192 protein-coding genes and 1 tRNA gene (1 of these 193 cut by a window edge) are annotated in these 215,001 nt (G+C 49.9%); 85 read left to right on the top strand and 108 right to left on the bottom strand.

All coding sequences use genetic code 11. The features are described from left to right. A protein-coding gene (locus ACO0K3_RS15380) for a UbiX family flavin prenyltransferase (RefSeq protein WP_422986075.1) crosses the window boundary here: on the top strand, positions 1 to 23 show its end. It extends 565 nt beyond the left edge of the window; only the last 23 of its 588 coding nucleotides appear in the window; the start codon falls outside the window, past its left edge; its stop codon occupies positions 21 to 23. Between the two features lie 165 nt (positions 24 to 188). Here the strand turns inward: ACO0K3_RS15380 and ACO0K3_RS15385 are convergent. From ACO0K3_RS15385 to petA, 6 genes are all read right to left on the bottom strand, one after another. Continuing rightward, a tRNA-Thr gene (locus ACO0K3_RS15385) sits at positions 189 to 264 on the bottom strand. 54 nt (positions 265 to 318) lie between these two features. Then, positions 319 to 819, bottom strand: a complete 501-nt coding sequence (locus tag ACO0K3_RS15390; protein WP_422986077.1) for a ClpXP protease specificity-enhancing factor — start codon at positions 817 to 819, stop codon at positions 319 to 321. Between the two features lie 112 nt (positions 820 to 931). Then, positions 932 to 1,543, bottom strand: coding sequence for a glutathione S-transferase N-terminal domain-containing protein (locus tag ACO0K3_RS15395; protein ID WP_262838127.1), 612 nt, complete (start codon positions 1,541 to 1,543; stop codon positions 932 to 934). A 106-nt stretch (positions 1,544 to 1,649) separates the two neighbouring features. After that, complete coding sequence (locus ACO0K3_RS15400; protein ID WP_422961229.1) at positions 1,650 to 2,414, bottom strand: cytochrome c1; 765 nt, start codon at positions 2,412 to 2,414, stop codon at positions 1,650 to 1,652. A 20-nt stretch (positions 2,415 to 2,434) separates the two neighbouring features. Then, positions 2,435 to 3,847 (bottom strand): cytochrome b, encoded by a 1,413-nt coding sequence (locus ACO0K3_RS15405; RefSeq protein WP_422986389.1) that lies wholly within the window; start codon positions 3,845 to 3,847, stop codon positions 2,435 to 2,437. After that, the gene (petA, locus tag ACO0K3_RS15410; RefSeq protein ID WP_422986079.1) at positions 3,847 to 4,461 is read right to left on the bottom strand and encodes a ubiquinol-cytochrome c reductase iron-sulfur subunit; all 615 of its coding nucleotides are present in this window, start codon (positions 4,459 to 4,461) and stop codon (positions 3,847 to 3,849) included. Before petA ends, ACO0K3_RS15405 begins: the two co-directional genes overlap by 1 nt. A 295-nt stretch (positions 4,462 to 4,756) precedes the next feature. Here petA and mscL point away from each other — a divergent pair, with 295 nt between their 5' ends. After that, positions 4,757 to 5,176, top strand: coding sequence for a large conductance mechanosensitive channel protein MscL (gene mscL, locus ACO0K3_RS15415; protein ID WP_422986081.1), 420 nt, complete (start codon positions 4,757 to 4,759; stop codon positions 5,174 to 5,176). 75 nt (positions 5,177 to 5,251) lie between these two features. On the opposite strand, the gene ACO0K3_RS15420 is transcribed toward mscL, so the two are convergent. Next, complete coding sequence (locus ACO0K3_RS15420; protein ID WP_422986083.1) at positions 5,252 to 6,034, bottom strand: Nif3-like dinuclear metal center hexameric protein; 783 nt, start codon at positions 6,032 to 6,034, stop codon at positions 5,252 to 5,254. 17 nt (positions 6,035 to 6,051) lie between these two features. On the opposite strand from ACO0K3_RS15420, the gene ACO0K3_RS15425 reads away from it, so the two are divergent. Both ACO0K3_RS15425 and ACO0K3_RS15430 read left to right on the top strand, forming a co-directional pair. After that, positions 6,052 to 7,218 carry a Do family serine endopeptidase gene (locus ACO0K3_RS15425; protein ID WP_422986085.1) on the top strand — a complete coding sequence of 389 codons (1,167 nt, stop codon included), beginning with the start codon at positions 6,052 to 6,054 and terminating at the stop codon, positions 7,216 to 7,218. Between the two features lie 17 nt (positions 7,219 to 7,235). Then, positions 7,236 to 7,907 carry a DUF2461 domain-containing protein gene (locus ACO0K3_RS15430; protein WP_422986087.1) on the top strand — a complete coding sequence of 224 codons (672 nt, stop codon included), beginning with the start codon at positions 7,236 to 7,238 and terminating at the stop codon, positions 7,905 to 7,907. On the opposite strand, the gene tatC is transcribed toward ACO0K3_RS15430, so the two are convergent. The 27 genes from tatC to ACO0K3_RS15565 all read right to left on the bottom strand — a co-directional run bounded on the left by tatC (position 7,904) and on the right by ACO0K3_RS15565 (position 32,752). Next, on the bottom strand, positions 7,904 to 8,668 hold the full coding sequence (gene tatC, locus ACO0K3_RS15435; protein WP_422986089.1) for a twin-arginine translocase subunit TatC: 765 nt from the start codon (positions 8,666 to 8,668) through the stop codon (positions 7,904 to 7,906). The two genes, ACO0K3_RS15430 and tatC, sit on opposite strands and share 4 nt — an antisense overlap. Positions 8,669 to 8,707: 39 nt before the next feature. Next, entirely contained in the window at positions 8,708 to 9,193 is a 486-nt protein-coding gene (gene tatB, locus ACO0K3_RS15440) for a Sec-independent protein translocase protein TatB (protein ID WP_422986091.1), read from the bottom strand. Between the two features lie 47 nt (positions 9,194 to 9,240). Then, a complete protein-coding gene (gene tatA / locus ACO0K3_RS15445; protein WP_422986093.1) occupies positions 9,241 to 9,468 on the bottom strand; it encodes a Sec-independent protein translocase subunit TatA in 228 nt (75 codons plus the stop codon). Between the two features lie 97 nt (positions 9,469 to 9,565). Then, complete coding sequence (locus ACO0K3_RS15450; RefSeq protein ID WP_422986095.1) at positions 9,566 to 9,937, bottom strand: histidine triad nucleotide-binding protein; 372 nt, start codon at positions 9,935 to 9,937, stop codon at positions 9,566 to 9,568. A gap of 52 nt (positions 9,938 to 9,989) precedes the next feature. Beyond that, the gene (locus ACO0K3_RS15455; RefSeq protein WP_422986097.1) at positions 9,990 to 10,322 is read right to left on the bottom strand and encodes a phosphoribosyl-ATP diphosphatase; all 333 of its coding nucleotides are present in this window, start codon (positions 10,320 to 10,322) and stop codon (positions 9,990 to 9,992) included. A 26-nt stretch (positions 10,323 to 10,348) separates the two neighbouring features. Beyond that, positions 10,349 to 10,750, bottom strand: coding sequence for a phosphoribosyl-AMP cyclohydrolase (hisI, locus tag ACO0K3_RS15460; RefSeq protein WP_422986099.1), 402 nt, complete (start codon positions 10,748 to 10,750; stop codon positions 10,349 to 10,351). Further along, complete coding sequence (gene hisF, locus ACO0K3_RS15465) at positions 10,747 to 11,511, bottom strand: imidazole glycerol phosphate synthase subunit HisF (protein WP_422986101.1); 765 nt, start codon at positions 11,509 to 11,511, stop codon at positions 10,747 to 10,749. The genes hisI and hisF overlap by 4 nt, the downstream gene beginning before the upstream one ends. A gap of 2 nt (positions 11,512 to 11,513) precedes the next feature. Further along, the gene (hisA, locus tag ACO0K3_RS15470) at positions 11,514 to 12,311 is read right to left on the bottom strand and encodes a 1-(5-phosphoribosyl)-5-[(5-phosphoribosylamino)methylideneamino]imidazole-4-carboxamide isomerase (protein WP_422986103.1); all 798 of its coding nucleotides are present in this window, start codon (positions 12,309 to 12,311) and stop codon (positions 11,514 to 11,516) included. 89 nt (positions 12,312 to 12,400) lie between these two features. Continuing rightward, positions 12,401 to 13,051 (bottom strand): imidazole glycerol phosphate synthase subunit HisH, encoded by a 651-nt coding sequence (gene hisH / locus ACO0K3_RS15475; RefSeq protein WP_422986105.1) that lies wholly within the window; start codon positions 13,049 to 13,051, stop codon positions 12,401 to 12,403. Between the two features lie 117 nt (positions 13,052 to 13,168). Further along, positions 13,169 to 13,765 carry an imidazoleglycerol-phosphate dehydratase HisB gene (gene hisB, locus ACO0K3_RS15480; protein ID WP_422986107.1) on the bottom strand — a complete coding sequence of 199 codons (597 nt, stop codon included), beginning with the start codon at positions 13,763 to 13,765 and terminating at the stop codon, positions 13,169 to 13,171. A gap of 23 nt (positions 13,766 to 13,788) precedes the next feature. Then, the gene (gene hisC, locus ACO0K3_RS15485; RefSeq protein WP_422986109.1) at positions 13,789 to 14,871 is read right to left on the bottom strand and encodes a histidinol-phosphate transaminase; all 1,083 of its coding nucleotides are present in this window, start codon (positions 14,869 to 14,871) and stop codon (positions 13,789 to 13,791) included. A gap of 157 nt (positions 14,872 to 15,028) precedes the next feature. Then, the gene (locus tag ACO0K3_RS15490) at positions 15,029 to 15,793 is read right to left on the bottom strand and encodes a DNA-methyltransferase (protein ID WP_422986111.1); all 765 of its coding nucleotides are present in this window, start codon (positions 15,791 to 15,793) and stop codon (positions 15,029 to 15,031) included. A 4-nt stretch (positions 15,794 to 15,797) separates the two neighbouring features. Continuing rightward, entirely contained in the window at positions 15,798 to 17,141 is a 1,344-nt protein-coding gene (gene hisD / locus ACO0K3_RS15495; protein ID WP_422986113.1) for a histidinol dehydrogenase, read from the bottom strand. An 11-nt stretch (positions 17,142 to 17,152) separates the two neighbouring features. Continuing rightward, the gene (gene hisG / locus ACO0K3_RS15500; RefSeq protein WP_422957332.1) at positions 17,153 to 17,800 is read right to left on the bottom strand and encodes an ATP phosphoribosyltransferase; all 648 of its coding nucleotides are present in this window, start codon (positions 17,798 to 17,800) and stop codon (positions 17,153 to 17,155) included. Continuing rightward, entirely contained in the window at positions 17,800 to 19,050 is a 1,251-nt protein-coding gene (gene murA / locus ACO0K3_RS15505) for a UDP-N-acetylglucosamine 1-carboxyvinyltransferase (RefSeq protein ID WP_422961248.1), read from the bottom strand. Before murA ends, hisG begins: the two co-directional genes overlap by 1 nt. After that, positions 19,050 to 19,286, bottom strand: coding sequence for a BolA family protein (locus tag ACO0K3_RS15510; RefSeq protein WP_422961249.1), 237 nt, complete (start codon positions 19,284 to 19,286; stop codon positions 19,050 to 19,052). Before ACO0K3_RS15510 ends, murA begins: the two co-directional genes overlap by 1 nt. A gap of 106 nt (positions 19,287 to 19,392) precedes the next feature. Further along, on the bottom strand, positions 19,393 to 20,148 hold the full coding sequence (locus ACO0K3_RS15515; RefSeq protein WP_422957335.1) for an ABC transporter permease: 756 nt from the start codon (positions 20,146 to 20,148) through the stop codon (positions 19,393 to 19,395). Further along, positions 20,145 to 21,053 carry an ABC transporter ATP-binding protein gene (locus ACO0K3_RS15520; RefSeq protein WP_422986115.1) on the bottom strand — a complete coding sequence of 303 codons (909 nt, stop codon included), beginning with the start codon at positions 21,051 to 21,053 and terminating at the stop codon, positions 20,145 to 20,147. Before ACO0K3_RS15520 ends, ACO0K3_RS15515 begins: the two co-directional genes overlap by 4 nt. Before the next feature lie 159 nt (positions 21,054 to 21,212). Next, on the bottom strand, positions 21,213 to 21,494 hold the full coding sequence (locus ACO0K3_RS15525; protein WP_422986117.1) for an STAS domain-containing protein: 282 nt from the start codon (positions 21,492 to 21,494) through the stop codon (positions 21,213 to 21,215). A 34-nt stretch (positions 21,495 to 21,528) separates the two neighbouring features. Next, on the bottom strand, positions 21,529 to 22,161 hold the full coding sequence (locus tag ACO0K3_RS15530) for an MlaC/ttg2D family ABC transporter substrate-binding protein (protein WP_422986119.1): 633 nt from the start codon (positions 22,159 to 22,161) through the stop codon (positions 21,529 to 21,531). 184 nt (positions 22,162 to 22,345) lie between these two features. Further along, the gene (locus tag ACO0K3_RS15535) at positions 22,346 to 23,098 is read right to left on the bottom strand and encodes an MlaA family lipoprotein (protein ID WP_422986121.1); all 753 of its coding nucleotides are present in this window, start codon (positions 23,096 to 23,098) and stop codon (positions 22,346 to 22,348) included. Beyond that, complete coding sequence (gene mlaD, locus ACO0K3_RS15540) at positions 23,095 to 23,568, bottom strand: outer membrane lipid asymmetry maintenance protein MlaD (RefSeq protein ID WP_422957340.1); 474 nt, start codon at positions 23,566 to 23,568, stop codon at positions 23,095 to 23,097. The genes ACO0K3_RS15535 and mlaD overlap by 4 nt, the downstream gene beginning before the upstream one ends. Before the next feature lie 73 nt (positions 23,569 to 23,641). Next, positions 23,642 to 24,409, bottom strand: a complete 768-nt coding sequence (mlaE, locus tag ACO0K3_RS15545; protein ID WP_422986123.1) for a lipid asymmetry maintenance ABC transporter permease subunit MlaE — start codon at positions 24,407 to 24,409, stop codon at positions 23,642 to 23,644. Next, positions 24,406 to 25,242, bottom strand: coding sequence for an ABC transporter ATP-binding protein (locus tag ACO0K3_RS15550; protein WP_422986125.1), 837 nt, complete (start codon positions 25,240 to 25,242; stop codon positions 24,406 to 24,408). The genes mlaE and ACO0K3_RS15550 overlap by 4 nt, the downstream gene beginning before the upstream one ends. Before the next feature lie 383 nt (positions 25,243 to 25,625). Next, a complete protein-coding gene (locus ACO0K3_RS15555; RefSeq protein WP_422986127.1) occupies positions 25,626 to 27,089 on the bottom strand; it encodes a glutamate synthase subunit beta in 1,464 nt (487 codons plus the stop codon). 105 nt (positions 27,090 to 27,194) lie between these two features. Continuing rightward, positions 27,195 to 31,883: a glutamate synthase-related protein gene (locus ACO0K3_RS15560; RefSeq protein WP_422986391.1), complete on the bottom strand. Its 4,689-nt coding sequence runs from the start codon at positions 31,881 to 31,883 to the stop codon at positions 27,195 to 27,197. A gap of 167 nt (positions 31,884 to 32,050) precedes the next feature. After that, the gene (locus ACO0K3_RS15565; protein ID WP_422986129.1) at positions 32,051 to 32,752 is read right to left on the bottom strand and encodes a transposase; all 702 of its coding nucleotides are present in this window, start codon (positions 32,750 to 32,752) and stop codon (positions 32,051 to 32,053) included. A 273-nt stretch (positions 32,753 to 33,025) separates the two neighbouring features. Between ACO0K3_RS15565 and ACO0K3_RS15570 the strand changes: the two genes are divergently transcribed. Continuing rightward, positions 33,026 to 35,182, top strand: a complete 2,157-nt coding sequence (locus ACO0K3_RS15570) for a carboxy terminal-processing peptidase (protein ID WP_422986131.1) — start codon at positions 33,026 to 33,028, stop codon at positions 35,180 to 35,182. Positions 35,183 to 35,706: 524 nt separating this feature from the next. Next, positions 35,707 to 36,510, top strand: a complete 804-nt coding sequence (locus ACO0K3_RS15575) for a hypothetical protein (RefSeq protein WP_422986133.1) — start codon at positions 35,707 to 35,709, stop codon at positions 36,508 to 36,510. Positions 36,511 to 36,631: 121 nt separating this feature from the next. On the opposite strand, the gene ACO0K3_RS15580 is transcribed toward ACO0K3_RS15575, so the two are convergent. Then, complete coding sequence (locus tag ACO0K3_RS15580) at positions 36,632 to 38,077, bottom strand: GAF domain-containing sensor histidine kinase (RefSeq protein WP_422986135.1); 1,446 nt, start codon at positions 38,075 to 38,077, stop codon at positions 36,632 to 36,634. 570 nt (positions 38,078 to 38,647) lie between these two features. Between ACO0K3_RS15580 and ACO0K3_RS15585 the strand changes: the two genes are divergently transcribed. The 6 genes from ACO0K3_RS15585 to ACO0K3_RS15610 all read left to right on the top strand — a co-directional run bounded on the left by ACO0K3_RS15585 (position 38,648) and on the right by ACO0K3_RS15610 (position 45,771). Further along, the gene (locus ACO0K3_RS15585) at positions 38,648 to 39,958 is read left to right on the top strand and encodes an ABC transporter substrate-binding protein (RefSeq protein ID WP_422986137.1); all 1,311 of its coding nucleotides are present in this window, start codon (positions 38,648 to 38,650) and stop codon (positions 39,956 to 39,958) included. 71 nt (positions 39,959 to 40,029) lie between these two features. Continuing rightward, complete coding sequence (locus ACO0K3_RS15590; protein WP_422986139.1) at positions 40,030 to 40,956, top strand: carbohydrate ABC transporter permease; 927 nt, start codon at positions 40,030 to 40,032, stop codon at positions 40,954 to 40,956. A 15-nt stretch (positions 40,957 to 40,971) separates the two neighbouring features. Next, a complete protein-coding gene (locus ACO0K3_RS15595) occupies positions 40,972 to 41,796 on the top strand; it encodes a carbohydrate ABC transporter permease (RefSeq protein ID WP_422986141.1) in 825 nt (274 codons plus the stop codon). A 126-nt stretch (positions 41,797 to 41,922) separates the two neighbouring features. Beyond that, positions 41,923 to 43,278 carry a GH1 family beta-glucosidase gene (locus tag ACO0K3_RS15600; protein WP_422986143.1) on the top strand — a complete coding sequence of 452 codons (1,356 nt, stop codon included), beginning with the start codon at positions 41,923 to 41,925 and terminating at the stop codon, positions 43,276 to 43,278. Between the two features lie 43 nt (positions 43,279 to 43,321). Further along, entirely contained in the window at positions 43,322 to 44,401 is a 1,080-nt protein-coding gene (locus tag ACO0K3_RS15605; protein ID WP_422986145.1) for an ABC transporter ATP-binding protein, read from the top strand. Next, the gene (locus ACO0K3_RS15610) at positions 44,398 to 45,771 is read left to right on the top strand and encodes a glycoside hydrolase family 30 protein (RefSeq protein ID WP_422986147.1); all 1,374 of its coding nucleotides are present in this window, start codon (positions 44,398 to 44,400) and stop codon (positions 45,769 to 45,771) included. The genes ACO0K3_RS15605 and ACO0K3_RS15610 overlap by 4 nt, the downstream gene beginning before the upstream one ends. A 242-nt stretch (positions 45,772 to 46,013) precedes the next feature. On the opposite strand, the gene ACO0K3_RS15615 is transcribed toward ACO0K3_RS15610, so the two are convergent. The 7 genes from ACO0K3_RS15615 to ACO0K3_RS15645 form a co-directional block, all read right to left on the bottom strand. Beyond that, positions 46,014 to 46,904, bottom strand: a complete 891-nt coding sequence (locus ACO0K3_RS15615) for a glycoside hydrolase family 16 protein (protein WP_422986149.1) — start codon at positions 46,902 to 46,904, stop codon at positions 46,014 to 46,016. A gap of 27 nt (positions 46,905 to 46,931) precedes the next feature. After that, positions 46,932 to 48,443 (bottom strand): tryptophan halogenase family protein, encoded by a 1,512-nt coding sequence (locus tag ACO0K3_RS15620; protein WP_422986151.1) that lies wholly within the window; start codon positions 48,441 to 48,443, stop codon positions 46,932 to 46,934. A gap of 251 nt (positions 48,444 to 48,694) precedes the next feature. Then, complete coding sequence (locus ACO0K3_RS15625; RefSeq protein ID WP_422986153.1) at positions 48,695 to 51,613, bottom strand: TonB-dependent receptor; 2,919 nt, start codon at positions 51,611 to 51,613, stop codon at positions 48,695 to 48,697. 382 nt (positions 51,614 to 51,995) lie between these two features. Then, entirely contained in the window at positions 51,996 to 53,060 is a 1,065-nt protein-coding gene (locus ACO0K3_RS15630) for a LacI family DNA-binding transcriptional regulator (protein ID WP_422986155.1), read from the bottom strand. A 334-nt stretch (positions 53,061 to 53,394) separates the two neighbouring features. After that, positions 53,395 to 54,456 carry an OmpA family protein gene (locus tag ACO0K3_RS15635; protein ID WP_422986157.1) on the bottom strand — a complete coding sequence of 354 codons (1,062 nt, stop codon included), beginning with the start codon at positions 54,454 to 54,456 and terminating at the stop codon, positions 53,395 to 53,397. Between the two features lie 25 nt (positions 54,457 to 54,481). Next, positions 54,482 to 57,928 carry a hypothetical protein gene (locus ACO0K3_RS15640; protein WP_422986159.1) on the bottom strand — a complete coding sequence of 1,149 codons (3,447 nt, stop codon included), beginning with the start codon at positions 57,926 to 57,928 and terminating at the stop codon, positions 54,482 to 54,484. Next, the gene (locus ACO0K3_RS15645; protein WP_422986161.1) at positions 57,918 to 65,522 is read right to left on the bottom strand and encodes a hypothetical protein; all 7,605 of its coding nucleotides are present in this window, start codon (positions 65,520 to 65,522) and stop codon (positions 57,918 to 57,920) included. Before ACO0K3_RS15645 ends, ACO0K3_RS15640 begins: the two co-directional genes overlap by 11 nt. Positions 65,523 to 66,113: 591 nt before the next feature. Between ACO0K3_RS15645 and ACO0K3_RS15650 the strand changes: the two genes are divergently transcribed. From ACO0K3_RS15650 to ACO0K3_RS15660, 3 genes are all read left to right on the top strand, one after another. Then, the gene (locus ACO0K3_RS15650) at positions 66,114 to 66,506 is read left to right on the top strand and encodes a hypothetical protein (protein ID WP_422986163.1); all 393 of its coding nucleotides are present in this window, start codon (positions 66,114 to 66,116) and stop codon (positions 66,504 to 66,506) included. A gap of 473 nt (positions 66,507 to 66,979) precedes the next feature. Further along, entirely contained in the window at positions 66,980 to 68,557 is a 1,578-nt protein-coding gene (locus ACO0K3_RS15655; protein WP_422986165.1) for a methyl-accepting chemotaxis protein, read from the top strand. A 15-nt stretch (positions 68,558 to 68,572) separates the two neighbouring features. Beyond that, positions 68,573 to 69,343: a substrate-binding periplasmic protein gene (locus tag ACO0K3_RS15660; RefSeq protein WP_422986167.1), complete on the top strand. Its 771-nt coding sequence runs from the start codon at positions 68,573 to 68,575 to the stop codon at positions 69,341 to 69,343. Positions 69,344 to 69,439: 96 nt separating this feature from the next. Here ACO0K3_RS15660 and ACO0K3_RS15665 read toward each other — a convergent pair whose 3' ends face one another. The 4 genes from ACO0K3_RS15665 to ACO0K3_RS15680 form a co-directional block, all read right to left on the bottom strand. Next, complete coding sequence (locus tag ACO0K3_RS15665) at positions 69,440 to 70,108, bottom strand: hypothetical protein (RefSeq protein WP_422986169.1); 669 nt, start codon at positions 70,106 to 70,108, stop codon at positions 69,440 to 69,442. A gap of 89 nt (positions 70,109 to 70,197) precedes the next feature. Further along, complete coding sequence (locus ACO0K3_RS15670; RefSeq protein ID WP_422986171.1) at positions 70,198 to 70,938, bottom strand: toll/interleukin-1 receptor domain-containing protein; 741 nt, start codon at positions 70,936 to 70,938, stop codon at positions 70,198 to 70,200. A 526-nt stretch (positions 70,939 to 71,464) separates the two neighbouring features. Continuing rightward, on the bottom strand, positions 71,465 to 71,953 hold the full coding sequence (gene ssb, locus ACO0K3_RS15675) for a single-stranded DNA-binding protein (RefSeq protein ID WP_422958935.1): 489 nt from the start codon (positions 71,951 to 71,953) through the stop codon (positions 71,465 to 71,467). A gap of 50 nt (positions 71,954 to 72,003) precedes the next feature. Continuing rightward, positions 72,004 to 73,251 (bottom strand): MFS transporter, encoded by a 1,248-nt coding sequence (locus tag ACO0K3_RS15680; protein ID WP_422986393.1) that lies wholly within the window; start codon positions 73,249 to 73,251, stop codon positions 72,004 to 72,006. A 145-nt stretch (positions 73,252 to 73,396) separates the two neighbouring features. Between ACO0K3_RS15680 and uvrA the strand changes: the two genes are divergently transcribed. From uvrA to ACO0K3_RS15695, 3 genes are all read left to right on the top strand, one after another. Further along, complete coding sequence (gene uvrA / locus ACO0K3_RS15685; protein WP_422986173.1) at positions 73,397 to 76,348, top strand: excinuclease ABC subunit UvrA; 2,952 nt, start codon at positions 73,397 to 73,399, stop codon at positions 76,346 to 76,348. Positions 76,349 to 76,698: 350 nt separating this feature from the next. Then, positions 76,699 to 77,274, top strand: coding sequence for an aminoacyl-tRNA hydrolase (gene pth, locus ACO0K3_RS15690; RefSeq protein WP_422986395.1), 576 nt, complete (start codon positions 76,699 to 76,701; stop codon positions 77,272 to 77,274). Positions 77,275 to 77,330: 56 nt separating this feature from the next. Continuing rightward, on the top strand, positions 77,331 to 78,428 hold the full coding sequence (locus ACO0K3_RS15695; RefSeq protein ID WP_422986175.1) for a patatin-like phospholipase family protein: 1,098 nt from the start codon (positions 77,331 to 77,333) through the stop codon (positions 78,426 to 78,428). Between the two features lie 102 nt (positions 78,429 to 78,530). Here the strand turns inward: ACO0K3_RS15695 and ACO0K3_RS15700 are convergent, their stop codons facing one another. The 5 genes from ACO0K3_RS15700 to ACO0K3_RS15720 all read right to left on the bottom strand — a co-directional run bounded on the left by ACO0K3_RS15700 (position 78,531) and on the right by ACO0K3_RS15720 (position 81,290). After that, complete coding sequence (locus tag ACO0K3_RS15700) at positions 78,531 to 79,328, bottom strand: type IV pili methyl-accepting chemotaxis transducer N-terminal domain-containing protein (RefSeq protein WP_422986177.1); 798 nt, start codon at positions 79,326 to 79,328, stop codon at positions 78,531 to 78,533. A gap of 82 nt (positions 79,329 to 79,410) precedes the next feature. Continuing rightward, on the bottom strand, positions 79,411 to 79,602 hold the full coding sequence (locus ACO0K3_RS15705; RefSeq protein WP_422986179.1) for a hypothetical protein: 192 nt from the start codon (positions 79,600 to 79,602) through the stop codon (positions 79,411 to 79,413). A gap of 4 nt (positions 79,603 to 79,606) precedes the next feature. Continuing rightward, the gene (locus ACO0K3_RS15710) at positions 79,607 to 80,080 is read right to left on the bottom strand and encodes a hypothetical protein (protein WP_422986181.1); all 474 of its coding nucleotides are present in this window, start codon (positions 80,078 to 80,080) and stop codon (positions 79,607 to 79,609) included. Between the two features lie 42 nt (positions 80,081 to 80,122). Continuing rightward, positions 80,123 to 80,323, bottom strand: a complete 201-nt coding sequence (locus ACO0K3_RS15715) for a hypothetical protein (protein WP_422986183.1) — start codon at positions 80,321 to 80,323, stop codon at positions 80,123 to 80,125. Between the two features lie 43 nt (positions 80,324 to 80,366). Continuing rightward, positions 80,367 to 81,290, bottom strand: a complete 924-nt coding sequence (locus ACO0K3_RS15720) for an SPFH domain-containing protein (RefSeq protein ID WP_422986185.1) — start codon at positions 81,288 to 81,290, stop codon at positions 80,367 to 80,369. Positions 81,291 to 81,788: 498 nt separating this feature from the next. Here ACO0K3_RS15720 and ACO0K3_RS15725 point away from each other — a divergent pair, with 498 nt between their 5' ends. Together ACO0K3_RS15725 and ychF are read left to right on the top strand one after the other, a co-directional pair. Then, positions 81,789 to 83,156, top strand: a complete 1,368-nt coding sequence (locus ACO0K3_RS15725) for an MATE family efflux transporter (protein WP_422986187.1) — start codon at positions 81,789 to 81,791, stop codon at positions 83,154 to 83,156. 129 nt (positions 83,157 to 83,285) lie between these two features. Further along, positions 83,286 to 84,377 (top strand): redox-regulated ATPase YchF, encoded by a 1,092-nt coding sequence (gene ychF / locus ACO0K3_RS15730; protein WP_422957364.1) that lies wholly within the window; start codon positions 83,286 to 83,288, stop codon positions 84,375 to 84,377. 194 nt (positions 84,378 to 84,571) lie between these two features. Here ychF and ACO0K3_RS15735 read toward each other — a convergent pair whose 3' ends face one another. Beyond that, on the bottom strand, positions 84,572 to 85,222 hold the full coding sequence (locus ACO0K3_RS15735; RefSeq protein WP_422986189.1) for a cysteine hydrolase family protein: 651 nt from the start codon (positions 85,220 to 85,222) through the stop codon (positions 84,572 to 84,574). Positions 85,223 to 85,347: 125 nt separating this feature from the next. Here ACO0K3_RS15735 and ACO0K3_RS15740 point away from each other — a divergent pair, with 125 nt between their 5' ends. The 3 genes from ACO0K3_RS15740 to ACO0K3_RS15750 all read left to right on the top strand — a co-directional run bounded on the left by ACO0K3_RS15740 (position 85,348) and on the right by ACO0K3_RS15750 (position 88,732). Then, positions 85,348 to 86,376, top strand: coding sequence for a GlxA family transcriptional regulator (locus ACO0K3_RS15740; RefSeq protein ID WP_422986191.1), 1,029 nt, complete (start codon positions 85,348 to 85,350; stop codon positions 86,374 to 86,376). Between the two features lie 246 nt (positions 86,377 to 86,622). Continuing rightward, positions 86,623 to 87,534 carry an MOSC domain-containing protein gene (locus ACO0K3_RS15745; RefSeq protein ID WP_422986193.1) on the top strand — a complete coding sequence of 304 codons (912 nt, stop codon included), beginning with the start codon at positions 86,623 to 86,625 and terminating at the stop codon, positions 87,532 to 87,534. A 46-nt stretch (positions 87,535 to 87,580) separates the two neighbouring features. Continuing rightward, positions 87,581 to 88,732, top strand: coding sequence for a DUF484 family protein (locus ACO0K3_RS15750; protein WP_422986195.1), 1,152 nt, complete (start codon positions 87,581 to 87,583; stop codon positions 88,730 to 88,732). A gap of 9 nt (positions 88,733 to 88,741) precedes the next feature. Here ACO0K3_RS15750 and ACO0K3_RS15755 read toward each other — a convergent pair whose 3' ends face one another. Genes ACO0K3_RS15755 through rsmD form a run of 3 tightly spaced genes read right to left on the bottom strand, consistent with a single transcriptional unit; the run spans position 88,742 to position 90,285 of the window. Then, on the bottom strand, positions 88,742 to 89,008 hold the full coding sequence (locus tag ACO0K3_RS15755; protein ID WP_422986197.1) for a YfhL family 4Fe-4S dicluster ferredoxin: 267 nt from the start codon (positions 89,006 to 89,008) through the stop codon (positions 88,742 to 88,744). A gap of 55 nt (positions 89,009 to 89,063) precedes the next feature. Beyond that, the gene (coaD, locus tag ACO0K3_RS15760) at positions 89,064 to 89,570 is read right to left on the bottom strand and encodes a pantetheine-phosphate adenylyltransferase (protein WP_422958923.1); all 507 of its coding nucleotides are present in this window, start codon (positions 89,568 to 89,570) and stop codon (positions 89,064 to 89,066) included. A 43-nt stretch (positions 89,571 to 89,613) separates the two neighbouring features. After that, positions 89,614 to 90,285, bottom strand: a complete 672-nt coding sequence (gene rsmD, locus ACO0K3_RS15765; RefSeq protein WP_422986199.1) for a 16S rRNA (guanine(966)-N(2))-methyltransferase RsmD — start codon at positions 90,283 to 90,285, stop codon at positions 89,614 to 89,616. A gap of 384 nt (positions 90,286 to 90,669) precedes the next feature. On the opposite strand from rsmD, the gene ftsY reads away from it, so the two are divergent. From ftsY to rpoH, 4 genes are all read left to right on the top strand, one after another. Further along, complete coding sequence (gene ftsY, locus ACO0K3_RS15770; RefSeq protein WP_422986201.1) at positions 90,670 to 91,713, top strand: signal recognition particle-docking protein FtsY; 1,044 nt, start codon at positions 90,670 to 90,672, stop codon at positions 91,711 to 91,713. A 13-nt stretch (positions 91,714 to 91,726) separates the two neighbouring features. Further along, positions 91,727 to 92,401: a cell division ATP-binding protein FtsE gene (locus ACO0K3_RS15775; RefSeq protein ID WP_422986203.1), complete on the top strand. Its 675-nt coding sequence runs from the start codon at positions 91,727 to 91,729 to the stop codon at positions 92,399 to 92,401. Between the two features lie 25 nt (positions 92,402 to 92,426). Further along, the gene (locus tag ACO0K3_RS15780) at positions 92,427 to 93,341 is read left to right on the top strand and encodes a cell division protein FtsX (RefSeq protein WP_422986205.1); all 915 of its coding nucleotides are present in this window, start codon (positions 92,427 to 92,429) and stop codon (positions 93,339 to 93,341) included. A gap of 262 nt (positions 93,342 to 93,603) precedes the next feature. Beyond that, positions 93,604 to 94,500 (top strand): RNA polymerase sigma factor RpoH, encoded by an 897-nt coding sequence (gene rpoH / locus ACO0K3_RS15785; RefSeq protein WP_422986207.1) that lies wholly within the window; start codon positions 93,604 to 93,606, stop codon positions 94,498 to 94,500. A 44-nt stretch (positions 94,501 to 94,544) separates the two neighbouring features. On the opposite strand, the gene ACO0K3_RS15790 is transcribed toward rpoH, so the two are convergent. Genes ACO0K3_RS15790 through ACO0K3_RS15810 form a run of 5 tightly spaced genes read right to left on the bottom strand, consistent with a single transcriptional unit; the run spans position 94,545 to position 98,386 of the window. Further along, positions 94,545 to 95,090 (bottom strand): SCO family protein, encoded by a 546-nt coding sequence (locus ACO0K3_RS15790; protein WP_422986397.1) that lies wholly within the window; start codon positions 95,088 to 95,090, stop codon positions 94,545 to 94,547. A gap of 32 nt (positions 95,091 to 95,122) precedes the next feature. Further along, on the bottom strand, positions 95,123 to 96,007 hold the full coding sequence (cyoE, locus tag ACO0K3_RS15795; RefSeq protein WP_422986209.1) for a heme o synthase: 885 nt from the start codon (positions 96,005 to 96,007) through the stop codon (positions 95,123 to 95,125). A gap of 27 nt (positions 96,008 to 96,034) precedes the next feature. Next, entirely contained in the window at positions 96,035 to 97,132 is a 1,098-nt protein-coding gene (locus ACO0K3_RS15800) for a COX15/CtaA family protein (protein ID WP_422986211.1), read from the bottom strand. A gap of 2 nt (positions 97,133 to 97,134) precedes the next feature. Beyond that, positions 97,135 to 97,725 (bottom strand): SCO family protein, encoded by a 591-nt coding sequence (locus ACO0K3_RS15805; protein ID WP_422986213.1) that lies wholly within the window; start codon positions 97,723 to 97,725, stop codon positions 97,135 to 97,137. Then, entirely contained in the window at positions 97,709 to 98,386 is a 678-nt protein-coding gene (locus tag ACO0K3_RS15810; RefSeq protein ID WP_422986215.1) for an SURF1 family protein, read from the bottom strand. The genes ACO0K3_RS15805 and ACO0K3_RS15810 overlap by 17 nt, the downstream gene beginning before the upstream one ends. 69 nt (positions 98,387 to 98,455) lie before the next feature. Here ACO0K3_RS15810 and ACO0K3_RS15815 point away from each other — a divergent pair, with 69 nt between their 5' ends. Beyond that, positions 98,456 to 98,656, top strand: coding sequence for a twin transmembrane helix small protein (locus ACO0K3_RS15815; protein WP_422957491.1), 201 nt, complete (start codon positions 98,456 to 98,458; stop codon positions 98,654 to 98,656). 75 nt (positions 98,657 to 98,731) lie between these two features. On the opposite strand, the gene ACO0K3_RS15820 is transcribed toward ACO0K3_RS15815, so the two are convergent. From ACO0K3_RS15820 to ACO0K3_RS15850, 7 genes are all read right to left on the bottom strand, one after another. Continuing rightward, positions 98,732 to 99,592 carry a cytochrome c oxidase subunit 3 gene (locus ACO0K3_RS15820; protein ID WP_422958913.1) on the bottom strand — a complete coding sequence of 287 codons (861 nt, stop codon included), beginning with the start codon at positions 99,590 to 99,592 and terminating at the stop codon, positions 98,732 to 98,734. Positions 99,593 to 99,653: 61 nt separating this feature from the next. Further along, a complete protein-coding gene (locus ACO0K3_RS15825) occupies positions 99,654 to 99,869 on the bottom strand; it encodes a DUF2970 domain-containing protein (RefSeq protein WP_422986217.1) in 216 nt (71 codons plus the stop codon). 1 nt (position 99,870) lies between these two features. After that, positions 99,871 to 100,449, bottom strand: coding sequence for a cytochrome c oxidase assembly protein (locus ACO0K3_RS15830; protein WP_422986219.1), 579 nt, complete (start codon positions 100,447 to 100,449; stop codon positions 99,871 to 99,873). A 10-nt stretch (positions 100,450 to 100,459) separates the two neighbouring features. After that, positions 100,460 to 100,564, bottom strand: coding sequence for a cytochrome oxidase small assembly protein (locus ACO0K3_RS15835; RefSeq protein WP_422957382.1), 105 nt, complete (start codon positions 100,562 to 100,564; stop codon positions 100,460 to 100,462). Between the two features lie 38 nt (positions 100,565 to 100,602). Continuing rightward, positions 100,603 to 102,201, bottom strand: a complete 1,599-nt coding sequence (gene ctaD, locus ACO0K3_RS15840; protein ID WP_422986221.1) for a cytochrome c oxidase subunit I — start codon at positions 102,199 to 102,201, stop codon at positions 100,603 to 100,605. A gap of 24 nt (positions 102,202 to 102,225) precedes the next feature. Further along, positions 102,226 to 103,398: a cytochrome c oxidase subunit II gene (gene coxB, locus ACO0K3_RS15845; RefSeq protein ID WP_422986223.1), complete on the bottom strand. Its 1,173-nt coding sequence runs from the start codon at positions 103,396 to 103,398 to the stop codon at positions 102,226 to 102,228. Between the two features lie 241 nt (positions 103,399 to 103,639). Beyond that, positions 103,640 to 104,554 carry a methyltransferase domain-containing protein gene (locus ACO0K3_RS15850; protein WP_422986225.1) on the bottom strand — a complete coding sequence of 305 codons (915 nt, stop codon included), beginning with the start codon at positions 104,552 to 104,554 and terminating at the stop codon, positions 103,640 to 103,642. A 72-nt stretch (positions 104,555 to 104,626) separates the two neighbouring features. Between ACO0K3_RS15850 and ACO0K3_RS15855 the strand changes: the two genes are divergently transcribed. The 3 genes from ACO0K3_RS15855 (at position 104,627) to ACO0K3_RS15865 (ending at position 108,912) form a co-directional block, all read left to right on the top strand. Continuing rightward, positions 104,627 to 105,391 (top strand): phosphoribosyltransferase family protein, encoded by a 765-nt coding sequence (locus tag ACO0K3_RS15855; RefSeq protein WP_422986227.1) that lies wholly within the window; start codon positions 104,627 to 104,629, stop codon positions 105,389 to 105,391. Between the two features lie 62 nt (positions 105,392 to 105,453). Next, positions 105,454 to 105,924 carry a tRNA (uridine(34)/cytosine(34)/5-carboxymethylaminomethyluridine(34)-2'-O)-methyltransferase TrmL gene (gene trmL, locus ACO0K3_RS15860; protein ID WP_422986229.1) on the top strand — a complete coding sequence of 157 codons (471 nt, stop codon included), beginning with the start codon at positions 105,454 to 105,456 and terminating at the stop codon, positions 105,922 to 105,924. Positions 105,925 to 106,200: 276 nt separating this feature from the next. Beyond that, entirely contained in the window at positions 106,201 to 108,912 is a 2,712-nt protein-coding gene (locus tag ACO0K3_RS15865) for a sensor domain-containing protein (protein WP_422986231.1), read from the top strand. Positions 108,913 to 108,942: 30 nt separating this feature from the next. Here the strand turns inward: ACO0K3_RS15865 and rfaE2 are convergent, their stop codons facing one another. Continuing rightward, complete coding sequence (gene rfaE2, locus ACO0K3_RS15870) at positions 108,943 to 109,419, bottom strand: D-glycero-beta-D-manno-heptose 1-phosphate adenylyltransferase (RefSeq protein WP_422986233.1); 477 nt, start codon at positions 109,417 to 109,419, stop codon at positions 108,943 to 108,945. An 85-nt stretch (positions 109,420 to 109,504) separates the two neighbouring features. Continuing rightward, positions 109,505 to 110,368, bottom strand: coding sequence for a ferritin-like domain-containing protein (locus tag ACO0K3_RS15875; protein WP_422958903.1), 864 nt, complete (start codon positions 110,366 to 110,368; stop codon positions 109,505 to 109,507). 210 nt (positions 110,369 to 110,578) lie between these two features. Between ACO0K3_RS15875 and ACO0K3_RS15880 the strand changes: the two genes are divergently transcribed. The 8 genes from ACO0K3_RS15880 to ACO0K3_RS15915 all read left to right on the top strand — a co-directional run bounded on the left by ACO0K3_RS15880 (position 110,579) and on the right by ACO0K3_RS15915 (position 117,124). After that, a complete protein-coding gene (locus tag ACO0K3_RS15880; RefSeq protein ID WP_422986235.1) occupies positions 110,579 to 111,154 on the top strand; it encodes a glutathione peroxidase in 576 nt (191 codons plus the stop codon). A gap of 220 nt (positions 111,155 to 111,374) precedes the next feature. Beyond that, complete coding sequence (locus ACO0K3_RS15885; protein WP_422986237.1) at positions 111,375 to 112,661, top strand: NAD(P)/FAD-dependent oxidoreductase; 1,287 nt, start codon at positions 111,375 to 111,377, stop codon at positions 112,659 to 112,661. A 1-nt stretch (position 112,662) separates the two neighbouring features. Continuing rightward, positions 112,663 to 113,463 carry a DUF1365 domain-containing protein gene (locus tag ACO0K3_RS15890; RefSeq protein ID WP_422986239.1) on the top strand — a complete coding sequence of 267 codons (801 nt, stop codon included), beginning with the start codon at positions 112,663 to 112,665 and terminating at the stop codon, positions 113,461 to 113,463. Continuing rightward, a complete protein-coding gene (locus ACO0K3_RS15895; RefSeq protein ID WP_422986241.1) occupies positions 113,460 to 114,698 on the top strand; it encodes a class I SAM-dependent methyltransferase in 1,239 nt (412 codons plus the stop codon). The genes ACO0K3_RS15890 and ACO0K3_RS15895 overlap by 4 nt, the downstream gene beginning before the upstream one ends. Beyond that, the gene (locus ACO0K3_RS15900) at positions 114,695 to 115,282 is read left to right on the top strand and encodes a chalcone isomerase family protein (RefSeq protein WP_422986243.1); all 588 of its coding nucleotides are present in this window, start codon (positions 114,695 to 114,697) and stop codon (positions 115,280 to 115,282) included. The genes ACO0K3_RS15895 and ACO0K3_RS15900 overlap by 4 nt, the downstream gene beginning before the upstream one ends. 41 nt (positions 115,283 to 115,323) lie before the next feature. After that, positions 115,324 to 115,875: a DUF3833 domain-containing protein gene (locus ACO0K3_RS15905; RefSeq protein ID WP_422986245.1), complete on the top strand. Its 552-nt coding sequence runs from the start codon at positions 115,324 to 115,326 to the stop codon at positions 115,873 to 115,875. A gap of 11 nt (positions 115,876 to 115,886) precedes the next feature. Continuing rightward, positions 115,887 to 116,654, top strand: coding sequence for an SDR family NAD(P)-dependent oxidoreductase (locus ACO0K3_RS15910; RefSeq protein WP_422986399.1), 768 nt, complete (start codon positions 115,887 to 115,889; stop codon positions 116,652 to 116,654). Continuing rightward, on the top strand, positions 116,651 to 117,124 hold the full coding sequence (locus tag ACO0K3_RS15915) for a nuclear transport factor 2 family protein (protein WP_422986247.1): 474 nt from the start codon (positions 116,651 to 116,653) through the stop codon (positions 117,122 to 117,124). The genes ACO0K3_RS15910 and ACO0K3_RS15915 overlap by 4 nt, the downstream gene beginning before the upstream one ends. 390 nt (positions 117,125 to 117,514) lie before the next feature. Here ACO0K3_RS15915 and ACO0K3_RS15920 read toward each other — a convergent pair whose 3' ends face one another. Next, entirely contained in the window at positions 117,515 to 118,423 is a 909-nt protein-coding gene (locus tag ACO0K3_RS15920) for a PhaM family polyhydroxyalkanoate granule multifunctional regulatory protein (protein WP_422986249.1), read from the bottom strand. A 97-nt stretch (positions 118,424 to 118,520) separates the two neighbouring features. Next, positions 118,521 to 119,825 carry a branched-chain amino acid ABC transporter substrate-binding protein gene (locus ACO0K3_RS15925; RefSeq protein WP_422986401.1) on the bottom strand — a complete coding sequence of 435 codons (1,305 nt, stop codon included), beginning with the start codon at positions 119,823 to 119,825 and terminating at the stop codon, positions 118,521 to 118,523. A 318-nt stretch (positions 119,826 to 120,143) separates the two neighbouring features. Here ACO0K3_RS15925 and ACO0K3_RS15930 point away from each other — a divergent pair, with 318 nt between their 5' ends. Next, positions 120,144 to 121,349, top strand: coding sequence for a DUF3108 domain-containing protein (locus ACO0K3_RS15930; protein ID WP_422986251.1), 1,206 nt, complete (start codon positions 120,144 to 120,146; stop codon positions 121,347 to 121,349). Between the two features lie 2 nt (positions 121,350 to 121,351). Further along, positions 121,352 to 122,119: a DUF3108 domain-containing protein gene (locus tag ACO0K3_RS15935; protein WP_422986253.1), complete on the top strand. Its 768-nt coding sequence runs from the start codon at positions 121,352 to 121,354 to the stop codon at positions 122,117 to 122,119. A gap of 76 nt (positions 122,120 to 122,195) precedes the next feature. Here the strand turns inward: ACO0K3_RS15935 and ACO0K3_RS15940 are convergent, their stop codons facing one another. Both ACO0K3_RS15940 and ACO0K3_RS15945 read right to left on the bottom strand, forming a co-directional pair. Beyond that, on the bottom strand, positions 122,196 to 123,776 hold the full coding sequence (locus tag ACO0K3_RS15940) for a hypothetical protein (protein ID WP_422986255.1): 1,581 nt from the start codon (positions 123,774 to 123,776) through the stop codon (positions 122,196 to 122,198). Beyond that, entirely contained in the window at positions 123,773 to 124,642 is an 870-nt protein-coding gene (locus tag ACO0K3_RS15945) for an ABC transporter ATP-binding protein (RefSeq protein WP_422986257.1), read from the bottom strand. The genes ACO0K3_RS15940 and ACO0K3_RS15945 overlap by 4 nt, the downstream gene beginning before the upstream one ends. 318 nt (positions 124,643 to 124,960) lie before the next feature. On the opposite strand from ACO0K3_RS15945, the gene acpS reads away from it, so the two are divergent. From acpS to ACO0K3_RS15980, 7 genes are all read left to right on the top strand, one after another. Next, positions 124,961 to 125,428: a holo-ACP synthase gene (acpS, locus tag ACO0K3_RS15950; RefSeq protein WP_422986259.1), complete on the top strand. Its 468-nt coding sequence runs from the start codon at positions 124,961 to 124,963 to the stop codon at positions 125,426 to 125,428. A 30-nt stretch (positions 125,429 to 125,458) separates the two neighbouring features. Next, positions 125,459 to 125,698 (top strand): acyl carrier protein, encoded by a 240-nt coding sequence (locus ACO0K3_RS15955; protein ID WP_422957405.1) that lies wholly within the window; start codon positions 125,459 to 125,461, stop codon positions 125,696 to 125,698. Positions 125,699 to 125,817: 119 nt separating this feature from the next. Then, on the top strand, positions 125,818 to 127,002 hold the full coding sequence (locus ACO0K3_RS15960; protein ID WP_422986261.1) for an acyl-CoA dehydrogenase family protein: 1,185 nt from the start codon (positions 125,818 to 125,820) through the stop codon (positions 127,000 to 127,002). Between the two features lie 20 nt (positions 127,003 to 127,022). Then, complete coding sequence (locus ACO0K3_RS15965; protein ID WP_422986263.1) at positions 127,023 to 127,934, top strand: amino acid--[acyl-carrier-protein] ligase; 912 nt, start codon at positions 127,023 to 127,025, stop codon at positions 127,932 to 127,934. Beyond that, positions 127,931 to 128,935 carry a DUF1839 family protein gene (locus tag ACO0K3_RS15970; protein ID WP_422986265.1) on the top strand — a complete coding sequence of 335 codons (1,005 nt, stop codon included), beginning with the start codon at positions 127,931 to 127,933 and terminating at the stop codon, positions 128,933 to 128,935. The genes ACO0K3_RS15965 and ACO0K3_RS15970 overlap by 4 nt, the downstream gene beginning before the upstream one ends. Further along, positions 128,935 to 131,556 carry a glycosyl hydrolase 2 galactose-binding domain-containing protein gene (locus ACO0K3_RS15975; protein ID WP_422986268.1) on the top strand — a complete coding sequence of 874 codons (2,622 nt, stop codon included), beginning with the start codon at positions 128,935 to 128,937 and terminating at the stop codon, positions 131,554 to 131,556. The genes ACO0K3_RS15970 and ACO0K3_RS15975 overlap by 1 nt, the downstream gene beginning before the upstream one ends. Positions 131,557 to 131,589: 33 nt before the next feature. After that, positions 131,590 to 133,434, top strand: a complete 1,845-nt coding sequence (locus tag ACO0K3_RS15980) for an alpha/beta fold hydrolase (protein WP_422986270.1) — start codon at positions 131,590 to 131,592, stop codon at positions 133,432 to 133,434. Between the two features lie 59 nt (positions 133,435 to 133,493). Here the strand turns inward: ACO0K3_RS15980 and ACO0K3_RS15985 are convergent, their stop codons facing one another. Continuing rightward, complete coding sequence (locus ACO0K3_RS15985) at positions 133,494 to 134,783, bottom strand: lipopolysaccharide biosynthesis protein (RefSeq protein ID WP_422986272.1); 1,290 nt, start codon at positions 134,781 to 134,783, stop codon at positions 133,494 to 133,496. A 450-nt stretch (positions 134,784 to 135,233) separates the two neighbouring features. On the opposite strand from ACO0K3_RS15985, the gene queC reads away from it, so the two are divergent. The 3 genes from queC (at position 135,234) to ACO0K3_RS16000 (ending at position 138,389) form a co-directional block, all read left to right on the top strand. Further along, a complete protein-coding gene (gene queC / locus ACO0K3_RS15990) occupies positions 135,234 to 135,947 on the top strand; it encodes a 7-cyano-7-deazaguanine synthase QueC (RefSeq protein ID WP_422986274.1) in 714 nt (237 codons plus the stop codon). 170 nt (positions 135,948 to 136,117) lie between these two features. Beyond that, the gene (locus ACO0K3_RS15995; protein ID WP_422986276.1) at positions 136,118 to 136,861 is read left to right on the top strand and encodes a metallophosphoesterase family protein; all 744 of its coding nucleotides are present in this window, start codon (positions 136,118 to 136,120) and stop codon (positions 136,859 to 136,861) included. Position 136,862: 1 nt separating this feature from the next. Then, positions 136,863 to 138,389, top strand: a complete 1,527-nt coding sequence (locus ACO0K3_RS16000; RefSeq protein WP_422986278.1) for a protein kinase domain-containing protein — start codon at positions 136,863 to 136,865, stop codon at positions 138,387 to 138,389. A gap of 202 nt (positions 138,390 to 138,591) precedes the next feature. On the opposite strand, the gene ACO0K3_RS16005 is transcribed toward ACO0K3_RS16000, so the two are convergent. The 5 genes from ACO0K3_RS16005 to ACO0K3_RS16025 form a co-directional block, all read right to left on the bottom strand. Next, positions 138,592 to 138,810 (bottom strand): hypothetical protein, encoded by a 219-nt coding sequence (locus tag ACO0K3_RS16005; protein ID WP_422986280.1) that lies wholly within the window; start codon positions 138,808 to 138,810, stop codon positions 138,592 to 138,594. Between the two features lie 36 nt (positions 138,811 to 138,846). Next, the gene (locus tag ACO0K3_RS16010; RefSeq protein ID WP_422986282.1) at positions 138,847 to 139,242 is read right to left on the bottom strand and encodes a DUF423 domain-containing protein; all 396 of its coding nucleotides are present in this window, start codon (positions 139,240 to 139,242) and stop codon (positions 138,847 to 138,849) included. 80 nt (positions 139,243 to 139,322) lie between these two features. Then, positions 139,323 to 140,501, bottom strand: a complete 1,179-nt coding sequence (locus ACO0K3_RS16015) for a tetratricopeptide repeat protein (RefSeq protein ID WP_422986284.1) — start codon at positions 140,499 to 140,501, stop codon at positions 139,323 to 139,325. Positions 140,502 to 140,812: 311 nt separating this feature from the next. Beyond that, entirely contained in the window at positions 140,813 to 142,279 is a 1,467-nt protein-coding gene (locus ACO0K3_RS16020) for a peptide MFS transporter (RefSeq protein ID WP_422986286.1), read from the bottom strand. 299 nt (positions 142,280 to 142,578) lie between these two features. Then, a complete protein-coding gene (locus ACO0K3_RS16025) occupies positions 142,579 to 146,154 on the bottom strand; it encodes an indolepyruvate ferredoxin oxidoreductase family protein (RefSeq protein ID WP_422986288.1) in 3,576 nt (1,191 codons plus the stop codon). A gap of 389 nt (positions 146,155 to 146,543) precedes the next feature. On the opposite strand from ACO0K3_RS16025, the gene ACO0K3_RS16030 reads away from it, so the two are divergent. The 4 genes from ACO0K3_RS16030 (at position 146,544) to xerC (ending at position 151,453) form a co-directional block, all read left to right on the top strand. Continuing rightward, complete coding sequence (locus tag ACO0K3_RS16030) at positions 146,544 to 148,871, top strand: methyl-accepting chemotaxis protein (protein ID WP_422986290.1); 2,328 nt, start codon at positions 146,544 to 146,546, stop codon at positions 148,869 to 148,871. A 68-nt stretch (positions 148,872 to 148,939) separates the two neighbouring features. Then, positions 148,940 to 149,794, top strand: coding sequence for a diaminopimelate epimerase (dapF, locus tag ACO0K3_RS16035; RefSeq protein WP_422986292.1), 855 nt, complete (start codon positions 148,940 to 148,942; stop codon positions 149,792 to 149,794). A gap of 20 nt (positions 149,795 to 149,814) precedes the next feature. Next, positions 149,815 to 150,471, top strand: a complete 657-nt coding sequence (locus tag ACO0K3_RS16040; RefSeq protein ID WP_422958870.1) for a DUF484 family protein — start codon at positions 149,815 to 149,817, stop codon at positions 150,469 to 150,471. A 55-nt stretch (positions 150,472 to 150,526) separates the two neighbouring features. Then, on the top strand, positions 150,527 to 151,453 hold the full coding sequence (gene xerC, locus ACO0K3_RS16045) for a tyrosine recombinase XerC (RefSeq protein WP_422986294.1): 927 nt from the start codon (positions 150,527 to 150,529) through the stop codon (positions 151,451 to 151,453). A 105-nt stretch (positions 151,454 to 151,558) separates the two neighbouring features. Here xerC and ACO0K3_RS16050 read toward each other — a convergent pair whose 3' ends face one another. Continuing rightward, positions 151,559 to 152,266, bottom strand: coding sequence for a type 1 glutamine amidotransferase (locus ACO0K3_RS16050; RefSeq protein ID WP_422986296.1), 708 nt, complete (start codon positions 152,264 to 152,266; stop codon positions 151,559 to 151,561). A gap of 358 nt (positions 152,267 to 152,624) precedes the next feature. Between ACO0K3_RS16050 and ACO0K3_RS16055 the strand changes: the two genes are divergently transcribed. From ACO0K3_RS16055 to ACO0K3_RS16100, 10 genes are all read left to right on the top strand, one after another. Then, on the top strand, positions 152,625 to 153,158 hold the full coding sequence (locus ACO0K3_RS16055; RefSeq protein WP_422986298.1) for a Fur family transcriptional regulator: 534 nt from the start codon (positions 152,625 to 152,627) through the stop codon (positions 153,156 to 153,158). Between the two features lie 34 nt (positions 153,159 to 153,192). Then, positions 153,193 to 154,263 (top strand): CobW family GTP-binding protein, encoded by a 1,071-nt coding sequence (locus tag ACO0K3_RS16060; RefSeq protein ID WP_422986300.1) that lies wholly within the window; start codon positions 153,193 to 153,195, stop codon positions 154,261 to 154,263. A gap of 229 nt (positions 154,264 to 154,492) precedes the next feature. Further along, positions 154,493 to 154,897 (top strand): RNA polymerase-binding protein DksA, encoded by a 405-nt coding sequence (gene dksA, locus ACO0K3_RS16065; RefSeq protein ID WP_262838172.1) that lies wholly within the window; start codon positions 154,493 to 154,495, stop codon positions 154,895 to 154,897. Positions 154,898 to 155,266: 369 nt separating this feature from the next. Continuing rightward, positions 155,267 to 155,674 (top strand): hypothetical protein, encoded by a 408-nt coding sequence (locus ACO0K3_RS16070; protein WP_422986302.1) that lies wholly within the window; start codon positions 155,267 to 155,269, stop codon positions 155,672 to 155,674. A gap of 78 nt (positions 155,675 to 155,752) precedes the next feature. Then, complete coding sequence (locus ACO0K3_RS16075) at positions 155,753 to 157,756, top strand: TonB-dependent receptor (protein ID WP_422986304.1); 2,004 nt, start codon at positions 155,753 to 155,755, stop codon at positions 157,754 to 157,756. 333 nt (positions 157,757 to 158,089) lie between these two features. Next, entirely contained in the window at positions 158,090 to 159,502 is a 1,413-nt protein-coding gene (locus tag ACO0K3_RS16080; protein ID WP_422986306.1) for an STAS domain-containing protein, read from the top strand. 269 nt (positions 159,503 to 159,771) lie between these two features. Continuing rightward, on the top strand, positions 159,772 to 160,308 hold the full coding sequence (hslV, locus tag ACO0K3_RS16085; RefSeq protein WP_422957431.1) for an ATP-dependent protease subunit HslV: 537 nt from the start codon (positions 159,772 to 159,774) through the stop codon (positions 160,306 to 160,308). Between the two features lie 15 nt (positions 160,309 to 160,323). Next, positions 160,324 to 161,697, top strand: a complete 1,374-nt coding sequence (hslU, locus tag ACO0K3_RS16090; RefSeq protein WP_422986308.1) for an ATP-dependent protease ATPase subunit HslU — start codon at positions 160,324 to 160,326, stop codon at positions 161,695 to 161,697. A 64-nt stretch (positions 161,698 to 161,761) separates the two neighbouring features. Continuing rightward, positions 161,762 to 161,956, top strand: coding sequence for a hypothetical protein (locus ACO0K3_RS16095; protein WP_422986310.1), 195 nt, complete (start codon positions 161,762 to 161,764; stop codon positions 161,954 to 161,956). Positions 161,957 to 162,112: 156 nt separating this feature from the next. Further along, complete coding sequence (locus ACO0K3_RS16100; protein WP_422986312.1) at positions 162,113 to 162,334, top strand: hypothetical protein; 222 nt, start codon at positions 162,113 to 162,115, stop codon at positions 162,332 to 162,334. Between the two features lie 39 nt (positions 162,335 to 162,373). On the opposite strand, the gene ACO0K3_RS16105 is transcribed toward ACO0K3_RS16100, so the two are convergent. From ACO0K3_RS16105 to ACO0K3_RS16125, 5 genes are all read right to left on the bottom strand, one after another. After that, positions 162,374 to 163,372, bottom strand: coding sequence for an NAD(P)H-dependent glycerol-3-phosphate dehydrogenase (locus ACO0K3_RS16105; protein WP_422986314.1), 999 nt, complete (start codon positions 163,370 to 163,372; stop codon positions 162,374 to 162,376). Between the two features lie 305 nt (positions 163,373 to 163,677). Continuing rightward, positions 163,678 to 164,124: an SH3 domain-containing protein gene (locus ACO0K3_RS16110; protein WP_422986316.1), complete on the bottom strand. Its 447-nt coding sequence runs from the start codon at positions 164,122 to 164,124 to the stop codon at positions 163,678 to 163,680. A gap of 63 nt (positions 164,125 to 164,187) precedes the next feature. Continuing rightward, a complete protein-coding gene (gene secB / locus ACO0K3_RS16115) occupies positions 164,188 to 164,679 on the bottom strand; it encodes a protein-export chaperone SecB (protein WP_422957436.1) in 492 nt (163 codons plus the stop codon). Between the two features lie 197 nt (positions 164,680 to 164,876). Beyond that, a complete protein-coding gene (gene grxC / locus ACO0K3_RS16120; protein ID WP_422958856.1) occupies positions 164,877 to 165,140 on the bottom strand; it encodes a glutaredoxin 3 in 264 nt (87 codons plus the stop codon). A gap of 43 nt (positions 165,141 to 165,183) precedes the next feature. Further along, positions 165,184 to 165,585, bottom strand: a complete 402-nt coding sequence (locus tag ACO0K3_RS16125) for a rhodanese-like domain-containing protein (RefSeq protein ID WP_422986318.1) — start codon at positions 165,583 to 165,585, stop codon at positions 165,184 to 165,186. A gap of 136 nt (positions 165,586 to 165,721) precedes the next feature. Here ACO0K3_RS16125 and gpmA point away from each other — a divergent pair, with 136 nt between their 5' ends. The 9 genes from gpmA to ACO0K3_RS16170 all read left to right on the top strand — a co-directional run bounded on the left by gpmA (position 165,722) and on the right by ACO0K3_RS16170 (position 174,455). Then, positions 165,722 to 166,468 (top strand): 2,3-diphosphoglycerate-dependent phosphoglycerate mutase, encoded by a 747-nt coding sequence (gene gpmA / locus ACO0K3_RS16130; protein ID WP_422986320.1) that lies wholly within the window; start codon positions 165,722 to 165,724, stop codon positions 166,466 to 166,468. Positions 166,469 to 166,563: 95 nt separating this feature from the next. Next, positions 166,564 to 167,925, top strand: coding sequence for a murein hydrolase activator EnvC family protein (locus ACO0K3_RS16135; protein WP_422986403.1), 1,362 nt, complete (start codon positions 166,564 to 166,566; stop codon positions 167,923 to 167,925). A gap of 17 nt (positions 167,926 to 167,942) precedes the next feature. Next, positions 167,943 to 169,403, top strand: coding sequence for a S41 family peptidase (locus ACO0K3_RS16140; protein ID WP_422986322.1), 1,461 nt, complete (start codon positions 167,943 to 167,945; stop codon positions 169,401 to 169,403). A 182-nt stretch (positions 169,404 to 169,585) separates the two neighbouring features. Continuing rightward, positions 169,586 to 170,347 carry a HesA/MoeB/ThiF family protein gene (locus ACO0K3_RS16145; protein WP_422986324.1) on the top strand — a complete coding sequence of 254 codons (762 nt, stop codon included), beginning with the start codon at positions 169,586 to 169,588 and terminating at the stop codon, positions 170,345 to 170,347. 234 nt (positions 170,348 to 170,581) lie between these two features. Then, positions 170,582 to 170,911: a hypothetical protein gene (locus ACO0K3_RS16150; RefSeq protein ID WP_422986326.1), complete on the top strand. Its 330-nt coding sequence runs from the start codon at positions 170,582 to 170,584 to the stop codon at positions 170,909 to 170,911. A gap of 499 nt (positions 170,912 to 171,410) precedes the next feature. Next, positions 171,411 to 171,680: a hypothetical protein gene (locus ACO0K3_RS16155; protein ID WP_422957448.1), complete on the top strand. Its 270-nt coding sequence runs from the start codon at positions 171,411 to 171,413 to the stop codon at positions 171,678 to 171,680. A 72-nt stretch (positions 171,681 to 171,752) separates the two neighbouring features. Continuing rightward, positions 171,753 to 172,670 (top strand): DUF692 domain-containing protein, encoded by a 918-nt coding sequence (locus ACO0K3_RS16160; RefSeq protein ID WP_422986328.1) that lies wholly within the window; start codon positions 171,753 to 171,755, stop codon positions 172,668 to 172,670. Next, positions 172,667 to 173,446, top strand: a complete 780-nt coding sequence (locus tag ACO0K3_RS16165) for a DNA-binding domain-containing protein (protein ID WP_422986330.1) — start codon at positions 172,667 to 172,669, stop codon at positions 173,444 to 173,446. Before ACO0K3_RS16160 ends, ACO0K3_RS16165 begins: the two co-directional genes overlap by 4 nt. Before the next feature lie 94 nt (positions 173,447 to 173,540). After that, on the top strand, positions 173,541 to 174,455 hold the full coding sequence (locus ACO0K3_RS16170) for a DMT family transporter (protein WP_422986332.1): 915 nt from the start codon (positions 173,541 to 173,543) through the stop codon (positions 174,453 to 174,455). On the opposite strand, the gene ACO0K3_RS16175 is transcribed toward ACO0K3_RS16170, so the two are convergent. From ACO0K3_RS16175 to ACO0K3_RS16190, 4 genes are all read right to left on the bottom strand, one after another. Next, on the bottom strand, positions 174,452 to 176,560 hold the full coding sequence (locus ACO0K3_RS16175) for a putative bifunctional diguanylate cyclase/phosphodiesterase (RefSeq protein ID WP_422986334.1): 2,109 nt from the start codon (positions 176,558 to 176,560) through the stop codon (positions 174,452 to 174,454). The genes ACO0K3_RS16170 and ACO0K3_RS16175 overlap by 4 nt on opposite strands. Positions 176,561 to 176,571: 11 nt before the next feature. After that, positions 176,572 to 177,120 (bottom strand): YfiR family protein, encoded by a 549-nt coding sequence (locus ACO0K3_RS16180; RefSeq protein WP_422986336.1) that lies wholly within the window; start codon positions 177,118 to 177,120, stop codon positions 176,572 to 176,574. Then, positions 177,110 to 179,149 (bottom strand): TonB-dependent receptor plug domain-containing protein, encoded by a 2,040-nt coding sequence (locus tag ACO0K3_RS16185; protein WP_422986338.1) that lies wholly within the window; start codon positions 179,147 to 179,149, stop codon positions 177,110 to 177,112. The genes ACO0K3_RS16180 and ACO0K3_RS16185 overlap by 11 nt, the downstream gene beginning before the upstream one ends. A 241-nt stretch (positions 179,150 to 179,390) precedes the next feature. Next, on the bottom strand, positions 179,391 to 181,262 hold the full coding sequence (locus ACO0K3_RS16190) for a chorismate-binding protein (protein ID WP_422986340.1): 1,872 nt from the start codon (positions 181,260 to 181,262) through the stop codon (positions 179,391 to 179,393). Between the two features lie 187 nt (positions 181,263 to 181,449). On the opposite strand from ACO0K3_RS16190, the gene ACO0K3_RS16195 reads away from it, so the two are divergent. Next, complete coding sequence (locus tag ACO0K3_RS16195) at positions 181,450 to 182,772, top strand: diguanylate cyclase domain-containing protein (RefSeq protein WP_422986342.1); 1,323 nt, start codon at positions 181,450 to 181,452, stop codon at positions 182,770 to 182,772. On the opposite strand, the gene slmA is transcribed toward ACO0K3_RS16195, so the two are convergent. The 3 genes from slmA to argB form a co-directional block, all read right to left on the bottom strand. After that, the gene (slmA, locus tag ACO0K3_RS16200; protein ID WP_422986344.1) at positions 182,741 to 183,316 is read right to left on the bottom strand and encodes a nucleoid occlusion factor SlmA; all 576 of its coding nucleotides are present in this window, start codon (positions 183,314 to 183,316) and stop codon (positions 182,741 to 182,743) included. The two genes, ACO0K3_RS16195 and slmA, sit on opposite strands and share 32 nt — an antisense overlap. A gap of 12 nt (positions 183,317 to 183,328) precedes the next feature. Further along, positions 183,329 to 184,039, bottom strand: a complete 711-nt coding sequence (locus ACO0K3_RS16205) for a pyrimidine 5'-nucleotidase (RefSeq protein ID WP_422986346.1) — start codon at positions 184,037 to 184,039, stop codon at positions 183,329 to 183,331. A 162-nt stretch (positions 184,040 to 184,201) separates the two neighbouring features. Further along, positions 184,202 to 185,125 carry an acetylglutamate kinase gene (gene argB, locus ACO0K3_RS16210; RefSeq protein ID WP_422986348.1) on the bottom strand — a complete coding sequence of 308 codons (924 nt, stop codon included), beginning with the start codon at positions 185,123 to 185,125 and terminating at the stop codon, positions 184,202 to 184,204. 121 nt (positions 185,126 to 185,246) lie between these two features. On the opposite strand from argB, the gene ACO0K3_RS16215 reads away from it, so the two are divergent. The 5 genes from ACO0K3_RS16215 to ACO0K3_RS16235 all read left to right on the top strand — a co-directional run bounded on the left by ACO0K3_RS16215 (position 185,247) and on the right by ACO0K3_RS16235 (position 187,630). Beyond that, positions 185,247 to 185,816 carry a sigma-70 family RNA polymerase sigma factor gene (locus ACO0K3_RS16215; RefSeq protein WP_422986350.1) on the top strand — a complete coding sequence of 190 codons (570 nt, stop codon included), beginning with the start codon at positions 185,247 to 185,249 and terminating at the stop codon, positions 185,814 to 185,816. Between the two features lie 28 nt (positions 185,817 to 185,844). Continuing rightward, on the top strand, positions 185,845 to 186,057 hold the full coding sequence (locus tag ACO0K3_RS16220; RefSeq protein WP_422958839.1) for a zf-HC2 domain-containing protein: 213 nt from the start codon (positions 185,845 to 185,847) through the stop codon (positions 186,055 to 186,057). Then, complete coding sequence (locus ACO0K3_RS16225) at positions 186,054 to 186,275, top strand: cysteine-rich CWC family protein (protein WP_422986352.1); 222 nt, start codon at positions 186,054 to 186,056, stop codon at positions 186,273 to 186,275. The genes ACO0K3_RS16220 and ACO0K3_RS16225 overlap by 4 nt, the downstream gene beginning before the upstream one ends. A 111-nt stretch (positions 186,276 to 186,386) precedes the next feature. Further along, the gene (gene folE, locus ACO0K3_RS16230) at positions 186,387 to 187,139 is read left to right on the top strand and encodes a GTP cyclohydrolase I (protein ID WP_422986353.1); all 753 of its coding nucleotides are present in this window, start codon (positions 186,387 to 186,389) and stop codon (positions 187,137 to 187,139) included. A gap of 65 nt (positions 187,140 to 187,204) precedes the next feature. Beyond that, positions 187,205 to 187,630 (top strand): BLUF domain-containing protein, encoded by a 426-nt coding sequence (locus ACO0K3_RS16235; protein WP_422957463.1) that lies wholly within the window; start codon positions 187,205 to 187,207, stop codon positions 187,628 to 187,630. A 26-nt stretch (positions 187,631 to 187,656) separates the two neighbouring features. On the opposite strand, the gene ACO0K3_RS16240 is transcribed toward ACO0K3_RS16235, so the two are convergent. The 5 genes from ACO0K3_RS16240 to ACO0K3_RS16260 form a co-directional block, all read right to left on the bottom strand. Beyond that, the gene (locus ACO0K3_RS16240) at positions 187,657 to 189,690 is read right to left on the bottom strand and encodes a M48 family metallopeptidase (protein ID WP_422986355.1); all 2,034 of its coding nucleotides are present in this window, start codon (positions 189,688 to 189,690) and stop codon (positions 187,657 to 187,659) included. Positions 189,691 to 189,725: 35 nt separating this feature from the next. Further along, entirely contained in the window at positions 189,726 to 190,316 is a 591-nt protein-coding gene (locus tag ACO0K3_RS16245) for a LemA family protein (RefSeq protein ID WP_422958834.1), read from the bottom strand. Between the two features lie 62 nt (positions 190,317 to 190,378). Further along, the gene (locus ACO0K3_RS16250; protein ID WP_422986357.1) at positions 190,379 to 191,029 is read right to left on the bottom strand and encodes a BON domain-containing protein; all 651 of its coding nucleotides are present in this window, start codon (positions 191,027 to 191,029) and stop codon (positions 190,379 to 190,381) included. Beyond that, positions 191,022 to 191,618 carry a phosphoheptose isomerase gene (locus tag ACO0K3_RS16255; RefSeq protein ID WP_422957467.1) on the bottom strand — a complete coding sequence of 199 codons (597 nt, stop codon included), beginning with the start codon at positions 191,616 to 191,618 and terminating at the stop codon, positions 191,022 to 191,024. The genes ACO0K3_RS16250 and ACO0K3_RS16255 overlap by 8 nt, the downstream gene beginning before the upstream one ends. 280 nt (positions 191,619 to 191,898) lie before the next feature. Then, positions 191,899 to 192,285, bottom strand: a complete 387-nt coding sequence (locus tag ACO0K3_RS16260) for a YraN family protein (protein WP_422986359.1) — start codon at positions 192,283 to 192,285, stop codon at positions 191,899 to 191,901. A gap of 41 nt (positions 192,286 to 192,326) precedes the next feature. On the opposite strand from ACO0K3_RS16260, the gene rsmI reads away from it, so the two are divergent. Continuing rightward, complete coding sequence (gene rsmI / locus ACO0K3_RS16265) at positions 192,327 to 193,250, top strand: 16S rRNA (cytidine(1402)-2'-O)-methyltransferase (protein ID WP_422986361.1); 924 nt, start codon at positions 192,327 to 192,329, stop codon at positions 193,248 to 193,250. Positions 193,251 to 193,383: 133 nt separating this feature from the next. Here the strand turns inward: rsmI and ACO0K3_RS16270 are convergent, their stop codons facing one another. From ACO0K3_RS16270 to ACO0K3_RS16295, 6 genes are all read right to left on the bottom strand, one after another. After that, the gene (locus ACO0K3_RS16270) at positions 193,384 to 194,532 is read right to left on the bottom strand and encodes a septal ring lytic transglycosylase RlpA family protein (protein WP_422986363.1); all 1,149 of its coding nucleotides are present in this window, start codon (positions 194,530 to 194,532) and stop codon (positions 193,384 to 193,386) included. Then, positions 194,529 to 195,641, bottom strand: coding sequence for a rod shape-determining protein RodA (rodA, locus tag ACO0K3_RS16275; RefSeq protein WP_422957471.1), 1,113 nt, complete (start codon positions 195,639 to 195,641; stop codon positions 194,529 to 194,531). The genes ACO0K3_RS16270 and rodA overlap by 4 nt, the downstream gene beginning before the upstream one ends. A gap of 3 nt (positions 195,642 to 195,644) precedes the next feature. Next, positions 195,645 to 197,636, bottom strand: a complete 1,992-nt coding sequence (gene mrdA, locus ACO0K3_RS16280) for a penicillin-binding protein 2 (RefSeq protein WP_422986365.1) — start codon at positions 197,634 to 197,636, stop codon at positions 195,645 to 195,647. 41 nt (positions 197,637 to 197,677) lie between these two features. After that, a complete protein-coding gene (gene mreD, locus ACO0K3_RS16285; protein ID WP_422957473.1) occupies positions 197,678 to 198,196 on the bottom strand; it encodes a rod shape-determining protein MreD in 519 nt (172 codons plus the stop codon). Continuing rightward, entirely contained in the window at positions 198,196 to 199,281 is a 1,086-nt protein-coding gene (gene mreC, locus ACO0K3_RS16290) for a rod shape-determining protein MreC (RefSeq protein WP_422986367.1), read from the bottom strand. The genes mreD and mreC overlap by 1 nt, the downstream gene beginning before the upstream one ends. Before the next feature lie 191 nt (positions 199,282 to 199,472). Then, positions 199,473 to 200,516 (bottom strand): rod shape-determining protein, encoded by a 1,044-nt coding sequence (locus ACO0K3_RS16295; protein WP_262837957.1) that lies wholly within the window; start codon positions 200,514 to 200,516, stop codon positions 199,473 to 199,475. Positions 200,517 to 201,016: 500 nt separating this feature from the next. Here ACO0K3_RS16295 and gatC point away from each other — a divergent pair, with 500 nt between their 5' ends. The 4 genes from gatC (at position 201,017) to gatB (ending at position 204,927) form a co-directional block, all read left to right on the top strand. Beyond that, positions 201,017 to 201,319, top strand: coding sequence for an Asp-tRNA(Asn)/Glu-tRNA(Gln) amidotransferase subunit GatC (gene gatC, locus ACO0K3_RS16300; protein WP_422986369.1), 303 nt, complete (start codon positions 201,017 to 201,019; stop codon positions 201,317 to 201,319). A gap of 143 nt (positions 201,320 to 201,462) precedes the next feature. Continuing rightward, positions 201,463 to 202,917 carry an Asp-tRNA(Asn)/Glu-tRNA(Gln) amidotransferase subunit GatA gene (gene gatA / locus ACO0K3_RS16305; protein ID WP_422986371.1) on the top strand — a complete coding sequence of 485 codons (1,455 nt, stop codon included), beginning with the start codon at positions 201,463 to 201,465 and terminating at the stop codon, positions 202,915 to 202,917. A 44-nt stretch (positions 202,918 to 202,961) separates the two neighbouring features. After that, complete coding sequence (locus ACO0K3_RS16310; RefSeq protein WP_422986373.1) at positions 202,962 to 203,399, top strand: hypothetical protein; 438 nt, start codon at positions 202,962 to 202,964, stop codon at positions 203,397 to 203,399. Positions 203,400 to 203,445: 46 nt separating this feature from the next. Continuing rightward, positions 203,446 to 204,927, top strand: coding sequence for an Asp-tRNA(Asn)/Glu-tRNA(Gln) amidotransferase subunit GatB (gatB, locus tag ACO0K3_RS16315; protein WP_422986375.1), 1,482 nt, complete (start codon positions 203,446 to 203,448; stop codon positions 204,925 to 204,927). A gap of 95 nt (positions 204,928 to 205,022) precedes the next feature. Here gatB and ACO0K3_RS16320 read toward each other — a convergent pair whose 3' ends face one another. The 5 genes from ACO0K3_RS16320 to ACO0K3_RS16340 all read right to left on the bottom strand — a co-directional run. Beyond that, a complete protein-coding gene (locus ACO0K3_RS16320; RefSeq protein WP_422986377.1) occupies positions 205,023 to 206,378 on the bottom strand; it encodes a TolC family outer membrane protein in 1,356 nt (451 codons plus the stop codon). After that, positions 206,378 to 207,733, bottom strand: a complete 1,356-nt coding sequence (locus ACO0K3_RS16325) for an HlyD family type I secretion periplasmic adaptor subunit (protein ID WP_422986379.1) — start codon at positions 207,731 to 207,733, stop codon at positions 206,378 to 206,380. Before ACO0K3_RS16325 ends, ACO0K3_RS16320 begins: the two co-directional genes overlap by 1 nt. Positions 207,734 to 207,735: 2 nt before the next feature. Continuing rightward, on the bottom strand, positions 207,736 to 209,628 hold the full coding sequence (locus ACO0K3_RS16330; protein WP_422986381.1) for a type I secretion system permease/ATPase: 1,893 nt from the start codon (positions 209,626 to 209,628) through the stop codon (positions 207,736 to 207,738). A 753-nt stretch (positions 209,629 to 210,381) separates the two neighbouring features. Continuing rightward, entirely contained in the window at positions 210,382 to 212,154 is a 1,773-nt protein-coding gene (locus tag ACO0K3_RS16335) for a DUF4214 domain-containing protein (protein ID WP_422986383.1), read from the bottom strand. A gap of 557 nt (positions 212,155 to 212,711) precedes the next feature. Continuing rightward, the coding region (locus ACO0K3_RS16340) for a beta strand repeat-containing protein (protein ID WP_422986385.1) at positions 212,712 to 215,001 on the bottom strand (2,290 nt) is incomplete at its 5' end.

Below are 215,001 nucleotides of genomic sequence, written 5' to 3' on the forward strand. Positions count from 1 at the left end.
GCCTGAGCAAAGCCCAGAACTAGGCGCTCAACAACAAATACAAGGCAAAGGCGAGGCAAAACACGGCACCGTCAGATACAACATGCGATGTGCCTGTCTTTTTGCAGGCTTTTGATAGCACACCGATTTCAAAACTTCAAAACCATAAAAGAAAAAACCCACCGTTATTGCTAACGATGGGTTTTTAATGGTGCCGGCTGCCGGAATCGAACTGGCTACCTGATGATTACAAGTCAACTGCTCTACCAAGTGAGCTAAGCCGGCGAAACTTTTTAAGAAAGTGATTTCTCAATCAATCTCGAAGAACAAAATTATAGACTACTTTATTATTTTTAGCGAGGGTTTTTCTGATTTTTTTTGTGGCTCCGCTGGTTTTTCTGCAAGCTGTCCTGCATTGCGATGCGCTTCTTCGATTTTTGAATTCACTGCCGCCAAACCCAATGCAGGTTTGCCCGTGACAGGATTTACAGGAACATCTGATACTGGAGATTCTTGCAAAGACTCAGAGAGATCGACCTCAAATGCCATGCCCTGACCGTTTTCACTCGCATAAATTGCCTGGACATTTTCAACCGGCACATAAATATCGCGTGAAATACCGCCAAAACGGGCTTTGAACGCAACAGCTTCATTGTCCATTTTCAGTGCGCTGGTCGCACCAAAGCTAATGTTTAACACAATCTCGCCGTTCCGTACGAATTCCATCGGTACCCGCGAAGCTGCATTGACCTTAACCGCCATATACGGCGTAAATCCATTGTCGGTGCACCATTCGTAAATGGCCCGCATGAAATAAGGCTTGGTGGATGTTTCTGACATACCTGAATGATTTCCTGAAGAAATAGTAGCTAAAGAATAGTCCCTGATTCTACAAACGACAAGGCTGACTTGAAGTGATCGCGTCAGCCTTTTCTTTTATGCTTCGTTAAAATTAACGACGCATGACTTTCTCAGATGGCGTCAGCGCTTCAATGTAGGCCGGGCGAGAGAAAATGCGTTCTGCATATTTCATCAGGGGCGCAGCAGTCTTGGACAGCTCGATACCATAATGATCAAGACGCCATAATAATGGCGCAACAGCCACATCCAGCATAGAGAATTCATCACCTAACATATATTTGTTCTTGATGAATAAAGGTGCAAGTTGCGTCAGGCGATCACGAATTTCAGCACGCGCCTTGTCTTGTACTTTAGCCGATGAAGTTGATTTATCGTTTTCCAGAGTATGCACGTGGATAAACAATTCTTTCTCAAAATTAAACAGCATCAGGCGCGCACGAGCACGTTGCAGCGGATCTGCCGGCATCAATTGCGGATGCGGAAAGCGCTCATCGATATATTCGTTAATGATATTGGATTCATACAGAATCAATTCACGCTCGACCAGAATCGGTACCTGGCCGTAAGGATTCATTGTCGAAATATCTTCTGGCTTATTGAACAGGTCAACATCACGAATTTCAAAATCCATGCCTTTTTCAAACAGAACCAAGCGGCAGCGTTGCGAGAATGGGCAGGTTGTACCCGAGTAGAGAACCATCATTTTTATAGTTCCTTAAAAACGATTAGGGCGAGGCGCCAATTTGCGCACCTCACCCTGGGATGACACATCCGCTCAACCAGGTTAAGCGGACGACTGAATTACTGAATTACTTTACTTCTTTCCAGAACGATGCGTTCAGACGCCAGGCCAAGAGGCTCAGTGTCGCAATGAACATCAACACCCAAACACCCAGGCGTTTGCGCGTATTTTGTGCTGGCTCGCCCATCCACTGGAGGTAGGCAACCAGATCACCGACAGCATTATCGTATTCGATTGGCGTCAAAGTACCGGCAGTGACTTTTTCAAAGCCAGCAAACTTATGCTCGACCTTGGATTCATCATGCGCATCTTTTTCTTCAACAAACTTGGCTGTGCGGGTACCTTGCAATTCCCACAGAACGTGAGGCATACCAACGTTAGGGAACACCATATTATTCCAACCTGTTGGACGGCTTTCATCTTTGTAGTAAGTACGCAGGTAGGTATAAATCCAGTCAGCGCCCGTTCCCTGTCCGGAAGCTTTGGCACGAGCAATCACGGACAAATCCGGAGGCACCGCACCGAACCAGGCCTTCGCGTCTTTTGCAGACAATGTTGTCTTCATCAGATCGCCCACTTTTTCGCCAGTGAACAGCAAGTTTTGTTTGATCTGATCATCGGTCAACCCGATGTCTTTCAAACGGTTGTAGCGCATTGCTGATGCAGAGTGGCAATTCAGGCAATAGTTGATGAATAACTTTGCACCGTTTTGCAATGCAGCCATATCGGTCGAACGATCAGGCGCCTGATCCAGAGGAAAACCACCTGAGTTCGCCAAAGCGAGCGCTGGAACCAGAGCCAGTGTCGCGATCATTTTTTTAAATAATTTCATGCTTATTATTCCTTTGGCGCTTAGTGAGCAGAGAAAGTCACGCGTTTTGGCACAGGTTTAAATGTACCCATCGCGCTCCACCATGGCATCAATAAGAAGAAGCCGAAGTAAATCACAGCACATACTTGCGAAATACGCTCACGTACTGGTGATGGCGGCTCTACACCAAGGTAACCCAGTGTCACAAACGCGATACCGAATACGATGTAGACATACTTGTGCCAATCAGGACGGTAGCGGATCGACTTGACAGGAGACACGTCCAGCCAAGGCAGGCCCGCCAGAATCATCACTGAGGAACCGAACAACACCACACCCCAGAATTTTGCATCTAGACCGAAAGGCATCATGCCGACAATCGCAACCAGACCTACGGCAGCAACAGCAATCTTGACCAACTGCGGCAATTTTGTCGTCAGGAAAATCAGCCCGACATAACCAACGATACCAGCCTGAACTACATACAAGAACTCTGAAGTGGTCGCACGCAATACAGAGTAGAACGGCGTGAAATACCAGGTCGGCGCAATATGCGGAGGCGTTTTCAATGAGTCAGCAGGAATGAAGTTGTTGTACTCGAGGAAGTAACCGCCCATCTCAGGTGCAAAGAAAACTACTGCACTGAAAATCGTCAGGAACACTGTCACACCAAAAATATCATGGAAAGTGTAATAAGGATGAGAAGGGATGCCATCTACCGGATGACCGTTTGCATCAAGGTTTTCTTTGATTTCAATACCATCTGGATTATTTGAACCGACTTCATGCAAGGCGATCAGATGTGCGACAACCAAGCCTAGCAAGACCAGCGGAATCGCGATGACGTGGAAGGAGAAGAAGCGGTTCAAAGTCGCGTCAGACACAACATAGTCACCACGAATCCATAAAGACAAATCAGGGCCGATGAAAGGGATAGCACCGAACAAGTTAACAATCACTTGTGCGCCCCAGTAAGACATTTGGCCCCATGGCAAGAGGTAGCCGAAGAACGCTTCAGCCATCAAGCACAGGAAGATAGCAAAACCGAACAACCAGATCAATTCACGAGGCTTACGGTAAGAGCCGTACATCAAAGCACGGGTCATATGCAAATACACAACAATGAAGAAAGCTGATGCGCCAGTGGAGTGCATGTAACGCACTAACCAGCCCCAAGGTACATCACGCATGATGTATTCAACAGAAGCAAACGCCAAGTTCGCATCTGGTTTGTAATGCATCACCAGGAAAATACCGGTCACAATCTGGATTACCAGCACCAGCATTGCCAGTGAGCCGAAAATGTACCAGAAGTTAAAATTCTTGGGCGCGTAGTATTGACCCCACTGGTCATTCCACAATTTGGTCAGAGGGAAACGGGAATCAACCCAGTTCAATGCCTTATCAACGACAGGAGCGTCTGCCGGCAGCTTTTTCTCAACAAATGCCATGATTAAGCCTCGCCTTTCTCATCTTTACCGATGACAATTTTGGTGTCCGACAAGTACATATGGCGCGGAACATCCAGGTTTTGCGGAGCTGGCTTGTTTTTATAGACGCGACCAGCAAGGTCGAATGTAGAGCCATGGCATGGGCACAGGAAACCACCAGCCCAGTCGTCCGGCAAGGAAGGCTGTGCGCCTGCCTGGAATTTAGAACTCGGCGAGCAGCCTAAGTGGGAGCAAATACCTACCGCGATCAAAATGTCCGCGTGTTCTTTACGAGAGCGGCTTTGCTTATCGCAATACTCTGGCATTTCCATGGTGTAAGGCTTTTGCGATTTTGGATCAGCAACTTTATCTTCAGTGCTGGCAAGGCTTGCCAGCATCTCAGGCGTACGCTTCAGTATCCATACTGGCTTACCGCGCCATTCTACGGTAGTCATTTCACCTGGCTTCAGCGCCGAGATATCCACTTCTACTGGCGCGCCCGCCGCTTTAGCACGTTCAGATGGCTGGAAAGTGCTGACCAGCGCACCTGCCGTTGCCAAACCTGCCACACCACCCGCCGCACACGTGGCGACGAGCAAGCCGCGACGGCCGGAATCGACCTGCTTTTCGATACTCATACCAACCCCAATCTATCAAAAATCAAAACTTAATGAAGCGTAAATATAACTTCTAGCAACCTTAAATTATAAAGGAGGCGACTGTGGTTTTAAAGCAAAACATCACGATAGAGTCAAACTGCACTGTTTTTTTTGAATTTTGTCGGTTATTTTGCGATTTAGACGCATACAGTTCCTCATGATGCAAGAATTGGTAACTTACCAACCGAAACAAAGTTTGACAAAAAAATCAACATTGCAATTTAGTTTGCAGCGTAAAATATTGTTGCTTTGTCATAATTAACCGGGAGTCACTATGAGTATGTTGAAAGAATTTAAAGATTTCGCCAGCAAGGGAAATGTCGTCGATCTGGCGGTTGGTGTCATTATCGGTGCCGCCTTCGGGAAAATTGTCGACTCACTTGTCGCCGATATCGTCATGCCTATCATCGGACGAATTTTAGGTGGCCTCGACTTCTCGAATTATTATTTACCTTTAAATGGCCAGGCCAGCAACCTTGCGCTGGCCGAAGCAAAAAAAACCGGTGCAGTTCTGGCTTACGGTAACTTCATTACGATTTCGCTGAATTTTCTTATCTTGGCCTTTATTATTTTTCAGATGGTCCGGTTGTTCAACAAGATGAAAAAAGATGAGCCAGTCGCAGAAGCTGCTACACCGGCAACGCCAGAAGACGTTGTATTGCTGCGCGAAATCAGGGACGCACTAAAAAAATAATCGCAGTCACTTCTTTTACTGTTTGCGTGTAAAGGCCACCTGCTGATCAGCGGTGGCTTTTTTTATGCCGGCTTCTTATACCGGATTCGGTATATCAACAAAGTGGTGTTCAATTCCAAATCGCCGCGCCACAAATTCCCCCAGCGCTTTAACTCCGTAGCGCTCGGTAGCATGATGGCCGCATGCCATATATGAGACGCCGGATTCTCGCGCCAGATGCACAGTAGGCTCAGAGATTTCTCCGCTCAGATAGACATTGGCGCCGGCATTAATTGCCTGATCCAGCATATTTTGCGCAGCACCTGTGCACCAAGCAATTTTACCCAGCGTCTGTTCCGGATCGCCAATCACTAAGGGCAAGCGCCCCAAGCGCTGTTCAATATGCACCGCAAATTGTCCGACCGTTTTGATCAAGGCATCGCTGATGACACCTGTCCAGCCCAAATCATCCTCACCAAAACGTCCTTCAGGACGTAAATCCAGGCGTTGTGCCAATTGCGCGTTATTACCCAGTTGCGCATGCATATCAAGCGGCAAGTGGTAAGCGAATAGAGATATATCCTGCGCCAGCAACAGCTTCAGGCGCCTTTGTTTTTGGCCAATCACCCGCATATCTTCGCCCCGCCAGAAATAACCGTGATGCACCAGTATGGCATCCGCATTCAGCCGAGCAGCTTCTTCTAGTAAGGCAAGGCTAGCCGTCACACCGCTGACGATACGTTTTATCTCAGACCGCCCTTCCACCTGCACGCCATTTGGGCAATAATCACGAAAGCGGTTAATCTGTAGCTCTTCTGCCAAAAACTGCGCAAGCTGCTCCCTGCTGACTGTTTGTGGATGCATTTCAATCTGATTCATTTTTTTCTGATCCTTCTATGCGACGTCTCTGGCTCTTATTTGCACAAACCATCACGGTAGTATTAGCTCTCTGGTTTATTGTAACCACCTTAAAGCCTGAATGGGCGAGCAAGGCATTGCGGGGCAATCAAAGTTTACAAATGACGTCAACAGTTACCATGCAAGAAGCCCCGGCAAACGCGGTGCCATCGCAAAATTCCTACCGTGCAGCGGCCAAACGGGCGATGCCTTCTGTCGTGAATATCTACACCTCAAAAGAAGCGCGACAGGCGAATAGTCCCCTGCTCAACGATCCGTTCATGAAACGTTTTTTTGGCGATCAGCAAAATCAACCGAATGAACGGCAATCAAGCCTGGGATCAGGCGTCATTCTCAGCCCAGAGGGTTACATACTGACGAATAATCACGTTGTCGAATCCGCCGAAGAGATTGATGTCGCTTTACCCGATGGCCGCAAAACAATTGCCAAAGTCGTCGGCACTGATCCTGAAACCGATCTGGCTGTTATCAAGATTGACTTGCCGTCCCTGCCAGCGATTACTCTAGGTCATTCAGAGCAAGCGAGTGTGGGTGATGTCGTGCTGGCTATCGGCAATCCTTTCGGTGTAGGACAGACGGTTACCATGGGCATCATTTCGGCACTGGGCCGCAATCACCTTGGCATCAACACATTCGAAAATTTTATTCAAACCGACGCAGCAATCAATCCGGGCAACTCAGGTGGTGCTCTGATCGACATTAACGGCAATCTGCTCGGCATCAATACGGCAATTTATTCACGTAGCGGCGGGTCGCTTGGGATTGGCTTTGCCATTCCGGTGACGACAATTAAAACCGTGATGGAATCAATTATCAAAAACGGTCAGGTCGTACGTGGCTGGATAGGCGTAGAGCCACAGGACATCACGCCAGAGCTCGCAGAAAGTTTTGGTATCAAGCAAAAATCCGGTGCCATCATCGCAGGTGTGATTCGCGGCGGCCCGGCGGACAAGGCCGGCATCAAACCAGGCGATATTTTATTAGCGATTGAAGGTAAGCCCGTTGGCGACACGACAGAGATGCTGAATCTGATTGCGCAATTACCACCGAATCAAAAAGCAAAAATTGCCGTGCTGCGTAATTCATCCGAATCCACGTTTGACGTCTTCATCGGCAAACGTCCCGCTATCAAACGCGAAGAATAATTTCAGGAAAGAAGTCCATGCATATCCGCGATCTACAACGATTTTTATTTGAATTATCGGAGAACAACAACCGTGCCTGGTTTGTCATGAATAAGCCGCGCTACGATATTTTGCGTGCAGAATTTCTGGAACTGGTAACGAAGCTAATTGTGCAAATCGGTAAAACCGATCCGGCAATTATCGGTTGTGAGCCAAAGAAAGCCTTATTTCGCATCAATCGCGACATGCGTTTTTCTGCGGACAAATCTCCTTATAAAACAACATTCTCAGCCTCAATCTTGCCTAGCGGTCGCAAAAAACCTAGCGAAGGCGGTGGGCCAGCCTACTATTTTCAGATTGATGCGACTGGCAGATTGTTTTTTGCGGTCGGCGAATACATGCCACCATCAGACCGGCTGCGGGCGATCCGCAATCAGATCGTCGCTGACCCTGACGGTTTTGGAAAAGTCTTGAAAAACAAGGCGCTTAAACAGATTTTTGGCGGTTTGCAAGACGAAGGCAAGCTGACGCGACCACCGAAAGGGTTCGATGCCGACTTGCCACATATTGAAGAAATCAAAAATAAGAATTTTATGGTCTGGACCGACTGCACGCTGGACAAGGCGAATCCAGAGGAAATGGAAGCCACGCTAGTGCAGGGCTTCAAAGCCGCCTACCCGCTGGTAAGCTGGCTACGCACCGCGGCTTAGTCGGCGACCTGATCGGGTGCCTGGGTTGCTTTGACAAAAACCGGAGCAACTAGCAAACCCAATTCAAATAAAAACCACATTGGTAAAGCCAGTGAAAACTGGCTAACGATATCGGGTGGTGTGACAATCGCGGCAACGACAAACGCACCGACGATGACGTAAGGGCGAATCTCTTTCAGCTTATCGACAGTCACCAATCCCATACGCACCAGCACCACAACAACGATAGGGACTTCAAACGTCATGCCAAAGGCCAGACACATCGACATGATGAAGTCGAGATAATTTTCTATATCTGGCGCTACCGTAATTGAGGTCGGTGCGAATTCATTGATAAATTTAAATACCCGGCCAAAAACAAAAAAGTAACAAAAAGCGACGCCAGATAAAAACAGGAGTGATGACGAAATCACCAAAGGAGCAACCAGCTTTTTTTCATGCGAATACAAGCCTGGCGCAATAAACGCCCACACCTGATAAAGCACCCAGGGTAAAGCCAGCATGAACGCGACCAGCAAGGTGACCTTCATAGGCACCAGAAAAGGGGAAATAACACCCGTCGCTATCATCTTTGCACCAACAGGCAAAGAGGCGATCATCGGTTTAGCGAGAAAGTCATAGATTGCAGAAGGACCAGGCCAGGCGAACAGTGCCGCGCAGGCGATCGCAATACCGATAGATGCTTTAACGAGGCGGTCCCGCAACTCGACCAGATGCGAAATAAATGTGTCTGCAGCACCAGACTCTAATGGGTCACTCATGTGAAATCTGTACCAGGGTAAAAGGAGATAGCTCTAACATCAGAAGAAACTGGCGGAGTTGCTACGTTTAGGTCTGTGTTTGGCGACTCGTGCAGAACCAGACATCACATGGCTACGACCACCATGGCGATGTTTATACCAACTGGGAATAGCCGACGTTCTCGCGAGTTTTTTACGGCGAAAATCTTTTGCCTTGACTGCCAGATGATTTGCGTCCGGAGGATTGAGCAAGGGTGACTCAGTATCTCGCCAGACAGATTCAATCTCATTTTTTGTTTGAGCCAAACCTTGGGCAATCGACTGCTCTACATCTTGAGCTGCGTCCTGTACATCCCTTTGCATTTTACGCAGCTCTTCCAGCTCAATCTCGCGACTGACTTCGGATTTGACTTCATTGATATAACGCTGGGCACGCCCAAACAAAGAACCCGCCATACGGGCTACTTTGGGCAGCTTTTCAGGACCAATCACGATGAGGGCAACAACGCCGATCAACGCTAATTTGCTGATACCAAGATCAATCATGCGTCAGCACTTCCGCACATCAAAGGTAGACCGGAATAACACATAGATTATTGCTTGGACTTTTCTTTAGCGTCGACATCAATTGTCGCGCCAGCCGTTTTATCGGCAACTTGTTGGGTAGCCGCTGGTTTTTCTTCTTCACCTTTGACGCCATCTTTGAAGCCTTTCACCGCTTTGCCGAGATCTGAGCCGATGTTACCCAATTTTTTGGTGCCAAAAACCAGCATCACAACAACTAGCACGATCAACCAGTGCCAAATACTCATAGAACCCATGATTTCTCCTAATGTGAGCGTTCACGCTCTGACAAAATACTGAAGAGTAAGAATCGTCGTCGAAGCTACTTTTTAAATGTTCGACATTCAATACAAATTAACGCTGCCCGCGCCACGGTTGTGGACCGCCGATGACGTGCATGTGCAGATGATACACCTCTTGCCCACCGTCTGGACCGGTGTTAATTAAGGTTTTGTAACCACCGGAAACCTGTCCGTCAGCATCCCTGCTCAGACCGCAACCCTGCTCCTTTGCCAGACGCGGCGCCAGGGCCAGCATCTTACCCAGCATGGACATATGTTCTGTAGACGTATCTGACAGGGTCTCGACATGCTGCTTAGGGATAATCAAAAAATGTACAGGCGCTGCCGGATGAATGTCCTTGAAGGCCAGAAATTCATCATCCTCATACACCACACTCGATGGAATTTGTTTCGCTACGATTTTGCAGAAAATACAGTTGCTCACGGTGTCCTCTTATTTTTTAAGCACTAGGGTCTGTTCAAGTAAACATTTATTCCTAACGCGCTGCTTTTTCATCAAGTCCGGACAAGCCCTCGCGTCTTGCTAATTCATTCAAGACATCTTGCGGTGTCAGCTCAAATTGAGCAAGCAGTACCATAGAGTGGAACCAGAGGTCAGCACATTCATACAAGACTTTGGATTTGTCACCGGAGCTGCGCGCGTCTTTCGCCGCCATCACGGTTTCAGTCGCTTCTTCGCCAATTTTTTTTAAAATCGCGTCGTCGCCTTTGGAAAACAAACGTGCCACATACGAGGTCGCAGGATCGCCTCCATTGGCAAGTTTGCGGCTCTCTATCACTTCAGCCAAGCGCTTTAGGGTTTCACTCATACGATATGACTTATCAATTGTGGAGGTTACTTATAGATCGTTTCCGGATCTTTTAAGACCGGATCAACAGCTTGCCAATCGCCATCACTGACGCTGCCTTCAAATTTCTGGAAGAAACACGAATGACGCCCTGTGTGGCAAGCGATGCTATCGACTTGCTCAATTTTCAGCAAGACGACGTCTTCATCACAATCGAGACGGATTTCTACTACCTTCTGAATATGACCGGATTCTTCACCTTTGTGCCAGAGCTTCTTGCGAGAACGGCTCCAGTACACGGCTTCGCCTAATTCGACTGTTTTAGTCAGCGCATCGCGATTCATCCAAGCGAACATCAGTACGTCATTACTCGATGCTTCCTGCGCGATAACAGGCACCAAACCCTGCTCGTCCCAGCGTACTTTATTCAACCATTTTGACGCACTCATGACAGTCTCATCGCTATCTGCTGCGCCACCATAAATTCTTTGGCTTCTTGCACGGTATGTTGACCGTAATGAAAAATACTTGCCGCTAATACGGCATCGGCACCGCCGATTTTGATGCCGTCAGCTAAGTCTTGCAAACCGCCGACACCGCCGGAAGCGATCACCGGAATAGATACTGCATCCGACACGGCACGTGTGAGACCGAGATCAAATCCTACTTTGGTACCGTCTCTGTCCATACTAGTCAGCAAGATTTCACCTGCGCCAAGTCGGGCCATATTTTGTGCCCATTCAACCGCATCCAAGCCGGTTGCATTGCGACCACCATGTGTAAAGACTTCCCATTTGCCCGGCGCTGTCTGTTTCGCATCAATCGCTACCACGATACATTGAGAGCCGTACTTCTGCGAAGCGTCAAAAACTAATTGAGGATTAGTCACCGCCGAGGTATTGATACCGACCTTGTCCGCACCGGCATTCAGCAGGCGGCGTACATCAGCGACTGTCCGTACACCGCCACCTACAGTTAAAGGAATAAATACCTGGGAAGCGACCGCCTCGATGATCGGTAAAATGAGGTCACGTCCGTCACTGGATGCGGTGATGTCGAGGAAGGTAATTTCATCCGCTCCCTGAACATCGTAGCGGCGCGCGATTTCAACCGGATCCCCGGCGTCGCGCAATTCCTGAAAATTAATCCCCTTGACGACACGGCCAGCGGTCACATCAAGACAAGGGATAATACGTTTCGCTAAAGCCATGCTTAATCTTCTTCGCTGTCTTGAGCACTTCCAGCCAGCTCATCGAGTTCGTCGGCACGCTCTTGCGCCGTAGCGAGATCCAGTGTGCCCTCATAAATTGAACGGCCGCAAATAACGCCCTCAATACCCTCCCCCTGAACAGCACACAAAGCCTCAACGTCTTGCAAGTTGTGCACGCCGCCGGAGGCAATCACGGGAATGCTGACGGCCTGCGCCAGCTTGACAGTCGCATCGATATTCACGCCGCCCATCATGCCGTCACGGCCAATGTCGGTATAAATAATCGATTCAACGCCGTAGCCCTCAAATTTTTGCGCCAGATCAATCACCTCATGACCGGAGAGCTTACTCCAACCATCCGTCGCTACCTTACCTTCTTTGGCGTCAATGCCGACGATGATCTGTCCCGGGAACGCGCTACAGGCATCCGCCAGAAAACCAGGATTCTTGACCGCAGCAGTGCCGATAATGATGTAGCTGATACCGTCATCGAGGTAACGCTCTATCGTATCCAGATCACGGATACCGCCGCCGAGCTGGACTGGAATTTCTTCGATCTCGTTTTCTTCAGCAAAATCACGCACCGCCTGAATAATGGCCTTGACTGCAGCCTCATTCTTTGGCTTGCCCGCAAAAGCGCCGTTCAGATCCACCAGATGCAAGCGACGTGCGCCTTGTTCCAGCCAATGGCGCGCCATATCAGCGGGGTTATCCGAGAATACGGTGGCTTGGTCCATATCACCTTGTTTAAGGCGTACGCAGTGACCGTCTTTCAGGTCGATAGCAGGAATGAGCAGCATGGCTTTATGAGTGTAGGTAAGTTAAAGCGAACTAAGTAGATAGAAAATAACGATAGAAATTAACTAAAAGGTTTTGACGAAATCAATCGTCAAGGGTTCCAGTGTACAAAGTTTTTATACAGTTGCAAGCCAGCATTTGCACTCTTTTCGGGATGAAATTGCGTGGCAAAAATATTGTCTCTGGCAACCGCACAGGCAAATGCGGTGCCGTATTCGGTAATGCCAGCGATATGTGCCGGGTTGGCAGGTTGCGCGTAGTAGCTATGAACGAAGTAAAAGTAGGCATCGTCCGCGATATCTTGCCAGAGTACATGCTGGTGTCCCTGCGCCTGTGCTTGCTTGACGCGGTTCCAGCCCATTTGCGGCACTTTAAAACGCGAGCCGTCGTCTTGTAACTGGCCGTCCAGAGCAAAGCGCACGACCTTGCCCGGCAATAAGCCCAGACCCGGTGTGTTACCTTCTTCACTGAGATCAAACAGCATTTGCTCGCCCACACAAACACCGAACAAGGGTTTATTACGTGCAGCCGTCATCACAGCCTCTTGCACACCAGAATCGCGCAGGCTGCTCATGCAATCTGGCATGGCACCCTGGCCTGGTAACACAATCCGATCAGCAGACTGGATATCGGCGACTTCACCAGAAATACGGACATCCGCCTCGGGTGCAACTGCGCGCAGGGCTTGCGCTACCGAGCGCAAATTGCCCATGCCGTAATCGACTACAACGATTTTATTCATGCTTGTTTGACTAAATTAAGTGAGCTGTATCAGTGTGCAACAACAGTTAGCTACAACAGTGAACTACCGCAGTGAAACAGAACAACGAACCAGAGCAGGCTGAAAAAACAGACTTACTTACAGGCTACCTTTGGTCGACGGAATTGTTCCGGCTGCACGCGGATCTAGCTCTGCTGCCATGCGCAGGGCACGGCCAAACGCTTTAAACACTGTTTCGCATTGATGATGGGCATTATCGCCGCGCAGATTATCGATGTGCAACGACACCAGTGCGTGATTCACGAAACCTTGAAAGAATTCGTGGGTCAGATCGACGTCAAAGGCACCGATCATGGCACGTTTGAAGGGCACATGAAACTCCAATCCCGGACGGCCTGAAAAATCGATGACGACGCGCGACAGCGCTTCGTCCAGTGGCACATAGGAATGGCCATAACGGCGTATGCCTTTTTTGTCACCGATGGCTTTCGCAAACGCCTGCCCCAGAGTGATACCAACATCCTCTACCGTGTGATGGGCATCGATATGCAAATCACCAACCGCTTCAATGTCCAGATCAATCAAACCATGGCGGGCGATTTGATCCAGCATGTGATCCAGAAAAGGCACGCCAGTATTGAGCTTTTGCTTACCTGTACCATCAATATTGATAGCGACACGGATCTGGGTTTCGTTGGTGTTACGACTTACTTCGGCGGTGCGTTGGGCTTGCATGATTTTGAGAGAGTTAAACTTAACTACTGAGACGCCTGGAGGGCGGCGATAAAGGCTGCTAAAAACAGCGCGTTTTCCTGCGGAGTGCTGACGGTAATACGCAGACAATTTTCCAGCAGAGTATGCATTTTACCCACATTTTTGACTAAAATTTTTTGTTCGAGCAATTTGGCAAAGACTTGTTCCGCTTTAGCGACGCGTATCAAGACAAAATTTGCTGCCGACGGGAATACTTGCACTCCGGGCAAACTCGTCAGCGCAGCGCTTAATTCGCTGCGCTGGCTACGCAATTCTGCAGCCTGGCTATCAAGGATATCGACATGCTCCAGCACAAACTCTGCAGCGGCCTGGGTCAGTACATTGATGTTATAGGGCGGACGCACTTTTTCGAATTCTTGCATCAAGCCAGCACTGCCCGACATATAGCCAAGGCGTATGCCAGCCAGACCAAGCTTGGATACCGTCCGCATCACCACCAGATTGGCGAACTCGGCGAGTCGTGGCATGAAGCTGGTTTGAGCAAAAGGCTGATATGCCTCGTCGACGATCACCACACCGGTGTCGCCAACCGCATGCAAAATCGCTTCGATCTCTGCAACCTCAAACAAGGTGCCGGTAGGATTATTCGGATAAGCAAGATAGATAATTGCTGGCCGGTGCTCGGTGATCGCGCTCAGCATCGCCGCCACATCCAAAGTAAAATCAGGGCGCAAAGGCACGCCAACGAATTCAAGTCCGGCAAAACGTGCTGACATCGCATACATCACAAAACCCGGAACCGGGGCCAGCACTTTGGCACCAGGCCTGGCACACGCAACCGAGACCATGCTGATCAGCTCATCCGAACCATTACCCAAGACGACGTCGAACCCGGCAGGTACACCGAGCTGACGGCTAATCGCTGTTTTTAAATGAGAATAAGACGGAACCGGATAGCGGTTTAACGCAACAGCGGCGAGGCGCTGTGCAAGCTCCTGCTTGAGTGCGTCTGGCAAGGTGTAAGGATTTTCCATCGCATCGAGTTTCACGAAACCCGCGGAGTCCGGCACATGATAAGCAGACAAAGCACGCACGTCAGAACGGATGATGTTTTCAATCAACGACAAAATATACTCCAGCCAGTATAAAAACGAAGCCCACTATTAATGTGCGGGAAGTATAGTGTTTTTGGCTATACTCCCCTAATACTCTTTTGCTATTAGCTAAATCAGACCTACATCAAGATCAAACCATGACCTTCAAAAGAACAAACACCTGTCTTGCCTAAACCTGCACTGCCAGACTATCGAGCCGCGCTGCAGTGCGTTCACAATATTCTTCGTTCAGTTCAAATCCCACATAGTCACGCCCGCAGTTACGCGCTGCCACCGCCGTTGTACCGCTTCCCATAAACGGATCCAGTACGATTCCGCCAACTGGACATGAAGCTTTAATCATACGCTCGACGATTTCCAGCGGCTTTTGGGTAGGATGATCTTCCCGCTCAGCATGTTCACGATGCAAGCGCGAAACACTCCAGACATCTTTAGGATTAAACCCAAGCTCAAGCCATTTCGCGCCTTCAAAAATTTTCCGGCTGCGCGCTTTTTTGGTCTCGGCATCGTAAGGGATACGGATCGCATCCAGGTCGAAAAAATAATCCTTCGCCTTGACAAAAAACCCGATCGTGTCATGCACCGACGAATACTTGCGCACACTGCCACCCATCGATGGTACCCGTCTGTCCCAGACGATTTCGTTCATCATCGTCATACGCTGTTTCAGCATCACGAAAATTTCGGGCGAATAGCGCCATGTCAGAAAAATATACAAGCTGCCATTAGCTTTCAGCTTGGGGAGTGCAGCATCTATCCACTGCTCGGTCCACGCCAGATAATCTGCCGACGCCATTTTGTCTGAATCGTTACCATAATCCTTGCCCAAACCATAAGGCGGATCAGCTAGTAGCAGGTCGACACTAGCGTCGGGGATTCGCGCTAAACCGGTTAGCGCATCTTCACAAAATATCTGATTACGCCAACTGCTCATACTGTCATTTCAAGCGCAATTCGGCGCTGCGTGCATGGGCTTGCAAGCCCTCACCATATGCCAGCTCAGCGGCCACGCGACCCAGTGTCTGAGCGCCCTGCTCGCTGACATAGATCATCGATGAGCGTTTTTGGAAATCGTAGACACCCAGCGGCGAAGAGAATCGTGCGGTACGTGAAGTTGGCAATACATGGTTAGGGCCAGCACAGTAATCCCCCAGCGACTCAGAGGAAAAGCGGCCAAGGAACATGGCACCGGCATGACGGATTTGATCCGCCCATTGCTGTGGATTGTCGGTAGAAATTTCCAGATGCTCTGCTGCGATGTCATTCGCAATATCGCATGCTTGCTGCATGTCTTTGACCTTGATCAGGGCGCCGCGATTGGTCAGTGAAGTACGGATCACTGAATGACGCGGCATGCCAGGCAACAACTTGTCGATACTCGCCCTTACCGCGTCAATATAGGCCGCATCCGGGCAAAGCAAAATCGATTGCGCGAGCTCATCATGTTCCGCCTGAGAAAACAAATCCATGGCGATCCAGTCAGGATCGGTCGTGCCGTCACAGATCACTAAGATCTCAGATGGCCCCGCGATCATGTCAATACCGACCGTGCCAAACACACGGCGCTTGGCAGCAGCGACATAGGCATTTCCCGGACCGACGATTTTATCGACTTGCGGAATAGTCTCGGTACCATACGCCAAGGCACCAACCGCCTGCGCGCCGCCGATTGTGAATACACGATCAACACCGGCGATTGCCGCAGCAGCCAGTACCAGAGGATTTTTGATACCATCCGGCGTCGGGACCACCATGATGATTTCTTTGACGCCAGCCACCTTGGCGGGAATCGCATTCATCAAAACGGATGAAGGATAGGCCGCTTTACCGCCCGGGACATAAATGCCGACGCGATCCAGGGGACTAACTTTTTGACCGAGCACGGTACCATCGGCTTCGGTGTAACTGAAGCCCGCAGAACCGCATTCGATTTTTTGCTGTTCATGATAGGAGCGTACCCGCGCGGCAGCGGCTTCCAATGCTGCGCGGCGCTCTGGTGTCAGTGAAGCCAGCGCTGCCTGCATTTCTTGCTGACTCAACTCCAGAGCCGCCACACTTGTCGCACTCAGGCGATCAAAGCGATTGCTTGCTTCCAATACAGCAATGTCGCCACGTTTTTTTACGTCTGCCAAAATCTGTGCTGCGGCCTGGTCAATCGCTGCATCTTCACTTGCCTCAAATGCCAGCAAGCTACTGAGTTTATGTGCAAACCCTAATTCGCTCGCATCTAGTTGCCGGATAGAGAGGGAGGACGTGGAGCTTGCAGATACTGATTCAGACATGATGTTCTCGTTTATTTTTTGGAGGCGCGCTCAAAGGCTTCGACGATGGGCTGCAAACGTTCGCGCTTCATTTTCAGGGCAGCCTGATTAACGACCAGACGCGATGAAATATCCATGATGTGCTCGACCTCGACCAGATTATTGGCGCGTAAAGTACTGCCGGTGCTGACCAGATCGACGATAGCGTCGGACAGCCCCACCAGCGGTGCCAGTTCCATAGAGCCGTATAATTTGATCAGATCAACGTGTACGCCCTTACTGGCAAAATGCTGGCGCGCAGTTTCGGTATATTTGGTGGCAACGCGCAAGCGTGCGCCCTGACGGACGGCATTCGCATAGTCAAACCCCGCAGACACCGCTACCGACATGCGGCATTTTGCAATATTCAGATCGACTGGCTGATACAAGCCCTCGCCACCGTGTTCGTGCAACACATCTTTACCGGCCACCCCCAGATCGGCAGCGCCGTATTGGACATAGGTTGGCACATCAGAAGCGCGGACGATAATGACACGAATCGCAGGATCATTGGTAGCGAGGATCAGCTTACGTGATTTTTCCGGATCTTCTGTGACACGTATACCTGCGGCTTCCAGCAGCGGCAATGTTTCTTCAAAAATCCGGCCTTTGGATAAGGCGAGTGTGAGTTGAGTCAACATTATTTCACGCGCTTAATCTGTGCGCCGACGGCAGACAATTTGACTTCCATTCGATCGTATCCGCGGTCTAGGTGATAGATGCGGTCAATCAGTGTGTCACCCTCTGCTGCCAGACCGGCAATCACCAATGAGGCCGAGGCACGCAAATCGGTTGCCATCACGGGGGCGCCTACCAGTTTTTCTACACCGCTAATCGTAGCGGTGTGGCCATCGATGTCGATCAGGGCACCGAGGCGGTTCATTTCCTGCACATGCATAAAACGATTTTCAAAAATCGTTTCAGTGACTCGGCTATTACCTTGCGCGATGCAGTTCAAGGCCATGAACTGCGCCTGCATATCGGTCGGGAATCCCGGGTATTCTGTGGTGCGGAAACTGACTGCTTTTGGACGACCGCCCATTTGCGCACGAATCCAGTCGGTACCGCTGGTCAATATCACACCAGCCTCGCGCAACTTATCGAGTGCGACATCGAGAATATCGCTACGGACATTTTTCAAGGTAATGTCGCCACCTGCTGCGGCCACCGCACACAGGAAAGTTGCAGTTTCAATCCGGTCGGCAATGACGGTGTGCGTTGCGCCGTGCAAGCGATCAACACCTTGAATAACGAGGCGATCTGTACCGATGCCTTCAATCTTGGCGCCCATCGATACCAATAAATGAGCAAGATCTGTAACCTCTGGCTCACGTGCTGCATTTTCCAGGACGGTTTCGCCTTCTGCCAGTGTCGCCGCCATGAGCAGGTTCTCGGTGCCGGTCACGGTAATCATATCGGTCACGACACGGGTACCTTTGAGCCGTTTGGCTTTTGCATGAATGTAGCCAGCTTCGATCGTGATCTCCGCACCCATGGCTTGCAGACCTTTGATATGCTGATCTACAGGGCGAGAGCCAATCGCACAACCGCCTGGCAGGGACACTTTTGCCTCGCCAAAACGCGCCAGCAATGGTCCTAACACCAGAATCGATGCACGCATGGTCTTCACCATATCGTAAGGCGCTTCGAGTCTGTCAATCGCTGCACCGTTCAATGTGACGACGCCATTTTCTTGAGTGACACGCAAACCCATTTGCCCTAAAAGCTTGAGCATGGTCGACACGTCTTGCAGTGACGGGACGTTATGCAGAATCACGTCATCAGCGGTCAGCAAACCGGCACACAGAATCGGCAGAGCCGCATTTTTCGCGCCAGAAATATTGACGTCACCATTCAGGCGTTGTCCGCCTGTAATCAATAATTTATCCATTATTTTTGAAATTCTTCTGGAGTTAAGGTTTTCATCGATAATGCATGAATCTCTTCCCGCATACGATCGCCGAGCGCAGCATAGACTAATTGATGACGCTGTATCAGGCGCTTGCCGGTAAAGGCGTCAGAAACAATCACCGCGGTGAAATGCTGGCCGTCGCCTTCGACTTCGAGGTGGCTGCATGCCAGTCCATCGGCAATATATTTTTTAATTTGTTCGGGAGTAGGAAACACGGTCATTCTTTCAACTTAATTTAATTCAGTACATTAATACGTTTGCTGTGCAGTCGGCCATACAGTCCACGTCAGCAAGCAGCCACTTTGATAGACAGCTGGCAGATTAATGCCGGAGTTTGTATCCACGCTTCAACATCAAAATCGCAATGCTAGTCAGTGCAAATGAAAAAATCAGCACGACGGCAAGACTCGTCATCGGGTCGACATCAGAGTGTCCGAAAAAACCATAACGGAAGCCATCAATCATGTAGAAAAATGGATTGAAGCGGGACACTGTTTGCCAGAACGGTGGCAAGGAATGAATCGAGTAAAACACGCCGGACAAAAAGGTGGCAGGCATGATCAGGAAATTCTGGAACGCGGCCAGTTGATCAAATTTTTCCGCCCAGATACCAGCGATCAGGCCCATCGTACCGAGCATCGCAGCGCCCAGCAAGGCGAAGATAACAATCCACCACGGTGCAACAAAACTCAGGTCTGCAATCCACACCGTCACCAGGAAGACGCCCGTACCAACAGCAAGTCCTCGCACTATTGATGCGATAACATAGGCGCCAAACATTTCCCAGTGAGATAAAGGGGGCAACAAGATGAATACCAGATTGCCGGTGATTTTGGATTGAATCAGCGATGAGCTCGAATTTGCAAAAGCGTTCTGCAAGACACTCATCATCACCAGACCGGGAATCAGAAAGGCCGTGTATTTCACTCCCGGGTAGACTTGCACATGAGCCTCAAGCGCATGACCAAATATCAGCAAATACAGCAAAGCGGTCATGATAGGTGCGGTAATAGTCTGCGTCGCAACCTTCCAAAAACGCAAGACCTCTTTATAGAGCAGCGTTTGAAAACCGATCATTTTCCATCCCCCATAATTTGCAGGAAGACATCTTCCAAATCGGCCTGCTGCAATTGCAGGTCTTCAATCACAGCACCTGCTGTGCGCAACGCAGCCAGTATCGGCTCTACCTGCAGATAATCGGTAACACGCAATACATAGTCATTACCGCTCTGATGTGTAATCAAGCCACGCAGGCTATCCGGGAAGTTGCCGGCGGTTTGCGCATTGACAGTGACTTTTAACTGCGATCCTGAAATACGCTTGATCAGTGCTGCGGTGCTATCGAGCGCGACGACTTTGCCGGACTTCAGCATCGCAATACGATTGCAAAGCGCCTGCGCTTCTTCCAGATAATGCGTGGTCAGTACGACAGTGTGGCCTTCTTTATTTAGCCGTGAGATGAACTGCCATAAAGTCTGGCGCAATTCGACGTCAACACCTGCAGTCGGTTCATCCAGTACGATCACTGGCGGTTTATGTACCAGCGCCTGTGCCACCAGTACGCGTCGCTTCATTCCGCCAGACAACGCACGCATATTGGTATCGGCTTTGTTGGTCAGATCGAGATTGTGCATGACCTCGTCAATCCACGGATCGTTGTTACGCAAACCGAAATAACCGGATTGCATACGTAAAGTTTCACGCACGGTGAAAAATGGGTCGAACACTAATTCTTGCGGAACGACGCCAAGATTTTTACGTGCCGCACGGTAATCGGTGACGACATCATGCCCTTGAATTTTCACCTGACCTGCGTCAGCACGATTCAGTCCCGAGATGATAGAAATGAGCGTAGTTTTTCCGGCGCCATTCGGGCCGAGTAAACCAAAAAATTCGCCTTCTTCTATCGATAGCGAGACACCGCCCAGCGCCTGTAGCGACTGGTAGCGTTTTTCAACATTGGTAATTTGTATGGCGGCCATGAGGACGTTGTAGTGCTAGCGGACTAGCTTGCTTATCAAGAATGCGCCAAAGAGATGGCGAAAACCTTTGATTATAGGGGATTTTTGCTTCAGGTACCGGATTGTCTCAAGCCTGCAAGAATCAACGCGGCCGGATGGGACGCTAAACGGAAGTTAGCTTCAATGTCGCTCGGCTGCGGATGGCGACATACCTAATAATTCGGCAACACCATACAATGAAATTAAGCTAAGCAAATTGGCAGGCACGGAATGGAATTCCATGGCCTTACCGACCACAGAGGCTGCACGTTGCCAATCAAGCATGATGGCAACCACAGACGAATCTACCACGGCTAAAGCGGACATATCAAATACCGTCTCGCCTTTAGCAATTTCAGACAAGCCAGCCTGCGCAACGCTGACTGCGTTTTGCAAGTTAATTTCACGGCTTGTTTGATACATGGCTTAACCCCAGAGATAGATTAAATAAGACGGTTTATTTCTTTGCAGCTGTGGCACTAGCGAGTTTTTTGTTTTTTTCCGCCAATGTTTTAATCAGGCCATCGATACCAGACTTACTGATTTCAGCAGTGAACGTCCCTTTGTAAGTCTCGACCAGCCATGCACCCAGCACATTGATGTCATAAATTTTCCAACCTGTTGCCAGTTTTTCCAAACGATAGTTGAGCTGCAAAGCCTCACCGTTCTTTTGAATTACCTGACTACGCACTTCAACCTCAGTATCTTCAGCTGCGGCACGGAAAGGCTTGAATTCCAGACGCTGATCTTTAATCTGTGAAATAGCACCAGAATAAGTGAAGATCAGCAAGCTACGGAATTCGCTGATCAATTGTTTTTGCTGATCAGGCGTAGCGTCACGCCAGCTCTTGCCTGCTGCCAGGGATGTCATGCGCTGAAAATCCACGAAAGGTAAAATTTTTCCTTCCACCAGATCAAATACGCGCTTCTGATTTCCTGACTGGATATCCTTATCGCTCTTGGCAATGTCCATGATCTCCTGACTGAGACGCTTGACCAGCTGATCAGGCGCTTCATCTGCTGCCATACTGGTTCCAGCAAATGCCATGCTGGCAAACATACAGAAAAGGAATTGACGAATATATTTCATAGTTATACTTTCTTCGCGCTCATGCGCTTGATCAATGTGCTTATTTAACCACTCGCGCCATGCAATGGTTGACCAGTTTTATAATTACTTACAAATCATGGCCTGCATAAAATGCCTGGAAGTGTCAGATAATTCTGAAGCGGCATGCGTAGATTGAGCCGATTTCTACAATTTCAAGCCTGCCTTACTCTTCATCGGGCTTAATCTGACTTGCACGCCTCTGCAAATAAGCATCACGAATAAATACATATTTATCCAATGCCGCCTCTTCAATCAAATTACCAGCATCCAGCACAGATGCACGCTTATCAACCAGACGCAGCACTGTTCCAGTATTTCTGACATATACCGGCGTCGTATAAGACCATAAATCCCCCTTCAGATCGATAGGCGTCACAACTGCGTCGCGCAAAGTCGAAGGACCAAACACCGGCAACACCAGATAAGGCCCGGATTTCACGCCCCAGGTTCCCAGAGTCTGTCCAAAGTCTTCTCTGTGTTTAGGCATTCCCGCTGCTGATCCGATATCGATTAAACCGCCCAAACCAAACGTAGTATTAACTGCTACACGCATTACATCTGTCACGCCATCAGCCACTCGCCCCTGCAACAGATTATTCACTGCAGTCCAGACATCACCGATATTGCCAAAAAAATTGCCGATGCCTGTTTGAACAAAAGACGGCGTCACAGTTTGATAAGCCTTTGCAACCGGCTTCAAAATCGCCTGATCAATTGCATCATTGAAACTGAACATGGTGCGGTTAAACCCCTCCAGCGGATCACGGGGATTATTCCCGATATTCGTTTTCTCACTGATCGTGCTTAAGGTTTGTGTGGTGGTGTTTTTAATTTCTTTGACCGTATTCGTGCCACAGGCATTCAGGAGCACCGTGAGCGCCAGTAATACGCCAATATTTTTAAATTGTAATGTCATTTGCTTTCATCCTTGCCTTCAGCGGCTTTACTGAACAGGAACTGACTGATCAGATTTTCCAGAACAACTGCCGACTGAGTCATTTTAATTCTGTCACCGGCAGCCAGATTATTGGTGTCACCACCCGGCTCCAGTCCTATATATTGCTCACCTAACAAACCTGCTGTAAGAATTTTGGCAGAAGTATCTTTAGGAAATTTATAACGATTTTCTAATTGCAAGGTCACACTTGCCTGGTAAGTTTTATCGTCAAATTTAATTTCACCGACGCGACCCACTACGACGCCAGCACTCTTCACGGCGGCACGTGGTTTTAGCCCGCCGATATTATCGAAACGCGTAACGACCTCATAAGTCTTATCAAACGACAGCGTACTCATATTACCTGCCTTGAGCGCCAGAAATAACAAGGCGGCAGCACCCAGTAATACAAACAAGCCAACCCAGAAATCCAGTGATTTTTTTTGCATAGACACCATCCAATTCATTCAATAAGCTCACCCATCCGGGGAGCGCACAACCTGTTTACGCTTACTGCGATATCTACTGAAACATCCAGGCCGTCAGCAAGAAATCCAGCCATAAAACTAACAGAGAAGAAATAACGACAGTCCGCGTTGTCGCACGCGCCACACCTTCAGGAGTCGGCTGCGCTTCATAACCCTGAAACAGAGCAACAAAGGTGACTGCGAAACCAAATACAATACTTTTAATCACGCCGTTACCAATATCCTGGAATACGTCAACGCCAGCCTGCATTTGCGACCAAAACGCGCCGTTATCAACACCGATCAGTTTCACACCAACCAGATAACCGCCGATAACACCCATCGCGTTGAAGATCGCCGTAAGGATAGGCATCGCAATTAACCCTGCCAGAAACCGTGGCGCAATAACCCGCTGAACCGGATTCACTGCCATCATTTCCATTGCCGCCAGTTGCTCACCCGCTTTCATCAAACCAATTTCCGCAGTCAGTGAAGTTCCCGCACGACCAGCAAACAATAGTGCAGTCACTACAGGGCCAAGTTCACGCGTGAGTGATAACGCGACCAGCAGGCCCAGAGCTTCCTCCGAACCATAGCGATTCAGTGTGTAGTACCCTTGATAACCCAACACAAAGCCAACAAACAGGCCAGAAATGGCAATGATCACCAGAGAATAATTTCCGATGAAGTGAATCTGATCAGTTACCAGCCGCGGTCTGCGCCAGAGACCGAATGTACTGAATAGAATTTGAAAAAAACTGCGTGTTGCATATCCCAGGTCACCTGCAGTTTCTCTGACCAGTTTTCCAAGACGAGCAATCATCGCGCATCCTCTTGATTTTTTATGGGCGACTTAACCGGAGCATGGATACTCAAATCATCTGCCATCGACTTGCCCGGATAATGGAATGGAACAGGGCCGTCACTTTCAGCATTCACAAATTGTTTAACATAAGGATCGCTAGAAGTACGCATGTCGTCAGGAGTACCTTGTGCAACAATTTTTCCTTGAGATAAAAAATACACATAATCTGCAATCGCAAACGATTCATGTACGTCATGCGACACTAGAATGGATGTAGACCCCAAAGCGTCGTTCAAGTTCCTGATTAGATTTGCAGTAACGCCCATAGAGATAGGATCAAGGCCAGCGAACGGCTCGTCGTACATAATTAACTGAGGATCCAGTGCAACAGCTCTGGCCAGCGCAACGCGGCGCGCCATACCACCAGAAATTTCCGCAGGCTTCAATTGTGCTGCATTGCGCAAACCGACTGCCTGCAATTTCATCAACACCAGGTCTCGCAACATATCCGGCGTCAGATTCGTGTGTTCACGAAAAGGGAAGGCGACGTTTTCAAAAACACTCAGATCGGTAAAGAGAGCGCCATGTTGAAATAACATCCCCATCTTACGACGCAAAGCGTACAACGCATTTGTGTCAAGAGCGTGTACAACCTGACCATCAACGGCAACCGAGCCCTGCTTAGGCTGCAACTGCCCGCCAATCAGGCGCAAGATCGTAGTTTTACCCGACCCGGAGCCCCCCATTACGGCAATAACTTTGCGGCGCGGAAAATCCATATGGAGCCCCGATAAGATCGAGCGGTCACCATAGCCAAAGTGTAGGTCACGAATTTCGACGAGATTAGTCACAGATAGGTGATAGGTTTGCAAAGCTAAGATTGTAATCCAGAACGAGAAATCAGGCTTGCAAGCAATTCACGCCGTAAAAACAAGCAATTTATAAAATATTTCTTATAACCATAATTGATGAAATTAAATTTCAAAAAACAGATTGGATATAGAATTTATTTTTTACACAAACCACATTTCAAATATTAAATAAATGAACCTTAAGTCAGCAATTAATATTTAATTACCATTTTGGCTACAAATTTACATTAACTGAGTAAATTTTTCATTCGTTACGAACGTTACGTAAAAACACGGATGACTTTGGTAGATCTGGGCCACAATGTAAAAAGGCCCGTAAACAAAGTTTAATGGCCTTTTTAAAAACTACATAAATGAAGCAATCACCGCGGCAGTACAGACTCCCCCATTAACGCCATATCTACCTCACGGGCGCACTGACGCCCTTCTCTGATCGCCCATACGACCAAGGACTGGCCGCGGCGCATATCACCTGCTGCATAGACTTTATCTACATTGGTTTTGTAACAATCGACGCCGTCCGTCGTTGCTCTGGCATTGCCGCGGGTATCTTTTTCTACGCCAAACGCATCCAGCACTTGCTGGACTGGCGAGACGAAACCCATGGCCAGCAAGACAAGGTCTGCCTTCATTTCGAATTCTGAGTCAGGCACTTCCTGCATTTTGCCGTCTTTCCATTCCACACGAACGGCGATCAGCTTCTCGACTTTGCCATTTTTACCTTCCAGACGCTTTGTTGCCACAGCCCAGTCACGCTCACAGCCCTCTTCGTGCGAGGACGATGTGCGCATCTTGATTGGCCAGTACGGCCATACCATCGGCTTGTTCTCTTGCTCAGGTGGTTGCGGCATCAGTTCAAATTGGGTTACGGATTTAGCGCCATGGCGGTTAGATGTACCAACGCAATCCGAACCTGTGTCACCACCGCCAATCACCACAACATGCTTGGCAGTAGCCATGATTTGGTCCTTGACCTTATCACCGGCGTTGACTTTGTTTTGTAATGGCAGGAAATCCATCGCAAAATGCACGCCTTTCAATTCACGGCCTGGCACTGGCAAATCACGCGGTGTTTCTGCACCGCCGGCGATAATGACAGCATCAAAATCTTTTTGCAGTTGCTCTGGTGTGACGGTTTCTTTCGACCAATTTGTGACCGTCGAAGGAAAATCTTTGCCAACCAGCGTGCTGATACGGAAAACAACGCCCTCTGCTTGCATCTGCTCCACGCGGCGATCGATATGAGATTTTTCCATTTTAAAATCAGGAATACCATAGCGTAACAAACCACCGGCGCGATCATTTTTTTCAAACACGGTCACGCTGTGCCCGACGCGTGCTAACTGCTGCGCAGCAGCTAAACCTGCGGGACCAGAACCAACAATCGCGACCTTTTTACCAGTTTTGATCGCAGCAGGTTGCGGTACGACCCATCCATTTTCCCAGCCTTTATCGATGATGAAATGTTCGATCGACTTGATCCCGACTGCGTCGCTGTTAATACCCAAAGTGCATGCAGATTCGCAAGGTGCAGGACAGATGCGGCCTGTAAATTCTGGGAAATTATTAGTGGAATGCAGTGTATCTAATGCAAGTTTGTAATTGCCGTGGTAAACCAGATCGTTCCAGTCGGGGATAATATTATTGACAGGGCAACCGTTATTGCAGAACGGGATACCGCAGTCCATACATCTTGCACCCTGAATTTTTGCCTGGTCATCATTGAGATGCAGCGAAAATTCTTTGTAATGCTTTTTACGTAATTGTGGCTCTTCGCTTGCTTCTTGCAAACGCTGGTATTCCATAAAACCGGTTACTTTACCCATGTCTATTCCTTCGATTCTGGTGCGGGCCTTGCCCGACTATTCAACAGATTTGCCGGCGCGGGCTTGCGCCCGCGACACTCAACAAATCAACAAACATCTACACGATTAGGCGGCAACTTTCTGCTTGGTGCTCTGTGCTTGTTTGGCAGCGAACATCTCAGCAAGCGCTCGTTTGTATTCTGTCGGAAATACTTTGACGAATTTAGAACGTCCGCGGGCCCAATCGTCCAGTAAATTACGTGCACGTGTGCTACCGGTATGTTTGAAATGACGCTCAATCAGACCACGCAAAATAGCTTCATCTGTCTCGCCTTCACCACCACGTACGCGACTGTGCCAGATCGACGGATCAACCGTGGCGACCTGTACATCGCCCGCCATCACCGGCTCCAGTGTGACCATGGACATATTGCATTTGGCTTCAAATTCACCATCGGGATCGTAGACGTAAGCAATACCGCCAGACATACCCGCAGCAAAGTTACGGCCCGTGTCACCTAATACGATCACGGTACCGCCTGTCATGTATTCACAACCATGATCGCCTGTACCCTCAACGACTGCCAGTGCGCCAGAGTTACGTACCGCAAAGCGTTCACCAGCGACGCCATTAATATAGGCTTCACCTGAAATCGCGCCGTACAGTACGGTGTTACCGCAAATAATATTGTCTACTGCCCAGCCGCGGAATTCCGTGTTGGGACGAATGATGATGCGTCCACCGGATAAACCTTTGCCGACATAATCGTTACCCTCACCGACCAGATCCAGAGTGACGCCATGCGCCAGGAAAGCACCGGCAGATTGGCCTGCCGTGCCTTGCAACTGAATATGAATCGTGTCATCTGGCAAACCCGCATGCCCATAGCGCTTGGCAACCTCACCGGACAACATGGTGCCAACAGTACGGTTCAAGTTCTTGATCGGTGAAATGAAAGAAACTTTTTCACCGGTTTCCAACGCTGTTTTTGCCTGCGCAATCAGCTTGTTGTCCAAAGCATTTTCTAAACCGTGATCCTGACCGTCGACGTGTTTAATTGGTGTGCCTGCAGCGACTTCTGGCTGATAAAAGATACGGCTGAAATCTAAACCTTTCGCTTTCCAATGTGAGATTGCTTTCGATTTATCGAGTAAATCTACACGGCCAATCAATTCTTCATAAGTACGGATACCCAGTTGCGCCATGATCTGACGCACTTCTTCTGCGACAAAGAAGAAATAATTCACGACATATTCTGGTTTGCCGGAGAATTTCGCACGCAGTACCGGGTCTTGCGTCGCCACACCAACCGGGCACGTATTTAAATGACACTTACGCATCATGATGCAACCTTCGACAACCAGCGGTGCTGTCGCAAAACCGATTTCATCTGCGCCCAGCATTGCTGCGATAGCGACGTCACGGCCTGTTTTCATCTGACCATCAGCCTGCACCCGGACGCGACCGCGCAAGCCATTCAGTACCAAAGTCTGCTGTGTCTCAGACAGGCCTAATTCCCAAGGCGTGCCAGCATGTTTAACGGACGACAAAGGTGATGCGCCTGTGCCACCGTCATGCCCGGCAATCACCAGATGATCAGCTTTTGCTTTGGACACGCCAGCCGCAACAGTACCGACACCGACTTCGGACACCAGCTTGACGGAGATGGAGGCTTTTGGATTGGCATTTTTCAAATCATGAATCAACTGCGCCAAGTCTTCGATCGAATAAATATCATGGTGCGGCGGTGGTGAGATCAAGCCCACGCCCGGTACTGAAAAACGTAATTTCGCAATGTATTCCGATACCTTATGACCAGGCAACTGCCCACCCTCACCCGGCTTCGCACCCTGTGCCATCTTGATTTGAATTTGATCGGCAGAGATCAGATATTCTGTCGTCACACCAAAACGACCGGACGCAACCTGCTTGATACGAGAACGCAGGGAGTCGCCATCTTGCAAGGGAATATCGACTTCAATCTGATCTTTACCGATCACCGAGGCCAGAGTTTGTCCTTGTTTAATGGGGATACCTTTCAGCTCTTGCTGATAACGCGCCGGATCTTCACCACCTTCACCGGTGTTCGACTTACCGCCAATACGGTTCATCGCGATCGCCAGCGTTGCATGAGCTTCGGTACTGATAGAACCCAAGGACATTGCGCCAGTGGCAAAACGTTTGACGATGTCTTTTGCCGGCTCGACCTGATCAAGTGGAATAGCTTTCACAGGATCAATCTTAAATTCAAACAGACCACGCAAAGTCATATGACGCTTGGACTGATCGTTGATGATCTGAGCGTATTCTTTATAAGAATTGAAGTTGTTAGCACGCGTCGAATGCTGCAATTTGGCAATCGCATCAGGTGTCCACATATGGTCTTCACCGCGAATACGGAACGCATATTCGCCGCCTGCATCCAGTGCATTTGCCAGCACAGGATCACTACCGAATGCCAGCGCATGCAAACGCAAAGCTTCTTCGGCAACTTCAAACACACCGATGCCTTCAACATTCGATGCGGTACCTTTGAAATATTTGTCGACCAACGATTTATTCAAACCAATGACTTCAAAAATCTGCGCGCCGCAGTAGGACATGTAGGTCGAAATACCCATTTTCGACATGACCTTCATGAGGCCTTTGCCAATGGCTTTCGTATAGTTGTAAATCGCCTTCTCTGCAGACAAATCACCTGATAAATCTTTCGCCATATCTGCCAGCGTCTGCATTGCCAGGTAGGGATGAACAGCTTCCGCGCCATAGCCTGCCAGCAAGGCAAAATGATGGGTTTCACGCGCAGAACCTGTTTCGACTACCAGACCTGTGGTGGTGCGCAAGCCTTTAGAAACTAAATGTTGGTGAACAGTAGAGGTCGCCAGCAAAGCAGGAATCGCCACATTGCCTTCATCCATCTTACGGTCTGTGATGATCATGATGTTGTGGCCGGATTTGACCGCATCCACGACTTCTGCGCAGATCGATGCCAGGCGAGCTTCAATACCATCTTTACCCCAGGCGACCGGGTAGCAAATATCGAGTTCGTAGGATTTAAACTTGCCACCGGTATTCGCACTAATGTTCCGTAACTTGGCGATATCAGAAAAATCTAATACCGGCTGCGATACTTCCAGACGCATCGGTGGATTGATATTGTTCGTATCCAGCAAATTTGGTTTTGGTCCGATGAACGACACCAGCGACATAACCATCGCTTCACGAATCGGATCAATAGGCGGATTTGTTACCTGTGCAAACAACTGCTTAAAATAGTTGTACAGTGGTTTGAGTTTATTCGACATGACCGCCAGGGACGAGTCATTACCCATGGAACCAATCGCCTCTTCAGCACTGGTCGCCATAGGTGCCATCAGGAATTTCAAATCTTCTTGTGTGTAGCCAAATGCCTGTTGCTGATCCAGTAAAGTCGCGCTGGATGGTTCTACTGCTTGCTCTGCTTTTAGTGCATTGAGCTTGATACGTACTGATTGTATCCACTGCTTGTATGGCTTGGCATTGGAGTAGGTATCTTTGATTTCTTTATCGTCGATGATGCGGCCAGCATCCAGATCAATCAGGAACATCTTGCCTGGTTGCAGACGCCACTTCTTGATAATTTTTGATTCAGGAATCGGCAAGACACCGGATTCCGACGCCATCACCACCAGATCATCGTCCGTCACGATGTAGCGCGCCGGACGCAGTCCATTACGATCAAGCGTACCGCCGATCTGACGACCATCGGTAAATGCCATCGCTGCCGGGCCATCCCATGGCTCCATCATCGCCGCGTGGTATTCGTAGAATGCACGACGGTTGTCGTCCATCATAGTGTGATTTTCCCAAGCTTCCGGGATCATCATCATCATTGCTTGAGCAATCGGATAACCCGCCATGACCAAGAGTTCCAGCGCGTTATCAAAACTCGCCGTATCAGACTGACCTTCAAAAATCAGCGGATACAGTTTTTGCAGATCGTCGCCGAGCACTGCGGACTTCATCACGCCTTCACGCGCACGCATCCAGTTGAAGTTACCTTTGACGGTATTGATCTCACCGTTGTGCGCAATCATGCGGTAAGGGTGAGCCAGCGGCCACTCAGGGAAAGTATTCGTAGAGAAACGCTGATGCACCAGCGCCAGAGCGGAAACGCAACGCGGATCTTGCAAGTCTTTGTAGTAGACGCCGACCTGATCGGCCAGCAACAAGCCTTTGTAGACAATGGTACGGGCCGACATCGACGGCACGAAGTATTCTTTGCCGTGGATCAGCTTCAATGCCTCAATCGCGTGCACAGCCGATTTACGGATGACGTAGAGTTTGCGCTCCAGCGCATCCGTCACCATGATGTCGGCACCGCGACCGATAAATATTTGACGGATTACCGGTTCTTTTTCGCGTACCAAAGGCGACATTGGCATATCGGTATCGACAGGTACATCGCGCCAGCCCAGTACAACCTGACCTTCGGCACGCACCGCACGTTCAATCTCTTGTTCGCAGGCCAGACGAGAAGCGTGTTCTTTCGGCAGAAAAATCATGCCGACGCCGTATTCACCGGGGGGTGGCAACTCTACGCCCTGCTTGCTCATTTCCTCGCGATAGTATTGATCCGGAATCTGAATCAGCACACCAGCGCCATCGCCCATCAATTTGTCAGCACCAACCGCGCCGCGATGATCGAGATTTTTTAAGATCAACAGACCTTGTTCAACAATCGCGTGAGATTTTTTACCTTTGATATGTGCCACAAAGCCCACACCACAGGCGTCGTGTTCGTTAGCTGGGTCGTACAGGCCTTGCGCATGCATCATGATTCTCCACATTGAAAATAGGGTTGAATCGTAGAATAGTGCAGCGCAATAGAAATCACAACAAGAACATTTAGGGTCAGAGTGAAATTAAATTCACATAAATTTTTAAAAAATTAAATTAGGGACATAGTAAATACAGGCAAATTTAAATACGCTTAACGACTTTATACCGCCTTCTCCAGCACCTTTCTTGGCCTGCCACGTTTCATTGGCGCTACCCGACGTTCGGTTAAGCGAACCATTTCTGCCTTGAATGCATCGGAACCAATCAGCCACCCTTTCAACGCCGCATCCATCATGGTGGCAATTTCCGCAACAGCTAATGGCTTTTGCATCATCTCCTTGTACGCCGCCTCACGCTGAAATGGTGTATTGCCCAATTGCCAATACAAAGCATGATCCGTCACCAGCGGATCTATTTTCAAGCCGATATGGTGCTGATAGCTCGACCATGGATATTCCTGTGCATCAGCGACGACTTTTGTTCTGATCGGGTTACTTTCTATCGACAAGCTGCATTTCAAAAAGTAGGCTCCGGCCTCCAGCACCGTCGCTCGATAACGCCCCTGCCATAAGCTACCGGACCGCTGATATTTACGATTAAAATAAGGGACATAGTGACGCCCCACCCATTGCATCATCTTCGCAATCCCTGCTTCATCCGATGGTGTAGCAAGCAAATGCAGGTGATCCGGCATCAAAATATACGTATGTATCGCTACCTGAAATGCTTTTGCAGCATCACGTAACCATTGTAAAAAGATGACGTAATCCTCCGTATCCTGAAAGATTCCCTGAGGATGATTGCCCCGCTGGATAATATGATGAAGCTGTTGCGGAATCACGAGACGGCTGAGTCTGGCCATAATAAAAAATCACTTTATTCACAATCGTGAAGGCATTGTAAAACAGTGAAAATAAATCTGGAAACAAAGTGATACAAATACAAAGGAAGATAATGTCGTTTCCACTTTATGCTCTGGAACTCAACAAAACTCTGGCTTATCTGAAATAATGCAATCGAACCTTTCTGTATCCTCACAGTCATACAGGAATCAAGGCATATCAATAATGTACAAAATCATTTTGATCATTAACACGGCATGTGACTTTAGTAATATGGAATTGGAGAACGGTAAATGAAGAAAAACCTACTGGGACTGCTGTTTGTCTTTGCAGTCTCCACACATGCAGACACATTAGAGCCCACGTCACCGCAATTGCTATTACCTCAGCAATCACAATCGCAGGCTGCAGCGCTGAGCGCACGGTTCCTGACGCGTTTCCACTACAAAGCGACCCCGCTTGACGACGCGATGTCAGAAAAGATTTTTGACCGTTATCTGAAATCGCTGGATCCGGAAAGACTGTTCTTTACTCAAGCTGATATCAATCAATTTTCCAGTGCCCGCACTAAACTTGATGATGCAATTTATCAGGAAGACCTGAATATCCCTTTCGCCATTTTCAATCTCTATGAAAAACGTCTGGTCGATCGTCTCACCTATGCGCGGGATATTTTGAAAAAAGGATTCGACTTTACTAAGCAAGAAAGTTATTCCTACGCTCGGGAAAAAGAACCGTGGCCGCAGTCAGAAGACGAGGTCAAGGATCTCTGGCGCAAGCGGGTCAAGAATGACTGGCTGCGTCTGAAGCTGGCTGGCAAAGACGAGGCCGCGATCAAAGATACGCTGGATAAGCGCTACACCACATCGATCAACCGGGTGCGCAAGTACAAGAGTGACGATGCCTTCCAGGTCTTCATGAATGCCTATGCAACGTCGATTGAACCGCATACCAATTATCTGGGGCCGCGGGCATCCGAAGATTTTGATATCGCGATGAAATTGTCCCTGATCGGCATCGGCGCGGTACTGCAAGAGCGCGATGATTACACCACCATCCGCGAACTGGTCGCAGGCGGCCCGGCCTCTTTGTCCGGTCAGCTAAAAGTGGGAGATCGTATCGTTGGCGTCGCTCAAGGTAAAAATAGCTCGTTCACTGAAGTCATTGGCTGGCGTATTGATGACGTCGTGAACTTGATACGCGGCACCAAGGATACCGTCGTCACATTAGACATTTTGCCTGCGGATGCCAGCCTTGACGGCAAGCATCAGACAGTGAGCCTGGTCAGAGACAAGATCAAGCTGGAACAACAAGCCGCAAAAAAATCGATTATCCCGGTCAAGAGCGGCACGATCACGCGTCAGATCGGCGTCATTTCATTGCCGACTTTTTACCAGGATTTTGACGCCAAGCGTAAAGGTGAAAAAGACTTCCGTAGCGCCACACGCGACATTTCTCGTTTGCTCGACGAACTTAAAAAAGAAAAAGTCGATAGCGTCCTGATCGACTTGCGTAACAACGGTGGCGGCTCGCTGGCCGAGGCAATCGAATTAACCGGTTTGTTTATCGACAAAGGCCCTGTCGTGCAGCAACGCAATTCCCAAGGAAAAATCAGCGTCGAGAGCGATAACGACGCCGGTGTCGCATGGAATGGTCCTCTTGGCGTCCTGATCAACCGTGGCTCCGCATCCGCCTCCGAGATTTTCGCCGCAGCGATTCAGGATTACGGTCGCGGCGTCATCATCGGCGAACCTAGTTTCGGCAAAGGTACGGTGCAAACTCTGGTCAACCTCGATCAGATGGCGCAAAACAGCAAGCCGAAATATGGCGAGCTGAAGATGACCATCGCACAGTTCTTCCGTATCAACGGAGGCACTACGCAATTGCGTGGCGTCACGCCGGATATCAGCTTCCCTAGCCTGACTGATCCTGAGAGTTTTGGGGAATCGAGCTATGACAATGCCCTGCCCTGGACACAGATCAAGGCTGCCGATTACAAACCAACTGGTGACCTGACCGATCTGCTGCCACTGCTACAAGTACGCTATGAATCACGTACGGCAAAGGATAGAGATTTCCAATATCTGCAAGAGGATATTGCCGAAGTTCAGACACTGCGTAAAAAGAAACTCATTTCTTTAAACGAAGCAGAACGACGCAAAGAAAAAGAAACACAAGAAGCCAAAATCAAGCAACGTGAAGCAAGCGAAAATGGCGGAAAAGCACCGACAAAAACCAAGTCTAAATCAGACGATGGTCTACAAGCGAATGAACGCAATTTAGCCGCAGATATCGCCGCAGAGAAGGAGCAAAAAGACGCAAAGGATGTGCTGCTGAATGAAGCTGTTCATATTTTGAGCGACGAAGTGGATTTGCTAAAGACGAATGCCAAATTGGCAGCACGAGTCTTACCTGGCAACGCACTCAGCGCGACGCAGAAGCACGACTAATCTGAACTGCCCACCAAGACGTTTTACCAGCTTGACTAAAAGCCTGCGGATCAGTATCTGCAGGCTTTTTTATTGGCATTGCAAGCTACAAATCTTGTATGCATGTTCAGAACCAAAGAATATTTCTGCTACGATGTTCCTGATATTTTTTAGACGCCCAAAAAAGGAACTTGTAAAAACTATTTAATCCATACGTCATAGTGCCACTTAGTCCTGCCTGTGTCTCTGTGTCTCTGTGTCTCTGTGTTGAAAGGTCTTGGTTTTCGCGTAAGTCCTGCAGATGTGTTTTTTTAATTTAGCGCTTTTTAGAAGCTATCAAAAGAGTATCCGCAATACTGGTGCGGCTTCTGGCATGAAATGCCTTTGTAGGCCGCATGCAGACTGCGGGTTCAATATTTCAATTCCTTTTCAATTGCCCTTAAGTTACTGCTAAGTTAGCGCTGAATTACAACTCAACTACGACTAAATGACCGCTGAATGCGGTGTCAGATTTTAATCAGCACGACCTTTAACTTATATCAATCATGACGACGTTTTTCACATCCGCGACATCAGCAACATCCACCGCTCAGGCAGCCAGCATATTATCTGAACGGCGCCGCACCGGCACTCAGGGCGAGCGGCTGCCAGAATCATGCCGGCCCGGCGATCTGGCGGCTGCGCTGGCGATTCAGGCATGCGTAACAGCCGAACTTGGTGCTACTGTCCGCGCCTGGAAATGCGGCACACCCTCTGAGGGCAAACTAGTAATCGCACCAATTTACACAATCGCCCAGGCAGAACAAGGTCACTGTCAAGTATGGAACAGGATGGGCCAGGTACGCATAGAACCGGAGCTTGCGTTTGTCCTGGCGCAGAACCTGCCAGTGCAGACAGAACCGTACAGCAATGAGGAAATTGACGCCGCTATTGGCTCGGTCCATCTGGCTTTGGAATTAATCGATAGCCGCTACACCTCGCCGGAATCCGTCAGCTTCGTAGAAAATCTGGCTGATGGTTTATTGAATCAAGGTCTGTTCATTGGTCCGCAAATAAGCGCAATGGAATTGAGCGCAGTACACGCCGGTGCGCGAGAACATTTATGTATTGATGTTCATACAGGAGCTCAGGCAACAAAGCAATTCAAGGGCCGTCATCCCGATGCTGATCCACGGATTCCCTTGTACTGGCTAGTCAATTATTTGCGTAGTCAGGGCCAGGCTTTACTGGCAGGGCAAGCGGTCATTACCGGGTCGTATGCAGGTAGCTTTGAAGTACCGATAGATGCGGAGATCACGATAGGTTTTGGTGGCCTTGGAGTGCTTCAAGTGCGGTTTTCGACACGCTAAATTCATGGTTCAACACCAATCACGCCAGTCACGCCAATGACACCAATCGCATTGAAATACTGACGAAATACCCATGAAATTTGAATTAAAATCAGATGCGGCTACAAGCAAATCAAATCAATTATGCCGGGACTGGCAAACTGATCGTAAAACAGGTTCCCATCCCGGCTGCACTCTCTGCATCAATTTTTCCATCCAACAAAGAGGTGACAATATTGTGAGTAATGTGTAAGCCCAAGCCTGAACTTCCGGCCCCCAGCTTGGTCGTGAAGAAAGGATCGTAAATATGCTTCAGATCCCCCTCAGGAATACCGACGCCATTATCTTTGATCGATAGCTTTATCCATTTTGGCTGGACACTGGCAGCGATCTCAATCGCTCGATGAGCGCATCCCTCAAACGCATGAATCAGGCAATTGTTGATCAGGTTGATCAGTACTTGTGCCAGAGGACCGGAATAGCTCTCAATCGTCAATTCTGGGGGCAGATTTTGCACTAGCTGCACCGCATTTTTTTCTAGCAATGGCGTCATCGTGCTGACAATGTCTGCGACAAAATCGGCTAATACAAAAGTCGATCGCATGTAATTCGATTCGTCTATCGATACCTGCTTAAAGCTGCTGACCAGATCAGCAGCCCTTTGCAAATTACGTTGCAAAATATCACTGGCCTGTATGGCTTCAGCGAGGTAATGCTCTAGGGAAGATCGCTTCATACCCTGCTCATAGGCATGCGCAAATTCACGGGTTAATTCTGACAATGTACTGGCGACCATCAGACCGTTACCGATGGGTGTATTGAGCTCATGTGCGACACCTGCCACTAATGCAGCTAGCGCAGCGAGTTTATCCCGTCTGACTAATTCTTCCTGTGTAATGCTCAGATTATGCAGGGCGCTGGCAAGCTCATGATTCGCCTTGCTCAATGCCATATTGCTGACCTCAGCCCGCTCTTTTGCTATCGACAATTCAGCAGTACGCTCGGTCACTAATTCGGTCAGATGGTGACGATGGATTTCTAGCTCCTGCTCACGGCGGGTGCGCTCGATCGCAATCCCCGCAAGATGCGTCGCAACGGCAATCAGCGTCATATCGGCAGGACCCGGGCTGCGCACCTCGCGGTAATACATCGCAAAAGTGCCTAGCACCTTATCTTTGTTCAGATAAACTGGTGACGACCAGCAGGCCCGCAAACCGTGTTCAGTAACCAGTTGTTTATAAGGTGCCCATAAAGGATCGGTCATGATATCGCTGACGATGACCATCTCTTTCCGATACATCGCTGTGCCGCAAGAACCGACGGCAGGTCCTATCTCAAAGCCGTCGAGGACAGTCATATAGGATTCAGGCAAACTCGGACCGGCACCTTTGCGGATGTGAACACCATCGTCATCCAGCAACAAGACCGAACACAGGACACCATCAGACTGGGCTTCGATCAGCAACATCAACCGTGTCAATGTCTCTCGTAAAGGAGCGCCCTTCGCGATCATCTCCAGCAATTCGTTCTGACCGTTACGCAAATCCTCGGCAAGCTGTACCGCTTTATCCTGTTCGAGAGTCATCATCCGCACCCGTCTCCGTTTGCAATAATTTAGTGTAGGCGAAAACTTATCACTTGTACATGTATTCAATCACCGGGACGACGTCATAATCAGTGCAAACATGCGCAGCAAATCTCATCTGTCGATCACAAGAACACCCGCCATAAGCAACATAAACAAAACAATAGAACTACATACCAGGTGTCACATTGAATCCGCAGGCAGGATGCGGCTCTTAAAGGCATTTCGTGCCAGCAGGCGCGCCCAGATTGCGGATCAATTTTAAAATTGATGCGGTATCACATCACTTCGGCTTAATTTGCTCTGTTCTTCTATCGCTATGTGGTGAAGCGATCTTGATTTTTGCCTGAATCTTTATCAGTGATGCATTCATAGAGACCACAGGTTTTTTTGATTTACGTGTGGGCATCCTTGACATACATAATTGACGGTGATACCTTTATGAAAGCGCTTTCATGACATTGCGTTAAAATAAATAAGCTGGGCAATATCACCCGGACATGACGGCATAATCGTCACGGAGACAAGCAGATGCAGTTGATCATCACAAGAATAATGCGAACCACAAAACCCATGACAGCAAAGGTTGCGCCTACCTGGTCCGGCATGGGAAACTGGCTACTGCTCGGCTTACTGTGCGGGCTATGCGTACAGCCGCATGCACGAGCACAACCGGACGCACAAGCAGATGCCGCAGCAGCCAGAGTGCTGACTGTCGCCGCGTACCCTGCGGTAGACGCCATCGTCAGAGCGGCGATTCCTGCCTGGAAAAAACTCCATCCGGATGTCGAAGTCAGGGTCGTCAGCCGTGAGATCAGTGACCATCACACTGCGATGACTACCGCTTTATCCACTGCGGGAAACTTGCCTGACGTGATGGCGCTGGAAGTCACTTATGTAGGACGTTTCTCACAAGGTGGCGGTCTCGATGATTTGTCACGCCCGCCATTTGACATCAAACAATACCAATCGCAATTCGTTCCGTATGCATGGCAGCAAGCGACCAACCGTCGCGGTCAGGTCATCGCAGTACCTACCGATATTGGTCCGGGCACGCTGTTATACCGCACCGATCTGCTAAGCAAAGCAGGGATCAGCGAAGCAGATCTGACCAAGTCATGGGACGACTATGTCGCAGCCGGTGTCAAAATCAAAGCGGCAACCGGTGCCTATCTGCTGGCACATGCACGCGACATGAAAGACATCCTGATACGCACTGGCATACAGCCGGGCGAAGGCCTGTACTTCGACAGCCAGTCGAATGTACTGGTCAGCTCACCGCGTTTTGTCAGAGCCTTTGAACTGGCCCGCGCAGTACGCCAGCAAAAACTTGATGCCAGGGTGAATGCCTGGTCTGTTGATTGGGCCGAGGGGTTTAAACGTGGCAGCATTGCTACGCAGATGTCGGGCGCCTGGCTGGCAGGTCATTTGAATAACTGGCTAGCCCCCGGCACACGTGGCTTGTGGCATGCAGCGCAATTGCCAGAAGGTGCATTCGCGGCTTATGGCGGTACTTTTTACGCAATCCCACGGGCAGCAAAAATAGAGAACAAAGCCTTGTCCTGGGACCTGATCAGGTTACTGACTATGAACCGCGCTATGCAATTAAGCGCCTTCAAATCAGCGGATGCGTTTCCCGCTTTAACAGAAACCTTCGATGATCCCTTTTTTGCTCAACCTATCGAGTTTCTCGGTGGTCAGGCAGCTCGCTTAGGCTGGCTGGCAGCTACCAAAAAAATCAATGCCGTCAGCGTGCACAAACAAGATGCTTTTGCAGATGAAGTCATTAATACAGAACTAGACAAAGTGCTGGAGCGCGGCAAAGACATCAAAACGGCGCTGGCCGATGCGCAACGATTGCTACAGCAACGCGCGCATCGCTGAACCGGCATGGACTCCGCTCTCACTTTGCCCGACTCCGCGACCATATCGCTAACCGACATCGCCCACTTCCTATGAAATTGCCTACCCTGCGCCTGTCGCCCGCTCACATGCCGTATGTATTGCTGAGTCCATTCGTCGTGCTCTTCGTGGTGTTCGGCGTATTCCCACTCGCGTTCTCGCTGTATCTGGCATTTCAGTCATGGGAGCCAACCAGCGGTCTTGGTGCGATGACATTCGTCGGCTGGAGTAATTTCAGTTTTTCGCTGCAAGATGAATGGTTTTGGAAATCCATGAAAAATACCCTGTGGCTGGCGCTGGCCTCAGGTATTCCACAGCATCTGATTGCGATTCCGCTGGCCTACTTTATCCACTCGTCATTCAAGCGCTTACGTAATGCTGTCATCGGTGCGTATTTCATGCCGTATATCACCTCATCAGTTGCCATCGCGATTTTGTTCAGCTCCTTATTTTCGACGGATTACGGCTTGATCAATCTTGGCATCCAGGTGCTGCGAGAACTGCCTCTGATTGGCTCCCTCATGCCGGCGCAGACAGTCAACTGGCTCAATGATCCGGACAACATCAAACCGGCAATCACCATAATTGTGTTCTGGCGTTATGTGGGCTTTAACCTGGTGCTGTATCTGGCAGCACTACAGACAATTCCGCCAGATTTATATGAAGCAGCGCGCATGGACGGCGCTGGCCGGTGGCAGCAATTCTGGTACATCACGCTGCCCAGCCTGCGGCCTATGATTTTTTTCGGTGTGACTCTGAGCGTTATCGGTGGCCTGCAATTATTCGAAGAGCCGTTCATCCTAACCGGTGGCCGCGGTGGCTCAGATCAGGCAGGTATGACAGCGGCGGTCTACCTCTACCGTATGGCGTTTGACTTCAATGATTTTGGTGCGGCCAGCGCGATGTCGTGGTTGCTGTTTATCGTGGTGGCCTTGCTGACCTGGCTCACCAACCGCGCCTTCCGTCAGCGCAGCGCTTAATTCTCAGAGAACTCTATGAAAACAGAACGCCTCGCCCCTTTTGCTGCGTATTGTATCGTCGGTATCGGTATGCTGATCATGTTAGCGCCCTTCTACTTCATGTTTGTGTTTGCCACACATTCGCGTACGGAGATTTTCAGCCTGCCGCCTCCCATGTTTTTTGGTGACGATTTTTTAAATAATCTGGCGATTCTGACGAAACGCATTCCGTTCTGGCGCAACCTCGGATGGAGCGTTTATGTCGGACTGGCATCAACTCTGCTAACCCTGCTGTTCTGCTCCATGGGCGGGTATGCGTTTGCGATGTTTGAATTCCGTTATAAAAAAGCTTTTTTTGGTATCGTGATGGGGACGATGTTGCTCCCTTCTTTCATGAGCATGATCCCGACATTCATGATTATGGATATGCTGGGCTGGATCGATCAGCCTCGGGCACTCTATATCCCCGGCGCTGCCAGCGCATTCGGCATATTTTTAATGCGGCAATTTATCAGCTCATCGATCCCGCGTGAACTGATCGAAGCGGCACGCATGGATGGCTGCAGCGAGTCAGGTATCTACTGGCGCATTGTCCTGCCCTTACTCAAACCTGCGCTTGGCACTCTGGGGTTAATTAGTTTTATCGCCTCATGGAATAACTTCATCGGCCCGCTGATCGTGATGCGCTCACCCGACATGTACACCCTGCCTTTAGCATTGCGCAGCATTCAGAGTCCGGTAGATACCGAGTGGGGAGCCTTGATGGCTGGTTCGGCAATCGCGACACTGCCTCTGCTTATTTTATTCGTGATGTCCTCGCGTCAGCTGATCTCTGGACTGACCGTCGGTGCGGTCAAGTAAGGACAAGCTCTGCCGGAAAATTGTCGCTCGCTATTCAATATACAGACCGTCAGGTGCGCTATTTCACACCACAAAACATACTGCAGCACTACACACCATCACATAACTTTTAACTAGCACCACATTATGAATAACATTGAAACCGCTGACCTGCATGCTACTTTCCCTGACGACTTTGTGTGGGGCGTTGCCACCAGTGCTTATCAGATCGAAGGCGCGGCCGATCAGGATGGTAAAGGTCTCTCGATCTGGGATACCTTTTGTCGCCAGCCGGGCGTGATTGCCGACAACAGCAACGGCGATATCGCTTGCGATCACTATCATCGCTGGGAAGAAGATCTGGATATGATAGCCGGGCTCGGCGTTGACGCGTATCGTTTCTCTGTGTCCTGGCCACGTGTACGTCCCGGTGGCTCGGGCGACTGGAACGAGGCCGGTCTGGCGTTTTATGAACGTCTGGTCGACGGTTTGCTAGCACGCGGCATCAAGCCTTATCTGACCTTAAATCACTGGGATTTGCCTGACGAATTGCAAGCTGGCGGCGGCTGGGCAAATCGCGCTACGGTCGATCGCTTTGTGGAGTATGCACTCGGGATCGCTTATCGTCTGGGTGATAAAGTCGTCTCGATCGCAACACACAACGAACCTTGGGTCGTTGCGGTACTGGGCCACGAAAGCGGCGTATTTGCCCCCGGCATCAAGAATCGCCAGACGGCGATTCAGGTGTCACATCACTTGCTGCTGAGCCACGGTCTTGCCTTGCAGGCGCTACGTGAATCCGGTTGTAAAGCCAGCCTTGGTATCGTCCTCAATCTCTCCCCCATGCATGCAGCCAGTGACGCGCCTGCCGATCTGGCAAAAACCCGGCTCGAAGATGGTCGTCTGTTGCGCTGGTATATGGATCCGCTGTTCAAGGGGCGTTATCCGCAAGATATTCTCGACGATCTCGGTGATGACGCCCCTGTCGTTCACGCTGGTGATATGCGGGCAATTGCGACTGCGATGGATTTTTTAGGGGTCAATTATTATTCCCGCTCGGTAGTCAGTGCAGACAAACCCTGGGATGTCCACAGTAGTGGTCGTGATGTAACCGATATGGGATGGGAAGTCTATCCGGAGGGACTCACAGAATTGCTGGTGCGCCTGCATCGCGATTATCCGGTACCGCCCTTGTATGTCACAGAAAACGGCGGCGCCTTCAAAGACCAGCTAAGCGATGGTCGCATCCATGATACGGGACGTACCGACTATATCCAGCGTCATATTGCAGCAATGGCCGACGCCATGCGGGAAGGTGTCAGGATGGGTGGTTATATGGTCTGGAGTCTGATGGATAATTTCGAGTGGGCATCGGGATACGAAAAACGTTTCGGCATCGTGCATGTTGATTACGACACCCAGATCCGTACGCTTAAAGACAGTGCGCGCTGGTACCGTGATTTTCTGGGGCGACAAAAAATCAAGCGTAGTTCAGGTCAATAAAATCAGACGGCGACTCGTATAAAAATCATCAGGAGACAGCAAGATGGGACAAGTTTCACTCAAAGGTATACGCAAAAGTTATGCTCAGACCGAGGTCATCAAAGGTATCGATCTCGATGTAAGAGAAGGTGAATTTCTGGTATTTGTCGGGCCGTCTGGCTGCGGCAAATCGACCACCTTGCGTATGATCGCCGGGCTGGAAAGTATCTCTGAAGGCGAGCTTCTAATCGACGGAATACGTGCCAACGATCTGCGTCCCGCCGATCGCGGCGCGGCCATGGTGTTCCAGAGTTATGCACTGTATCCGCATATGACAGTGGCTGACAACATGGGCTTTGCGCTGAAAATGGCTGGCGTCTCCCGCAAAGAGCGCGAACAGCAAGTAGAGCGCACCGCAGAGATTTTACGCATCACAGATCTGCTGGGACGCTTTCCTAAAGATCTGTCGGGAGGGCAGCGTCAACGTGTCGCCATCGGGCGCGCGATTGTACGCAAACCCAAGGTTTTTTTATTCGATGAGCCGCTGTCGAATCTTGATGCATCGCTGCGGGTGAATATGCGTATTGAGCTGTCACGACTGCATAAGGAACTTGGCACCACCATGATCTATGTCACTCATGATCAGGTCGAGGCGATGACCATGGGAGACAGGATTGCCGTTTTCAATCAGGGCAAGATCGAACAATCAGGGCGACCGATGGAGTTGTACAACAGTCCGGCGAATGAATTTGTCGCCGGCTTTATCGGCTCACCCCGCATCAATTTTATCGAGCGTCCGCGGTCAGGCGTAGCAACCATGCCAACGACAACAGCATCCGCGCATCACATGCTGTGGCAACAGTTGACCAGTCGTATTACTGATACTGCACAGCGGGTCGGCATTCGCCCTGAGCATCTGAGCCTGGCTCCCGCTGGTCAGGGAATTGCGGCGCAGGTCGAGCTGGCAGAACAGTTAGGTGACGCATCGATCATTCATCTGCGTATTGATGGCATGGAGCAGCTGCTGGTTGCCAAAATAGGAAGCGATCATGCTGCGCTGGAAGCCGGTCAGATGGTTGGCCTGATCCCTGACCTGACGCGCCGGACGCTGGCGTTTGACAATGATACTGGTCTGCTGCCATGAGTACTGTCCAACATCGTATTGCCGGTACCATGCGCCACTTTCTGACGCGATATAACCAACGCCCTGGTTTAATCGAACAGGCTGCTCTAACGCTGTCGGCCACAGCCTTACCGGAGGCAGGCGAACTACCGCAATTGCTGGTCAATCGACAGCGTCGCTTTCAGACGCTGGAAGGATTTGGCGCAGCCTTTACCGAATCTGCTGCGGTAACCTGGCTGGGCTTGCCGCCAGCGCAGGCTGAGCAGGTATTGCACGATTACTTTGATCGCCAGCATGGTCATGCCTACCGGCTGTGCCGAGTACATATGAATAGCTGCGATTTTTCACTCGGCAATTATGCGCATGCCGAGGTCGCAGACGATATGGTGCTTGAGCATTTTTCGATTGACCGAGATCGCCAGGCGCTCCTGCCTTTCATCAAAGAAGCTCTGCGTGTTGCAGGAGAGCCGATCAAACTGCTGGTATCGCCATGGAGTCCGCCGGCCTGGATGAAAAGCAATCATGAGATGAATCATGGCGGTAAGTTGTTGCCGCAATATGCGTCAGTATGGGCGCGTTGCTATGTGCGTTTTATACAAGCTTATCAGGCTGAAGGTGTACCCGTGTGGGCCGTGTCGGTGCAGAACGAACCTCTCGCGACCCAGAGCTGGGATTCATGTATTTATACCGCAGAAGAAGAACGCGATTTTGTGCGCGATCACCTCGGGCCCGAGCTGCTAAAGGCCGGTCTTGGACACATCAAAATAGTGATATGGGATCACAATCGTGACCTGATGGTAGAGCGTGCGAGTGTGATTTATTCCGATCCGGCTGCGGCACAGTATGTATGGGGTTGCGGTTTTCACTGGTACGGTGAAGATCACTTCGATCATGTGCAACTTGTGCATGATGCCTGGCCAGATAAGGCACTGTTATTCACTGAAGGTTGTCAGGAAGGTGGACCACATCATGACTCATGGGCATTGGGCGAACGCTATGCACGCTCCATGATCAATGACCTGAATCGCTGGACCGCAGGCTGGATAGACTGGAATCTGTTACTCGACGACAGCGGCGGCCCCAACCATGTCGGCAATCTGTGCAGTGCACCGATCTTGGCGGACCGCACGACCGGCAATCTGCATCACCAGAGTTCGTACTATTACCTCGGGCATTTTGCCCGCTTTGTACGCACCGGTGCGCAGCGGGTCTTATGTGCATCGAGCAAACAGGATCTGGAAACCACGGCCTTCGTCAATCCCGATGGCAGTACGGCGATCATTGTGCTGAACCGCACGGATACTGCGATCCGCTTTTGTTTGCGCATTGATGACGGCCGTTGTGTGAGCGAGTTACCGGCGCGTTCCATGGCAACCTATTTGCTGGATTAAGCCTGGGTAAAGGAGGAGCCTGCACTCAATAAATAGCTATACTCCCCCTGCATTACTCTCAATATAGCCTCATTCCGCACTGTTTATGAAGGCATTGAAATAATACTAGGTAGTAGTATAGTAATTCTGTAGAGAGATCAAGAACCGGAAAATGATCAACGGGCGATACAGGATAGGCCATCCTGTACTGCGCTGCGCAGGTCAGTGGCTGCGACACTCAGACCCGCGATCTGTGCCGCACATTATTTCGGCTTCTGATACACACGCACATAATCAATCTCCATCTGTATCGGAAAGACGCTATCGTCAACCGCGCCACCAAGATCGCCACCGATGGCAATATTGAGTATCAAAAACTGAGGCGCGTCGAAAGGCCAGCGTGCCAGACCGGTGTGCGGATTGGCATAGACCAGATGGATTTTGCCATCAACGCCAAAACTGATCTGCTCCCCCGTCCATAACATCTGATACGTGTGAAATGCCGTGCAGGCATCGGGAATCTGTGTATTCGCGCCAGTCCCGTTGGCACCACTACCGGCAGTGGTATGGATGGTGCTGAAGACGTTCGCCGGCTCTTTGCCGATTTGCTCCATGATGTCGAGCTCTCCCATGGCGGGCCAGTCTCCTTTACTACCCAGCATCCAGATCGCTGGCCAGCTGCCTTTACCACAAGGCAGTTTGGCGCGGATTTCAAAATAACCGTAGGTCCAGTCCTGTTTGCCCTGCGTAGTCAGGCGCGCCGACGTGTAATTCTGACCGCCCCAGTCGGCCTCTCCACTCAACGCCTCTTTGCGTGCGGTGATGAGAAGTTTGCCATCCCGTATCTGCGAATTGTCTGCGCGTGCGCGGCTATAGTATTGCAGCTCATGATTATGCCAGCCTTGCTTGTTCATACCGGTGTCGTACGTCCATTTCGTCGTATCCGGCAAACCATTTACCGCAAACTCATCAGACCACACCAGAGTGTACCCGTCAGGCACGGTCAGCGATGTAGTCGCTGTCACCGCTGGCGCCGCCTGGCTATGCGCTTCGCCACCACAACCCGCCAGCAGCATCGTAAATATTACCGGCATGACGGACATGGTGGATAGAGCGGACATACTGCGACGGCGGGCTGTGTATAGTTGTTTCATTCAAGTCTCCGTGTATGTTTATCGTAATCAAATCCTGCCAGCGGCACAGTGCGCAGCAATAAATTCTGCCTGGACCGGCATCGCCTTAACACATTGCGCGATGACGTTCTCGACATTACGCAGATACGCCACCACGTCCTGCTCCGGTGGCAGATCGGCGAAGGGGTGGTAGCTACGCGGCACAAGCCCCTGCCCGATCATCACCTGCAGCCAGCTCATTTCAGTAAACAGCTCACCTTGCTCAGGATAGATGCGGCCATTGCTACTGAATAAATCGATCTTGCGCTTCAGCGTATCGGGAACCGACATCGTGCGGCAATAATTCCAGAACGCAGAATCAGTCCGTGCGGTAATTTTGTAATGCAGAATCAGAAAATCACGGATCTGCTCATACTCGACATGCGTCTGGCGATTGTATTCAGCAATGTCCTCGTCATCGAATCCGGTGTTCGGAAAAAATTTGACGATGCGTGAAATCGCAGTCTGGATAAGATGAATACTGGTTGACTCCAGCGGCTCCAAAAATCCGCTGGCAAGCCCGACAGCGACGCAGTTACGGTTCCAGAATTGTTTACGCCGTCCGGTCTGAAAACGCAAATGACGCGGCTCGGCGAACGCCTTGCCATCAAGATGCTGCATCAGGATCGACGTCGCCTGATCCTGCTCCATAAAACCACTGCTATAGACGTGTCCGTTACCGGTGCGGTGCTGCAAAGGAATACGCCACTGCCAGCCTGCCGCATGCGCGGTGGAGCGTGTCATCGGAATCAGCGGATCAGCCGATGCACATGGCACCGCGATCGCACGGTCACAAGGTAGCCATTGTGACCAGTCCTCATACCCTGTGTGCAAAGTCTGTTCGATCAGCAAGCCGCGCTGACCGGAGCAATCAATGAAAAAATCTCCCGCGATCTTCTCACCGTTTTCCATTACAACAGCATCGATATAACCATCCGTCTCATGCTGCAATACCTGCATGATTTTCCCCTCGGTGCGCACCGCACCCAGCTTCTCGGAAAATTGTCGTAGATAACGAGCGTATAAACTGGCATCAAAATGAAACGCATGTACCAGATCATGCAGAGGAGAACCCGCCATATCTGGTCGTGAGCGCATGAATTTGGCTTGACGCGGTGCGGCGGTATTGATCGAATAAGCTTCTAGCGGACTGGCAAGCCCTGATTGCGCCAGGCGTAACCAGAAATGATGAAAAGGCAGCGCATCCGTAGCCTGACCGACGCGGCCAAATCCATGAATATAGCGCTGACCCAGCTCGCCCCAGTTGACAAACTCGATACCCAGTTTAAAAGTACCTTGCGTTGCGCGTAGAAATTCATCCTCATCAATCCCCAGCGCACGATTGAATTCATTAATATGCGGAATGCTCGCTTCGCCAACGCCGATAATACCGATTTCGTCCGATTCGACGACGCGGATATGGTGCGTAGATCCCAATAATTTGGACAGGGCTGCGGCTGTCATCCAGCCAGCGGTACCGCCACCAACGATGACTATGGTGCGGACAGGTTCGAGGGGCATAGACGATGTGCCTCTATAGGTGAATGGATCAGACTGCACAGACATCGCACCTGATATAGTGATGATCAAAGAATCCGCCGTACTGAGTACCTGCGGCCGAAACTGCTCTTAGCTGGCACTCATGGCAGAGTGAAGCAGTCTGTCATAGTGTGACAGACTGCTTCAATTTTACTGCTGTTTTTTCAGCGAATTTATGTCACTAAAACAGCACTAAGGTCGTAGCGAAACTGGACTAACACTACCCGTATCGCTTAGAACTTATAGTTCAGGCCGACCAGAGTCTGTCTGCCGAAATAATAGGTATAGTTCGGCAACAGCATTGACTTGTCCGGCGCATTTTCACCCGCCGACACGGTATTCTGGGTTGGCTTGTCCATGACATTATTCACCTGGAATAAGATCGATAATCCTTTGTAAGGACCATTCTCGAATTCATATCCAAACTGCAAATCAACCACTGCATCTGCCTTCTGTGTACGAGTCGTTGAGTTCAGGAAAATATCGCGGGTCGTCGCCGTGAATGCCGAGCGATAACGTTCACTGACACGCGCTGAAAAGCCTTGTTTCTCATAGTAGACCGTCATGCTGCCGGAGGTGCCGGACAGGCCATTGAGTTTAACTTCCTGGCCTTGTTTGTCAAAAATAGAACTGCTCAGATAAGAACCGCTGGCGACGACACCAAAACCGTCCAGCCATGAATGTATCAAACCACCTTCCAGAGCACCCGATAATTCAAAACCACGCACAGTACCACCTTGTCCGTTGGTTGGACGCATGACCGGACCGTATTGTTGAATGATGACATTCGCAGGCACATCTGGCGGTCTTGGCAAAGCAGAGTTGTCACGTGCCGTCAATTCGTTGTACACATAGTTCAGCAGATTCTTGCGGAAAGCGGCAACCGAGATATAGCTGCGCTTGGCAAAATATTTTTCCAACGAGAGATCAATCGAATTGGCACGCCACGGTTCCAGCTCAGGATTGCCGGAGTAGGCCGTTGTCCATTTACCCTGATCAGGTCCTGGCTCCTTGATGACAGTCGGTGTACTGGTGCCAGCGCGCATATCAACGATGTTAGGACGAGCCAGTGTTTTTGCCAGACCAAAACGGGCGATCCAGTTATTACGTAAATCGGCGACCAGATTCAGGCTAGGCAGATAATCGGTGTAGCTGGCGCTACCGGAGCGGGCAAACAATTGCGTAATATCCGGTGTCGCATTATTACCGCGATATTCCCAGCCAGTCGAGTTCTGTTTGGTGTCGATAATTTGCAAACCAAGATTGCCGCGTAACGGAACTGTCGCGACTTCGGTATCGATATCGAGCTTGCCAAATAGTGTGGTGACTTTTTCGTGCACGCCAGAATCGTTGTCCACTTTTTGTGCGAACAAAGGTTGCAGCGTTACCGTCCCCTGACTTACCAGAGCCGGTACATCGATGCGTATCAGCCCGGGAATGCCAGCCCATCCCATATCCATCGGCGTACCTAAAGCGGCAGCAGGAATATCGCGGATATAATTGCCATTGCTGTCTTTTTTCATCAGCAGGCGCGATTCATTTTTGCTGACTTCTTTATCACGCTGGGTGTAATTCGCACCGATGATCAGGTTACTAAAAATCCCGTCCATTGAGCGCTTTACAGACAAGCGTAACGATCTGATCTGATCTTTAATTTGTGGATTACGTACTGCACCAGTGTAAGCATCCTGATCACCGACAAAATCAAAACCAGCCTGATCGCCGAGCTTAACAATCGACGGAGTAGCAAGATAGTTACTCTGTAATGGCGACCAGGTCTGTGCGCCGCCATTCACTGGCACATTCCATTTGAATGCACCATAAATCCATTTTTGCGATGCATTGTCATACGGCGCTGCATAAACTTCGCTGTAGGTTTCATCACGTACATCACGTGAATAACTGACATCGGCAACCGCGGTCCATTTGTCGTTGAGTTTAAGTTCTGTGTTCCAGCCAACCGCAGCAATAGTGTCTTTGCGCTTGGTATCAAAGTTGCCAGTAGTGACGGGCATCTGATCAGCCGTCGCACTGCTGGTGAAAGTATTCTGGCCAACTTGGGTCGTGCCGATATTCGATAAATTCGGACTGACTCCACCGCCCCAGGTCGCGAACATACTCGATAAGAATTTGCCGCCAACTTCATGCGTATCGAATTTTGAATAGTACAAATCGAGTGTGCTGTGCAGGTCTTTGTTTGGCTTGTATTCCAGCACGGCCATCAGACCATCACGGGTGTTTTTCTTGGAAGATGAGGTCGCGGTCCAGAACATCGGCAACATCGAATTACCAATACTGCCGCCCGCATACGGATAGGCGGACTTGGCATTGCCGTTGACAGGCAATCCATACGGCGAGAAATCGCCATAGGTGACTAATTCTGTTTGCTTGACTTGCGATCCGACATTCAGCCGTGCATAACCGAGCGCGACGCCTATGGTGTTATCGGCGAACTGATCAACATACGACAGGCTCACACGCGATCCGGTAGGACTGACGACATCGGGAACCAAAATACCATTGGAGTTGCGCTCGCCACGCACATTGACGGCCACTTCGCGGCCACGCGTATCCAGCGGACGACGGGCGCGCAAATCGACGGTGCCTGAGAGCCCCTGACCGATCAGAGTGCCGTCCGGCGTTTTGTACACAACAGCAGAACCAATCAGCTCCGACGGGAATTGATCGTACTCGACAGTACGTGCATCATTTGAACTGACGACCTCGCGACCGTTCAGCAAGGAGCCTGAAAATTCTGGCGACAACCCTCGGATCGAGATCACATTGACACGGCCATCAGGGCCACGTTGTCCGACGACACCCGGCAGACGCGATAAGGCTTCGGCAATACTGACATCCGGCAATTTGCCTAATTCTTCGGCAGAAACAACCTCGACGATAGAGTCTGAATTACGCTTGGTTGATAAAGAATCTTCAATACTGCGACGTATTCCCGTTACCACGACGGTGGCAGTTTGTGTCTCCGCTGTTTGTGCAGTTTTGGCTTCAGCCGGCTTTTGTTTGTCATCCGCCGTCTGCGCTTTGGCGGCGCTGGTCGCCATCATCAACAATGCGCAAGCAGCCGCCATCGGCCGGACTAAAAATGGAGGGCGAGTGAGGCCCTGACGGTAAGGTATCTGTGACGATGTCATCGTAAGTCTCCGTTATAGGTTATCGCGTACAGCCATTTTGACTATCACGATTTTTTTATTACGCTTGTTATGAAAGCGCTTTCATAATAAAACATGATTTCTGCATTTGTCAATTTAAGCAATAAGAAAAACTGTGCGAACGCAGCAAAAATGGCCTCTGTCATAGAGGCCAAACTTCAAACACCGCAAGGGAAGATTTTTAGAATAGAGGCAGAAAAGAGACAGTCGTACAAACCGGCGTTTGCCGAGCGTATTTACTCACGGTCACAAATTGAATGCCTTGTATAAAGCAGGCGATGCGTGCTGAATAGCAGGAGAACAGCAGACGAGTAATGCGTAAGAACGACAGACAGCATACGGTTCAGACTGCAAACTGATTCGCCTAAGCCTCGGGCGTAGCTTGCAAAATCCGAGTAGAAGCCCGGACAATCAGGCGCGGCTCAGGCAAGCTCTCTACCGGTGCCTGACCTGCAAGTAATTGCAATAAAGAAGAGGCCACCAGACGCCCCAGCTCGTGCGCCGCCTGATGTATCGTCGTCAGCGGCGGTAGTGAATGTGCAGCACCCGCCAGATCATCGAAACCGACCAGCGAAATATCATCCGGCACACGCAAACCACGCCGATGCAAGGCGAGTGCAGCACCAAATGCCATCTGATCATTGGCTGCAAAAATTGCAGTGAAAGGTTCGCGACTATCGATCAACTGCTCGACTGCCATCAAACCACTTTCTTCATGATATTTACCGGGCAGCACCAGGGCCTGATTAAAGCGTACACCCGCCGCTTTTAAAGCAGCCCGGTAACCACGTAGACGCTCCATCGCATCAGGATGCAAAGGATCGCCGGCAATAAAAGCAATGCGACGATGGCCGAGTGCCAACAGATGATGGGTCGCAAGACGCGCACCTTCAAAGTTATTAAAGTCGATGGAAAAAAGATTCGGCGCCTGCAGGTTACGCCCGGTCACGACGACGGGCATCGATGCCGATAAATGATGCAAGGCATCATCACTCAGGCGACCGGACAAAATAATCATGCCATCAACCCGGCGCGAGCGCAGTACCTCGATACAACGCGCTTCTTCTGCGGCATCCCATTTGCCGCTGACAAATAAAGGACTATAACCGGCAGGCGTCAGCACCTCTTCGATACCGCGCAAGGCGACACCGTAGAACGGACTATCAATCGCCTGCGTCACAACACCGACACTCAGCGTGCGCCCGCCTGCCAGGCCGCGTGCAATCGGATTAGGGATAAATCCCAGCTCCGCAATAGCACGGTCAATCGCCTTACGTTTCTCCTGACTGACAACGGCCGTGCCATTCAAAATACGCGATACGGTACTCGGCGACACGCCACTCGCTTCAGCGACCATGCCAAGGGTGACCTTTGCGCCTGTTGCAATTGCTAATGCCTTAGTTTTGCCAGCTTGTTTTGTTGCCTTCATATTTTGATCGATGTGATGACTTTGCCGCATTGTGACACAGTGAGCGAGGATTTCGCCAAACAGGAATTGCTTGTTCTTGTAAAGAAGCGCCGGAGTCGTTGCATCAAGTTATCTCAAATGCCTTGCTCTCCGCGATCAAAACCAAGCTGGCACCCCCGAGATCAAGGCAGTACAGTAGAGATCAAATGAGGAAATCCGCCGTCTGTCGTACCGTCACAAACGACAATGGAGTCCGGCAAGGACTCCATTGTCTTGGATCACGGTTGCAACAAAATACCAAGGCGACACTAAACTAGTTACATCCGTCTTGTTTTACATATCCGTTGCATTATTCTTATTTTTGAATGATGACTTCAACCCGACGATTCGGTTGCAGGCATGCACGTAAGGCTGCACTATTTTTGATTTCACTACATGATGTAATTTGCTCCGCCATACCGTGACCATCTACCAAAATAGGCATATTGACACCCTGTTGTTGCAAATAAGTTTTGACCGTATTCGCGCGCGCCAGGCTTAATCGTAAGTTATATGCGGCATTGCCAAGACGATCGGTGTAACCGATTACCTTTAAACTTGTGACACCGGTTTTTCCAGTATTAATTTTTTGCGCCAGCTCATTAAGCTCGGCTCGTCCCTTAGACAACAAATCCTTATCACTCGATTTATCAAAATAAAATAAGGCATCTGCAGAAAGAGTAATTTTTTCAGGCAAAGTCGGTACCGGCACAGTTGCTGGCGGTAAGGTCACAACAGACGATGCTACCGGAACAGGTTGACAACTGGCAGCAGCCTGCTCTGCGGCACCAGTTAAATCTTCTGCTATCTGTACATAGGGTTTGGCATGGCGCCAGCCAGCTTCGCGGATTTCATTACCAGCATGAACCAACTCAACTTCGGCACAGGCGGTTTGCTGTGTGGCACAACGGTAACCTGCATGCTGCTTCAGTGCATCGTAGCGCGCCCACAAATCTGGACGTAATTTTTCAGCTTGATTGACCAGAGGTGTATCTTGACCCGGATTCTGATGCATTTCCAATGCATTCAGAATCCGCTGACTCTCGCCCAGGGCAGCTGGTGGAAAATGACCTCTGTCATTACGCGTATATTCATGAAAAGAGACATCTAGCCAGCATTGTGCTTTGGATAGCTGATAATCGGCAACGCGCAATCCGCCGTCATTGAGCTTCTTGATTCTTTGCTGCGTCTCGCGATAGACGCCGTTGTCGCGATAAATAGCGCCGTCACTGATACGCTCTTGCTGCGCTGAGAGCGCCGTATTTTCCGCTGAAAGCGCGACTGGCAAAAACATACTATTGATCAGTACCAGGAATGGAATGGTGAGTAGCAGACCTTTGCCCGAGGAGTGTGCTGTCTTATTATAAGAATGAGTCATGATGTACTTTCTAGTATGCTTGAGATTAACGTGCCAGCGATGGATTGCGCTTGGTATCGCGCCCTCCAAACAGGTCTTCATCAAATTTAAAACGAATGCGGAAATACACGCCGCGATTGGTATAGTCGTTCCCGGTCAGATCGCGGTCACTGTAACCACGCCAGTTATAGCCAGCTGATAACCATAAATTATCCTGAAGCTGATAACCGACTTCTGCACCCAGTGCTTTTTGTGACGCATGTCCTTGCGGGCTATACGTTACAGATGCAAGGCCGCTGACATCCCAACGTTTGGCAATATCGTAAGTAACTCGCCCGCTGACCAGATAGGCGCTGTAAAACGCATTGCCGCCATCAAAATAATCACGCTGCCACTTGGCCGCAGTGCGCGCACCCAGCCACCATGGGCGTGACGGATGGTATTCTCCTTGCAGCGACAGGACGTGCTTGTCAAAGCCCTGACTAGCGGTTGGGTCACCCGGATAATTGCCTCCCATACCGTCGCTACCGTAAGGCGGCAGATAAGTATTGGTGCCGCTTTTATCTCTCTGTACCCAATATTCATATCGTGCCAGTGCGTTGAAGCGATTAGTATCCGTGTCACGGTAGGCCAGACCCAGTTGTACTTTATCTTCCCAACGGTTACCGGTGTAGCCACGGTTATCGGTGTACAGCAGATAATTTCGACCTAAGAAAGTCCAGTCACGATTGATTTTTCGCGCTACCGTCATCGTGTTGAGCCAACTATCGTTTCCTGCCATTAGCGAAGTAACGGTGCTAGCCGGAGAAGATGCCAGATTAGTCTGAGTGATCTCGCGATCTTTCAATCGTCGCCACTCCAGACGCGCACCAAGCATCCACAACTCGTCGGGACGCCATTCAATGCCACCCGTGAGTGCATAAGCATCCTGTACTTGTCCCCGATAAATACGCAACGATTCTGCTGAACTTGATAACTTGACTGTTTCACTCACGTTCCAGGCATTACGCACGCCGTTCGCCCATTGCAACTGATCACCGCTGAACGAATCGCGCATGCGATATTCAGAAAATACTTTTTGGTTCGGTAAATATTCGGTGTCCATACCAAATACAAAGGCATTGCTATCGTAAATGCCGTTACTGGCTTGCGGTGATGACAGGCCTGTGGTCCATTCATACTTGCCATACAAACGACCCGTTTCGCTGAAGCGATAAGCAGCACCTAGAGCGGCTCGGTGATACTGATCTCCTGCTACGCCATGTTCATATTCGCCGAACATATCAAGCTTCTCCGTCAGACGATATGTAGAACGTAAGCGTATGCCTGTACTGCGATAACTGACACCGGCCAAACCATAATTACCGCCATCAAGGCCGTAACCAGTTTGGGGATTAATCAAACTGGAACCATAACCAAAACCGATTTTCGATTGCGGATCGACGAGTAAACCCGAACCAAGACTAAGTAAAGCTCCGGCATAGTTACCTGCCTCTTCTTTCGTATGCGTGACAGCCAAATCGATGTCCAGGCTTGGCGTAACCGCATTACTTGCGCCGATAGCGAATGCGTCGCGGGAAGCATCGGCAACGCGTTGCTTGCTATGAGTACCCTCGACATAAGCAGTCCATTGATCATCAAGCTTGTCGGTAATTTTTAATGCCGCTTCTTCCCGCCCTTGTGTGAGCGATGCTGCTGCATTATTAAAATACGGATCGCTTTTACCCACATACAGACGCGCTTGCAAGGTCTCGCTCTGACGCAACGCTTCGATACGCCAGGCATTACCCTCTACTTCTTGCAAACTCCCCCCAGCAGGCGCGGGCTGACCGTAAGCGGGTTGCAGGCCATAGGCACTACCACTGACTGATGCACCAAAACCGCCGCCAAGTACACTCCGGGTTTTCGCATACTCGGTCACGATATTGGTGTACTGATCCGGCTTGTAACTCGCATTGGCACTCACAAGTGTGTATGACGCGTAAGGATTTTTATCCTTGACGTAGTTACCTCCAACCTCTGTGCGATCACCAATTTTGATTTGCCCGTCAATACCATAGACCCAAAAAGTTTCGCCGCCCGAATCAACTTCATAAGTGACTCGTAAGGATTTTGGATTGCCGTTCAAGTCAACTGAAGGCAAAGACTGATTCAGTAAAATACGCCCAGAAAAAGGTTCGAAGCTATAGTCGGCATAACGCTGTAACGCCGTAGCCGATAAAATCACAGCAGGCTGATAGCGATCACGGGTAATAATTTCGACTTTTTCAGAACCGGATACTGCATCATGTTTGGATACAGCAAACGGCCCAGAGATGCCTTGTGCTGGAAATTCCTCCACCAGTTGCACCAGATTATCTTTGGTAACAAAACCATTGAGTAAAATCCCGTCCTGATCGTAATGAGCACGCATACCGTTCATGCTGCGACTGTAATTACCCAGATCGCGCTGACGCAGACTGGCGACTTTACCGCCACCAGCTAACTGACTAAATCCATCAGCCGTAGTAAAGTCGCCCCAAAGCAAATACGATTTTTCTTTGTCGACCCTTACGTATAATTTGGAAGTCGATTGCGCATCGAATCCACGTACCGATGAATCGCCATATACCGCGTAATAGTCATCGGGACGGATAGAGCGAAACAGCTTGGAGTAAGTATCCTTGTCAGAGTCATAGGCCATCGTCAGCAATGCGTCGCCCTTGATTTTTCCTTTCAGAAAAAAAGCAGCGCGTAATGCGCCCAGGCGTTTACCGTCGCTGCTGCTATGCGCAAAACTGCGAATCTCCTGTTCAAATCCGTCGTCACGTCGTGCTCCGGTCAATTGCAACGGTGAGCGCGCATCAAAGCGAATAATCCCCTCGACCAATCCGACAGCCAGCATCTCACGCAGCTCTGGCAAGAAGCTGATCACGCCCTCGGCACGGACTCGTCCCGCTGTAATACGTACGGTCACATCCTGTGGCTGTGAAGGCGCGATCAATAACAAATCCGCTTTGCCATCAATGACTTTCATCTGCGTACCACGGGTAATTTTGTCCTGATCCAAACTCCCGGAACCGAATTCATCTGTACTGGCGTCAGGTAGCTGAATGCGTCCGCCGGTACTTTCTATGGTGACATAGGTCAGTCCTTGAATCAGCTCACCTTGCTGATCACGCACGCTGATCGCTAAGCGTACCGGTGTTTGCCCGTCGGCCGGCAAACTATTCTCTGCGACTACAACACGGATCTGTCCCACCTTGCTATTGGCGGCATAATCGACGCTGTCAATACGCGCTGCCAGAATGCGCGGAGCGTTTGATGGCAGATTGCTGTTACTGTTATTAAGCGCCGCCGCATTACCGGAAGACTGCTCAAAATTACTTTGCGCTCTGGCTGGCAAGGCACTTGCAACTGCCAGCGCCAGAACGGTAAAACGCAAGACCTCAGGTGAGGTAATCAACATGGAATGCATGGCAAAGTTGGTAGTGAAATTAGGCTTAGTTCGCACGACGTGCTCCCTGATTGATATCCAATTGCGGAACAGGTGTGTCACGTTCGCTCTCTGTGTCTGGAGATACTGGCTTCTCAGCTTTCTCAGTTAAGCCGTCGTTACGAGGCTTGACAATCCGTTGCCTTGCACTGTCCGTACCCTGCTGTGGATAATTAGCGGCCTTACCTTCAAAGATCAACGGACTGCCGCCCCTTTTTTCAACATGAGGACCAGTAATTTCACCTTGAGTGCGACGTGCTTTAACTTGTTCCAACACAGTGTTAGAACACGAGCCTTCAATAAAATCTGCGCGCTGTAATTCTCCGTTTTTCAGATCAAGAAACAGGCTATTAGCATCTCCCGCATTACGATTGCTACTGCTCACTAAACGACTGCCGCGTGGCAAAGTCGTCTGATCCACTTTAAGTACATGGGTTTTTGGCGAAAGACCACAATAGCTATATTTACCCTCGCTATCGCTGATCAGAAATGTTCCGTTTTCCACATACAAGCGCACTCCAGGTATGCCAAGTTCTTCCTGATCCTTGATCTGATTACCGTTACAGTCCACATAGATTGCACCAACAATACAAGCGTCATTACTGAATACGCCACCGGTCACTTTAACTTTGGCACGTGCTTCATTCGCACAGTTTGGATTGCTATTGAATGGACATAACGCAGTTACACGATTAACACCGTCACCCTGCATAGCACCGGCACCGAGACGAACGCGATAAGTAATCGTGACACTTTTGCCTGCGGTAATGCTATCGAGTGCATAAGTCAGTTGTGCACCTGGTGCACCTTTCAGCGATACTAATTTGGCACCTGTCACACGTGAAGAGTTATCAATCAAGCGGAAGCCTGCTGGCAAATTGTCAATGATGTTTGGTTGCGGCACTGACGAATTACCAATATTGGCGATCGTCACTGTATAGCTCACCATGTCACCCAATTCTGCTTCCGTTTTATTGACGACTTTACTGATCGCTAACAGGGCTTTACCTGTCAATGTCGATGCAGCACTGGCACAACGCAAGTCAGCACAATCGATTCCCGGCACAGGTGGATTTCCGTTGTCGCGGTTATCGCCACCACCACCAACTGAGGCGTAATTGATGACAATGCCAGAACTCATCGTGGCACCTACTGTGACTGGCACGATGATGCTGACACTACCGCCTGCAGCAATCAAAGGCTGTGTTGGCATGAAGTCGAAACGTACCAGCACGCCATCGGTAACCGTACCGCTGCTGACGACATGAGAAATCACGCCGTCTTTGCTATTCATCGCACCGTTTAAGTTCAGGCCAGCTGGCAATTTTTCTATCAGATGCATCACACCATCTGTCGCACTCTCACCCCTATTTTTGATCGTCAGCACATACTCGCCATTGCCACCCAAACTCAAGGTCGCAGGAGCAGACTTAGTCAGTGTCAATACCGGAGGTCCTTTGATTACTGCCGTATCGCTACTGCAATGATCGACATCCGTACAAGCTGGGCCGGGTGGAATCTCAATCACAGGATCATCGCTGACGCTAGCATAATTCGTCGCATTACCCGCTGCGGCAGAACCGATATTGACGTTCACCGTTAAGGTAACAGCCTGACCAGCTTCAATCGCCACCGCTGGCGTGAAATCAAACTTTACAAGCTGACCATTGACGGTCAGGTTATCGACCGCACCGGCAGCACTGACAATAGGATTTGTATTGATGAGTGTCATACCGGCTGGTAGCAAGTCACTCAGCGTCAGCAAACCAACCGTTGGTGTCGTCCCGTTATTGGTAATCGTCAAGTTGTACACACCAGGCTTGCCAGCCACGAGTGAACCTATATGTGTTTTTGTCAGTTTCAGAGCTGGCTTGATAATTGGCGGGAGTGCTGCACTAATCGTCACGGTGTCATTACTACAATGCGTGACATCGAGACAGTTAGGTCCTGCTGGAATTTTTACAAACGGATCGCCACCGCCACTGACGGCAGAGAAGTTAACGACAGTACCCGTAGCGGTAGATGCGACATCGACATGAATAGAAATTGTGATCGTCTGACCGGTAGTTACCGGATTTGACGGGGTCAGGCTAAATGTCAGCATCTGACCATTGACGACGACACCGCTGACGATTCCAGACGAGGCCACGACGGGGTTCAACTTGCTGATACTCATGCCAGCCGGCAGCAAGTCACTAATGTTCAGCACATCGGTGCTGGCACTGTCACCAACATTACTGATATTGAGTATATAAGTCGCTGGCTTACCCGCAGTCACATCGCCGCTATGGCTCTTGACGATTTTAAAAGAAGGCGGAGAAAACGGTTCAGGCCCGTTGGTGACCGCAAAGTTGGTCTTGCTCACTGCCGTACCAGACACCAAAGTAATGGAGCTGATTGTATTGTCATTAGTGCGGACACCATGTACAAGGTTACCGGCATCCTTGCCCGGAAAAGCGCCGCCGGCCTCATTGATAATCGATGGAGACGGATTCGTTTTGACTATCTGGTACACAGTACCCGGACGCAGATTGTTAAAAGCATAGCTGCCATCTGCCAGTGTGGTGGTCGTCATGCTGACGGCCTGTCCAAGGTCATCGGTGCCAGTCAGTGTCAGACTTACCCCCGGGAAAGGCCAGTCCCTGCCCTGTGTATAGTTAGAATTTAAAGCACCCTTTTCGGTATAGACGACACCGGCAATGCTAGCGGGAAGAATTTCACCAAAATTATTATTGATCGATACGGCAGCGCTGTTATTAATCACCACATCGCGCAATTGACTAGCAGTAACAGTCGCATTAATTTCATTCATGACACCCGCGGTACCGCCAACGCTCACACCAGATGTGTTCACAAAACCTCGTGTACCACCATCATTGGCACCTGGTGGACTAGTTACCAGACCGACTGTTCCTGCTGTCGTTTTGCCGCGTAGAGTTGTGACACCAGTCACCACGGGCTGAGCCACCTGCTGAATGACGGTATAGCGACCTGGCTCGTCCAAAGCAAATTGATAAAAGCCTGCGCCGTATGTTGAGTCAGTTCCGGTAACCACTGTCTTGCTGACAGGCTTATCGTCACCGGCACAAACGACCGGACCAGCACCAATGGGACCAGCCGTATCCAGAACACCGTTCGCACCTGCGCCACAACCGATCAGGTTGATTGTGACGCCATTGATACCAGTTTCTGCTACATCCTTATTTCCATCATTATTTGTATCGACATAAACAAAGCCTGACAAATATGGTTTTTGGATTTCAGGAAAATCAAACTGAACACCATTGCCGCCGCTTGCCAGCACAACTCCGGCAATAACACTGCTCGTCGACGTGTTACTAGTGCTGTAACTAGCACCACTCGGTGAGACATTCGTACTTGTTGCATTACGGATCGCACGAGCGGTATTTCCTTGTGCTACGCCGTTACCGTAGGCAGCAGGCTGTGTCTCTGTAATCGTATAACCAGCGGCATCAGAAGGAGCGAGATTCTCAAACAAATAGTCTCCGCGCACAGAACCTGGTCCCGCAGCGGCGCTACTGGTGATAACTACACGAGAAACTGCATTGCCGTATTTGTCCGTACCGGTCAAAGTCAGCGTGACACCGCCTATGCCCTGATCGGTGATCAGGGTCGTACCATCCTGGTCACCGTTGTTGTTCAAATCAAGAAATACACGGCCTGCAATTTTGGCATTTTGTACTTGAACCGTGGCAGTTTTCGTATTGTTATTAGGATTGTTATCGACGGCGATATCATCACCGTTACTATCTTTCCCCGGAAAAATACTGGCGCTGTTAATCCGGTTCGTCAGGTAAGGTGCATTGAGTGCAGAGCCGTCATACAAACCGGGGACTGCACGTGCAAATAGTTTCAGCGTAATTGTATTGGCGACACCTGGCGGAAAATTACCACCAATATCGCAAGTGATTTTTTGTTGCTGCGCCAATGTTGTAACGACATTGATACCGTTGGATATGAAGCAAACATTGTCCGTTCCATTGGCAGGTACAACATTACTCACGACCAGAGCACCACTTAAGGTAGACGCACTTCCTGAAGTAACAGAGACGACCGGTACTTGAGCACCCGTATTGATCCACTCAAATCCAGTTGGCAAAGTGTCTACCAGACGCATCTTTGGTGTGGTCGCTGTACCGTTATTGCGCAAGACGATGCTGTATTCAACTGGCTGTGCAATATCTACCGGCGTTGCTGTTATCGTCGTTTTGCTGACAACTTCCAGATCTGCTTTAGGAAATACAACGTTATTTACCGCAGCGAGATTATTACCCGCCAATGCAGGATCGGAAGAACACTTACCTGAACTCTCATATACGTTGGTTTCGTCAGCACACACAAATACTTTGTTGCCGAACGTGACGGGGCCAGTTGCCGTCCCTGTCATATCCATCGCAATCTCAAAGTTCACTTCCTGTCCAGCATCGAGAAAACTATTCGCTACAACGGCATCCAGTTTACAAATGACGTTGGCGTCGGCACTGGCTTGCGTACAAACGACAGCCTTGCTGGCCAGCGCATAACCAGAACTGGCGGCAGCCTGGTTCAGCTTGTCAGGCATAGCTGCCGCCATCGAGATGTGGAAACCTGCAGGCACCGTCAAAATGTCGGTCATGATCACGTCTTCTGCACGGGAGGGACCTGCATTTCTTACGCTGAAGCGATAACGTAACTGATCACCGATCAAAAACTGCGTTTGCCCGGCAGGATATACAGCAACCTTACCTTGCTGCAAATCGATGGCAGGCACTTTAATGTCGAAGCTGACCGATTTACTATTATTCGAGGTAGACGCTGCGTCATTGCAAGCAGCGGAGAGTGATCCATTGGTTGCCGTTTCTGTTTTAAATTCGCAGTAGCTCGGGTCAAGGGTAACGAATGCCGTATTGACGACACCGGCATACAATACGCTGTTGGCCGCACCGCCAAGCCCGGCTGGTTTTTTAATACGCGCCTGGATGCTAATGGTTTGAGTTTCATAGCGATTAATCTGCGCCGTATTGGTACAACTGATTGCACCAGTCACGATATTACTGGCAGCACAACTGATCTTTGCGGGATTAGAGGGGGTAACGCTGATGACATCATAGGCAGGTACCGCTAAAGTTGGCGCGCCCGTGTTTAAGGTATCGGTGATTGTAAATTGTCCCGCACCCGTGATATTAGCTAAACCCAGATTTTGCGCAGTAATTGTGAAGGTAATGATCTGCCCCACAGAAGGAGTCGCTGGTGTCACCGTTTTAGTTGTCAGCGCAACGTCCACTTGTGGCACGACTACGACAGCCGCATTATCATTCAATTGACCACCGGCTGAAGCACTCAGGATGGCATTCGGTGAAGTCAGTGTGGCCGTATTTGTCAGCGTACCGCCATTCAGCGCACGCGATACCGGCACATCAATCACAATCGTCGTATTCGGCGGAACATTCGTAAAATTACATGTCAGGGCAGAGTTACCTGCCGCAATATTTGGACAACTACCAAAGGTATTCGGCGTTGTCATCACCGTGATCGCAGGCGTCTGAAAACTCGGTGCAGGAGAACCTGTCGTCGCGACATTTACGATGCCAGGGATATTGTCAGTTAAACGTAACGTAGGAATAGTTTCCTGTATCGCATTATCTGCAACGCTTGGTGTTGTCACCGTCATGCGCCAGTATAAAGTTGACGCCGCGCCGCTCAGTGTCGGAGCATTAGCAGCCAGGTCAAAATAATTTGTGTTATCGACAGAGGACTCTTTTTTAATACTGACTTGCGCTTTACCAGAGACTACGGGAGTCGCAATCAATCCGGTACCGGCGTCAGCACAATCATTCCCAGTACGGCCACCGTCAGGAGGTTGCGGACCATCCGTATCAGCCAAGCCCAACGCCGCTAGCGCCTGCGACCCGGTACACGCACGGTCAGTCAATTCTACCGGTGCAGCAACCGTAGCAATGGTCGAAGTAAAACTAACTGTGTCAGCAGCACCAATTGCAAGGCTACCTGGCCCTGCTTTTTCACAAGCAATCCGAGTTGTCTTATTGACGTCACCGACAAAAGCCGGAGGCACAACGCCTGTACTGACAGCACAGACCCATCCAGCAGTAACACCGGAGATAACACCGCTATCCACTTCCTCTGGACGCGCATAATCGACAATACGCAGCGGATGTGTCGCATCATAAGTAGCAGCACTCGGACTAGCGGCGTCATTACGTACAGTCAATGTGGTGGTTACGACAGTACCTGACGGCTGTGGTCCGCCCGGGGACTTCCCTTTTGACGCACGTAAGTCAGCGAAGGGATTCACTATTTGATAAGGCAACAAAATACTGTTATTGGCTGTGTTCGCATCGGCGCGACCGGGAGGCGTCAAGACAACGACGGGAAAACTGGATGCCTCCGGTGCGGCAGGCGTCGTCAACGGGATACTGAAACTTTGCTGAGAGCCGACATTGAGGGCGCCAACAGTACAGCTCACCAAAGTGCCGTTATAGCTTGTGCCGCCAACCGTTAATGATTGTGCTGCTGTCTGTGTACAGCCTGCTGGCAAGATACCAATCGTGAATGTAGCCGGCACAATCGTTTCTACAACACCTCCAGATGGACTGTTCAAAGGTCCATTGTTTTTATGCGTCAGAGTTAATGTCTGTGCGGTACCAATAAGTTGTGCGGCAGAAGGAAAACTACCGAGAGCCTGCACATCCGTACCAGGATCAACGACATAATTGACATTAGCGACGTTGTTTGAAGGATCCGCATCAAAATAGTTGTTGTTACCCGAAGCTACTGACACGGTGTTTGTGAACGAACCATTGTTACCCGGTACACCTGTCACCACAATCGAACTGGCATTCAACTGCGCCAGAGTAAAAGCGCCGCCATAAGTACAGGTTAGTGTGCGTGTGGAATTGGCATTCGCTGTCGTGTTACAGACAGGCGTCAGTCCAGTGAAGCTAACGGAACTCAAGGCATAATCCGTCGATGTACCGGGTAGATTATCAGTCACCACAATCGACGCACCGGCAGGGACATCATCGCCAGAAGTAATTTTTGGCGTAAGGGTAAAGACAACCGTACCTCCGGTAATAGCATTACCCGCCGGAGAAGTTTTCGCCTTACCGACAACAATATCGCCCGTACTACGGACCGTGCCAGAAAAAGTGGCGGCTGGAGGTGACGTACCCGTCGCCGTCAAATTGAAACCGCCCAGCGCCAAACCCTTGACCGAAAAGCTAATTGTGCCCGCGTCACCAGAAACACCATCAGGTACATTGCACACCATATTAGGTGCGTTATACACACAGCCAGCCGGTGGCGCAGGAGGATTTACCGTCAACTGCGCCGGAATAGGCATCGTGATCTTGTCACCGGTAGCTGTCGTCGTACGAGACCAGTCAATGCTGACATTGACGATCTGACCCCGGCCTAAATCTGTCGCTGATGTCACTGACGTTGCCACCACCTGCGCTTGTGCCTGTCCTGCACACAACAAGAAGGTGACGACAAAAACTCCCAGACTATCGCTAGCCCGCTCTCGCCATTTGTTCGACCCGATACAGAAATCAATGGCACGAATAAAGTAAGAAAAGAGAGCTTTGGTAATCATGGTTTCCTGTTCACACGCACAAAGCGGGTGCCGATGGGTTGTACAAGGCAAGCGGTGGAAGTATTCGAGTCGAATCCCAGAAGGGATTGAGTAGGACAGCAACTTCACATTACGTTGAGTGCCGATTTACAAAGTCAGACTCAAGCGCGGACGAAGTGTAGTGTAATTTGCTAGAATTGTTTTTAAGAAATTGTTAAATTAACAGAATAGAAAATGTAAAATTACATGCCATAGTGTCAATCTATTCAAAAATTCAGATCAAAAAATTCCCTCTGAACGCGATTATTTTTTGATGGCTGCCAGCAAAAAGATGTCGCGATGCCGGATTCAATCGGTCTTGTGAAGAAGTTGTCTGTATTTGGGTGTACCGATGGCGATGTAGTGATGAGATTTGTCGGACAACCCGCCAGCTACATGCCGGCGACAGAGATTTATTTGTAGTTTGACATCGTCAGACCAGATGCTTTAAAGGCGTTACGCGGCGCAGATCTCACCCGTGTCCCGCGGGATGAGATCAACAATCTGCATGCAGCGAATATCTCTACGACGTTAAGCGTCACCTTAAAAAAAAGGTTGCTCAACAAAGAAGACGTGTTACCGGTCCCATGCGGCCCCGACACGTTAGCGATAGCCTATACCTTAAAGCTGGGCAAAGAAGTGATCCCCTTAATCCACTATTTTGATACAGAAACCATATTCGCAGGCGAGAAAAGTACCATCGTCTTTGAGCAAGATGCAAATTCAAAAACGTATCTGTTCACATTATTCTCGACCAATCACCCACCCGAATCGTCTGTCCGAATCAATATGTTGCCTGTCCAAAATGGAAACCCGGTCACTCGCACTTACGAGAATGTAGTCAAGTCATTTAATATTTTTTATCGTGATGACAAAGCAAAACTGCTGAAACAAATCCAGGAAGAAATCGAGAACTCTCTCAGTGGCCGTAGACGAATCACCATTCCCTTAGTCGCCATGCCTTAACAAACCGCCTGTCTATCTGTCTGAGGCACATACTGCGCATGCCGTTCATTTGGAGTTTGTGTACGGTTTTTTATCACCAACAGATAGCTCATGAAGCAACGAAAGAACGTCGATTCAAACACAAAAACCAATGATTGCTTGCCTATTCATAGCGATTCAACTAACTTTAGATAGTAAGAGACTAGACTTAAAAAATATCACCTTATTCAATCCATATAACAACAAGATAAATGCCTTGAATTAATTCTCCCGCAAGGGTGTTTCAGAATCGGTATTGTTTGATCCGGTAAATATTTTCGTCGTTTTCCTCTCTGAATCTGGTCGCTAAAAATTATCATTTCCGGAACAGCATACGTGCATCAAAAAATCGGCAAATTAATAAAAAGATCCATAAAAATTCAACGGTAATTCAAGAAAAAAGAGCTCATTATTTTTATATCGTTCGCACTTTGATTACTTCCATGGAGTTGTAAATGAATATTCGCAATTTACCCATTGGCACTCGTCTTGGCGTTGGATTTGGATTGGTTTTATTGTTGGCTACCTTGTCATCCGGCATCGGCCTGTGGCGCTTGAGTGAGGTTGCGGCGAATACTCGTGCCATGATGCAGGAGCCCTTGAAAAAAGAACGGCTTACCGAAGAATGGTATCGCATTACCGTCGCGGGTCTGAAGCGTACGCTAGCGATTGTTAAGAGCACCGATCCCAGTCTCGCCGATTTTTTTGAAGCCGATATAAAAAGTTCGTCAACCCGAAATAACGAGATCCAAAAATATATGGAAGACCACATCAGCTCATCGGCTGAAAAAGATCTGCTACAAAAAATCATCGTGGTCCGAAAACAATATATCACCACCCGCGACCTGATCAATAACGCAAAAAAAGCAGAGCAAGCGGACGAAGTTGCAAAATTATTTGAACAATTTAAACCGATGTCCGATGCGTATCAAAAAAGCGAACTTGACTATCTCGAATTTCAAAGAGAATCGGTAGATAAGCTCAGCAAAAATGTCGACGACATTGCCTCTGATAGCAAAATACTGGTCATGTCCCTCATTTTTGTTTTCGTTATTTTCGGTGTGATTTGCGCATGGTATTTAACGCAGGGCATCACCAGACCTATGAACAATGCAGTCAATCTGGCAAAAAGCGTTGCAGACGGCGACCTGACAAGCAAAATAGAAATCCATTCATCAGATGAAACGGGACAACTGATGCAAGCGCTCAAAAACATGAATGACGGTTTATTGAAAATCGTCAATGAAGTGCGTAGCGGCACCGATACCATCGTCAGCGCCTCGACCGATATCGCAAATGGCAATCTGGATCTGTCATCACGTACCGAGATGCAAGCCAGCTCGCTGGAAGAAACCGCGTCATCCATGGAAGAACTCACCAGCACCATGAAGCAAAATTCTGACAATGCGCGACAAGCCAATCAGCTCGCTCATGCAGCCTCTGAAGTCGCCGTCAAAGGTGGCGCCGTAGTCGCACAAGTCGTCAACACTATGGGTTCCATCAATGAGTCATCGAAAAAAATCGTCGACATCATTGCCGTGATTGACGGCATCGCTTTTCAAACTAATATCCTCGCCTTAAACGCGGCAGTAGAAGCTGCACGCGCGGGGGAACAGGGCCGCGGCTTTGCTGTTGTTGCATCCGAAGTCCGCAATCTGGCGCAACGATCAGCCAGTGCAGCGAAAGAAATCAAAGCCCTGATTGCCGACTCTGTTGGCAAGGTCGAAGAAGGTTCTCAGCTGGTTGATCAGGCTGGCGCCACCATGAATGAGATCGTCCAGCGCGTCAAACACGTAACCGACATCATGGGCGAAATCAACAATGCCAGTAACGAACAATCCTCCGGTATCGACCAGATCAATCAGGCGGTCATACAGATGGATGATGTAACGCAAAAAAATGCAGCACTGGTCGAGGAAGCTGCCGCCGCGGCAAAAAGTATGCAGGATCAGGCAAATAGCCTGCTCGATGTCGTCAGCGTATTCAAACTAGCCTCACCAGCCAGCTACAGAGCGCCCTATCTGGCGAGATGAATAGAATCGGTCTTCATGAAATTATGGATTTTTTTATTACTGGCGACTCTCTTGTCCGGGCAGTCATATGCAATCGAGATGATGCAGTTTCGTGTTGCGGCACAAGAGTCTTCTGAACCAAAATTTATCGCTGCAACACACAATGGCAAATCCGCGATCACAGGTCTTTGTGTCGATATTTTTCGTGCCATAGAAAAAGCAGATCCCATAATTCAATTTACCGGAGATCAGGCATGGCAACCACGCGCACGCATTGACAACAATCTCAAATCGGGAGCACTCGATGTCATTTGCGGCGTACAACATATTGAGCGCTTTGAGGCCATCTATGCGTTTATTGATACGCCTCTATTTACCGTCAATTATTTACTCGCAGCACGCGCAGACGACAGCGTCGAGATTAATAGCTGGGACGATATCCGCAAACTAGGTAAAGACGGCATCATCCTCGCCATGCATGGTTTTGGCATCGTCGATATTCTTGAGGATCTCGGCGGACTGACAATCGACTCGGGCGGAACAACTCCCTTGTCTAACTTAAAAAAATTACTGGCTGGCCGCGGACGTTTTTATTGCCATCGTTCACCCGGTATCAAAACCGATATTCTTAAAGCTGGCATGGGAAACAAGGTCAGACTGATTAGCAAATTACAGTTCTCAGAAAAACTGTATATGGCGACGTCGAAGTATGTGCCAAACAGTGACCGCTTGAGAATCCGCGCAGCGCTCAACATACTGCAAGCGAACGGAGAATTAAAAAGGCTGATGGATAAATATCAGGAGTGAGGCTTTTTGCTATCGAGATAGCGATCTGAGGTAAGGACATCTGCTTTTAAGAATTCTTTGTCAATTATTTTTTATGCTCTTGTGTCAATTGATATGTTAGTTCTTATATTGTGCAGTCTGTAAGCTGATAATGTTTTCAATTACAGGAAGCTTGAGGAGTAGCCGCGCAGCAGCAACCTCTGCCGAAACCAAAGTTTGTGCGGAAACTACGTCTCTCGCTTCGATCATAATAGTAGCGGCCTTTGCTTTCAGTTCCAGACACCAGGGAACGTTGTGCTCAACTTGAGAAAGCGCCTCTTGTTGAACGCGCGCATCAATCAACTCTCCATTTGCAAGCGACGCCATCATTGCGTGGTAGTGATGCCATGGATTTCCGTCTGCCTTTGCACGTAGATGTTTGGCAGCATCGTTCATTGAGGAAAAATGCTCACACAAGGATAGAACTTCAATCGCGGCCTGAGACGCGTATTTATCGGCCACCAAAGTAAAACTCTGCTGATCGGTAAATTCGGCAAAACCTTCTGCTCGCTTGCACTCATCGAAAGAAAGATAATCCTTGGCATACCAGAGCCATGTTGCTGCGACATTGAGGTACGTGCCTTTGCTCCAACCGCTTGGTTGAAACTCAACCACAGCAAGCCACCATCCGTTGTCCTTTAGCCAGATACGGGATCTTCCCTTCCGTTTCATGCCGATGGCCGGTAAATAAGCTTTTGCCGCATTGGCAATGATGTCGCCATGCTGTGTGAAGCGTGGACTATTCATGTTATGCCTAACGTTTAAAATGAGAGATGGCGTCTAGTTTGCCGAGCGACGTATTTTCCATAAAAGGATTTGAGTTCAGAATGAGTGTGCTATTCAACCAACTTGTTCTCAACTGCATACTTCTTACCCTTGAGCGTGATCTCAATATATGACGGCGATAGTAGTCGAACGAGGCCTTCGGACTTAGCTTGTTCCAAGAGAATATCCAGCATTGCTCGTGAGCCACGCCACTGCTCGGCTATGTACTTATAGGATATATAGGCACCGTCACGTGTCTTTTCGAAGATACCTATAAGGTAGCGCATTAGCTCTAGCAAAGCATCTCCACTACGTTTGGCCGTTCCCGAGACCGGTTCGAATGGACTTGTGGAGATCTCTGGCTTCACGAATAGCGGGGCACAATGAATTGAGCGCGTCAGATCGTCAAATACCTCTTCAAATTGATCTTCTCGCGAGAAATCTAGATACAGCTTGGACGTAAGAAATGTCGGAACTAGATGTGTTCCCTCTTGACGGATGATGGGGATCACTTTGTTAGTGTCGACCTTCTTCATCAAATCAGCGGTGACAATCATCTTCTCATAACCGACACCACCAGTTCCAGCATTGGCCTTTTCAACATACTTCTCTGTGCAAACCATAATAACGCGATCTGCGTTCGCTAAATTTCTTTCCATGAAAAGCGGTACATCATCACCTGGGCCGAGATCCCATTGATCTAGCGCGGCATCAATACCGACATTTCGTAGTCTTGTTGCAAGTTCCAGAACCCACTTTTTGTGCGATTGAGAGTCATGTGAGTACGAGACGAATACTTTTGGAATGGTCATTAGCTTTGATGCCTCTGTTGAGATAAATGTAGTGAGTACGATATCTAATATGCAATATATAAAAAATGCCAATTTAACATGGAATGTTGCGATACATCATGAAAATTTAGCTCTCTGGAAACTCTCTTTATTTTTGGTTCTTACGTCAACAAACTGCATAAATATGCAACTATAAGAAAACAGAAAAACCACGCAAGCCACTATTGATTTCCAGACGACTGCTCGATCAGGTCTGAGAGCGTATTTGGTACATGCATTACAGTCTCCAGGCTGGGGAAACGATTAGTGCCGAGTGCACTGGGCACATCCGGCGACCTAGTTGGCAGCACTGGCTTAATATGGTGGCTATGAAGTCAATCTTCAGTTCAAACAATCCCACTTATCGTATGTATTCCTTTGCCAAACAAACTGGCAAAAAAACTACCCATTTATTTGCGACGAAATAAAAAAAGCCTTGATAACTCAAGGCTTTGAATTACAACTTTACTCTTCATATCGCAGGTACGAATGAGAAGTTTTAGAAAGATTAAAACGGAATGTCATCATCCATATCCGAAAAATTCGGTGCAGGGCGTGATGCTGGTGCCTGACGTGGTGCGGATGATGGTGCTGGTGCGCTTTGACGTGGTGCTGACGGTGCGCCGCCGTATTCGTCCATCGGTGCGCCGCCGCCCATGCCTGGACGTCCGCCCAGCATTTGCATGGTGTCGGCTTTGATGTCGGTCGAATATTTTTCTACACCGTCTTTGTCGGTGTATTTACGGGTGCGCAGGCTGCCTTCTACGTAGACTTGGGAACCTTTTTTCAGGTACTGACCAGCGATCTCGGCGAGTTTGCCGAAGAAGGTGATACGGTGCCATTCAGTCTGTTCTTTTTTCTCGCCAGTGGCTTTGTCTTTCCAGTTTTCTGTTGTTGCAACAGTGATGCTGGTCATGGCGTCGCCGCTAGGCATATAGCGCGTTTCTGGGTCGCGTCCGAGATTGCCGATGATCTGGACTTTATTGAGGGATGCCATGTGTTTCTCCTGTGATTCAGTAAATTTCTGTCATTTAAGTGTTTAATTCTTTAGGCTGGAAGCTGCTGCGAGGCTTTGGCGCGACGTGGCAATTCTGGCATATTGTTTGCGATTATAAGCCAGAGCAGGGTCAGAAAGGCACTTACAATAAATACGGAAGATGCACCTGCATGCTGTTTTACCCAGCCACCAAGCAAGCCGCCGCAGGCCAGACCTAATGCCTGCAAGGTGTTATACACGCCCAGAGCAGCGCCTTTGGCGGCTGGCGGTGCGATTCTCGATACCAGGGACGGCTGACTGGCTTCGAGAATATTAAAAGCCAGAAAAAACGCAAATAGCAAACCCATCAAGATCGCGGGATTTGTCAAAAATTGCCAGAATCCGATCTGTACTGCGAGCAGTAATGCAATTGCGGCGACAAATACCTGCTTCATCTTGCCTTGCTTTTCGCCCACAATAATCGCTGGCAACATCGCAAAAAATGATCCGAGTACGGCAGGCAGATACACTTTCCAATGCGATGCCAGCGGCATGTCAGCATATTGAATCAGCGCCGACGGTACAACGACAAACATCGCTACCTGGGTCAGATGCAGGACGAAGACGCCGTAGTTCAAGCGCATCAATTCAGGATTTTTAAGCACTGCGCTGAAGGTGACTTTTTCTTGTGCTGTCCCATGTAGGGCCGGTACCGCTGGCATAGCGGGGGTGATCCAGATGACGACGCCAATCGCGGCAACGGACAGTAAGGCCGTCATGATGAAGATACCGTTCATGCCGATGCCTTGATACAGCGCCGGGGCAGCAACCAGAGATAGCGCAAAAGTGATGCCGATCGAGCCGCCGACCATTGCCATCGCTTTGGTGCGGTGTTCCTCGCGGGTAGCATCGGCGATCAGCGCCGTAATTGCCGCAGAGATGGCACCTGCACCTTGGACAGCCCGGCCTATCAGGATGCCCATGACGGTGTGTGAAAAAGCAGCGATCAATGCACCGCAGGCGAACAACGTCAGGCCAATGACGATAATGCGCTTGCGGCCAAATTTGTCCGATGCAATCCCGAAAGGAATTTGCAGGCACGCCTGAGTCAGGCCGTAGATTCCCATTGCCAAGCCAACCAGGGTCGTGTTGTCACCATCAGGCAAGGATTTTGCATGGATCGCAAAGACCGGCAAGATCAGGAACAGGCCCAGCATGCGTAAAGCGAAGATAGATGCGAGAGAGCTGCTGGCCAGGATTTCCGCGCGACTCATGCCGTCTGGCAGAGGATTCGGGCTGGTTTGTGTTGCAATAGTCATCATACAAACGAATCACAAAAACGGTGCAGAAACAAAGCGGATACGTCACCCGCGTTAAATTTCAAAAACCCGTTATAGTATCAGGTTGCTTGTTCCCGAATCAAAATCCCGGGACGCCACATCATCCTTTTGGAAAGCAGTTGATATGACACAAAATACGGCCAAAGTTCGCTCAAAATCGGCTAAAGCCAGCAAACCAGCAGAGATTGACTTTGACCATGCTGGTCTCGTTGCGCCTAAGAAAGAAGAAATCCGGATCCGCGGCGCACGCACCCACAATTTAAAGAACATCAATCTCGATCTGCCCCGCAATAAGCTGGTGGTGATTACAGGTTTATCGGGTTCCGGCAAATCCTCACTGGCTTTCGATACGCTGTACGCGGAGGGGCAGCGCCGTTATGTGGAATCGCTGTCGGCATATGCGCGCCAGTTTTTGCAATTGATGGAAAAGCCGGACGTCGATCTGATTGAAGGTCTGTCACCGGCGATCTCGATTGAACAAAAAGCGACGTCGCACAATCCGCGTTCGACCGTCGGCACTGTGACCGAGATTCATGATTATCTGCGTTTGCTCTACGCCCGCGTCGGCACACCGTATTGCCCTGATCATCCGGAAAATCCTTTAGCAGCGCAGTCTGTATCGCAAATGGTCGATACCGTTCTGGCGATGCCGGAAGATACCAAGCTGATGATACTTGCACCAGTCGTCGCCAACCGCAAGGGTGAGCACCTGGATCTGTTCGAGCAAATGCAGGCTCAAGGCTTTGTGCGCTTCCGCGTGCAGAGCGGTACGCATGATGCAAAGATAGTTGAAGTCGATGACCTGCCGAAATTAAAGAAGACCGAAAAACATACGATCGATGTCGTGATTGATCGCGTCAAAGTGAAGGCCGAGATCAAACAACGTCTGGCAGAATCCTTCGAGACCTCGTTACGTATTGCGAATGGCCGCGCTCTGATCGTGAATATGGACACCGGTCATGAGCAATTATTTTCGAATAAATTTGCGTGTCCGACCTGCGGTTATTCTTTGCAAGAATTAGAGCCGCGCCTGTTCTCTTTCAACAATCCCATGGGTGCCTGCCCGGAATGTGATGGACTAGGTCATATCGAATTCTTTGATCCGAAACGCATCGTCGCTTTCCCGAATCTGTCGTTGGCAAGCGGCGCGGTCAAAGGCTGGGATCGACGCAATCAATTCTATTTCCAGATGTTGTCGAATCTCGCTGCGTTCTACGAGTTTGATATCGACACGCCGTTTGAACAATTGCCGGAATCTGCGCAGCAAGTGATTTTGTATGGATCGGGCAAACAGAATATTCCGTTCACCTATATCAATGAACGTGGCCGCACGGTGATCAAAGAACACACCTTTGAAGGCGTGATCCATAATCTGCAACGCCGTTATCGCGAAACCGATTCAATGGCGGTCAAAGAAGAACTCGCTAAATTCATCAATGAAAAACAATGCCCGAGCTGCAACGGCGCACGCCTGCGCATCGAAGCACGCTATGTCAAGGTCGGTAACGGCGCGCAGGAAAAAGCCATTTATGAAATCAGCGCCCTGCCCTTACGCGCCACTCTGAGCTTCTTTGAGTCGCTGGTATTGACGGGAGCAAAGAAAGAAATCGCCGACCGCATCATCAAAGAAATCGGCTCACGCCTGACCTTCCTGAACAATGTCGGCCTCGATTATCTGTCGCTGGATCGCAGCGCCGACACGCTGTCCGGTGGTGAAGCGCAGCGTATTCGCCTCGCCTCACAAATTGGCTCCGGCCTGACGGGTGTGATGTACGTACTCGATGAGCCATCAATCGGCTTGCATCAGCGCGATAATGACCGTCTGATCGACACGCTGAAGCATTTACGCGATATCGGTAATTCTGTGCTGGTGGTCGAGCATGATGAGGACGCGATCCGCTGTGCTGACTTTGTCGTCGACATGGGGATCGGTGCCGGGGTACATGGTGGCGAGGTAATTGCCCAGGGTACCTTGGAAGACATCATGAAGAGCGAGCGCTCATTGACCGCGCAATATCTGAGCGGTGCAATGGGAATTAAAGTACCGAAAAAACGTACGCAATTCAGTCCCGACAAACAATTCGTGATTGAAGGTGCGCGCGGTAATAATCTGAAAAACGTGACGCTGAAATTACCGGTCGGCCTGCTGACCTGCGTCACAGGCGTCTCCGGCTCCGGCAAATCTACGCTGGTCAATGACACGCTCTACCCTGCTGCAGCCCGCCACCTGTATGGCTCACAAACGGAGCCGGCTGCTTTTGACAGCATCAGCGGTCTGGAACATTTTGATAAAGTCATCTCGGTAGATCAAGCGCCGATCGGACGCACACCACGCTCGAACCCGGCGACCTATACCGGCCTGTTCACACCAATACGTGATCTGTTCTCAACAGTACCGGTCGCCAAAGAACGTGGCTACAGCGCCGGACGTTTCTCATTTAACGTCAAAGGCGGTCGCTGTGAAGCCTGTCAGGGCGATGGCGTGATCAAGGTCGAAATGCACTTTTTACCTGACGTCTATGTTCCCTGCGATGTCTGCCACGGCAAGCGCTATAACCGCGAAACACTGGAAGTCCAGTACAAGGGCAAGAACATCAATGAAGTGCTGAGCATGACGGTAGAAGACGCGTATGAGTTCTTCAAACCTGTCCCGGTAATCGCTCGTAAACTACATACCCTGCTGGACGTTGGTCTGGGCTATATCCGTTTAGGACAAAGCGCCACTACGCTCTCTGGCGGTGAAGCGCAGCGCGTCAAACTGTCGCTGGAATTATCGAAGCGCGATACCGGTCGGACCTTGTATATCCTCGACGAGCCGACGACCGGCCTGCATTTCCATGACATCGACTTACTGCTCAAAGTAATCCACCGTCTGCGCGACCAGGGCAATACCGTCGTCATCATTGAGCACAATCTCGACGTGATTAAAACCGCAGACTGGATCGTTGATCTGGGACCGGAAGGCGGCGCAGGTGGCGGCGTGATCATCGCCAGCGGCACGCCGGAACAAGTTGCCGTCAACGCGGACAGTGTGACAGGCAAGTATTTACTGCCGCTGCTAAAGAAGACCAAATAAATTGCTCAGATAGTCGTTTCAGATCAATTGAAGATGGGTTTCAGAATCAGTAACGTAAGCCCGAGATGTCTTCAAAAAAATAGGCAAGTTGCTTTTGGGTGTGAAAGGTAACAGGAATTTTGAGATGATTTTAGACATTATCCAGAAATGAACCCGCAATCCAGATGCGGCTTCCAGAGGCATTTCGTGCCAGAAGGCGCATAGATATTGCGGATTCACTTTTTAATTCTTGTTTTCAGACCGGTAGCGGGTGCTTGTTTATAATGAGCACCCGTTCTGCCAACACAGACACTTTACTCAGCAACACCAGAACATCACTACAAAAACCTACCCGTGCAATAACAATACCGATGACAATACGATTGATAGTCGGGTTGGGAAATCCCGGCCCCGAATATGAGCAAACCCGCCACAACGCTGGCTTTTGGCTGGTTGATCAACTCGCGACAAATGGTTTGCAACGCGATAAAAATTTTAACGCTCTGGTAGCCAAAACACGGATAGCCGGTGAAGATGTCTGGTTGCTGGAGCCACAGACGTTTATGAATCGCTCTGGTCAGTCGGTCGGTGCGATTTGCCGCTTTTATAAAATCACACCCGATCAGGTCTTGGTTGCCCACGATGAACTCGATATCTTACCGGGCATCGCCAAACTAAAACTCGGCGGCTCCTCCGGTGGTCACAACGGCTTAAAAGATATTACAGCGGCGCTTGGCACGCAGGACTACTGGCGCCTGCGTCTCGGCATCGGTCATCCGCGTAGTCTGAATTTGCAGCAAGGCGTGGCTGACTTCGTGCTACATCGCCCGCGCAAAGAAGAACAGCCGCTGATCGATGAATCGATTGCCCGAAGTCTGGAAGTTATCCCGATGCTGGTGGAAGGAAAATTTTCTGCAGCAACGATGCAATTGCACACGGCAAAATAAGCATCCCGTTAGCCGTCTTCATTGCATCCCATCACACTCAACAAAACCACGACACAATGAGTTCAGCCATTCAAATTCATGCCGGTAAAACCGCTCTGGAACATCTCCGTACCAACGGATTACATGCCAGCGATATTGCCGTCATTCCGGCAGCGGCAGGTGGGCCCAAAGGTTTGATTTTGCAAGCGCTGGACCAATGGCTGTTTGGCGAATGGCTGCCGTCTGCACCACGTGAACGCAGTCTGATCGGCGCATCGATCGGCGCCTGGCGCATGGCCGCCGCCAGTCATGCCGATCCGGTTGCAGCGTTTCAGCGTCTAGGCGATTTATATTGTGAACAGCGTTATCCTGAAAAGCCATCTGCACGCTACGTGACGGACGAGATTCACCGACTTTTACAGGCATTTATCGGTGGTCATGAAGATGAGATTGTGCATCAGCCCTTGCACCGTTTGCACCTGCTGGCCGTGCGTGGACGAGGACTACTGGCTGCACCGCAAAGCAGTGCCAAAGCCAAAGCAGGTTTCGTCGCGGCGACGTTTTCGAATCTCGCCTCACGTGCCAAACTGGCGAAGCATATGGACAGAGTCGTCATCGGCGACATGCGTGATCCGCTGTTTTGGCTAAAGGCGAAATTCGATCATTTCGATACGCATTTTTCTTCACTAACGCCGGATAATCTGGAGTCAGCTTTACTGGCATCGGGGACCCTGCCCTTGATCATGGAACCGGTACGCCATATTCCGCATGCACCAACCGGTACCTATTGGGACGGCGGAATTATTGATTACCATCTGGCGCTGCCTTATTCACGGCTGACCGGTGGTAAAGAAGGCGGGCTAGTGCTGTATCCGCACTTTACTGATCATATCGTACCTGGCTGGCTGGATAAGCCTTTGCCATGGCGTCGCGGCAGTCTGGGTAAAGACCGTCATTGGCTGGATAACGTGATTATGATCTCGCCATCACCTGCTTTTTTGCGAACGCTGTCGCGTGGCAAATTACCTGACCGGAAAGATTTTTTTTATTACGGTACTGACCATGATTTCCGGATTCAAAACTGGAAACTAGCGATTGCAGAAAGTGGCCGCATGCGCGATGCGTTTGCGGCATTTGTCGAGCGCCCCGACTTGAGTCAGGTATTGCCGCTGTAGTTGACTGTCCACGAAAAAATTAAGCGTACAGATAAACGCAAAACAAAGCGTGCACGCCTTGTGATTGCCGAATCTGCGCTGACGGTTGAATGCTAACGGGCACTAGCTTAATTGCTGGTACATACTGGTAATACCATCCATCACTTCGAGTATGCGTTCGCTGGTGGATGCGACATTATTGGCGCTGAGTAGACGATTGCCTGACTCACCACTTTGGCGCAATGCACTGTCAAAGAACATCCATTGCTGCTGCGCCAGCGCCAGCTCTTCTTTCATTTTTCCGCTATTGCCGGGAGCAGCCATCAACGTCTGCATTCCGGCGATGAATTCTTTGCGCGATGTATCCAGTTTTGCACTGGCATCTAGCGGCGCAACATCCCATTGCAGCGCCTGATAAAATTTTGCCATACGTTGTGACAGCATACGTTGACGGCCAGCGACGTTCACTAATTGTCCTGCTGAGCTACCTGAATATTTTTCTAACTGGAGCGTGGCTTTTTGCGCCATTGCCAAGACATCTTCATTGATCACCATGATGTTCCTGGCATCTTGCTGATTCGGTGTTTTACCTGCTAGGACCTGCTTATAACTTAGCCAGGATTTTTCCATTTCGCTCAATACTTGTTTGTTATCGACCGTCGGGGCAAAAATTCTTAACTCAGCTAACTGACGATCAAATAACGTCATTGAATTATCGAGAATTTTTCGGGACTGCTCGACAGCGATTCCCTGACCAAGTTGTAGATAGGCTTTGGCCAGGCGCTGCGACAACATTCTCTGTCGTCCGGACTTATTAATCGCCTCATTGATATTCAGTACCTGTGCTACGGAATAAGAAAACAATCCTAGTCCGCTACTGATTAATACGGTCTTACCAATGAAGCTTCTTCGATTCATCATGACGCTCTCCTTTTAACGTTAATTTTGTTATACCCAGCATAAGCAAAATTAATGCCCAGAAATTGCGCCAAATTGATGCCAATTATTCGCCCTCTGATTTTTCAGATGTCAAAGCGCCGTCGGGCAGGCGACCGCGACGGCTTAAAGCGTCTCTTAACAAATACTCGACTTGCGCATTACTACTCCGCAGCTCCTGTGCGGCTAGGCGTTCAATCTCTGCCCACAGTGCAGGATCGATACGGAGTAAAAACGATTTTTTCCCTGGACTGGCCATGTCGTTAATGGCTTGAATGGCTTGATGGAACAGTGAGCTGATGCAATTGCGCGTACAGGCGGTCTGGCTCGGCTGAACCAAGACGGATAGTGCTGCCGTCTGCCTTGGTAATCCTTACAGCACCGCTGCCTGCAGCGTTGTATAGCATGCCTTCTTTGGTGAAACGTATTCCCCAGCCCTCGACCCAGCGGGTCTCGCATAATTCCACGTGACGGATCTCATTGAGAGGCAGTTTCCATGCGGGCCAGCCGAATACACCAAAATGCCAGCGCAGATGCGTACTGTCGATCTTGATAGTGAGACGCCCTATCACGCCAAGTACGAGGAAATTAATTCCCGCCATCGTCAGTAAAGCGCGCAAGCGCGCGGCCGTATCGAGGCCGTTGGTTTCTATCGTCATCACAATCAGCGTGATCAGCGGTAAGGTGATCCACAATACTTTCATCCACTGACTTTGCTGGTATTTAATTTGATTCACACTTGGTTCCTTTATTCTTGACGGTTTTTTTAAGCTCCGTTTTTATATGGATGACTCGCTGATTCTTTTTGTATTGTCTGCCTTAGGCGCTGGTACGAAGGGACCTTGCATCCGAAATTTGATGAAGCGCTCCACCTTCTCCTGGCCAAAAATCTTCATCAACCAGGCTAGCCCGAAGAAGCATATCGTCAGCGCTAATACCGTAACAATCATGACGCCGATAATCAGTAAAAGTGGATGCATACCAGCTCCGTTCAATTAGTAAAGTGACTGAAAACAATCAGCCTCAATTGTAAAGCGTACCGGTGTTGATAATCGGTTGTGTCTCTTTATCCGAGCATAAGACGACGAGCAGATTGCTGACCATCGCGGCTTTTCGCTCATCATCGAGATTGACGATCTGACGCTCGGATAAACCTTTTAAGGCTTCTTCCACCATCGAGACCGCGCCGTGGACGATTTTTTTGCGGGCACTGATGATCGCTTCTGCCTGCTGCCTGCGCAACATCACTTGCGCGATCTCCGGCGCATAGGCCAGGTGCGTGAGTTTAGCGTCTTCGACATCGATACCGGCGAACTCAAAACGTTTATGCAGTTCGACGCTGAGTGCCTTGGTGACCTCATCAAGACCGGCGCGCAAAGTCGTTTCATGCGTTGGTACGTCGTCGCCTTCGTCGTAGGCATATTGTGATGCCAGATGACGAATAGCGGTTTCTGCCTGCACATTCACAAAGCGCTCAAAATCATCGATGTTAAATAAAGCCAGAGCGGTGTCCTGGACGCGCCATACGATAGCAGCGCCGATCTCGACCGGATTGCCGCGTTTGTCATTCACTTTTAAGGTAGGCGAATTCAGGGTACGGGCGCGCAGGCTAACTTTACGCACTGCATAAAAAGGATTCGCCCAACGCAAACCCGGATTACGGTCGGTACCGATATATTGGCCAAACAAGGAAAGTAAGGCAGCCTCATTGGGTTGCAACATGTACAAACCGGACAACAAAAAAGCCCCCAGAACACTAGTCAGCAATTTAATCAGCAAACCCGGCAAATCGAGGTTCGCAGCGCCAGACCATGCCCAGTACGCACCACCCACGATCAACAAGAGCCCAATCGCCACCATCAGGTATCCATCTGGGGACGAGTGGATACGTTCATGCATCAAGACTTTTTTTCCAGCGGCAACCGCTGGTTTGTTAGATTTGTCCATATATTCTCCATTTGAATGACATCAAAGTGATATCACTTTAGTAGCAGTCAAATTGAAAGTCAAGGAAGATCTCCATCAGGTTTCCGCAAAACATATTTAAAAATGAATCCGCAAGCTGGGTGCGTCTCTTGGCATGAAACAGGGCTGCAACCCGTAACCCGTATGCGGATTTGCTTTTGGGAGCTTCTAAAAATCCTTTAATCGATAGTTGATGGATCTGCTTAGCCTCTGTCTTTTCTCTGCGGTTCTGTGCTGAGAAATCTTGTTTTTGAGTAAGTCCTATCGACGTGATTTTTTTAATGTGGGGGTTGTTAGAAGTCCCTTTTGGGTGCTTCGACAAACTCTGCGATCTGCTCTAGCTGAACCGGGATGTGAACCCAGATAAGGTAAGATACCGCTTTCTTTGCAGAACAATTTCTGCCGCGCTAATGCAAAAAAACTATTTGATCGCATTAGAGCCTCACTTGCTCCGCTCACTTCAGCCGTTTTACTCGCAACATGAAAACAAAAATCCTCAATGAATCCCGCGCTTTATGGCAGCTAGCATGGCCCGTACTGATTGGACAGCTCGCCACCGTTGGTATGGGTGTATCGGATGTGGCGATGACGGGTCACGCGAGTGCCAACGATCTGGCCGCAGTCGCTCTGGGGGCATCACTCTGGTCAATTGTTCTGGTGACGGTGATGGGTGTGATGATGGCGATTAATGCGATTGTGGCGCATGAAGTCGGCGCCAGTGCCGATCACAAGATTCCGCATATCGTCCGCCAGTCTTTATGGATGGGGCTGGGGGTCGGTGTCCTGGCATGCGTACTGCTAAATTTGTCCACGCTGATATTTGATCACCTGTATCTGGAAGATAGCGTTCGTGATAAAGCCGCTGAATTCGTTCATGTGATTAGCATCGGTTTGCCCGCTTTTGCCTGCTATCGTGCTCTGTATGGTTATACCGCCAGTCTGAATCAAACGAAGCCGGTGATGCTGATTGCGATGGGTGGACTGGTGTTCAATATCGGCATCAACTGGTTATTAATTTATGGTCACTGGGGACTGCCGCAACTGGGTGCGACGGGCTGTGCTGTCGCGACTGGTGTGGGTTTGTGGCTGATGTTAGGGGCGATGGTTTTCTGGATTAGCAAAGCGCCCGCTTACCGCGGCACTTATCCATTTACGCACAGAGAAGCGCCAAAATGGCATGAAATCCGCAGTATGCTACGCATGGGACTGCCTATCGGCGTCACGTATTTTGCCGAAGTCAGCGCATTTGGCGTGATCGGTCTGCTGGTTGCCCGCTTTGGGGTGACTGCGGTATCGGCGCACCAGATTGCACTGAATTTTTCATCGCTGGTATTTATGGTGCCATTAAGTTTCGGGATCGCCTCGATCACCCGCGTCGGTCAGGCACTGGGTGAAAACGATCCGCACAGGGCACGTTTTTCGTCGTGGGTGGGGGTCGGTATGTCATTAGGTTTTGCGCTGGTTTCTGCATTAATGATTACGCTATTCCGTCATGAAATTGCGGCGGCCTATACCAGTGACGTAGCGGTGCAGCAGGTCACCATGAACTTACTCTTGCTCGCCGCCCTGTTCCAATTGTCAGACGGCGCACAGGTCGCCGCATCGTCGGCAATCCGCGGCTACAAAGTGACACGCACACCGATGTTGATTCATCTGGCGGCATTCTGGGGGGTCTGTATTCCTCTGGGCTGTGTGCTTGGGCTGGCACCCGCATGGTTACCATGGCGACCAGCGCAGCCAATGGCGGCGACCGGCTTTTGGATTTCACTGGTCGTTGGTCTGACGATCGCTGCCGTCGCACTCGTGATGTACCTGCATCGGGTATCACTCCGACGTCTGAGTACCTGATTGACCGGCACAACCAGGGTTCAAAACAGGTAAAACCCGCCCAAACTCAGCAAAACTGACTTGCACAATGGATGTTCAAGTAAAATAGCGGGTTAATCTAATCACGTTTCACCTACTCGGCAAACTATCATGAGTCTCAAATGCGGCATCGTCGGCCTGCCTAACGTCGGCAAATCCACTCTGTTTAATGCACTGACTAAAGCAGGCATTCCGGCAGAAAATTATCCTTTCTGCACGATTGAGCCTAACGTCGGCATGGTAGAAGTGCCCGATCCGCGCCTGGCGCAATTGTCCGCCATCGTCAAACCAGAACGCATCCAAAACGCGATCGTCGAGTTTGTCGATATCGCTGGCCTGGTTGCCGGTGCATCCAAGGGCGAAGGCTTGGGTAACCAGTTTCTCGCCCACATCCGCGAAACCGATGCGATCGTCAACGTTGTCCGCTGCTTCGAAGATGACAACGTGATCCACGTCGCAGGCAAAGTCAGCCCGCTCGATGATATCGAGGTCATTCAGACGGAACTGGCATTAGCCGATATGGGTTCGGTAGAAAAAGCGATTCACCGCGAAAATAAAAAAGCCCGCTCAGGCGATAAAGATGCCGCCAAACTGGTCGCCATCTTAGAGCGCATCATGCCAGGTCTGAATGATGCCAAGCCAGTGCGCGCATTAGGTCTGGATGCAGAAGAAATGCTGCTGATCAAGCCACTATGCCTGATCACTGCCAAGCCAGCGATGTACGTCGCGAACGTATCCGATACCGGCTTTAAAGACAATCCTTTATTGGATCAACTGACTGCCTATGCCAAATCACAGAACGCACCGATCGTCGCCATTTGTGCCGCGATTGAAGCAGAGATTGCCGATCTGGACGACGCCGATAAAACCGATTTCTTAAACGACATGGGCATGGAAGAACCAGGCCTGGATCGTCTGATCCGCGCCGCATTCAAACTACTTGGCTTACAAACTTATTTCACCGCCGGTGTCAAAGAAGTACGCGCCTGGACCATTCATGTCGGTGATACCGCACCACAAGCAGCAGGCGTGATCCATACCGATTTCGAACGTGGCTTCATCCGCGCACAAACCATTGCATTTGATGATTACATCGCCTGCAAAGGCGAAGCAGGCGCCAAAGAAGCGGGCAAAATGCGCGCCGAAGGCAAAGAATATGTGGTTAAGGATGGTGATGTTCTGAACTTCTTGTTTAACGTCTAAGTACTAATTTAATTATTCTCGCCATCAGTAACGAAAGCTCGTCAAAAAGTGTAGCCTGCATCAGCAAGCTACGCTTTTTTTATGCGTTATCGAGTGCTTATTTGAATATTGATGTGATTGCCATATCAGCGTTACAAGAGAGATTACTAGAGCTGCGTTTGTGCGTTGTTAGTGCTTGATAAGTCCTATTTCGTTTAGGCCGATTGATGCGCACGTCCGGCCAAGTGCGACACCAACACGTTACTCTTCTCCAGCACATCGCCTGCATTAATTACTTTGATCCATTCTGCGGTGCTGGTCACTGCGCCGAAATTGGATTGAAATACGACATTAAAAGCGCGGTGAATTTCTTCTGCACTGGCGTATCCTACGCTGTTTTCGTAGGGTAAAGCGCCGGTCGCGTCGGACAAGATTTCGACTTGATAAGCATCATGTGCCGCTTGATAAATGGTGCTGGCGTTGCAGTTGTGCGTCATGTAGCCAACGATTGTCAGGGTATCAATATGATTTTTTTCCAGCCATTGTTTAGCATCCGTACCAACAAAAATACTGGCCATGGACTTTTCGATTAAATGATCATAAGAGCGGCTTTTGACCGTTGCATGTAACTCCCAATTGGTAGAGCCACGTGCAAAGATCGGGGAGTTTTCGGGTGCGGAATGTTGTACTACCAAAATGGGAATACCTGCCGTCTTGGCTGCGTCCATTGCAAGACCAATATGCCGCAGGGACATTTGCGGATCTGGATATTCGATCAGCATGTTGCCGGTAAAGTATTCGTTCTGTACATCGATCACTATCAATGCGCGCTTCGGTACGGTTGGAATGGATATGGGCGTAGTCATGATGAAGCTCTCCAGATAAAGTGATGTGGCAAACAGCGATTGCGTTTGTGCTGTTATTTTCAGATATATCGTCCAGATTAAGAAGTGACCCGATTGCCAATATTCGATACAATCAGGCCATGCATATGGAAACTTTGATTCAACCCCCGACTCAAGCCAAGATACCATCCTCGATTCAACGCGCGTCCAAGGCTGTAACGGTTGCTGTGCTGGCATTTGATGGCATTAGTCCGTTCCACTTATCTGTTCCTTGTCTGGTATTCGGCGAGCAGCATGGCGAATTTAACTTGCCTGCGTTTAAGCTGAAAGTGTGTGCCTTCGCGGCGAAGGCGGGTAAGCATGTGGTGACGACAAGTGCGGGTTTTTCGATCAACACGAATCATGGTTTATCGGCCTTAGCGCGGGCGGATATGATTGTGATCCCGTCGTGGTATAGCGATTTGCAACCTGCTCCGGCCGCACTGCTGATGGCTTTGCGCAAAGCGCATCAGGCTGGTGTGCGGATTGTTGGGTTATGTTTGGGCGCGTTTGTGGTGGCGGAAGCGGGTTTGCTTGATCAGAAGATGGCAACGACTCATTGGGCATTTGCGAAAGAATTTTTACAGCGTTTCCCACAAGTACACCTCGATCCCAATGTCTTGTATGTTGACAATGGGGATGTGATTACCTCAGCGGGTACTGCTGCGGGGATTGATTGCTGTTTGCATGTGCTGCGCTCTCAGTATGGCGCAGAGGCCGCGGCGCATGTCGCACGGCGTCTGGTGGTGGCACCACATCGTCAGGGCGGACAAGCACAATATATCGAGCAACCCGTTCCTACTCTTGCCAGCGATGATCGTTTATCTACAGTGCTGGAATGGATGCTGCGGCATCTTGCAGAGCCGCAACATCTGGATCAACTGGCAGAAAAAGCCTTGATGAGCCGACGCAGTTTTACCCGCCACTTCCAGCAGTTGACCGGGACCACCGTCGGTAAATGGCTGCTCAATCAGCGACTGGCACAGGCGCAACGTCAGCTAGAATCGAGTAAGCGCTCGATTGATGACATCGCGATGGATACCGGCTTTGGCTCGGCGCTGTTATTGCGACGCTATTTTGCAAGAGAATTTAATCTCTCGCCATCGGCTTACCGGCAAGCTTTTCAGGGTAGGTAATGGGTTAACGTAGCGGATACGGCGGTTGAATCTGTCAGTTTTTATAGAGTGCTTCTGAATATTCGGTGGTTTACTGGCTATCAAAATAATGATACTCCCATACAGTATTATTATTCACCCTTTTAATACCAGCGTAAATCGGGGTATTTTATAAAAATATGAGGGGAGTATATTCAATATCCGCGCATTACCTGATTATCACGACGATTTATCACCTTATGAATTTTTGATTTGTGAATATTAACTATGCCTACGATTACTGAACTCACGCTTTACCCCATTAAATCTTGCGCTGGCATCAACTTACGCTCAGCAAAGATAAGCGAATCCGGTTTATCACTTCAGACCGGCGCAAGCCTGATTCATGATCGTGAATGGATGATGGTTGATCTGGCCGGACTATTTTTAAGCCAGCGCAGCCATCCTCGCATGGCATTGATACGCCCGACGATGGAAGACGATCAGTTAATGCTGCTTGCGCCTGATATGCCGGCATTATCGATAGCGCTTAGCCCGACCGAGTCAGCGCCGGCAACATCGTTACAAGTCCAAGTCTGGGACGATCAGGTAGCTGCCTTCGACTGTGGTGATCAGGCAGCAGCGTGGTTAAGCCAGTTCTTAGGGACAGCTTGTCGTCTGGTGCGGTTTAATCCTGCTGGCAGGCGCTTAGCCAGCCAAAAATGGACCGGCGATCAGGAGGTCGGTACGCTGTTTTCAGATGGCTTTCCGCTCTTACTGACCTCCACCGCATCACTCGACGACCTGAATCAAAAGTTGGTATCGCAAGGTCGTGAGGTAATTCCTATGGATCGTTTTCGCCCGAATATCGTTCTGTCGGGACTCGACGCTTTTGAAGAAGACTATGCGGGTTTTATCGACCTGATTAATGCTGACAACAGCTCTGACAGCGAATCTGAAAGCGACTCTGACAACGCAATACAATTAAAGGCCGTCAAACCCTGCACCCGTTGCACGATCCCGGCAGTGGACCAGCTCACCGGTGAAAGCGGCCCTGATCCTGTCGATATTTTACAAACCTACCGTGCGAATCCGCTGCTGGATGGCGGTATTACCTTTGGCATGAATTTGATTGTGAGCAAAGGTGTCGGCTCACAGATTCATGTTGGTGATCAGGTCGATCTTCAGTTAGCATTCTAGTGTCTGTGAATCAACAATACTGGGCAAACCCGGATACCTAACGCACATGAAAGCCGATATGGGGACAGGACCAACACCACCACTGGATCTGAGCACACAATTCACCATGAACGAATTGCGCAGAGAGAATTCAATGTTGCGCAATCAATTGGCGAATCTGCTGGAACATGCACATCAGAATCAGCAAATCATGTCGCGGCATCAAGACTTCGATCTGAGACTGATCAGCACCAGCAGTTTTCGTGAACTGGTTGAAAATATTTTCAGTACGCTGGCAAAGATGTCGGAGCTGGATATCGTGACGCTGGGTTTACTGGACAGACAAAAAGGACTGCAAAAAATTGTCCTGGATCTCAACATTACACCGGAAGAATTTCCTGCATTATTTTTTGTGCAGAACGAACTCGATCTGCGCATACATGGCGAGCAATTACGCAAACCCGTACTCGGCGTCTTCAATCAAGCTGACCACGGCAATATGTTTGCGTCTTCCGAAAAAAAACCCGCCAGCGTAGCCATCGTTCCGTTGATACGACAAAATAAATTATTAGGCTATCTGAATCTCGGGAGTTTTCAGGCATCACGTTTCAATGCAACGATGGCAACCGATTTCATCGAACACATGGCATCCATCATTGCGATCTGCCTGGAAAATGTCATCAACAACGAACGCCTGACCCACATGGGTCTGACCGATCCTTTAACCAATGTCAGCAACCGTCGTTATGTTGAGCAACGCATGCTGGAAGAAATTGGACGCGCACGCCGCCAGCAATACAGCATTGTGTGCATGTATCTGGATATCGATTTTTTCAAACAGATCAACGACCGCTATGGTCATCAGGGCGGCGATGATGTTCTGATTGAAGTCAGCAACCGGATCAAGGCAGAGCTACGATTAAGCGATACAATGGGGCGTTTTGGCGGAGAAGAATTCGTCGCCCTGCTTGTAGACGCGAGTGCAGAGGATGGCATGATGGTGGCAGAGCGCATTCGCAAAAGTATTGCGGAGCGGCCATTCCAGTTTCATCAGATGGGAAGTTGCCAGGCCACGATTTCGATCGGAGTATCAACCCTATCCGAATCCCTGAATTACGGAAAAATCGATAATGTCGCTCGCGAACTTTTGCAAGATGCAGATCAGGCGCTATTCAGAGCGAAAAATCAGGGTCGTAACCGGGTGTGTGAGTCGACCTAGATCAGCATATTAAGACGAGACGGTTTTAACAGCCGCCTGCAAGCGCTCGTACTTGGCTTGCAATTCTTCTGTGGTCTCACGCCAGGCGGGATTGAATGGAATGCAGCTCACAGGACAGACTTGCTGACATTGCGGTTCTTTGTAATGACCAACGCATTCTGTGCATTTGTGAGGATCAATTTCATAAATCTCCGGGCCCATATAAATGGCATCGTTCGGGCACTCGGGTTCACATACGTCACAATTTATGCAATCGTCTGTAATCAATAAAGCCATACGTTCTCCTGCTACTGCATTGCACTACTTAACTACTTGCTAGTTACTTAGTTAGTTACTTAGTTAATTCAATCTTGAGCGCCTGTTCAGCTACTTTTTTCTGTAACCATTTATCGACCGACGGGAATACGAATTTAGATACGTCACCGCCAAACATGGCGATCTCACGCACGATAGTGCCTGAAATGAATTGATATTGGTCAGAGGGTGTCAGGAACAAGGTCTCTACGTCCGGTAGTAAATATCGGTTCATGCCTGCCATTTGAAATTCGTACTCAAAGTCAGATACCGCACGCAAACCGCGAACAATCACACGTGCATCGTTTTTACGGACAAAGTCTTTCAGCAGGCCGGAAAAGCTTTCTACCCTTACATTTGGGTAATGCCCCAGCACTTCGTTCGCAATCGACAATCTTTCGTCCAGCGAGAAAAAAGGTTTTTTGTTCTTGCTGTCTGCAACGCCGACTACCAGCGTGTCAAACAAACCAGAAGCGCGACGCACCAGATCTTCATGACCACGCGTTAGCGGATCAAAGGTTCCCGGATATACAGCTGTGACCATTTTTACTCCCTCATTTGTGTCTGTGCACCAATTTGAAGAGGCATTATGCCTGATTTCCGAGCGCCTCATGCGTCATAATGTTGCGTTGCAGTATGTGGAAATACACACTACCAGCCTGATCGGCGCGAATCACTTTCCAATCTGCCAACCATTCAGGAGACTCTTGCGCACTGCCATCCGTCGATAATACATGCTCTGCTTCGACATACAGCAAGCCTTGTGCGCTTAAGAGTTTTGCACAATAAGGCAAAATTTTTGGCAGGTAAGCCTGATCAAACGGTGGATCCAGAAAAATCAGATCGTACTGTTGTTGGCGCGCCACCATGCTCTGAACGATGGTCAGCGCATCCCCTCTCAGCAAGTTAACCTGGTTGGCATTCAACTTCTCCTTGACCTGATCGAGTTGCCTGAACGCGGGTGTGTGGTATTCCACCATTGTGACACTGGCGGCACCGCGACTCGCGGCCTCAAAACCCAGCGCACCAGTTCCGGCAAACAGATCGAGGCAAGTAAGCGCCGGCCATCTGCCGTCAATCAAGTGGCCAAGCCAGTTAAAAACCGTTTCTCTGACACGATCAGGAGTAGGACGCAATCCCTCTGCGTCAATGACGCTAAGCACACTACGCTTCCATACACCGCCGATAATGCGTACCTGATGAGGCACGCGCTTGTGCGCTACTGGCGGCTTGGCGGGTTTCTTTGCCTGGGCTTTCATTGGTTACTGATCTTTATTTTGTTGGTGGCACATGTAGAGGGATTCTACGTATGTAAATAAGGTCGCATTATCCCGGACTTTCTACTAGAAAAGCAGCAAGTATATAGTTGGCGAGATGGCAGGACGTGACGACAATGCTGACTGCAAGGCAGAACAACCACTTCGGCAGATCGCCAGATACACGATTGTCGCAATAGCGCTCGCACACAAATCACGATGACCATGCCTTCGAGCGCTGCATCCACTTGCGCTGTTACGAATGATAGCGACCGAACGGATAATCCCGGATTATGACGCAGTCTGTACTGCTGCCCCAACAAACTTCCGTCTGTTAGAATGGCGACATTCCAATCTGTCGCATATTCAGAGTCTCCACTATCCTCGATGTTTAGCTTTTTCAAGAAAAAACCCAAAGAAGAAACCGTCCTCCCGCCGGTTGTCGCAACCCAGGCAGCAGAGCTGGCTATCACGCCCGCCGAACCAGCGCCCGTGACCACGGCTGCGGCGGGCGATATCAATGCAGCAACACCAAAACAATCCTGGTTAAGCCGTCTTAAAGCCGGACTCTCAAAAACCTCGTCGAATCTGACCACCTTATTCGTTGGCGCGAGAATTGATGACGACCTGTACGATGAGCTGGAGGCCGCTTTATTAACAGCGGATGCAGGCGTCGAGGCAACCCAATTTTTACTAGATGGCTTGAAGAAAAAAGTTAAAGAACAGAAGCTGACCGAAGCAGAACAAGTGAAAGCAGCACTCAAAGTTTTGTTACTGGACTTATTAACACCATTACAAAAGCCTCTAGAGCTTGGGCGCTACCAACCTTTGGTGATGATGATTGCCGGTGTGAACGGTGCCGGTAAAACAACAACCATAGGCAAGCTCGCGAAACATCTGCAAAGCCACCAACAATCCGTGTTGTTGGCCGCTGGCGATACGTTCCGGGCAGCGGCACGTGAACAATTGACGATTTGGGGCGAGCGGAACAATGTCACGGTGATCTCTCAAGAATCCGGCGATCCGGCTGCGGTGGCTTTTGATGCGGTCGCATCTGCCAAGGCCCGCGGCACCGATGTAGTGATGGTAGACACCGCAGGCCGTTTACCGACGCAGTTGCATCTGATGGAAGAATTGAAAAAAATTAAGCGCGTGATTGCAAAAGGCATGGATGGCGCACCTCAGGAGGTGCTGTTAATCATCGACGGCAACACAGGACAAAATGCACTGGCGCAAGTAAAGGCATTTGATGATGCACTGGGCTTAACTGGTCTGGTGATCACGAAACTGGACGGTACCGCCAAAGGAGGCGTACTTGCGGCGATTGCTAAGACGCGCCCTGTCCCGGTTTATTTCATTGGTGTCGGTGAGCAGATAGAAGACTTGCAACCATTCAATGCCCAGGAATTTGTAGACGCCTTGTTGAATTAAAAGGATCACGCCGATGATAGAGTTCCAGCAAGTCTCCAAGCAATATGCGCACGGCGCTTATGCGCTGCGCAATATATCGCTGAAGATCAATGATGGAGAACTGATTTTTCTTGCCGGACCATCAGGAGCTGGTAAATCAACCTTACTCAAAATGATCGCGGGCATAGAACGCGCCAGCACTGGTGTAGTCAGTGTGAACGGTCAGGATATCAGCAAGCTTAAATCAGGCAGCTTGCCTTATTTACGACGTAAGCTTGGCTTGATATTGCAAGACAAAGGCTTGCTTCTCGACAGAAGCGTGCTGGCAAATGTCATGCTGCCGCTGATTGTCACTGGGGCATCTGCCGCAGAAGCCGAAACCCGAGCGCGCGCTGCACTCGACAAAGTCAATCTGGCAGATAAGGCCGATGTATTTCCGCTCGCGCTTTCTGGCGGAGAGCAGCAACGTGTTGCAATCGCCCGTGCCATTGTCAACCGCCCACAAATCATTCTGGCTGATGAGCCTACAGCATTTCTTGATCGCGATAATGCAAATAAAGTCATCAGCGCGCTGAAAGCCTTTCAAAGTGCAGGCGTGACCTGCATTATCTCTAGCCATGATGAACAGTTTCTGGATCAGGCAAGCCGCGTCATTTATTTGAACAAAGGTGAATTGTCAGACGCATGGCAATCGCCCATCGCAGCATAGTCCAGGGAAGAAGAGGAAAAAATCGATGTCCATCTGGTTACGTCAGCATTTGTTTGCCCTTAAAAGTGCCTTGTCGCACTTACGCTCTGGTCCGGGCAATTTTTTATTCAATGTATTGGTAGTAGCGATTGCGCTCGCATTACCGATTGCAGGGTTGACGCTGATTGAAAATATTCGGCCTGTCTCTGCCCAACTCTCCATTGAACCGGAGATTAGCGTATTTCTTACGCCTGACACCGCAAGATCAGATGCAACCGCTCTGTCGCTCACAATAAAAAAACTATTAAAAGATGCGAATATCAGCGCAAAGCTTAATTTTGTAACGAAAGACAAAGCGCTTGCCGCCTTAGAAGAAACATCTAGTCTGGCAGAAGTGCTATCTACTTTGGGTGGCAACCCGCTGCCCGACGCTTACATTTTGTCCTTGTCAAATTCCGACGCACATCGAGTTGAATTCTTAACGCAGCAGCTTAAAAGCTTACCGGGAGTTGATGTGGTACAAGTGGATTCTGCCTGGGTAAAACGATTGGCTGCACTGGTGCAGGTATTGCAGCTATCTTTACTCTTTCTGGCGATTACACTAAGTGTGGTCGTGGTCGTGGTGATTTTTAATGCCACGCGCTTGCAGGTGATTTCCCATCAGGCAGAAATTGCGATTGCCCGTTTATTAGGCGCAACCAATAGCTTCATCCATAGACCTTACTACTATACCGGCGCTTTATTGGGGTTTCTTGCCGGTGGCATCGCTTTGGGTTTAATTGCCCTGTCTTTGCGCCCGCTCAATCAAGCCATTGCAGAATTTGCTAAGTTATATGCATCGGAGTTTCACTTAGTACCGCTGGGACTGGTAGCCAGCATAGTATTGCTTGCAACCAGCGTCGTGCTCGGACTATGTGGTGCCTTTCTATCGGTGAGAAGACAGCTATCGCGGCTGACCTGATTAATGATCAATCCAAGAGGAATTGCGAGGGGGGTGCCGATACGCACTTACTTCCAAATAATCCGAAACTTTTTTCTTAAATACCCCTCTAATTATCAATAGCAGTTTCAAATTAACCATTATTTTTTAATATAGTTTTTCTATATTAAGCATATAAATTTCGAGTATTAGCACTCAACTCAAGAGAGTGCTAATATAAGAACTTGAAATTGGTGGTTTAGCCCAAAACTGTGGCTAAATCGGCAGCAAATAGGGAGGAAGAATGAATCAATCATCGACATCTGTGATGCCATCTTCGGATAGCACAGCGCTCGCTTTAGGCTTTACTGGCAGTCTGGGTAATATTGACGCCTATATTTCAGCGGTGAACCGCTTGCCTATGCTCACGCACGAGCAAGAGATCGATCTGGCGAAAAAACTTACCCAAAATAATGATTTGAGCGCCGCCCAACAACTGGTTATGTCGCACTTGCGCCTGGTTGTATCCATCGCCCGCGGGTACCTCGGTTATGGCTTGCCACATGCTGATTTGATTCAAGAAGGCAATATTGGTCTGATGAAAGCCGTGAAACGCTTCGATCCTGATCAGGGTGTGCGCCTTGTGTCCTATGCGATGCACTGGATCAAAGCAGAAATGCATGAGTACATTTTGAAAAACTGGCGCTTGGTCAAAGTGGCGACGACTAAAGCACAACGTAAATTATTCTTTAATCTTCGTAGTCATAAAGAAGGTTTAGATTCAATGTCACCTAAACAGGTTGATGCATTGGCTAAAACTCTGGATGTCAAACGCGAAGAAGTCATCGAAATGGAAATGCGCTTATCCGGAAGAGATATTGCTCTGGATGCGCCAACTGACGATGACGACGATAAGTTTGCACCTATCGCGTATCTGAAAACAGAAAGCGAAGAACCAACCCGTGTTTTGGAAGCCCGTCAACGTGATCGTTTGCAAAGCGAAGGCTTAGAAAGCGCCTTGTCCAAACTTGATGCGCGCTCGCGTCACATCGTCGAGTCACGGTGGTTAAAAAATGATGATGGTTCTGGCTCAACATTACATGAATTAGCTGATGAGTATGGCGTTTCTGCGGAACGTATCCGCCAGATCGAAAGCGCTGCATTGAAGAAGATGAAAGGCGCTTTGGCTAGTTTTGCATGATCTGGAATCAGCCTAAATAAAAAGCACTCCAAGGAGTGCTTTTTTTATTGCAGAAGTAATTTCAGATCGTGGACAATCGGTTCAGCGCCCTGTCCATGACGCAAAAACAAGCGTATTCGTCCCTCAGGATCAAATACATAGCTACCTGCAGTGTGATCCATCGTGTAGGAACCTGGCGTCTTTCCCGGCACTTTTTGGTAATACACTTTAAAATCTTTCGCGACCTTAGCCGTGGCTGCCGCATCACCGTACATTCCTAGAAATCTGCGATCAAAATTAGGCACATATGCAGCTAATAAAGCCTGCGTGTCGCGCTCTGGATCAACCGTCACAAACAAGACCTGTACCTTATCGGATAAGGTTCCCAATTGCTTCATTACTGTCGCCATTTCAGCCATGGTTGTAGGACAGACATCCGGGCATTGTGTGTAGCCAAAAAAGATGACGACAGCCTTCCCTTTAAAATCAGACAGGGTGCGTGCTTTGCCGTTGTGATCAGTCAAGGAAAAGTCTTTGGCGTAGTCCAGACCCGTCAAGTCCGTATTTGTAAACTGTGGAGCAGGTTTGCTGCATGCCACCATGAATAACATCAGCAGCACGCTGGCAAAGCGAATTAATGGAGTCATAATTTAATGTAGTGATCGACCAGCAATGCAGCAAACAGCAACGATAAATAAATAATAGAAAAAGCAAACGTCTTACGGGCAAGCACGTCATCATAATGACGATAAATTCTCCATGCATACCAAAGGAAAATCGTACCGAGAATAACCGCACTGACCAGGTAAATTAATCCACTCATATGCACGGCATAAGGCAGCATGGTGGTCGCGAACAAAGCAATCGTATATAGCCAGATATGAAAACGAGTGAATTCCAGTCCATGCGTGATTGGCAGCATCGGTAAGCCGGATTTGGCATAGTCATCACGGCGATACATTGCCAGAGCCCAGAAGTGCGGTGGCGTCCAGATGAAAATGATCAATACCAAAAGCCAGGCTTGCATGGGAACGTCGTTCGCAATCGCTGCCCAGCCAAGCGCCGGAGGCATCGCTCCGGATAAGCCACCGATCACGATATTTTGTGGCGTCGCCGGCTTCAGAATAATCGTATATATAACCGCATATCCGACAAAGGTAATAAAAGTGAGCCACATCGTGAGTGGATTCACCATGGTGTACAAAACCCACATCCCCAGTGCACCAATGACGCCGGAAAAAATCAAGATCTGCAAAGGATTGATTTCACCCTGAGCCGAAGCGCGTCTTGCCGTCCTGGCCATACGAGCATCAATTTCACGCTCAACCAGACAATTCACGGCAAATGCTGCTCCTGCCAATAACCAGATACCGATCGTTGCTGCGACGACGATTCGCCAATCTGGCAAATCTGGCGTAGCTAGGAACATACCTATCACCGCACAAAATACCGCCAATTGTGTGACACGAGGCTTCGTCAAAGCCCAATATTGAGCCATTCGACTGGATGGAATACTAAGTGATGTCATAGAAAATCTAGGGGAGGAGGACGCGTGCTACTTTTTATTACTGGTTGTTGCCGATACACTGACCACGTGTCTAAGGCGGTAGTTTAACATGCTCAGTAGCAGGACAAGTAAGGCCGCACCACCGTTATGTAACACGGCGAGAAACAAGGGCCACGAGAAAAATACAGTCGAAACGCCTGTCAAAAACTGAACTCCGATAACCATCAGTAAGTACCGGCCCAGCGATGCCACATCAGTTTTTTTACGCGCCAGACAGGCGGTAATAAGGACCGCAATAATCACCAGCCAGGCAAAACTCCGGTGCACCCAATGAATCGCGACCAGTGCAGAGAAGGGCAAAAATGATCCGTCGGCTTTCTGACCCAACTGACGCCATAAGCTGAAACCATGCTCAAAATCCATTTCCGGAATAATGACACCATGACACAAGGGATAGTCTTGGCAAGCTAAAGCAGCGTAGTTAGTACTAACCCAGCCACCGAGAGCGATTTGTATTGTGAGTAATATGAGCGCTATGGTTGCAAAAGTAACGAGTGGTTCAGGCTTTAATTTCTGTGTAGTAGCTGTGGCTTGCATTTGATTCTGACTGGCCAGTGACCAGGCTTGAATGGCAAGCAGTGACATGCCCAATAAAAGATGCGTCGTCACAATCACCGGCTGCAACTTCAAAGTCACCGTCCAGGCGCCAAATGCGCCCTGTACACACACAAGAAGAAATATCGACGTTGGCAACCAGGGTGAGGTCAATAAATCTTTGCGTCGCCACCAGGCATAAACCATTTGCGCGACAATCAAGATACCCACACTCATCGCCAGATAACGATGGATCATCTCTATCCATGCCTTTGACAACGTTACCGGTCCGGTCGGCATCAATGCCTGCGCGGCACTAATTTCATGGTGGGCTTGGAATGGATTGGCCTCGCCGTAGCAACCGGGCCAGTCCGGACAGCCCAAACCTGAGTCAGTCAGACGTGTAAATGCGCCAAACATGATCAGGTCAAAAGTCAGAAACATACTGACCGAGATGAGTTTGTGATATTTACTTTGATCCTTTGACAGCCAGACAAGACTCAGCGGAATCGTCGCAAGAATCAAAGCCGTAATTGCAATTTGCATCCACATATTTAACCTATTGCCGATGCCTTCAATAATTTACCGATATCCTTCTTCACCTTGTTCGGATCGGCATCTTTTGGGAAACGCATCATCAAATTACCTAGCGGATCAATTATATAAATATGATCGCTGATAACAGTATTCGCATCCACTGGCAGCCAGGATTTGAGCTTATCCTGACTTACGCTCAACATGCGCGTGCCGTCGTATTCGCGAATTAAAACGGTATCTACGGGTTTATTGTCAGTAATTAGCCAGACACGCTCTATGCGATCCATTTCCTTTCCCTGAATCAGGCGTAACTGCCGCATGTCGTACATTTTTTTCTTACATGCGTCGGCGCACTCACCACTATCGGCTTGCAGCAAGATCCACTTACCTTTATACGCATCGAGCTCTTTTGACTCACCGCCTAGCAAATGCGCATCAAGTTTAGGCATAGGGTAGGATCGGGGGTCCAGAATGACACCATAATTAGTTCTGCCTTCGGGTTTAATAACAAAATAAAACAGGTAAGAGAGAAGCATCGGTGCAGCACAAACGGCTAAGACCAATAAAAGTTTCCAGCGACCTGCATGTTTACTATTCGGTTTTTCCACGACGATATCCTGTAACCACAAAAAATATAATTGCCATCAATGACAAGGCGTACCACTGAAACGCATAGGCCCGATGTTTATCAGAACCATCTGATAGCAGCGGCCAATCACGCTTTAATCCGTCCGCTAAATCCGAGGTTTGTTCCACAATCAGAGGATGTATTTTCCACCCTGTTTTTTGTGCTAATTCTGCTGGACTTACATTTTGCAAGACTGCACCAGGTTTAATGACTTCAGCTTGCCCTAACTGCATTACATGACCAAAATTTTCATGCAATTGCCCTTCTAGCTGCACGATTCCCGAAGGGGTAACTAGCGGCGGCATATTTACCCGGTCATGTGCATTACGTGCTTGCCAACCTCTGCCGACCAAAACAAACTGATCCACACCTTCAATCTTAAACGGCATAAGAACATAAAATCCTGCCACACCTTTTAATGGCCGGTTATCCAAATAAAGAGGCCACTCAGAGACAAAATGTCCCGTTAAGCTGACGCGCCGATATACGGAACCAAGGGAGGCAAATAGAACCTGAGAAGATAAAGCCGGTAACTTGGCGCGCTCGCGCATTGCCTGGGCAATTGTTTCTTTTTCCTGCGCCCTGCGAGTTTGCCATTGTCCCAGACTTATACCGATCGCACAGAGCAACAGTGTGATCAATAGAGGAATCCAGCGAAAACGAAACTTATTAAGCATTACAATAGAGGTTTTATGAGTGGGCAGAACAGCATGAAAATCCTGGTAGCAATCGCTTTCTTTCTGATCATCTTTAGCATGGGATCTGCACTGGTTTACCTCATGAAAGATAAAGGCCGCAGTAATCGTACCGTCAAAGCGCTGGCTTTTCGGGTTGGTTTTTCGATTAGCCTGTTTCTCTTGATTTTACTGGCAAATCATTTTGGACTGATTCAACCAACTGGCATCAGATAAATAAGCAATCAACTATTCACAACTAACAAAAAGCCGCACATTGTGCGGCTTTTTTGTGTATGGCAAGTGTATCAGTTATAGCCAATATACGACGACATACAAACCGAGCCATACAACGTCAACAAAGTGCCAGTACCAAGCGGCACCTTCAAAAGCAAAATGCTGTTCAGGAGTGAAATGGCCTTTCATGACACGATACAAAACAACGGACAACATAATTGCACCCATGGTGACATGGAAGCCGTGGAAGCCCGTCAGCATGAAAAATGTAGAACCATAAATACCTGAAGTCAGCTTCAGGTTCAGTTCGCTGTATGCATGCATATATTCATACGCCTGAAAACCCATAAACACTGCGCCTAACAACACCGTAGCAAACAACCAGAACGCAGTTTTCGCACGATGGCCTTCACGCAGCGCGTGATGAGAGATTGTCAGTGTCACACCAGACGTCAACAGCAATGCCGTATTGATGGTAGGGATAGGGAAAGGACCCATGGTTTTGAATGCTTCAATCGTACCTGCCGGGCCTGCATTACCCCATTGTGCTGCGAAATCTGGCCATAAAACCTTATGATCAAGATCCGCCAACCAAGGCATAGAGATACTACGCGCATAGAACAAAGCACCGAAGAATGCGCCAAAGAACATCACTTCCGAAAAAATGAACCAGCTCATACTCCAACGATAAGACACATCAATACGTGCGCTGTATTTACCGCCTTCAGATTCAGCGATTGCATCACCAAACCAGTTGTAGAGAACAACCAAAGTCAGAAAAATACCTGCAAAATTGAGGTAAGCACCCCAAGTAATACCGTTGACCCATGCTGATGCACCGATCATAGTCAACAATAAACTCGCCCCACCCAGAACTGGCCATTGCGATGGTCCAGGCACAAAGTAGTACGGTGCGTTAGCGTTTTGAGAACTCATTTCCATCTCCCGATACAATTTTTAAACTTGAAGTATTACTTTATTTATTGCTTATTTTGACTTACTTTGCCACTACAGCTTTTACTATGAACACCAATATCGTAATAAAAATCAATGCACCGAGAATACCGGCGATGATGACGTGAATTGGGTTTAATTGCGCCGCATCCTGCTCATAATCATTTTTTTTTCGGATCCCTAAAAATGACCAGAATACGGCTTTCATCGTGGCAAAAAAAGAAATCTTACGCTTACTAGCCTGCTTCAGCTCATCCATGTCATACGCCTTTATCAGCCAGTTTAGGTTTTCCACCTACCTCGAAAAACGTGTAAGACAAAGTAATGGTCTTCACATCTTTTGGCAGCGCCGGATCAATATAAAACACGACGGGCATCTGTCTGGCTTCATTCGCTTCTAAGGTCTGTTGCTTAAAACAGAAGCATTCCATTTTCTTGAAGAATGCCGAGGCTTGTTGTGGCGCATAACTAGGGATAGCCTGAGCATCCATTTTATATGACTGCTTGTTCACCACCTCATACATTACTTGTGCCATTTCACCAGGATGCACTTTCATGCTTGATACCGTAGGACGAAAGCGCCATGGCCCCTGTGTATTGGCATCAAACTCAATGGTGACTTCCCGCGAGCGGTCAATTTGAGAGTTCGTAATTTCTTTCACCGAAATATCTTTCGGCGTCAAAATATTCACTCCCGTCAACTCACAGATCTGCTTGTAAATAGGTACCAAGGCATATCCAAAGCCAAACATCAGCACAGCGATCACCAGCAACTTGCTCAACATAGTAGCGTTGAGTTTATTTTTACCTGATTTCGCTTGATCTAATTCATCCGACATACCCTGAGCCTCAGCGCAAGGTTTGTTTGACGAATACACCAATAAAAAACACCAAGGCAACCGAAAACAAAATTAAAGCCGTTCTGAGATTGTTTGGTTTTTTGCCGTTACTCATTTTTACTTAGGGCGCTGCTAGCAGCGCCCTACCTTAATTTATTTAACGACGGGTGGCTCTTCGAATGTATGGAATGGTGCAGGACTAGGTACTGTCCATTCCAATCCCTCTGCGCCATCCCAAGGCTTCGCTGCTGCTGGTTGCCCGCCTTTGATCGACGGGATAACCACAGCCAGCAAGAAATAAACTTGCATCAGACCAAACCAGAAAGCGCCAATAGTTGCTACCTGGTTGAAATCCGTAAACTGTGCAGGATAATCCGCATAGCGGCGTGGCATACCGGCCAAGCCCAAGAAATGCATAGGGAAGAAAGTCACGTTGAACGCAATCAATGAACCCCAGAAGTGAATCTTGCCACGTGTTTCGTTGTACATGAAACCAGTCCATTTCGGACCCCAGTAGTAGAAACCGGCGAACAGAGCAAACAGGGAACCCGCCACCAATACATAGTGGAAGTGGGCAACCACGTAATAAGTGTCTTGCAACTGAATATCAATCGGTGTCACCGCCAGGATCAGACCAGTGAAACCACCCATGGTAAACACGAAGATAAAGCCGACTGCAAACAACATAGGCGTCTCAAAAGTCATCGAGCCTTTCCACATCGTCGCAACCCAGTTAAACACTTTCACGCCGGTTGGTACCGAGATCAGCATAGTGGCATACATGAAGAACAACTGTGCCGTCACTGGCATACCAGTTGTGAACATGTGATGTGCCCAGACGATGAAGGACAAGATCGCGATGGATGCTGTTGCATACACCATCGATGCATAACCAAACAAAGGCTTACGGGCAAATGCAGGAACAATCTGGGAGACGATACCGAAGGCTGGCAAAATCATGATGTACACCTCTGGATGTCCGAAGAACCAGAAAATGTGTTGGTACATCACAGGGTCACCGCCGCCTGCCGCATTGAAGAAGGAAGTACCAAAATGACGGTCAGTCAGCGTCATCGTGATCGCCCCAGCCAACACCGGCATCACAGCGATCAACAGGTAAGCAGTGATCAACCAGGTCCAGCAAAACATCGGCATCTTCATCAAAGTCATGCCAGGAGCGCGCATGTTCAGGATGGTCGTGATGATATTGATGGAGCCCATGATGGAAGACGCACCCATGATATGTACAGCGAAAATCGCCATATCCATACCAGGACCCATCTGAGTCGACAGTGGTGCATACAGAGTCCAACCAGCAGCAGTTGCACCGCCAGGTACCCAGAAAGAACCCATCAGCAACAAGGCTGCCGGAGGCATCAACCAGAACGAGAAGTTATTCATGCGGGCAAATGCCATATCGGATGCACCGATTTGCAAAGGAATCATCCAGTTAGCAAAACCAACGAATGCCGGCATGATCGCACCGAACACCATGATCAGACCATGCATGGTCGTCAGCTGGTTGAAAAATTCCGGTTGCATCAATTGCAAACCAGGCTGAAACAATTCACTACGGATCATCAAGGCCAACACGCCGCCAGATAACAACATCGTGAAAGCAAACCACAAATAAAGATTACCGATATCTTTGTGGTTGGTGGCGAATAAATAACGGCGCCAGCCATGAGGATGATCATGTGCATGATCGTCATGCGCGTGGTCGTGAGCATGCGCGACTGTAGTAGAGCTCATCAAATTCTCCTGTTCTTCCTGCAATTACTTACGCGCAGCAAGCACTTCTGCTGGCTGAACAATGTTTTCGGCGGCTTTATTGGTCCAGCTATTACGAGTGTAAGTAATAACGGCAGCAATTTCTGTATCCGATAAAGTTGCTTTCCATGCTGGCATACCATTTTTACCGTTCAACAAAATCGCTTCCTGACCAGCTTTAGGACCATTCACAACAGCTGAGCCGTCCAGCGCAGGGAACGCACCCGGAACACCTTTACCCGTTGCCTGATGGCAAGCTACGCAATTTGCTGCGTATACTTTTTCACCGCGCTGTTTCAGCTCATCGACTGTCCATACTTTATTCGGATCATCCGCTTTGGCTGCCATCTCTTTTTTCTTGCCATCGACCCAGACTTTGTAATCTGCTTCGGAAACAACTTTTACAACGATAGGCATGAATGCATGCTCTTTACCGCACAACTCGACGCACTGACCACGGTAAGTACCAACTTTTTCAGCCTTGAACCATGTATCACGAACGAAACCAGGGATAGCATCTTGCTTCACGCCAAAAGCAGGGATCGTCCATGAGTGGATAACGTCGTTTGCCGTTGTAATGATGCGGACTTTCTTATTGACTGGCACGACCACTTCGTTATCGACTTCGAGCAAGTAGTTATCGCCACGCGCTTCAGTAGGCGCTACACCAGGCGCACCGACTTGAGACCTTGGCGTGGAAAGTGTGGAAAGGAAGGAAATGCCTTCCCCCTCACCTTTGAGGTAATCGTAACCCCACTTCCACTGCATGCCCGTCGCCTTGATCGTCAGATCCGCATTGGAGGTATCCTTCATCGCGACGACTGTTTTAGTCGCAGGCAAGGCCATTGCAATAACAATAATGAAAGGAACGATTGTCCACGCAATTTCAACTGCGGTACTTTCATGAAAAGTCGCTGCCTTGTGTCCTACCGATTTACGATGTTTCAAAATCGAATAAAACATCACGCCAAACACAGCAATAAAGATAGCCAGGCAGATGCCTAGCATTAAATTGTGTATGGAGTAAATTTGTGACGCAATTTGTGTCACCGGTGGTTGCAAATTCAATTGCATTACAGCTGGACCGCCTTGACTGTCTACCACTGCCCAAGATGGCAAGCTTGCCGCCAGGAGCGAGGCACCAAGCATTAACGACGGTAATCGCTTCGCATGTTTCATGATTTCCCCAAAAAACCCATTAGAATTCTTTTAACAGAAGCGTCCGTTTTGCTACAGCCCAGACAAAATATAGTGCCAATGCACAAGGACAACTTCCACAACTGCAAGAGTATAAGGCGTAAAGCGGCCCCATATCAAGCAGAAAGCGGGTCATATCACTATGATCTGGCGCATATCAGGCTCAGATTACGACACCTAAAATCAGTGATGAGAAAAAAATCTGACCGAAGTTTGAGCTGAATTAAATTCCCTTTTTGGGAAAATCAAGCCGGATAATTGATTCACCTGATGCGAGTTTTTTGGGAATGGGCCGAAACGCATGCCCATAGACCACTTCCAGAGTCAAAGGAATTCGCCCGTCTGCACCGCGTGTGCGCGACAGTGCATTACTTAAACGCTGATGAGCAGCTCGCCCCAATAAGCCCTGACGACGTGTCAAGAGAGGATTGCCACCCAGTGACTTCACATCGGCAAACAATTGCTCCACGCTTTGATAGGTCAGGGTAATTTTTTCCATATCCATTACGGGAGTAGAAAATCCTGCATTGACCAGCATGTCGCCAAAGTCATGCATATCGACAAAAGGCAAGGTATGAGGTAAGTCATCGATCTCAGAGAAAGCCCGGCGCAACTCCACTAAAGTATCTGGCCCAAAACAAGAAAACATCAGCAAACCCTCAGTACGCAAGACTCTGCGCCACTCAGCAAAGACCAGATCTGGCTGAGGATGCCAGTGCAAGGCAAGATTTGACCAGACCATATCGATAGAATTTGAAGCGATTGGCAGTCGTGCAAAATCCGCACATAACAGACTATCCGTATGACTTGCACGCAAACCGGCTGGCAGCCACTTACCCAAAAGACGTCCCACTGAACTCTGTGCCGAGTCTCGCTTCTGCTGAGCCGAGCGCAGCATCTGCTGCGAAGCATCCACACCAAGCAATTGCGCTTGGGGATATAAGCTCTGCATGTGAACCAAATCTGCCGCCTCGCCACAACCAGCATCCAGCAAGCGGCCGGGCTGAATTTTGACTAATTCCAGCTTTTCACGCATACGGACGGCGACCTCACGCCTTAAAAAATCAGATCCTTCCGTTTTTTCAGGATGTGAAAATAGGTGCCGTACACGTGACAAATCAATTGGAGCGCTCAACATGGCTTGGGAGGTTTAGAGAATGCGATAATGTCCTGAGTTTACACGCTTGTCATCCATATCGCCGACCCTTGTATGCATTCCTCACGATTTAACCGACTTACTGCGCATCTGATGAAGACGGCAAGGCTACTGCCGTCTGCCTGCGTTTTATGTGGCAAGGACAATGAAAACACGCTGTGTCAGGCTTGTCGCATGCAGTATTTTCAGGCACCGCAGATACGCTGCACGACGTGCGGGTTACCGATATTGAACCATATTCACGCCACAGCGCTCATCACAAAAACACCACCGCGATGCGGTGAATGTATTGCAAATCCTCCCAGCTTCGACCGAACGATCGTGGCATGCAACTATGTAGCACCGGCAGATCAGTTAGTACTAGCCTTAAAATTTGCCCATCAACTAATGCTAGCACCGCTGCTATCCAATTTATTAAGAGACGCCATCTTAAACAGCCTGGATCATCCATTGCCCGATGTATTGACGACAGTTCCGCTTGGACAAAAAAGATTACAGGAACGTGGGTTTAATCAGGCAGTTGAGGTAGGGCGACCGCTTTCCAAGCAGTTAGGCATTAAGTTTCAGGCGAATCTAATGGAGCGAACCAGAGAAACGCGACAGCAAAGCAGCCTGCATCCAGATGAAAGGCAAAAAAATATGCGACAGGCATTTATCCCAAATGCCCAGTTCATTGAGCAAATTAAAGGTCGCCATATCGGAATCGTCGACGACGTCATCACAACAGGCACCACCTTGAACGAGATGGCCATGACACTTAAACGTTTTGGCGCCATCCGCGTCAGCAACTATGTATTTGCCAGAACTATCCCTCACTAATATCATTGCACTATCACGTAGCATCATGTACCACATCAGCTAAACAACTAAAGGAAATCACCTTGTTTCATGTCGTCTTAGTAGAGCCCGAAATCCCGCCAAATACAGGGAACATCATCCGCCTCTGTGCCAACACAGGTGTACAACTGCATCTGATTGAACCGCTTGGCTTCCCCCTGGACGATAGCAAAATGAAGCGCGCAGGTCTGGATTACCATGAATACGCCAATATGAGGGTGCACAAGAACTGGGAAGCTTTTTTGGAACTGGAACAGCCAGATGCTAGCCGTATGTTTGCGCTCACCACACATGGCTCGTCACGATTTTCGGCAGCCAGCTTTATGCCGGGTGATTACTTTGTATTCGGTGCTGAAACACGCGGCTTACATCCAGACCTAAGAAACTCATTCCACGAATCCCAACGCATACGTTTACCGATGCGACCAGATAACCGCAGTCTTAATCTATCAAATACAGTGGCAATCGTAGTATATGAAGCATGGCGTCAAAACGATTTTGCAGGCGGCGCTTGATTCAAACCAAAATTGCCAGACACCGATTGAAAACAACTAAATTCGATTCTTTAAGGAAAATTTCTCCCACAGACAATACAAAGAGTTAATATTTAGTCAAAGTTACCAAGCCAAGCTAAACCAAGCGTATGCAATCGCCTTCAATGTTCGACCTGATGGAATGGGGCTGATGAATTGAAAAATGTCGGTACATGGACCTGGTCCAAAGAATCCGGAGAATTCTACTGGTCACCGCTGGCGTGCGCCATTTTTGCTCATGATTCCGCAAAAACAAACTTGTCAACAACAGAAGCCGCACGGATTTATCCTGCTCCCGTCTGGAAGCAACTAGATTCAGCAATCAAAGAATCCGTCTTAAAAAGTACACCCATTGATATTGAATTCCAATTCACTGGCCCTGATGGACGTAGTAAATGGATCAAGCAACGTGGTATTGCCAATCATGTCATCGAAGGAAAAGAATTTGCCGCCAGTGTCACTATCCGCGGCACCATAGAAGATATCAGCGCAATGAAGTCGGTCACTCAAGGCTTTCAGCATGAAACGAAAAATCTTCTGAACCTGATCGACGCACTTCCCTTCTGCATCTCCTATCTCGATACGAATTTCCGCTACCAGTTCATCAATCAAACGTATGTGAAATGGTTCGGCTTTGAAAAGTCGGACGCGATTGGCATGGAAATATCGTCCGTTATCGGTGTTGAGGCATTTGAAAAAGTACGAGGATATATTGACCGCGCATTCGCTGGCGAGTATGTATCCTATGAGGCCCTGGTACCCTATTTTGGCAACGCAGCTCGCCACATTGCAGCGGAACTCTATCCCGATTTTGGTGAACATGGCGTGCTTGGTTGCTACGCATTTATCCGAGATATTTCAGATCAAAAAAGAATCGAAGAACAACTCAAGACAAATGAAGAGCGATGGAAGCTCGCGCTCGAAGCGTCGGGAGATGGCGTCTGGGACTGGTATCCGCAAACTGGTATAGAAATACTCTCGCCCAGACTAAAAGAGATTTACGGCTACGATGATAAAGAAATTCTAGATCTGTCAGAAGAACTAGACCGGCGCACACACCCAGACGATCTGGCTCAGATGTACGCAGACCGTCAGGCACATTTTGACGGTAAGACACCGATCTACATCAACGAACATCGGGTTCAATGCAAAGACGGTCGCTGGAAATGGATACTCACTCGTGGTACCGTTATCCAAAGGAATGAACAAGGCAAACCTGTGCGTGTCATCGGTACACATACCGATATTTCAGAACGCAAACATGCCGAGTCGGCATTAAAAGAGAGCGAAGAACGATTGAGGATGACGCTCTCAGCTAGCAGGCAAGGGCTCTACGATGTCAATGTCCAGACCGGCGCAGCGGTGGTGAATCAGGAATACGCGCAGATGCTGGGATACAAGCACACTGATCTTTGCGAATCGCATCAAGCCTGGATAGAGCGCATGCATCCCGATGACGTTCCTGTCGCAACCAAAGCTTACAATGACTACATTCAGGGACGCACCTCTGCTTACCGTGTCGAGTTCAGACAAAAAACGGCCAGCGGAGACTGGCGCTGGATACTCTCAGTCGGCGCGATTGTTGAGCGTGACGAGCATGGACAGCCATTACGCATGCTCGGTACGCACCTCGATATCGACGAACGGAAAAATGCAGAAAGCGTTATCTGGCAACAGGCACATATAGATACCCTGACTGGCTTGCCAAACCGCAGGATGTTTTATGACCGTCTGGAACAAGACATTAAAAAATCCAAGCGCAACGGAAGAATGCTGGCCATCCTGTTTATCGATCTGGATCATTTCAAAGAGGTCAACGATACACTCGGCCACTCCGTCGGCGACACCTTATTAATTGAAGCCGCCAAGCGGCTGCTAGGTTGCGTCAGAGAATCCGACACTGTGGCGCGCCTGGGTGGCGACGAGTTCACGATCGCCCTACCGGGTCAGCATAACCCTGAACATGCAGAGCAAATTGCGCAGGCCGTCATCGATAAAATGACTAAGCCATTTCAATTAGGGGAAGAGGAAATTTTTCTCTCCGCCAGCATCGGGATCAGTTTATATCCAGACGATGCGGACAACCTTGATGATTTGCTCAGGCACGCCGACCAGGCGATGTACGCGGCAAAAAATTCCGGCCGCAATCGCTTTCACTACTTCACACCAAGCATGCAAACTGCATCACTTGCTCGCCTCAGACTAGGTAATGACTTGCGTACGGCGCTTTCAGAAAATCAGCTTTCAGTTCATTTCCAACCTATCATTTCTCTGGAGACAGGACAAATCCATAAAGCGGAAGCACTGGTTCGCTGGCGTCACCCGCAACGTGGCTTTATCAGTCCGCTGGAATTCATTCCGATCGCTGAAAGCAGTGGATTGATTGTAGAGATCGGCGACATCGTGTTTCGCGAAGCTGCGCGCTGTACGGCAAAATGGCGTCAGCGATTTCATGCCCAAAAGGATTTTCAGATCAGTGTCAATCAATCGCCTGTCGAATTTCAACGCGACACATCCCGCTATGTCAGCTGGGTCGATTATTTACATGAATTAGCATTGCCGGGACAAGCAATCAGTGTAGAAATTACCGAGGGTTTGCTACTCGATGCAAGCACCAAGGTCACGGATAAATTATTACAGTTCCGGGATGCGGGGATTCAAGTGGCACTAGACGATTTTGGTACAGGCTATTCATCCTTGTCCTATTTGAAAAAATTTGACATCGACTACCTGAAAATCGATCAGTCATTTATACGCAATATGACACCCGGCTCCAGCGATTGTGCATTGGCAGAGGCCATCATTGTCATGGCACACAAGCTAGGACTCAAGGTCATTGCCGAAGGGGTAGAAACTGAATTGCAGCGCGACTTGTTAAAAAATGCCGGATGCGATTATGGACAAGGCTACTTGTTTTCGAGACCGGTACCACCAGATGAATTTGAGCTGCTGCTAGCGCGAGACAATTAAGGCCCCTTGATACAGCAACAATTGCGGCGATTATTTTGCCCGGACTTTCGCCAGTAATTTACTCGTGGAACGATCATGTTCAAAATCAATTGCCTTCACCTGACCACCATAAGCCAGAACCGCTTTGCCTTCCGGGATCGCCGCCATATCGTAGTCTCCGCCCTTCACATACAGATCTGGCCGAGCAAGCTCAACAATTTGTAAAGCTGTGTCCTCATCAAAATCGACAACCAGACTGACGGACTCCAGGGCGGCTAACACAGCCAGTCTGTCTTCACAGCTATTGACCGGTCTGTCGTCACCTTTGCCTAAGCGCTTCACAGAAGCATCTGTGTTTACCGCCACAACCAGAGATGCGCCTAAAGCGCGTGCCTGATCAAGGTAAGTGACATGCCCCCTGTGCAAAATATCAAAGACGCCATTCGTCATCACGACTGGCTTTGGCAAAGCTGCGATACGCTCGCGTAAGCCGCTTGCTGTGGTTATTTTTTGTTCAAATGTCGTCATGATGTCTTGTGATTCCAAGCAATAAAAAAAGCCGCAATCTGCTGCGGCTTTTTCATTGTAAACGAATTGCGTAAGAATTCGGGTTCTATGCAGCACCCAAAATAACGGGATCTCCGGCTGCTAGTCTCTGCGTCACCTCTTTACGATAGCGATTTAAATCCTGAACAGATTCAAAGGTGCGGTCAAACAGCAAGGACATATTATGCAAAATTCGTTCGATCACTTTCTTTTCCCAAACACCGTCGAATTTAATCTGGCCATCAAGCCAGCGCTCCAGCCAGTCAGGATCAGGCAGACGACTTTGCACGGTGTCTTTAGGAAACAACGACTGATTTACATGCAGATTGGTCGGATGCAAGGGCTTTTCGGTACGGCGGGCAGACGCCATCAATACACCGATCTTTGCGAACGCTGCGCGGGCAGTATCACCGGCTTCGCCTAGAGCTTTTTTCATATAGCGTAAATACGCACCGCCGTGACGTGCCTCATCCTGGCTGATGATTTTGTAAATCTGCTTAATCACAGGTTCGGTATGCCAGTCGGATGCGCAACGATACCAGTGATTCAAACGGATTTCGCCACAAAAATGCAGCATTAGTGTTTCCAGCGGTGGTGCCGGGTCGAACTCAAAACGCACATTGTCCAGCTCTTCTTCAGTAGGCACTAATTCAGGGTGAAAGCGGCGCAGATACTCCATCAATACTAAAGAATGTTTTTGCTCTTCAAAAAACCAGATCGACATAAAAGCAGAAAAATCACTATCGCCACGGTTATCGCGCAAAAACATTTCCGTGGCAGGTAATGCCGACCATTCAGTAATCGCATTCATCTTGATCGTCTGCGCCTGCTCTGGCGTCAACTTCGACGCATCGTACTGATCCCAATTAATGTCCGTTTCCATATTCCAGCGGACTTGCTCTAAGGATTTAAACAATTCTGGGTAAAGCATGATGACCTTTACAAAGTTAAAGCGAAATAGAGTAGATTTTCTAATTTTACCAGACGGATGTGACCGCTTCACGACAAGCTCGATTTTGCCTGTTTTACATCTTGCTGCTAATTTGATAATTGGGGTTCAACCGCATTTTTTCAAATGCGATAAGATAGTTTTCAGGAAAAAAACGCTGAAATCCCCCAAAACAAGGCCAAGGAAACCACCATGAGACAACTAATTCGCATTTTCACCATCCTGAGTGTAGGATTTATTGTAAATGTAGCATCAATATCAAGCGCTTTTGCCGAAGACAAGACAAGTTGTCCCGCAGTCTTAAACCATAAATTTAAACGCTTGCAAGACGAGTCTGCACAAGATCTCTGTCAGTACGCAGGCAAAGTTACTTTGGTTGTGAACACCGCCAGTTACTGCGGATTTACCAGCCAATATCAGGGACTGGAAGAGCTGCACGCCAAATACAATCCTAAAGGTCTGGTGGTATTAGGATTTCCCTCAAACGATTTTGGTCAGCAAGAACCAGGCAACGACAAGGAAATTGCCGACTTTTGCTTCAATACTTACGGAGTGAAATTTCCCATGTTCACCAAGACCTCAGTCAAAGGTAAAGAGGTGAACCCTCTGCATGCACAGTTGATCCAGGCAACCGGTACGACACCAAAATGGAATTTTTACAAATACCTGATTGACCGCAAAGGCAACGTGGTAGCGGCCTACTCCAGCACCACGACACCAGATGATAAAAAACTGGTTGCTGACATCGAAAAAGCACTAGCCCAATAAGCCAGCAGACAATCAGACGAAGGGTGCGGATTACGCACCCTTTTTTTAAAGCTGAACCTCAGGATCTCACCGGAATTTAGATCCTCGATACTACCAGTATCCAAAAGTTTTTTGTAATAGTTAAAAATAGTTGAATCCGATAGGCAACTTCAAACGAATAAGACATAAGAATATCGTTTTATTGCCAAAAATTTATTACCCTCTGTCCTCACAAAATAATATGAAAATTGCGGTCATCGGTTCCGGCATCTCCGGCCTCTCTTGTGCATATCGCCTCTCACAGGCGCAATATGATGTCAGCCTGTTTGAGGCAAACGACTATTTTGGTGGCCATACTCATACCGTTGATGTCAGCCTGGACGGCCATACCTATGGCGTAGATACCGGTTTTTTGGTCTTTAATCACAAAACCTATCCAAATCTGGTCAGCTTATTTAAAGAATTAGACATTGAAACGGCTGCGACCGATATGTCGTTTTCCGTCAAGATGCCGGTAAACAACCGCAGCCTGGAATGGGCCGGCGCAAATCTGGATACCGTGTTTGCCCAAAGACGCAATCTGTTCAGTCCAAGTTTTTTGGGTATGTTGCGCGATATCCTGCGCTTTAATCAGCAAACGACGGCACTCGCCAATTCAGAGAATGTAGCCGATAGCGATTTTCAGTTGTCGTTGGGGAGCTTCCTGGATAAGCATCACTACGGACAGGCATTCCGCACCTGGTATTTACTGCCGATGGCTGCCTGTATTTGGTCTTGTCCTACCGCGACCATGATGAGTTTTCCCCTGTCCTCCTTCGTCCGGTTTTGTCATAACCACGGGCTGTTGCAGGTAAATGACCGTCCACGCTGGCAAACCGTCAAAGGCGGAGCACGTCACTATGTGGAAAAAATCCTCAAGCTGATTCCCAAAAAACATCTGAACACGCCCGTTCTTTCCATCCACAGAACGCCGCGACACACTGTTCAATTAATGACCAAAGACGGCATTCAAGAATTTGATCAAGTGGTACTTGCGACCCATAGCGATCAGAGCCTCTCGATGCTCAGCGATGCATCGCGCGATGAACAAGATATTTTATCGGCAGTCACGTATCAGCCAAACAAGGCTGTCCTGCATACCGATGCATCTTTCTTACCGGAGAAAAAGAAAGCCTGGTCTGCCTGGAATTACCAGAGCGAGAGCGGCAATGAAGCAAAGGTCTGCGTCCACTACCTGATTAACCAGTTGCAGCCCCTACCGTTCAGTACCCCCGTCATCGTCAGCCTGAATCCGATTGACGCTCCTGCGCCTTCATCCGTACTGGCAAGCTTTGACTATGCCCATCCCGTTTTTGATCAAAAAGCGATAGCAGCACAAAACCGGCTGCATCAGATACAAGGCAATAATGGCGTATGGTTTGCGGGTGCCTGGACCGGCTATGGCTTCCATGAAGATGGCCTGAAATCTGGTCTGGCAGTTGCAGAGCAAGTACAACGCCTGGATCAACAAGAAGCACGTGCCGCCTAAAATGACATCGACCATAACATCGATACGTTTATGCACCGGCGAGGTCAGGCATCATCGCTTGCGTCCTGCTGTGAACCGCTTTACTTACGGCGTGTTCTTCATTCGCGTGGGCTTGCGTGGCACGGCTCACCAGGCACCAGAACTCTCATGTTCCGGGTTTTCACATAACCGGTTTAACTTGCTATCTTTCTTCGACAAAGATCATGGCGATGGTCAGCAGACGCCTCTTGCCTGGGTAGAAAATTTATTACTCTCCGAAGGCATCACTGATGCGGATGGCGAAATCACACTGCAATGTTTTCCGCGGGTTTTCGGTTATGTATTTAACCCTGTGTCTTTCTGGTTTTGCCATCGTCAGGATAGTGAACTGCGTGCCGTTGTTTGCGAGGTTCGCAATACCTTCGGAGAAAAACATATCTACCTGCTAGACACCGGCGACATACAGCACTACGGACAAGAGTTAAGTGCAAAAAAAATCTTCCATGTGTCACCGTTTTGCGCGATCGAAGGCCAATATCGCTTTCGCTTCATGCATACGTCGCGCGACATCGGAGAGCAGCATCAGACTCAGCACGTCGCCCGCATCGAGTATGACGATGATACAGGCCCACTGCTGCTGACAAGCATTGCCGGTAGCGAGCAGAGCATGACTGCAACAAGTATTGCCAGCGTCATGCTGCGCTATCCCTTGATGACGTTCGGTGTGGTCGCCCGCATCCATTTACAAGCGCTATACCTCTGGTTCAAGCGTGTACCTTTTTTTTCCAAACCACTCCCACCAGCTAACGAGGTCAGTCGATGAGTAGTCTGCATCCCACCATCCATCCCCATCAGGAGCAAAGCACGCCTTTAAACGCGGCGCAGTTCCCGGCTGAAGCTAAATTCGTTTTAAGCCTGCTGCACAAGTTACAGAACGCTAACCTGACAATACAATTTCCCGATGGTCAGGAAGGCCATTTTGGCGATCATAATCACAGCCCGGTCAGGATGGTGCTGAATAACTGGCAGCTCTGTCGCTCAGTGCTCAAATCAGGGGATATCGGCTTTGCAGAGAGCTATATCGAAGGCCACTGGACCACCAGTCAGTTACCCGCTTTAATCGAACTGATTTCGCGTAACCGCCAGCAACTTGAATCTGTGATTTACGGTACCTGGTGGGGTAATCTGCTGTATCGGATTAAGCACGTGCTGAACCGCAATTCGCGTGCTGGCAGTAAGAAAAATATTCACGCCCATTACGACATCGGCAATGATTTTTACCGCTTGTGGCTAGATCCTTCGATGACCTATTCAAGTGCGCTGTTCTCTGGCGATAAAGTCGAGACTTTGCATGATGCGCAGCTGGCAAAGTACCGTCGTATCCTGCAACAGCTCGAGGTTCATCCACACGATAACATTCTGGAAATTGGCTGTGGCTGGGGCGGCTTTGCAGAAATCGCCAGCACCGAAGCGTTCGCCCATGTGACAGGGCTGACGCTCTCTACTGAGCAATTGCACTTTGCCCAGGAACGTCTGCAAAAAGCGGGCTTGCATGAAAAGAGCAAGCTACAGATTCAGGACTATCGTGACGCCCACGGCAGCTACGATGCTATTGCGTCTATAGAGATGTTTGAAGCCGTCGGTGAAGCGTATTGGCCTAGCTATTTTGAATGTATCAGCCGCAATCTGAAACAAGGCGGCAGAGCATGTGTGCAAAGTATCGTCATCGCTGATGAATTATTTGAGCGCTATCGCAAAGGAACCGACTTTATTCAGCAATATATTTTTCCTGGCGGGATGTTGCCATCGATACAGGTTTTTAAAGAATATGCAAAACAACATGGTCTGCAGGTGGTCGATACTTTCACCTTCGGCCTCGACTATGCACGTACTTTGCAGGAATGGAGAAATGCATTCATGGCGACACTGCCAGAAATCATGGCGCAAGGATTCGACCAGGAATTTATCCGCACCTGGGAGTTTTATCTGGCCTATTGCGAAGCTGGCTTCCGGGCGCATAGCATTGACGTCGCCCAGTTCACCTTAATCAAATCATGATTGTGCCCAACGATGTATGGCGCACCCTCTGTATCAGCGCCATGCTGTGGTGTGTGTGGGGTGCTACGCCTGCGATTGCCAGCAGCGACAAGGCAACGCCTAATGCGCATATTCAGCAAGAGCTGCGTCAGGCCAAGCCTTTAGGCAAGGGCACGTTTCGCTGGTTTGGGATCGCTGTGTATGACGCTCAGTTATGGGTAGGCAAAGATGGTTATCTGCCCGAACCCAATGGCCAGTTAGGCCATCAAACTATTGCGCTGGATTTGACTTATGCCCGTAATTTGATTGGTGCAAAAATTGCCGAAGCCAGCATTGAAGAAATTCAAAAACTCAAACTCGGTAGCGAGGAGCAAAGAAAAATCTGGCTGACGCAGATGAAGACACTGTTCCCTGATGTCAAAGAAGGCAATCACATCACGGGTATATTCCTGCCGGGTCTCGCCGCACGTTTTTATCTCGACGGAAAATTATTGGGTGAGATCAAGGATCCGGAATTTGCGCATGCCTTCTTCTCCATCTGGCTAGACAAAAAAACCTCAGCCCCGGGCCTGCGCCAGAAGTTACTGGACAACAGTTCACAATAAGCTGTCTCAACACCGCCTCACCTACAAGCAAGGACAAGATCATGAAGCTTTCTACACTGATGCGCGGTATCGCCGTATTTGCCGCCACACTTTTACTGAGCTCCTGCGCCAGCACGAATGATCCAAAGTTATATGCAGCAGAAAAACCCGCACTAGAATTGCCGCAATTCTTTAACGGCACCATCGATGCGTGGGGAATGTTTCAAGATAGGTCTGGCAAAATTATCAAACGATTTACCGTCGTCATGCGCTGCGAATGGCAAGGCGATACTGGCACACTTGATGAAGATTTTACTTACTCAGATGGCACTCGCCAGAAACGCATCTGGACCTTGAAAAAAACCAGTGAAGGCAAGTTCACCGGCAGCGCCCCCGATGTCATTGGTGAAGCTCAAGGCACTGTATCAGGTAATACCCTGCACTGGAATTATGTGCTGGCATTGCCGGTCGATGGAAGAATCATCCATGTTGACTTCGATGATTGGATGGTGCTGATGGACGAGAAAGTCATGCTGAATCGTGCGATTATGAGTAAATACGGCATAGAACTTGGCAGTGTGACCTTGTCCTTTACCAAGCGGAGCAGCAAGTAATCATGGCAACGATGAATCCCAAAATCACTGACTGGCATGGCAAAAAAGTGTGGGTCATCGGCGCGTCCTCTGGCATCGGTGCGGAGACCGCCCTGCTCTTGCTACAAAAAGGCGCGCAGGTGGCCTTATCGGCGCGGCAAACAACTCTGTTGAACCAGATCGCAGCAGGACACAACAATGCAGTCGTAGTGCCCGCGGACATCACCGACCATACTACCCTGGTAAAAGCGCATGCAGATTTAATACAGCAATGGGGCAAGATTGACCTGACGCTGGTCGTCGCTGGCGGCTACAACGCGATGCGCGCCGATGAATTCGATTTGACGGCGGCCAATCGTTTAATCGATCTGAATTTGCGCGGCGTACTGAATTGTCTCGATGTAATTTTGCCGTCTCTGATCAAACAGGGATCTGGCGGGATCGGCATAGTCGGCTCTGTCGCGGGCTTATCAGGCCTGCCAAAAGCCTTGATTTATGGACCGACTAAAGCCGCCATCATCAACTTGTGCGAATCGTTGTACTTCGATTTACATCCAAAGAATATTGCGGTCTATCTGATCAGCCCGGGGTTTGTCAAAACACCACTTACGGCAGGCAATGATTTTGAGATGCCGTCACTCATCACCGCAGAGGTCGCTGCTGCAGAACTCGTTGGCGGGATGGAGCGCGGAGAATTCCATATCCATTTTCCGAAGCGATTTACCAACTGGCTAAGATTCGCACGCCTGCTCCCATACCGCTGGTATTTTTCTCTCATACACAAGACCACTGGCCTATGAATACCAACAGTACTGAGAATACTGATAATGCCGATGCCATTTTCTATGAAGAGGCTTTGCGCAAACTCGTCGTCTTCTTTGAAACGCTGACACCAGACAGCGTGCAGCAGATCCCGTCGGTCTATGCTGAAAAAGCCTACTTCAAAGATCCCTTTAATGAAGTGCAGGATGTCGCTGCGATACAAGCGATTTTTGCACACATGTTTGCCCAGGTCGATCAACCACGTTTTAAAGTGCATACCAGGCTGTTGCAAGGAAACGAAGCATTCATCAGCTGGGATTTTCTGTTTTCGATGAAGCGTTTCTCAACGGAGCTGCAAAGAATCAAAGGCGCAACTCATCTTCGCTTTCGTGAAGACGGGCGAGTCAGTTATCACCGGGATTATTGGGATGCTGCCGAAGAATTATATGAAAAACTTCCTGTACTGGGCAGTCTGATGCGTCTGCTGAAACGCGCTGCCAAGAACTGAGACATGTCATCTTCATTGATGACAAATTGCGACACAGAGTCAATAAAGCGCGACCATCAAACGACGCGATGCGCTTGATGCGATTTTTGAAGCTTTTTACGAATCCGCAATATAGATGCGCCTTCCAGGCTGAAATGCCTCTGAAAGCCGCATCTATATTGCGGATTCAATGTCAGAGAACTTCCAAAATCTCCAAATAGAACAATCACATCGATAGGACTGATACAAAAATCAAGGCCTCTCACCACAGAGAGACGGAGGCGCGGAGACACCGAGAAAAGGCAAGAGTAAGCGATTCCGTGAAATACCGATTAAAAGGTTTTTAGAAGTTCCCGTTAATGGTAATAGATAAGCCAAGTAGCTTTCTGCTTCGCGTCAGTTCTGTTCTTGCTATTTATTCGCCGCTGTGGATTTTTTTACACTCGCAACAGTCGTTTTTGCGACTGCTGAGGGCTGACGAGATACAGATTTTTTGGTAACCGGGCCTAGCGTTTCTTTATTCGCGACCTTAGTAATAACGGTTTTTTTGTTAGCCGGCACACTGGCGGTCGATGTTTTGACGGTACTGCCGTCGGTCTTTTTCGAGACCGTTTTTGTTGCTGCTGTTTTTTTCAGTGTTGCTTTTTTTAATACTGCTTTTTTTATAGATTGATCAGACTTATCTGACTTGGTAACTGCGGCAGCATCTGCCTCACCCATCATCGCATTACTGACCGCTTGCTTGAACTGATCTTGCAACAAATTCCACCATGCTGCCGGATTAGAGAAAGCTGAATTACCATCCGCAGCTTGCGCTGCCTTCTCTGCGGGCTCTTCCGTGTCCTTGCTATCCATCGCTTTAGCAGAACTTACGCTCGCTGTTGCTGGGTCTGTTACCGATTCCATAAACGTTTTGTGTACTGGCTCAGCATCCGGTTCCTGCTTTACTTCTGACGCCGCAGCATTGGGCCACAATGTATTTTTGGTGAATTCAAACGGTTTTACTGGCTCTTCGGATTTGCCTGCGCCCGCATTGGCCATCGTGCTGGCGAAACTCTCTCCGAGAGAATTAAGTGCGGCGATCGTCGCTCTTTGTACCTCTAGGGCTTGTATGGTTCCACGCAACATATTCATGTTAACGGTCAGCCATGATTCCACGGTCTTGAGATCCTTGATTTTTTTATCCAGCTCATCTATCGACACGGTCGGCGTTACCATCCCTGGCACATGCATACCGCCCCAGATATTTTTAACAAAAGACAGGGTGTCGTTCATTGCATTCATGCCTGGAAAATCATTTCCTTGAAACGGGGAAGTCATGCTGCTCTCCTAAAGGGGCTGTCAGATCGTTTATTTCGTCAGAACACGCAACATTCCTACAAGACTCATAGGAATGCTATAAGACTCATGCGCCGTGTCAGTGATCACGCAAGAAGCTTTTGTCCATCTTGCATGAGCTTGGCAATGCCGTCAATGCAGATGCGAAATAGCGCTCTGTTTTAAAACCGTAACCACTACCCTCATTATCAAACCTAAGCCCACTTCTGGCGTCAGGATTGCGCTTCTGCATGACGGAGACATATAAGGCCTGTATCAATTGGTGATCACTTGCACGCATGCTCGCATCATGAAAGCCATTATTGAAACCAGCACCCTCCATTGCCTTGGCGACGGCGCCGGCTTCTACGCTACCCGCTTTTTCTATCGCCGCCACCAGCATATTCACCAGTATATGCATACGTAAATGCACATAATCATCACGAGGATCAGGATAACGTCGCCGGAAGCTTTGATAAAACGCATCGCTGTCAGAGCCTCCGGCATTCGGATGCCACTCAGCAACTGCTCTGACACGGCCAATACCCGCCTCGCCAATCGCTGCCGGGGCACCCAGAGCATTGGCATAAAAGGTATAAAACCTGGTATCCATGCCTGCATCTTTCACGGCTTTGATTAACAAGGTCAGGTCATTACCCCAGTTTCCGGTGATCACCGTATCTGCGCCGCTGGCCTTGATTTTGGCGGCATAGGGAGCGAAATCTTTGATCTTCCCTATGGGATGCAAATCATCCCCGACAATGCTGATATCCGGACGTTTCTTTGCCAGCATGCTGCGCGCAGTTGCCGCCACCTGTCTGCCAAAACTGTAATCCTGGCCAATCAGATACACTTTCTTTACCCGTTCGTCATCGCGTATCACTTCAGTCAATACATGCAAGCGCATATCGGCATTCGCATCAAAGCGAAAATGCCAGTAGCTACATTTATCATTCGTCAAACTCGGCTCCACTGCCGAATAATTCAAAAACAGGACGCGATGCTGCGGCACGCGCTGATTATGTTTATTGATGGCATCGACCAGTGCCAAAGCCACCGCTGAGCTGTTGCCCTGGACGATGAACGGCATATCCTGATCGGTCACATGTTTAAAAATCGTCAGGCTATCTTCAACTCCCTGTTTGTTATCAAAGCTTGTTAATTGCAGAAGATGCTGGCCATCTGCCAGTCGCACACCTCCTCGGGCATTCACCTGCTCTATCGCCATTTGCAGATTACGGACAACCGCTTCACCAGCATTGCTGAATGCACCACTCAAGCCATCTATCATTGCGATCCGTATCGGCTTAGCTTGCACAGATACATTCGCTGCGTACGATTGAGATAGTGTAAGCACGCTGAATAAAGTAAATAAGACAAAGACAAACAAATCTGCGCAACGCATTTGTTTTGAGTGGAAGAAAGAAAACCAGAGGGAGGTCACGGACGATACCAAGGACATAAAACTTCTTCTTTTCTAATTTTTCGACAAGTTAAGCGGAACTTTCGCGCAACGTTTCGCCCGTAACATATTTTTTCTTCTTCATTTTACATGGGCAAGGTCATCGCATGCGATGCCCGGAACGTTTACACTACTCGTTGCTCCTTTTATTGCTGCACGTGCTTATTGTTCTCCGTATTGTGCTCTGTATTGTGCTCTGTATTGTGCTCTGTTTACTCTGCGTGTTTTATTTGCTAATTTTTTCTTACAACCCCTTGTCTCATGATTGCAGCCTGGTTTAATCAACTACCACGTCGTCAGATTCTGAGCTTTGCCATGGCGGCGATCGCTCTGCATCTGTGCGTTTTTTTCTGGTTAAACAAAGTACAAAGCAAGGCAGAAACCAGCACCCTCAAAGAATCCAAGGTACAAATCAAACTACTTAAACCTGATCAGCCCGCCATCGAGAACAAGATAGAAACAGTAAAGACAAGTCCGCGTCAAGCAGCGGACGACGTCAAAAAAATCGTCACAAAAACACAGAAGCCAGCGCAAGCAGTTCCTTTTCAAATTGCAGACAACAATGACGAAAATGCCACCTACCAAGCGGCATCCGGTTATCTGGCGGTTACACCAGCCGCCAAGTCCGATACAGGAAATACTGGCGCAAAGGAGTTAAGTGAAGGCGCTGCCTCGATACCGGCCAATAACAAAGAGGTCCCGAAGGAGATGCATAGCAGTGCGGGCGAGGCACCCGATGCACCCAAAAAAGTGATTGATCCAGATACACCGAATCTGGCGCAGTTCATGTCAACGCCGTTACCGTCAGCTCAGCTCAAATTGCAATTAGTACGTACGGAACCCAATAAGAGTCCCTATTACGGTGTCGGAGAAATCAACTGGCAACTGACGGACGATCGCTACACGATGACGATCAATGCTGGATTGGATTTGTTAGTGACGACCCTCAATTTATTCAAACTGAAAAGCGAAGGCAAAGTGTCACAGGCAGGTATTACACCGCTGACCAGCAGCGAGGTACGCCGCAATCGGTCCGAAACAGCCATTCATTTCAATCACATCGATAACACACTGAGTTTTTCATCCTCGAACAAGACGCAGCGCATGGCCAATGCTGCCCAGGATAAAGCCTCTGTACTGATGCAATTAGCAGGTATCGGCTATGCTGACCCGGCACAGTTTACAAGCGGCCAAGAGATTATTATTCAGGTCGCAGAAGAGCGTGAAGCAACCACGTTTCGCTTTGTTATTGCAGGTCAGGAAGAGCTGACAACAAAACTTGGTACCCTGATGACCTGGCACGTTGTCCGGCCGCCAAGAGCAGGTGCATATAACTCACAACTGGATATCTGGTTTGCACCAGCGGTGAACTGGTACCCAGTACAAATACGAAATACCGAAACCAACGGTGCAATCACGACCCAGATTGTGACCAAAATTATTCCGACTACCGTCACCGAAAGATAAGTATGAATCTGTTCCAGAATTTCTATCAAAAACCATTACAGTTACTCTGCACAGCCTTGTTCATCAGCATTAGTTTGCATGTCCCTGTCATGGCGGATACAGACAACAGACATGCAATCAATCTGCCGCCGTCGGCCAATTTAATTTACGTCATCAAGGCAAAACAAAGTGGCATTCCTCTTAGTGGTGAGGCAAGTGTCAACTGGCAACTCAACGAAAAAAAATATAGTATCGTCACAGAAACCCGCGCCATGCTGGTCGGTAAAATTCTGGATGCCAGCAGTATCGGCAACATCGACGACTACGGTTTAGCGCCAGATAAATTCGTCGAAAAGAGATTCCGCAAAAACGAAAGCACGACACGTTTCGAACGCAGTACCGCAAACAAAGTCATCAGTTTTAGCGAATCCTCAGAACAATATCCCATCAAAGGTGGCGAGCAGGATCGTACCAGCGCGACCTGGCAACTAGTGGCAATCGCCCGCGCAGCAGGTGAAAAATTTAAAGCGGGCAGCGAATGGAAAATGTTTGTTGCAGGCCGGCGCGACGCCGAACCATGGACGTTCAAAGTCATCCAGAAAGAGACGATCAATACGGCTCTGGGAGAACTCGCGACCATCCACATTATCAAAGCGCCTCCGCCGGACTCCAAAGATCAGCAACTCGAATTATGGCTGGCGCCCGCCATGGAATGGTATCCGGTACGTCTGCGTTTTAGCGATGCGGACGGCGACTATGTAGAGCAGTCGATAGGCCAGATAAAAAAATAATCCTGGCAATTACGGATACGTCTCAGTCAGTCAATCAGACAGACAGAACGAATATGCGTATCCACGCCAGACTCAATTACTTTTCAGAAGTACGCTCATAAAGGATCATAAAGGCACACAACACCATACCAAGCAACAGCTGACCTGCGATTGTGCCGGTATTCGCCATACCGTTAAAACCCACAACATCCAGAACAGCTACGGTCCTCGCTTGGGTTGCGATATACAAACCGAAAAGGAATAGTGCCAGAAAAGTTCTTGCAGTCCGCGTCAGTCGTCCCAAAAAACTAGCTGCGGCGGATAACGCGAACAAGCCTGTGACAAGCGCCAAAGCGCGGCCAGAGTCGCTCACGAACCAGCGCACAATGACAGGAAAAAACAGCAATAATCCTGCTACATAACCCGCACATAATTGCCGCAGATATCGGTAGCGACGACCACCATGCGCTACCCCGCCGAGATCTTCGCTACCGGACTGAAAATCCCGCACACTCAGATCAGCAATCTGTACGCCCCAGAAAGCGACACCAACCATGACAAGCGCACTTAATGCAGCTTGCTCCAATACACTACCAAGTAACATCACCACGGCTATTCCGATCACCGCCACAGGGCTGGTCGCTACTGTCAGCGCTAGTTCCGCCACAATCTGACCAGGCAATCCAGGCAGTCTGGCAGACAATGCAAACAGAGGATGGCTAAAGGCAGCAAGAGGCCTGACCAGACGATTCAGCAAACGTAAAAGTGACCAGTTTTTTTTGACGCCCGCGCTCTTCACCTTATCAGGCGAGAAACGATGAAATAAAAAAATCGCTGGTAAAAGCGGTAGCATTGCGACTGCGAGACACAATAGTCTTGCAAAGATCATGTCCACCGACCAAAATCCCTCAGACAAGGTAACAGGTGCCAGCGCATGATTAAAATCAGCGATGCCTAAAGAAAAGTGATTGCTTGCTAGTACCTGATGAAACCGGCTCATCGCAGTACCGGTAGCAGAAAAATCGAACAAGAGCGCGGGATTCCATCCCGCAGAAGTGCCACCATTCATCATCGAGACGGGAGCGCCAATTTGCGTCGTCCATATGAAGAAGTACAACACATCGCCTGATTTCCCCATCAAAGGTGCGAAGGACTCACATAACAGAGCCATGCTCGCCGCAAAAAAACAGGCCGGCAACAATACCAGCGCATAACTTTGCAGATAAATACCTAACTGTATCGGGCCCTCACCACGCAGCAAATGCAACACCAGCACCGTCAGCAAAAATACCAGCACCATAAAGCACAGATACGCCACACCGCCAAGCCAGCGACCAAAAATGAACTGGCGATTGCTTACCGGCATGCTCGCCATCACCGCGCCAGCACCGCTGCGTACATCCTCTTGCATACGACCGCGAACCAGGTAAAAACCAGCCAGCCCGAATAACAGACTGGACAGCAATGAGCTGCCGAGCGCCAGACATACACTGTTATAGCGCACACGTGCGTCACCAACTGCGATCAAGGTATTTCCACTAGCAGGATCAGGAATCATGAGCCAGGTAATCGCCACCACAACCAGCATGGCGACGAGAGTGCTGGTACGGCGCATCCGCAGACGCGCCTCACTTTTCATCATCTCCGATAATAAGTACCGATTTACATACCTGCTCATGCTGCCAGCTCCTGTACCGCATAGCGCCGGGACATCAATGCCTCTTCCAGTGTGGGCTCGACTATCTGCGCACCGTGACAAGGTGAATGCGGATGGGCGATGCGCAAACTAATTCCCGATACCTGTCGCTGCGCCTGTAAGACCTGCACCTGCTGGCTCAGCAAATCATATTGCTGCGTATCGACTGTGGCTGACCAGATTTGTCCGCGACCTTGTTGCACAAAACTTTCCGGAGTGTCGTAAGCCACCAGTTTGCCGTTACGCATGATGGCAAGATGCCCCGCCATGTTTTCGATATCCGACACGATATGCGTTGATACGATCACCAGTTTCTTAAACCCGATCTCCGACAATAACTGACGAAAACGCAAACGTTCCTCAGGATCAAGTCCGGCAGTCGGTTCGTCTACAATCAAAATATCCGGATCATTCAACAAGGCCTGAGCAATACCGAGACGCCGTCGCATACCGCCGGAAAAAGTCGACGCAACACGTGAAGCATGCTCATGCAAATTGACAAGCTCCAGCAAATGCCCGATACGGGCGCTGTCGCATACCCCTTTCAAGGCAGCAAAATAGTGCAGAAACTCCAGCGCCGTGAGGTTAGGGTAAACACCAAAATCCTGCGGGAGATAACCAAGTCGCTGGCGTATTGCATTCGGTTTTTTCACAATGTCACTGCCATCAAACAGAATCTGCCCGCTGGTTGGTCTGGTCAGTGTGGCGATCATTTGCATCAATGACGTTTTACCTGCGCCGTTGTGACCGATCAGGCCGACCACGCCTGCGGATAACTGCAATGACAAATCATCGACTGCCCTCACTTGATTGCCATAGGTTTTTACTACGTTCTGGATGCTCAGCATAATTTATTCCGCCCCCTTGATGTGCTTATTAGATGCGGTAAGAATGATGAATCACACATCCCTCTTACAACGATCCGCTTACGATGAAGCAGAGCTTAATGCCACCTAGAGTGCGCTTCCAGCGTGACGAGACGAAGTGCAGTCTGATCAGGACAAAATGAAAAATATGGGGAACAGAATGTGTCGCACAAAACCAAAACACGCACAATCAGCAAGGCTGAATTGACGTTTTTTAACGATGAACAAGTTAACGTTCTGTTATTCTATCTCTCACATTCTGATTGCTTTGTGATGACGCCATTCCTGCTAAAGAACTCCATGAAACGCACTTTCTCACGCCTTGCTAAAACTGTGGTTCGCTCACGAACAGCGCGTAGCGTGGCGCGCACAAAGTTGTCCATAGGCACTGATTTAGTATGGATACCCGGGGTTGAGCAATCGGTTCAGCAATTTGGTCAGCGGTTTTTGCAGAGGGTTTTCACTTTACGCGAGCTGGACTATTGTCATAACAAGGTGAACGGAGCATGTCGCTTCGACCGGCTAGCGGCGCGCTTCGCGGCAAAAGAAGCGGTCATGAAATTGCTCAGGCCAAGTAAGGATGAGGTCCTGTCTTGGCAATCCATAGAAATCGTCGCCGACGAGAATGGCGCACCTGCCGTTCTACTGGCGCCAGAGCTGCGACGCCGGTATCAGCAATCAGGCATATACCAGATTGTCCTCAGCCTCAGCCACGACCATGAATATGCAACGGCGTCTGCGATTGCAGTACCGGTAGCCGTCATTTAAATTCTTTTTATCTTTCAAAAAAGCACAGCAATGAGTACAGAAAAAATTCGCCAAGTTTTAAAAGATCATGCCCGTCTGGCAGTCGATGTGGCGACACTCGCCGACGAGACCGACTTATATGAAGCAGGAATGACCTCGCATGCCAGTGTGAACGTCATGCTGGCACTGGAGGATGCGTTTGATCTGGAGTTTCCAGACCGTATGCTCAAGCGTAGTGTGTTTGAAAGTATTGCTGCAATGCATGCTGCGATTCAGGAGTTGACCGCCTGAACACGGGCAATCCCGGTGAGAAGTTTTCAAGATGCCGGCTGATGTCATGACTGTAAATGACAGCAAATTTTTATCGTCCATCATTACAGCCAATATTGCCACTACCGTCAAAGATCTTTATGTCCGAATCTGCTTCCGCCCTGCTGACATTAGCCAAACAAATCGCAAAAGAGATCGCTGCGCCGCATGCCGACGCGGTTGATCGCGATGCACGCTTCCCGCATGAAGCGATCAATGCGCTGAAACAAGCGAAATTGCTCAGCGCCTATATCCCTGAGGAGCTCGGTGGCGCAGGTGCCAGCCTGACTGAACTCGTTGAAATATGTGACGCTCTGGGACAGCAATGCTCAGCAACAGCCATGATTTTTGCGATGCATCAGATTCAAGTCATTACTCTGGTAAGGCATGCGCTCGATAACCCATGGTATCGCCAGTATTTACGTGACCTGGTTGAACATCAATACCTGATTGCCTCTGTGACTTCTGAGGTCGGCGTCGGCGGCGAAATGCGCCGCAGTTCCTGCTGTGTCGAATCCGACGGCGCAGAATTCCGTCTGGTTAAAAATGCGACGACGATTTCTTATGGCGCACAAGCCGATGATTTATTGGTTACCGCACGCCGTGCGCCGGATGCAGCAAACAGCGACCAGTCGCTGATTCTGGTACGCAAATCTGCCTACAGTCTGGAACAAAAAGGACATTGGGACACCATGGGGATGCGCGGCACTTGCAGTCCGCCGTTTCTGCTCAGTGCAACCGGAATCACTGCACAAATTATCGCGACACCCTTTGCCGATATGTCGAGTGTCACAGTTGTTCCTGTCTCGCATTTATTATGGAGTGGCTGCTGGCAGGGGATCGCCGCGGCTGCGGTGAACAAGGCGCGAGCATTTGTCCGGGGTCAGGCCAGAGCCAATCCTGGCACGGTACCACCGACCGCCTTGCGCTTGGCAGAATTAGTGAGCATGCTACAAACCCTGCGCACGACTTCGCAAGCCTGCCTGATGGAATACGAGCAACTCACGGCAGCGTATTCAGTTGATACCGGCGACTCAGCAAGCGATCGTTTGTCAACGATGGGTTATGCCCTGAAAATGAATAATTTAAAAATCCAGGCATCGCAAGATCTACCGGAGATCGTGACAAAAGCCCTGTCGATCTGCGGCATACTCGGCTATAAAAATGATAGCCCGTTCAGTATGAGCCGTCACCTGCGCGATGCCCATTCTGCTGCGCTGATGGTAGGCAACGACAGGATTCTGGCGACCAACGCCACTATGCTGCTCATCCTAAAAGACAATTAAAAAGAAAACGAAGGATCACTATGTCGATCAATTTTTCCCCTGAACTGCTTACCGATGATCTGGTTGCTGCCGGACATATTATTCCAGTCGGCGTACAAGGCATCTTTGGCCGAGGTCCGGTCTTTGAAGATGTTTTACGTCGCTTCGATGACTACGTAACACGGGTAGCCACAGACGACAAGGCAGTCAAGATGTCGTTCCCGCCCTGCCTGGATCGTCAGGTTTTAGAGCAGAGTGAATTTCTCGACTCTTTTCCCCAACTTGCCGGAACGATTTTCAGTTTTACCGGCAATGAGGCTCAGCATAAAGAACTCAGTGAAGCCGTGCATGAAGGTCGTCCCTGGACCCATCTGCAAACCATGACAGCGGTCTGCCTGACACCGGCGGCATGCTACCCGGTGTACCCGAGCTTCAGCGGTACGCTGGCGGCTGAAGGACGTCTGGTCGATATGCAAAACTGGGTGTTCCGGAATGAGCCATCGCCAGAACCGACTCGCATGCAATCCTTTCGTGTGCGTGAGTTCGTACGCGCAGGCAGTCCAGAAATGGTAATTGCATGGCGTAATGTGTGGTTACAACGAGGTCTGGATATCTTGTTGTCGCTAGGCTTACCGGCACGCTCCGAAGTCGCGTCAGATCCTTTCTTTGGACGCGGTGGTCGCATGCTGGCTGCCAATCAGCGCGAACAGCAATTGAAATTTGAAGTTGTCGTCCCGGTGATTTCACAAGAGAAACCGACGGCAGTCTGCTCATTTAATTATCACCAGGATCATTTTGGCAAATTGTTTGGCATCCATACAGCAGGAGGCGATGTCGCCCATACCGCCTGTCTGGGATTCGGTCTGGAACGTATTGTGATGGCCTTGTTTAAGACCCACGGTATGGATACGGCAGACTGGCCGCATGCAGTGCGCACCTTGCTCTGGTCATGATGTTGCACGCCCTGCCGCGCATTGATCGCGCCAGCTATGTGGCGCATGCCTTGCACGGCAATGAGCGCGCCTGGGGCGAAACCAATTGCTATATCGATGTCTGGATTGAGGTCTTACACAGCCTGAAACTGAATCCGCTTGCCTGCATGTCGATGGTATTTGCACTCGACTTTGATGGTGATCAATGGACGTTTTATAAGCCACCTCATGAGGACTTATTCACGCTGTATGGGATCGATGTACAAGAGCTGAATGTCTGGCGCAATCTGCTGGATAACGCCTGCGTCCAATTACAGCGTGGCCGTCTGGTGCTGACTGAAACCGATTCTTTTTATCTGCCGGATACCTCCGGCACCGATTACCGTACTAATCACGTCAAAACCACCATCGCGATTCAGGAAATCGATATCGCTCAACAGCGTATGGGCTATTTTCATAACAGCAGCTATCACGAACTCAGCGGCGATGATTTTGTACAGACCTTCCGTACCGGCACACTGCATGATTCGTCAGCAGGTCAGGCGGTAATGCCGATGTTTGCTGAATTTGTACGCCTTGACCGGCTGATGTTTCTGGATGAGCACGCACTGGCGCAGGCGTCGCGAGCACTCCTCATCAAGCATCTGGCGCGCCGTCCGGCACATAATCCCATCAGCTTGTTTCAACCCGTCTTTATTAGCGACGTTGAGCAGTTAAAAGCAGAGGGACTGGCCGCTTACCACGCCTATGCATTTGCGACGTTGCGGCAATTGGGGGCGGGATTCAGTGTCGGTGCGACCTACCTGCGCTGGCTGGAACACATGGGACAAGGCAATTTTGCGAGCGCTGCGTTAGCCTTCGACGGCATCTCCGATGGAACTAAAACGCTGCTGTTAAAAACTGCCCGCGCTGTGATGGGCAAAAAATCCGTCGACCTGACATCTATTCTGACCGAGATGGAAACCCACTGGCAAACTGGCATGGATCAGCTTGAGCATGCCCTGATTCAGGACGAACGCTGATGGCACTGGTCCGACATCCGTATCAACAGTCTCTCGACGCTCAGTGGAAATTTGCCGAGGTCGCGACTAATGAGCTTCCCGCGATCGAATTCGCATCGCAGATTGCCGACCATCGCTGGCAAACAGCACAGGTACCGGGAACCGTTGCATCATCGTTGCATGCTCTGGAGCGCTTTACTTACGGTGCACAGCAGTTTGACGATGCCGATTACTGGTTCCGTTGCCAATGTGACTTGCCGCAAGCCGCCGCGCTGTGTTTCGACGGTCTCGCCAGCCTGAGCGAGGTATTCTGGAATGATATCTTGCTGCTCAGCTCGGAGAATATGTTTGTCCAGCACCGGATTGATCTGTCTGCCCACCTCGCCAGCACGGGCAGCATGATCCACTCCGGCATCCTGAGTCTGCGATTTCGTTCGCTGAATGCCGCACTCAAAATCCGTCGCCCGCGTGGCCGCTGGCGTACACGACTGGTGGAACAGCAACAACTGCGCTGGGTCAGAACCAGCCTGCTCGGCCGCATGCCGGGATGGTCGCCACCGGTCGCGGCTGTCGGTCCTTATCGGGCCATACGTGTCGAAACCGCGAACGATATCCGCATTGTGGATGCCGATGTACGTACCCGACTTGATGCATCCGATGTATTTCATACGCCAGATGTTGCCGCACAAAGCGCAGGCATCGTCAGCGCAAAAATTCGTATTGCGGCGACAACCCCGATTGATCAGGTGATCCTGCATGTCGGCGATACTCAATGTCGGTTAGATATAGCAGACCAGCTTTCCGGCGAATCTCCGGCCTTCATGGCGGGTGGTGACTTACGCCTGGCAAATCCGTCGCTCTGGTGGCCCCATACGCATGGCCAGCCTGCGCTATATCCGGCGCAGATCGAGATCATCAGCGCGGGTCAGCGTCATCTGTTCGATCTGGGTCAACTCGGTTTCAGATCGATTCAGGTACGACAGGAGCAAGATGATTTTCATCTGCATGTGAACGGAGTCCCGGTATTTTGTCGCGGTGCATGCTGGATGCCGCCGGATATGCTCTCACTTGCGGGTGACGAGGCCAGTCTGCGGCCTACGCTTCTGCTGGCGCGGGATGCGGGTATGAACATGATACGCGTGGTCGGTACCATGCAGTACGAGAGTGATAACTTCTATCGCCTGTGCGATGAACTGGGGATTCTGGTCTGGCAGGATTTTATGTTTGCGAACATGGATTATCCGGTCGATGATCCTGTCTTCTCTGCAAACATCCAGCACGAGGCAAGTCAATTTTTAAACCGGATTCAACTCTCGCCCTGCATCGCCGTGCTCTGCGGCAGTTCGGAAATTGAACAACAGGCAGCGATGCTCGGTGTATCGCGCGATTTGTGGCGCAATCGCTTTTTTGCCGATAGTTTGCCTCGTTTGTGCGCCGGGTTTCTACCTGAAACAAGCTACGTTCCGTCCAGCCCTAGCGGTGGTGTGATGCCGTTCCAGCTTGATGCGGGCGTCTCGCATTATTTCGGCGTCGGCGCCTATCTGCGTCCGCTCGACGATGCGCGTCGTGCTGGCCTGCGTTTCACCTCCGAGTGTCTGGGTTTCTCGAACATGCCCGATGACAGCACGATAGAACAATTTTTACAAAACGGCGAAGCACCCGGACCACATCCCTCATGGAAGCAACGGATCCCTCGTGATAATGGTACCAGCTGGGATTTTGAAGACGTGCGAGATCACTATATGGCGCAGTTGTATCAGGTCGATCCTGCCAGCTTGCGCTATGCAGATATGCCGCGCTATCTAGCCTTGTCGCGGGTCAGCACAGGTGAAGTCATGGCGCAGACACTGGCAGAATGGCGGCGTGCCGGATCGACTTGTCACGGCGCTCTGATCTGGTTCCTACGCGATCTCTGGGCGGGTGCAGGCTGGGGCTTGATTGATGCACTCGGCAAGCCGAAAGCCGCCTATTACTATGTGCGGCGTGCGATGGCAGCACTGGCCGTGCAGATCACAGATGAAGGCTTGAACGGCCTTGCGATACACGTCGTAAACGATGGCCCAGCCCCGGTCCAGGCAGAATTGCAACTCGATTTATACCGTCATGGTGAAACTCCGATTGCGCATGGCGTGCAGGCAGTCACGATTAACGCACACAGCACCATACAGATACGCGCCGATAGTCTGCTGGAACATTTTTTTGACACGGCTTACGCCTATCGCTTCGGTCCTCCCGGTCACGATGTAGCGGTTGCACGGCTGCGCTCCGCCAACGCTGATACTGATGAAATTCCGTATTGTGCGGCATTTCATTTCCCGACCGGGATCAAGCATCATGGCGAACGTGATCTCGGCTTACAAGCGCAATTTGAACCGGCAGAACCTGCCAGTAATACCAATGATTTTGTCGTGTACCTGACGACACGCAAGCTTGCTGTATCAATCGCTATCGATGTGCCAGGCTACCTGCCTGATGATAATTATTTCCATCTCGCACCGGGCGCGATCCGCGAAATCAGGCTAACTAGCAGCTCAGGTAGTTCCACTTCCGCCAATGGAAAAAAATCTGTGCAAGGCTCAGTGTTTGCCCTCAATGCAATCAGTCCGATCAAGATCGGCAAGCCTGCATCGCCTTCCGAATAACCCGCCGACCATGAACCTACAGTGACTATTGCCATGTCCCCTCCAGTCCAGACCCATCAGGATGCTGATACAGCACAGGGCTTTTGGTTTGGCGATGCGGATACGCCTTTATTCGGCTGGTATCATCCGGCACAAGGAGCCATCCGCAATTCCGGCGTGATTCTGTGTCCGCCTTTCGGCCATGAATATATGGTCTCGTACCGGTCATACAAGCATCTCGCGATGCGTTTGGCCAGAGCTGGTTTTCCTGTCTGCTTTTTTGATTATGATGCAAGCGGCGATTCCGCTGACAGCGATACGGCGAGAGTCACAAGCTGGCGAAAAAATATTAAGCAGGCAGCCGAGCAGTTACGGCGTTTGTCCGGTGTTGCACAAGTTAGTTTATTCGGTATGCGACTCGGCGCCCTGCTGGCGGCTGCAGTGGCAGATGACTTATCCGCACCGGCACTGATCTTGTTTGCGCCGGTAGTGTCAGGACGAGCCTATGTCAGAGAACTCATTGTATTGCGCGGCATGCATAGCATTCCGCCCTCGGACCATCCACAACAGCAGATCAGTGATGATGAACTGACAGGTTACGCTTTTGATGCCAGAACCCGGACTGAGCTTGGCCAGCTCGATTTGCTTAAAATCGCTGCGCCGCAGGCCGCCACGATGATCGTGGCAAGAGATGACATATCGGGACAGGAAGCCAAACTTGCCAATGCCTGGCACCTCGACCACAGAGCAATCCATCTATCCGACAGTAGCGGCTATGCGGCGATGATGACCGAAGACGCGCATGAATCCGTAGTGCCGCATACGGTCTGGAATGACATCAGCGAATGGCTGTGCAGCCAGATTCCTCATAAAAAACTACGACCTGAACCGGCCGTCATACGGCGCGGAGATGCGGCACTGTCGATTCAGGCACCACTGGCAAAACATTGCCGCCTGCCCTACGCAACATCGATACTTGAGGAAGAGATTGTCAGCTTCGCAGGCATGCATGGCATCGTGTGCAGACTACGACCAGCACATCCTGCCAGCAACATCCCTGATAACAAACTCTCCGCCAGACCCGCCATTATTTTGACCAATGTCGGCGCCAATCATCGTGTCGGCAATCATCGTCTGTATGTCAAACTCGCGCGCCGCCTGGCAGCACAAGGCTTTACAGTATTGCGCTTCGATAAGCGCGGTATCGGCTACAGCCTGCCAACACCCGCTGGCCTGGAGAACGATGTCCACAGCCCGTCGGGGATAGACGATATCCGCTCAGCGATGAAGTTTCTGGAGGAGTCCTACGATGCGCAACAATTTGTACTTGGCGGAATTTGCTCAGGTGCTTACCTGTCTTATCTGACGGCAGTGCACGATGAGCGCGTCACTGGTCTGGTGCTGATGAATCAACTAACGTTCCACTGGCGTCATGGCGACGTGATACAAACCAAGAAAGCATCCACGCTGAAATCCACGCAGTTCTACTGGCGCGCCGCCAGCGCGGGCGACACCTGGCGTCGTATGTTGCGGGGCAAGATTGCTCTGCGTCGCATCGTCGGCAATCTCAGCAAACGTCTGAGCAGGCAGGTCATCAGCAGCGTGCGCCACAGCCTGGCGCGGTTCATGAAGACCCATCATCTGCTAGGCCGTGTTGCGAGAAATTTCAGAGCCATGCAGGCGCGGGGAGTCGAGTTGCTGTTTATCTTTGGTGAAAACGATAGCAGCATCGATCTGATGACTCAGCATCTCGGCGCCAATGCCCATTTGCTGCCAGATCGCGACGGCATCCATATCGAAGTGATACGCCATGTTGATCATACTTTTACACCGATGTGGTCGCAGGAATATCTGACAGACATGCTGGCCTCGCATCTGGAAAAACGCTTTCCGGAGTAGCACGCACTGAACGTCACGCTAAACATCAGAGTGAAGCATCCGCAGGCACCAGAAAACGGTCAGGCCTTTTTCTGCAAACCCGGCAGGATAAATTTCCAGACCACGAAGAGTTCGAACACCTCGACCACCATCAGCGCAATAATCGCACCGGCAGATCCCCAGTGCGGAATGGCCCATGAGGTGATTGCCAGTACCAACGCCAGAGTCACGCTACCAAGGAAAAATAAAGAACGGAACGCCCCGCCGCTGCTCAGCCATGAGGTGCCAACCCAGCGCGCCGCATTGATCGCGAAATAACCGCCCCACAGCATCACCAGCGGATCAAGGCCGCTGTATTTGCTACCGATCACATGCGCTTCCAGCCAGGGCAACATCAGTAATAGCACCACGACATATGCCAGAACCACCAACTCAATACCCGCGATAGAAAACAGGGTGAGCTTGCGCAAACCAGCCCAGTTTTGGTCCGCCATCAGACGGCTGGCCTCGGGACGTGCAATGCGTGACCAGGCCGCGACCGCCAGCGGGATAGGCATCAGCAATAAGCGGGAGGCGTTGAGGTCGGCAATCGCGGCCACACCGAGCCAGGCACCGGAAAGATACACATAACTGTAATTCGACAGCCAGCCGACCAGCACACCAAGTATCGCCCAGCGCCCGTGACCGCTGATCGTATCCTGATGTTCGGCAATCGCCTTCTGCATTTCATCTTGTGCCTCATGTTCCTCAGCCAGAGGCGTATGCGTACTGGCCTTCAGACGTCCGGCACCGATCGCCGAACACAGGATAGAAGCGCCAGCCAGACTCAGAAAAATATTCTCAAGACCGAGATAATCACCAGCAAACAATCCTGCCAGGCTAATGACGACCAGGCTGACATACAGCAAATCCTGGCGTAGCACCGCGACGATATCAGATTGAATAAAGCCCACCGTGCGGCCGTATTCTCGCAAGCCGTTACCGATCACATACGCGCCGAACGCTAGCGCCAGTAAATTTCCTTTATGGCTGTTGTGGGTTGCCGCCGGCACGAACTCGACAATCGCAAACGCCAGCCCGCCCATCAGCAGCGTGCTCCAGATCTGGCGTATCCAATAGTGGCGTAACAAGGCTTTGCGGGTTGCATCATGGACAGCGCTGGCAACCGTAGTCAGCGGCCCGGCGATCCAGGAATCCACTACCAGCCCCGCCAGCAAACCACCTGCATACAACTGACCGTACAAGCCGTAGTCTTCCTTGGTCACCAGACGTATCAGCAACATGCCAATCGCAAAGTTCAGGGCGCTCAGCATGCCCTGATCAATGACTGACAAGATGGAGGACGACAGGAATTTTTTGGTGACACTCATGAAGAAACCGGAAGCAAAAAATAGACAAAGGGCAAAACGTCAAAACCTTACCATCATGCCTTATTCATGGTCAAAGTGTTTCATTCCCTTACAAAGCTTAATGACGGGGCTTACGCAAAAACCAAGACCTCTCACCACAGAGGCACAGAGGCACGGAAGCACAGAGAAAAGCTAGAGTAAGCAGGTCCATGAAACATCGACTAAAGGATTGTAGAAGTCCCATGTGAGGCATGCTCAATGTTTGCAGAAATCCTCAGGTCATTAAAATCAAGGTCCACGCCGACATTTGGGTGCGATATTGCTAAAATGCGGTGAAGCTCATTGCAAATCGATGTCCCATTCTGCAATTTATTAAAAATGGGGGAGTATCTGCTTTACATAGCCGATTCCGCTCGTAATTATTGCGGAATTTAACAAAAAACAGATATACCCCTAACCAGTATTATAAATATGACTATTTCAAACGAAAGCGCTCTTGTCCTGTTCAGCGGTGGCCAGGATTCCACTACCTGTCTTGCTTGGGCGTTGTCGCGCTACCAGCGGGTCGAAACCATCGGCTTCGATTACGGCCAGCGTCACGCGATTGAGCTGGAACAGCGCCCTGTCCTGCTCAAAAAAATCCGTAGCTTCTCCAGCGACTGGGATAACACACTTGGCGAAGATCACATGATCGATCTCTCACTGATTTCGCAACTCTCACATACGGCGATGACGGAAGACATCGAAATCGTCATGCAGGAAAACGGTTTGCCAAATACTTTTGTTCCCGGCCGCAATCTGATGTTCATGATGGTAGCGGCAACGCTGGCCTACCGCCGCGGCGCAAATGTACTGGTCGGCGGCATGTGCGAAACGGATTTTTCTGGCTATCCGGATTGCCGTGACGACACCATGAAAGCACTGCAAGTCGCCCTCAATCTTGGCATGGCAACCCGCCTGAAACTCGAAACACCTCTGATGTGGATCAATAAAGCCCAGACCTGGCAACTCGCAGAACAACTCGGTGGTGCTAATCTGGTCGATCTGATCCGTGCCGATACGCACACTTGCTATCTCGGTCAGCGTGGCGAGCTGCATCCCTGGGGACATGGTTGCGGCACATGCCCGGCATGTGCGTTGCGGGCGAATGGTTATAGCGAGTACGTCGCCGGAAAAGCAGCCTAGGTCGTTCAGGCGACAAGTCAGGTCAGGTTCGCCTGATTTGGCAATTGGCAATTTTATTTTGAATTTATTGTTGATGTGATTTTTTAAGTCTATTTTCGACCTTAGCGTAAGCATGGCGTTAGCTACGCCACGTAGCATCCAGTTATTCCATCACCGACAGACTGATCACCATGTTGCTAGCCATCCTGACCGACCTGCATGCAAACCGCGAAGCGGTCGAGGCGTGCATCGCCCATGCAGAACAACAAAAGGCCGGTCAGTACGCGTTCCTGGGGGATCTGGTTGGCTATGGCGCCGACCCCGAGTGGGTAATGTCCACAGTCATGGCCTACGTCCAACGCGGCGCTTATGCGCTGATGGGCAATCACGATATCGCGATACTACAAGACGATCGTCAGGGCATGAACCCGATTGCACGGCAGGTCGTCGAATGGACGCGCTCGCAACTCAGCGATGCGCAGATTGCCTTCATCCGCAACCTGCCCTATCGCATCGACCTGCAAGACCTTCTGCTGGTTCATGCTAATGCCTGGGCACCTGACGAATGGGAATATGTTGATGGCGTGATGGAAGCCATGCGCAGCATGCATGCAACAAAAGCGCAGGTGACTTTTTGCGGCCACGTCCACATGCCAACCCTGTACCACATGACGATGACGGGCAAGACCGGCGAATTTCTGCCAACGCCGGAACATAGCATCCCGCTGAGCAAGCAACGACGCTGGCTGGTCATTCCCGGTTCGGTCGGACAACCGCGCGATGGCAATCCGGCTGCATGCTACGCCACCTTTGATACCAATACTCAGGAACTGACTTACTTCCGCGTGCCTTACGATAACGAAACCGCCGCCAAAAAAATTATCGCGGCGGGTCTTCCGGTCAGCCTCGCCCAGCGCCTGATGACAGGGGACTAAATTGAGTGATTTGAGCCCAACCAGCGCGTCCGGTAACGCGTCATCCAAGCAGTACAATCAGAACGGTTCAACGCCCAACACACCCCACCAGAGCCTCAAACCAGGCATGGACGTGAATGGCTACCGGCTAGAAGAAAAGCTGCACACAGGTGGCATGGCTGCATTGTGGCGCATCACCGATCTGCAAAAACGCCATCGGTCCGAAAGTAGTGATATTGATAAAGGCACCGTCAGCAATCCGCCATTGATCATGAAAGTACCGCTGCTATTTTCTACCGATGATCCAACTGCGATCGTCGCGTTTGAAGTCGAGCAAATGATCATGCCCAAACTCAAGGGCAAACACGTGCCGCGCTACTACGGCTCCGGCGATTTTGATACCCAGCCGTATATCGTGATGGAGCATATCGCCGGTACTTCGTTGCGCAGCCGCTTCGAAGAATCGCCGCTACCGGTAGAAGAAGTCGTCACCACCGGCATCAAAATCGCGCATGCTTTGCAAGACCTGCACCGCCAGCATGTGATTCATCTGGATATCAAACCAAGCAATATCATGTTCCGCGCCGATGGCACGGCAGTGCTGATCGACTATGGCCTGTCACGGCATGACAAATTGCCGGATCTGCTAGATGAAGAATTTCGTCTGCCGCTAGGTACCGGCCCCTACATATCGCCAGAACAAGTGCTAGGTGTCCGCAACGAGCCGCGCAGTGATTTGTTCGCCCTCGGCGTGCTGCTCTATCACCTCGCCACCGGAGAGCGGCCTTACGGTCACCCGACCTCTGTCGCCGGCCTCAAAAAACGTATGTACCGCGATCCTATTCCGCCGCGCAGCCACAATCCGCTCATCCCGAACTGGCTGCAAGAAATTATCCTGCGCTGCCTCGAAGTCAATCCCGCTGCGCGTTTTGACACCGCGGCTCAGCTCGCTTTTTTACTCCAGCATCCGGATCAGCTCACGCTCACCGAACGTGCCGATAAGAGCAATCAGGACGGCTATTTATCCGTACTCAAACGCCGCTTTCAGGCTGCTGGCGCAGAACCGTTGTTGCAGCACAGCGTCTCCGACCAGCTCTCACAAGCCCCCATCATTGTCGTCGCCCTCGACCTGAGCAATCCCAATGCATCCGCTTCACTAAGCGACAACCTGCGCAACATCACACTGCGCATGCTACAAACCAAACAAGGCGCCCGCCTCGCTTGTGTCACCGTACGCAAAACCAATCGCATCGGCATGGACGACAGCATCATTCAACAAGGCCAGAACATCCATGTCAAACAACTGGTCGACCTCAAGCACTGGGCCAGACCACTCAACATCAGCCCCGACAAAATCACCTTTCACGTACTAGAAGCGCACGATCCCGCCGCCGCCATCATCGACTATGCAAACAACAACGACGTCGATCACATCATCATCGGATCAAGAGGCAGCTCAGCATTACGCAGATTTTTAGGAAGCGTCTCATCGCAGGTAGTTGCGGAGGCGCATTGCACAGTGACGGTGGTGAAGGTGAGTGAGAAGTAGAATCGCATATTGATTGCGCAAGGCATAAAATCACTTGATACGTTTAGCGTAGCGGACCGTACATATGCTTGCACGGCATAAGCCTATCATTCCATGAAGCCATGTCATGTCACAAAAAAAATAACATACCATCGTACGATTGCACTACCCTAATCGCACCTAGATTCTGTCTTTCCACACTAAACTCCGGCACTCCGCATATTCATTTCTCCACCTGATTAGCAGCCTGCCCGTCAATCACCTGACGCTGTGCATCTGCGGCTTTTTGTACAGTTTGTTCTACCTCTTTTGCTTTTTGTAGTTGCTCGCGTTGCGGCTCTGCGATGTTGAACGCTGGTGGTTCTGAAGAGACTTTGGGATCTGGTTTTTTGTTGCAGGCACTGAGCAAAGTTAGGATGCAAAGAATGAATATGGTGCGCATGATCGGTTTCCTTCTATAGTCAATTTTTGGCGCGATTCAAAATAAGGTTGTGCCGGATTTCATGTCGCGATATGCAGCCCATGCCAGCATTGCCCAGGCGAGTAAAAAAGCCAATCCGCCTATGGGGGTGATCGCACCCAGCCAGCGTACACCGCTCACCGCCAGTAAATAAAGACTGCCGCTAAAAATCGCGATACCGGTCAGCATCGCAATCGCCGAGCGGGTCAGCCAGATTGATGAGACGCGCGGTATTAGCAAAGCGATGCCAAACAAACCGAGTGCATGGCTGGTCTGGTAGCTGGCTGCTGTGTGCCAGATGGTCAGCATCTCGGGAGACAACATATTTTTTAAAGCGTGCGCACCAAAAGCGCCAGCGGCTACCGCGATCAACATATTGATGGCGGCGAGGATGATGAGGTGGCGTTGCGTCATAGTCTTTGCATCTTTATCGGGTCGTATTTGTATAAATATGGCTGTCTTGTCTGATGCCATCATCATACGCGTTCGCGGCCTTATTGGCGTTGTGCCAGCGCATTCAGACGATCGAGTTTCGCGGCATACAGGGCTTGGTCGTTACGCGTGGTGCTGTTCTCCATCGCAATCGCCATATGCTTGCGTGCCTGCCGGATGTCATCGAGGCGGAAGTAGGCTAGCGCCAGCCAGAACTGAAATTCATGATAATACGGTGCGCGGTCAACCTCTTTGGCAAACCAGTCTCTGGCCTGTACATAGTCGTTATTTTTCATCGCAGCGATGCCACGATCAAAATAATAAAACGGTGGATAAGGTTGCATGCGTTCTAGCTTAGCACGCAACATTTTCGCTTCCTCTACACGTCCCTGTGCCTGGATGACCTGCGCCAGATTGGACATGGCAAGCAGATTGTCTGGCTCCCGCTCTAGCGCAAAGTTAAATGCCTGCTCTGCCTCTGACCAGTTGTGATGCCGCCAGTAAATCACCCCTAACATATTGTAGGAAGATAGATAGGCGGGATTCTGCAACAGCGCCTCACGTGCCCACCAATAGGCGTCATTCAGATGCCCTGTACTGAGCAACTCTGCTGCGCGATTATTCATGTACATCGCGATGATGGTGTTCTCTTCTATCGGCATGACATGCTGGCCGCGGATTTCTTCCGGAGGTAAAAAATCGATGGTCAGGGTCTGATAATAATCATACGATTTAACAGTATCAAAACGCTTTTTACCGAGCACCAGATTCACATGTCCGGCAGAAAAATACAGATTGGCACGACGACTCCAGCTCTCGTCGACAGCTACGCTTTGATACTGTACCGACAAGCCCATTTCCCTGGCAAACGCAGCGGTCATGATGACCAGGGACAGGCAGTTTCCGGATCGCAGCCTGAAAGTGTCCGACGCATTGCGCGTCATCTCGGCATCGTATTCAAGTTTCAGTTGATGCTTGCTATACAGCGCATCGAACAAACCTTTTTGCGCCCCTTTTGTACGCAGTTCGCTGGCAATATCAAAGCTCAGATAATGGCGCATCTCGTCACTGACCGCAAAGATATTGGTCGCATCAACCGGTGTCGCCGGTGGCGTGAAATAAGCGTCATGGAAAAATTGTGCCGGTTGCAAGGCAGCTTGTTGCGCGGTGATCTGAGTAGCACAGCCGGCCATACAGCCAGCGGCTAGCGCAGACCATAACAAGATGAACCAGTTTCTCATGACAGTGTCTCCTAAGCAGGTCAGGAAGGCAGCAACACTAGCTATAAAAACAGGTCGCTGACGAATATCTGTTGATACGGTTTATTTGATTTCCAGTATCCTCGGCTGCACTGCACCTGTCAAATGCCGTGACATCTTAATTGCGAGAACGATGATTGCGAAAACCATAACGGGCTGGTGCGAACTCAATGAGTTTTACCGACGTCAGAATGGCGGTTGTGAAAGCCGACGTGTCAGGGGAACGGCAATTAAAACGCCCTGATCCGCAAGGGAGTCAGGGCGCCAGGGTAGAGCTTGAACCTATGTCAGATTTACGCCTTAGCAGGCCCGTTAGTAATCAGTTTCCTCAATACCGGAATCAGGATAATCAGCACGATACCGACCGCGACACTGCCCCATCCCAGCATGGAAAAAATATGGTGATAAGTTGGATTGGTCGAGCTGGCCATTCCCTCTTTTGCCTCGGGTATCAGCGCAGAAAAATAGCTCGCAAAAATGGATCCAGTTCCGGTCACCAGCATCCAGGTGCCCATCATCACACCCTGATATTGGGTCGGTGCCAGACGCCCGATCATTGCGTAACCGATAGGTGAAATCAGGAGCTCAGCGATACTTTGAAACACAAAACAAATGAAGATCCATTTAAATGCGACCATGCCATTTTCAGCAGCAAATGAGATACCGAGCGGCAGCACCAGAAAGCCCAGTCCTATGATGACCAGAGAGGCGGAAAATTGTCTTGGGATATCAATGTTCCAGCCTTTTTTACGCAAATGATCAAAGAGCATCGCCATCAGCGGACCGCCAAACATGATCACAAAGGTATTGATGTTCTGTATCCACTGAGGCGCGATTTCAAAACCCCAGACAATGCGGTCCACATTGTTATCAGCAAATAATTGCAGGCCACTCGGTGCCATCTGATACAGCGTCCAGAACACCAGGGAACCCAGCGCAAGAATCAGGTACGCCGCCATATTGCGACGTTCTCTGAGATCTTTATGCACATATGTCAGATAGCCCAACACAATGGCAATCGCAACGCTGATCGCCAGTACCAGATAACCGCTGACCTCAGCATGATGCAACATAAACTGCACCAGAGGAACCAGGCCAACCAGGATCAGCAATCCAACTGCCAGGCGCTGTTTAAATTCTTTTGGCGGGGCTTGTAATAACGGCGTGTTCAGATCAGAAATTCTTTTCCAGTTCCAAGCAGCCAATACGATCGCCATGAAGTTGCCGATGGTCGCAAAGATAAACAGACTCTGATAATCCTGCTTTAACTGATACACACCAGCGGCAGAGAATCCGATAAAAAACCCGAGATTCATACCGGCGTAATTCCACAAAAACGCACTCTCGCGCCGGTCATCTTCGGGCTTGAATCTTTGTGTCAGCATCAGATTAATGCACGTCACATTCAGGCCGCTACCGGTCAGAAACAAGGCCAGCCCCCAATATAATTGCGCCGAGCTACCACCAGAGATACACGCACAACCAAGCACCTGCAAGACCATCCCGCCGACGAACAAATTACGGTTGCTGATAAAGCGGCCACCGAGATAGCCGCCAAACAAATGCAAACCATAATTGAACGCACCAAACACACCCATAATCGCCGTCGCATCCTTCACACTGAAACCGAGTTTCTTGGTCGAGTACAACACCAGTGTCGAATACAACACCGCAAAACCCAAAGTCGCAAAAATCTGGATAAAGAATAATGCACCGGCTCCCTCAGGAATCGCCGCTAGTTTTTGTTTGAATGGTGACAAAATGGTCTCCTGGATAAATAGTTGATTTTGTTGTGGGCGTTTTTTATAGATGACATTCTGTTAGGCAGGCTCGTAATAAAGAATTTATATACTCTCTACTAGTATTTTTAAAACACCTAATACAATGTTGCGGGTAAAGCCATTTTTTAAACATTAATGGGGGAGTATATCAATATCTACCTTACTGCTGCCATCAATACGACAAGGGGAAATAAACCCAGCAGGCACAAGAAATAAAAATGGCCGACTCGCGCCGACCATTTTTTTACTGCTTTATCAAAGTTTCCATGCTGACAGACTTACGCCGCCTTTTGCGCTTGCGGTCTGGCATTGAATTCTGCCAGCAATTGCGCCTCTTTCGCTTTTGCTGCGGCGAAGTGGCGTTCCTTGACATGACCGTAACCACGGATGTCTTCCGGAATACTCGCAATCGCGACGGCTTTTGCTACATTGTCGGCATTCAGCTGAGTGAGTAATTTACTGACTGTGGCTTTGTAATCGACCGGCAGAGCGCGTTCCATCTTACGTTCTGCGGTATAGCCGAAGACATCGAGCGCACTGCCACGGAGGGATTTGAACTTGGCGAGCAGGCCAAAGGCTTTCATCATCCATGGACCGAATTGCTGTTTGATCAGGTGACCCTGGCTGTCGGTCTTGGCGAGCAATGGCGGTGCGAGGTGGAAGTTGATTTTGTAATCGCCTTCAAACATGCCAGCGATTTTTTGCTGGAATTTACCATCGGTGTACAGTCGGGCGACTTCGTATTCATCTTTGTACGCCATCAGTTTAAACAGATATTTCGCTACGGCTTCGGTCAGGCGTAATGGCTTGCCATCGGCGATGGCTGCTTCTGCCGCTTTGACTTTATTGACGAATTCACTGTATTGCAGGGCGTAAGCGGCATCCTGGTACTCGGTCAGGAAAGCGATACGCTTGTTAATGGTGTCGTCGGTGGTTGGAGCGCGTTTGAGCTCGATGACCTGGGCTGGCGTGACCAGTTTTTTCACCGCCGCCAGATCATGCGCCGCGACGCGTCCCCAGTTGAATGCCTGCTTGTTGAAGTCAATCGCGACGCCATTGAGTTCAATCGCACGCATCAGTGCTGCTTCGCTTAAAGGCACGCTGCCCTTTTGCCATGCAAACCCGAGCATGAACATATTCGAGGCGATGTTATCGCCCATCAGAGCCGTCGCCATGCGCGTGGCGTCAACCATGTCTACGCGGTCTTCACCACAGGAATGGCGAATTTCAGCTTCGGCGCTCTCACCCGGAAAAGTCCAGTCAGGATTCTTGATGAAGGTGGATGTCGGAGAAACAGACGAGTTGACCACTGCGCGGGTGCGGCCTTCGCCCATCCGGGACAACGCATCACGACTGGCAGTCACGACCTCATCGCAACCGATGACCAGATCTGCCATGCCGGTACCGACACGGGTGGAATGCAGGTCACCCGCATTGTCCGCAAGGCGCACATGCGACATCACCGCGCCGCCTTTTTGCGCCAGACCAGTGATATCCAGTACGGAGCACGCTTTGCCTTCCAGATGTGCCGCCATCGCCATGATCTGCCCAATGGTGATCACACCGGTGCCGCCGATACCGGTTACGAGCACGTTCAAAGGCTCCGTCGTTGCCGGCAATACCGGTGCTGGCAAGCTGGCGACATCGAGTGCGGTGCCTTGTTCTACTTTGGCTTTAGCTGGTTTTTTCAGCTTACCGCCTTCGACAGTGACGAAGCTTGGACAGAACCCGTTCACGCAAGAAAAATCCTTGTTGCACGAAGATTGATTGATCTGACGCTTGCGGCCAAATTCGGTTTCTAGAGGTTCGACGGACAGGCAATTTGATTGCACGGAACAGTCGCCGCAACCTTCGCAGACAGCTTCATTGATCACAGCGCGTTTGGCCGGATCAGGGAAGCCAGGCTTGCCATCCTTGTCAAATTTTTTCCGGCGGCGACGCTTCTCGGATGCGCAGGTCTGGTCATAAATCATGGCCGACACGCCTTCGATTTCACGCAACTCGCGTTGAACAGCATCGAGCTCGCTGCGGTGGCGTACGGTCACGCCGGGTGCCCAGTTGTAATCTGCCGGATATTTTTCCGGCTCGTCCGTCACTACGATAATCGGTGTGACACCTTCGGCGGCGATCTGACGTGAAATCATGCCAGGATCAAGCGGACCGTCAAACTCCTGTCCGCCGGTCATCGCAACGGCGTCGTTGAATAAAATTTTGTAGGTGATATTGACATGCCCGGCAACTGCCGCACGTATCGCCAGCAAACCGGAATGGAAGTAAGTACCGTCACCCAGATTGCTAAAGACATGCTTCTCCGTCGTGAACGGCGCCTGACCGACCCAGGTCACGCCTTCACCGCCCATGTGACTGAAAATCGTGGATTCGCGGTTCATCCAGGTCACCATGTAATGGCAACCGATACCCGCCAGAGCGCGGCTGCCTTCCGGCAATTTGGTCGATGTGTTGTGCGGACAACCGGAGCAAAAATGCGGGATGCGGTCCTTGTTCGGATCAGGTTTGGCGGCGATATTTAGCGCGGCTTCTTTTGCCTCTAAATAAGCGACGCGCTCTTTGACGCGCTGCTCTACCGGATGACCAGAAAAATATTTGGTGATGCGTGAGGCAATCGCGCGGGCGATCTGCGCTGGGCTTAATTCATACGTCGCTGGCAGCAACCAGTCGCCATGGCCAGCGTGATCGAGATCGCTCCATTCGCCGGTATCATCAAACTTGCCAACCACGCGCGGACGCACATCGTCTTGCCAGTTGTAGAGTTCTTCTTTGAGTGCGTATTCGAGAATCTGACGCTTCTCTTCGACCACCAGAATCTCGTCGAGACCTTTGGCGAATTCGCGTACGCCTTGTGATTCAAGCGGCCAGGTCATGCCGATTTTATACAGACGGATACCGATGTCGGCAGCAGTTTGTTCATCAATACCGAGATCCGCCAAAGCCTGACGTGTATCGAGATAGGATTTACCTGCCGTGATGATGCCGACCTTGGCGCGCGGACTATCCCAGATAATCTGGTTGAGCTTGTTGGCGCGGGCATAAGCTAAAGCACCATACCATTTGTAATTGATCATGCGTGCTTCTTGCGCGAGCACAGGATCGGGGGTACGGATGCTGATGCCATCAGCTGGCATCTGGAAATCACTCGGAATAATCGGCTTGATACGCTCAGGATCGATATCTACGGAGGCACCGGATTCCACGACTTCGGTCACGCATTTCATCGAAACCCAGAGGCCGGTGTAGCGTGACAACGCGATACCATGCAAGCCGTAATCCAGATATTCCTGTACCGACGAAGGGTACAGGACCGGAATGCCGCACGCTTTCAGAATATGTTCGGACTGATGTGCGGCGGTCGAGGATTTCGCAGCGTGGTCATCGCCTGCAATGACCAGTACACCACCATGCTTGGACGTACCCGCCAGGTTCGCATGCTTAAACACGTCACCGCAACGATCTACGCCAGGACCTTTGCCGTACCACATCGCAAATACGCCGTCGTATTTAGCACCCGGGAACAGATTCACTTGCTGCGTACCCCATACCGAGGTCGCGGCCAGATCTTCGTTCACGCCAGGATGAAATTTGACATGCGCTTTTTCCAGATGTTTTTTGGCTTTAGCGGCAGTCAGATCGACGTTGCCCAGTGGTGAGCCGCGATAGCCTGAGATAAAACCGGCCGTATTCAATCCGGCTTTTTCATCTGCCTGACGTTGCAGCATCATCAGGCGCAATAGAGCCTGTGTGCCAGTCATGAAAGCGCGTCCGCGCTCCAGGGTAAATTTGTCGTCCAGCGTGATGTCATTGTCGATCAACGTCTGTGACTTGATGGGTGCATTCATGGGGTCTCCGTGCTTTTTAGTGTTGGCGGGGTAACGCCTCTGACAACCTGGTTCACCTTGTGAGTGAATCATATACCTCTTGCGAGCTTGCCACAGTAGCACGGTGTATTGCCAGTCTCAATGGACAGTGCACAACAAATAGACCAGTACAGTACGACTGACAGATACATCAAGTGTACTGGTAGGTGAGCTACAGAGATTTTCTTGAAATACGTTCCAGAGAGTAAATTATTTTGTATATTTGCCACAATCTAACAACGATCAAGCCACTAAAATCTGCGAAAATGATTCTGAGGCAAATTGCGGTTCAAACTGTATCACCCCAGATTTCATTGAAAACAAATCTCAGGTGAGACGCAATAAAAAGCACGACTACTCAAGAGGACAGCATGGCCAATTACCAAGAGCTCGTCAGTCGTATCATGCACCCCTGCTCCGTTATCATGGGGAAAATAAGTCTGCGTACCAAACTGCTTTGTATGGCAGCCACGTTCGCGTTACCGATGCTGATCCTCAGCGTTAATATCACTCTCAAATACCAGCAAGACCTTGATATCGCCGCTGAAGAAGCGAACGGCATCGGCTTATCCAGACAGGTCATGGACCTGATCATAGAAACACAAAAACACCGCGGCCTCACGAATCTCAAATTCGCCGGACAAGATGTAGAACAGCCGCTGACAGCCACTCGCGGCAAACTCAAGGATCAGCTCAAACGCATCAATGACCTGGTAATGGCCTCTCCGGCACTAGAGCTAGGCGCATCATGGAAAGCATTATCTGAACAAATACAACAGTTGGCAGATGGCAAACTTGCCGCCACGGCGGCTGACAATCTGAGCCAGCATCATCAACTCGTCGCTGAAGGCATACGCTTTTTACTACTGGAAGCAGAAAAAACCGGACTAGTGCTGGATCCTGAGGCAGCCACTTACTTTTTAATGGATACCGCGATCCAGAAAATGCCGTCGTGGATAGAAAATCTCGCTCAATTACGTGGCCTGGGATCAGGCTTTGCTAAAAAAGGGGATCTCGACTTCGCTGATAAAGCCGTTTTAATTTCAAAAATAGAGGCGCTCAGAGTTGCCCTGAACGCAGTGGTTGATACCAATCCGTCTTTACAGCGTGCCAAGGAAGAAATTCCCGTCTCGCAAAAAGCCGCTGTTGAGACCAGTGACGCCTTTATTGCCTCTGCTAAAGCCAATTTGCTAGGAGAAAAAGTCAGCATTGATGGCCCTGCCTTCTTTGAGCAGGGAACCACGGCGATCAGCAAATTACTGGCATTTCAGACCGATGTCTTGAACCGGCTCGACATCCTGTTGCAAGAACGCGTAAAAGACTTTGCCTTCAAGCGGAACATGACTATCTGGATCATTGTCATCGCTTTCCTGTTTACGACCTATCTGGTGTATGGCTTTTATCGTGGCTTTGTAAGGGCTCTGAGCGCGGTATCAGAAGCATCAAAATCAGTTGCCTCCGGCGACCTGACTACCCAGATTCATATCCATGGCAAAGACGAGCTGGCGCAGACCGGACTGGTGCTGGAGAATATGAATTTCAATTTATCCGGACTGGTCGCCAATGTCCGTAGCAATGCCAGTATGGTCTCGCAACTGGGCAATCAGCTCGCAACCGGGATCGGCGATCTGTCTATCCGCACGGAACAACAGGCATCGAGTCTGGAACAGACCTCGGCCAGTGTCGAAGATCTTGCCGAGACTGTGAAAAAAAATGCCGAGAGCGCGAGGTCGGTCGATATTCTTGCCTCAAAGGTCAGACTGATTGCCGAGTCCAGCAGCACCACAATGAGCGCCGCAGTTGACTCCATGCAGGGCATACAAACCAGTGCGTTGAAAATGCAGGAAATCGTCAGCCTGATTGACACGATTGCCTTCCAGACCAATATCCTCGCGCTGAATGCTGCGGTCGAAGCAGCACGCGCCGGTGAGCAGGGACGCGGCTTTGCGGTTGTCGCCGCAGAAGTACGCAATCTCGCCCAGCGCAGCGCAGGCTCGGCCAAAGAGATTAAATTATTGATCGATGATTCGGTCAATCGCGTCAAAACCGGCGTATCACAAATCAATGAGGTGAATACGACCCTGACGGACATCGTCGATGGCATCCGCAATCTGGCGGGCAATATCAATTCCATTTCTACCGCATCAGAAGAGCAAAGTAATGGCCTCGCGCAGATTTCTGAAGCAATACGTCATCTCGACGAAATCACGCAGAGCAACGGACAGATGGCGGAGCAAGCCAAGAATTCATCGATTCTGCTGGAAGAACGCGCTATCGGTTTAGCTAAAGCCGTATCCTCATTCAAGCTCCGGCAAGGTACAGCGGACGAGGCGCTGATGTTTGTGAACAAGGCAGTCCATTTGTATCAAAGCGCTGGCCGTAATGCGCTGCCCATGATTACGGCAGATAAAGACAAGCAATTTGCCGATCGCGACATGTATGTGTTCGCCTTTGATCGCAGCGGGCAATACCGCGCATTTGCTGGCAACGCGTCAAAACTGCAAGTCAATCTGCTAGAGGTCACCGGGCTCGATGGACGCAAACTGGTCTCCGATGCATTTGCCATTCCCCAAAGTGGCGGCTGGGTCGATTACACCATCTTGAATCCGGCAACCCGCAAAGTCGATGCAAAAATGTCGTATATCGTGCCGGTATCCGATGATCTGGTGCTGGGATGCGGCGTGTATAAAATTGTCTGACACGCATTGACAAAAAGATCGGCACAATCGTCTGCAAGTCGCCGCGCTGAGCGCGCTATAATGTGTTGATGAAACTCAAATTCACCAAAATGCATGGCGCGGGCAACGATTTCGTTGTGATCGACGCCATTAATCAAGCTATTTCGTTCACGCCCGCGCAATGGAAACTGCTGGCAGACCGGCGCTTTGGCGTGGGTGCCGACCAGATTCTGGTGGTCGAACAATCGCCGAGTGAGGGCATTGATTTTCGCTATCGCATCTACAACGCAGATGGCGGCGAGGTTGAACAATGCGGTAACGGTTCACGCGCTTTTGTACGCTTCGTCATCGATAAAAAACTCACCGCCAAAACAGCGATCCGGGTCGAAACCATGTCCGGCGTGATTGAGCCGCGACTCGAAGCCGATGGCAGCATCACCGTGAACATGGGGGCACCGGTTCTGCTGCCTGCCGATGTCCCGTTTGACGCCACAGGACTGACCGCTACAACACAGGGACGTGATGCGCTCTGGCCTCTGGAAATCAATGGCCAGACGATTCTGTTCTCCACCGTCTCCATGGGCAATCCGCACGCCGTACAAGTCGTCGGCGACACCAGCACCGCTGCGGTCGCCACGGACGGCCCGGTGATTGAACATCACCCGCGCTTTCCACGCCGGGTCAACGCTGGCTTTATGCAAATCGTCTCACCTCAACACATTCGTCTGCGCGTGTTCGAACGCGGCGCAGGTGAAACGCTCGCCTGCGGCACCGGCGCCTGCGCGGCTGCCGTTGCGGGAATCCGTCGCGGTCTGCTGGAGTCCCCTGTACGGGTCAGCATGCAAGGCGGTGAGCTATCGATTGCCTGGCAGGGCGAAGGACAACCCGTATATTTAAGCGGTCCGGCTGTCACTGTGTTTGACGGCGAAATCGACATTATCTAATTTACCGACATTGACCAAGAATGAATTCCTCTGATATCGCCGAGTACCTCGCCAGCCATCCGCATTTTTTTGAAGAACATGCCGAGCTCCTGTCCAGCGTCAAACTGACCAGCCCGTTGATGGGGCGAGCGATTTCGCTGCAAGAACGCCAGATGGAAGTCGTGCGCGAAAAGTATAAAGTGCTGGAACTACGCATGTCCGATCTGATGCGTCTGGCGCAAGAGAATGATGGGATTACGACTAAATTCCAGAGCTGGACGCGGTCGTTGCTGCTGGCACGCAATGACGTCGATCTGCCGCATATCCTGACCCAGGGCTTACAGGATATTTTTACCGTTCCGCATGCAACGCTGCGCCTGTGGCAAGTCGCCCCCGATTTTTCCCATACCTGGTTTGCCGAGCCTGTCAGCGAAGACGTACAGTTGTTCGCCAAAGGTCTGGTGACGCCATATTGCGGCAGTAATCATGATTTTGAAGCGGCTGGCTGGATCGAATCCGATCACAGTATTCAGTCGCTGGCGATGCTGCCTTTACGCCTGGCACCCGGCTCCGCTACGTTTGGTTTGCTGGTATTGGGCTCGCCTGACGCGGCTCGTTTTACCAAAGAAATGGCAACTGATTTCCTGGTGAAAATCGCGGACACCAGCAGCGCTGCGCTGAACTGCCTGATCGACTGACGATTCACGCGCATCTATTTTATTTATATCAATCCCGCACAATCCATCACACACCATGACCGCTGATGCGCCCCGGACAGAGATTCACGATTATCTGGAGGTCCTGCGCACTCAGCGGCAACTCTCGCCACATACGGTAGAGAGCTACCGGCTCGATTTACTCGAATTAAAAAAATTTGCTGGTGAGTTTAGTCTTGCCAACCTGAGCTATCACCAGATCCGGCGTTTTACGTCACAGCTACATGCACAAGAAGTGAATCCGCGCTCGATTGCACGCAAGCTCTCGTGCTGGCGCGGCTACTACCGCTGGCTGGCTGAGCAGATCACTCTGCCAGCGAATCCTGTCGATGGCATTAAACCGCCGAAAAAAAATAAAAGCTTGCCCAAAGCCTTAGGCACCGATGATGCGGTGCGCCTGGTCTCGCAACACCGCTCTGACACCGCGAGCCAATGTGCGAACCGGGCGATGTTTGAATTACTGTACTCAAGCGGATTGCGGGTGTCAGAACTGGTCGCACTCGATATCAGCCAGTCCATTGAAAAAGCACACATCAGCCTGGGCTGGGTCGATCTCGAACAGGCTGAGGTGCATGTCACCGGCAAAGGCAATAAACAGCGCATCGTTCCGGTCGGCCGCCATGCCATAGATGCACTGTTCGCCTGGATTGCCGTACGTCCGACGTTGCTAAAAGCCGATCCCCATCCCTTATTTTTAAGCGAGCGCGGCAGCCGTATCTCGCAACGTCTTGTACAACTACGAATCAAGGCGCATGCGCAGTCGCTGGGCATTCCGGCCGATGTGACGCCGCACGTCATGCGTCACTCATTTGCCAGTCATGTGTTGCAATCCTCAGGCGATCTGCGGGCGGTCCAGGAAATGCTGGGGCATAGCTCGATTGCCGCGACCCAGATCTATACCTCGCTCGACTTTCAGCATCTGTCCAAAGTCTATGACCAAGCGCATCCCAGAGCGAAGAAATAATATACTCCCCCTTATTTTATTAAAAATAGGCTTGATCTCACCCTTAAACAGGGCGCATTAAAATATACTAGGGATGAGTATATTTAAATCATCATCAAATACCGCTCATGCATGCCAATGCTGCCGCCATGCATCGAGACGCTGGTAGAACCAGTCACGCACGATACGATAACGAGCCACATCGTGCTCAAGTTCTTCGCTACTTTGATTACCTTCGCATGATGCGGCAGACAAACGCGGCAAAGGCGACGCATCACCAAAGAAATTATTTAACTCCGCAACCGATGCCGCATTCCATTCAGGATGAAATTGCACAGCAATCCGTCGCTCGCCATGGGTCACATATTGCTGAGGACAAGCCGGACTGCTGGCGTGCAATACGGCTCCCGGCGGCAAACTAAAACTATCTTCATGCCACTGCAATACCGCCATCTCGCCACCATGAGTCAATTGCACCTGGCTCCAGCCGCCTTCTTTTTCGGTTGCCGGAATAATCTCTGCCCCGAGGCAGCTTGCAAGTAATTGCGCTCCCATGCAAATTGCGAAAACCGGCGCATCTAGCTCCAGGATTTGCAGCAGCCACGCTCGTTCACGTTGCAACCACAACGGAGGACGGTACACCGCACAAGGGCCACCCAGGATAATTACTGGCCCCGCGCCCACCTCCGGCACCTCCCCCAGATCAGCGCGCATTATGTTGAGATACACACCTCGCGACGCTGCCCACAAAGCAATCTCTCCCGGCCCTTCGGCAGAATGATGCTGAATCACATTGAGTGATAGCTTGACTGGATTGAATGGTTGGTCTGGCATAAATGAGTAGTCGTGGGGTATGCAATCTGCCCCTCAAAACACAGGCACAGAGATGCAGAAGATGCACCAACACAAAGAGAATATCAATGCATCAGTGCTTTTCTCTGCCACTGTTGCTCATCTGCATCTCCGTGCCTCTGTGGTGAGAGGTTTAGGGTTTTATGTAAGTCTATAACGGCATTACAGATTGATGAGAAGGTCCAAGCGCGGTCACTGAGGCTGACTAAATAAGCGCCGGGTTTCTTCGTATCGCCATCAAGGCATTTTGCAACTGAATTGCATTTTCAGGCATAATACCGCAAAGTACTACACAGAATGCATCGTCACTACCGCCGTTTTGCTCTCACCGATTTTCATCATGACAGCCGCCACCCGTAAAAAATCACCCACACTCTCTCAGACCGCAAACGAGGTAAGAGCTCTGGCCGAACAGATGCTGCAGCAAGCGACGATCCGGGTAACAGAAGCACGCACCAGCGTCCTGACAACCTTGCTCAATACCAGCCGCGCCTTATCGCACCAGGAGATCCAAGATACGCTGCCGGAGATGGACAGAGTGACGCTATACCGTGCACTTGACTGTCTGACCGATGCCGGTCTGGCACATAAGATTGCAGGCGATGACAGGATTTTTCGCTACAACACAGGAAGCGACGATCAGGCACATGTTGCAACGAGCGGCATACAGCATCAGCATGGTCATTTCAAGTGTACGCGCTGCGCCAAAGTGTTTTGCCTTGATGAAGAACAGCATTGTACAAACCAGTCACATCATCACCCATCCCTTCAGGATCAGTTACAGGCGACCCTGCAAGCGACACTCGGTAAGGGTTTTCAAAATCACGACATAGAACTGACCATCAAAGGCTGGTGCGCCGAATGCGCCAGATAACACGACAAAACGCACAAAGTACAGAAAGACAGTTATGGCATTAATTCCCACCACGATACTGACCGGCTTCTTAGGCTCAGGTAAAACCACGTTGCTAAACCGGATTCTGCAAGAAGACCACGGCCACAAAATCGCTGTGATTGAAAATGAATTCGGCGAAGAGAATATCGACAACGATATTCTGGTACAGGACCGTAATGAGCAAATTATCGAGATGAATAATGGCTGTATCTGCTGCACAGTTCGCGGCGATCTGATTGTGGCCCTGAGTAATCTGATACAGCAAAAAAATGACGGCAAGATCGACTTTGATCGTGTCGTGATTGAGACGACAGGCCTTGCCAATCCGGGACCAGTTGCGCAAACCTTCTTCGTCGACGAAGAAGTCGGCAGTTATTACATGCTGGATGCCGTTGTCACCATGGTCGATGCGCGCCACGCTATGCAACAACTCGACGAGCACGAAGAAGCGCAACGCCAGGTTGGTTTTGCCGACAAAATTCTGCTGTCTAAAACCGATCTGGTGGATGCAGAGCAAGTCCGCACCTTGCGACAACGCCTGAGCCGCATGAACCCGCGCGCTACCATCAGCATTGCTGATTTTGGCAAAGTGGCGATTAGCGAAGTGCTGGACCTGAAAGGCTTCAACCTGAACGCCAAGCTCGAACTGGATCCAGATTTTTTACAGGCTGAAGCCGCTCACGAACATGCTGATGAACACATTGACGAGCATCATGTGCATGACGAACATTGCGGACATACTCATGATGAGCATAGCCATCATGATCATCATCACGCCCATCATTCCGATGATATCGCCGCCTTTGTATTTAAAAGCACACAGCCATTTAATACCGCGAAACTCGATGAATTTTTAGGCGGACTAGTTAATGTATTCGGTCCGCGCATGCTGCGCTATAAGGGCGTGCTCCTGATGGATGGCGCTGATCGCAAGGTCATTTTTCAGGGAGTGCATCAAATTATGGGCACGGATGTCGGCATGAAATGGGGTGACGACGAGTTGCGCGAGAGTAAGATGGTGTTTATTGGCAAAAATTTACCTAAAGAAGTATTTATTGATGGTTTAAAACTATGTTTGGTATAAACTAGCGGGCTACTGAATTGGGGCAACCGCTTTTGCCGCTCCAGCAATGTAAAAGGCAAACTTCATCAGGATGTCATTTACTTTGTCAGTAAGGGGAGGATAATGGCTAGCCAAATGCAGATTCAATGCAATTTAGCTATTACTTGTATGTTAATCCGTCGTATCGAAAGTCAGCGAAGTGGCAACTAAATCACCTAAATCGACTGCAACAGTCAATGCGCCCGCAGCTCTGCTCACCGAAGAAGAAATTCTGAAGATGGGCGAGAAGGACTACATGAATGCTGCACAACTGGCATTTTTTAAAGCCCGTTTGCAACAGCTAGAGAAGGATTTGCTGAAAAACGCCGACGAAACTACCGAACATCTGCGCGAAACCGTGCTGGTTCCGGATCCGGCTGACCGCGCTACCATTGAAGAAGAACACGCGCTGGAATTGCGTACCCGTGATCGTGAGCGTAAATTGTTGAAAAAAGTTCAGCAATCCATCGCCAGCATCGACGAAGGCGACTATGGCTGGTGCGAAGAAACGGGCGAGCCTATCGGCGTTCCACGCTTGTTAGCGCGACCGACAGCAACCTTGTCTCTGGAAGCACAACAAAGACGCGAAATGAAGCAAAAACTGTACGGCGATTAATCCTCGGCTTACGGTGAGTCAATAGCGTGCATTATCCATGCACGCTTTTTTTGGCAAAATGTGTGCAACCCAGTTGCAATTAATGAGTACGTAGTCAGCGATTGAGGACGTTTATGCAAAAGAATGTCAGTTTTTTGCCACACTACCGGATGCATCAATAACCACAATCCATGCGCTAGTTTTTTAGCGAAACAAGCGATCGTCAGATCATTCTCTTGTAAGAGATATGATGCGAACTTAAATGACGCAGGCTTGTCATAAAACAGGCCGCAAATAAATATCCTCATGGCGACATGAAAAGACAGCAAATGACACGCAACATCACAGCAATAGACCTGAGCATTTTTTTGTAAGAATCACGAAATCTGCATGCGACTTTTTTCTCTATCCCGTCCACATCACACAGCTCGCTTGCTGCTGTGGATACTGCTGCCCGCATTATTGCTGGCGCAGTGGATAGGGCAAAGTCACAAAATCGCCCATGCTGGCTGGAGCAATGGCAAGCCCGCCTACAATGTGCTCGTCAGTCAGGCGCAGAACCCGTCTGCAATCACACTCTTAGACGCGTTCAGTCAGCCATTTGGCGACGATAAACAAGTACACTCCTGCGCGTTTCTTGATGCACTCACAGCCGCAGACTGTCTGCATGCAGTAACGCCGCAATTACCGGATTTAGCCGGCACCGCCATCCCCGCCGACCTGCCTGCAGAACAAAGCTGGCAAGCGCCTTTGCAACTGCACTTTTCCTCCCGCGCACCACCAGCTTCTCTCTCCTGATCGGGCAATCTGCCCGCTGTAATGTCACGAGCCATCGTTTCGATGACGCTTGTTTTTTTCCATTTTTCAGGAAGTAATATGTCTTTCCAACGTTCCCTTATCGCAAGCGCCGTGCTGTCTGCACTGGCCTCATTGAGTTCTGCCGCATTCGCCGATAGCGCGATCAACACCGTTACCGTCTCATCCAATCCTCTGGGCAATGATGAGAATATGCAAATCCTGACACCCGCCAAAATTCTCTCTGGTCCTGAATTACGCGCCAAACTCGGCACCTCGCTGGGCGATACTTTGGGCGGTGAACTGGGTGTCGCTGCCTCAGGTTTTGGCGCCGGTGCATCGCGTCCGATTATTCGCGGACTGGAAGGTCCGCGTGTCAAAATTTTGCAAAACGGGATGGGTGTCGCCGACGTCTCCAGCCTATCTAATGACCACGCCGTTGCAAGCGAAAGTGCCACCGCACAGCAAATCGAAATTTTGCGTGGTCCCGCAGCACTGCTATATGGCAGCGGCGCAATCGGTGGCCTGGTCAATGTGGTTGATGAGCGAATTCCCACCGTGCTCAGCAAGCACATCAGCGGCGAAGCTGAACTGCGTTATGGCAGCGTGAATCAGGAAAAAAATGCCTCATTCTCACTCCTCGGCTCCAGTGGCGATGTGGCATTCCATCTCGATGGCAATACACGCGACACCGGCGACTACCGCATCCCTGGGCAGACCGAAGCCGGTAACCCCAATTCTGCAAGCGGCAAATTACCAACTAGCTACACACATGAAACAAGTTTCGGGATCGGCGCAGCGCTGATCAAGGATTGGGGCCATATCGGCGCTGCGGTACAAACAATGAGCGATCGCTACGGCATACCTACTGCTGAAAAATCCTTCATCGATCTGAAGCAGAATCGACTCGATATCGACGGCATGATCAAATCGCCGCTGTCCGGTTTTGACTCGCTGCATTTCAAACTTGCCGATACGGATTACAAACATACCGAGAAAATGGAAAATGGCACTCCCATTACCGATTTCACGAATAAGTCTCTGGAAACACGCATCAGTCTTGCGCATAAAAACTGGGACGGATGGGAAGGTAGCTGGGGCATGCAAACAGAGAGCATCCGTTTCTCTGCCTTATCTGCCAGCACAGGTCGCTCCGATACCGTACCGACGACCAAGTCCACATCCCTCGCCTTATTCGCGGTTGAGCAAAAAGCGTTTGGTGATGTGATGGCCAGTGCAGGCGCCCGTCTCGAGAACGTCAAACGCGATCCGGAAGCACAGTTCCAGCTACCAAGCCGTAGCTTCAATATCGGCTCTGCATCGGTCGGCGGTTTATGGCAATTCGCACCAGGCTATGGCATCGGTGCGACACTCTCGATGGCACAACGCGCACCATCGACCGAAGAACTGTATTCGAACGGTCCGCATGAATCGACGTCAACCTACGACATCGGTAGCAATACATTGAAAAAAGAAAGCTCGCGCAATCTGGAATTAACCGCACAAAAAACGACCGGCCTGATCCGCTGGAAAATCAATGCGTTCCTGAACAAGGTCAGCAATTATGTGTATGGTCATAGCGATGGCACCAAGGTAGACGAGGCGGGCGTCCCTGATGCCGACGCCGAATTCACCCGTCGCTATTGGTCCCAAGCGAGCGCAACCATACGCGGTGGCGAGGCTGAAGTGAGCTACAACCAGCATGGTGAAGGTTTATCCGCACGCGCATTTGCCGATACATCCCGCGGCACACTCGACGACGCAGGCAATCTGCCCCTGCAACCGGCAACACGTTTTGGCATCGATCTGACATATAAAATGGGCGCATGGAATGGTGGCCTGAATGTCTTGCGTGCACAAAGCCAGGACCGGCTCGCGAGTTTCGAGGATTATGTGACGCCAGGTTATACCAAGCTTGATGCCAGCTTGACCTACACACATGCCTACAATAATAGCCAGCTCACCTGGTTTTTATTGGCGAAAAATCTCTTGAATCAAGATATCCGTCTTGCGACGTCGGTATTAAAAGAAACCGTACCTCAGCCGGGTCGTGGTGTCGTCGCCGGAGTCAGAGTGATGTTTTAAATGCAGGCCTTGTCAAGTAAGTAAATTACAAATCAGCAGAACACCACCAACACAAAACGGTTAAAAAGAGGACAAATAAAGTCCTCTTTTTTTATTATTCAATAAATTTCACAGGCCTTACGCAAGCTCAAATGCAAAATTATTCTTGTCTGTTACAATTTTTGTAGAATTTTTTACATTTTCATTAGAGCAAAGCCGCTGCACAGCTAACAAAAGTTACATGTTTCAGACTATACTTTAGCTTCGCCAAATTGGTCGCGCGCCCATGACCAAGATTATTTTGTAATCCAAAGAAGCACATAATAGTTTCAACTATTTATATTCAGGAATAACGTGGGGATTTTTTCGCTTTTCGGCAAGAAGAATGGTCAGCAGGAGAATGACTCCTCGCAGAAAACTTCTGCTAAAAAAACACGTTCAAAAAGCGGCAATACCGATATCGCGGTGCCTGCTGAGGACGAATTAGCGTCTCAATCCATCATGGCGCAACGCCATGTTGCACGTGCAACTGCCCGTAAAATCGATGCGATCGAATTTGAGATGTCGCGCGATATGGGCAAGACAAAGAGTCCGATTCCTGCCAAGTCTGCACCTGATGCTGTAAGTAAAAAAACAGCAAAAAATGCCGATGCCTCCGCAGAACACATTACCGATTTTCAAAGTACTCTGCCACTGGAACTGCCAGCGACAGATTATCTGCTGAGCCAGCATACCGATGTGATGACACCGGAGCTTGCGGAAACTGAATCCGTACCGTTACTGGAAGAAGCAGGTATTTTATTTGCCAGTGGTCAGAACGAAGTAGCAGCACAAATGCTGCAGGCAGCAATACATAACAACAATCTCGGCCAGGTAGAGCAAATCGGCTGGTATATGCTGTTTGATCTGTACCAAATCACCGGTAATCAGCAGCAGTTTGACAGTCTGTCGCTTGAGTACGCGAGTAAATTTGAAACATCGCCGCCCATCTGGCATGGCCCTGATGAGGCGGAAGCAGACACAGAAAGCGAGGCAGACCAAACCACGGCCAATCTGTCTTTCCCGGCAAGCCTGGATGCGAACATTGTTAAGGTATTAGCCCGCTTGCAACAGATGAGCCTGAAAAGTCAAAGCCTGAAACTTGATTTCACCCGCGTAAAAGAAGTGGATCCAGTTGGTTGCGGCTTATTGCTACGGGCGATCAAGAATCTGAAAAAGACCAAGCATGATCTGATGTTGGTGGCTGCGCAAGATCTGGCAGACAACATCCGTGCGATCTTGCAAGTAGGTCGTCGTGACGAAACCGAAGCGCCATGGCTGCTGCTATTGGAAATCCTGCAATTACTCCACTTCGAACAAGCGTTTGAAGAAGTCAGTATGGATTACTGTATTACATTCGAAGTGTCTCCTCCTTCATTTGAAGCACCGATCAATAAAGTCACCACCTCCCTGCCAGATATCCGGATCGAAACACTTCAGCCCTCAAACCGTTTTATGATGCCTGCTGTGATTGAGGGCAAAACAGATATTCTGATCAATCGTATCGCCGACCACGCCAAAACTTTCCATAACCCCCTGATTCTCGACTGCTCCAAACTTGAGCGAGTCGAATTCGGCGCATCTGCCCAACTGCTTAACGGTTTAGTGCCATTATCTGCAGCGCGCGACACCCATATCCAGTTTGTCGAAGTCAACTATCTCGTCATGGCGCTGTTCAATGCAATGGGCCTGAAAAACGTTGCCACTATTTTCCCGCGCAAACGTTAATTTCCACACAGCGCTCTGCTTCTGTCCTATCTTGTAATTTTGGGGATGCACCCCATTTCTCAGTACAAGCTAAGGCCACTGTGTCACCCAACTGCGTTTTGCAGATCAAGTGACATTGAAAATTAATACGAAATTAACTACATCGCAACAACCGAATACGGACTGAAGCGCAGAATGCTTGTCTTTGTTCTTGCATTTAGGCTCTGAATCAAACAGATGCCGCTACAATTTGCGCACATATAGCAAGTAACATCATCATTGAGGATCACATGGAACAATTCCACGGCACGACTATTTTGTCGGTACGACGCGGCAATCTGGTCGCACTAGGCGGCGATGGTCAGGTCACTTTAGGCAACATCGTCATGAAGGGTACGGCGCGCAAAGTACGCAAGCTGTATCACAACAAAGTACTGGCAGGATTTGCTGGCGGAACGGCTGACGCCTTCACACTGATTGAACGATTCGAAGCGAAACTGGAAAAGCATCAAGGGCATCTAATGCGCGCATCCGTAGAGCTCGCCAAGGACTGGCGTACCGACCGCATGCTGCGTCGCCTGGAGGCGATGCTGCTGGTAGCGGACAGAGAAACTACTCTGGTCATAACCGGCAATGGCGATGTATTAGAGCCCACTGACGGCATCGGCGCGATTGGCTCAGGCGGCACCTTTGCTCAGTCAGCGGCTAAAGCGTTGCAAGAAAATACCGATTTATCGCCGATAGAGATTGTCAAAAAATCGCTCACCATCGCTGGCGAATTGTGTATCTACACCAATTTGTCCCACACGATAGAAACCTTAGAATAAGCCTGGACCAGCGCTATGAACATGACTCCCCAAGAAATCGTTTCTGAACTAGACAAACATGTGGTCGGCCAGGGCCGCGCCAAGCGCGCCGTCGCCATTGCATTACGTAACCGCTGGCGCAGACAACAAGTGCCAGAGCCGCTTCGTCACGAAATTACGCCAAAAAACATTCTGATGATAGGCCCTACAGGTGTCGGTAAAACCGAAATCGCCCGCCGACTGGCAAAACTTGCCGATGCACCCTTCATCAAAATTGAGGCGACTAAATTTACGGAAGTTGGCTACGTCGGTCGCGACGTCGATACGATTATTCGCGACTTAGTGGATATCGGCATTAAACAAACTCGCGAAGCAGCAACGCGCAAGGTGCGCGCCCGCGCTGAAGATGCCGCAGAAGACAGGATCCTCGATATCCTGTTGCCGCCATCACGTGATTTTGGCTTTGCTCCAAATACCGGTAACGCCGCCAGTACTGGCGATGCCGAGCCTGCGAGCATGGACAAAGCCGTCGACAATCCGACTCGTCAAACCTTCCGCAAACGCCTGCGTGAAGGCGCCTTAGACGACAAGGAAATCGATATCGATCTCACTGAGCCAGCACCGCAAATGGAGATCATGGCACCGCCTGGCATGGAGGAGATGACAGAACAGATCAAATCCATGTTTTCGGGAGTGGGCAGCGGCCGCAAAAAATCCCGTAAGCTGAAAATCAAAGAAGCGCTGAAGCTCTTGATCGAAGAAGAGGCTGACAAGCTAGTCAACGAAGACGAACTAAAGCAACAGGCGATCCAGAATGTCGAGCAAAACGGGATTGTGTTTCTTGATGAGATCGACAAAATCGCATCGCGCTCAGAAACTGGCGGCGCTGAAGTATCACGTGCTGGCGTGCAACGTGATCTGCTGCCGCTAGTCGAGGGAACCACCGTCAATACCAAGTACGGCATGATCAAAACCGATCATATTCTGTTCATTGCTTCTGGTGCCTTTCATCTGGCAAAACCGTCCGATCTGATCCCGGAGTTGCAAGGTCGCTTCCCGATACGCGTCGAGCTGGAATCTCTGTCGATTGCTGATTTCGAGCGTATCCTGACCAGCACCGATGCTTGTCTGACACGTCAATATCAAGCATTATTGGCAACCGAAGGCGTCACCGTAGAATTCAGTGATGAAGGAGTGCAAAGGCTCGCAGGAATTGCTTTTTCCGTCAATGAAACAACCGAAAATATCGGCGCACGCCGGCTCTACACCGTGATGGAAAAACTGCTGGAAGAAATCTCTTTTGACGCTCATCAAAACTCGGGTAGTACCGTTGTAATTGATGCCGCCTATGTGGAGAGTAAGCTCGCCGCCTTATCGGTCGACGAAGACTTGTCACGCTATGTTTTATAAGCTTTGTCGCCGCTTACAAACCACAAAATATAGCACTGAAAAATGATCGGAAAGGAAAGCAGTAATGGCTAATAAAACTTCAGGAACGCGCCAGAAACTGACTTTCCGCCTGGATCCGTCACAGACCAAGCCACGTAACCCGGTAGCTGTCGCCGCCAAACAAAGAAGTGCAGGCAGCCACCAGAAATCGCCCTCCGCTCTGCGACAAGCGCAAAAACTCATCGTCAAAAAATTGCCTGTCGATGGAGAACAAGATTGATTTCGTTGAAAAATCAGTTACAGTGAGAACGTCGGAGTGAGTAAGCAAAGTAAGTGGCGTAAGTAATTTACCCGACCTTGTCCGAGATGCAGTCCAGCCATGCCCTATGTAGTCCCCTCTCCAGTATCACTTTCGCAGAGAACATCAGGTGCAATCATGTCAGGAAGCAGGCGCAGAAAACAGCAAGTGCAACACCATATGTTCTTACGCCGTAAGGATATTCTGACGCGTTTTATGGTGGACCTAGGAACGCTTTATCTGTCTACGCTGGGTTTGAAAAAGACCCGCGAATTAATGAGACGGCAGCATGTGCCTGAGAGCGTCATCATCCGGGTATTAAGCTTTCCGGGTTTTCGCCGTACGTATGGCCGCACCTGATTTATCCGACGGCTTTATTGTGACCACCACTCAACTGATCTATCGAAGCTCTTGCTTCGCATCGCGTGCCAGTAAGCGCGCGATCATTTGTTGTGCGGGAACATCATCGAATAACACCCCTGCTACGGCATTCGTAATCGGCATTTCAATCTGCAAACTTTCTGCCAAATTTTTGACGGCTCTGGCACAACGCACACCTTCTGCGACATGCCCCAGCTCCTGCACAACCACCTCCAGCGACTTGCCCTGAGCCAATGCCAGTCCGACTTTACGGTTACGGGAAAGATCGCCGGTGCAGGTCAATATCAAGTCCCCGACACCAGTCAATCCCATCAACGTTTCAACATGTCCGCCCAAGGCAGCGCCGAGCCGGCTGATTTCAGCCAAGCCACGCGTCATTAAAGCAGCGCGGGCATTTAAACCCAGACCCAAGCCATCGGCGATACCGGTGGCAATGGCTAAAATATTTTTGACAGCACCACCGACTTCAACGCCGACCACATCATCACTGGAATACACGCGAATCGCGTTGCCATGCACCGCATTCACGACGTGCTGACATAGCTCTGCAGAACTGGACGCAATCGTCAGTGCACACGGCAAACCTCTGGCAACTTCCTGAGCGAATGAAGGGCCAGACAACGCCCCTGCCAGTACATCATCACCCAGCACCTGACGCACCACCTGATGTGGTAATAATTGCGAACCTTCTTCAAATCCCTTACATAACCAGACCACATGCTTGGGATGATACGGAAGGCATTGCTGCAAGAGAGGTCGTAAGCCCGCAACCGAAGTCGCAATAATCAATAAACCATCGTCTGCACTGGCATGCTTGATCACTTGCTGAAAATCGTCACTTGCTTGCAGTTGAGAGGGAAACGGGAAGCCTGCAAGATAAGTCTTGTTCTCACGCCCGACCTGCATTGCTTGCATGACATCAGCGTTACGCCCCCACAACTGCACCTCATGCCTGGCAGCTAAAGAAATCGCCAGGGCAGTCCCCCAGGCTCCTGCACCAAGTATGCTGATGTTCATAGTCTGACCTTCACAAGAAGTTGTTTCATAGTTGCTCATACCGGAACTGCCATTTTGCTGCGCACCGGTGCGCCAATTCCCTATTGACCGATGGTATATCGTAATGGCTGACAGCATGATTTTTGCATCAGCTTCTACATACTCCACTTAGTATATTCAAGAACACTAATGTTTATATGCGGATATAGGTATATTTTTTTAAATATGAGGGGAGTATATAAAAAAAAGGACAGCTTCCTGTCCTTTTTTATGCATGCCTTTTACTCTGCGCAATACCTGTTATGTCCGTCTTGCGCGCTTCTGACTTAGACGCCCCAGACTTCTGACACTTTGACATAACCGATCTGGCCATCGCGATGTTTGACCTTGACCCAGCCAGCATTGACCGGTTCTGCCATTTCCAGCAATACATTCTTGTCAACACTGAAAACCAATGCAGAGGATTCATCGGCAGCGGCACGGACTTTCGCATTCGCTACACGCACGACCACATTACGACGAGCAACCAGTTCTTTGGACTCGACCCAACTGAGATCACCACCCATATCGCGCACCTTGCTCCAGGTGCCGTAGGTCAAAATTACTTCGACTGGCATACCACGTGGCGCGACATACACTTTGCTGCCTTTAGCAGACGGCGCATCATACAAAATGACTGGCGAAGCACCAATCGACTTGAAATCGAGAGCCAACGCACCACCTGACGCCGATGCCAGAGCAAGTACTACAGATAAAACCAGAGAACGACGCATAGTAGTTTCCACTTAATCCCCCGCCAGCACACAGGCTGGCAGGGCAATCGCCAATAATGACAATTAGTGAGTGGTTGCTGGCGTTTCAGTACCGGCATCTGCTGCGAGTTTGGCTTGTTGCTCAGCCAAAGATTGCAGACGTTGCTGGTAGAAAGCTTCAAAATTGATTTCTGACAAATGCACTGGCGGGAAACCCGCACGGGAGATCACATCAGCGATGTTGGAACGCAGGTATGGATAGATGATATTCGGGCAACCAATACCGAGCAATGGATCAAGTTGATCCGCAGGGATATTGCGCGCTTCGAAAATACCCGCTTGCTTGCCTTCAACCAGGAAAGCAACTTTGTCTTTGATTTTCGCTGTCACTGTCACGGTCACAGTGGACTCAACGATGCCTTCAGCGAGCGGCTCAGCAGTCACATCCAATGCAACTTCGATCGTCGGTGCTTCTTGTTCCAGAAAAATCGCTGGAGAGTTTGGCTGTTCAAGCGACAAATCTTTCAGATAAACGCGTTGAATTTGAAATACGGGCTGCAGATTTTCGTCAGACATGTGAGACTTTCTAAAAATTCTAAAAGATTAATAATGAACAGCGAGATGGCAAGATGTGGCTGTTTTCAGCCATTTCAAGATCACGGCGCGTTATTCTATCAAGTCAAATACAAAATCAGCAAAAATCCTCAAATTAGTGGGATTTTTGCTGATTTTATTTGATTTCCGGCAAGTAAACCCCGGACAAAAGCTGCCAGTTAAGCCGGATTCAGCAGCGCATCGAGTTTGCCAGCCCTGTCTAGTGCAGACAAATCGTCAAAACCACCGACATGCGTTTCGCCGATATAAATTTGCGGCACGGTGCGACGACCGGTCTTTTGCATCATATCGTCACGAATCACTGGATCCAGATCGACGCGGATTTTTTCAATCTCCTCAACACCCTTGGATTTCAGCAGGCGTTCTGCCATGGTGCAATAAGGACAAACTGCGGTGCTATACATTAGGACATGCGCTGTCATGTTGTTCTCCTGCGCTAAATAACTGAATAACTGAATTACCGGATTATTTTACTGTCGGCAGACCTTGCGACTTCCAAGCCGCAACGCCCCCTTCAAGACTGACTACCTGTTCAAAGCCTGCTTTCTTCAGCACACCTGCCGCAGTCGCAGAGCGGATACCACGCTCACAGACTGTGATGATGGTAGCGCTTTTTGATTTTTCCAGCTCTTTCAAGCGGTTTGGCAATTCAGCAAGAGGAATATTTTTTGCGTTTTGTAAATGACCTGCCGCAAACTCAGCCGCATCGCGTACGTCAAGCACGACGGTCTTGCCTTGATTGATCAATTGGGTTGCCTGTAATTGTGTGACCTTCGCGCCACGTCTTTGTAGCGCGGGAAAAAGCAATGCGCCGCCAGAAACCAAGGCGAGGCCAATAATCCAGATGTTATCAATAAAGAATTTCACAGTGTTCCAATGGTGAGTTAATTGTTATAAACGGTAATAAGTAGCAGTAAAGTATCTGTAACCAACGCCGCCATTATAAAATAGATGCTGCAATAGCGACTGACTCCCTCAAATTCACAACAATTTCACGTAAATCATGTACAAAATCGTTTTGATGCGCCACGGCGAATCCACCTGGAATCTCGATAACCGCTTTACTGGCTGGACCGATGTTGATCTGACGGAGAAAGGCGTAGTCGAAGCACGTCAGGCCGGACAGGTTCTGAAAGAAGCTGGTTTCACTTTTGATCTGGCATTCACCTCCGTATTGAAACGCGCCATCCGCACGCTCTGGGGCACTCTGGATGAAATGGATTTGATGTGGCTGCCGGTAGTGCATGACTGGCGCCTCAATGAGCGCCATTACGGCGCATTGCAAGGCTTGAACAAAGCGGAAACCGCCGCCCAGTATGGTGATGAGCAGGTGTTGGTGTGGCGTCGCAGCTACGATACGCCACCGAATGCTTTAACAGAAAACGATCCACGCGCTTCATTCAATGACCCGCGTTATGCCGGTTTGTCCCGCGCGCAAATTCCACTCACAGAATGCCTGAAAGACACCGTAGAACGCGTCATGCCAGCGTGGGAAGATACGATTGCACCAGCAATCCGCTCCGGCAAACGCATCATCATCAGTGCTCACGGCAATAGTTTGCGCGCGTTGATCAAAATGCTGGATGGCATCAGCGATGCCGATATTGTTGGCCTGAATATTCCAAACGGTCAGCCGCTGGTGTATGAATTAGATGCTGATCTGAAGCCCATCAAACACTATTACCTTGGCGACCAGTCCGCTATCGAAGCGGCGTTGCAAGCCGTTGCCAGCCAGGGAAAATCCAAATAAGTATCTTGATGCATCAAGCCGTAACGGGTGCTTTTCAACAAAGCACTCACCACACGCCATCGTATGTAGTGTCCTTAGCGTCACGACTATGTGCGATGGTCTGTCATGCTGCGATTGCTCTGATAATCAGCGTAGCAGCATCGCATAGCGCTCATGCGGCCTCTACTGCGCGCGCCACACAAAAAAATCAGGCCGAAGCACAACGCGCCGAACTTCAGCAAAAACTGAAGACGCTCAAAACCGATATCAATAAAACGGAAACCGCCAAAGACAAAGCCAGCGATGCTTTAGCGGCATCCGAGCAGGCGATCTCAGAGGCGAATCGTTCTTTACGTGATTTAAAAATCGAGCAGGGCGACACCGAAGCACGTTTACAAAAACTATTAGACGAACAAAAGCGGCTCAGTGCCAAGGTAGATCTGCAGAAGAAACAACTTTCCGATTTTTTGCGTCACCAGTACATGCGCGGCGATAGTGACCGTATCAAATTATTACTCTCTGGCGACAATCCGAATCGCATCAACCGCGACTTGCAATACATGAGCTATGTCTCGCAAACCCAGGCCAAAATGATAGAGGGCTTGCGTGTCAGCCTGGCCGCAGTGGAAAAGAATGCGAGGGATGAGCAGGAAGCCAAAGACGAATTAGATGAAATCGCGCAAGAAGAACTCACGCATAAAAATGCGCTCGAATCAGAAAAGAAAAAACGCAGCACTTTGCTCGCCCAGTTAGCAGACAAATTGCACGCGCAGAAGAAAGAAGCGGATAGCTTGCAAAAAGATGAGCAGCGTCTGGGTAATCTAGTGTCGCGCCTGAATAAACTTATCGAAGAACAAATTAAAGCAGAGCAAGCACGAGCCGCCCAAATCGAGAAACAACGCCAGGAAAAACTCGCACTAGAAAAAGAACAGCGGGACAAAGCGGCCAAAGACAAGGCGCTTGCAAATCAAGGTAAAAAATCAGGCAAAGCAAGCAACACCAATGCGATTGACGCCGATGAGCCACCGGCAAAATCCTTCGCCAAGAACGAGCAAACGCCCACACCCAATAATTTTGAAGGGGAGTTCAGCAAGCTCAAAGGGCAGTTACGCCTCCCTGTCAAAGGTGAGCTCATCGCCAGATTTGGTAGTAAACGTGGCGATGGCCCTAGCTGGAAAGGTCTTTTTATTAAGACCAATGAAGGGGCTGAGATCAAGGCAATTGCAGCAGGACGAGTCATTTTTGCCGAATGGCTGCGCGGCTTTGGCAATATGATCATTGTGGATCACGGCAGCCGCTACTGGAGCCTGTATGGCAATAATCAGTCGGTTTTCAAGCATGTCGGCGATGTCGTCAAGGCCGGTGACACGATTGCCAGTGCGGGTAATAGCGGCGGCAATGAAGAATCAGGTTTATACTTTGAGCTCAGATATCAAGAGCGCGTATTCGACCCGTTAACCTGGGTAACAATTAAGTGAGATGTGAGTTATAAAACATGGGCAGCAAAATTAAGAACTTTGGTTTAATCAGTTTAGGCATGATCGCTGGTGTCGCCGCGTCAGTGCAATTTTCTGCGTTGGCGCAAAAAAGTGCTGGCACGCCTTTACCGGTTGAAGAGCTGCGTCAGCTGGCCGACGTGTTTGGTCTGATCAAATCGGATTATGTGGAGCCGGTAGAAGATAATAAACTGCTGACCGAAGCCATTTCAGGCATGGTCGCCTCACTTGACCCACATTCAGCTTATCTGGATAAAAAAGCCTACGCAGAACTGCGCGAAGGCACACAAGGCAAGTTTGTCGGCCTCGGGATCGAAGTCGGGATGGAAGACGGCTATGTCAAAATCATTTCCCCCATCGAAGATTCTCCCGCCTATCGCGCCGGTGTCAAAGCAGGTGATCTGATTACCCGCCTTGACTCGCAACCCGTCAAAGGTCTGTCGCTGGACGAAGCCGTCAAAAAAATGCGTGGCGAGCCGAATACCAAAATCACCCTGACGCTGGCACGCAAGACGGAAGATAAACCTATCGTCGTCACCATTACCCGCGAACTGATCAAGCAGCAAAGCGTCAAAGCGAAACTCATCGAGCCTGGTTACGCGTGGTTGCGCATCGCGCAATTCCAGGAACCGACGGTCGAGGACATGGCGAAAAAAATCCAGACACTGTACGCGCAGGATCCGAACATCAAAGGTCTGGTCTTGGATTTACGCAATGATCCCGGCGGTGTATTGCCAGGTGCTATCGGCGTCTCTGCTGCGTTTCTGCCAAAAGACGTAGTCGTGGTATCAACAAACGGCCAGTTGCCAGATTCCAAAGCGACGTATTACGCTAAGCGCGAAAATTATGCTAACCGTGCTGTCGGCGATCCGCTCAGCAAGTTACCCGAAGCGATCAAAAATGTACCGATGGTAGTGCTGATTAATACCGGCTCCGCATCCGCATCCGAGATCGTCGCAGGAGCATTGCAAGACTACAAGCGTGCAACCATTATCGGTACCCAGAGCTTCGGCAAGGGATCGGTGCAGACCATCCGTCAACTGTCTGCCGATACCGCGGTCAAACTGACGACAGCACGCTATTACACACCGAACGGGCGCTCTATCCAGGCGAAAGGTATCGTGCCAGATCTGAACGTTGAAGAAACCGCCGATGGTGACGGATTCAATAGCCTGCGTACACGTGAGGCCGATTTACAAAAACATCTGACGAATGATAAAGAAGCTGAGCAAACCAATAAAGGCAAAGTCGATGAACTCGAAGAGGAGCAAAGACTGATTGCAATGGCAAAGAAAAGTAAGCCGCTCGAATACGGTAGCAAAGATGACTTCCAGCTGGCGCAAGCTTTAAATCACTTGAAGGGCTTGCCTGTTAAAGTCGCCAAAGCCGAAGCAAAAGAAGAGATGAAGGATGAGGCCGATACCAAGTCAGAAGGCAAATCGGACAGCAAGAAAAAATAACCAGAATTAAATCAGGTTTGACAGGTTTGATTGGCCTGTCAAACCTGATGGAACCGACTTAAGGCTTGTTAAAAGACCGCAACTGATGCGGTCTTTTTTTATCTGCGTCCCATGCATTCTTATTCCGCTTACAATACTCGGCAAGTCACGCAATACACTTTTCTAAAGCCAGAGAATCCCATATGGACGACCACCAGTTATTACGTTATTCGCGGCATATCCTGCTCGATCAGATTGGCATAGAGGGTCAAGAAAAAATCCAGGCAGCTCATGCCTTAATTATCGGTGCAGGCGGGCTGGGTTCGCCCGCGGCCTTGTATCTCGCCAGTGCTGGCGTCGGTATCATCACACTGGTAGATCACGATACCGTCGACCTGACTAACTTACAGCGGCAAATCGTGCACAATACTGCGAGCATCGGTCAGGCCAAAGTAAGCTCGGCAAAACAAACGCTGGAAGCCATTAATCCCGAGATCAATATCGTCGCTCTGCAGGAGAAAGCCAGCGATGAACGTCTGTACGAATTAGTTCAGTCCGCCAGTATCGTGCTCGATTGCTGCGACAACTTTAGTACGCGCCATGCAGTCAATCGGGCCTGTGTCACGGCAGGTGTTCCGCTAATCTCTGGTGCGGCAATCCGCTTCGACGGGCAGATTAGTGTGTTTGATACGCGCGACGTTGCATCGCCTTGCTATGCCTGCCTGTTCCCGCCAGACCAGGCGTTTGAAGAAGTTATGTGCTCAACCATGGGCGTGTTCGCTCCCTTAGTCGGCATCATCGGCAGCATGCAGGCCGCTGAAGCCTTAAAAGTAATCATGGGGATAGGACAGGCATTGACCGGACGCTTGCTTCTGCTCGATGCACAAAACATGGAGTGGACACCAATCCGCATCAACCGCAATCCATTGTGTCCAGTGTGCGCTCAACGCCAACTTACACGATGATATCAAGCTGATGTAACGCTTACGGTGCGCAGGCAAAGATCTTTTATTAAGCCGATCCGGTCGATCTAGCCTCTATTGACACGGACATGCAGCGCAGATTTGCATACCGTGTTTGCACCTGTTATTATTTGCTTTTAGACAATTAATATTTTGCTAGCGTTTATCCTTAACGGTAACATCCCTATTATTGGTAATGGCGCGCCAACACAATCAAACCAGTCCTTTGCACATCCCATGCTGAATATCGTCAAAAACGAAATCAGGTCTTTATTTAAGATCCGTAAAGAACGGATGCTACCGCCACCGGGTAGCATGCCAACTTTTGGCAGCACCATCGTCCTGCATCGTTTAAAAATTCAATTGCGCATGACTCTGGAGCCAGAGCAATGGGAATGGCTAACCTTAAAAGGCTGGCGTACGCAAGACATGCGCAAAAATCGCCGTAAGTATTTTAAAGTCCCGAGCAAAGCCGTCGCACGCCTGCTGCATGCCGCGCCTGAAGAGCGTGAAGACATTTATCAGCGCATCGTGACCTATGAATTTGATGAGAGTCATCTGATCTAAGCCTTACTGCTCCGGCCTGTCGTTGCCGATAGACAGCTCTTCAAACACTAGCTCTGATTGCCGTCTTAGCTGGCAAGCTGACTTAAATCTACCGTCATTGGAAAGTATCTGCATCAACACTCTGCATTACTTCGCAACTACTAGCGATCTGAGTGCCCCATCCCTACACCACAACGTATCTCGTTAGCCCGGCATCTTCCTTCATCTTCCGATTTAGCAAGGACCAGTTCCAGACAGACTCAAACATGGGTACAGGGAACATCATTATGTATTCTGTGAATTGAGCCTAATTTTCAGCATAAGCACATTTCATCAAAGGTAATGAAATTCAACTATTTAAAAAATATTTTAAAACCAGTGTAAGTAATTCCAGTTTGCGTACGACTGATGCTCAAGTTCAAGCAAAGAACAACAAATAACTCTTTGTGATGAACTTGAAGGTTCAATCCTTGGCCGGTAATTTTTACTCATCAACAATTTATTTTTCGGAGAATACATCATGAAACAAACTATCCAAACTGGCGCCCTGATCGCTGCTGCCGCTGCTGCTATGGCATTGTCCGGTGCTTCTTTCGCTGCGACTGCAACTGTCAGTGCTGGCGATAAAGTACATTGCGCTGGCATCAACAGCTGCAAGGGAACTAGTGATTGCAAAACAGCGGAGAACGCTTGCAAAGGCCAGAACTCTTGCAAAGGCCACGGCTTCGTTGCAACGAAAGCTGGTGAATGCCTGGCGAAAAACGGCAAGATCGTTGATCTGGATAAATAATCCCAAAGCCCGTCTGTCATGCGCTTGCTCTGGTCATCCCGGACAAGCGCAATTTTTTTTAAGTGATTAAAAATGAGCATGCCCATCGCTTCACCAGGTTTCGGTCTGGGACTACGTACCGATCATTACCATGAGATTCTGGCTGCGCCACAGGCAATAGATTGGTTTGAAATCCTGTCTGAGAATTACATGGTACCGGGAGGTAAACCGCTCGCGATGCTAGATGCGATTCGACGCGATTATCCTATGGTGATGCACGGTGTATCAATGTCAATAGGATCGGCTCAAGGACCGGATCCAGACTATTTGCGTGACTTAAAAAAATTGATACAACGCGTTCAGCCGCTGTGGGTTTCTGACCATATTTGCTGGACTGGTGTACATGGTAAAAATCTGCACGATCTGTTTCCTCTGCCCTATAACGAAGAGACGATCAACATTCTTGTACAGAATATCCGGCGCGTACAAGATGTGCTGGAACGTCCGCTGGTATTGGAAAACGTCTCCAGTTATCTCTCTTTTAAGAGCGACACGATGAGTGAGTGGGAATTCGTGGCCGCTGTGGCAGAAGAGTCGGACAGTCTGATTTTGCTCGATGTCAACAACATCTACGTCAGCAGCGTCAATCATGGTTTTGATCCGGTGACTTATCTCAATGCGATTCCCGTGCAGCGGGTACAGCAAATCCATCTGGCTGGCCATCATGATCACGGCACCCATATCATTGATACGCATGATCATCCGGTCGCCGATCCGGTATGGGCTTTATACGAACAGGCTTTGCGCCGTTTCGGTAACGTTGCCAGCATGATAGAGCGTGACGATCATATTCCCCCTCTGGCAGATCTGGTGTCTGAACTGGAGATTGCGCGTCAGATTGCCCGGTGTGTCTCGGTAGAACAATGTCTGCTGGCTAAATCAGCCCCTGCACAGCCTGCATACCCTGCTCACCATCAATACCATCAAGCCATGCCGGAGACTTCGACATGATGCCGCTTTCCGCACTTGGCAAACTGCAAGCTGAATTTCAAGATGTGATTCTTGGTCTCAATACGCTAGCCAGCATACTGCCTCACATAGGCAATCAATCTGGGCTAGCGACGGAAGAGCGACTTGCCATTTATTTCGATGGCTATCGTTTGCGCTTATGCGAAGCATTGTCCAGCGCGTTTGATAAAACCCGTGCCTATCTCGGCGACGAATTATTTGATCAGGCATGCCGTGCCTATATTCAGGTGCACCCATCTCAATCGCGCAATTTGCGCTGGTATGGCGCTGATTTTCCTGCGTTTTGCCAGGTCTTCTTTTCTGACTATCCCCTGGTTGCCGAACTTGCCGGATTTGAATGGTATTTAAGCCTAGCGTTTGATGCAGAAGATCAGCCCGTGCTAAGCATCGACAACCTAGGTTTGATAGCGCCGCATGCATGGGAAAGCATAGGATTTAGTTGTCAGGCATCGCAACACTTTTTGCACAGCCAGTGGAATTCGGTGGCAACCTGGCTGGCGCTGAGCGAAGAACAAACTCCGCCAGCACCGCAGCGATCTGAGGACGCGGTTATCTGGCTGATCTGGCGCAGAGAGTTGCAAGCGCATTTCCGCTCGGTCTCACCGGCAGAACACCAAGCGCTGCAGTCACTCAGTGCCGGAAAAAGTTTTGCCGATGTGTGTGCCGGGGCGGCTGAACATAACCCGGAAAGCACCGTACAAATTGCAGGCTGGCTGCATACCTGGCTTAACGAAGGACTGCTCTCAGGAATAACCTGATCTGCTGGTGCCATCATTGCGCCTGGCCTTGGCCAAACAACGGGAGCGGAGCCAGATGCTACAATCTGGCCTCCGCTGTTTCCTGCCTTCGACCATGCCCCTCTCAGATCTGATCAAACTCATTCTCCTTGCTGCAATCTGGGGAGGATCATTTATTTTTATGCGTGTCGCGGTACCGGAATTAGGGGTTGTAGTGACCGCGAGTTTGCGCGTGACAATCGCTGGCCTTGCCTTGCTGGGTTTTGTGCGGCTGCAATCCGTTCCCATGTTATGGAGGGAGAACGTAAAATCGTATGCCATCGTCGGATTCTTCTCTGCAGCGTTTCCATTTTCCTGCTTCTCTTACGCATCACAATTTTTGCCGACTGCGTACTCAGCAGTGTTAAATGCGACTGCGCCTTTATTCGGCGCTTTATTTTCCATTGTCTGGCTGGCAGACCGCCTGACGGTGCGTAAGTTGACTGGTTTATTGCTGGGTATTATCGGCGTGGCCGTTCTGGTTGGCGCGGGTGCACTGGATCTGAATCCACAGACACTCAGCGGCGCTCTGGCGTGCCTGTCAGCCGCAGCCTCCTATGCGATCTCCAGTATTTTGATGAAAAAGATGGGACAAAATAAAACTGCTAGCAACACCGCATCAACAGGCATTCATCCATATGCAATGGCATGCGGCTCCATGCTACTGGGAGGCTTGATGCTGGCACCGGCAGTGCCGTTCTCGCTGCCACATCAGCTCCCCTCGGTCACTGCGATTGCGTGCATGCTCTCACTCGCGTTGCTGGCAACTGGCGTAGCGCAAGCGATTTTCATTCCGCTCATTAGTCGCATCGGGCCTACCAAGGCGATGACCGTGACTTTTCTGATTCCGATGTTCAGTATGTTGTGGGGCTATTTATTTTTACACGAAACCGTCAGCACCTCGACCATCGCAGGTACTGCCATCGTACTCAGTGCGATGGGTTTAATTTTGCATACACCAGCATCAGGGCCGGCATCTGCAAAAAATTAGGTCGATATAGTTTGACTCCCCTGCATGCTCAATGCAGAACGTAAATTTTGCTCGACAAAGTCGGCGCACTGCGGTGCAGGTAAAGGCTTGCTAAATAAAAATCCCTGCCCGTAAGTGCAATCGAGCCCCCGTAAAAATTCTGCCTGCTCCCGGGTCTCGATACCTTCTGCGACGACCCGCATATCCATATGATTCGACAAAGAGACGATCGCCTGTGCAATCGCGGCATCATCTTTATCATCAGGTAAATCCGAGACGAAACTCCGGTCGATTTTTAATTTGTGAATCGGAAAGCGTTTTAAGTAGGCCAGTGAAGAATAGCCCGTTCCAAAATCGTCGAGTGATAATTTAAAACCACGGCTGGACAAATCCGTCAAAATCGCCAGAGTCTCCGCCGTCTGCGACATCAGCATCGTCTCAGTCAATTCCAGCTCCAGCAAATGCGCCGGACAGTCATTTTCCCGGGCGATGCGCTCCACACTGTCGGCAAACCCGGGCTGACGGAACTGCCTTGCTGAGACATTCACCGCGACAAACAAAGGGCCGAATTGCTGTTCCCACCGTTTGATCTGCGTACAGGCTTGATGCAATACCCATTCGCCTATGGTCACGATCAATTGGCTCTCTTCGGCAATCGGAATAAATTCCGCAGGAGAGACGAAACCCAGACTCGGATGCTTCCAGCGTAATAAGGCCTCCATCCCCGCGACTTTATTGGTCGCCAGTTCCATGATAGGCTGGTAATACACTTCCAGCTCGGCATTTTCAATCGCCTTGCGCAAACCGGATTCAATCGTAAAGCGCTGTAAAGTACGTTTAGACATCGCAGGCTTCCACAGCTGGACATTGTTCTTGCCAAAGGCTTTTGCCTCATACATCGCCGCATCAGCCGAGCTGAGAAGGTCCTCAAATGTACTGACATGGTCAGGCATCATCGCCACACCGATGGAGGCACCGACGTTGAATTCATGGATCTCGCACAAAAATGACTGACTCAATAAGGCCAATAATTTTTCCGCCAGACGCAAGGCATCATCGGTACTTTTAGGATTATCGAGCAGCACCGCAAATTCGTCGCCTCCCAGTCGCACGACCAGATCGTTCGAGCGCAAGGTTTTTTGCAAGCGATCTGCCACGGCGATCAGCAACAGATCACCGATGCGATGACCGAAGGTATCGTTCACATATTTAAAGTTATCAAGATCGATAAATAGCAGGCCGAATTTGGCCGAATTTTTAGCGCGATGCTCCAGCTCTCTGGTACGGCGAGTAAAAAAATGCCGGTTCGGCAATCCCGTCACACTATCGTAGTGCGCAATATGATCGAGTTGAATTTCTGCCCGCTTACGTTCGACTAATTCCTTACCGATTGCCATATCCCGGCGCTGGATCTGCTCAATCATAAAATTAAAACTTTCGCCCAACGTACCAATTTCATCATCGGTAGGAATCAAGGCGCGCTGGTTATAGTCATCTTTACCGGACACCTCCTGCATCAGCAAAACCAGCTGCTGAATAGGATTAAGAATGCGGCGCAGATAACGCTTAAGTAGTCGCCCTGCCAGCAATACCGCTGCCAGTGTCGCGAGTACGATCACCGTCACCAGTCCGGCTATCCTTTGGTATGTCGCGGTCAAATCAACATGCATCTGCAGGCTTCCGACCTGCTGCTCTTCCGCCATGACAGGCGTATTCACAACCAGGTAGCGTGAATAAAAACGTGACTCGACGGTGTGCAAAGGGGTGGCTTCCGGTGCATCACTGATCTGCCATGGCTGGTCAGGGCTCACCGGACGAACATACGAGGCAAACAAAGTCGCATCCGGGTAACGCAACTCACCGGCCAGAACATTGGTATCCTGCGCCAGCGCACGTACGACTTCCTGTGCCGCTTTTGCGTCTTTAAATAAAAATGCCGGTGCGCTGTTCTGTGCAATCACCTGGGCGACGATTTCGGTATTACGCAGCAGATCGGTGCGTGCCGTCATCCACAGGTAAGACACGATCAGCGCCACCGCAAAAAAAGACGCCAGACTGAAAGCCAGCAAATTCACCAGCATCAGCTTTTTTTCCAGCGTTTTTTTTATCATCGGCTTAGTCGTCATCGCTTTATCCATCATTTAACATTACGCGCGAGACGCAACAGCTTGGAACTCAGGGTCAATCCTGCCGTTTTTGCGACGTTCTGATTGACGTCAAACATGACGTTACTACCGTCCTGCACGATGACGATCATCACATTCGGGTATTTCTCATCGATATGTGATGTTTCGGTCACAGTGAGAATGGCTTGCTGACTGATGGATGGGGCAATTCGGTTAAAGTTCTCTCTCTCCGCAGCAGGGATAAACAATAAATGGCAATTTTTAAGATCCGCGCCACTCACAGCACGGCGAATACGGATGGCTTTACCACGGATTTTTTTTTGTGCGGCTTTTTCTAAAAAACGTCCAAACGGATCTTTGCCGAATACGCAAAACTCCAGGGCCTCATCAGTGGATTCAGGCCAGTCAGTAAATAGCGCAAAATTATTCAGATAGACCGCCTTCAGCGCGTATTCAGGCGCATCTGCGACGTCGTCAGCTGCAGGTGAGGCAATGCACAAGGGCAGCGATGCAGCCAAGGTGAGATAGTTCAAAAATTGCCTGCGCAATTTAAAACGCATAGTTCAATCCTAGTTGCCATTGCCGGCCATCGCCGGGCAAGGTGCTGGTAGGTGCTTCGTCTGAGGCAGGATATAAAATCCGCCGGTCCAGTGCGTTTGTGACGCGTAGTTGCAGATCCAGACCAGGCAATAATTTAGTGATATTCAGCGTCAGATTCAGCACTGATTGCGTGCCCATCGCAGTGCGTGTACCGCGCCAATCCAGCGTTCTCGGCCCCAGCGCATTGAACTCAAGTCCGCCAACCCAGTTGTCATTCCATAATGCACGGCTGGCATGCAGCTTACTGATCCAGCGCGGACTGTTTCCCAGACTCATTCCATTCATATCACGGCTGTGATTAAAGGCAAAACTGGTATTGACGACCAGACCGTCCCTGGTACGCAAACGATGAAATAACTCTACGCCCTGCGCAGTAACACTAGGATGATTTTGATATTGAAACAGACCGCCGCCCAGATCGACCTGACGTATCAGGTCGGACAAGCGATAGTCGAACAGGGACAATCCCATTTCCTGATGCGAATTAATCTGATATTCCGCTATTGCTTCCAAAGTACGTATCGTCTCTGGCGCGAGTTTGGGATTGGCCAGATATACCTGATCGCGCGCATACGCAGATTCATAAGCATTCGCGGCGCGGTAGGCACGGCCACCCAGAAGCTTTAAGGTCAGGTCGGAACTGGGGTTCCAGATCAAGGCAAGCCTGGGGCTCGTATGAAATTGGCTGTCGCTGTTTCTGTCCGTGCGCAGACCTGCATTTAAACGCCAGTCGGGTAAAAAATTCCATTCATCCTGTAAGTAAAAACCGTAACGTTTTCCTGGTGTACTGATCGACAAAGGCGTATTCACCGAGACGCTGATATCGGCATTCTTTTGAATGGCGTCAAGATCGCTTTGAAAATCAATTCCGGCAATCCATTTGTGGTCGTCTAATCCGGTGTACATGAGTCTGGCCTCGCCAGAAAGCCAGCTGCCTTTAGCCTCATCACGGTTAACATAGCTGCCGGCGACGGAGTCCGTGTAAGGCGCATCGCCCTGATAGGTAATACGCTGATAAGCAAAACGCGCATCAAACTGGGTCGTTGCCGTCAATGCCTTTTGATACGAACTCATCAGGCCATAACTGCTGTCGATCAAATGCAGACGACCATCATCAAAATTACTGCCATACAGCGCGGAAGAAGGATGCACATCACGCCGGGCAGCCCAGGCTGACATGGCAAATCCGCCTTGCTTCAGTCCGGCAAATAGCCGCGTGACCGTCAACATATCGAGACCATGTGTCGTACCATCAGGCGAAGGTTTGCCATTGCTGGTCAGCAGTCCCGTTGCACCGGGATATTGCAGGTCCTGTCCCAGCTTATCGGCACGGCTCACTGACATGATCAGATCAGGCATGTCGCCATCAGCCCGCCTGCTGGCGACTGCATGTAACTCGCGCCAACCATCGCTTTGCCATTGCATACCGGCACTCAGCGCGGGCAAATTTTTGGCGCTGCGGGTCAATACATTGATCACGCCAAACATCGCATTAGCACCATAAATCGATGAACCGGGACCAGGTACATATTCGATCCTGTCGATCAGCCCCATGTCGATACGGAACTCATGCCCCAGATTGGCCTGGTCATATAAATTGTCATTCAGCGGTTGCCCATCCAGCAACAACAAAAACCGCATGTTGTAGTCTCCCGGCACCATAAAACCACGGGCACCGACAAAGGCAAACGCACGATCCGAACTCGCATACATGCCCGGTAAACTGTCCAGAGCTTCGGCCAGTGTGCGCCAGCCGTGACGACGGATATCTTCTGCGCTGATGACCTGCACTGCCGAGGGCGCCTGACTCACGCTTTGCGCATACTTGGAGGCACTGCGCACCTGAACCTTCATCAGGTCTTCGAGCGACAGTTCATTGAGATCTTCTATGCTGGTACCCGCTGTGCTGGCAGCTTGTGCCGATGCGGGTTGTGAGGCAAAAACAGAGGCAAATCCCGCGAGAAGGAAAAGAAGGGGCAAGCGGGACATGCAAGACTCTGCAACATTCATGGTGTTGTTCTCTGCCAGTTAGTGGAATTATATTACTCTAACAACTGGCTTTTTGCCAATTAAACAACACCAGTTTTATCTGTAAACAAATTTAATTTTTCGGATTGAGATAAAAATTCAAGCCATTTTTTGTTGCAACACAGATGACAGCAGTAGCGATATCAATATACAACATTCTTGTTTCTTAGGCGAAAGAATTGTACGGCCTAATGTATTTTCACTACAGTGAAAATATCGGGTCAGCCTGCATCACGCCACGCAGGGAATTGCATAGAATGACCGCCTCGGCATCGCGTACATCATCGATGCACAGCTGCGCTTCGCTGGCCTGCCACTGCGGATCGTCGAGCAAGACGGCGCGCATGATGCCTGGCAATACGCCGTCGCTGAGTGGTGGAGTCAGCCACCTGCCATTTTTCCGGATGAACACATTACTGCGACCGCCCTCGGTCAAGTGCCCGTGCTGGTTGAAAAACAGCATATCAAATGCGCCTTGCTGCTCAGCGGCCTTCCAGGCCTGGTCATAAACTTGGCGTACCGTCGTTTTATGGCGCAAAAACAGATCGTCGCTATGTGTGGAGCCGCTTGCCAGCAGCACATCCACGCGCGCCGTCAATGGCAGTAGCGCAGCGCTCTGTATATCTACCTGACCATTAGCCCGAAGTGCCAGACGCAGGCGGTAAGCGCCTTGTGGCGGCAAATTGGCCTGAAAGGCGCATAAAGACTGCGTGATTAGATCTCCATCAAATTTGAAACCAAGATAATCTGCCGACTGGCGCAGGCGCTGTAAATGCCGTGTCAGATGGCGACAGCCCTCGGCATGAGTGGCGTGCATAGTTTCAAACAGTTCGAATTCAGGCGCCAATCCACTCAGGAACCTGGCTTTTAACTGGCACTCTGCAAATTCCTCTCTGGCGACGCTGTCATGCACGATACCTGCGCCAACACCCATGACAGCTGGCCTTACAAACAAGCTATCCGATGCGGGTAAATGCAAGGTGCGTATTGGCACCGACAGACAAAAATCGCCGAGATTGTGGGACGCTTGCGGTGGATCGAACCAGCCAATGGCGCCGGTATATAAGCCGCGCGGCGCTGTCTCCAGCTCACGCACGATCTGCATCGTTCTGCGCTTTGGTGCGCCGGTGATAGAGCCGCAGGGATACAGGGCCGATAAGACAGCATCAAGCCCAGTCCCTGTCAGCAACTCAGCATCAATGCTGGACGTCATTTGCAAGACGCTGGAAAACCGCCTGACCTCGAATAAAGCAGGTACCTTGACTGATCCGGGCACCGCGATACGTCCGAGATCATTGCGCAACAGATCGACGATCATCAGATTCTCTGCACGATTTTTTACGTCCGCCGCTAGCGCCTCTGCCAATGCCGCATCCTGCACTTCATCGCCAGTCGCAGCAGCCGTACCCTTCATCGGCTTGGCATGCAAATGTCCGGCCTGATGACGGACAAAAAGCTCTGGCGAGAGTGACAATATTGCCTCGCCATCGGGCAGACAAATCAAGGCGCCATAAGGCACAGGCTGACGCTGGCGCAAACGACGATACAGATTCAGGGGTGAGCCATACACATCAAAATGCAAGCGATAGGTGTAATTCACCTGATATGTATCTCCGGCTGCAATGTACGCACGCACATGATCGATAGCCTTGGTGAATTGCGTCTCGTCTACGCTATTGCGCATACCGGCAACACCGGCAAGGCTGGCTAACTCGGAGCCTCTAGCCTCCGCCTCGGCTATGGCCGACGCCTCCAGCACATAATGAACCTGCGCCTGACTGACAATCTCACAACGTGAAAATAACAAGATCCTGGATGGTATTTGCCGACCGCTCCACGAGTCGATGTCATGCAAGACAGCGCCAGTCTCATACGATAACAACGCGACCGCGTACTGCCCCTGCTGCAACGCAATTTCCAGCTCTTGCCACAGCAAATGCCAGGTTGCTGCGTCATGACAGGTCAGCACCCTGATGAGGTCCGTATATAAACGTGACGACGCTCTGCTGTCCGGCGACTGCGCGTCATCAAGCAAGGCAAAACATGCAGGTAACTTGTGGGGCAAAAAAGACACTGATTATTCCAGACAAACGAGGATGCGCAGGAGTTTACTCGCAGACGCCATTCAGCGCATGAGTGATGTAATTATTTTTATTGCAATAAAAATAACAAAATCTTATACTGACTTCAGTAAGAACAACACCGCTCACACTTATTGGTCGATAATGTCGTTCAAAATAACTCAAATAATAGACAAGATAATGCAAACGGCATTCCTCCGATTACCTCTCGCAAAAAAACTACTCCACGACAACCTGACCGCGATCACGATCGTGCTGTCGTCTGTGCTGGTGTTGTTTCTATTGTTCTCGACTTACATGACGCAAAAAAACCTGCGTGCCGAGACTTTGTATAAAGCGAATGTACTGGCTGCCAATCTCGATGACAATTTGAGTATTGAATATCAAAAACAGGCACGCAAACTGATACTCAATGCAGGCACCGCAAGCAATGTTTTGAGCATCTACGTATTTGACAATAAAGGTGTGCCTCAGATTAGCTGGAACCGCATGTCACATTTTGTCAGGCCCGATCCTGCTGCGATCATTACGCCTGTCAGCCACGCCCAGACGAGTTTGCAATCGTCTTACCTGGCCGCCACCGTACCTGTCATGGATGGTGCGGAAATCATCGGCATGATTCAGATGCATGTGAGTCTGGAGTCGATTTATAAAGACTTCTGGCTGCATCTGGTGATGGGACTCTTGTTGCTGATCGTCAGCACAGTCGCGAGTGTCTACCTGCTGACCGAACGCCAGATACAGCGACTGGCGCCGATCATCGAACTATCCCGGGTCGCGGAGCAAGTCGCTAATTCAGAAGACTACACACTGCGCGTACAACATCCTGAGAGCAAGCAACTAGGCAGCCTGAGCCAGCATTTTAATAAAATTATGGCGCATATCGAAGTCTGGGAATCCGACATCCAGAGCGAAGCACATCAGCGTCGCGAAGCTGAACAACGTCTGTCGATTCTGGAAAATCACGATAGCCTGACCAAACTGCCGAACCGGCATTTCTTCCATCGACTGCTGACGAATTGCGTAGAAGACGCGGTTGAATCGAATCAGCTAGCCGCACTGGCGTTTATCGATATCGACCATTTTAAGGCGCTGAACGATGCCTACGGCTATGATGCCGGCGATCTGATCATGACCACGATGGCGAATCGTCTGTGTAATGTGTTGCGTAATACTGATACTCTATGCCGGGTCGATGGTGATGAATTTGCCGCGATCTTACCGAATATCGGTAGTGTTGAGATGGCACAAATTTTATCCGAACGCCTGGTGCAGGCAGTGCGTGAACCGCTGATTGTCCGCGGCAAAAAACTGGTCATCACAGCCAGCGTCGGCGTGGCATGCTGCCCCTTGCATGGCAAAGAGCAGCGCCTGTTTTTACACAATACGGATCTGGCCTTGAAAGAAGCAAAATTCTCGGGTACGAATACCTGGAGAATCTTTACGGCCCCCACCGGGAATCTGGTACCGGCTACCCCAGCAACACGCTTAGCTGTACAGTAGCCTGCTCGCCTGGCAATTGTTTAAAACCGGTTTTGGCGTAACGGTGCCAGCGCCCCATAATAAAACTCACCAGCAAATTAGCGCGCGGCAGGACTTCCGATTCCAGCGCGCTTCCTTGGGTGCTGGCGAGGCGCAATGACTGCTTGAAGGCGAGTTCAATCCGCTCGGCGAATTGATTCATGCGTAGCTGCAAGCGCTCATCTTCATTGACCAGAGCATCGCCAATCAGCACCCGCGTCATACCAGGATTACGCTCGGCAAAATTGAGTAACATCAGCGCAATTGCCTGTGCCTGCAAGATACCGTCCTCTTGTTGCTGACTGATCTGATTGATCAGGCCAAACACCGATCCCTCGATAAATTCAATCAGTCCTTCAAACATCTGCGCCTTGCTCGCAAAATGCCGGTACAAAGCCGCCTCGGATACGTCGAGCCGGGCCGCCAGAGCGGCTGTCGTGATTTTTTCACCCTTGGGATTTTCCAGCATTGTCGCCAGAGTTTGTAAGATTTGTAGCTTACGCTCACCAGGTTTCGTAGTTGCCATATTATTGATTTTTTAGAAGTGCGCTGAACATAAACGATGAACGTGATCGGGTAAGTCGAGTACTGATTTTACTTTGACATCGACGCAGGCATACATTTTTTTCTGCGACAAACTGTCGGCTGGCAAATACGCCGTCACCAGCACCGTACGCATCCCGATCTGCCTGGCGGCACGGAGATTACTCACCGTATCCTCAACCAATACACAGTCGCGCGGATACACGCCTTGCCTCGCCAGCAGTTTTAGCAAATACGGCACCGAGGGTTTCGGCCGCAATTGCCCATGTACCCGCATGGCTTCAATCGGTATGTGCTCAGCAAAATGCCGGTGCAAACCCAGATGCCGCACGACCTCATGTGAATACTGTCGCGGTGCATTTGTGAGCAAAATTTTTCGCCCCGGCAAACGCTCTAACAAACGCCCCAATCCGCGTTCGGCGCGAATCATATCAGCTAGATGCTCAAAGCGATGCGCTTCGTGTAAAAAATGATCTGCTTTTACACCATGATGACGCACCAGTCCCATCAGGGTTGCACCATAGCGCTTCCAGTAGAGCTGCCTTGCCGCATTGACGGTCTCCGCATCTGCCGGTGTAATGCCGTCGCCCAGCAGATCCGCCATAAACATATTCATGTTGTGCGTAATCGCTGGAAAAATCGCATGACTAGCGTTATGCAAGGTGTTATCAAGATCAAACAACCAGAGCGGGGTGCGTTGCTTCATAGCGCCATCAAAGAGAAAAAGGGCGGATAACCGCCCTGTTTATTGGTTTAATTGACTGAATCAGTCTGATTATTATCGCTATACAACTACATGCCCGCTATGCATGAACATGTTTTCTAAATGCGTGTTTTTCTACACGATTTCTGAACGATTTTTGCACGATTAATGGCTGCGTATCATGGTACCAAACGCCTGCTCGGTCAGTACTTCCAACAACAGGGAATGTTCGATCCGGCCATCGATAATATGCACTGTATTCACGCCGGATTTCGCCGCATCCAGTGCAGAAGAAATTTTTGGCAACATCCCGCCAGAAATAGTACCGTCAGCGAACATCTCATCAATTTCACGCGCCGACAAATCCGTCACCAGATTACCTTGCTTGTCTTGTACCCCGGCGATATTAGTCATCATGATCAGCTTTTCGGCCTTCAGGATTTCTGCAATTTTGCCTGCCACCACATCGGCATTGATATTGTATGCCTGACCGTCTACACCAAAGCCGATAGGTGAAATAATAGGAATAAATGCATCATCCTGCAAAGCCTTCACAACAGCCGGATTAATGGCATCGATCTCACCGACAAAACCGATATCCAGGAACTGACCTGGCTTTTCCCGATCGGGCATCATCATTTTTTTGGCACGGATCAAACCACCATCTTTGCCGGTCAGGCCGACCGCCTGTCCACCGTAATGATTGATCAGCATGACGATGTCCTGCTGCACTTCACCACCGAGTACCCACTCCACGACTTCCATGGTTTCTTCATCGGTGATGCGCATACCCTGGACAAAGGTACCCTGCTTACCCATTTTTTTGAGCGCATTATCAATTTGCGGGCCACCGCCATGGACAACAACCGGATTCATCCCGACCAGTTTGAGCAAAATCACGTCACGCGCAAAACCATGCTTCAGGCGCTCTTCTGTCATAGCATTGCCACCGTATTTCACGACGATGGTTTTCCCGTGGAATTTACGGATGTATGGCAAGGCTTCTGCGAGAATCTCTGCCTTGATCTCAGGCGCAACACCTGCCAATTTATCGTCTGTAGACGCTGCTGTGTCGGTTACACTACTCATAATAAAAGTATCCTATATGCATGGAAGTTTCCCGAATTTTACAGGGAAAACTCCCTGCTCAGTCGGTGAGCTGAGGATTTACGCCGTCTCTCTTGTGAATACCACGAATAAATTTAAAAAAATGACATCACTATCGTCTTTGCATCAACAACTGGAAGCCATGCGCCCGGTCTTGTTTCGCTTCGCGATGCTGCAACTACGCAATGACTCACAGGCAGAAGATGCGGTCCAGGAGGCTTTGCTGGCGGTTCTTGAAAAACCAGACAGTTTTGCCGGGCAATCTTCTTTACGCACCTACGTCACGGGCATCTTGAAGTACAAGATTATCGATTGCCTGCGCGCCGCGAATAAAGAGGTCAGCCTGCAAATAGATGACGATGAGTCCGAAGCCGATTTAATCGATAGCCTGTTCACCAAAAACGGCCATACTCAGGAACCGCCCAAAGCCTGGGGCAATCCTGATGCTAGCCTGGAGCAAAAAGATTTTTTCCGGGTACTTGAAGTCTGTCTGGAAAAATTACCCGCCAATACAGCACGGGTATTCATGATGCGCGAGTGGCTGGAATTGGAAACCGAAGAAATTTGTAAGGAATTGGCGCTCACCACGTCTAATCTGTGGGTGCTGCTGTATCGCGCCAGACTACGCTTACGTGAATGCCTGGATTTGAACTGGTTTGCGAATAAAACTTAGTACTTATTACAATAAAAACCGATCAATCATGCGATTACTTATTACCTGCAAACAAGCACACCAGATGGTATCCGAAGGCTTAGACCGGCATCTCAGCCTAGGGGAGCGTGCGCGTCTGAAAATGCATTTATCCGTCTGCGATGGCTGCACCAATTTTAACGGGCAAATGCAATTGCTACGCCGCGCAATGCGCAAGCTGCCGCTACGGGATGACAGCAACGATCAGGACCATACGTCATGAGCATTTGTCCACGCTGCCAAGCTGTATTCACCTGTGCCATGGCGGACAATACCGGCAAAGACTGCTGGTGCACAGCGATACCTCCTATCGCCTTTGAAAAATTACCCGATGGCAAACTGGAGATGGATGCACGCTGCTTCTGCCCCACCTGTTTGCCGGAGTGGAAAGCGGAACGGGAAGCGCTACAAAACCCGATATCCACAATTCAGTTACCATAGCGTTTTGATGACGTTCTGCATCGTCATCCAGCATCTCAGGCAAAAAGAAAAGAGAGAGGTCGATAATCCTCGTCAATTTGCCTGAAACAGACATCATCCCGGACACCCACTATGCCATCTGATCAGAAAACTGAACTCACTCCTGCTACTACAGCTGTTACTACAGTCGTTACTACGGCTCTTACTCCAGTTAGCGTCCCCATCTCGCAGCGTATCCGCGAACGCATTGTAGCCAGCAAAACACGTTATCACGCGAACGATAATATCGCCGCGTTTATCCAGCCTGGCGAACTGGATCAGTTGCTTGACGAAGTCGAAGAAAAACTCAAAGGTGTGTTGCAAAGTCTGGTCATTGATACTGATAGTGATCACAACACACAGGATACCGGTCGCCGTGTCGCCAAGATGTATCTGAATGAAATTTTTAAAGGCCGGTATGTCAGCATGCCACCAGTCACCGAATTCCCGAACGCATCACACCTGAATGAGCTGATGATCATCGGACCGATCACGGTACGCAGTGCCTGCTCGCATCACCTGTGCCCGATTATCGGCAAGGTCTGGATCGGCGTCATGCCGAACGAGCATTCGAACCTGATCGGCTTGTCGAAATACGCCAGGATCGCCGAATGGATCATGAGCCGGCCGCAAATTCAGGAAGAAGCGGTAGTGCAGCTAGCTGATACCTTGCAAGAAAAAATGCAACCGGATGGTCTTGCCGTTGTGATGGAAGCAGACCATTTCTGCATGCACTGGCGCGGCGTCAAAGACATGGATGCCAAAATGATCAACAGCGTCATGCACGGATCTTTTTTAAAAGATCCGAATTTGCGCCGTGAATTTTTATCTCTGATCAAGCGTTGACCGGTAGCGCAATACCGATAATCTGTCTTTCCCACTACGCTCATACCAACTTAAAAGAGAACATCATGCTAGTCCGACTTTTATATGCCAGCCGTGCCGTCGATAACCAGATGTGCGACATGATTCAAGGCATCATGCAGCAGTCGCGCACGCACAATCCGGCTAACGGTATTACCGGCATTTTATGTCACAGCGATCAGGTCTTTATGCAAGTATTAGAAGGTGGACGTGAAGCAGTCAATACCTTGTACGGACATATATTGCGCGACCCGCGCCATACCGATGTGACGCTGCTGCATTACGAAGAAATCAATGAACGGCGCTATGCAGGCTGGACCATGGGACAGGCAAATCTGGGGAAAATCAATCCATCGATTTTATTGAAATATTCGGCTTTGCCAGAACTTCATCCTCATCGTATGTCAGGGAAAAATTCTCTGGCCTTGATTGATGATCTGATGGCAACCGCGGCAATCGTCGGCCGCACGTAGACGCCATGTAGTGCCGGCCAAACCTGCTATGTAATCGAATAGACCGAGTAACTCGCGGCGACTTTGTCCGGAATCGGGGCATCAATCGCCGCACAGATACAACGCAGTATGTCGGCGGAGTCAATACTCAATTGTTCACCGGCGGCAGCAAGCAGCAAGCGTATCAGAAATGGTTTGGCCAGCGGTGCCAGCTGGTTCAATTTATCCAGCGCTTGTTTGACTTCAAAATAATCCGGGCTTTCTGCCGCCGCATTCGCTGCACCCGCAGTACCTAGCGCCGCACTAGCCGTCATCATCTGCATATCACCGGCACTCAGCCCCAGCTCCGGCATGCTATTCGCAGCGCGCAGGAAGATATCTCTGGCGACAAAATCAGCAGCCTGTTTGCCTGAGGCAGTTTGAGCCACCAGTGACAATAATAAGGCCGCTTCTTTCTTTAGTTGAGTCAGTTGCGTGTAGCGTATCGGTACGGCACGTCCCGCCATTGGACCAAGCCTGCGCTCAAGTACCGTCTGCAGCACAAATTCTGCCTGTGTCATTTTCTGGTCAGCAGCAATCAGCTTGTGTACATTGGATAAGACGATGCCCCTTTGCTCAGGCGATAATAATTTCAACGCAGGCATCGCCAAGTCAAGCAAAGGCAAGCGGACACTGCGAGGCAGACGGTCGACATGATCTTGCAACATCGTGGCCAGCGCACATTGCGACTGCGCTGATTGCTGCAATAGCTGTATCTGCGCGGCATAGCCCTGAGCTTCGCTACGATCAAGCAACAAAGCGTAGACCAACGCGGCAGCTCCTGCAGGCTCACGTAAGTTGTTCAGCAACTCCGCAGGTAAACCTGGTTGGGGCTGAGATTGAGGTTGAGATTGGCTATGGTTACCAAAAGCGATAGCTGCGCTGCCCGTATCCGCACTGACATGACGGACCTCAGCGACTCTGGCAGCCTGTGCGGATAAGACATTACGTGCACCGAAGCCATACATGCCCTCAGGCAAACCCGCATTTGAATCGGTTTCTACAATTTCGCTTGCATCCAGGAATTCAACACTCTTGCCGTACACCCGACGCAAGCGCTCCTGCAAAGGCGGATGCGTCGCAAATAATCCATCCAGCAGATTCGGTCTGGCAGCGCCCAGGAACATATGCGAAAACTGTTCTGCATGCGGATTGTCGATGCGTGAGCCGCAATCGTTCGTGCGCGTTAGTCCGCCAATTTTACGCAGCGCACCGCCGATACCATCCGGGTTACGGGTGAACTGCACGGCGCTCGCATCTGCCAAAAACTCCCGCTGACGCGATACCGCTGATTTGATCAACCGTCCGAAAAATATCCCTACATAACCGACCACAAACAAGACGCCGCCCACGACCAGCAGAATCATTTGTGCCGATGGTCCTTTTTCGTCACGGCTGCGCGATGAACCAAAACGCGCACCCCAATACATCAGCTCCTGACCAAAAGTCGCAATCATCTGTATGCCAAACAGAACGCCGATCAGTTTGATATTCATGCGCATATCGCCGTTCAGGATATGACTAAACTCATGTCCGATCACCCCTTGCAACTCATCACGGCTAAGACGCGACAAGGTGCCTCGCGTCACGGCGACTACCGCCTCATTCTGATGATAGCCCGCCGCAAATGCATTGATCGCGTCCTCATGATCCATGATGTAGACGCGGGGACAGGCGATACCGGATGCCAGCGCCATTTCTTCGACGATATTCAGCAAGCGGCGCTCTTGCAGATCCTGAGATGATGGCATCACCAAACGTCCGCCAGCCATCTCGGCAACCGCATCGCCGCCGTCACGCAGGCGGAACATTTCAAATACAGTACCGCCACCGATAAACAATAAAGTAAGGCCGGTATTTAAAAAGAAAAATCCACGGGGGTAATGATGCAGTCCGGCGAAACGCTGACCGCTGGACCAGATCCAGACTAATGCCAGGCTAAAGTTAACTGCGAGCACAATAGCAATCACCGCCAGAAAAAACAAAAATAGTAGTTTTTTACTTTGGCGGTGAGCCTGGTCTTGTTGCTCGAAAAAATCCATGCGGATTCAGACAGCTAAAGAGAAATAGATCGCGATCAGAACGACACCTTCACTGCTTTACGTTCTTCTGCTGATTCTGTTGCCTGCAATAATTCGCCTGGTTTAAAACCGAACATATTGGCAATCACCGAACCCGGGAACTGCTCTATCGACGTGTTGTACTGCATCACGCTATCGTTGTATGCCTGACGTGAAAAGGCAATTTTATTCTCGGTACCAGTCAGCTCTTCTGTCAGTTGCATCATGTTCTGATTGGCCTTCAGATCGGGATAAGCTTCCGACAAAGCAAACATTTTTCCAAGGGATGCTGTCAGCGTACCCTCGGCTGCCGCCAGTTGCTGTACTGCTGCGGCATCAGAAGGGTCGCTCACAGCCTTGGTATTGGCGGTCACCGCCTGATTGCGTGCAGCAATTACCGCCTCTAAGGTCTCACGCTCATGCTTCATATAGCCTTTTGCGGTCTCGACCAGATTAGGGATCAGGTCATAGCGGCGCTTGAGCTGCACGTCAATTTGCGCAAAAGAATTTTTAAAGCGATTACGCAAACTCACCAGACGGTTGTATGCACCGACTGCCCAGAACGCGACCACTGCGATAATGACGATTAAAACGATGAGTGCTGACATATATTCCCCTGATAAAAAAGAGAGGCTGAATAATCAGCCTCGTACTTACCGTTACAGATAGTTTATTGCACTGGTTCTTGTTTCTTCGGTGCTGCCTGCATTTCTTTTAATTCGGCTTCGGAGATGTATTCAAACACCTTGACGACTTTGCGTACGCCATTCACGCCGCGGGCAACCTCACCGGCCAGATTGCCTTCGCGCTGAGTGACGCGTCCCATCAGATAGACGGTACCTGCCTCAGTTACGACTTTAAATGCACTCGCGTATAAATCTTTCGTATCGACAAATGAGGCTTTGACCTTGGTTGTAATTAAGGCGTCGCTGGAACGTGCCGAATAATTCGACAATCCGGCAATCTGCAATTCATTCTGTACCGCCTGTACGCCTTCGATCGCACGCATCTCACGCTCAGCGTTCGCTCTGGTCTGTTCGTCGGCGACTTCACCGGTCAGTAAAGCGCGGCGGTTAAAACTGCTGACATTGATATGCGCAGCATCGCCAAAAGTGCGCGACATGCGGATTTCGCCTTTGAGCGTGATCGACTTATCTTCGGTCTGCGCACCGAAAGTACGCCGGTCCGTCGCGGCAAACGTGCCGACAACCGCGCTGCCTACCATCATTTCTACGCAACCCTGCAAACTCACGGCTGCGGCGCAGCACAGGCTGATCGCCAGTAACGGTCGCGCTGATTTATGGAATAAATTTTTAATCATCTGCATCACCTCCGAATAAAGCGGCATCGATGCCGTCACACAAACAATGTATGGTTAATAAATGGACTTCTTGTATCCTGGCAGTACGGTCATGCGGCACACAGATATGGACATCCGCATCCGTCAAAATTTCACCGATCTGTCCACCGCCTTTGCCCGTCAGCGCAATCACGCGCATATCACGCTCAATGGCAGCGTTGACGGCATTCACGATGCTGGCGGAATTGCCCGACGTCGATAAAGCCAGCAAAATATCGCCTGCCTGGCCGAAAGCCTGTACCTGCTTGGAAAATACCTCCTGAAAGCTGTAGTCATTCGCTACCGCCGTCAGAATGGACGTATCCGTGGTCAATGCCAGCGCTGGCAAAGGCAAGCGTTCACGTTCAAACCGCCCGACCAGTTCCGCAGCAAAATGCTGGCAATCTGCAGCGGAACCGCCATTACCGCAGGCCAATATCTTGTTACCGTTAGACAGCGCGGAGAACATTAGTTCCACTGCTTGTTCAATAGGACGAGCCAGAACACTGGCCGCTTGGATTTTGAGTTCGGCACTCTCTTGGAAGTGCGCAAGGATGCGTTGATTTGTCATGGTGCGCTGATTATAAAGCAGGTTATCCCTTTTCTAAATCATTCGTGTCACTACCCTGTGACTACGTCCTTCCACCTGCGTCAATCCGCAGGCTGGATGCGGCTTGTGGAAGCATTTCATGCCAGAAGGCGCGTCCTGATTGCGGATGCGGTTTAGGAACTTGCTATTAATGCCGCAATACTATGCGGGTTCACTAGAAAAGCGTCATCTATCTGACGAGGAATTTTGGTATATGTATTATCTTGTTGGACACAACCGGCTACAAGCGTAAAGCAAAGCATCAGGCAACGATCACATTCTTCAGCCAGTTGATATGCCCGTCATCAATCGCGATTAGATCAAAGCGGCAAGCGGGTTCCGTCGATTGTTGTTGCAAATAGACTTGTGCGGCATGCGTCATACGACGTTGTTTGGCTGGCGTGACGCTGGCAACCGCACCGCCGAATTGCTGGCCGCTCCGGGCTCGGACTTCAACAAACACCAGCGTTGCACGATCCAGCATGATGAGATCTATCTCCCCGCCTTTACACGAAAAACTTCTTTGCACCAGGCTCAATCCTTGATGAAGCAAATAAGTAAGTGCCTGCTCCTCACCCTCATCACCTGTTCTCTGGCGACTGGTTCTGACTGATGCCAGCCGCTTTGATAACCAACTCTGCTCCGCCATTGTCGTACAATCCTTATTTGATCAAACTGAAGTGAACTCGCATGCATCCATCCGAACCGTATCTGCTCGTCAACTCGCCCGTCATGGATGCGGTCGCTCACCAGACTTATCCTGTCGGCACATTATATGTAGTTGCCACACCGATAGGAAATGTCTGTGATATTTCCCTCAGAGCCTTGCATTTGCTGGGACTGGCAGACGCTATTGCCTGCGAAGATACGCGCAATACCGCCCAATTGCTGAGTCGCTACGGCATCAACAAACCTTTGATCGCCGCGCATCAGCACAATGAGCGCGAGGTCGCTGAAAAAATTCTAGGCCGTCTGCAAGCGGGTGAACGTATTGCCCTGGTTTCGGACGCGGGGACGCCCGGCGTATCAGATCCGGGAGCAAAGATTGTGGATCTGGTACGCGCGAACGGCATGCAAGTCATGCCATTGCCCGGTGCCTCCGCCGCGATCAGCGCACTGTCTGCCAGTGGCCTGATCAATGACCAGTTCTATTTTGTCGGCTTTTTGCCTGCGAAAGCAGGACAGCGCGAAACCAGCTTACGTCATCTGCTCAGCGTGCCTGCCACACTGATTTTTTACGAAGCGCCACATCGGATTACCGAGACAGTCAACGCCTTGCAAGCCGTCTTTCAGGCGGACCGGCAAATCGTGTTCGCACGTGAATTGACTAAATTGTTTGAAGAAATTCATCGCTGCCCTTTGGCACAGGCGGCAGGGTGGCTGAGCGCCGATCCGCATCGTGAAAAAGGGGAATACGTTATTTTGCTGGAAGCTGCGCCGCTTGCAAAGGATGATGAACAGGTCGAAGCGCGCCATATACTGAGCATCTTGCTGGAAGAATGCTCAGTGAAGCAGGCCGCCTCGTTAGCCGCCAGAATCACCGGCCAAAAGAAAAATGCTCTGTATCAGATCGCGCTGGAAATGAAACAGGCTGACGAAAGCCAAGATGACTAAGACATACCGGCGATAGTGCGGTGAATGGCAGATTCCTTGAATAAATATCGCAAAAAAATATAGTGAGAAATATGGCACATTCAGTCTGATACTGCGTCACATTGATGATGCAACGAACTAGCAATTTTCAACACTAGCGTTGCACCACAATCGGCTTAGCGATGCCTAAATCGACGGTTTGCACGATCGCTGCAGACGCTTCAGAACGACTAGAAAAAGGACCACTGACCAGCCGGTATAAACTCCCTTGCTGCACGATATCGAATCCTGGCAAACGGCTCTCCGCCTGCGTCTTCAACCTTGACATGACGGCCTCTGCATTTGCCCGTATCGCAAACGCACCGAACTGAATATAAAATCCGGCAACTGCACTAGTTCCGGCACCAATACCAGTATCGGTCGTGGCGTTAATTAATTGCGCTTTAGAAGACGTCGCTGCCTCCTTGCTTGTAGCAAATTGTTCAACAGGCTTGCTACTTTGCTGAGCTAACAATTCTTCCATACTGATTTGCTTTGCCGTCGGCTCACTCACGGCACCGGGCACCTGTACGGTCGATGCCAAGGTCGATGCCGGAGCTGTTTTCGTCACGAGCACCGGCCCCTGATTTTTGCGGTTTTCCGCCATGCGCTCTATATCTTCAGGCAATAAACGCTCGACTTCCAGCTGACTGCTGCCCTTCCCTAAATAGTCAAGCTTCAGTGCTGCGGTATAAGATAAATCGATGATACGGCTGGAGTGAAATGGTCCCCGGTCATTGATCCTGACGATGATCTGCTTACCATTCGCCAGATTCGTGACGCGTGCATACGACGGAATCGGCAATACCGGATGCGCTGCCGTTATTTTGTACATGTCATACAGTTCGCCGGACGAGGTTTTTTGCCCGTGAAATTTTTTACCGTACCAGCTACCGACGCCGCGCTGCACGAACGGTGTCGCAGTATCGGTTAAAGGTGTGTAGGTCTTGCCAAAAACAACGTAGGGCTTGTTGCCTGAGCGGGAAAATGCTTCCACAGCCGGAATCGGCTCAACGGTATTTTCCAATCCTTCGGGCGGATTATCCCCAGGGCCGTCATCTTTGTAATAGGCACCTTTACCGGAATTGGCTTTGGGAAGCTGAGGCACGGCAGATGCATTGCCAACAGGCTTTCCCGCAGCTTGCGCAGATGGACGCGGCTCATTCACAACGGCTTGCTTAGGAGCGCTGCCACATGCAGCCAGGAACGTCGCAGTGATCAGCAAAGACCCGTTGCGCGCAAGCTGAAAACGGCGGTCCATCATGTCTGCACCAGTTTGCGGTTTCTTTGTATGCTCATCAAAATACCGGCTCCCATACCCAGCGTCATCAGCGCGGTACCGCCATAACTCATGAACGGCAAAGGCACACCGACGACGGGCAAAATACCGCTGACCATACCCATGTTAACAAAAGCATAGGTAAAGAAAATCATCGTCACTGCCCCCGCCATCAGTCGCGCAAACAAAGTCGGCGCGTTTGCGGCAATCATCAGGCCGCGGATGATCAGCAAGAAATACAGCACGACCAGTACGCAATTACCGATGAACCCAAATTCCTCGGAGAACACCGCGAAAATAAAATCCGTCGTTCTTTCCGGAATAAATTCCAGATGCGCTTGCGTGCCTTTGAGCCAGCCCTTACCCGTCGCGCCGCCGGAACCCACGGCGATCGTCGCCTGAATAATGTGAAAACCCTTACCCAACGGATCGCGGCTGGGATCAAGCATCGTCAGGACACGGTCACGCTGATAGTCATGCAATAAATAAGGCCAGATCACCGTAGGCACAGTCACCGCAGCAAACACGGCAATAGAGATCAGGATTTTCCATGATAATCCCGCCAGAAAAATAACTGCAAAACCGGCGGCAACCACGAGTAAGGCGGTTCCCAGATCCGGTTGCTTGGCGATCAGGCCCACCGGTATCGCCAAAATCACGGTCGCGATCACAAAGTCCTGCATGCGCAACGCACCCTCGCGCTTTTGAAAATACCAGGCCAGCATTAACGGTGCAGCGATCTTCATCATCTCGGATGGCTGCACCGGAGTACCGATGTTAATCCAGCGACGCGCTCCTTTTTTCACCATGCCGAAAGCGGCAACCGCAATCAGCAAGGCAACACCAAATGTATAAATCGGAATAGCAAACCGCATCAGGGTTTGAGGGGGAATATTGGCAACGATCCACATTGCCACAAAAGAAATCAGGATATTACGTAACTGATCCTCTACCCGCCCCGGAAAATCAATCCCGGCAGAATATAAAGTCACGATACCAATCGACATGATCAAAAAAATGATCATCGCCAGCGCAGGATCGAATACCAGGAAGCGCGATTTCAGCGACTGCCAGTTAACTCGGTGATTGTTCATCGCTTAGTCCTTATTGCCTTGTGTCTGTCCGCCCGGTTGCGGGCCACCTTCTGATTCCGCATCGGCTTTAAGCTCCGACTCGGCACGCGTCGTCAGGGCATCGCCTTTGATGACAGGTGTTTTGTCTTTATCCAGCGGGCGCTTACCAAGCAAATAATAATCAAGCGCTTTGCGGACGATCGGTGCGGCCGCCTCTGATCCCCAACCGCCATTTTCTACAATCACGGCAATGGCGATTCTTGGCTTATCCAGAGGAGCGAATGCAATAAACAATGAGTGATCCCGCTGGCGCTCAGCGACTCGTTTAGCGTCATATTTTTCACCTTTTTTCAGTCCAACAACTTGCGCCGTGCCGGTTTTACCTCCTGCCAGGTAAGTCGCAGTATGAAATACACCATAACCAGTACCACCATTAGGATCCGTCATGACACCTGCCATGGCCTTTTTGATGACATCAATATTTTCCTGCTTCAAAGGGATGCGGGCACTTTCTTTAGCGACGGTCAGCGTTCTGGCATGCGACTGCGGATCCTCGGTCATCTTCACCAGATGCGGTTTCATCACGACACCATCGTTCGCCAGAGTTGCCATCGCATGGGCCATTTGTAAAGGCGTAAAGGTGTTATAGCCCTGGCCTACCCCGAGTGAAATTGTTTCGCCGGCATACCATTTTTGTTGTGCCGGTTTTTTATACACCGAACGCTTCCAGCTTGTCGATGGCAACACACCTTGTTTCTCATGTTCCAGATCGATCCCTGTCTTTTGGCCGAAACCAAATGGCGCCATAAAATCGTGGATCGCATCAACGCCAAGATCGTTCGCCAAAATATAGTAATAGGGATCGCAGGAGGCTACGATGGAGCGATACATATCGACGTAACCGTGACCGCCGGGCTTATCGTCATTAAAGCGATGTCCGCCAAACATAAAATAGCCGATGTCGTTAATGCCCTGGCTTGGTGTACGCTTCCCGAGCTCCAGTGCCGCCAGCGCCATGTACGGCTTGTAGGTCGACCCCGGCGGATATGCCCCTGTCAGTGGACGATTCAATAAAGGCCGGTCTTCTGAGGTATTCAGCTCATTCCAGCTTTGCTGATCAATCCCCTCGACAAATAAATTAGGATCGTAGGTCGGCTTAGATACAAATGCCAGTACGTCGCCTGTGGCCGGCTCAATCGCAACCAGAGCGCCGCGCCTGTCGCCAAAAGCCTCTTCAATAATTTTTTGCAGTTCGATATCAACGGACAGAATCAGATTCTTGCCCGAGGTCGGAGCAGTCCGCGACAAAGTGCGAACCGCACGGCCACCGGCTGAGACTTCAACTTCCTCAAAGCCGGTCGTGCCATGCAACAATTTTTCGTAGCTTTTTTCCAGACCTTCCTTGCCGATGTAGCTGGTACCGTTATAGTTCGCCCCGTCTTCGCTGTCATCAATGATTTCGGCATCTTTTTGACTGATACGGCCAATGTAACCAATCACATGGGAGGCCACGTCACCCAGAGGATATTGACGGAACAGACGGGCCTGGATATCGACACCGGGAAAACGGAAGCGCTGCGCCGTAAACCGGGCCACCTCTTCATCGGTCAGCTTGGTGCGGATAGGCAGACTCTCAAAACTCTTGGACTCTTCCATGAGCTTACGAAATTGCTTGCGGTGCTTGGGTTGAATGTCGATCAGCATCGCCAGCTCGTCAATGACAATATCCAGATCCCTGGAAATTTTCGATGGCGTAATCTCTAAGGTGTACGCTGAAAAATTACGGGCCAAAATGGCGCCGTTCCGGTCGAGAATCAAGCCGCGGTTCGGCACCACAGGAACGATGGAAATACGATTCTCATCGGCTTGCAGCGCATACACATCATGTTTGACAATCTGCAACCAGACAAAGCGGGAGATTAAAGCAATGAAACAGAAAACAGCGAACGCGCCGATAAAAAACAGGCGCATCCTGAACAGATAGAGTTCACGTTCGGTATTCTTGAGTTCGGTCATATCTGTTTCTATCCAAGAGACAAGCCTGGATTAAATCTGGATCAAATGGGGCGGGTATCGTCTTTATCAACCGCACGACGCTGCGGTGCTAACAATAACCAGGTAACGACCGGCCATAGCAAGGTTGTGACAAAGCTTTCCGAGAAATACAGAATGCCGGGAAACTGCGCATCCGGCGCAACCAGCATACGCACGACAACTTGAGTTGCCTGCACAAACAAGAACAACGGCAGCACATGCAAAGACTGCGTCAAAGGATTAAACCAGAGTACGCGCCGGTGTATGGTGATCGCGAAGTAGGACAGCAAAGTGTAGGCCAGCGCATTCTCACCGAGGTGAATCGCATCATGTACATCCATCAGCAAACCCATGGCAAAGGCCACGCCAATACCTACTTTGCGAGGCTGATGAATACTCCAGAACACCAGCACCAAAGCAACAAAATCCGGCACGCCGATCCAGGCACCCCAAGGCAAAAAATTCAGGAAGAAAGCACAGACCAGACTCACTGCAATAAAGGTCGAACTCACCGGCAACAAAATATAGTGCGGGCTATTCATTATGGCGTCTCCTTGCGAGTGTCCTTAGCGACATCTTTGGCGGCATCCTTCACGGCGTCCTTGCCAACGTCTTTGCTATCTTTAACCAGCGCGTTCTGTATGTCAGGATTTGCAGGTCTCGGTCCGTCTACAGGTTTTTGCACCATACCGTCCGGCGATTCTGCCGCTAATTCTCGCGCGGCATCACGGGTAACTTTACGATTGATTTTTTCTTTTTTGACGCGAATATCTTCCGTATCCGGACGAGATAAATTATTGGTAGAAACCAGCAATATCAATAATTGCCGGTTTTTTTCTATCCCCGCAGAAGGTACACAAATAATGTTTTCAAATGGCGTTGCCGCCTTATTCTCCACTTGCGCTACTTTAGCGACCGCAAGCCCGGCCGGATAGACGCCATCAATACCGGAGGTAACCAGAGCATCACCTTTCTGGATATCTGCATTCGTCGTCATGCGCATGTCCAACTGACCAGGCTGACCGCGTCCATACACCACGCTGCGCAAGCCGTTGCGGGCAATCTGCACCGGAATCGCCTGATTTTTATCCGTCAGCAAAGTGACTTCGGCCGTCATCGGAAAAACCCGGGTAATCTGTCCGACGACACCGAGATCATCAATCACTGGCTGACTCAGCGCCACACCATGCTGAATACCGCGATCGACAATGATCTTGCGGGTAAAGGGATCGCGTGCATCGTAAATGATTTCACTGAGGATGGATTTGACTGGCAGGCGTTCACGGACGTCCAGCATTTTTCGCAAATGTGCGTTCTCGGCGGAGAGCTGTCCGTTTTGCTGCAATGCCTCGGCATTCAACGTCTGCTGACGCTTGAGCGTCGCATTTTCTTTTTCAAGAGTGGAAGTCGAGGTAAAGAAGTCAGAGACCCTGAGCACAGCATCGCGCGGCATGACAGCAACAATCTGAATCGGATACAGCACCGTAGCCAACACCTGGCGTGCAAAAACCAGCGTCTTCAGGCGGGAATCAACAACGAGAAGGAAAATTGCCAGAATCGTGAAGAACACCACTTTGGCGCGGGCAGATGCGCCTTGTTTGAAGAGAGGTGGTGGACTGTATTGCATAAATTAAGCAAAACTTCGGCTAAAAAACTCATCAATATAACAGCAAGGCGAATACTGCCGGTACTATCATTGCGTGCAATTCGCGATGAAAGACTGATTGTATTCGCCGTGCCGGAAACTACTTTTTTTACTATTTTTTGCTACTTTTTTTGACCTGGTAAATCTGTCTAAGCAAAATTTTACTGGCAGGTTTATTCGTAGGAAAAAATTGAACCCAGTTTGTCCATACGTTCCAGAGCCATGCCTGAGCCGCGTACCACGCAGGTCAACGGATCTTCTGCCACGATCACCGGCAAACCGGTTTCTTCCATCAACAGACGATCCAGATCACGCAGCAATGCGCCGCCACCCGTGAGCATCATGCCTTTTTCTGCGATGTCGGCACCGAGTTCCGGCGGCGTTTGTTCTAGTGCGTTTTTAACCGCCGACACGATATTATTCAGAGGATCGGTCAGCGCTTCGAGAATTTCGTTGCTAGAGATGGTGAATGAACGTGGAATACCTTCGGACAGGTTGCGTCCTTTGACTTCCATTTCTTTCACTTCAGAACCCGGGAATGCAGAGCCGATATTTTTCTTGATTGCTTCAGCAGTCTGCTCACCGATCAACATGCCGTAGTTACGGCGGATGTAATTCACAATCGCTTCGTCGAACTTGTCGCCACCGACGCGCACAGAGCCTTTGTACACCATGCCGCCCAGGGAAATAATACCAACTTCAGTAGTACCGCCGCCGATATCCACGACCATGGAACCCGTCGCCTCAGATACCGGCAAACCAGCACCGATCGCTGCGGCCATCGGTTCTTCAATCAGATACACTTGCGATGCACCAGCACCCAGTGCAGATTCACGAATCGCACGGCGCTCCACCTGAGTAGAACCGCAAGGCACGCAGATAATGATGCGCGGGGATGGTTTGAAAAATTTGGTGTCATGCACCATGCGGATGAATTGCTTCAGCATTTGCTCTGTGACAGTGAAATCGGCAATCACGCCGTCTTTCATCGGGCGAATCGCTTCGATATTACCCGGCACTTTGCCCAGCATCTGCTTGGCTTCTTTACCAACAGCCTGAATGGTTTTTTTACCGTTAGGGCCGCCTTCCTGGCGAATCGCTACGACGGAAGGCTCATCCAGCACGATGCCCTGGTTGCGTACATAAATCAGCGTGTTGGCTGTACCTAAGTCAATTGCCAGATCATTAGAAAAATAACTGCGAAAAAAACCAAACATGAAAGAATCCTGTATTTTGTGTTGTTGTCATGCGCAATCCCGTTGCGCGAATCTGTTGTACCCGCTCTTCGCTCGCCAATTAACGACTTATTACTGCCGGGCCGGCGTATACTGTGGACGCAAGATCGGGCATTAAGTTGCACATTACTGTAGAGCAAATCATAAACAAAGAAGCTCTCAAAACCCTCGCAAGCGTTTCAATTCTGGCTGAGAAACATGCGATATCAAAAATCACCAGATACGGCAGGCTTCACAAACGCAATATTGTGCTGCGCAGCAGGTTTTCAGAGCTTCAACAGGTATTAACCCTACATTCTACCTTATAATCTGGGGAATAATAGGCTATCTGCAACAGATGCTAAAAACGGCTTTTTTGCCGATGTTGGCGACTTTAACCAACTTTTAGTCTTGTTGTTTTTAGTTTTATTCCCATTTTGTCATTAGCAGGTTTTTACTTACTTTTTACTTACTTTCTCACACGCGATTTACGCGTTTTTGCCATGTCATTAGACCTATCCGACGTAAAACGTATTGCCAATCTGGCACGACTTGAGCTCTCCGACGCTGAAACTGTCACCACTTTAGACAAGCTAAATGGCATTTTCTCTTTGGTTGAACAGTTGAAAGCCGTCGACACCACCGGCATTACTCCATTAAGCCATCCGATTGCAGCGCTGATGCCTGAACTCGCATTACGCCTGAGAGAAGACGTCGTCAGTGAAGCGAATCATCGTGAGGAATACCAGAAAGTCGCCCCAGCAACGCAAGACGGGCTGTATCTGGTGCCGAAAGTACTGGAATAAAGCGAAACGCTGCCAGCCATACCCAATACCGACACCCCGATTCACGCATCCAGTACTCACTCGTAACACTTGATCGCTTCGTCAAATAGCCTCCCCCCAGCGCTATAAAACGAAATGACGTCAGACACCACGGACAGCCGAACATGCATAAGCACTCTCTTACACAACTCTCTGCCCTGCTGCACAGCAAGCAGATTTCCGCCACGGAACTCGCACAACATTATTTACAACGCATACAAGCCAGTGAATTGAACGCATTTTTACACGTCGACCCTGCGCTGACTTTGCAACAGGCAGCAGCAGCAGATGCGCGCCTGGCGAAGGGGGATGCGACGGTGCTGACGGGTATCCCGATTGCGCATAAAGATATTTTTGTCACACGTGACTGGCGCTCGACCGCTGGCTCCAAGATGCTGGCTAATTACACCAGCCCGTTTGATGCGACTGTCGTCGAGCATTTCAAGCAGGCTGGCATGGTCACTCTGGGTAAGCTCAATTGCGATGAATTTGCGATGGGCTCCAGTAATGAAAACTCGGCCTTTGGTGCGGTCAAAAACCCGTGGGATTTACGCGCCGTTCCAGGTGGTTCATCAGGTGGATCCGCTGCCGCAATCGCTGCACGTCTGGCACCTGCTGCGACCGCAACCGATACCGGCGGATCGATTCGTCAGCCAGCATCCTTTTGCGGCGTGACCGGCATCAAGCCAACCTATGGCAGCGTATCTCGCTATGGCATGATCGCTTTTGCGTCATCTTTGGATCAGGGCGGCCCGATCGCACAGAGCGCAGAAGATTGCGGCTTGCTGCTCAATGCCATGACAGGATTTGATGCGAAAGATTCGACCAGTCTCGAAAGAGCAAAGGAAGATTTCAACCGCGATCTGAACAAAGATCTGAAGGGTCTGCGTATCGGTGTACCTCGCGAATTTTTCAGTGAAGGACTCGCCAAAGACGTCGAGCAGGCGGTACGTGCTGCGCTCGCTGAATACGAAAAATTAGGCGCGGTTCTAGTCGATATTTCTCTGCCAAAAACTGAGTTGTCGATTCCTGTGTACTACGTGATTGCACCTGCAGAAGCGTCGTCAAATCTGAGTCGCTTTGATGGCGTCCGTTACGGTCACCGCGCAGCGAATTACACAGACCTGAATGACATGTACAAAAAGTCGCGGGCCGAAGGTTTTGGCGATGAAGTCAAGCGCCGCATTCTGGTCGGCGCGTATGTACTGTCACACGGCTACTACGATGCCTACTACTTACAAGCGCAAAAAATCCGTCGCCTCATCGCTCAGGACTTCCAGGCAGCCTTTGAACAATGCGATGTGATTATGGGCCCTGTTGCCCCGACTGTTGCATGGGATCTGGGCGATAAAACTGACGACCCCGTTGCGAATTATCTGGCCGATATTTTCACCTTATCGACCAGTCTGGCAGGTCTGCCCGGCATGTCGATTCCCTGCGGTTTTGGTCTGGGAGAAAAGAATGCAAAACGCCCTGTCGGCCTGCAATTAATCGGCAATTATTTTGAAGAAGCGAAATTGCTCAACGTAGCACATCAATTTCAGCAGGCGACTGACTGGCATAGTAAAACACCAGTATGAAACTAGCATACGCACTGTCTCTGCTCATGCTAAGCACGCTTAGCATGGCGCAACCATCTACGGATAATCTGGATGCCAAGTTTTCTTGTAATCTGGTGCGTCAGGAAGGCGGTGACGGCGAACGTCTAAACTATGCGGATCAAGGAGTGATCCAGTTGCAAGGTAGCGTGATCAAAAACCTGCAATGGGAATCAAGTTTATTCCGCAGTGCCAATGGTCATGAATGCAGTATCGATCTCAGTGACGAACCGCAAGCAGAACAGACAGCCAAAGGCTGGCGTATCAGTCTCAGCAATGCCGCAGATGCGCGCAGCAAACGTGGTTACGATTTTGAACGCGGACTCAATTGTAGTATTCGTTTAGAACGCAGTGGCGACGAACTGGCAATCAAACCAAGCTGTCCTGCGCTATGCGGGTCACGCGTCAACTTTACAACGCTGACAGTCAACCTGAAAAATGGCCAATGTCAGTATGATGAATAAAAAATAGATCTCACCTCTATTTGTACACGAAGGAAAAGGACACATCATGGAATGGGAAGTCGTCATCGGTTTTGAGACACATGCACAGCTCAAAACACAATCAAAAATTTTCAGCGGCTCCTCGATACAATTTGGCGCCGAGCCAAATACCCAGGCCAGCCCGGTCGATCTGGCCTTGCCTGGCGTGTTGCCAGTCATGAATAAAGTGGCGGTCGAAAAAGCAATTCAGTTTGGTCTCGCCGTAGGCGCAACGATCGCACCGGAATCTATTTTTGCCCGCAAAAATTATTTCTATCCAGATCTCCCCAAGGGCTACCAGATCAGCCAGTTCGAGATCCCCGTCGTTCAGGGTGGCACGGTGACTTGCGTCGTTGAGAGAGATGGCAAGTCCGAAGTCAAAGTCATCGAACTCACGCGTGCTCATCTCGAAGAAGATGCCGGCAAATCACTGCATGAAGACTACCAGGGCATGACAGGGATTGACCTCAATCGTGCTGGCACACCGCTGTTAGAGATCGTCACCGAACCTTGCATGCGCAGCGCAGCGGAAGCCGTTGCCTACGCCAAGGCATTGCATTCACTGGTGGTCTGGCTCGACATTTGTGACGGCAATATGCAAGAAGGCTCGTTCCGTTGCGATGCCAACGTTTCCGTGCGTCCGGTCGGACAAAAAGAATTTGGCACACGTGCTGAAATCAAGAATCTGAACTCCTTCCGTTTTCTCGAAGAAGCGATCAATATCGAAGTCCGCCGTCAAATTGAATTGATTGAAGATGGCGGTACCGTCGTACAAGAAACACGCTTATACGATCCGGATAAAAAAGAAACGCGCTCCATGCGCAGCAAAGAAGATTCGCAAGATTATCGCTACTTCCCTGACCCGGATTTACCACCACTGAAGATTGACGCAGCGTGGATAGATCGCGTGAAAGCGACAATGCCGGAGCTGCCTACCGCCATGCGCGCACGCTTTATCGATCAATACGGTATTTCTGAATACGACGCCATGATCGTCACGCAATCGAAAGCCACTGCCGCTTATTTTGAAGCCGCAATATTGGCCTCCGACAGCACAGACAACGCGCTACAAGCAACGCAGGCCAAGCAAGTCGCGAACTGGATCATGGGTGACGTATCCTCCACCTTGAACCGCGAAGGCATGGATATTAGCGCCATCCCGGTCAGCGCAGCGCAACTCGCCGTACTGTTACAGCGGATTGCAGACGGCACGATTTCTAACAAGATCGCGAAAGAAGTTTTCGCCGCCATGTGGCAAGCACCATCTGCCGATCCTAAGCTTGCAGATCAGGTCATAGAAGCAAAGGGCTTGAAACAAATTTCCGATGTCGGTGCTTTAGAAAAAATCATCGACGAAGTCATGGCAGCGAATCAGCAATCCGTAGACGAGTATCGTGCCGGCAAAGAAAAGGCATTTAACTCGCTGGTTGGTCAGGCGATGAAAGCCACCAAAGGCAAAGGTAATCCTGCGCAAGTGAATGAATTGCTGAAGAAAAAATTAGCGGGTTGATGAGTCATTGCCTGCCATAGCCAAAAGGCTTAACGATCATATCGTTAAGCCTTTTTTTATCAGTCTAAATCAGCCTGAATCAAACTGACAAATAATTAATTGCTGCTTGAAAAATACGCAGCGACAGATCGCAAATCATCAATGCTCAGATTACCTGCGGCGACACGCAATTTGATCAAGCTGATCAGGTAGTTGTAGCGCGCCTGTGCCAAGTCACGCTTGGACGCGACCAGTTGCTGCTCCGCATTCAGTACATCCAGATTAATACGAACGCCACCCTTCACACTTTGTTTCGTCGCCTGGACTAACAACGTGGCCGAGTTCACTGATTTTTGCAGTGCATCGATTTTTGCCATGCTACTTTGTGTCGTGTTGAACTGTCTCTGCAGTTCGATCATGACCTTATTGGTCGTCGCTTCCAGATCGGATCTGGCTTTATCCCGGTTCGCCACAGCCTGGCTAGTGGAGGCGCTGACATAACCGCCGGAATAAATAGGAATCACCAACTGAACGCCGATGCTGCGCACTGTCGAATCCTGATTGTAGTTCGTCAGGGTGTCAGCAATACTGCGGCTATAACTGGCATTTAAATCTAAACGTGGCGTATGTCCGGCGCGATTTTTGTTGATTTCCTGTTCGGACGCCTCAATCGCAAGACGAGCCGCCGCGATCTCGGCATTTTGATCACTCGCGATCAGTCTCCATTCAGACAAGGTAGATGGTGAAAAAGGCATAACCTTAAATTCACTGCCAAGGCTGTCAAGGTTATTGACCTCCATACCGATCATCGCTGCCAAAGTATTCCGCGCCGCGGCCAGATTGTCGGTTGACTCGATGACCTGCGCCTCTGCCACGTCCAGCTTGGCCTCGGTCTCCAGCATGTCCGTCCTGGTACCCTCACCCTTTTCAAACAAGCGGGCGTTCAAATGCTTTTGTTCACGATAAGAATCACGCTGCGCTGTGTACAACGCCAATTGATCTTCCGCATATTTAGCGTCGGCATACGCAGACAACACTCTGACCATCAGGTCTTGTGCACGTCCTGAGAACTGCGCATCGCTGTATTTGGTTTGAGCAATCCCTTGCTTATAACGCGCAGTAGCATCCAGACTGAACAGGGTCTGTCGTAACGAGACTGCGTTATTGATACTGGTGTATTCAGGATAACTCGTCGTCAATTGCCCCAAAAAGTTCGGGGCCGTCTGTGCTGCCTTGTTTTTACTGGTGGAATACGAATACTGCACGCTCGGCAATAAGCCCGAGCGTCCAAGCTTGCGGTATTCCTGACCTGCCTGATTTTCAAACACGGCCGATTGATACTGCGGATCATTCTTTAATGCCGCCTCGTAAGCCTGTATCAGGCCGATTGCCGAGGCCGATGTGGCAGACATACCCATTGCCGCACATGCCGCCGCAATCAGCGTGGTACGCATCCATGACTGTCGCATCATCACTCCTCTGTCAGCGCAGAGTTAGCGCGGTCAAATACTGGCTTCATCAGATAATTCATCATCGTACGCTGACCGGTTTTGACGAACATTTCTACAGGCATACCAGGACGAATTTGCAAATGAGCGATTAACTTCATTCCTTCGGGAGCAACTGACGCTTTTACTTTGTAATATGCCTGCCCAGTCCGCTCATCAACAGTGCGATCTGCGGATACTTGAGTGATTATTCCCGGTATATGCGGTGTCGTGTTCGTATTAAACGCCGAGAAAATCAACTCCGCTTTTAGTCCCTCATGCACTTTATCCACCAGATTCACAGGCAACATACCTTCGACAATCAAGGCATCATCTTTAGGTACCAGTTCCATCAGCTTAAAGCCCGGTGAGACTACAGCGCCCTTGGTAAAAACACTTAAACCGACAACAGTGCCGTCAACAGGTGCTTTGACCAATGTATTATTCAAGTCAAAATTCAATGCATCCAGACGGCTTTGCAGAGACTCTGCCTCTTTTTGCACATCAGACAATTGGGTGCGTACTTCTTTTTGGTAATCCTGCTGACGCTGAATTTTACGCAAACTGAATTCGGCAATCTGACGTGTCACACGTCCCATATTGCCGATATCTTCAGAAACGCCACCATTGACCTGCGCATAAGTACGCTCCAGATCCAGCAAGCGGTTACGGGCGATATAGCCGTCTTTTGCCAGATCGCGCATACCCTCAAGCTGTTCCTTCAAAAACTGCTGTTGCTGCTTTTTATTCACCATGGATTCTTCCAGGCCCTTCAATTGCATGCGCAGTCCGCTGATATTTTCATCGTAAGCACCCAACTCGCTTTGCAACGAAGTACGGCGTGCACTAAACAGTTGTTGCTGCAACAGGATATTGTTTGCAACACGGGGATCCGTTTTTGCCTGCTCTAATTCTTTTGGAAAAGTGACCGTCGCCGCACCGTCACGCTCCGCCATCAAACGCGCTTCGGTCGCCTGTGCTGAATACCATTGAACCTTAGAAATTTCAGCGGTCGAATTGGCGGTGATGCTGTTCATTTTCAACAGCACCTGACCCGCTTTAACAACGTCGCCGTCTTTCACCAGGATCGCATCCACGGTACCGCCAGTCTGATGCTGGATCGCTTTTCTATTCGAGGCGACAACAACATTACCGCTCAGCGGAACACCCTTGTCGAGCGGCGCAAATGAAGCCCACAACAAGAAGCCAAGGACACCAAAGATCACAATGCCCCAGCCCAGCCGCGCATAGGCAGCAGCATCGGTGTTCACCTCAAGAATTTCTACGTTCTGGTTTGCCACATCCGTGACAAGGCTTTTATTGGAAGATAATTTTTTCATTACTATTCCTGTTCCGCTGCGGCATCAACTTGCTGAAGGGCGGCTGCGTCTAAACGCGCCTGAGTATCTGCCGGTGGTTCTGTTGCTGCTGGCGTTGCTGCCGGATCTGCCTGCGTAGCCTGCTGTGCAGCGAGCGTCTGTTGTTGAGCTTGCTGTTGAGCCTGCTGGGCTTGCTGCGCCTGTTGTTGAGCTTGTTGCTGTGCCTGCTGATTCGCCTGATTCAATGCTGCCAGCACCTGGTCTCTTGGTCCAAAAGCCTGGGCAACGCCATCACGCAGCAGCAACAACTTAGTCGTTGCTCCGAGAATCGAGGTGCGGTGCGTAATCAAAATAATGGTTTTGCCATGCTGGCGCAAATCATTGACAGCAACAACAAGTGCCTGTTCACCGACATCATCCAGATTCGAATTAGGCTCATCTAATACCAGTACAGAAGGATCGTCATACATCGCCCGTGCCAGGCCGATACGTTGCTTCTGTCCGCCAGACAAACCTGCACCGCCATCACCTAACAAAGTATCGTAGCCCTGGGGGAAATGCAAAATCATATCGTGCACACCCGCCCGTTTTGCGGCCAGGATCACCTTCTCAGAATCAATATCACCGAAGCGTGCAATGTTTTGTGACACAGAACCGGCAAACAACTCAATATCCTGCGGCAGATAGCCAATGCTTGGTCCCAGCTGATCTTTATTCCACTGAAAGATATCCGCGCCATCCAGACGCACCTTGCCGACAGCGGCAGGCCAGACACCGACCAGCAGACGTGCCAGTGTCGATTTACCCGAACCTGAAGGACCAATGACACCCAATACATCTCCCGGCACTAGAGCGAAGCTGAGTCCCTTGAGAACCGCTACCTGAGATCCCGGTGGCGCGGCAGTCACTGCCTCGACAGACACGGCACCTTGCGGCTTAGGTAAATCCATACCGACCTTACGTGGCGGATTAGCAGATAACAGCTCATTGAGGCGCACATATGCACTCTTGACGCTGCTCCACTGCTTCCAGACACCAATCAACTGATCGATCGGCCCAGTTGCCTTACCCAACAGAATAGAGCCCGCAATCATCATCCCGGGAGACATCTTGCCCTCAATCACCAGCAAGGCACCGAAGCCCAATACCAACGACTGCACAGAGATACGGAAGAACTTACTGATTGCCGTAACAATGCCCGACTTTTCGCTTGCCTCTGCCTGTAATTGCAAGAAGCGGCCATGCAACAAAAACCAGCGTGCCATCAAGTTTGGCAACATGCCCATTGCCTCAATGACCTCTGCATTACGCAAATTATTGGCCGCCAGATTACTCGATGCGATCGCCATCGCATTCGCTTCTGTCAGCGGCTTTTTTGAAACGACTTCATTGACATACGCCAGGATGACCATCACGACCACAGCCGCCAAAGCAAATAATCCGAGGTACACGTCAAACATAAAAATGACCAGCAAATACAGCGGAAACCAAGGCGCATCAAAGAACGCAAACAAACCATTACCCGTCAAAAACTGACGAATCTGCGTCATATCTTGCAAAGCCTGACCAGCATTACCGCCACCACGCTTCAGATTTTGCTCAAACGCAGCAGTGTAAATACGCTTATTCATCTGCATGTCCAGTTTGGCACTAATCCGTATCAGCACAAAACTACGGATAAATTCCAAGGCACTCATCAAAACATAAGCGCCCAACATCAACAGAGTCAGCATCAGCAAAGTGATTTCGTTCCGGCTCTGCAAGACGCGGTCATACACCTGCAACATGTACAGCGACGGTGCCAGCATTAGTAAATTGATGATGGCGCTGAACACACCAACGGTGCGAAAAGCGCTCTTGAACGATGCGAGGACTTCAAAAATCTCGTTCTTAGGAAGTTTTAATTTAGATATCATTTCTTGGGGTCCATCTGCACAAAAGTGCCAAGCTGCAAGGAGCGAACGCGTCAGTCGGGAAGGATTATCGCGATTTTAATTCCGTAAAAATGTGACGTACATCACATTTTTGGAAGCGTAACACAATAAAAGTCGCATTGCAAAGAGGATTTGAATCACCGTAGAAGCATTCTGAAATGCCTGCATGACAACAACGGGCAGATCGACTGTGTAAGAGCGCTCGTAGAGCGGCGCAGAACCAAGACCTCTCACCACAGAGGCGCAGAGATACAAAGGCACGGAGACACGGAGAAAAGCAAAAGTAAGCAGTAATGTCGTTCAGTTAGGCCGCAAACCTAGAGTCGCCATCCCCCGCGCAGGCAGAGATCCAGCGTCTTTTGGCAATGACGTCACTCGATTCCGGCCTTTGCCGGAATGACGGCGCGAATGGTACGGTTTAATTGAACAGCATCAGGCGTAAACAATTTGATCGACTGGCGATGACGGGGGTTTTAGAAGATATCGAAAGCAATCCGCAATATGGATGCGGCTTCTGGCCCAAAATACCTTTGAAAGCCGCGTCTGTATTGCGGATTGAATTTAAAATTCTGAGAAGTTCAATAGGAGGTCAGCATGTCGATGCGCTGCTTTGCTGTTGCCATCCCCTTTCCCGCATGCGAGAGAGGGGATGCACTCCTCTGCCAGTCGCGCCACCAACATGGCAAGACAAGAGTTCTACAGAGATTTTGCGCTAACGTGATGACGCAGCGGCGATCAGATATGCAACAGATACGGCGCGTAATCGATGCCGTTCGTGATTTTGCCAATGACTTGTGCCTGATTTTCGGCGCTTTCGCTAAAGTTCACCAGTACCGTCGCGCGGGATTGTCCGCCGGCGCCGAGTGAGTCCAGCCAAAACTGCAAGCCGCCCGCGTCTGGCGTACGATGCAATACGTTTTTATAGATATTGGTAATAAAGACCGAATCACTTGCATTCACCCCGTTCAGGGTCTGGAACTCAGACGAGCTCACAAAGTTGCCTGCCACGCTCTTCAGTGCATAACCGTTATCCATCTGCGCGATCCAGTAACCGAGACCGGTTAAATCCGGTGTACGGTCAAATGCCGCCTGATATAAGCGATAGCATTCGCCCGCAATACCGCTGATATCGTAGGCCACCGACACATCTGTGAACTGCAAGCGCTCGATATTTAACAGACTATCGTTGCCATCTGTACCCAGCTTATCGCTGACGGATATCGCAGTACCGCTGACGCTCACGGTGTAATTGGACTTAGTATGCACATACGCTGCCGTATCCACACCGGCACCGCCGTTGATCGTGTCGTTACCGCCCAAACCCTCCAGCCAGTCATTACCCGCGCCGCCCGACAAAGTGTTATTTACCGCGTTCCCCGTGATCACGTCATTGCCGCTACCACCGATGGCATTCTCGATCACCGTACCAAAATTGACCGTAATCTGTCCCGCCGTCGACATCAGGTCGGATTTTTGTCCGATATAACCCCAGTAACCCGGCTCCAGATACAGCGTAATCGCCTGAGTCTGCGCGCTACCGTCGATCGTGTCGTTACCGCCGCCATCCCAGATCATATTGGTTGCGGTACTTTTCAGGACAAAGGTCGTATCGGTCTGTACCGTGGTACTAGGGCCGTACAGATACTGTAAAGCGGCAATATCAAACGGAGAATACTTCAGGTGATAAGTGGATACGTAATCGGTATAACTCATCACGCTCCAGAGTGTGTTTTCCTCTGCGGCTGGCAACGCTGGGCCATCACCAACGTTGCCCGTTGAATCAGCAGTGGTAAACGTATGCTTTAAGCCCATTGCATGACCCAGCTCGTGAATCATCGTCAATGCCGCATATTTACCGTCTGTAGGAGTCAGATTCGCCACACTGATCCCGTCATAATTGAGAAAAACATCGCTTGCGGTCGCATCCTCCCAAGGGAAATACGCATACCCGGAAGAATCCTTTTGGATGTTATCCGACATAACAATCGTATTCGCACCGCTAGGATCAGACGTCTCGACAAACTTCACATCAATAATCGTAGAAATGTAGGCAAACGCCTGCTTGGCAAAAGCAATCTGTGCAGCATTAAAAGCCTGAAAACCCTTGGCGTCATCGGTGCTGAAATGCGCAGGTACCGTCGTTGGAAAGCAATAATAAAACGTCTTGGCAGCACCAAGCAAACGTGCATCATACGGCGCGCTACTTGGCAGTAAAGCATCGATCCAGTAAGGCAATTTTTGTACACCGGGCGCCCAGCTCCAGACTTCTACATATTTATTCGTCTTATAAAAATCGGCATACACGATCGCGCTGTCAAAACCGCTTGAGTCATAAATATAATCATTACGGCTATGCACCAGATAGAGGTCGTCGCCGCTACCGCCAATCAACACGTTATTACCCAGCCCACCATCCAGCGTGTCATCACCCGCCAAGCCATAAATATCATCATCACCAGGACCGCCAGTGAGAGTGTCTTTGCCCGATGTACCGATTAGTGTTGCCATACTGAACTTTCAAATAAATGATGTCATGATTGTAATGACTAAATAGATTCGTTGCAATATTGCAATATCGAATAAACCCAAGACTGATGCAAAATAAGAGTTACCTGTCACTTTATGTATTGAACACGCAGGCTACATGCGGTTTTTAAAGGCATTTTGTGCCAACAGGCGCATTCTGCCTGCGGATGCAGTTTGATATCAATATTTTTGGAGCTGCTCACTTTTGCCTTTTCTCTGTGGTGACAGGTCTTGGTTTTTGCGTAAGCCCTGAAGTCTTCACACCAATCATATCCATGCGATACGACGACCTCATGACAGATCGCTATCACTAGCGTTATGCAATCAGGTCGCAATCCCTAAAGCAAGCATAATGGATAAATATGTAGTGGCAAACTCATGTTTAGTTATAGAAACCAAAAAAGGCTCCCGAAGGAGCCTTTTGTAGTTTGTAGCCAAATGTCATTTTCTATCGTCTTTACCCTGAAGTCCTCTATTGAAAGACAACTTCAGGATTTTGAATTTAAAAAACTTACTTAGCTATCCAAGCCAAATACTGCTTAGCCCAGAGTGATCAAACCAGCAACGTTAGTTGTAGTTGAACCTACAGAGTAACCAACCAGGATGATTGTTTCGAACGCTGTACCAGCACCAACTGTTGTGTCATAAGTCATCGCTGTGTCCAGACCATTTGCAGCAAATGTGAATGTACCTGCAGCAGCATCGTATGTACCGTGAACAAAGTTCACAACATCATCTGTACCAGCCAAGTTGATTGCCGCTTTGTTCAAACCAGCAGTTGCTGTAAACAATGTGATTGTGTCACCAGCAGCAGCACCTTTAACGATATCAAATGTTGAAGTCAATTCAGCAGTTTGGATTGTCGTTGAAGTATTTGTGCCTGAGTTGAGCAATGCAGTATTAACGAGCCCCGAAGTAGAGCCAGACAAAGTGATCAAATCAGCACCAAGACCGCCAGTGATAACGTCAGCACCGCCGCCGCCAACAATCACGTCTTTACCAGCACCGCCAACGATCGTGTCTGCACCTGTACCGCCAGTCAATGTGCTTGCGATTGAGGAGCTACCTGTGATGCTGTTAGTACCAGCAACTTCAGTGATCGTGACTGCTTTAGTTGACGCTGCTGCATTGATGACGTCACCACCAGTTGCACTACCTTTGATCGTTGCAGCGGACGTCAATGCACCTGATGTCCAGCTGAAACCACTAGCTGCTGTACCAGCTGTGTTGGTCATGCCACTTGCATCAACAGATGTGTAAGTCACATCCGTTGCTGTCAGTACCAAGCCAGCATTACCAGTCACCTTCAATGTCGTGATCGCTGTATCGACCAGAGTCAGTGTGTCAACATGCTTAGTCGTGTTTGTATCTGTCACAGTCAGGTTGACTGTTTCAACAGCAGTTGCTGTCACTGGACCACCAGCGATAGCATTAGCAGATGACAATGTCAGATTCAACACGTCAGTTGCTGTATCCGTTGCCAATGTGTAAGTTGTTGCGGCACCTGGGGATGCAGTGATTGTCAGATCAGTACCAGCAGCGACGGTATTCCAAGTGATCGCGCCAGCTACAGCGCCTTCTGTCAGATGAGCGAAGCCAGCCGCAGAGTAGGCACCAGTTGCACCAGCACCAGCACCCAATGTTTCAAAGCCAGTGACATTTGCCAAAGAGAAGGACGCTGCATTCACAACGAATACGTCGTTAGTACCAGCACCACCATCAACAGACACCGTAGGAGCGACAGCAGCAGTCACGATGTCAACGCCTGAACCACCTTTGTAGATTTCAGTAGCGTTGATTGTGACAGTATTAGCGCCTGTAGAAGCGGAGGCATCAATAGTAGTCAGGGCAGTTTGACCAGACAAATTAGATGTAAAACCACCAGCGCCAGTTACTGTTACAGTTGCCAGTGTGTTAGTTGTGTTGTAACCACTCACTGTAACCAAAGCACTGTCGTTCACTGTCAATGCAGTTGCAGCACCAAAATGTGTTGTTGTCAGTGTCAGAGCCTTGTCACCACCCAGTGTCACTGCAGTTGCTGAAGCAACTGCCAGGTCAGCGACTACGTTGGCTGCGCCAGTAGAAGTGACGTTGACTGTTGTTGCTGTAGCATCCGTGATCGTGCCTGCTGTTACTGTGTTGACTGTAACACCCAGAGTACGGGTAGCAGCCGCAGCAAGAACAGTCAAGTTCGAAGCTGTGTTAGCTTCAGTTACTGAAGTAAGGCCATTGGCGGTGATTTTTGCATTGCTGCCATTAGCGGAAATACTAACTGTCTTCAATGTTGAACCAATCGCGCCAGCAGTGCCGGAATTGTCCGCGATATCGACAGAAAGACCACCAGACGTTGTGATAGACGTGTAAGCATTGGCATCAATTGCTGTAGGAGCAGTGTTATCAGCATTACCGCCGGTGAGCGCACCAGAAGCACTTGCTGCACCTACGCCACCGTTACCAATAACTGTCGCACCAGTGCTGTTTGTGAAAACACCTGCGTTACCGCCACCGACAACGTTAATACGCTGTCCAGTCGAGTTTGCTAATGTAACATTTGTTGTCGTTGCCGCAACAATAGTTTCGTTGGCTGTTGCTGCTGAAACTACGCTCAATTTTGTCAAACCAGTCCAGCCAGAGACACTACCATTCACATCAGCAGCAGAAGTCAGATTGACTGTTTCAACGTTCTTGACTGTTGCTGTTGTTGGGATCGCAATTGCGCTGATAGACGTCAAGCTCATTGTGTCATTACCGGCGCCGCCATCGATATTGTCCAATGCTGTCAATACACCTGCTGTCAATGAACTGATTGTGTCATTGCCTGCTGTGCCG

This window comes from Undibacterium sp. Rencai35W (assembly GCF_049340185.1).
Classification (GTDB): Bacteria; Pseudomonadota; Gammaproteobacteria; order Burkholderiales; family Burkholderiaceae_D; genus Undibacterium.

Coding starts and splice junctions, on each gene's coding strand:
- ACO0K3_RS15610 (WP_422986147.1), top strand. CDS start 44,398: ATGAGTACTGTCCAACATCGTATTGCCGGTACCATGCGCCACTTTCTG.
- ACO0K3_RS16005 (WP_422986280.1), bottom strand. CDS start 138,810: ATGCGCACCATATTCATTCTTTGCATCCTAACTTTGCTCAGTGCCTGC.
- hisD (WP_422986113.1), bottom strand. CDS start 17,141: ATGTCTGAATCAGTATCTGCAAGCTCCACGTCCTCCCTCTCTATCCGG.
- ACO0K3_RS15590 (WP_422986139.1), top strand. CDS start 40,030: ATGAAATTGCCTACCCTGCGCCTGTCGCCCGCTCACATGCCGTATGTA.
- folE (WP_422986353.1), top strand. CDS start 186,387: ATGCCATCTGATCAGAAAACTGAACTCACTCCTGCTACTACAGCTGTT.
- queC (WP_422986274.1), top strand. CDS start 135,234: ATGACTATTTCAAACGAAAGCGCTCTTGTCCTGTTCAGCGGTGGCCAG.
- ACO0K3_RS15535 (WP_422986121.1), bottom strand. CDS start 23,098: ATGACATTACAATTTAAAAATATTGGCGTATTACTGGCGCTCACGGTG.
- mrdA (WP_422986365.1), bottom strand. CDS start 197,636: ATGACCGAACTCAAGAATACCGAACGTGAACTCTATCTGTTCAGGATG.
- ACO0K3_RS15645 (WP_422986161.1), bottom strand. CDS start 65,522: ATGATTACCAAAGCTCTCTTTTCTTACTTTATTCGTGCCATTGATTTC.
- ACO0K3_RS16050 (WP_422986296.1), bottom strand. CDS start 152,266: ATGCCAGACCAACCATTCAATCCAGTCAAGCTATCACTCAATGTGATT.
- hisA (WP_422986103.1), bottom strand. CDS start 12,311: ATGCTGCTCATTCCTGCTATCGACCTGAAAGACGGTCACTGCGTACGC.
- ACO0K3_RS15430 (WP_422986087.1), top strand. CDS start 7,236: ATGCATATCCGCGATCTACAACGATTTTTATTTGAATTATCGGAGAAC.
- petA (WP_422986079.1), bottom strand. CDS start 4,461: ATGAGTATCGAAAAGCAGGTCGATTCCGGCCGTCGCGGCTTGCTCGTC.
- ACO0K3_RS15890 (WP_422986239.1), top strand. CDS start 112,663: ATGACATCGACCATAACATCGATACGTTTATGCACCGGCGAGGTCAGG.
- ACO0K3_RS15885 (WP_422986237.1), top strand. CDS start 111,375: ATGAAAATTGCGGTCATCGGTTCCGGCATCTCCGGCCTCTCTTGTGCA.
- ACO0K3_RS15975 (WP_422986268.1), top strand. CDS start 128,935: ATGGCACTGGTCCGACATCCGTATCAACAGTCTCTCGACGCTCAGTGG.
- ACO0K3_RS16335 (WP_422986383.1), bottom strand. CDS start 212,154: ATGGCAACACTAATCGGTACATCGGGCAAAGACACTCTCACTGGCGGT.
- ACO0K3_RS15705 (WP_422986179.1), bottom strand. CDS start 79,602: ATGGCCAGTCCAGGGAAAAAATCGTTTTTACTCCGTATCGATCCTGCA.
- ACO0K3_RS15425 (WP_422986085.1), top strand. CDS start 6,052: ATGCGACGTCTCTGGCTCTTATTTGCACAAACCATCACGGTAGTATTA.
- ACO0K3_RS15655 (WP_422986165.1), top strand. CDS start 66,980: ATGAATATTCGCAATTTACCCATTGGCACTCGTCTTGGCGTTGGATTT.
- pth (WP_422986395.1), top strand. CDS start 76,699: ATGACAATACGATTGATAGTCGGGTTGGGAAATCCCGGCCCCGAATAT.
- ACO0K3_RS15695 (WP_422986175.1), top strand. CDS start 77,331: ATGAGTTCAGCCATTCAAATTCATGCCGGTAAAACCGCTCTGGAACAT.
- ACO0K3_RS16135 (WP_422986403.1), top strand. CDS start 166,564: ATGGTCTGTCATGCTGCGATTGCTCTGATAATCAGCGTAGCAGCATCG.
- ACO0K3_RS15920 (WP_422986249.1), bottom strand. CDS start 118,423: ATGACTTCCCCGTTTCAAGGAAATGATTTTCCAGGCATGAATGCAATG.
- ACO0K3_RS16110 (WP_422986316.1), bottom strand. CDS start 164,124: ATGCGTCGTTCTCTGGTTTTATCTGTAGTACTTGCTCTGGCATCGGCG.
- ACO0K3_RS16145 (WP_422986324.1), top strand. CDS start 169,586: ATGGACGACCACCAGTTATTACGTTATTCGCGGCATATCCTGCTCGAT.
- cyoE (WP_422986209.1), bottom strand. CDS start 96,007: ATGACATCACTTAGTATTCCATCCAGTCGAATGGCTCAATATTGGGCT.
- rsmI (WP_422986361.1), top strand. CDS start 192,327: ATGCATCCATCCGAACCGTATCTGCTCGTCAACTCGCCCGTCATGGAT.
- ACO0K3_RS16150 (WP_422986326.1), top strand. CDS start 170,582: ATGCTGAATATCGTCAAAAACGAAATCAGGTCTTTATTTAAGATCCGT.
- hslU (WP_422986308.1), top strand. CDS start 160,324: ATGAACATGACTCCCCAAGAAATCGTTTCTGAACTAGACAAACATGTG.
- ACO0K3_RS16295 (WP_262837957.1), bottom strand. CDS start 200,516: ATGTTTGGTTTTTTTCGCAGTTATTTTTCTAATGATCTGGCAATTGAC.
- ACO0K3_RS16240 (WP_422986355.1), bottom strand. CDS start 189,690: ATGGATTTTTTCGAGCAACAAGACCAGGCTCACCGCCAAAGTAAAAAA.
- ACO0K3_RS15825 (WP_422986217.1), bottom strand. CDS start 99,869: ATGGATGAGCTGAAGCAGGCTAGTAAGCGTAAGATTTCTTTTTTTGCC.
- ACO0K3_RS15570 (WP_422986131.1), top strand. CDS start 33,026: ATGAAGAAAAACCTACTGGGACTGCTGTTTGTCTTTGCAGTCTCCACA.
- ACO0K3_RS16060 (WP_422986300.1), top strand. CDS start 153,193: ATGGCATTAATTCCCACCACGATACTGACCGGCTTCTTAGGCTCAGGT.
- grxC (WP_422958856.1), bottom strand. CDS start 165,140: ATGACAGCGCATGTCCTAATGTATAGCACCGCAGTTTGTCCTTATTGC.
- ACO0K3_RS15660 (WP_422986167.1), top strand. CDS start 68,573: ATGAAATTATGGATTTTTTTATTACTGGCGACTCTCTTGTCCGGGCAG.
- ACO0K3_RS16215 (WP_422986350.1), top strand. CDS start 185,247: ATGACATCACTATCGTCTTTGCATCAACAACTGGAAGCCATGCGCCCG.
- ACO0K3_RS16195 (WP_422986342.1), top strand. CDS start 181,450: ATGCAAACGGCATTCCTCCGATTACCTCTCGCAAAAAAACTACTCCAC.
- ACO0K3_RS16055 (WP_422986298.1), top strand. CDS start 152,625: ATGACAGCCGCCACCCGTAAAAAATCACCCACACTCTCTCAGACCGCA.
- ACO0K3_RS15600 (WP_422986143.1), top strand. CDS start 41,923: ATGAATAACATTGAAACCGCTGACCTGCATGCTACTTTCCCTGACGAC.
- ACO0K3_RS15875 (WP_422958903.1), bottom strand. CDS start 110,368: ATGCTTTACCCAGAATTGTTTAAATCCTTAGAGCAAGTCCGCTGGAAT.
- ACO0K3_RS15800 (WP_422986211.1), bottom strand. CDS start 97,132: ATGTGGATGCAAATTGCAATTACGGCTTTGATTCTTGCGACGATTCCG.
- mscL (WP_422986081.1), top strand. CDS start 4,757: ATGAGTATGTTGAAAGAATTTAAAGATTTCGCCAGCAAGGGAAATGTC.
- ACO0K3_RS15995 (WP_422986276.1), top strand. CDS start 136,118: ATGTTGCTAGCCATCCTGACCGACCTGCATGCAAACCGCGAAGCGGTC.
- ACO0K3_RS15925 (WP_422986401.1), bottom strand. CDS start 119,825: ATGCGTTGCGCAGATTTGTTTGTCTTTGTCTTATTTACTTTATTCAGC.
- ACO0K3_RS16330 (WP_422986381.1), bottom strand. CDS start 209,628: ATGATATCTAAATTAAAACTTCCTAAGAACGAGATTTTTGAAGTCCTC.
- argB (WP_422986348.1), bottom strand. CDS start 185,125: ATGAGTAGTGTAACCGACACAGCAGCGTCTACAGACGATAAATTGGCA.
- hisG (WP_422957332.1), bottom strand. CDS start 17,800: ATGTTGACTCAACTCACACTCGCCTTATCCAAAGGCCGGATTTTTGAA.
- hslV (WP_422957431.1), top strand. CDS start 159,772: ATGGAACAATTCCACGGCACGACTATTTTGTCGGTACGACGCGGCAAT.
- ACO0K3_RS15490 (WP_422986111.1), bottom strand. CDS start 15,793: ATGAGCAGTTGGCGTAATCAGATATTTTGTGAAGATGCGCTAACCGGT.
- ACO0K3_RS16095 (WP_422986310.1), top strand. CDS start 161,762: ATGGCTAATAAAACTTCAGGAACGCGCCAGAAACTGACTTTCCGCCTG.
- ACO0K3_RS16260 (WP_422986359.1), bottom strand. CDS start 192,285: ATGGCGGAGCAGAGTTGGTTATCAAAGCGGCTGGCATCAGTCAGAACC.
- ACO0K3_RS15665 (WP_422986169.1), bottom strand. CDS start 70,108: ATGAATAGTCCACGCTTCACACAGCATGGCGACATCATTGCCAATGCG.
- ACO0K3_RS16075 (WP_422986304.1), top strand. CDS start 155,753: ATGTCTTTCCAACGTTCCCTTATCGCAAGCGCCGTGCTGTCTGCACTG.
- ACO0K3_RS16155 (WP_422957448.1), top strand. CDS start 171,411: ATGAAACAAACTATCCAAACTGGCGCCCTGATCGCTGCTGCCGCTGCT.
- ACO0K3_RS16185 (WP_422986338.1), bottom strand. CDS start 179,149: ATGTCCCGCTTGCCCCTTCTTTTCCTTCTCGCGGGATTTGCCTCTGTT.
- ACO0K3_RS15555 (WP_422986127.1), bottom strand. CDS start 27,089: ATGGGTAAAGTAACCGGTTTTATGGAATACCAGCGTTTGCAAGAAGCA.
- ACO0K3_RS15585 (WP_422986137.1), top strand. CDS start 38,648: ATGACAGCAAAGGTTGCGCCTACCTGGTCCGGCATGGGAAACTGGCTA.
- ACO0K3_RS16245 (WP_422958834.1), bottom strand. CDS start 190,316: ATGTCAGCACTCATCGTTTTAATCGTCATTATCGCAGTGGTCGCGTTC.
- ACO0K3_RS16070 (WP_422986302.1), top strand. CDS start 155,267: ATGCGACTTTTTTCTCTATCCCGTCCACATCACACAGCTCGCTTGCTG.
- ACO0K3_RS15740 (WP_422986191.1), top strand. CDS start 85,348: ATGGAAACTTTGATTCAACCCCCGACTCAAGCCAAGATACCATCCTCG.
- ACO0K3_RS15455 (WP_422986097.1), bottom strand. CDS start 10,322: ATGAGTGAAACCCTAAAGCGCTTGGCTGAAGTGATAGAGAGCCGCAAA.
- ACO0K3_RS16170 (WP_422986332.1), top strand. CDS start 173,541: ATGCCCCTCTCAGATCTGATCAAACTCATTCTCCTTGCTGCAATCTGG.
- tatB (WP_422986091.1), bottom strand. CDS start 9,193: ATGATTGATCTTGGTATCAGCAAATTAGCGTTGATCGGCGTTGTTGCC.
- ACO0K3_RS16235 (WP_422957463.1), top strand. CDS start 187,205: ATGCTAGTCCGACTTTTATATGCCAGCCGTGCCGTCGATAACCAGATG.
- ACO0K3_RS15620 (WP_422986151.1), bottom strand. CDS start 48,443: ATGCCCCTCGAACCTGTCCGCACCATAGTCATCGTTGGTGGCGGTACC.
- ACO0K3_RS15670 (WP_422986171.1), bottom strand. CDS start 70,938: ATGACCATTCCAAAAGTATTCGTCTCGTACTCACATGACTCTCAATCG.
- ACO0K3_RS16040 (WP_422958870.1), top strand. CDS start 149,815: ATGAATTCCTCTGATATCGCCGAGTACCTCGCCAGCCATCCGCATTTT.
- ACO0K3_RS15790 (WP_422986397.1), bottom strand. CDS start 95,090: ATGTTATTCATGGTGGCATGCAGCAAACCTGCTCCACAGTTTACAAAT.
- ACO0K3_RS15855 (WP_422986227.1), top strand. CDS start 104,627: ATGCATTCCTCACGATTTAACCGACTTACTGCGCATCTGATGAAGACG.
- ACO0K3_RS15980 (WP_422986270.1), top strand. CDS start 131,590: ATGTCCCCTCCAGTCCAGACCCATCAGGATGCTGATACAGCACAGGGC.
- ACO0K3_RS15745 (WP_422986193.1), top strand. CDS start 86,623: ATGCCTACGATTACTGAACTCACGCTTTACCCCATTAAATCTTGCGCT.
- ACO0K3_RS16205 (WP_422986346.1), bottom strand. CDS start 184,039: ATGAAGCAACGCACCCCGCTCTGGTTGTTTGATCTTGATAACACCTTG.
- ACO0K3_RS15680 (WP_422986393.1), bottom strand. CDS start 73,251: ATGACTATTGCAACACAAACCAGCCCGAATCCTCTGCCAGACGGCATG.
- hisB (WP_422986107.1), bottom strand. CDS start 13,765: ATGCAAGCCCAACGCACCGCCGAAGTAAGTCGTAACACCAACGAAACC.
- ACO0K3_RS15775 (WP_422986203.1), top strand. CDS start 91,727: ATGATAGAGTTCCAGCAAGTCTCCAAGCAATATGCGCACGGCGCTTAT.
- ACO0K3_RS15750 (WP_422986195.1), top strand. CDS start 87,581: ATGAAAGCCGATATGGGGACAGGACCAACACCACCACTGGATCTGAGC.
- coaD (WP_422958923.1), bottom strand. CDS start 89,570: ATGGTCACAGCTGTATATCCGGGAACCTTTGATCCGCTAACGCGTGGT.
- ACO0K3_RS15915 (WP_422986247.1), top strand. CDS start 116,651: ATGAATACCAACAGTACTGAGAATACTGATAATGCCGATGCCATTTTC.
- ACO0K3_RS15945 (WP_422986257.1), bottom strand. CDS start 124,642: ATGCTGAGCATCCAGAACGTAGTAAAAACCTATGGCAATCAAGTGAGG.
- ACO0K3_RS15900 (WP_422986243.1), top strand. CDS start 114,695: ATGATTGTGCCCAACGATGTATGGCGCACCCTCTGTATCAGCGCCATG.
- ACO0K3_RS16180 (WP_422986336.1), bottom strand. CDS start 177,120: ATGCGTTTTAAATTGCGCAGGCAATTTTTGAACTATCTCACCTTGGCT.
- ACO0K3_RS15820 (WP_422958913.1), bottom strand. CDS start 99,592: ATGAGTTCTCAAAACGCTAACGCACCGTACTACTTTGTGCCTGGACCA.
- ACO0K3_RS15835 (WP_422957382.1), bottom strand. CDS start 100,564: ATGAGTAACGGCAAAAAACCAAACAATCTCAGAACGGCTTTAATTTTG.
- ACO0K3_RS16320 (WP_422986377.1), bottom strand. CDS start 206,378: ATGATGCGACAGTCATGGATGCGTACCACGCTGATTGCGGCGGCATGT.
- hisH (WP_422986105.1), bottom strand. CDS start 13,051: ATGAATAAAATCGTTGTAGTCGATTACGGCATGGGCAATTTGCGCTCG.
- ACO0K3_RS15390 (WP_422986077.1), bottom strand. CDS start 819: ATGTCAGAAACATCCACCAAGCCTTATTTCATGCGGGCCATTTACGAA.
- ACO0K3_RS15530 (WP_422986119.1), bottom strand. CDS start 22,161: ATGAAATATATTCGTCAATTCCTTTTCTGTATGTTTGCCAGCATGGCA.
- mreD (WP_422957473.1), bottom strand. CDS start 198,196: ATGAATAGCCCGCACTATATTTTGTTGCCGGTGAGTTCGACCTTTATT.
- rfaE2 (WP_422986233.1), bottom strand. CDS start 109,419: ATGACGACATTTGAACAAAAAATAACCACAGCAAGCGGCTTACGCGAG.
- ACO0K3_RS15940 (WP_422986255.1), bottom strand. CDS start 123,776: ATGAGCAGGTATGTAAATCGGTACTTATTATCGGAGATGATGAAAAGT.
- ACO0K3_RS15395 (WP_262838127.1), bottom strand. CDS start 1,543: ATGATGGTTCTCTACTCGGGTACAACCTGCCCATTCTCGCAACGCTGC.
- ACO0K3_RS16175 (WP_422986334.1), bottom strand. CDS start 176,560: ATGACGACTAAGCCGATGATAAAAAAAACGCTGGAAAAAAAGCTGATG.
- uvrA (WP_422986173.1), top strand. CDS start 73,397: ATGACACAAAATACGGCCAAAGTTCGCTCAAAATCGGCTAAAGCCAGC.
- ACO0K3_RS15960 (WP_422986261.1), top strand. CDS start 125,818: ATGTCCGAATCTGCTTCCGCCCTGCTGACATTAGCCAAACAAATCGCA.
- hisI (WP_422986099.1), bottom strand. CDS start 10,750: ATGAGTGCGTCAAAATGGTTGAATAAAGTACGCTGGGACGAGCAGGGT.
- mreC (WP_422986367.1), bottom strand. CDS start 199,281: ATGCAATACAGTCCACCACCTCTCTTCAAACAAGGCGCATCTGCCCGC.
- ACO0K3_RS16220 (WP_422958839.1), top strand. CDS start 185,845: ATGCGATTACTTATTACCTGCAAACAAGCACACCAGATGGTATCCGAA.
- ACO0K3_RS15575 (WP_422986133.1), top strand. CDS start 35,707: ATGACGACGTTTTTCACATCCGCGACATCAGCAACATCCACCGCTCAG.
- ACO0K3_RS15400 (WP_422961229.1), bottom strand. CDS start 2,414: ATGAAATTATTTAAAAAAATGATCGCGACACTGGCTCTGGTTCCAGCG.
- ACO0K3_RS15965 (WP_422986263.1), top strand. CDS start 127,023: ATGTCGATCAATTTTTCCCCTGAACTGCTTACCGATGATCTGGTTGCT.
- ACO0K3_RS15605 (WP_422986145.1), top strand. CDS start 43,322: ATGGGACAAGTTTCACTCAAAGGTATACGCAAAAGTTATGCTCAGACC.
- ACO0K3_RS15420 (WP_422986083.1), bottom strand. CDS start 6,034: ATGAATCAGATTGAAATGCATCCACAAACAGTCAGCAGGGAGCAGCTT.
- ftsY (WP_422986201.1), top strand. CDS start 90,670: ATGTTTAGCTTTTTCAAGAAAAAACCCAAAGAAGAAACCGTCCTCCCG.
- tatA (WP_422986093.1), bottom strand. CDS start 9,468: ATGGGTTCTATGAGTATTTGGCACTGGTTGATCGTGCTAGTTGTTGTG.
- murA (WP_422961248.1), bottom strand. CDS start 19,050: ATGGATAAATTATTGATTACAGGCGGACAACGCCTGAATGGTGACGTC.
- ACO0K3_RS16105 (WP_422986314.1), bottom strand. CDS start 163,372: ATGAACATCAGCATACTTGGTGCAGGAGCCTGGGGGACTGCCCTGGCG.
- ACO0K3_RS16140 (WP_422986322.1), top strand. CDS start 167,943: ATGGGCAGCAAAATTAAGAACTTTGGTTTAATCAGTTTAGGCATGATC.
- ctaD (WP_422986221.1), bottom strand. CDS start 102,201: ATGAGCTCTACTACAGTCGCGCATGCTCACGACCACGCGCATGACGAT.
- ACO0K3_RS16255 (WP_422957467.1), bottom strand. CDS start 191,618: ATGACAAATCAACGCATCCTTGCGCACTTCCAAGAGAGTGCCGAACTC.
- gpmA (WP_422986320.1), top strand. CDS start 165,722: ATGTACAAAATCGTTTTGATGCGCCACGGCGAATCCACCTGGAATCTC.
- secB (WP_422957436.1), bottom strand. CDS start 164,679: ATGTCTGACGAAAATCTGCAGCCCGTATTTCAAATTCAACGCGTTTAT.
- tatC (WP_422986089.1), bottom strand. CDS start 8,668: ATGAGTGACCCATTAGAGTCTGGTGCTGCAGACACATTTATTTCGCAT.
- ACO0K3_RS15580 (WP_422986135.1), bottom strand. CDS start 38,077: ATGATGACTCTCGAACAGGATAAAGCGGTACAGCTTGCCGAGGATTTG.
- ACO0K3_RS16165 (WP_422986330.1), top strand. CDS start 172,667: ATGATGCCGCTTTCCGCACTTGGCAAACTGCAAGCTGAATTTCAAGAT.
- gatC (WP_422986369.1), top strand. CDS start 201,017: ATGTCATTAGACCTATCCGACGTAAAACGTATTGCCAATCTGGCACGA.
- ACO0K3_RS16225 (WP_422986352.1), top strand. CDS start 186,054: ATGAGCATTTGTCCACGCTGCCAAGCTGTATTCACCTGTGCCATGGCG.
- ACO0K3_RS15595 (WP_422986141.1), top strand. CDS start 40,972: ATGAAAACAGAACGCCTCGCCCCTTTTGCTGCGTATTGTATCGTCGGT.
- ACO0K3_RS15755 (WP_422986197.1), bottom strand. CDS start 89,008: ATGGCTTTATTGATTACAGACGATTGCATAAATTGTGACGTATGTGAA.
- ACO0K3_RS16325 (WP_422986379.1), bottom strand. CDS start 207,733: ATGAAAAAATTATCTTCCAATAAAAGCCTTGTCACGGATGTGGCAAAC.
- ACO0K3_RS15880 (WP_422986235.1), top strand. CDS start 110,579: ATGAGACAACTAATTCGCATTTTCACCATCCTGAGTGTAGGATTTATT.
- ACO0K3_RS15525 (WP_422986117.1), bottom strand. CDS start 21,494: ATGTATCAAACAAGCCGTGAAATTAACTTGCAAAACGCAGTCAGCGTT.
- ACO0K3_RS15560 (WP_422986391.1), bottom strand. CDS start 31,883: ATGCATGCGCAAGGCCTGTACGACCCAGCTAACGAACACGACGCCTGT.
- ACO0K3_RS15700 (WP_422986177.1), bottom strand. CDS start 79,328: ATGATGAATCGAAGAAGCTTCATTGGTAAGACCGTATTAATCAGTAGC.
- ACO0K3_RS16310 (WP_422986373.1), top strand. CDS start 202,962: ATGGCGCAACCATCTACGGATAATCTGGATGCCAAGTTTTCTTGTAAT.
- ACO0K3_RS15895 (WP_422986241.1), top strand. CDS start 113,460: ATGAGTAGTCTGCATCCCACCATCCATCCCCATCAGGAGCAAAGCACG.
- ACO0K3_RS16015 (WP_422986284.1), bottom strand. CDS start 140,501: ATGAGAAACTGGTTCATCTTGTTATGGTCTGCGCTAGCCGCTGGCTGT.
- ACO0K3_RS15735 (WP_422986189.1), bottom strand. CDS start 85,222: ATGACTACGCCCATATCCATTCCAACCGTACCGAAGCGCGCATTGATA.
- hisF (WP_422986101.1), bottom strand. CDS start 11,511: ATGGCTTTAGCGAAACGTATTATCCCTTGTCTTGATGTGACCGCTGGC.
- xerC (WP_422986294.1), top strand. CDS start 150,527: ATGACCGCTGATGCGCCCCGGACAGAGATTCACGATTATCTGGAGGTC.
- ACO0K3_RS16025 (WP_422986288.1), bottom strand. CDS start 146,154: ATGAATGCACCCATCAAGTCACAGACGTTGATCGACAATGACATCACG.
- ACO0K3_RS16160 (WP_422986328.1), top strand. CDS start 171,753: ATGAGCATGCCCATCGCTTCACCAGGTTTCGGTCTGGGACTACGTACC.
- acpS (WP_422986259.1), top strand. CDS start 124,961: ATGAAACGCACTTTCTCACGCCTTGCTAAAACTGTGGTTCGCTCACGA.
- ACO0K3_RS16030 (WP_422986290.1), top strand. CDS start 146,544: ATGGCCAATTACCAAGAGCTCGTCAGTCGTATCATGCACCCCTGCTCC.
- ACO0K3_RS15615 (WP_422986149.1), bottom strand. CDS start 46,904: ATGAAACAACTATACACAGCCCGCCGTCGCAGTATGTCCGCTCTATCC.
- ACO0K3_RS15725 (WP_422986187.1), top strand. CDS start 81,789: ATGAAAACAAAAATCCTCAATGAATCCCGCGCTTTATGGCAGCTAGCA.
- ACO0K3_RS15815 (WP_422957491.1), top strand. CDS start 98,456: ATGAAAATCCTGGTAGCAATCGCTTTCTTTCTGATCATCTTTAGCATG.
- ACO0K3_RS15520 (WP_422986115.1), bottom strand. CDS start 21,053: ATGGCCGCCATACAAATTACCAATGTTGAAAAACGCTACCAGTCGCTA.
- ACO0K3_RS15720 (WP_422986185.1), bottom strand. CDS start 81,290: ATGGACAAATCTAACAAACCAGCGGTTGCCGCTGGAAAAAAAGTCTTG.
- ACO0K3_RS15715 (WP_422986183.1), bottom strand. CDS start 80,323: ATGCATCCACTTTTACTGATTATCGGCGTCATGATTGTTACGGTATTA.
- ACO0K3_RS16270 (WP_422986363.1), bottom strand. CDS start 194,532: ATGATGGACCGCCGTTTTCAGCTTGCGCGCAACGGGTCTTTGCTGATC.
- ACO0K3_RS15905 (WP_422986245.1), top strand. CDS start 115,324: ATGAAGCTTTCTACACTGATGCGCGGTATCGCCGTATTTGCCGCCACA.
- gatA (WP_422986371.1), top strand. CDS start 201,463: ATGCATAAGCACTCTCTTACACAACTCTCTGCCCTGCTGCACAGCAAG.
- ACO0K3_RS15930 (WP_422986251.1), top strand. CDS start 120,144: ATGATTGCAGCCTGGTTTAATCAACTACCACGTCGTCAGATTCTGAGC.
- ssb (WP_422958935.1), bottom strand. CDS start 71,953: ATGGCATCCCTCAATAAAGTCCAGATCATCGGCAATCTCGGACGCGAC.
- dapF (WP_422986292.1), top strand. CDS start 148,940: ATGAAACTCAAATTCACCAAAATGCATGGCGCGGGCAACGATTTCGTT.
- coxB (WP_422986223.1), bottom strand. CDS start 103,398: ATGAAACATGCGAAGCGATTACCGTCGTTAATGCTTGGTGCCTCGCTC.
- ACO0K3_RS15955 (WP_422957405.1), top strand. CDS start 125,459: ATGAGTACAGAAAAAATTCGCCAAGTTTTAAAAGATCATGCCCGTCTG.
- ACO0K3_RS15565 (WP_422986129.1), bottom strand. CDS start 32,752: ATGGCCAGACTCAGCCGTCTCGTGATTCCGCAACAGCTTCATCATATT.
- ACO0K3_RS15935 (WP_422986253.1), top strand. CDS start 121,352: ATGAATCTGTTCCAGAATTTCTATCAAAAACCATTACAGTTACTCTGC.
- mlaE (WP_422986123.1), bottom strand. CDS start 24,409: ATGATTGCTCGTCTTGGAAAACTGGTCAGAGAAACTGCAGGTGACCTG.
- ACO0K3_RS15630 (WP_422986155.1), bottom strand. CDS start 53,060: ATGAAGGCAACAAAACAAGCTGGCAAAACTAAGGCATTAGCAATTGCA.
- rpoH (WP_422986207.1), top strand. CDS start 93,604: ATGAATCAATCATCGACATCTGTGATGCCATCTTCGGATAGCACAGCG.
- rodA (WP_422957471.1), bottom strand. CDS start 195,641: ATGAACAATCACCGAGTTAACTGGCAGTCGCTGAAATCGCGCTTCCTG.
- ACO0K3_RS16100 (WP_422986312.1), top strand. CDS start 162,113: ATGTCAGGAAGCAGGCGCAGAAAACAGCAAGTGCAACACCATATGTTC.
- ACO0K3_RS15830 (WP_422986219.1), bottom strand. CDS start 100,449: ATGTCGGATGAATTAGATCAAGCGAAATCAGGTAAAAATAAACTCAAC.
- ACO0K3_RS15780 (WP_422986205.1), top strand. CDS start 92,427: ATGTCCATCTGGTTACGTCAGCATTTGTTTGCCCTTAAAAGTGCCTTG.
- ACO0K3_RS15985 (WP_422986272.1), bottom strand. CDS start 134,783: ATGAGTGTCACCAAAAAATTCCTGTCGTCCTCCATCTTGTCAGTCATT.
- slmA (WP_422986344.1), bottom strand. CDS start 183,316: ATGGCAACTACGAAACCTGGTGAGCGTAAGCTACAAATCTTACAAACT.
- ychF (WP_422957364.1), top strand. CDS start 83,286: ATGAGTCTCAAATGCGGCATCGTCGGCCTGCCTAACGTCGGCAAATCC.
- ACO0K3_RS16010 (WP_422986282.1), bottom strand. CDS start 139,242: ATGACGCAACGCCACCTCATCATCCTCGCCGCCATCAATATGTTGATC.
- ACO0K3_RS15970 (WP_422986265.1), top strand. CDS start 127,931: ATGATGTTGCACGCCCTGCCGCGCATTGATCGCGCCAGCTATGTGGCG.
- ACO0K3_RS15625 (WP_422986153.1), bottom strand. CDS start 51,613: ATGACATCGTCACAGATACCTTACCGTCAGGGCCTCACTCGCCCTCCA.
- ACO0K3_RS15515 (WP_422957335.1), bottom strand. CDS start 20,148: ATGATCGGTTTTCAAACGCTGCTCTATAAAGAGGTCTTGCGTTTTTGG.
- gatB (WP_422986375.1), top strand. CDS start 203,446: ATGGAATGGGAAGTCGTCATCGGTTTTGAGACACATGCACAGCTCAAA.
- ACO0K3_RS15910 (WP_422986399.1), top strand. CDS start 115,887: ATGAATCCCAAAATCACTGACTGGCATGGCAAAAAAGTGTGGGTCATC.
- mlaD (WP_422957340.1), bottom strand. CDS start 23,568: ATGCAAAAAAAATCACTGGATTTCTGGGTTGGCTTGTTTGTATTACTG.
- ACO0K3_RS15850 (WP_422986225.1), bottom strand. CDS start 104,554: ATGTTGAGCGCTCCAATTGATTTGTCACGTGTACGGCACCTATTTTCA.
- rsmD (WP_422986199.1), bottom strand. CDS start 90,285: ATGAAAGCCCAGGCAAAGAAACCCGCCAAGCCGCCAGTAGCGCACAAG.
- ACO0K3_RS16250 (WP_422986357.1), bottom strand. CDS start 191,029: ATGATTAAAAATTTATTCCATAAATCAGCGCGACCGTTACTGGCGATC.
- ACO0K3_RS15635 (WP_422986157.1), bottom strand. CDS start 54,456: ATGACTCATTCTTATAATAAGACAGCACACTCCTCGGGCAAAGGTCTG.